This window comes from Micromonospora sp. NPDC049049 (genome assembly GCF_040649115.1).
Lineage (GTDB): Bacteria > Actinomycetota > Actinomycetes > Mycobacteriales > Micromonosporaceae > Micromonospora.
On sequence record NZ_JBEZEX010000008.1, the window covers coordinates 1 to 211,481 of the forward strand.

The 211,481-nt window shown below is 70.6% G+C and carries 165 protein-coding genes and 1 pseudogene; 102 read left to right on the forward strand and 64 right to left on the reverse strand.

Features of this window, described 5'->3' with window-relative positions:
- Window positions 1-105: 105 nt before the first annotated feature.
- A complete protein-coding gene (locus tag AB0B68_RS10845; RefSeq protein WP_357259314.1) occupies window positions 106-2,841 on the reverse strand; it encodes an immunoglobulin-like domain-containing protein in 2,736 nt (911 codons plus the stop codon).
- A gap of 553 nt (window positions 2,842-3,394) precedes the next feature.
- Here AB0B68_RS10845 and AB0B68_RS10850 point away from each other — a divergent pair.
- Window positions 3,395-3,574: a GNAT family N-acetyltransferase gene (locus AB0B68_RS10850; RefSeq protein WP_357259317.1), complete on the forward strand. Its 180-nt coding sequence runs from the start codon at window positions 3,395-3,397 to the stop codon at window positions 3,572-3,574.
- A gap of 67 nt (window positions 3,575-3,641) precedes the next feature.
- Here AB0B68_RS10850 and AB0B68_RS10855 read toward each other — a convergent pair whose 3' ends face one another.
- Window positions 3,642-4,040 carry a cupin domain-containing protein gene (locus AB0B68_RS10855; protein WP_357194159.1) on the reverse strand — a complete coding sequence of 133 codons (399 nt, stop codon included), beginning with the start codon at window positions 4,038-4,040 and terminating at the stop codon, window positions 3,642-3,644.
- Between the two features lie 304 nt (window positions 4,041-4,344).
- On the opposite strand from AB0B68_RS10855, the gene AB0B68_RS10860 reads away from it, so the two are divergent.
- The 4 genes from AB0B68_RS10860 to AB0B68_RS10875 are packed head-to-tail and all read left to right on the forward strand — an operon-like array spanning window position 4,345 to window position 8,634.
- Window positions 4,345-5,580, forward strand: coding sequence for a cytochrome P450 (locus tag AB0B68_RS10860; protein WP_357194157.1), 1,236 nt, complete (start codon window positions 4,345-4,347; stop codon window positions 5,578-5,580).
- 31 nt (window positions 5,581-5,611) lie between these two features.
- Window positions 5,612-6,793, forward strand: a complete 1,182-nt coding sequence (locus AB0B68_RS10865) for an acyl-CoA dehydrogenase family protein (protein ID WP_357194311.1) — start codon at window positions 5,612-5,614, stop codon at window positions 6,791-6,793.
- A gap of 22 nt (window positions 6,794-6,815) precedes the next feature.
- On the forward strand, window positions 6,816-7,226 hold the full coding sequence (locus AB0B68_RS10870; protein ID WP_355008671.1) for an SgcJ/EcaC family oxidoreductase: 411 nt from the start codon (window positions 6,816-6,818) through the stop codon (window positions 7,224-7,226).
- Window positions 7,227-7,251: 25 nt separating this feature from the next.
- Window positions 7,252-8,634 carry an FAD-dependent monooxygenase gene (locus tag AB0B68_RS10875; protein WP_357259321.1) on the forward strand — a complete coding sequence of 461 codons (1,383 nt, stop codon included), beginning with the start codon at window positions 7,252-7,254 and terminating at the stop codon, window positions 8,632-8,634.
- Between the two features lie 61 nt (window positions 8,635-8,695).
- Here AB0B68_RS10875 and AB0B68_RS10880 read toward each other — a convergent pair whose 3' ends face one another.
- From AB0B68_RS10880 to AB0B68_RS10890, 3 genes are read right to left on the reverse strand one after another with little or no spacing between them, the layout of a single operon-like run.
- Complete coding sequence (locus AB0B68_RS10880; protein WP_355008673.1) at window positions 8,696-9,784, reverse strand: LLM class flavin-dependent oxidoreductase; 1,089 nt, start codon at window positions 9,782-9,784, stop codon at window positions 8,696-8,698.
- A 36-nt stretch (window positions 9,785-9,820) separates the two neighbouring features.
- Complete coding sequence (locus AB0B68_RS10885; protein ID WP_357259324.1) at window positions 9,821-10,825, reverse strand: acyl-CoA dehydrogenase family protein; 1,005 nt, start codon at window positions 10,823-10,825, stop codon at window positions 9,821-9,823.
- Window positions 10,826-10,836: 11 nt separating this feature from the next.
- Entirely contained in the window at window positions 10,837-11,988 is a 1,152-nt protein-coding gene (locus AB0B68_RS10890) for an acyl-CoA dehydrogenase family protein (protein ID WP_357259327.1), read from the reverse strand.
- Window positions 11,989-12,152: 164 nt separating this feature from the next.
- Between AB0B68_RS10890 and AB0B68_RS10895 the strand changes: the two genes are divergently transcribed.
- The 18 genes from AB0B68_RS10895 (at window position 12,153) to AB0B68_RS10980 (ending at window position 28,109) form a co-directional block, all read left to right on the forward strand.
- Entirely contained in the window at window positions 12,153-12,350 is a 198-nt protein-coding gene (locus tag AB0B68_RS10895) for a ferredoxin (RefSeq protein ID WP_355008676.1), read from the forward strand.
- Window positions 12,351-12,376: 26 nt separating this feature from the next.
- Window positions 12,377-13,531 (forward strand): steroid 3-ketoacyl-CoA thiolase, encoded by a 1,155-nt coding sequence (locus AB0B68_RS10900; protein WP_357259589.1) that lies wholly within the window; start codon window positions 12,377-12,379, stop codon window positions 13,529-13,531.
- A gap of 1 nt (window position 13,532) precedes the next feature.
- The gene (locus tag AB0B68_RS10905; protein ID WP_357259330.1) at window positions 13,533-14,723 is read left to right on the forward strand and encodes a CoA transferase; all 1,191 of its coding nucleotides are present in this window, start codon (window positions 13,533-13,535) and stop codon (window positions 14,721-14,723) included.
- Window positions 14,724-14,840: 117 nt separating this feature from the next.
- Window positions 14,841-15,581, forward strand: coding sequence for a 3-oxoacyl-[acyl-carrier-protein] reductase (gene fabG / locus AB0B68_RS10910; RefSeq protein WP_357259333.1), 741 nt, complete (start codon window positions 14,841-14,843; stop codon window positions 15,579-15,581).
- Window positions 15,578-15,973: a hypothetical protein gene (locus AB0B68_RS10915; RefSeq protein WP_357194137.1), complete on the forward strand. Its 396-nt coding sequence runs from the start codon at window positions 15,578-15,580 to the stop codon at window positions 15,971-15,973. The genes fabG and AB0B68_RS10915 overlap by 4 nt, the downstream gene beginning before the upstream one ends.
- Window positions 15,966-16,490: a beta-hydroxyacyl-ACP dehydratase gene (locus AB0B68_RS10920; protein WP_357194134.1), complete on the forward strand. Its 525-nt coding sequence runs from the start codon at window positions 15,966-15,968 to the stop codon at window positions 16,488-16,490. The genes AB0B68_RS10915 and AB0B68_RS10920 overlap by 8 nt, the downstream gene beginning before the upstream one ends.
- On the forward strand, window positions 16,487-16,741 hold the full coding sequence (locus tag AB0B68_RS10925; RefSeq protein WP_355008681.1) for an acyl carrier protein: 255 nt from the start codon (window positions 16,487-16,489) through the stop codon (window positions 16,739-16,741). The genes AB0B68_RS10920 and AB0B68_RS10925 overlap by 4 nt, the downstream gene beginning before the upstream one ends.
- A gap of 3 nt (window positions 16,742-16,744) precedes the next feature.
- Window positions 16,745-17,950, forward strand: a complete 1,206-nt coding sequence (locus AB0B68_RS10930; protein ID WP_357259336.1) for a beta-ketoacyl-[acyl-carrier-protein] synthase family protein — start codon at window positions 16,745-16,747, stop codon at window positions 17,948-17,950.
- The gene (locus tag AB0B68_RS10935) at window positions 17,947-19,029 is read left to right on the forward strand and encodes a beta-ketoacyl synthase N-terminal-like domain-containing protein (protein WP_357259339.1); all 1,083 of its coding nucleotides are present in this window, start codon (window positions 17,947-17,949) and stop codon (window positions 19,027-19,029) included. Before AB0B68_RS10930 ends, AB0B68_RS10935 begins: the two co-directional genes overlap by 4 nt.
- Complete coding sequence (locus AB0B68_RS10940) at window positions 19,007-20,119, forward strand: beta-ketoacyl synthase N-terminal-like domain-containing protein (protein ID WP_355008684.1); 1,113 nt, start codon at window positions 19,007-19,009, stop codon at window positions 20,117-20,119. Before AB0B68_RS10935 ends, AB0B68_RS10940 begins: the two co-directional genes overlap by 23 nt.
- A complete protein-coding gene (locus AB0B68_RS10945; protein WP_357194124.1) occupies window positions 20,116-20,928 on the forward strand; it encodes a beta-ketoacyl synthase N-terminal-like domain-containing protein in 813 nt (270 codons plus the stop codon). The genes AB0B68_RS10940 and AB0B68_RS10945 overlap by 4 nt, the downstream gene beginning before the upstream one ends.
- Complete coding sequence (locus tag AB0B68_RS10950; RefSeq protein ID WP_357194121.1) at window positions 20,925-21,707, forward strand: alpha/beta fold hydrolase; 783 nt, start codon at window positions 20,925-20,927, stop codon at window positions 21,705-21,707. The genes AB0B68_RS10945 and AB0B68_RS10950 overlap by 4 nt, the downstream gene beginning before the upstream one ends.
- Before the next feature lie 3 nt (window positions 21,708-21,710).
- The gene (locus AB0B68_RS10955) at window positions 21,711-22,646 is read left to right on the forward strand and encodes a thioesterase (protein WP_357259343.1); all 936 of its coding nucleotides are present in this window, start codon (window positions 21,711-21,713) and stop codon (window positions 22,644-22,646) included.
- Entirely contained in the window at window positions 22,643-23,329 is a 687-nt protein-coding gene (locus tag AB0B68_RS10960) for a DsbA family protein (protein WP_357194115.1), read from the forward strand. The genes AB0B68_RS10955 and AB0B68_RS10960 overlap by 4 nt, the downstream gene beginning before the upstream one ends.
- Window positions 23,326-24,066: a class II aldolase/adducin family protein gene (locus AB0B68_RS10965; RefSeq protein ID WP_357259346.1), complete on the forward strand. Its 741-nt coding sequence runs from the start codon at window positions 23,326-23,328 to the stop codon at window positions 24,064-24,066. Before AB0B68_RS10960 ends, AB0B68_RS10965 begins: the two co-directional genes overlap by 4 nt.
- An 8-nt stretch (window positions 24,067-24,074) precedes the next feature.
- The gene (locus AB0B68_RS10970) at window positions 24,075-25,670 is read left to right on the forward strand and encodes an AMP-binding protein (protein ID WP_357259349.1); all 1,596 of its coding nucleotides are present in this window, start codon (window positions 24,075-24,077) and stop codon (window positions 25,668-25,670) included.
- A complete protein-coding gene (locus AB0B68_RS10975) occupies window positions 25,667-26,923 on the forward strand; it encodes a cytochrome P450 (RefSeq protein ID WP_357194106.1) in 1,257 nt (418 codons plus the stop codon). The genes AB0B68_RS10970 and AB0B68_RS10975 overlap by 4 nt, the downstream gene beginning before the upstream one ends.
- A gap of 34 nt (window positions 26,924-26,957) precedes the next feature.
- Window positions 26,958-28,109, forward strand: a complete 1,152-nt coding sequence (locus AB0B68_RS10980; RefSeq protein ID WP_357194103.1) for an epoxide hydrolase family protein — start codon at window positions 26,958-26,960, stop codon at window positions 28,107-28,109.
- A 50-nt stretch (window positions 28,110-28,159) separates the two neighbouring features.
- Here the strand turns inward: AB0B68_RS10980 and AB0B68_RS10985 are convergent, their stop codons facing one another.
- From AB0B68_RS10985 to AB0B68_RS11005, 5 genes are read right to left on the reverse strand one after another with little or no spacing between them, the layout of a single operon-like run.
- Window positions 28,160-29,539, reverse strand: coding sequence for an NDP-hexose 2,3-dehydratase family protein (locus AB0B68_RS10985; protein WP_357194100.1), 1,380 nt, complete (start codon window positions 29,537-29,539; stop codon window positions 28,160-28,162).
- Window positions 29,536-30,597, reverse strand: coding sequence for a glucose-1-phosphate thymidylyltransferase (locus tag AB0B68_RS10990; protein WP_357194097.1), 1,062 nt, complete (start codon window positions 30,595-30,597; stop codon window positions 29,536-29,538). Before AB0B68_RS10990 ends, AB0B68_RS10985 begins: the two co-directional genes overlap by 4 nt.
- 40 nt (window positions 30,598-30,637) lie before the next feature.
- Window positions 30,638-31,948, reverse strand: a complete 1,311-nt coding sequence (gene rfbH, locus AB0B68_RS10995; protein ID WP_357259352.1) for a lipopolysaccharide biosynthesis protein RfbH — start codon at window positions 31,946-31,948, stop codon at window positions 30,638-30,640.
- Window positions 31,945-32,874, reverse strand: coding sequence for an NAD(P)-dependent oxidoreductase (locus AB0B68_RS11000; RefSeq protein ID WP_357194090.1), 930 nt, complete (start codon window positions 32,872-32,874; stop codon window positions 31,945-31,947). The genes rfbH and AB0B68_RS11000 overlap by 4 nt, the downstream gene beginning before the upstream one ends.
- Window positions 32,871-33,857 carry a Gfo/Idh/MocA family oxidoreductase gene (locus tag AB0B68_RS11005; protein WP_357194087.1) on the reverse strand — a complete coding sequence of 329 codons (987 nt, stop codon included), beginning with the start codon at window positions 33,855-33,857 and terminating at the stop codon, window positions 32,871-32,873. The genes AB0B68_RS11000 and AB0B68_RS11005 overlap by 4 nt, the downstream gene beginning before the upstream one ends.
- A gap of 312 nt (window positions 33,858-34,169) precedes the next feature.
- Here AB0B68_RS11005 and AB0B68_RS11010 point away from each other — a divergent pair, with 312 nt between their 5' ends.
- Both AB0B68_RS11010 and AB0B68_RS11015 read left to right on the forward strand, forming a co-directional pair.
- Entirely contained in the window at window positions 34,170-35,771 is a 1,602-nt protein-coding gene (locus tag AB0B68_RS11010) for an FAD-binding oxidoreductase (protein WP_357194084.1), read from the forward strand.
- Window positions 35,772-35,975: 204 nt separating this feature from the next.
- Window positions 35,976-37,877, forward strand: a pseudogene (locus AB0B68_RS11015) (KedN5 family methylcobalamin-dependent radical SAM C-methyltransferase); the annotation flags it as partial.
- Window positions 37,878-38,247: 370 nt separating this feature from the next.
- Here the strand turns inward: AB0B68_RS11015 and AB0B68_RS11020 are convergent.
- Window positions 38,248-39,789, reverse strand: a complete 1,542-nt coding sequence (locus AB0B68_RS11020; protein ID WP_357259355.1) for a 4-hydroxyphenylacetate 3-hydroxylase N-terminal domain-containing protein — start codon at window positions 39,787-39,789, stop codon at window positions 38,248-38,250.
- A gap of 174 nt (window positions 39,790-39,963) precedes the next feature.
- Here AB0B68_RS11020 and AB0B68_RS11025 point away from each other — a divergent pair, with 174 nt between their 5' ends.
- The 11 genes from AB0B68_RS11025 to AB0B68_RS11075 all read left to right on the forward strand — a co-directional run bounded on the left by AB0B68_RS11025 (window position 39,964) and on the right by AB0B68_RS11075 (window position 52,547).
- Window positions 39,964-40,965: a methyltransferase gene (locus AB0B68_RS11025; RefSeq protein ID WP_357222132.1), complete on the forward strand. Its 1,002-nt coding sequence runs from the start codon at window positions 39,964-39,966 to the stop codon at window positions 40,963-40,965.
- Window positions 40,966-41,017: 52 nt separating this feature from the next.
- Window positions 41,018-44,266 (forward strand): BTAD domain-containing putative transcriptional regulator, encoded by a 3,249-nt coding sequence (locus tag AB0B68_RS11030; RefSeq protein WP_357259358.1) that lies wholly within the window; start codon window positions 41,018-41,020, stop codon window positions 44,264-44,266.
- Between the two features lie 92 nt (window positions 44,267-44,358).
- Window positions 44,359-44,607, forward strand: a complete 249-nt coding sequence (locus tag AB0B68_RS11035) for a phosphopantetheine-binding protein (RefSeq protein WP_357206428.1) — start codon at window positions 44,359-44,361, stop codon at window positions 44,605-44,607.
- Between the two features lie 37 nt (window positions 44,608-44,644).
- Window positions 44,645-46,027: a condensation domain-containing protein gene (locus AB0B68_RS11040; protein WP_357259361.1), complete on the forward strand. Its 1,383-nt coding sequence runs from the start codon at window positions 44,645-44,647 to the stop codon at window positions 46,025-46,027.
- On the forward strand, window positions 46,024-47,289 hold the full coding sequence (locus AB0B68_RS11045; RefSeq protein ID WP_357206424.1) for a GNAT family N-acetyltransferase: 1,266 nt from the start codon (window positions 46,024-46,026) through the stop codon (window positions 47,287-47,289). The genes AB0B68_RS11040 and AB0B68_RS11045 overlap by 4 nt, the downstream gene beginning before the upstream one ends.
- Window positions 47,290-47,299: 10 nt before the next feature.
- The gene (locus AB0B68_RS11050; RefSeq protein ID WP_357206422.1) at window positions 47,300-47,932 is read left to right on the forward strand and encodes a dTDP-4-dehydrorhamnose 3,5-epimerase family protein; all 633 of its coding nucleotides are present in this window, start codon (window positions 47,300-47,302) and stop codon (window positions 47,930-47,932) included.
- A 34-nt stretch (window positions 47,933-47,966) separates the two neighbouring features.
- On the forward strand, window positions 47,967-49,214 hold the full coding sequence (locus tag AB0B68_RS11055) for an activator-dependent family glycosyltransferase (protein ID WP_357206420.1): 1,248 nt from the start codon (window positions 47,967-47,969) through the stop codon (window positions 49,212-49,214).
- A 110-nt stretch (window positions 49,215-49,324) separates the two neighbouring features.
- Window positions 49,325-49,921, forward strand: coding sequence for an NAD(P)H-dependent oxidoreductase (locus AB0B68_RS11060; RefSeq protein ID WP_357206418.1), 597 nt, complete (start codon window positions 49,325-49,327; stop codon window positions 49,919-49,921).
- Window positions 49,918-51,549 carry an MFS transporter gene (locus AB0B68_RS11065; protein WP_355008707.1) on the forward strand — a complete coding sequence of 544 codons (1,632 nt, stop codon included), beginning with the start codon at window positions 49,918-49,920 and terminating at the stop codon, window positions 51,547-51,549. Before AB0B68_RS11060 ends, AB0B68_RS11065 begins: the two co-directional genes overlap by 4 nt.
- A 50-nt stretch (window positions 51,550-51,599) precedes the next feature.
- Window positions 51,600-52,106 carry an SRPBCC domain-containing protein gene (locus tag AB0B68_RS11070; RefSeq protein ID WP_357259366.1) on the forward strand — a complete coding sequence of 169 codons (507 nt, stop codon included), beginning with the start codon at window positions 51,600-51,602 and terminating at the stop codon, window positions 52,104-52,106.
- A 3-nt stretch (window positions 52,107-52,109) separates the two neighbouring features.
- On the forward strand, window positions 52,110-52,547 hold the full coding sequence (locus AB0B68_RS11075) for a nitroreductase family deazaflavin-dependent oxidoreductase (RefSeq protein ID WP_357204150.1): 438 nt from the start codon (window positions 52,110-52,112) through the stop codon (window positions 52,545-52,547).
- Between the two features lie 65 nt (window positions 52,548-52,612).
- Here AB0B68_RS11075 and AB0B68_RS11080 read toward each other — a convergent pair whose 3' ends face one another.
- The 10 genes from AB0B68_RS11080 to AB0B68_RS11125 all read right to left on the reverse strand — a co-directional run bounded on the left by AB0B68_RS11080 (window position 52,613) and on the right by AB0B68_RS11125 (window position 63,510).
- Window positions 52,613-53,887, reverse strand: a complete 1,275-nt coding sequence (locus tag AB0B68_RS11080; protein WP_357259369.1) for an activator-dependent family glycosyltransferase — start codon at window positions 53,885-53,887, stop codon at window positions 52,613-52,615.
- Between the two features lie 30 nt (window positions 53,888-53,917).
- Entirely contained in the window at window positions 53,918-54,895 is a 978-nt protein-coding gene (locus AB0B68_RS11085) for an aldo/keto reductase (RefSeq protein ID WP_357259372.1), read from the reverse strand.
- 17 nt (window positions 54,896-54,912) lie between these two features.
- Window positions 54,913-55,626, reverse strand: coding sequence for a class I SAM-dependent methyltransferase (locus AB0B68_RS11090; protein WP_357204144.1), 714 nt, complete (start codon window positions 55,624-55,626; stop codon window positions 54,913-54,915).
- Window positions 55,623-56,372: a class I SAM-dependent methyltransferase gene (locus tag AB0B68_RS11095; RefSeq protein WP_357259375.1), complete on the reverse strand. Its 750-nt coding sequence runs from the start codon at window positions 56,370-56,372 to the stop codon at window positions 55,623-55,625. Before AB0B68_RS11095 ends, AB0B68_RS11090 begins: the two co-directional genes overlap by 4 nt.
- Complete coding sequence (locus AB0B68_RS11100) at window positions 56,369-57,538, reverse strand: DegT/DnrJ/EryC1/StrS family aminotransferase (RefSeq protein ID WP_357204140.1); 1,170 nt, start codon at window positions 57,536-57,538, stop codon at window positions 56,369-56,371. Before AB0B68_RS11100 ends, AB0B68_RS11095 begins: the two co-directional genes overlap by 4 nt.
- A gap of 7 nt (window positions 57,539-57,545) precedes the next feature.
- Window positions 57,546-58,250 (reverse strand): DUF899 domain-containing protein, encoded by a 705-nt coding sequence (locus AB0B68_RS11105; RefSeq protein ID WP_357204138.1) that lies wholly within the window; start codon window positions 58,248-58,250, stop codon window positions 57,546-57,548.
- Window positions 58,234-59,841: a tyrosine 2,3-aminomutase gene (cmdF, locus tag AB0B68_RS11110; protein WP_357259379.1), complete on the reverse strand. Its 1,608-nt coding sequence runs from the start codon at window positions 59,839-59,841 to the stop codon at window positions 58,234-58,236. Before cmdF ends, AB0B68_RS11105 begins: the two co-directional genes overlap by 17 nt.
- Window positions 59,838-61,409, reverse strand: a complete 1,572-nt coding sequence (locus AB0B68_RS11115) for an amino acid adenylation domain-containing protein (protein ID WP_357259382.1) — start codon at window positions 61,407-61,409, stop codon at window positions 59,838-59,840. Before AB0B68_RS11115 ends, cmdF begins: the two co-directional genes overlap by 4 nt.
- Before the next feature lie 38 nt (window positions 61,410-61,447).
- Complete coding sequence (locus AB0B68_RS11120) at window positions 61,448-62,638, reverse strand: cytochrome P450 (RefSeq protein WP_357204132.1); 1,191 nt, start codon at window positions 62,636-62,638, stop codon at window positions 61,448-61,450.
- Window positions 62,639-62,715: 77 nt separating this feature from the next.
- Window positions 62,716-63,510, reverse strand: a complete 795-nt coding sequence (locus AB0B68_RS11125) for a TIGR03084 family metal-binding protein (RefSeq protein WP_357204130.1) — start codon at window positions 63,508-63,510, stop codon at window positions 62,716-62,718.
- A gap of 349 nt (window positions 63,511-63,859) precedes the next feature.
- Between AB0B68_RS11125 and AB0B68_RS11130 the strand changes: the two genes are divergently transcribed.
- On the forward strand, window positions 63,860-64,054 hold the full coding sequence (locus tag AB0B68_RS11130) for a DNA-binding protein (protein WP_355008720.1): 195 nt from the start codon (window positions 63,860-63,862) through the stop codon (window positions 64,052-64,054).
- A gap of 164 nt (window positions 64,055-64,218) precedes the next feature.
- Complete coding sequence (locus AB0B68_RS11135) at window positions 64,219-65,418, forward strand: FAD-dependent monooxygenase (protein ID WP_357204128.1); 1,200 nt, start codon at window positions 64,219-64,221, stop codon at window positions 65,416-65,418.
- Here AB0B68_RS11135 and AB0B68_RS11140 read toward each other — a convergent pair.
- Window positions 65,405-66,457 carry an LLM class F420-dependent oxidoreductase gene (locus tag AB0B68_RS11140; protein ID WP_357204126.1) on the reverse strand — a complete coding sequence of 351 codons (1,053 nt, stop codon included), beginning with the start codon at window positions 66,455-66,457 and terminating at the stop codon, window positions 65,405-65,407. The two genes, AB0B68_RS11135 and AB0B68_RS11140, sit on opposite strands and share 14 nt — an antisense overlap.
- A 224-nt stretch (window positions 66,458-66,681) precedes the next feature.
- Here AB0B68_RS11140 and AB0B68_RS11145 point away from each other — a divergent pair, with 224 nt between their 5' ends.
- Complete coding sequence (locus AB0B68_RS11145; protein WP_357204124.1) at window positions 66,682-67,131, forward strand: SCP2 sterol-binding domain-containing protein; 450 nt, start codon at window positions 66,682-66,684, stop codon at window positions 67,129-67,131.
- Between the two features lie 68 nt (window positions 67,132-67,199).
- A complete protein-coding gene (locus tag AB0B68_RS11150) occupies window positions 67,200-67,481 on the forward strand; it encodes a hypothetical protein (protein ID WP_357259386.1) in 282 nt (93 codons plus the stop codon).
- Window positions 67,482-67,643: 162 nt separating this feature from the next.
- On the opposite strand, the gene AB0B68_RS11155 is transcribed toward AB0B68_RS11150, so the two are convergent.
- The 5 genes from AB0B68_RS11155 to AB0B68_RS11175 form a co-directional block, all read right to left on the reverse strand.
- Window positions 67,644-68,414: a MerR family transcriptional regulator gene (locus AB0B68_RS11155; protein WP_357204120.1), complete on the reverse strand. Its 771-nt coding sequence runs from the start codon at window positions 68,412-68,414 to the stop codon at window positions 67,644-67,646.
- 156 nt (window positions 68,415-68,570) lie between these two features.
- Window positions 68,571-69,407, reverse strand: coding sequence for an AraC family transcriptional regulator (locus AB0B68_RS11160; protein WP_355008726.1), 837 nt, complete (start codon window positions 69,405-69,407; stop codon window positions 68,571-68,573).
- Window positions 69,408-70,415: 1,008 nt separating this feature from the next.
- Window positions 70,416-71,516, reverse strand: coding sequence for a carboxymuconolactone decarboxylase family protein (locus AB0B68_RS11165; RefSeq protein WP_357259389.1), 1,101 nt, complete (start codon window positions 71,514-71,516; stop codon window positions 70,416-70,418).
- 59 nt (window positions 71,517-71,575) lie between these two features.
- On the reverse strand, window positions 71,576-73,210 hold the full coding sequence (locus tag AB0B68_RS11170) for a GMC family oxidoreductase (RefSeq protein ID WP_357259392.1): 1,635 nt from the start codon (window positions 73,208-73,210) through the stop codon (window positions 71,576-71,578).
- Window positions 73,207-73,776: a DUF5987 family protein gene (locus AB0B68_RS11175; RefSeq protein ID WP_357196735.1), complete on the reverse strand. Its 570-nt coding sequence runs from the start codon at window positions 73,774-73,776 to the stop codon at window positions 73,207-73,209. The genes AB0B68_RS11170 and AB0B68_RS11175 overlap by 4 nt, the downstream gene beginning before the upstream one ends.
- 374 nt (window positions 73,777-74,150) lie before the next feature.
- Here AB0B68_RS11175 and AB0B68_RS11180 point away from each other — a divergent pair, with 374 nt between their 5' ends.
- The 12 genes from AB0B68_RS11180 to AB0B68_RS11235 all read left to right on the forward strand — a co-directional run bounded on the left by AB0B68_RS11180 (window position 74,151) and on the right by AB0B68_RS11235 (window position 91,720).
- Entirely contained in the window at window positions 74,151-75,215 is a 1,065-nt protein-coding gene (locus tag AB0B68_RS11180; protein WP_357259395.1) for a carboxymuconolactone decarboxylase family protein, read from the forward strand.
- 216 nt (window positions 75,216-75,431) lie between these two features.
- Window positions 75,432-76,010: a hypothetical protein gene (locus AB0B68_RS11185; RefSeq protein WP_357259398.1), complete on the forward strand. Its 579-nt coding sequence runs from the start codon at window positions 75,432-75,434 to the stop codon at window positions 76,008-76,010.
- A complete protein-coding gene (locus tag AB0B68_RS11190) occupies window positions 76,007-76,579 on the forward strand; it encodes a copper resistance CopC family protein (protein WP_357259402.1) in 573 nt (190 codons plus the stop codon). Before AB0B68_RS11185 ends, AB0B68_RS11190 begins: the two co-directional genes overlap by 4 nt.
- 102 nt (window positions 76,580-76,681) lie before the next feature.
- On the forward strand, window positions 76,682-77,674 hold the full coding sequence (locus AB0B68_RS11195; RefSeq protein WP_357259405.1) for a DUF1702 family protein: 993 nt from the start codon (window positions 76,682-76,684) through the stop codon (window positions 77,672-77,674).
- 146 nt (window positions 77,675-77,820) lie between these two features.
- Window positions 77,821-78,789, forward strand: coding sequence for a DUF1702 family protein (locus tag AB0B68_RS11200; protein WP_357259408.1), 969 nt, complete (start codon window positions 77,821-77,823; stop codon window positions 78,787-78,789).
- A gap of 75 nt (window positions 78,790-78,864) precedes the next feature.
- On the forward strand, window positions 78,865-84,663 hold the full coding sequence (locus AB0B68_RS11205; RefSeq protein ID WP_357259412.1) for a type I polyketide synthase: 5,799 nt from the start codon (window positions 78,865-78,867) through the stop codon (window positions 84,661-84,663).
- Window positions 84,664-84,668: 5 nt separating this feature from the next.
- Window positions 84,669-85,109: an acyl-CoA thioesterase gene (locus AB0B68_RS11210; RefSeq protein WP_357196712.1), complete on the forward strand. Its 441-nt coding sequence runs from the start codon at window positions 84,669-84,671 to the stop codon at window positions 85,107-85,109.
- A gap of 48 nt (window positions 85,110-85,157) precedes the next feature.
- Complete coding sequence (locus AB0B68_RS11215) at window positions 85,158-85,664, forward strand: flavin reductase family protein (protein WP_357231940.1); 507 nt, start codon at window positions 85,158-85,160, stop codon at window positions 85,662-85,664.
- Window positions 85,661-87,016 (forward strand): cytochrome P450, encoded by a 1,356-nt coding sequence (locus AB0B68_RS11220; RefSeq protein WP_357259415.1) that lies wholly within the window; start codon window positions 85,661-85,663, stop codon window positions 87,014-87,016. The genes AB0B68_RS11215 and AB0B68_RS11220 overlap by 4 nt, the downstream gene beginning before the upstream one ends.
- A 327-nt stretch (window positions 87,017-87,343) precedes the next feature.
- Window positions 87,344-89,278 carry a CRTAC1 family protein gene (locus AB0B68_RS11225; RefSeq protein ID WP_357259593.1) on the forward strand — a complete coding sequence of 645 codons (1,935 nt, stop codon included), beginning with the start codon at window positions 87,344-87,346 and terminating at the stop codon, window positions 89,276-89,278.
- Window positions 89,275-90,321 (forward strand): enediyne biosynthesis protein, encoded by a 1,047-nt coding sequence (locus AB0B68_RS11230; protein WP_357259419.1) that lies wholly within the window; start codon window positions 89,275-89,277, stop codon window positions 90,319-90,321. The genes AB0B68_RS11225 and AB0B68_RS11230 overlap by 4 nt, the downstream gene beginning before the upstream one ends.
- An 85-nt stretch (window positions 90,322-90,406) precedes the next feature.
- Window positions 90,407-91,720 carry a glutamyl-tRNA reductase gene (locus AB0B68_RS11235; RefSeq protein ID WP_357259423.1) on the forward strand — a complete coding sequence of 438 codons (1,314 nt, stop codon included), beginning with the start codon at window positions 90,407-90,409 and terminating at the stop codon, window positions 91,718-91,720.
- Between the two features lie 6 nt (window positions 91,721-91,726).
- Here the strand turns inward: AB0B68_RS11235 and AB0B68_RS11240 are convergent, their stop codons facing one another.
- Complete coding sequence (locus AB0B68_RS11240) at window positions 91,727-92,269, reverse strand: SRPBCC family protein (RefSeq protein WP_357259426.1); 543 nt, start codon at window positions 92,267-92,269, stop codon at window positions 91,727-91,729.
- Between the two features lie 251 nt (window positions 92,270-92,520).
- Between AB0B68_RS11240 and AB0B68_RS11245 the strand changes: the two genes are divergently transcribed.
- A complete protein-coding gene (locus AB0B68_RS11245; RefSeq protein WP_357196693.1) occupies window positions 92,521-94,065 on the forward strand; it encodes an NAD(P)-binding domain-containing protein in 1,545 nt (514 codons plus the stop codon).
- Here the strand turns inward: AB0B68_RS11245 and AB0B68_RS11250 are convergent.
- The 8 genes from AB0B68_RS11250 to AB0B68_RS11285 all read right to left on the reverse strand — a co-directional run bounded on the left by AB0B68_RS11250 (window position 94,049) and on the right by AB0B68_RS11285 (window position 101,709).
- Window positions 94,049-94,648, reverse strand: coding sequence for a nitroreductase family protein (locus AB0B68_RS11250; RefSeq protein WP_357196741.1), 600 nt, complete (start codon window positions 94,646-94,648; stop codon window positions 94,049-94,051). The two genes, AB0B68_RS11245 and AB0B68_RS11250, sit on opposite strands and share 17 nt — an antisense overlap.
- Before the next feature lie 162 nt (window positions 94,649-94,810).
- Window positions 94,811-95,962: a glutamate--cysteine ligase gene (locus AB0B68_RS11255; RefSeq protein ID WP_357196690.1), complete on the reverse strand. Its 1,152-nt coding sequence runs from the start codon at window positions 95,960-95,962 to the stop codon at window positions 94,811-94,813.
- Window positions 95,963-96,035: 73 nt separating this feature from the next.
- Complete coding sequence (locus AB0B68_RS11260; RefSeq protein ID WP_357259430.1) at window positions 96,036-97,178, reverse strand: M20/M25/M40 family metallo-hydrolase; 1,143 nt, start codon at window positions 97,176-97,178, stop codon at window positions 96,036-96,038.
- 91 nt (window positions 97,179-97,269) lie between these two features.
- The gene (locus AB0B68_RS11265) at window positions 97,270-97,836 is read right to left on the reverse strand and encodes a carboxymuconolactone decarboxylase family protein (protein WP_357259434.1); all 567 of its coding nucleotides are present in this window, start codon (window positions 97,834-97,836) and stop codon (window positions 97,270-97,272) included.
- Between the two features lie 237 nt (window positions 97,837-98,073).
- Window positions 98,074-99,138 carry a PHB depolymerase family esterase gene (locus tag AB0B68_RS11270; RefSeq protein WP_357196683.1) on the reverse strand — a complete coding sequence of 355 codons (1,065 nt, stop codon included), beginning with the start codon at window positions 99,136-99,138 and terminating at the stop codon, window positions 98,074-98,076.
- A gap of 240 nt (window positions 99,139-99,378) precedes the next feature.
- The gene (locus tag AB0B68_RS11275) at window positions 99,379-100,302 is read right to left on the reverse strand and encodes an AEC family transporter (protein ID WP_357259438.1); all 924 of its coding nucleotides are present in this window, start codon (window positions 100,300-100,302) and stop codon (window positions 99,379-99,381) included.
- 97 nt (window positions 100,303-100,399) lie between these two features.
- Window positions 100,400-101,356, reverse strand: a complete 957-nt coding sequence (locus tag AB0B68_RS11280; protein ID WP_357259441.1) for a hypothetical protein — start codon at window positions 101,354-101,356, stop codon at window positions 100,400-100,402.
- Entirely contained in the window at window positions 101,353-101,709 is a 357-nt protein-coding gene (locus AB0B68_RS11285; protein WP_357196674.1) for a PadR family transcriptional regulator, read from the reverse strand. The genes AB0B68_RS11280 and AB0B68_RS11285 overlap by 4 nt, the downstream gene beginning before the upstream one ends.
- Before the next feature lie 261 nt (window positions 101,710-101,970).
- On the opposite strand from AB0B68_RS11285, the gene AB0B68_RS11290 reads away from it, so the two are divergent.
- From AB0B68_RS11290 to AB0B68_RS11305, 4 genes are all read left to right on the forward strand, one after another.
- On the forward strand, window positions 101,971-102,762 hold the full coding sequence (locus tag AB0B68_RS11290; RefSeq protein WP_357259444.1) for an SCO2525 family SAM-dependent methyltransferase: 792 nt from the start codon (window positions 101,971-101,973) through the stop codon (window positions 102,760-102,762).
- A 218-nt stretch (window positions 102,763-102,980) separates the two neighbouring features.
- The gene (locus tag AB0B68_RS11295; RefSeq protein WP_357259447.1) at window positions 102,981-104,822 is read left to right on the forward strand and encodes an SCO2524 family protein; all 1,842 of its coding nucleotides are present in this window, start codon (window positions 102,981-102,983) and stop codon (window positions 104,820-104,822) included.
- Window positions 104,823-105,752, forward strand: coding sequence for an SCO2523 family variant P-loop protein (locus tag AB0B68_RS11300; protein ID WP_357196665.1), 930 nt, complete (start codon window positions 104,823-104,825; stop codon window positions 105,750-105,752).
- A 5-nt stretch (window positions 105,753-105,757) separates the two neighbouring features.
- Window positions 105,758-106,714 (forward strand): SCO2522 family protein, encoded by a 957-nt coding sequence (locus AB0B68_RS11305; protein ID WP_357259596.1) that lies wholly within the window; start codon window positions 105,758-105,760, stop codon window positions 106,712-106,714.
- 6 nt (window positions 106,715-106,720) lie between these two features.
- Here AB0B68_RS11305 and AB0B68_RS11310 read toward each other — a convergent pair whose 3' ends face one another.
- Window positions 106,721-107,677: an SCO2521 family protein gene (locus tag AB0B68_RS11310; RefSeq protein ID WP_357196660.1), complete on the reverse strand. Its 957-nt coding sequence runs from the start codon at window positions 107,675-107,677 to the stop codon at window positions 106,721-106,723.
- Between the two features lie 297 nt (window positions 107,678-107,974).
- Between AB0B68_RS11310 and AB0B68_RS11315 the strand changes: the two genes are divergently transcribed.
- From AB0B68_RS11315 to AB0B68_RS11330, 4 genes are all read left to right on the forward strand, one after another.
- A complete protein-coding gene (locus tag AB0B68_RS11315) occupies window positions 107,975-112,189 on the forward strand; it encodes a HEAT repeat domain-containing protein (protein ID WP_357196657.1) in 4,215 nt (1,404 codons plus the stop codon).
- 76 nt (window positions 112,190-112,265) lie between these two features.
- Window positions 112,266-114,065, forward strand: coding sequence for a RyR domain-containing protein (locus AB0B68_RS11320; protein ID WP_357259451.1), 1,800 nt, complete (start codon window positions 112,266-112,268; stop codon window positions 114,063-114,065).
- A complete protein-coding gene (locus AB0B68_RS11325) occupies window positions 114,055-114,567 on the forward strand; it encodes a hypothetical protein (RefSeq protein ID WP_357259454.1) in 513 nt (170 codons plus the stop codon). The genes AB0B68_RS11320 and AB0B68_RS11325 overlap by 11 nt, the downstream gene beginning before the upstream one ends.
- A 61-nt stretch (window positions 114,568-114,628) precedes the next feature.
- Window positions 114,629-114,802: a hypothetical protein gene (locus AB0B68_RS11330; protein WP_357259457.1), complete on the forward strand. Its 174-nt coding sequence runs from the start codon at window positions 114,629-114,631 to the stop codon at window positions 114,800-114,802.
- A 53-nt stretch (window positions 114,803-114,855) separates the two neighbouring features.
- Here AB0B68_RS11330 and AB0B68_RS11335 read toward each other — a convergent pair whose 3' ends face one another.
- On the reverse strand, window positions 114,856-117,942 hold the full coding sequence (locus AB0B68_RS11335) for a hypothetical protein (RefSeq protein ID WP_357259460.1): 3,087 nt from the start codon (window positions 117,940-117,942) through the stop codon (window positions 114,856-114,858).
- Window positions 117,943-118,092: 150 nt separating this feature from the next.
- Between AB0B68_RS11335 and AB0B68_RS11340 the strand changes: the two genes are divergently transcribed.
- The gene (locus tag AB0B68_RS11340) at window positions 118,093-119,322 is read left to right on the forward strand and encodes a serine protease (RefSeq protein WP_357259463.1); all 1,230 of its coding nucleotides are present in this window, start codon (window positions 118,093-118,095) and stop codon (window positions 119,320-119,322) included.
- A 128-nt stretch (window positions 119,323-119,450) separates the two neighbouring features.
- On the opposite strand, the gene AB0B68_RS11345 is transcribed toward AB0B68_RS11340, so the two are convergent.
- Window positions 119,451-120,494, reverse strand: coding sequence for an NAD(P)-dependent alcohol dehydrogenase (locus AB0B68_RS11345; RefSeq protein ID WP_357259599.1), 1,044 nt, complete (start codon window positions 120,492-120,494; stop codon window positions 119,451-119,453).
- Between the two features lie 151 nt (window positions 120,495-120,645).
- Window positions 120,646-120,849 carry a cold-shock protein gene (locus AB0B68_RS11350; protein ID WP_013283833.1) on the reverse strand — a complete coding sequence of 68 codons (204 nt, stop codon included), beginning with the start codon at window positions 120,847-120,849 and terminating at the stop codon, window positions 120,646-120,648.
- A 112-nt stretch (window positions 120,850-120,961) separates the two neighbouring features.
- On the opposite strand from AB0B68_RS11350, the gene AB0B68_RS11355 reads away from it, so the two are divergent.
- From AB0B68_RS11355 to AB0B68_RS11375, 5 genes are all read left to right on the forward strand, one after another.
- Entirely contained in the window at window positions 120,962-121,114 is a 153-nt protein-coding gene (locus AB0B68_RS11355) for a hypothetical protein (protein WP_357203381.1), read from the forward strand.
- A 268-nt stretch (window positions 121,115-121,382) separates the two neighbouring features.
- Window positions 121,383-121,928 (forward strand): hypothetical protein, encoded by a 546-nt coding sequence (locus AB0B68_RS11360; protein ID WP_357203384.1) that lies wholly within the window; start codon window positions 121,383-121,385, stop codon window positions 121,926-121,928.
- Window positions 121,929-122,049: 121 nt separating this feature from the next.
- Window positions 122,050-122,568 (forward strand): SigE family RNA polymerase sigma factor, encoded by a 519-nt coding sequence (locus tag AB0B68_RS11365; protein ID WP_357203387.1) that lies wholly within the window; start codon window positions 122,050-122,052, stop codon window positions 122,566-122,568.
- Entirely contained in the window at window positions 122,568-123,065 is a 498-nt protein-coding gene (locus AB0B68_RS11370) for a hypothetical protein (protein WP_357203390.1), read from the forward strand. The genes AB0B68_RS11365 and AB0B68_RS11370 overlap by 1 nt, the downstream gene beginning before the upstream one ends.
- A gap of 127 nt (window positions 123,066-123,192) precedes the next feature.
- Window positions 123,193-124,428, forward strand: a complete 1,236-nt coding sequence (locus AB0B68_RS11375; protein ID WP_357203393.1) for a PP2C family protein-serine/threonine phosphatase — start codon at window positions 123,193-123,195, stop codon at window positions 124,426-124,428.
- 1 nt (window position 124,429) lies between these two features.
- Here the strand turns inward: AB0B68_RS11375 and AB0B68_RS11380 are convergent, their stop codons facing one another.
- Window positions 124,430-124,753, reverse strand: coding sequence for an STAS domain-containing protein (locus AB0B68_RS11380; protein ID WP_357203396.1), 324 nt, complete (start codon window positions 124,751-124,753; stop codon window positions 124,430-124,432).
- Window positions 124,754-124,983: 230 nt separating this feature from the next.
- On the opposite strand from AB0B68_RS11380, the gene AB0B68_RS11385 reads away from it, so the two are divergent.
- Window positions 124,984-125,406 (forward strand): ATP-binding protein, encoded by a 423-nt coding sequence (locus AB0B68_RS11385; RefSeq protein ID WP_357203399.1) that lies wholly within the window; start codon window positions 124,984-124,986, stop codon window positions 125,404-125,406.
- Window positions 125,407-125,487: 81 nt separating this feature from the next.
- Here the strand turns inward: AB0B68_RS11385 and AB0B68_RS11390 are convergent, their stop codons facing one another.
- Entirely contained in the window at window positions 125,488-126,987 is a 1,500-nt protein-coding gene (locus AB0B68_RS11390; protein ID WP_357203423.1) for a protein kinase, read from the reverse strand.
- 202 nt (window positions 126,988-127,189) lie between these two features.
- On the opposite strand from AB0B68_RS11390, the gene AB0B68_RS11395 reads away from it, so the two are divergent.
- Window positions 127,190-127,708: an LURP-one-related family protein gene (locus AB0B68_RS11395; RefSeq protein ID WP_357203402.1), complete on the forward strand. Its 519-nt coding sequence runs from the start codon at window positions 127,190-127,192 to the stop codon at window positions 127,706-127,708.
- A 138-nt stretch (window positions 127,709-127,846) separates the two neighbouring features.
- Here AB0B68_RS11395 and AB0B68_RS11400 read toward each other — a convergent pair whose 3' ends face one another.
- Window positions 127,847-130,117, reverse strand: coding sequence for a glycoside hydrolase family 44 protein (locus tag AB0B68_RS11400; protein ID WP_357259468.1), 2,271 nt, complete (start codon window positions 130,115-130,117; stop codon window positions 127,847-127,849).
- Window positions 130,118-130,418: 301 nt separating this feature from the next.
- Between AB0B68_RS11400 and AB0B68_RS11405 the strand changes: the two genes are divergently transcribed.
- The 7 genes from AB0B68_RS11405 to AB0B68_RS11435 all read left to right on the forward strand — a co-directional run bounded on the left by AB0B68_RS11405 (window position 130,419) and on the right by AB0B68_RS11435 (window position 151,707).
- Window positions 130,419-131,192: a hypothetical protein gene (locus AB0B68_RS11405; protein WP_357259471.1), complete on the forward strand. Its 774-nt coding sequence runs from the start codon at window positions 130,419-130,421 to the stop codon at window positions 131,190-131,192.
- Window positions 131,193-131,427: 235 nt separating this feature from the next.
- Window positions 131,428-132,657 (forward strand): cytochrome P450, encoded by a 1,230-nt coding sequence (locus AB0B68_RS11410; RefSeq protein WP_357259474.1) that lies wholly within the window; start codon window positions 131,428-131,430, stop codon window positions 132,655-132,657.
- Window positions 132,654-132,881 (forward strand): ferredoxin, encoded by a 228-nt coding sequence (locus AB0B68_RS11415; protein WP_357203414.1) that lies wholly within the window; start codon window positions 132,654-132,656, stop codon window positions 132,879-132,881. Before AB0B68_RS11410 ends, AB0B68_RS11415 begins: the two co-directional genes overlap by 4 nt.
- Before the next feature lie 177 nt (window positions 132,882-133,058).
- Window positions 133,059-142,451 carry a neuraminidase-like domain-containing protein gene (locus AB0B68_RS11420; protein ID WP_357259479.1) on the forward strand — a complete coding sequence of 3,131 codons (9,393 nt, stop codon included), beginning with the start codon at window positions 133,059-133,061 and terminating at the stop codon, window positions 142,449-142,451.
- Window positions 142,452-142,460: 9 nt separating this feature from the next.
- Complete coding sequence (locus AB0B68_RS11425) at window positions 142,461-150,122, forward strand: SpvB/TcaC N-terminal domain-containing protein (protein WP_357259481.1); 7,662 nt, start codon at window positions 142,461-142,463, stop codon at window positions 150,120-150,122.
- A gap of 96 nt (window positions 150,123-150,218) precedes the next feature.
- Window positions 150,219-151,058, forward strand: a complete 840-nt coding sequence (locus tag AB0B68_RS11430; RefSeq protein WP_357203029.1) for a helix-turn-helix domain-containing protein — start codon at window positions 150,219-150,221, stop codon at window positions 151,056-151,058.
- A gap of 67 nt (window positions 151,059-151,125) precedes the next feature.
- Window positions 151,126-151,707, forward strand: a complete 582-nt coding sequence (locus AB0B68_RS11435) for a dihydrofolate reductase family protein (protein WP_357203032.1) — start codon at window positions 151,126-151,128, stop codon at window positions 151,705-151,707.
- Window positions 151,708-152,108: 401 nt separating this feature from the next.
- Here the strand turns inward: AB0B68_RS11435 and AB0B68_RS11440 are convergent, their stop codons facing one another.
- A complete protein-coding gene (locus AB0B68_RS11440) occupies window positions 152,109-154,214 on the reverse strand; it encodes a tetratricopeptide repeat protein (protein WP_357259485.1) in 2,106 nt (701 codons plus the stop codon).
- 110 nt (window positions 154,215-154,324) lie between these two features.
- Between AB0B68_RS11440 and AB0B68_RS11445 the strand changes: the two genes are divergently transcribed.
- Together AB0B68_RS11445 and AB0B68_RS11450 are read left to right on the forward strand one after the other, a co-directional pair.
- On the forward strand, window positions 154,325-157,822 hold the full coding sequence (locus AB0B68_RS11445; protein WP_357259488.1) for a hypothetical protein: 3,498 nt from the start codon (window positions 154,325-154,327) through the stop codon (window positions 157,820-157,822).
- A complete protein-coding gene (locus AB0B68_RS11450; protein WP_357259603.1) occupies window positions 157,819-158,778 on the forward strand; it encodes an SEFIR domain-containing protein in 960 nt (319 codons plus the stop codon). Before AB0B68_RS11445 ends, AB0B68_RS11450 begins: the two co-directional genes overlap by 4 nt.
- Window positions 158,779-158,991: 213 nt before the next feature.
- On the opposite strand, the gene AB0B68_RS11455 is transcribed toward AB0B68_RS11450, so the two are convergent.
- On the reverse strand, window positions 158,992-160,284 hold the full coding sequence (locus AB0B68_RS11455; RefSeq protein ID WP_357259491.1) for a serpin family protein: 1,293 nt from the start codon (window positions 160,282-160,284) through the stop codon (window positions 158,992-158,994).
- Window positions 160,285-160,441: 157 nt separating this feature from the next.
- On the opposite strand from AB0B68_RS11455, the gene AB0B68_RS11460 reads away from it, so the two are divergent.
- Complete coding sequence (locus AB0B68_RS11460) at window positions 160,442-161,689, forward strand: FAD-dependent monooxygenase (RefSeq protein ID WP_357259494.1); 1,248 nt, start codon at window positions 160,442-160,444, stop codon at window positions 161,687-161,689.
- Window positions 161,690-161,697: 8 nt separating this feature from the next.
- On the forward strand, window positions 161,698-162,186 hold the full coding sequence (locus tag AB0B68_RS11465; protein ID WP_357259498.1) for a MarR family transcriptional regulator: 489 nt from the start codon (window positions 161,698-161,700) through the stop codon (window positions 162,184-162,186).
- 25 nt (window positions 162,187-162,211) lie between these two features.
- Here AB0B68_RS11465 and AB0B68_RS11470 read toward each other — a convergent pair whose 3' ends face one another.
- Window positions 162,212-165,067 carry a BTAD domain-containing putative transcriptional regulator gene (locus AB0B68_RS11470; protein ID WP_357259501.1) on the reverse strand — a complete coding sequence of 952 codons (2,856 nt, stop codon included), beginning with the start codon at window positions 165,065-165,067 and terminating at the stop codon, window positions 162,212-162,214.
- A 189-nt stretch (window positions 165,068-165,256) separates the two neighbouring features.
- Between AB0B68_RS11470 and AB0B68_RS11475 the strand changes: the two genes are divergently transcribed.
- The gene (locus AB0B68_RS11475; RefSeq protein WP_357259504.1) at window positions 165,257-166,111 is read left to right on the forward strand and encodes a hypothetical protein; all 855 of its coding nucleotides are present in this window, start codon (window positions 165,257-165,259) and stop codon (window positions 166,109-166,111) included.
- 199 nt (window positions 166,112-166,310) lie between these two features.
- On the opposite strand, the gene AB0B68_RS11480 is transcribed toward AB0B68_RS11475, so the two are convergent.
- Window positions 166,311-167,150 (reverse strand): NAD(P)H-binding protein, encoded by an 840-nt coding sequence (locus tag AB0B68_RS11480; RefSeq protein ID WP_357259507.1) that lies wholly within the window; start codon window positions 167,148-167,150, stop codon window positions 166,311-166,313.
- A 108-nt stretch (window positions 167,151-167,258) separates the two neighbouring features.
- On the opposite strand from AB0B68_RS11480, the gene AB0B68_RS11485 reads away from it, so the two are divergent.
- Both AB0B68_RS11485 and AB0B68_RS11490 read left to right on the forward strand, forming a co-directional pair.
- Complete coding sequence (locus AB0B68_RS11485; RefSeq protein WP_355577881.1) at window positions 167,259-167,621, forward strand: helix-turn-helix domain-containing protein; 363 nt, start codon at window positions 167,259-167,261, stop codon at window positions 167,619-167,621.
- A gap of 897 nt (window positions 167,622-168,518) precedes the next feature.
- Complete coding sequence (locus AB0B68_RS11490) at window positions 168,519-171,704, forward strand: penicillin acylase family protein (RefSeq protein ID WP_357259511.1); 3,186 nt, start codon at window positions 168,519-168,521, stop codon at window positions 171,702-171,704.
- 93 nt (window positions 171,705-171,797) lie between these two features.
- Here AB0B68_RS11490 and AB0B68_RS11495 read toward each other — a convergent pair whose 3' ends face one another.
- On the reverse strand, window positions 171,798-172,445 hold the full coding sequence (locus AB0B68_RS11495; protein WP_357207830.1) for a TetR/AcrR family transcriptional regulator: 648 nt from the start codon (window positions 172,443-172,445) through the stop codon (window positions 171,798-171,800).
- A 177-nt stretch (window positions 172,446-172,622) separates the two neighbouring features.
- Window positions 172,623-173,129 carry a peptide-methionine (S)-S-oxide reductase MsrA gene (gene msrA, locus AB0B68_RS11500; protein WP_357207500.1) on the reverse strand — a complete coding sequence of 169 codons (507 nt, stop codon included), beginning with the start codon at window positions 173,127-173,129 and terminating at the stop codon, window positions 172,623-172,625.
- Window positions 173,130-173,574: 445 nt separating this feature from the next.
- Here msrA and AB0B68_RS11505 point away from each other — a divergent pair, with 445 nt between their 5' ends.
- A complete protein-coding gene (locus AB0B68_RS11505) occupies window positions 173,575-174,585 on the forward strand; it encodes a mechanosensitive ion channel domain-containing protein (RefSeq protein WP_357259514.1) in 1,011 nt (336 codons plus the stop codon).
- Between the two features lie 4 nt (window positions 174,586-174,589).
- Here the strand turns inward: AB0B68_RS11505 and AB0B68_RS11510 are convergent, their stop codons facing one another.
- Both AB0B68_RS11510 and AB0B68_RS11515 read right to left on the reverse strand, forming a co-directional pair.
- Window positions 174,590-175,705 carry a hypothetical protein gene (locus AB0B68_RS11510; RefSeq protein WP_357259518.1) on the reverse strand — a complete coding sequence of 372 codons (1,116 nt, stop codon included), beginning with the start codon at window positions 175,703-175,705 and terminating at the stop codon, window positions 174,590-174,592.
- Between the two features lie 218 nt (window positions 175,706-175,923).
- Window positions 175,924-176,886 carry a zinc-dependent alcohol dehydrogenase family protein gene (locus tag AB0B68_RS11515; protein ID WP_357259522.1) on the reverse strand — a complete coding sequence of 321 codons (963 nt, stop codon included), beginning with the start codon at window positions 176,884-176,886 and terminating at the stop codon, window positions 175,924-175,926.
- 93 nt (window positions 176,887-176,979) lie between these two features.
- Here AB0B68_RS11515 and AB0B68_RS11520 point away from each other — a divergent pair, with 93 nt between their 5' ends.
- Together AB0B68_RS11520 and AB0B68_RS11525 are read left to right on the forward strand one after the other, a co-directional pair.
- Entirely contained in the window at window positions 176,980-177,549 is a 570-nt protein-coding gene (locus AB0B68_RS11520) for a helix-turn-helix domain-containing protein (protein ID WP_357207509.1), read from the forward strand.
- 36 nt (window positions 177,550-177,585) lie between these two features.
- Window positions 177,586-177,855, forward strand: coding sequence for a hypothetical protein (locus AB0B68_RS11525; protein ID WP_357207513.1), 270 nt, complete (start codon window positions 177,586-177,588; stop codon window positions 177,853-177,855).
- 85 nt (window positions 177,856-177,940) lie between these two features.
- Here AB0B68_RS11525 and AB0B68_RS11530 read toward each other — a convergent pair whose 3' ends face one another.
- Window positions 177,941-179,155, reverse strand: coding sequence for an esterase-like activity of phytase family protein (locus AB0B68_RS11530; RefSeq protein WP_357259525.1), 1,215 nt, complete (start codon window positions 179,153-179,155; stop codon window positions 177,941-177,943).
- 453 nt (window positions 179,156-179,608) lie between these two features.
- Here AB0B68_RS11530 and AB0B68_RS11535 point away from each other — a divergent pair, with 453 nt between their 5' ends.
- The gene (locus AB0B68_RS11535) at window positions 179,609-180,712 is read left to right on the forward strand and encodes an NADAR family protein (RefSeq protein WP_357207519.1); all 1,104 of its coding nucleotides are present in this window, start codon (window positions 179,609-179,611) and stop codon (window positions 180,710-180,712) included.
- A gap of 109 nt (window positions 180,713-180,821) precedes the next feature.
- On the opposite strand, the gene AB0B68_RS11540 is transcribed toward AB0B68_RS11535, so the two are convergent.
- A complete protein-coding gene (locus AB0B68_RS11540; protein ID WP_357259527.1) occupies window positions 180,822-182,177 on the reverse strand; it encodes a glycosyl hydrolase family 18 protein in 1,356 nt (451 codons plus the stop codon).
- 302 nt (window positions 182,178-182,479) lie between these two features.
- Between AB0B68_RS11540 and AB0B68_RS11545 the strand changes: the two genes are divergently transcribed.
- Entirely contained in the window at window positions 182,480-183,346 is an 867-nt protein-coding gene (locus AB0B68_RS11545) for an alpha/beta hydrolase (RefSeq protein ID WP_357259530.1), read from the forward strand.
- Between the two features lie 107 nt (window positions 183,347-183,453).
- Here AB0B68_RS11545 and AB0B68_RS11550 read toward each other — a convergent pair whose 3' ends face one another.
- Window positions 183,454-184,305 carry an alpha/beta hydrolase gene (locus tag AB0B68_RS11550; protein ID WP_357259534.1) on the reverse strand — a complete coding sequence of 284 codons (852 nt, stop codon included), beginning with the start codon at window positions 184,303-184,305 and terminating at the stop codon, window positions 183,454-183,456.
- Window positions 184,306-184,329: 24 nt separating this feature from the next.
- Entirely contained in the window at window positions 184,330-185,163 is an 834-nt protein-coding gene (locus AB0B68_RS11555; RefSeq protein WP_357259538.1) for an alpha/beta hydrolase, read from the reverse strand.
- Between AB0B68_RS11555 and AB0B68_RS11560 the strand changes: the two genes are divergently transcribed.
- From AB0B68_RS11560 to AB0B68_RS11570, 3 genes are all read left to right on the forward strand, one after another.
- Complete coding sequence (locus AB0B68_RS11560) at window positions 185,150-188,245, forward strand: BTAD domain-containing putative transcriptional regulator (RefSeq protein WP_357259541.1); 3,096 nt, start codon at window positions 185,150-185,152, stop codon at window positions 188,243-188,245. The two genes, AB0B68_RS11555 and AB0B68_RS11560, sit on opposite strands and share 14 nt — an antisense overlap.
- 92 nt (window positions 188,246-188,337) lie before the next feature.
- Window positions 188,338-188,853: a helix-turn-helix transcriptional regulator gene (locus tag AB0B68_RS11565; protein ID WP_357259544.1), complete on the forward strand. Its 516-nt coding sequence runs from the start codon at window positions 188,338-188,340 to the stop codon at window positions 188,851-188,853.
- Window positions 188,854-188,888: 35 nt separating this feature from the next.
- Window positions 188,889-189,974 carry a branched-chain amino acid aminotransferase gene (locus AB0B68_RS11570; protein ID WP_357259547.1) on the forward strand — a complete coding sequence of 362 codons (1,086 nt, stop codon included), beginning with the start codon at window positions 188,889-188,891 and terminating at the stop codon, window positions 189,972-189,974.
- A 33-nt stretch (window positions 189,975-190,007) separates the two neighbouring features.
- On the opposite strand, the gene AB0B68_RS11575 is transcribed toward AB0B68_RS11570, so the two are convergent.
- Entirely contained in the window at window positions 190,008-191,237 is a 1,230-nt protein-coding gene (locus tag AB0B68_RS11575) for a helix-turn-helix domain-containing protein (protein WP_357207027.1), read from the reverse strand.
- A gap of 237 nt (window positions 191,238-191,474) precedes the next feature.
- Between AB0B68_RS11575 and AB0B68_RS11580 the strand changes: the two genes are divergently transcribed.
- From AB0B68_RS11580 to AB0B68_RS11605, 6 genes are all read left to right on the forward strand, one after another.
- Window positions 191,475-192,392 (forward strand): dihydrodipicolinate synthase family protein, encoded by a 918-nt coding sequence (locus tag AB0B68_RS11580; protein ID WP_357207026.1) that lies wholly within the window; start codon window positions 191,475-191,477, stop codon window positions 192,390-192,392.
- 178 nt (window positions 192,393-192,570) lie between these two features.
- The gene (locus AB0B68_RS11585; RefSeq protein ID WP_357207024.1) at window positions 192,571-194,613 is read left to right on the forward strand and encodes a M6 family metalloprotease domain-containing protein; all 2,043 of its coding nucleotides are present in this window, start codon (window positions 192,571-192,573) and stop codon (window positions 194,611-194,613) included.
- Window positions 194,614-194,698: 85 nt separating this feature from the next.
- Window positions 194,699-195,145, forward strand: a complete 447-nt coding sequence (locus AB0B68_RS11590) for a hypothetical protein (RefSeq protein WP_357259550.1) — start codon at window positions 194,699-194,701, stop codon at window positions 195,143-195,145.
- Entirely contained in the window at window positions 195,142-195,720 is a 579-nt protein-coding gene (locus AB0B68_RS11595) for a TlpA disulfide reductase family protein (protein ID WP_357259553.1), read from the forward strand. Before AB0B68_RS11590 ends, AB0B68_RS11595 begins: the two co-directional genes overlap by 4 nt.
- A 204-nt stretch (window positions 195,721-195,924) precedes the next feature.
- Window positions 195,925-197,820 (forward strand): CocE/NonD family hydrolase, encoded by a 1,896-nt coding sequence (locus AB0B68_RS11600; RefSeq protein WP_357259557.1) that lies wholly within the window; start codon window positions 195,925-195,927, stop codon window positions 197,818-197,820.
- Between the two features lie 177 nt (window positions 197,821-197,997).
- A complete protein-coding gene (locus tag AB0B68_RS11605; RefSeq protein ID WP_357207062.1) occupies window positions 197,998-198,390 on the forward strand; it encodes a nuclear transport factor 2 family protein in 393 nt (130 codons plus the stop codon).
- A 133-nt stretch (window positions 198,391-198,523) separates the two neighbouring features.
- Here the strand turns inward: AB0B68_RS11605 and AB0B68_RS11610 are convergent, their stop codons facing one another.
- Together AB0B68_RS11610 and AB0B68_RS11615 are read right to left on the reverse strand one after the other, a co-directional pair.
- Window positions 198,524-199,609 (reverse strand): hypothetical protein, encoded by a 1,086-nt coding sequence (locus AB0B68_RS11610; RefSeq protein ID WP_357259560.1) that lies wholly within the window; start codon window positions 199,607-199,609, stop codon window positions 198,524-198,526.
- A gap of 113 nt (window positions 199,610-199,722) precedes the next feature.
- Entirely contained in the window at window positions 199,723-201,888 is a 2,166-nt protein-coding gene (locus AB0B68_RS11615; protein WP_357259564.1) for a hypothetical protein, read from the reverse strand.
- Between the two features lie 282 nt (window positions 201,889-202,170).
- Between AB0B68_RS11615 and AB0B68_RS11620 the strand changes: the two genes are divergently transcribed.
- Window positions 202,171-203,373, forward strand: coding sequence for a low temperature requirement protein A (locus AB0B68_RS11620; RefSeq protein WP_357207057.1), 1,203 nt, complete (start codon window positions 202,171-202,173; stop codon window positions 203,371-203,373).
- Window positions 203,374-203,696: 323 nt separating this feature from the next.
- Here the strand turns inward: AB0B68_RS11620 and AB0B68_RS11625 are convergent, their stop codons facing one another.
- The 3 genes from AB0B68_RS11625 to AB0B68_RS11635 are packed head-to-tail and all read right to left on the reverse strand — an operon-like array spanning window position 203,697 to window position 206,001.
- Complete coding sequence (locus AB0B68_RS11625) at window positions 203,697-204,377, reverse strand: GPP34 family phosphoprotein (RefSeq protein ID WP_357207055.1); 681 nt, start codon at window positions 204,375-204,377, stop codon at window positions 203,697-203,699.
- Window positions 204,374-205,093: an ABC transporter permease gene (locus AB0B68_RS11630; RefSeq protein ID WP_357207053.1), complete on the reverse strand. Its 720-nt coding sequence runs from the start codon at window positions 205,091-205,093 to the stop codon at window positions 204,374-204,376. The genes AB0B68_RS11625 and AB0B68_RS11630 overlap by 4 nt, the downstream gene beginning before the upstream one ends.
- A 26-nt stretch (window positions 205,094-205,119) precedes the next feature.
- A complete protein-coding gene (locus AB0B68_RS11635; RefSeq protein ID WP_357259568.1) occupies window positions 205,120-206,001 on the reverse strand; it encodes an ABC transporter ATP-binding protein in 882 nt (293 codons plus the stop codon).
- Between the two features lie 107 nt (window positions 206,002-206,108).
- On the opposite strand from AB0B68_RS11635, the gene AB0B68_RS11640 reads away from it, so the two are divergent.
- From AB0B68_RS11640 to AB0B68_RS11655, 4 genes are all read left to right on the forward strand, one after another.
- A complete protein-coding gene (locus AB0B68_RS11640) occupies window positions 206,109-207,263 on the forward strand; it encodes a histidine kinase (protein ID WP_357259573.1) in 1,155 nt (384 codons plus the stop codon).
- Window positions 207,260-207,862: a response regulator transcription factor gene (locus AB0B68_RS11645; RefSeq protein WP_357207047.1), complete on the forward strand. Its 603-nt coding sequence runs from the start codon at window positions 207,260-207,262 to the stop codon at window positions 207,860-207,862. Before AB0B68_RS11640 ends, AB0B68_RS11645 begins: the two co-directional genes overlap by 4 nt.
- A gap of 275 nt (window positions 207,863-208,137) precedes the next feature.
- The gene (locus tag AB0B68_RS11650; protein WP_357259576.1) at window positions 208,138-208,974 is read left to right on the forward strand and encodes a CPBP family intramembrane glutamic endopeptidase; all 837 of its coding nucleotides are present in this window, start codon (window positions 208,138-208,140) and stop codon (window positions 208,972-208,974) included.
- Between the two features lie 149 nt (window positions 208,975-209,123).
- Window positions 209,124-209,600 (forward strand): hypothetical protein, encoded by a 477-nt coding sequence (locus AB0B68_RS11655; RefSeq protein WP_357259579.1) that lies wholly within the window; start codon window positions 209,124-209,126, stop codon window positions 209,598-209,600.
- Here AB0B68_RS11655 and AB0B68_RS11660 read toward each other — a convergent pair.
- The 3 genes from AB0B68_RS11660 to AB0B68_RS11670 form a co-directional block, all read right to left on the reverse strand.
- On the reverse strand, window positions 209,567-210,058 hold the full coding sequence (locus tag AB0B68_RS11660; protein ID WP_357208323.1) for a barstar family protein: 492 nt from the start codon (window positions 210,056-210,058) through the stop codon (window positions 209,567-209,569). The genes AB0B68_RS11655 and AB0B68_RS11660 overlap by 34 nt on opposite strands.
- Window positions 210,058-210,966: a GNAT family N-acetyltransferase gene (locus AB0B68_RS11665; protein ID WP_357259583.1), complete on the reverse strand. Its 909-nt coding sequence runs from the start codon at window positions 210,964-210,966 to the stop codon at window positions 210,058-210,060. The genes AB0B68_RS11660 and AB0B68_RS11665 overlap by 1 nt, the downstream gene beginning before the upstream one ends.
- Window positions 210,967-211,253: 287 nt before the next feature.
- Window positions 211,254-211,481: RICIN domain-containing protein (locus tag AB0B68_RS11670; protein WP_357259586.1), on the reverse strand; the 228-nt coding region annotated here is incomplete at its 5' end.

A 211,481-nucleotide genomic window follows, 5' to 3' on the forward strand; every position in this document is an offset into this window, starting at 1 on the left:
CCCATGTCGATGATGAGCGCCGCCGCCCAGAGCAGGATCTGTGCGGTGCCACCGAACACCGCGCCGAGGACGAGCGGGATCCAGGACATCTCGTCGGGGTGCCTACTACTTCCGTACCGTCAACTTCTGGTAGTCGGCGGCGTAGGGCTGATAGGTCGGGTTGCCCGAGTAGGCGACGTGGACCTGGTAGGCCCCTGGCCGCAGGTCGGCGGTCTGCAGTTCGACGACGGCCTTGCCGTGCGCCAGCGGCACGACGTGCACGGCGCCGCCGAAGGTGACGGTGACCTCGCCGGTCGGGGTCGGAGCGTGCTGCTTCGGTCCGCCGGCCGGCCCGACAGTCACGTTCAGTCTGAACGTGTCCCCGCGGACAACCGACGCCGGCGTGGCCTTCGCCTTGACCTTGACGGCGGCCGGGCCGGAGGGCACCTCGAACGACGCCGTACCTTCCGACGCCTTCAGATAGTCGAAGCCGAGGTACTCGGCCTTGACCGTCCGGGCACCCGCGGGCAGACCCGTCGGCAGCGTGACGGTCGCCGCACCGTCGCTCAGGTGGGCGAGCTTCGACCACGAGCCGATGCTGATCCGTACCTGACCGCCGGTCTCGAACCCGTCAGCTGCCGTTACCGTCACGGTGGCAGTGGTCGTCTGGGCTCCGCTCGCGTACGGCTCGACAGCCACCTCGGTGGTGGTGGTGACGTCGCTGTTCGGGATTCCGCGGATGTCGTTCCACTCGCGGACGGTCAGCGGGATCACGGTGCCGTGCCGGGGACGGACGACACCTGCGTTGGCCATCGTGATCGCCTTGGCGTTCCACGTCGGAGCCTCGATGTTCTCGTGACACGCGGCCTGGTACCCACCACCGTTCGTGTACCGGTCACCCCAGAGGTAGAACTGGCCGGGGCAGGCGGTGTCGCCGGGGTTGGCCTTGAAAATGACCGGTCCCTCGTACCCCTGGTTGGCGACCCACGTCGTGCGCCCCAGAGCTGGCGCGACCAACGTCCAGTTGGCGATGTTGCTGTCCAGGAAGTCGGTGTGCTTCTCCGAGAAGATGTCCGAGCCCTGGTTGCCGGCCTCGTTCTTGGTCACCCGGTAGTACTGGTCACCGACGCGGATCGCGGTCGTGTCGATCCGCGACAGCGGGGCCGGATCTTGCCAGACCTGGGGAGAGGAGAACGTCTTGAAGTCCCGCGTCGTGGCGTACCACATCTGCGCGTTCCCCTGACCGGTGCGGTTCACGGGGTCGTTCCACAGCGACTGGGCCCAGAAAACGACGTAGGCGCCGAGCTCTTCGACCCACAGCGATTCTGGTGCGAAGGCGTTGCCCGCGTTGTCGGGCGCCACCTTCACGTGTCGCTGAGGGGTCCAGTTCACCAGATCGTGCGACTCGAACACCTCGATGTACTGAGTGTCGTTGATGGCGTACCCGCCCTGGTCGTACCAGTTCAGGTCGGTGGCGATCATGTAGAACGTGTCGCCGTCGGGGGAGCGGACGATGTGCGGATCACGAAGCCCCTGGTCGCCCAGCTGGGAGATGAGTGACGGCCGCCCTCCGGTCAGACCGGTCCAGTCCAGAGCGGTGTTTCCGTTGGAAGTGGCGAACATGATCTGCTCGCCGTCGGCGATCCCCTCTCCCTTGAAGTACCCCATGAAGTACCGCTCGTACTCCTCCGAACGCGGCATGGCGGTGATGGTCACCGGGAACGACTTCTTCTGCGAGGCCTTACCCTTGGTGATCGTCGCCGTCAGGGTGGCGGCAACGTCCGCACGGCCGAAGGCCGGGCGGCTGACCACGCCCGTCGGGGTGACGAGACCGGTGGTCGACCTCCAGGTGATAGTGGATCCGAACTCGCCCTCGGCGGCGAGGTCGAGGTTTCCGCGTACGCCGTCGGCGCCGTCAACTGTCAGATCGAAGGCGTCACGGTCGACAGCCTGCGCATCGTCGAACTCGGCCTTCACCACCACGGGGATCTCCCGCGTGGTGACCTCCTGTGCGCCCTTGCGGACAGTCGCCGTGAGCGTGGCTGTTGCGTCGGCCTGTCCCTGTGCGGGCCGGGTGATCCTGCCCGTCACCGCGACCTTGCGTGCGCTGGCGACGGCCGGCGGGGTGTTGACCTCGACGACGGACGGGTCCGAACTCGTCCAGGTGATGGCCGAGCCCGCCACGGAGCCGACCTTGGGCAGAACGAGGTCGCGTACGACCGCGCTGGTGCGGCCGAGGTCGATGGCCGCGGCGTCGGCGCGAACGCCGTCGGAGACCGTCTTCTCTGCCAGGAGGAGTGTCTCGTCGAGGCTCACGGCCCGGTCGTACACGCGGAAGTCCCGGATCGTTCCGCGGAACGAGTAGTGGCCCGATGTCTGCGAGCGACCGAGGAAGTTGCAGTTGGTCCCCGCCGCGTTCACCGACGGCGCCGTCGTCAGATTCGTCGACGTCGCGTGCAGCACACCGTCGAGGTAGACCCTGCCGGTCCAGCTCGTCCCGTCCGAGTTCAGTGACTGGGTGTAGGTGACGTGGGTCCACGCTTTTTCGAGCATGCGGACCCGGTTCTGTTGGAGGTTCGTCGGACCCACCGCGACGCGGAACCGCTGGGTGTTCGACGCGAAGATGGAGCCCTCGGCGCCGGTGTCGGCGTCACACGAGCCGGACTTACGGCCGAAACCCCACATCTGGTGTTCGCCGACGTTCGCCGGGTCGACCCACACGTCGTAGTCCACGGTGAGGTTGGACATGCCGGCGGTGATGTCGTTCGGCAGCGCCACGTATGCGCCGTCGAGGGCGCTTTCGTAGGAGTCGGGGTTGAACCTGACTCCTACGCCGGTCAGGGTCGCCTTCTCGGGATTCACGAGCGTGGCGTTCGCTGCCGCACCCGCGCTACCCGAGTTGACCAAGGTCGTCCCACTGGTCTCATCGAGGGCGAAGTGGTGCACCAGGCCTTGGGTGAGCTGCTCCTCGGCAGCGTACGAGGGCGTTGCCGCGATCGAGACCGAAAGAAGCGCACCCAGTGCCAGGACCGCGACACCTCTGCCCTTCCGACTCCGCCCGAGACGTGGTCTTGGCTGTCGCAGTCTCAATTGATCCTCCTGGGCCGGTTACGTTTGTCTCCAAACTGGACGGGCTTGTTAACGCTAACTACGGGGTGCTGCCGGGTCAACGCGATGCGTTGCGGCCCGAGCCCACGCAGGTCCGCGTCTGATGGGCCCCCGACCGCTCGGCCGGGGCCGAGTTCCTCCGCACCACCTACGAGGCCGCTGCCGACCTCGGGCACTGGGACCGCTCCGTGCTGGAGGACGACCCCCTGCGGTGGCACCGTGGCCCTGTTAGGTGAGGACCGACAACTGTGACGTTCACGAGTACGCGGACAAGGTCGATTCCGGCGTGCCGTATGGAGGACACGAGATGGTGGAAGTGACGGACGCTCCCGAGGTCGGGTCGGCACTGGCCCGCACGGCCCTGGACGAAGCCCGTGCCGCGCATCTGCTCGTCCTGGCCACCTGCCCGTTCATCGCGGGATGGATCGACCGGCATCCCGAGTACCAGGATCTGGTCTACCAGTCCCGCAGCAGGGTCAGCGACTGAACGGAGGGGCGTGGCGGTGCCCCCGCGCTGCCCTCCCGGCCCGCTGAGCGGAGGCCCGGGGGCGTGCTCACGGCATGGTGAAGTCGGCGAAATCGAAGCCCGGACTCACCACACAACTGACGAGGACGTGCTCGTCGCCCTCCGGTTTCGCGGACTGCCACTCGCCCGCCGGAACCAGGATCTGCGGGCACTCGGCACTCAGGATCGTCGGCCGACTGTCCCTACCGACTGTCAGCGCCAACGGCCCGCCCGAGTGCCAGAACCAGATCTCGTCCGACCGCACGGTGTGCCAGGCCGACGAGTCACCCGGCTCGAGCAGAAAGAGGATCGCCGTCGCGGCGGCACGGCTGCCCGGGTAGCCATCGGGCTCGAACGTGACAGCGGACCGATACGTTTCCCTGAACCAGCCGCCTTCGGGGTGCGGGCGCAGATCGAACTGTTCGGCAAGAGGCGGACGTACGGACATGATGGCCACTGTAGTGGCCCGCATTGACCTCCCACCTCTGCGCCGACCCCGGCTGAGCGGACCGACGTCACGATCGTCCTTCAGCCCGGCGCGGGTGATCTGCCTGGCCTCGCCGAACCTGACATGGGCGTTCTCGCAGGCCGCCGCCGAGTGCGCACACCGAGAGATGCACCGCCGGATCGGCTGATGACACGCTCGTGCCACGCCACCGGTCGATCCGCTGCGCCCCACGGAACGGGCACATCGGCTTCGCCGGGCGGACCGGCGCGTGGCCGAAACACTCCGCCGAAACTGGGAGTCATCCATGGACAGTTGCCCGTTTTCTCTGGACACCACCGGAAAAGATATCCACGGTGAGGCCGCGAAGCTGCGTTCGCAGGGCGCCGCTACTCAGGTGGTTCTGCCCGGCGGCGTGGTGGCGTGGTCGATCAACAGCTATGCGGTGATCAAGCAACTGCTCACCGATCCGCGGGTGACGAAGAGCGCCCGCAACCACTGGCCGGCGTTCATCAACGGCGAGATCCCGCCGGACTGGGAAATGATCAGCTGGATCGCGATGGACAACATGGTCACCGCGTACGGCAAGGACCATGTGCGGCTGCGCAAGCTGGTCGGCAAGGCGTTCACCCCACGGCGTACGGAGGCCATCCGGCCGTGGATTGCCAAGATCACTGAGGAGCTTCTCGACGGTCTGGCCGCCGCCGCCCCCGGTGAGGTGGTGGACCTGCGTGAGCGGTTCGCGTACCCGTTGCCGGCCCGCCTGGTCGCCGACCTCATCGGCATGTCCGAGGAGGCTCGCGCCAAGACGGCGAAGGTGATCGACATGATGGTCGACACCACCGTCACCCCGGAGCAGGCGCAGGCCGTGCTGGCCGGGTGGCGCGGCGCGATGGCCGATCTCATCGCCACCAAGCGGGAGAACCCGGGTGAGGACATCACCAGCGACCTCATCGCCGCGCGTGACGAGGACGGTTCCCGGCTCAGCGAGGAGGAGTTGACGGACACCATCTTCGCCATCCTCGGCGCCGGCTCCGAGACCACCATCAACTTCTTCGACAACGCCATCACGGCCCTGCTCAGCAACCCGGAGCAGCGGGATCTCGTGCTGTCCGGCGAGGCCACCTGGAACGACGTCATCGACGAGACGCTGCGGGTCGAGTCCCCGCTGGCGCACCTGCCGCTGCGGTACGCCGTCGAGGACATCGAGCTGGACGGCGTGACGATCCCGCAGGGCGATCCCATCCTGATCAACTACAGCGCCGTGGGTCGCGACCCCGCCCTGCACGGCGACGACTCCGACCGCTTCGACCTGAAGCGCGCCGACAAGGAACACCTCTCCTTCGGCCACGGACCGCACTACTGCCTCGGCGCCGGGGTGGCCCGGGCGGTCGCGACCACCGGCCTCTCTTCGCTGTTCGAGCGCTTTCCCGACATCGCGCTGGCGGTGCCGGTCGCCGACCTGCAGCCGTTGCCCACCTTCATCATGAACGGCCACCGGACGCTGCCGGTCCGGCTGACCGCCCCCGTGCCCGCCGCCTGACATCCACCGACGACCTCAGGGAGCCGCCGTGCTGACCACCACCGACACACCCAGGCGCGAGGAGATCGTCGCGCGCGTCACGGACCTCGCCCCGCTGCTGCGCAAGAACGGCGTACAGGCCGAGCGGGACCGCCGACTGCCCGACGAAACGATCGAGGCCCTGGCCGACGCCGGGGTCTTCAAGCTGCGGGTGCCAAAGCGGTTCGGCGGCTACGAGGCCGACACCCGCACGCTCGCCGACGTCGCGACCGCGCTCGGCCGGGCCGACGGTGCCACCGCGTGGACCGCCTCGGTCTACTGGATTCCGACGTGGATGGCCGGCCTGTTCCCCGAGGCGGTGCAGGAGGAGGTCTTCTCCACGCCGAACGTGCGGATCTGCGGCACCCTGAGCCCGTCCGCCATGGCGGTCCCGGCCGATGGCGGCATCGTCGTCAACGGCAAGTGGGGCTTCATCAGCGGCGCTTTGCACAGCCACTGGCAGGAGATCATCGCGGTGCTGGTCGGCGGCGAGGGTCCGCCGATGCCGGTGATGGCGCTGGTGCCGACGTCCGAGTTGCAGATCGTCGACGACTGGCACACGTCCGGCCTGCGCGGCACGGGCAGCGTCAGCACTGTCGCCCAGGACCTGTTCGTGCCGGCGGAGCGGTTCCTGCCGCTGCCGGTGGCGCTCCAGGGCCGGACCGGACCGGACGCGGCCGGCGCGCCCGCCATGTACCGGGCGCCGCTGCTGCCGGTCGCCTCCGCGTCGTCGGTGGGCACCGTGCTGGGCCTGGCCCGCGCGGCCGGTGAGACGTTCCTCGAGCGGCTGCCCGAGCGCAAGATCACCTACACGGGGTACGAGAAGCAGGCCGAGGCGCCGCTGACCCATCGCCAGGTGGCCGAGGCGGAGCTGAAGACCGACGAGGCCGAGTTCCACGTACACCGCCTCACCGCGCAGGTCGACGACAAGTCGGCCGGCGGCCAGCCGTGGAGCCTGGCGGAGCGCGCCCGTGCCCGGGCCGACCTGGGAGCCGCGTGCCGCCTGGCGAGGGAGGCGGTCGGCATTCTCGCCGGCGCCAGCGGCGGCTCCTCGCTCTACGACGACGTGCCCATGCAGCGCATCGCCCGCGATGTGCAGGCGGTCAACCTGCACGCGCTGATGAACCCGGACACCAACACCGAGCTGTACGGCCGGATCCTGTGCGGCCTCGAACCCGACACCCTCTATCTCTGAGCCGCCGAGAAAGGACACCAGAATGACCACGAGCACCTTCAACGCCGAGGCTCAGGCCGCCGTGGCCGCGGTACCGCGGCACATCGTCACCGCGTGGGCGGAGCACGACGCCGACGCGTTCGCCCGCACGTTCACCGAGGACGCGACCATGATCCTGCCCGGGGTCTTCTGCCGTGGCCGGGACAAGATTCGCGGATACATGGAGCAGGCGTTCCAGGGCCAGCTCAAGGGCACCCGGGTCACCGGCACGCCGGTCGACGCCCGCCTCATCGCGCCCGGCGTCGCGGTGCTGACGACCGAGGGCGGTGTCCTGGAGCCCGGCGCCGAGGACGTGTCGCCGGCCCGGGCCATCCGGGCGTCCTGGATCCTCGTCGAGCGCGACGGTGAGTGGTTGCTGGCGGCTTACCAGAACAGCCCGCGCGGCGAGTCGTGAGCAACCAGGCCAGGAAGGGGCAGCCGTGAGCGCACAGGTGGGAGAGCGTGCCGTCGTTCTCGGCGGCAGCATGGCGGGCCTGCTCGCGGCGCGGGTGCTGGCCGACGCGTACGCCGAGGTGGTCATCGTCGACCGCGACCGGCTCACCGGCGTCTCCACGGCCCGACGTGGCGTGTCACAGGGCCGGCACGTGCACGGTCTGCTCGCCCGGGGCCAGCAGATCCTCGACGAGCTGTTTCCCGGTTTCACAGCGGAAGCGGTGGCCGCCGGGGTGCCGACCGGCGACCTGGGCGAGCTGCGGTGGTTCTTCAACGGACGCCCGCTGGCGCCGGCCAGTACCGGGCTGACCTGCGTGTCGGCCGCCCGTCCCGTGCTGGAGCAGCTGGTGCGCCAACGGGTGGCCGAGCTTCCGGCCGTACGCTTCGCCGAAGAGCGCGACATCGTCGGGCTGACCACCACCCCGGACCGTCGGCGGGTCACCGGGGCGCGGGTGCAGGGGCGCGACGGCGCGGCCGAGGAGACGATCACCGCGGACCTGGTGGTCGACGCCACCGGTCGCGGGTCGCGCACCCCGGTCTGGCTGGAGGAACTGGGGTACAGCCGGCCGGACGAGGACCGGATCCGGATCGACCTGACCTATACGACGCGCCTCTATCGGCTGGCCTCGGACGACGTTCTGAAGGGCGACCTGTCGATCAACCCGGTGTCGACGCCGTCGCACCCCCGTGGCGCCTTCCTGTCCCGTATCGACGGCGGCCGGTGCATCGTCTCTCTGACCGGGGTGCTCGGCGACAGCGCGCCGGCCGACCCGGCCGGATTCCTGGAGTTCGTCAAGTCGCTGCCGGTTCCGGACATCTACCAGGCCATCCAGGACGCCGAGCCGCTGGACGAGCCCGTGTCCCTGCGGTACCCGGCCAGCGTCCGTCGCCACTACGAGCGGTTGTCCCGGCTGCCGGACGGCTTCCTGGTCCTCGGCGACGCGGCGTGCAGCTTCAACCCGGTCTACGGCCAGGGCATGACAGTGGCGGCGTTGGAGGCGCTGACCCTGCGCGACCACCTGGCCGGCGGCACGGCACCCCGGCCGACCGACTTCCAACAGGCCGTGTCCGCGGTCACCGACGTGCCCTGGGAGATCTCGGCGGGTGGTGACCTGAGCTTCCCGCAGGTGCGGGGCCCCCGACCGTTCAAGGTGCGGATGGCGAACGCGTACATGGCCAAGATGCAGGCGGCCGCGACCCGCGACCCGCAGGTGACGCGGACCTTCATGCGGGTGGCGGGGCTCGTCGAGCCGCCACAGGCCCTGATGCGACCCGCGATGATGTTCCGGGTGCTGACCCGCAGCCGCCGTCCGGCACCGGAGGTGCCGGCGTGGCAGCCCGACGCCGTCGGCACCGCCTCGGAGGTGTGATCCAAGAAATTCGGTGCCCCGGCCCTTTCGGGCCGGGGCACCGACGGGTCCGGGCCCGGCGTCAGCCGGCGAGCACGCCGCGCTTGCGCAGCAGCGGGAGCACGCCCTCCCCGACGACGTAGGCCTCTTCGAGGTGCGGCTGCGCCGACAGGATCAGGTGGTCCAGGCCGAGCCGGTGGTATTCCTCGATCCGGTCCGCCACGTCCTCGTGGCTGCCCACCAGCGCGGTGCCCACGCCGGGACGGACCAGGCCGTACCCGGCCCAGACGTTCGGGTAGACCTCCAGGTCGTCGGTACGCCCACCGTGCAGCGCCGCCATTCGCTGCTGCCCCTGCGACTCGGTGGATCGGAAGCGCTGCTGCGCCTGCCGGATCCGCGCCGGGTCCATGCCGTCGACCAGTTGCCGCGCCACCTGCCAGGCCTGCGCGGAGGTGTCCCGGGCGATGACGTGGAAGCGGGTGCCGAAGCTCAGCGTGCGTCCGTGCGCGTCGGCGAGTTCGCGGGCCCGGCCCATCGCCTCCGCCATGGCCGCCGGTGGCTCGCCCCAGGCCAGCAGCACGTCGGCGTGCGCGGCGGCCACCTCCCGGGCCGCGTCGGAGGAGCCGCCGACGAAGATCTCCGGAGCGACCGGGTACGGCCTGGTGAGCAGGCCCGCGCGGATGCGGTAGTGCGTGCCGGTGTGGTCGAAACGCTCACCGGTCCAGGCTCGGCGGAACACGTCGAGGAACTCGCCGGTGCGGGCGTACCGTTCGTCGTGCGACAACCAGTCGCCGTAGCGCCGCTGCTCGTCGGCGTCGCCGCCGGTGACCACGTTGAGCTGGAGGCGGCCGCCGGAGAGACGTTGAAGGGTCGCCGCCGACTGCGCGGCCAGCACCGGCGAGATGAGCCCGGGGCGCATCGCCACCATGAAGCGGATCCGCCGGGTGTCCGCGGCGAGCGCGGCCGACACCAGCCACGGGTCCTCGCAGAACATGCCGAACGGCACGAGCATTCCGGTGAACCCGAATCGGTCCGCCGCGAGGGCGACCTGACGCAGGTAGTCCGGGTCGACGTCGCGGCGCGCGCCGGGCGGTGGCGGGCCGGAGGAGGGCTGGGCCACCTCGCGTCCGTCCCCGTGCGTGGGCAGGAACCAGTGCAGCTGCAACGACATGTGTCGTCCTCTCGATTCGGCGGTGAGCGCCGGCGGTCAGCTCAGCAGCAGGGCCGCGAGCACGTCGTGCGGTGGCACGGAGGTGACCCGGTGGGCGTCCAGCCACAGCGCCCGCCGGTAGCGCAAGTGCAGGCCGAACTCCCAGGTCATGGCGATGCCACCGCAGACCTGCAGGGCCACCTCGCAGGCCAGCACGGCCGCGCGCGGACCAGCCACGGCGGCACAGGCCACCGCCTCGGCGGCGCCGTCGCCGTTCAGCGTCACCGCCGCCCGGTAGGCCAGCGACCGTGCGGTCTCGATCTCCGCGTACGCCTCGGCCAGCTGGTGTGCCACCGCCTGGAACGACCCGATCGGCTGGCCGAACTGAGTCCGGGTTCCGGCGTACCGCACGGCTTCGGCCAGTGCGCCGTCCGCGACACCCACCGCCTCGCAGGCCAGCAGCATGGCGCTTCGTAACCGCAGCGCGGGCAGCAGCTCGGCGGTGCGGCTGGGGTCGGCGAGCAGTCGGGCGGGCGCGTGCAGCAACCGGACGGTGGCGTACCGGCGCAGTGGATCGATGTCGTCCCGCTCGGCGATGGAGACCTCCGAGGGCGCGACGCCGAACAGCGCCACCCCCTGGCGGGTAGTGGCGGCCACCACCAGTTCCGTGGCCAGGTGCGCGTCGACCACGCCGGGTGCGCTTCCGCTGATCCGCCAGTCCGGCGTATCGTGCGCGGCGCATGTGTCCGAGGAATCGACCAGCGCGGCCGGTCCGGGTAGCGGCAGCCCCGCCGACTGGTACACCGGCAGAGCCGTTCCGGCCGTGCCGACCCAGGGTTGGGGGAGCAGCGCCCGCCCGCTCTCCTCGGCGAGCAGGGCGAGATCCACCGGTCCGAGGTCCGCGTCCAGCCAGCCCTGTCGGTCCAGCGCGGCCCAGTCCTCCGGATCGAGGAGGCCGTGATCCGCTGTCGCGGCGAGCCGGGACGGTGGGAAACGCTCGCTCAGGTGGCGTCGGGCCGCGTCGGCCAGGTCCCGCTGTTCGGTGGTGGTGGCGAAGTCCATGATGCGCTCTCCTAACGGTGCCGAGGCAGGCCGAGAACACGTTCGGCGACGATCCCGCGCAGGATCTCGGAGGTGCCGCCCTCGACGGTGTTCGCGCGGCTGCGCAGCTGCGCCCGCCGCCAGTACGCCGCCCACTGCCCGGCGTGTCCGACGGTGTCGCCCTGCACCAACCGCAGTCCCAGCCGGCACATCTGCTGGTGGGTCTGCGACCAGCGCAGCTTGAGCACCGAGCTCTCCGGGCCGGGCTCCCCGCCCCGTTCGAGCTGCGCGAGCGCGCGGTAACCGGTGAAGCGCAACCCCTGAAGCCGCACGTGCAGATCGGCGATCTCCCGGCGCACGGCCTGGTCGGCGGTGGCACCGACGGCGTGCGCGGTACGGGTCAGCCGGTCCAGTTGCACCGCCAGGCGAGCGGTGAGCGTGATGCCGAAGGTGCCGCGTTCGTGCGAGAGCGTCGTGAGCGCGACCTTCCAGCCTTCGCCGCGCGCACCCACCACGCTGTCCTCGGGCAGTTCCACGCCGGTCAGCACGATCTCGCTGAAGTCGGTGTCACCGGAGATCTGGCGCAGCGGGCGCACCTCGACGCCGGGGGCGCGCATGTCGAGCAGGAAACAGGTCAGGCCGCGATGCTTGGGGGCGTCGGGTTCGGTGCGGGCCAGCAGGAGACAGCGGTCGGCGAGATGGGCGTACGACGACCACACCTTCTCGCCGGTGACCGTCCACCCGTGCGCGGTCCGCTCCGCCCGGGTGCGCACCGAGGCCAGGTCCGAGCCAGCCTCCGGTTCCGAGAAACCCTGGCAGAAGATGATGTCGCCGGACAGGATCCCCGGGAGGTTGACGGCCTTCTGGGCCGCGGTGCCGTACCGGATCAGCGTGGGACCGACCATGTGCAGGCCGATGACGTTGAGGTGGTCCGGGGCGCCGGCCAGCGTGCTCTCCTCGGCGTGGATCGCCTGGTACAGCGGTGGCAGGCCCCGCCCGCCGTGCTCCCGCGGCCACGTCAGACCGGCGTACCCGGCCTTGCCGAGGGTGGCGCTCCACTGCCGCATCTCCGGCTCCGGCCACGGCTGTGGCGGACCCGCGGAGGGGGCCGGCACATGCGCACGCAACCAGGCGCGCAGCTCGGCCCGGAATTCGCCTTCTTCGTCGCTGTCGTCCAGCCGCATAGAGGCACGCTAATGCCCACGATGGTTGGCGTCGCTATTTGTCGGCGCATTCCGCAACGTGCGAGAAGAACGGGCTCCGGAAATTCGAAGCGGCAATTTTGAAGATGCGCCAGTACGGGCCGGGCAGCGACGATGGCGTCGGATACGGACCCGGGGAGGCACTCGTGCACGTCATCGTCGATTTCGACCAGTGTGACGGCAACGGCCTGTGCGCCGACGCCGCCCCGGAGGTGTTCGAGTTGGGCGAGGACGACGTGCTCCGGGTCCGCGCGGAGCACCCGGCGCCCGCTCTGTGGCCGGCGACGGAGATCGCGGCCCGGGGCTGCCCCAAGCTCGCCATCACGCTGCGGACCGACGCGTGATCGCGTCCGGTGAGCGGCTGCCGGTCATGGTCGCGGCCACCCGTACGCCGATCGGGCGGCGGGGTGGCGCGCTGGCCGGTCTCAAGGCGGTGGAACTGCTGCGGCACGTGCTGCTGGCGGTGTTGGACGAGACCGGCACCGACCCGTCCGACGTGGAACAGATCATCGGCGGGTGCGTCACGCAGTCCGGCGAGCAGAGCCTCAACGTCACCCGCAACGCCTGGCTCAGCACCGGGCACGACCCGGCTGTCGGCTGCACCACTGTGGACGTTTCCTGCGGGTCGGCCCACCAGGCCAATCACCTGGTGGCCGCGCTGATCGCGGCCGGGGAGATCGACGTCGGCATCGCCTGCGGCGTCGAGTCGATGAGCCGGGTGCCGGTCGGCACAAACCTCTACCAGGGCCCCGGGCACTACAAGACAGCCGACTATCCGTGGGACGACCCGCCCCAGGCGCAGTTCGGTGGCGCGGAGCGGATCGCCCGGCGCGAGGGCATCACCCGCGCCGACGCCGACGCGTACGGGTTGGCGTCCCAGCGGCGGGCCGCCGCGGCCTGGGCCGATGGCCGGTTCACCGCGGAGGTGACGCCGGTGCGCGCGCCCGTGCTCAACGGCGACGGCAGCCCCACCGGTGCGTTCCGTCTGGTCGAGCGCGACGAAGGGCTGCGCCCGACGACCGCCGCAGGGCTGGCCGCGCTGGCGCCGACCATCGAGGGAGGGGTGCACACCGCCGGGACCACGTCGCAGATCTCCGACGGCGCCTCGGCGGTGTTGTGGATGTCCCAGGGGCGGGCCCGCGCCGCCGGCCTGCGCCCGCGGGCGCGGATCAGCCACCAGGTGGTCACCGGCGCTGACCCGTACTACCTGCTGGATGGTCCGGTCGCCGCCACCGGTCGGCTGCTCGCCCGGGCCGGGCGCAAGATCAACGACATCGACCTGTACGAGGTCAACGAGGCGTTCGCCGGCGTCGTGCTCACCTGGCAGGCGGCGTACGGTGCGGACCCGGAACGCGTCAACCCGAACGGCGGCGCGATAGCCCTCGGCCACCCGCTCGGTTCCACTGGCACCCGGCTGCTGGTGACCGCACTGCACGAACTGGAGCGCTCCGGCCGGGAATCGGCGCTGATCACCATGTGCTGCGGGGGCTCCCTCGGCACCGCCTCACTGCTGCAGCGGCTCTGACATGCGGGCCGAGGACTTCTACGCCGAAGCGCGGACCGACCTGTCCGGGCCGCTGCACGGCGTCCGCGTGCTCGACGTGACGAAGGTGTGGTCCGGGCCGCTGGCCACCTGCGTCCTGGCCGACCTCGGCGCGGACGTGATCCGGGTGGAACTGGCACACGGCCGCGACGGCGAGGTGCCCCCGGTGATCCCGGGCACCTCGCTGTCCTGGTTCCGCCAGACGGTGCACCGCAACAAGCGCAGCCTCGGCCTCGACCTGCGTACGCCCGAGGGTCGCGCCGAGTTCCTGCGGCTGGTCGAGGTGGCCGACGTGGTGGTCGAGAACTACCGACCGGGCACGCTCGCCAGGTGGGGCGCCGGATACGCCGACTGCCGTGCCGTCCGCCCGGACGTGGTGTTCGTGTCCGTCTCCGGGTGGGGCCAGTACGGTCCCGGCCGGGACCGACCCGCGTACGACCCGGTGGTGCAGGCGGCCGGCGGCTGGATGGCGCTCAACGGGCCGGTCGACGGCGATCCGGTGCGCGCGCCCACCTTCATCGCCGACGAGCTGGCCGGGCTGCACGCCGCGATCGGGGCTCTTGCCGCGCTCGCCCATCGGGACCGGTTCGGCGAGGGTCAGCACGTCGACGTGTCCATGCTGGACGCTCTGCTGTTCGGTAGCAGCGGCCTGCCGACCCTCGCCGCCGCCGGGGCCCCACCCGGCAGGCACGGCAACGAGACCCCGTTCGCGGTGCCGTCGAACGTCTACGCGTGCGCCGACGGGCATCTCTACCTCGTCGTCGCGCTGAACAAGCACTGGCGGGTACTGGCCCGCACGATCGGCCGCCCCGAACTGGCTGACGCCGACGGGTTCCGGGCCGGCGACCAGCGGATCGCCAACCGCGACGCGGTCAACCTCGTCGTGGCCGGCTGGTGCGCGGGACGCCCGGTCACCGAGGCGGTCGACGTGCTGACCGGCGCCGGGCTGGTGGCCGCTCCGGTCCGGACGCTGAGCGAGTCGGTCGCCGACCCGCACGTACGGGCCCGCGGGATGCTCCAGGACACCGTGCTGAGCGACGGAACCACAGCGCCGCTCGTCGGCCCGGCGGTGAAATTCTCGCGTACCCCGACCCGGATCCGCCGGTCCGCACCGGCGCCCGGCGCCGACTCGGCGGAGATCCGCAACGAGCTGAAAAGCGATGTCGCAACGTGAGAGAAGGGACCCCGGCCGGTCGGCCGATAAAGTAGGCGAGTAGCGATCTCCACCATTTAAGGCCAATTCATCAATGCGGCTGTTAATGGTTCGCGCGCAAATGACGACGGAGGCGAAATGGCCGAACAGCACCGGGCTCTGATCACCGGGGCGTCGCGCGGCATCGGCCGGGCGGTGGCCTTGCGACTGGCCCGCGAGGGGTACGCCGTCGCCGGCTGTCACCACACCGGCGACGACGCCGCCCGGCGTACCGAGGAGGACGTCCGGGTGCTCGGCGTGCCGTGCTACTTCGCGCGCTGCGACGTGGCGGACCCCGCCGCCGTCGAGGACTTCGTGCGCGCCGCCGAAGACCATCTCGGCACGTTCGACCTCGTCGTCAACAACGCCGGCATCACCCGCGACGCGCCCCTGGTGCTGGCCCCCGCTGACGACTGGGACGCCGTGCTGGCCACCAACCTCACCGGAACCCGCAACGTCTGCCGGGCCATGGCGTTCCGCTTCATGAAGCAGCGCAGCGGTGCCATCGTCAACATGTCGTCAGTGGCCGGGGTCTACGGCAACGTCGGCCAGACGGCCTACGCCGCGAGCAAGGCCGGCATCATCGGGTTCAGCAAGTCGCTGGCCAAGGAGGTGGCCCGGCACGGCGTACGGGTCAACGTGGTGGCGCCCGGCTTCATCGAGACCGAAATGACCGACGCGCTCCCGGACCGGCTCCGCGAGCAGGCGCTGGGCCAGATTCCCGTACGCCGGTTCGGCCGGGCCGACGAGGTCGCCGAAATGGTCGCCTTCCTGCTCAGCGAGCGCGCCTCCTACGTCACCGGCCAGGTGTTCCAGGTGGACGGGGGGATCACGCTGTGACCCGGGCGGTGGCATCCCCGTTGTGTGACGCCGACCTGGTGCGCCTGGACTCCTCCGGGGCGGCCTTCGCCGTGCGTGTTCCCGTGCGCGGCGACGATCCGTACCTGCGGGGCCACTTTCCCGACCTGGCGGTGTTTCCCGGGGTCTTCGTCGTGGAGGCGCTGTGCCGGGCGATGGCCGGAGCCGCCGGGGACCGCCCGCCCGAGCTGGTCGAGCTGCGCTCGGTGCGGTTTCTCGCGCCGCTGCTCGACGGTGACACGCTCACGCTCACGGTGCGGGCCGAGGAGTCGCCCGGTGGTTGGGACGTGCGCGCGGTGGCGTACCGCGCCGACGGCACCACCACGGCCAAGCTGCGCGCCCTCTTCGCCGCCGCCGGAGTCGGCGATGGGTGAGCACAACGAGATCCGGGCGGTGCTCCCGCAACGTCATCCGATGCTCCTGGTGGACCGGGTGCTCGCGCTGGAGCCGGGACGCTTCATCCGGACGGTCAAGCTGGTCAGCGCGACCGAGCCCTGCTACGCCGACCTGCCGGAGAGCGCCGAGCCGTGGCGGTTCGCGTACCCGCGGTCGCTGTTGATCGAGTCGTTCGGCCAGAGCGCCGCCCTGCTCTGGCTGGGGGGCAGCCGACCGCCGGACGACGACGGCGTGCTGATGTTCGCCGGCGCCCGGGACTGGCACTTCGCCGGCTCGGCATACCCCGGTGACGTCCTCCGGCACGAGGTCCACCTCGACTCCGTGGTCGCCGACACCGCGTTCGCCCACGGCGAGACCTGGATCGGCGATCGCCGGGTGGCCACCGTGGGCACCCTCATCGCCACCCGCCGCCCCGTCGCCCGGCCGGCGGTCCCGCCGTCCGGCGTTGCCCACCCTCATCCAATGGTTTCGGTCAGCACGGAAGGACAGCGATGACGATCAAGGAACAGCAGCTGGAGGAGCTTCGCGAGATCGTCGCGGAGGTGCTGGAGGTCGAGCCGGAGGAGCTCACCGACACCGGCGACTTCATGGACGAGTACGAGGCGGACTCGCTGCGTGCCATCGAGATCCTGGCCCGTATCGACAAGCAGTTCAAGGTGGAGATTCCGCAGGCGGAGCTTCCCGAACTGCGCAACCTGAAGGCCGTGCACGCCGCCCTGACCCGGCACGCCACCGGCCGGGACTGAGCCGTGGTCCGCGTCGCGGTGACCGGGCTCGGTCCGGTATCGAGCATCGGGGTCGGCGTGTCGGCGTTCGCCGACTCGCTGCGCTCCGGGCGATCCGGCATATCCCGGATCACCAGCTTCGACACCTCCGGGTTTCCGTTCGTGAAGGCAGGTGAGGTGCACGGGTTCCGGCCCGGTGAGCACCTGTCCAGGCTGGACCCGTCCCGGTGGGGCCGGTCCAGCCTGTTCGCGGCCACCGCGGCGCGGCTCGCGGCCGCCGACGGCGGTCTCGACCCGGACCGGATCGACGCCGGACGCGCGCACGCGGTGATCGGCACCACCAGCGGCGAGTCGCAGGTGCTGGAGGCGCTGACCGCCCAGATCCTCGCCGACGGGTTCGCCGGCCAGGACCCGACCCTGCTGGCGCAGCTACCGGCGAACCGGCTCGCGCACGCGGTGAGCGAGGAACTCGGCCTCGCCGGTGAGTCGCTCACCCTGGCCACGGCCTGCTCCGCCAGCAACTACGCGATCGGGTACGGCTACGACCTGCTCGTCGCCGGTGAGGCCGACGTGGTGTTCGCCGGCGGTGCCGACGCGGTGTGCCGGTGGGCGCACGCCGGCTTCTTCAGGCTGGGCGCGCTCACCGAGCACGCGTGCGCGCCGTTCGACCGGGACCGCTCCGGCATCCTCACCGGCGAGGGCGGGGCCGTGCTGATGCTGGAGACGTTCGAGCACGCCCGCGCCCGCGGCGCGCGGATCTATGCCGAGCTGCTGGGGTACGGGCGCAACTGCGACGCGCACCATCCGGTGGCACCGCACACACCCAGCATCGCGGACTGCATCCGGCTGGCGCACCGCAACGCCGGGGTGAAACCCGAGGACGTCGACTACATCTGCGCGCACGGCACCGGCACACCCGCCAACGACCTGGTGGAGGGCGCGGCGATCCTGGAGGTCTTCGGGCCCGAGCCGCCGCCGGTGAGCTCGATCAAGTCGATGATCGGACACACGATGGGCGCGGCGAGCGGGTTCGGCGCCATCGCCGGGGTGCTGGCGATCGACAGGGGTTTCCTGCCGCCCACAGTGAACTGGGAGCACCCCGACGAGGGGCTGCCGGGTCTCGACCCCGTGCCGAACGTGGCCCGCGACGCCACAGTTCGCGTGGTGCAGAACGACGGGTTCGCCTTCGGCGGCAACAACGCCATCGTGATGCTGGGAGCGGTGGCATGACCGGCGTGAGCGTGTTCGGCTGGTCCGCGCTCACCTCGGCCGGCACGGCCACGTCCGCGGCCACCGCGTCGCTGCCGCGCCCCGACGCCCCGGTCGCCCCCGGCACCGGTGGCCTGTTCACCGAGTCGCTTCCGTCGCCGCGCGGACACGTCGTGCCGGGCTTCGACATCCGGGCCCGGCTCGGCCGCAAGGGGACCAGCACGTACGACCGGGCCACCGGGCTGGCGGTGGTCTGTTGCGAGGACGCTCTCGGCGCGGCCGAACTGTCCGCCGACGCCGACCGCGGTCGCGTCGGTGTGGTGCTCGGCACGACGATCGGCAGTTTCCGGTCCACCAGCGACTTCAGTCGCGAGACGCTGGTGCAGGAGAAGCCGTACCTGGTGAACCCGATGCTGTTCCCGAACACCGTGATGAACGGCGCGGCCGGCCAGGTCGCCATCCGGCACGGCCTGCGCGGTGTCAACGCCACCGTCGCGGGTGGCGCGCTCGGATTCCTCAACGCCGTCCGGTACGCCGAGATGGTGCTCGCCGGCGGATACGCCGACGTGATGCTCGCCGGTGCCGTCGAGGAGTTCTCCGCACACCGGGCGTGGGCCGCCCACCTCACCGGTACGACGGCCGAGGTGCCGCTCGGCGAGGCGGCCGCCGTGTTCGTCCTGTCCGCGCCCCAGCCACCGGCCTGGGTCGGCGCCGCGCCGGTCGCCGACCTCGTCACCGCCACCGGGTTCGGTCCGGGCGGCACCGGGGCGCGCGCACTCCTGGCCTGCGCCCGGCGCGCCCTGGACCGGGCCGGCGTCGCACCCTCCGACGTCACCGCGGTCCTCACCGGCGAGGCGGACGAGGCGGGTCAGGACGAGTACCTCGCGGTCGCCGGGCTGCTCCGCCACCGACCTCGCCGGGTAGCGGCGAAGAGGCTGCTGGGGGAGTGCGACGCGGCCTCGTCCGCCGCCGCGCTCGCGGTCTGGCTGGCCGACCCGGAGCCGGCCGGTCCGGCCCTGCTGACCGCCCGCAACGCCGACGGCGCGGTGGCCGTAGCTGTCGTGAGGAGGTGCGCCGATGCCGGCACTGGTGACCGGTAGCGCCGTCCGTACCTGCCTGGGCGACGGCCAGCGGACGTTCGCGGCGCTGCTCAGCGGCGCCTGCGGCGCGGCACCGTTGCGGCACCCCGGCCGGGCGCTTCTGAACGTCTCGCACGGCTACCACGCCGCCGGCGCGGCACCGTTCGGCGCCGCCCGGATGTTGTCGGCGTGCGTGGCCGAGGCGGTGGCCGCGTCCGGGCTGGACGCCGGCCGTCGCCGGGTCACCGCCCTGGTGGGTACCGGGCTGCGGGAACTCGGCGCGGTCGAGGAGTTCGCCCTCAGCGGGGTCCGTCCGCCGCGCTCGAAGCTGCACTTCGCCGAGGCGGTGCGCCGCGTGCTGCCGGGCGTCACCGACGTCATCACGGTGTCCAACGCGTGCAGCGCGGGTGGGCACGTCCTCGCACTGGCCGAGGACATGCTGGCCCTGGGCGACGCCGACGCCGTCGTGGTCGCCGCCGCCGACACCATGACACGCTCCATGCTGGCGATGATTGGGCGGGTGAGCGATCCGCCCACCACGCGGGTCCGCCCGTTCGACCGGGACCGCACCGGTGTGCTGCTCGGCGACGGTGCGGCGGCGCTGGTCGTGGAACCGGCGGACGTCTCCCGACCGGCGCTCGCGCGGGTCGCCGGCACCGGCCTGTCCTGCGATGCCCGGCACGAGACCGCGCCCGACGTGGACGGCATCTGCCGCGCCATGCGCGACGCGTACGCCCGGGCGGGGCGGGAGCCGTCGGAGACCGATCTGGTGATCGCGCACGGCACCGGCACCGCGCTCAACGATCCGGCCGAGTGCCGGGCACTGCGGGCCGTGGTCGACGCCGCGGGCGGCTCGCCGTTGATCACCGCGGTCAAGGGCGCGGTGGGGCACACCTCCGGTGCCGCGGCGCTCGTCAACGTCGACGTGGCGATCCGCTGCCTGGAGACCGGGCTGGTGCCGCCGGTGGCCGGCCTGCGTACGGTCCTGGACGAGGGTGCCGGACTGCGGTTCGTCGTGGGCGACTTCGTCGGGTCGCGGCCCCGGCTGGTGCAGGTGAACGCCTTCGGGTTCGGCGGCGTCAACGCGGTCTCCCTGCTGGAGGCGTCGTGACCACCGCCATCTACGCGACCGGTTGGAGCCTCCACCTGCCCGGTGCCGACCTGAGCGCCGCAGGAGTGGGGGAGTGGGCGCGCGCGGAGGCCGCCACCGCCGACCGGGCGGCCACGCTGCTGGGTCGCAAGGGCCTGCTCTCCAAGGACCCCGCGACGCGGCTCGCGCTCTGCGCCGTGCACCGGGCGCTGGGGTTGACCCCGGGCCGTCACCCGCTGCCGACGCCGCTGCCCGCAACCGCGGTGGTGGCGTGCAGCAATCTGGGCAACGTCGAGACCGTGGCCCGGGTGGCCCGGACGGTCACCGAGGAGGGCGGGCGCGCGGTCAGTGTGCTCGACGCGCCGGGCGTGTCCAGCAACGTGGTGTCCAGCGCGGTGGCGCTGTGGTTCGGCTTCGGCGGCCCGAATCTGATGATCTGCTCCGGCGCCCGGTCCGGGCGGGCCGGCCTGCGCACCGCCGCGCTGCTGCTGGCGGCGGGCCGTGCCGACCGGGTGGTCCTGGTCGGCGTGGAGCCGGCCGACGAGATCGCGTCGGCGCTGCACGCCGGTGCCCCGCCGTTGCGCGCGGGTGCCGCCTGCGTCGTGCTCACCGCGCGCCCGGGTCCCCTCGCCGTCCACTCGCGACAGCCCCTGCCCGCGGCCGAGCCGTTGCCGTCGGGCCCGGTTGACGACTGGGGTGACTCCTACGGCGCACGCGACATCGTCGCCCTCGCCCTGGCCGCGCACCTGGTGGCCGACGAGGGACACGGCGCACTGGCCGTGGGCGATCCCGGCGACACACCGTTCGCCGTTCTCGGCGGTGCGTCGTGACCGTCCCCGTGCACGTGCTCAACGAGGGTGATCCGGGCGCCCCGCTCGTGGCGTTCGCGCACGGGCTGGAGGACACCTGGCAGAGCTGGCGACCTCTCGCCGAGTGGCTCGGCCCGCGCCGGCGCCTGGTCGCCCTGGACCTCCCGTGGCGAGCCGGCAACGACTACCGGTGGCGGCACCGGTCGCCCGCTGACTGGCTGCGCTCGGGCCTGGCCGCGTTGCCCCGGACCCCGGACGTGCTGGTGGCGCACTCGTTCGGCGGTAACGCGGCACTCCAGCTGCTCTGCGCCGACGAACCCCTCGCCGGGCGGACCGTCGCGCTGATCTGCCCCCTGTACCGACCTCCCGGAGGGCCGGTCACCTGGGCACTGTTCGACCGTTCCCGGGAGACGTTCGTGCAGCACATCCACGACGGCCTGCGCGCCCGGATGGGCAGCCGGGCGGCCCGCATCGACGCCGGGCTGTTGGCGGCGATGACGGACCTGGCGATCGAGCGGGTGGGCCCGGCCGGGTTCCTCACCGTTTTCGAGCAGTACCTGGCGACCGCCGATCTGTCACTCGAGGCGGTGGGCAGGCCGGTCGCGGTGCTCGCCGGCGGCGCGGATCCCACGCTGACCCCGAAGGCGGCGGAGGTGCTCGCCGCCGGCATGCCGGGCGGCCTCCTGCACCTGCGCGACGACTACGACCACTTCTGCCATGTACGGCACGCCCAAGGGATCGCCGACCGGGTCGCCGACCTGGCCCGGCTGGCCCGGGCGACGATGGGAACGGCGGGATGAGCAATGACCGTGACGATCACACCAAGACCCACAGTGGTGCACACCGAACCGGGGTACGAGGGCGCCAACATCCGTACCTGGATCGGTTTCAAGCACTTCCTCTACCTGGTTGAGCAGGGCGTGCTGCGCTGGCTGCGCGACCAGGGCGCTGGCGCCGGTGAGCTGTACCTGCGGCACGGTCTCGGCCTGGAGATCGTGGAGAGCTCCGTGCAACTGCCCGCCGTGCTGGAACTGGACGACGAGGTGCGGGCCGAGGTCACCGCGGCCACTGACAACCTGCTGAGCGTCCGGCTCGTGTCGACCCGGGACGGACAGGAGGTGACCGCGCTGCGGGGCCGGGTGCGGGTCGCGCTCGTGCGCGAGCGCACCGCCGAGACCTACCGTCGCGCGCCCGGCGGGCTCGACGCTCTGGAGGTCCCCGAGCTGGCCGCGGCGACAACGGTGCGACACCCGGACCACCGGTCGCTGGCACCCGGTGAGACAGCCGAGGACGTGCTGGGCGCGGAGCCGGGCGCACACCTGTGGTCCTGGCGGGCGCCGTACTTCTACTGCCACTACTCCGACCGGGTCCAGCACTCCGGGTTCGTGCGCGCTCTGGAGGAGGTGGTGGACCGCTTCCTCGCCGACCGCGGCATCTCCGTCGGCCGCCTGCTGACCGAGCGGTCCTGGATCCCGGTGGTGTCGCGCAGCCACCTCCAGCTCGTCGAGGCCGCGCGGATGGAGGAGACCGTGCACACCGTCTTCACCGTCACCGACATCCTGCGCGGCGTGCTCTTCGACGGACGGATGCGGTGCCACGTCCAACGCGGCGACCGCCTGGTGCAGGTCGCGCAGGCGCGGATCCTGCACGGCTACGCCATCGCCGCCGGACCCGGCGCGGGCGGCATGGCCGAGCTCGACGACGAGGTGGTCGCGGCGCTGCGGGGAGACCGACGGTGAGCGCCCGGCCGCGGCTGTACTTCTCGTTCCGCAGCCCGTACAGCTGGCTCGCGGTGCGGCGGTTGCGCGAGGCCGTACCGGATCTGTTCACCAGGATGGACCTGCAGCCGTACTGGGACCCGGACGAGCGGTCGACGGCGGCACTGGCGGCGCGCGGCGGCGAGTTCCACTACGTGCAGATGAGCCGGGCCAAGCACCTGTACATGCTGCTCGACACCAAACGCCTGGCCCAGCGCCAGAACCTGACCATGGCCTGGCCGATCGACCGGGACCCGTGGTGGGAACTGCCGCATCTGGCCTGGCTGGCCGCGCGACGCGAGGGCCTGGCCGAGGCGTTCTACGACGCGCTGGCGCAGGCCCGCTGGGGACGGGGTGAGGACATCTGCCAGCCCGACACGGTGCGCCGTGCGGCGAAGGAGGCCGGGTTCGCTCCGGAGACGGCGGTCCTGGCCGCCGAGTCGGCGAGCATCCGGGAGGAGGGCGTGGACTGCCTGTACCGCGCGTACCTCGACGACATCTTCGGCATCCCCTACCTGAAGCTGGGGCGCCACCGGTTCTGGGGACTGGAACGGGTCGACGCCTTCCTGGAGATGTGGCAGGCGGGTGACGACCGGCCGGTGGTCACCGAGTCGGCCCGGCTGACCCCGCCGTACGACCTCGACACCCCGGGCGGATGCGGATGACCACGCGCCGCGAACCGCTCGCCGAACGGCGCTACCGCAAGCAGCGGCTCGCCGCGACACTGCGGCTGTTCGCCCGCTTCGGCTTCGACCACGGCGCCGGCGGACACGTCACCGCCCGTGACCCGATCGAGCCGGACCACTTCTGGATCAACCCGTTCGGCATGCACTTCGGACACGTGCGGGTCGCCGACCTTCTGCTGGTCGACGAGTCCGGCACTGTGGTCGCGGGCAAGGGCAGCGTGAACCCGGCCGGGTACGCGATCCACTCGCACGTGCACGCCGCCCGGCCGGACGTGGTGGCGGCCGCGCACACGCACTCGACGTACGGGCGGGCCTGGTCCACCCTCGGTCGACCGCTCGACCCGCTCACCCAGGACGCCTGCGCCTTCTACGAGGACCACTCGGTCTATGACGGCTTCGAGGGCGTGGTCCTGGAGTCGCAGGAGGCGAAGCACATCGCCGACCGGCTCGGCGACGCCAAGGCGGTGATCCTGCGCAATCACGGCCTGCTCACCGTCGGCGGGAGCGTGCAGGAGGCGGCGTGGTGGTTCATCACCATGGATCGCAGCTGCCAGGTGCAACTGCTCGCCGAGGCGGCCGGCCGGCCGGTACCGATCCGCCCGGACGCCGCGCGGGCCACGGCGGCCCTGATGGGCGCGCCGGGCATGGGCCGGCTCAACTTCTCCCCGCTGTACGACGACATCCTCCGCGCCCAACCCGACCTGATCGAGGAGTAGACGCGCCCATGCCGACGTTGATCAACGACCTCATCGCCGCGAACGGACACCGCACGGCCCTGGTCGACAAGCGCGGCCGTTCCAGCTGGCCGGAGCTCGGTTCGCGGGTGCATCGCTGGATGGGCGTCCTGGCCGCCGAAGGGCTGGGTCGCGGCGACCAGGTGGCCTGCGTGCTCGGCAATCGCCGGGAGACGTTCGAGATCCTGCTCGCCTGCCTGCACCGGGGGATCACCGTGGTGCCGGTGAACTGGCATCTGACCGAGCCGGAGATCGCCTACCTGATCACCGACTCGGAGTGTCGGGGGCTGATCGTCGAGGAGCCCTACGCGCAGGTGAGTGGCCGGGCCGCCGCCCGCGCGCCGGGGGAGGTGCCGACGCGACTGGTGCTCGGCGACCGTGACGTGCCCGGCTTCCGGGCGGTGGAGCCTCTGCTCGCCGCCGCGGATCCGGCCGAACCGGCCGAGCAGTCCTGCGGCTCCACCATGCTCTACACGTCCGGGACCACCGGTGCACCCAAGGGCGTGCTCAACGGCATGTTCGTGGTCGGAGCGCCGTTCACCCGGGTGGCCAAACTGCTGGAGTACGCCCGCGTGGTCCTCGACGTCCCGGCGAACGAGCGGTTCCTGCTCGACGGGCCCTGGTACCACTCGTCGCAGCTGTTCCTCGCGCTGCTCGCCCTGCTGCGCGGCTGCACGCTGCACATCCAGGAGCGGTTCGACCCGGAGGCCACGCTCGCGGTCATCGACGCGGAGCAGATTTCCGCGGCGCATCTGGTGCCGACCCAGCTGGTGCGGTTGCTCCGGCTGCCGGAGCACGTCCGCCGCGGCTTCTCCGGCGCATCGCTACGGCGGGTCTGGCACGGCGGCGGGCCGTGCCCGCCGGACGTCAAACGGGCCATGATCGAGTGGTGGGGGCCGGTGTTCCTGGAGTACTACGGCGCCACCGAGGGCGGCGTCGTAAGCCTGATCAATTCGCACGACTGGCTGCGCCGGCCGGGCAGCGTGGGCCGCGCCGTGCCGCCGTACGAACTCGTGGTGGTCGACGAGGAGGGTGCCCCGGTGCCCGCCGGTGTGTCCGGGCGGGTGTTCGTCCGGCGCCTCACCGGGCGCACGTTCCAGTACCACAAGGCGCCCGAGAAGACCCGGGCCGTGCACCTGGCCCCGGACAAGTTCACCTACGGCGAACTGGGACACCTGGACGAGGCCGGCTTCCTGTACCTCGACGGCCGTGCCCAGGACCTGATCGTCACCGGGGGCGTGAACGTCTATCCCACGGAGGTCGAGGCGGTGCTGCTGGCCCATCCGGCGGTACGGGACGCGGCCGTCATCGGCGTGCCCGACCACGAGTTCGGGGAGCACGTGGTCGCGGTGATCGAGCTTGCTCTGCCCGAGCCGGCCGACCTGTTCGCGCTACTCGATCCGCACTGCCGCCGCTCGCTCGCGGGTTTCAAGACGCCTCGGGCGTACCACGTGGTGGCCTCCCTGCCCCGGGACACCTCGGGCAAGTTGCGGAAGGACGCGCTGCGCCGCGCCATCGCGCCGCCCGCGCCGGACGACCCGGATGCGGTGCTGGAGCGGACGTCGTCGGCGGAGCCGGTGCCGTGACCGCCGTGTCGGGCGTCACCCGGCCGGACATCGCCCATCCGGCCACCTACGCGCACGGGGTGCCGCACGCCGAGTTCGCCCGTCGGCGGCGCGACGAACCGGTGGCCTGGGTCGACGAGCCGCTCCTGACCCGGCACAGCGCGAGCGGCCGGATCACCGAGCGGGGCCGTGGGTACTGGGCGGTCACCACGCACGCGGCGGTGCAGGAGGCGTCGCGGCGCACCGGCGACTTCTCGTCCGGGCGGGCCGGCGCCTTCCTCGTCGACCCGCGGACACCGGCGGACCTGCGGCAGACCAGGCAACTGCTGATCAGCATGGACGCACCGCAGCACGTCCAGATCCGCCGCCTGGTGACGTCGGTCTTCACGCCCCGGGCGGTCGGCGGTCTCGCCGACGGGGTCGCGACACACGCCACCGAGCTTGTCCGGCGCGTCGTGCGCGCCGGCGAGCTGGACGTGGTCACCGACCTGGCGGCCGAGTTGCCGTTGCTGGTGCTCTGCGACCTGCTCGGTGTCCCGCGCGCCGATCGCCACCTGCTGTACGGGTGGAGCAACCATCTCGTCGGCTTCGACGATCCCGAGTTCGGCGGCGGGGACGTGGACGCCTACCGGCGGACGTTCGCCGAGGCGTTCACCTACGCGCTGGAACTGGCGGCCGAGCGCCGCGCGCGCCCGCAGCCCGACCTGATCAGCCGGCTCGCCGTCGCCGAGGTGGACGGCCGGCGGCTGTCCGACCGCGAATTCTGCATGTTCTGGCTGCTGCTGGTGGTGGCCGGTAACGAGACCACCCGACACCTCATCGCTGGCTCGCTGTCGGCCCTGGTCGACGACCACGAGCAGCGCGACCGACTGGTGGCTGGCACGGTGCCCATCGCCGCGGCGGTCGACGAGCTGATCCGCCATGTCACACCGATCATGCAGTTCCGACGTACCGCCACCCGCGACACCGAGCTGGCCGGGCAGGCCATCGCGGCCGACGACAAGGTGGTCCTCTACTACACCTCGGCGAACCGCGACCCTGCCGTCTTCACCGAGCCGGACCGGCTCGACCTCGGCCGCAGTCCCAATCCGCACCTGGCGTTCGGCATCGGGCCCCACTTCTGCCTGGGCGCCCACCTGGCCCGGCACGAGTTGACCGCCCTGCTCCGGGCGTTCCTCCCGCACCTGCCGTCGCTGGTGCGTACCGGACCGGAGATCCGGTTGGAGTCGAACTTCGTGAACGGTTTGAAGTCTTTTCCCGCACAGATCCGATAAGCGCGTGCTTCAGCCAATGGAAGGGAATTGCGCGATGGAAGAGTTCCGGATCGACATCCCACAATCCGACGTCGACGACCTGCGTCGACGACTGGCGGCCACCCGCTGGCCCGGCGAGCTCGCCAGCGTCGGCTGGGAACGCGGCGTGCCGCTGACCTACCTGCAGGAGCTCACCGACTACTGGGCCACCACCTTCGACTGGCGGGCCGCGGAGGCTCGGCTCAACCAGTTGCCCCAGTTCCGGACCGAGATCGACGGCGCGAGCATCCACTTCGTGCACGTGCGCAGCCCGGAACCGGACGCGGTGCCGCTGATCCTCACCCACGGCTGGCCCGGCTCGTTCGCGGAGTTCACCGAGATCGTCGGCCCGCTCACCGACCCGCGCGCCCACGGTGGCGACCCGGCCGACGCGTGCCACGTGGTGATCCCGTCGCTGCCCGGGTACGGCTTCTCCACCCTGCCGGACACCGGTTGGGACGTGGTGCGGATCGCCTCCGCGTGGTCGGAGCTGATGCGCCGGCTCGGCTACGACAGGTACGTGGCGCAGGGCGGTGACGCCGGATCGGTGATCTCCCAGGCGCTCGGCGTCATCGACCCGACGCACTGCGCGGGGGTGCACGTGAACATGCTGATGACCTTCCCGTCCGGCGACCCGGCCGACCTGGACGGCCTGAGCGAGCGGGACATGGCGCGGCTGGGCCGGCTGCGCGAGTTCGACGAGCACCTGTCCGGTTACATGAAGATCCAGCAGACCCGTCCCCAGACGCTGGCGTACGCGCTCACCGACTCACCGGTCGGGCAGCTCGCCTGGATCGTGGAGAAGTTCCGGGAGTGGACCGACAGCGAGAAGGTGCCCGAGGACGCGGTGTCGCGCGACCACATCCTGACGCTGGTGTCGCTGTACTGGTTCACCGCCACCGCCGGGCCCTCGGCGCAGTTCTACTACGAGGGCGCGGCCGCGGTGAAGGCGGCGGCCGCCGGGGCGGCGCCTCCTCCGATCACCGTGCCGGTCGGTGTGGCCGTGTTCCCGAAGGACATCTTCCTGCCGGTACGCCGATTCGCCGAGGCGCACATCCCCACCATCGCCCGGTGGACCGAGTTTGACCGGGGCGGTCACTTCGCCGCCCTGGAGCAGCCCGGCCCCCTGGTCGACGACGTCCGGGAGTTCGTGCGTCTGGTGCGCTGATCGACAACCGCCGCGGCCGGCCGGGTGATCCCGGCCGGCCGTGGTGTGCGTCAGAGAACGACCGCGCCGGTGGTGATGGCGGACAGCAACGTCCTGGCCTGGACGTTGACATAGTGCCCGTGCCGGAGCAGCGCGGTCAGCTGGCCCGGTGTCAGCCAGCGGTATCCCGGCGGCGGATCGGCGGGCGCCGCGTCGGACTCCAGGACGACGCAGCGGTTCTCCGCGTGGTAGAACCGCCCGCCCTCCTCGGCGTGCACCACGTCGTACCGGATCTGGCCGGGCGTCGCCGACCTGATCAGGTCCAGGAATGCCGGCCCGGTGCCCGAGCCGTGGTGCCCGGGCGTGCACTGTACGGTCGGCCCGAGCTCCACCGTGTTGTGGAAGCCGGCCTCCACCCGGGCGTGCGTGAGCAGATGCGGCACGCCGCCGAACCGGCGGGTCAGGAACGCGATCAACCCTCGTTCCAGCGGTTCGAAGAGTGGCTGGGTCCAGCCGCGCACCTCGCGGTTGTCGGCTTCGACCGAGACCGCCATCACCCGGAAGTAGCGGGGCGGGACGTGTTCGATGGTCCGTTCGCCGATGGTCCAGCCGGGCAGCCCGCGCAGCGGCACCAGCCGGCCGTGGAGGTCGTGGCGTGTGCGTTCCGCGGTGAACCAGGATCGCACCTCGGTATCGTCGTGCCGGGCCACCGCATCGCCGAAGGTCACCGGCGCGCAGGCCAGAACCGTACGGGTGTCCATGTTGATCAGGTTGTCGACCTGCATCAGACGGCCGATCTGGCCGAGGGTGAGCCAGCAGAAGTCCGCGCCGGCGTCGACCGGGGCGCCAGTCTCGACGATCATGTTCCGGTTCGTCTTGTGGTGGAACCAGGAACCGTGCTCAGACTGCAGCACGTCGGTGAGCGGACGGCCGCGATGCGGATCGGTGAAGAGCTCCAGGTGGCGCACCGGCGCCCCGCGGTGGGCCCCGGTGTAGTTGCTGCGGGTGGCCTGAACCGTCGGCGAGAGCTGCACCGGTGTCGGGTTGCCGGGCTCGGCCTTGGCCTGCAGCAGGAAGTGCAGAACGCCGTCGAACTCGGTGGCGACGATGCCCAGGATGCCCACCTCGGGCTGGTTGATGATCGGTTGCCACCACTCCAGGTGCGGCGACCCGCCGGTGCGTACGTGCAGGCCCTCCACAGTGAAGAAACGGCCGCTGTGGTGCACCAGGTTGCCGGTGCCCGGAGCGAACCCCCAACCGTCCAACTCCTGGAACGGGATCGGCGTCACCCGGAACCGCTGGGCGCGCGCCCGCTCCGCCAGCCAGCCCGGCACGTCCGTCGTACGGATGGCCGCGCCGGCCTCGGTCTCGGCCGCCGAGCGAGCCAGGCGTTGCGCCAGCCCGTCGTCCTCACGCGGGCGCAGCCGGAGCGCCGCCCCCGGCGCGCTCATGCGGCCAGCTCGATCCGGGTGTCGTCACCGATCACCAGCCGGTGCGCGAGGCCGTCGCCCGCGCTGACCGTCGCGGCGCGCCCGATCAGCGACCGGGCCAGTGGCGGCACCGCCGAGATGGTGGCACCAGCGAGCACCACCGAGTCGGCCACTGTGCACCGACGCAGGACGCAGTCCGGGCCGACGGCGGTGAACGGCCCCACCGTGCTGTCCTCGACGAGGGTTCCCGCCCCGATGACGGCCGGGCCGTCGATGCGGGAGCGCACCACCCGGGCGCCGGGCTCGACGACGACCTGCCCGGTCAGGATGCTGGCCGGGTCGACGTCGCCGGACATGCCGGGCGTCAGGTCGGCCAGCATCCGGCGATTGCAGTCGAGCAGGTCGTCGACCTGCCCGGTGTCCTTCCAGTAGCCGTCGTAGACGCTGGCACGGACGTCCGCGCCGGACGCGAGGAGCCACTGGACCGCGTCGGTGATCTCCAGCTCCCCGCGGGTGCTCGCGTCGATCGCGGCCACCGCCTCGTGCACCGCCGCCGTGAAGAAGTAGACGCCGATCATCGCCAGATCGCTGCGCGGCCGGGCCGGCTTCTCCACCACCCGCAGCACGGTGCCGTGCGGGTCGAGCTCGGCGACGCCGAACTCCTGCGGGTCGCTGACCTTGTGCACCACGATCTGGGCGGCCGGGCGGTGCGCGCGGAAGTCGGCGGCGATGTCGGCGACACCGTCGGGCAGCACGTTGTCGCCCAGGTACATGACGAAGTCGTCGTCGCCGAGGAAGGAACGTGCCAGCCGGACGCAGTCCGCGAGCCCGCGCGGCTGGTCCTGGTGCAGGTAGGTGATCGGTACGCCGAAACGCCGGCCGTCGCCCAGCGCCGCCCTGATGTCGGGCCCCCACCGACCGACCACCACCCCGATCTCGGTGACGCCGAGGCCGCTGACGGTTTCCAGCACCAGTTCCAGTACCGGTCGATTGGCCACGGGGAGCAGTTGTTTCGGCATGGAATGACTGAGCGGGCGGAATCGCGTGCCGGAACCGCCCGACAGGACCAGAGCCTTCACCGTGGAAATTCCTTTCCTTGCAGGAAGTGTGGACGCTCGTTCAGTGGCGTCCGGCGACGAATTCCCGGATGGTCCGCCCGACGTGGAGGATCATGTCGTCGGTGATGCCGGGATAGACGCCGATCCAGAAGGTGCCGTGCACCACCGCGTCGCTGTTGGACAGGTCACCGGCGACCCGGAACTCGACATCCCGGTAGGCCGGGTGCCGGGTCAGGTTGCCGCTGAACAGCAGCCGGGTACGGATCTGCCGCTCCTCCAGGTGCTGCTGTAGCTCACCGCGGCCAAACGGTGCGTCGGGCGTGACGGTGAGCGCGAACCCGAACCAGCTCGGGTCCGAGCCCGGTGTGGGACGCGGCAGCAGCAGTCCCGGCACTCCGTCGAGTTCCTCGCGCAGCCGCTGCCAGTTCTTGCGCCGGGCCTCGCCGAACGCCTGGATCCGCTCCAGCTGGCTCAGTCCGAGCGCCGCCTGCAGGTCGGTCGCCTTCAGGTTGTAGCCGACCTGCGAGAACGTGTACTTGTGGTCGTAACCGGCCGGGAGTGTGCCGAGCTGCCAGTCGAACCGCTTCTTGCAGCGGTTGTCCTCCCCGGGCTCGCACCAGCAGTCGCGCCCCCAGTCCCGGAAGGACTCCACGAGGTGGGCCAGTTCCACGCTGTCGGTGAGCACGCAGCCACCCTCGCCCGTGGTGATGTGGTGGGCCGGATAGAAACTGACAGTGCTGAGGTGGCCGAACGTGCCGGTGAGCCGCCCGCCGTACAGCGAGCCGACCGCGTCGCAGTTGTCCTCGATGAACCACAGGCCGTGCCGCTCCGCCAGTTCGGCGATCTCGGCGGCCTCGAACGGGTTGCCGAGCGCGTGGGCGATCATGATGGCGCGGGTGCGTGGCCCGATCGCTGCGGCCACCCGTTCCGCTGTGGTGTTGTACGTGCCGAGTTCCACGTCGACGAACACCGGTATCAGGCCGTTCTGCACGATCGGGTTCACGGTGGTGGGAAAGCCCGCCGCCACCGTGATGACCTCGTCGCCGGGCCGCAGACGCCGGTCTCCCAGCTCGGACGCGCGTAGCGCGGACAGGGCGAGCAGGTTCGCCGACGATCCCGAGTTGACCAGGTGGGCCTTGCGGAGGCCGAAGTACCGCGCGAAGGAGCGCTCGAAGCGCAGCGCGTGGAACCCCGCGGCGATCCGCATGTCCAGCGCCGCCTCGACCAGCGCCAGCCGGTCTTCGGCTTCGAGTACCGCGCCGGACGACAGCACCGGCGTGACGCCCGGAACGAACTCCTGGTCGTCCGGTGTGCGTTCGGTGTGATAGGCCCGGACCAGGTCCAGGATCATTGCCTTGAGGTCCGGGGTCATGGTGTGCTCGCCTCCTGCGCGGGGTGGCCGGGGAACGGGTGGGACCGGGCGGCCTGCCAGATCCCGAGCAGCGTCTCGGGCAGCTCCCGGCGCGTCGACCAGCCGAGCACCGTGTACGCCCGGCGGGTGTCGGCCCGCTGCCAGTCGCCGTCGGCGGAGCGCGCGCCGGTCGTCGGCGCCGGCCGCAGCTCCAGTCGGTAGGGGACACCGCTGACCTCGGCGAGCGCCCGGACCAGTTCCTCTGCGGTCCGGGTGACACCCGACCCGATGTTGAACAGCCCGGGAGCGATCTGCCGTGCCGTGCCGGCGGCCAGGACGGCGTCGGCGGCGTCGCGTGCGTCCACGTAGTCGCGGTACTGCGCCAGGTCCGTCAGCTCCAGGTGTGCTGTCGTACCGGTCCGGTGTGCCGCCACCAGGCGGTTCACCGTCCGGCCCAGCACGCTGACCGGTGACATGCCGGCGCCGATGACGTTGAACAGCCGCAGCACCACCGCCTCGACGCCGTGCCGGGCAGCGAGGCGGCGTACCAGCTCGGTGCCGGCCAGCTTCGACCGTCCGTACGCGCTGCGCGGTGCGGCCGGGGAGTCCTCGGTCAGGGCTGTCGGCGGTGGCTGCGGCGCGTACTCCAGCGATGAGCCGAGATGCACCAGCCGGGCGTCGGCACCGGCCTCGGCCACGGCCCGCACCACGAGTCCGGCGAGTTCGACGTTGGCGGCGGTGAGCCGGTCGGGCTCCGGCCGCCAGATCTCACCGGCGGCGTTGACCACCACGCCGGGCCGCGCCGCGCGGATCGCCTCGGTCAGCGACCGGGTCGCGACCTCGGACCGGCGCCCGGCCACGACCACGTCCCAGCCCGCCGAGGTCAGCCGGTCACGGACGTGCCGGCCCAGCAGACCCGTGCCGACCACCAGGGCGCGCCCGGTCACGGCTCGCCCAGGCCGGCCGCCCGGCGGATGGTGTCGACCAGCCGCGCGTGCCCCAGCATCTCGGCGTGGTGCCCGGACAGGTCATGCTCGCCGCGCACCGCCGCCACGAAGGTGCGGACCAGCGCGGCGAACTGGTCCTCGGCGGCCAGCGTCCGCGACTCGCGGCGGTCCTGCTGCCGCAACCCGAGCACCGGGCGGTGTTCCGGAGGCGGCGTGAACGCGCGCTCCAGGCGCAGCTCACCGGTGCTGCCCCACAGCTCGTACCCGCTGCGGTAGAAGTGCTCGAAGCCGAACCCGACCTGCACCGCGACCTGGTTCGGCCCGCTCAGCAGCACGGTGCCCGCCACGTCCACGCCGGACGGTCCGGTGCGCAGGTCCGCGCCCACCACCCGCAGGTTCGGGCCGACGAAGTGACGTGCCGCGCGCAAAGGGTAGAAGCCGACGTCGAGCAGCGCCCCGCCGCCCAGGTCCGGGCGGTACCGGATGTCCCCGTTGTGCAGCGGCGGAATCCCGAACACGCTGCTGAAGGCGCGTAGCTCCCCGATCTCGCCGGCCTCGTACGCGCGGCGCACCGCGGCGTGCTGGCCGTGCAGGAGGAACGCGGAGTTCTCCATCAGGGTGAGGCCGCGCTCGGCCGCCTGGGCAACCAGGTCCGCTGTCTGCTTCTCGGTGCCCACCATCGGCTTCTCGGCCAGCACATGCTTGCCGGCGGCCAACGCGGCGCCCGCCCACCGGTGCCTCAAGCCGATCGGCAGCGGCAGGTAGACCGCTTCCACGTCGGAACGCTCGAGTAGCTCCTCGTACCGGTTCACCGCGGCGCAGCCGAACCGGGCCGCGAAACGGTCGGTGCGTGCCGGGTCACGTCCGGCGATCGCGACGGTACGCAGGCCCGGTTCCGCCGCAGCCGCAGGCAGCAGCTTGCGCCACGCGATGTCCGCGCAGCCGAGCACGCCCAGGCGAACGGGGACCGGCACGTGGTTCATCGGCGTCGCCCCAGAACGAGAGCGACCCGCAACCGCACGTACAGCATGGGAATCACCTGATCACCATCGCGGAGCACCGCCCGGGACGGCATCTCACACGTTGCGCAGCCGGGTCGTCCGTCCGCTGAGCGCAACTTGCGAGATGCCCGGGATGTCGCCGCTGCGGCACAGTGGTGCCATCGCAGGCAGCGTCGCCTGTCGATGTTCGGTCCGGGCGCCGGGCGGCACCGCAATCTGGAAGAAGATCGCGCGTGGCCAGAGCAAGCAGACTGAGCCGGATCAGTCGACTTATACCGATGGGTAGGTGCTCACATGGTTGCATCGCGCCGGCAGTTCCTCGGCTCGGCCGCTGCTGTCTCCGGCGCTGCTGTCACCGGCTTGGTCCTGCAGCCCGGCGCTGCGCAGGCCGTCGGTCACAGCGGTGGGGCGGCCTTGCCGAATGTGGTGGTGCGTCCGGACGACCCGCGTTACCCCGAACTGCTGACGCGCGGGTTCAACGCGCGTTTCGTCTTCTCCCCGGATTCGATCGTGCTGGCCTACTCGGCCGGCCAGGTCCAGGAGGCGGTGCAGCGGGCGGTCAAGGAGGGCCGCAAGTTCACCGTCCGCAGCGGCGGGCACTGCCTCGAGGCGTTGGTCGCCGACCCGCGCTTCGACATGCTCATCGACGTGTCCCCGATGCACCAGGTTTCCTGGGACGCCAAGATGAACGCCTTCTCGGTCGGCGCGGGCAGCACGCTCGCGCAGGCGTACAAAGCGCTCTACCTGGGTTGGGGCGTGACCATCCCCGGTGGGGTGTGCCCACCGGTGGGCATCGGCGGACACACCGCCGGCGGGGGATACGGGCCGCTGTCCCGGCGGTACGGTCTCATCTCCGACCACCTGTACGCGGTTGAGGTGGTGACCGTCGACGCCAAGGGCAAGGCCCGCATCGTCGTCGCCACGCGCCGCCCCGACGACCCGAACCGCGACCTGTGGTGGGCGCACACCGGTGGTGGCGGCGGCAACTTCGGCGTCGTCACCCGGTACTGGTTCCGCGACCCGCGGGCCACCGGAAACAACCCGACCAAGGCTCTGCCGCGGCCGCCGGCCCGGCTCCTGATGACCTGGGTGACCTGGCCATGGGAGTCGCTGAGCCAGGCGGACTTCAAGCGGCTGGTGCAGAACCACGGTGCCTGGCACGCGGCCAACAGCGGGCCAGACTCGCCGTACGTCGTCATGCACAGCGCCCTGCATCTCAACATGAAGAGGGACTACGCGCTCTACCTCGAGTGCCGGATGGACGCCACGGCGCCCAATGCCCGCCGGATGGTTGAGGACTACATCGCCGCTGTCTCCGAGGGCGTGTCAGTGCAGGGCTACGTCGAGATGAACGAGGAGCTCTGGCTCGCCAACGCGTTGTTCGAGTACCCCCGTTCGCTCGGCGCCCGGACGAAGTCGGCGGGCAGCAACCTGCGCAAGCCGCTCACCGACGACCAGATCGACATCGTCTACGGGGCACTGACGGACCCCGACGCCAAGAACTCCTGCCTGGTCTATCTCGGTGCCTACGGCGGGCAGGTCAACGCGGTTGCGTCGGACGCCACCGCGGTGCCCCAGCGTGACTCCATTCTGCGCTTTTGGATCGACTCCACCTGGGCCGATCCGAACGCCGACGCGGAGGCCGTGGAGTGGACCCGCCGGCTCTACCGGGACGTGCACGCCGCCACCGGCGGGGTGCCGGTCCCGAACGACCAGTACGACGGCTGCTACATCAACTACCCCAGCAAGGACACCAAGGACCCGGCGTGGAACACGTCCGGGGTGCCCTGGCACGACCTCTACTACAAGGGCAGCTACCCGAAACTTCAGCGGATCAAGAAGAAGTACGACCCGCTGAACACCTTCCAACACGCGATGTCCATCGAGCCCGCCTGACCGGGCGGTTCGTCCAGGTCTTGCCCGCAGACCGCTGACACAGCCGGTCGCGAAGCGGCCCCACGCCCATCGACATGACGGGTGTGGGGCCGGTTGCGTACTGCCCTGACGACGGTGTGACGGAAGAGGTGGCGGTCCTTGCCGGACAGCCGGGACGACCTGAGTCCCGGCCGACCCGATCCGATCAGCAAACGGAGGACCGACATGACGAGCCCGGACGGCAATGCGAACGCCACGACCAAGGTGTTCCTGGTGCAACAGGGTGTCTGGGAGATGCCGCTGGAGTCGATGCCGCTGGCGTCGGGCTACCTGAAGTCGACGGCCCTGGCCGACGACCGGATCCGCGACGCCTGCGACATCAGCATCCACAACTTCCGCGGCGGCACCACCAACGCCACCATGGCCAACGCCCTGTTCAGCGACGAGCCGCCGGACGTTCTCGCGTTCAGCGTGCTGGGCTGGAACTACCGGTCCTTCGGATCACTGGCCGCGACGTTCAAACAGCTCAACCCGGACGGCTGGGTCGTCTTCGGTGGCACCCACGTGGCCGAGCAGGCCGACCGGGTGTTCCGGATGTTCCCCGAGGTCGACGTCGTGGTCAACGGGGAGGGCGAGCTGACGTTCCGCGATCTGCTCAACTGCTACCTCGACGGGGTGGACAAGCACGCGCTGCACGCGGTGGCGGGTGTGTCGTTCCGCGAATCCGACGGCGCCACCTGCCACAACGTCGCCCGGGACCGGATCGAGGACCTCGAGATCATACCGTCGCCCTTCCTGACCGGGGCGCTGGAGATGACCGACGCCGACGGCAACTTCCGGTACGACGTGGCGCTGATGGAGACCAACCGGGGCTGCCCGTACAAGTGCGCGTTCTGCTACTGGGGCGGCGCCGTCGGGCAGAAGGTCCGGGCGTTCTCGCCGGAGCGGATGCGCGCCGAGCTGGAGATGTTCGGCCGGCTCAAGGTGCACACCGTGGTCGCCTGCGACGCCAACTTCGGGCTCCTGCCCGGTGACGTGGAGTTCGTCGAGACGCTCATCGAGACCCGGGACCGGCTCGGCTTCCCGCGCGCGCTGGAGACGTCCTGGGCGAAGAACAAGTCGAAGACGTTCTTCCGCATCGTCAAGATGATGAAGGAGGCCGGCATGCGCAGCTCCTTCACGCTCGCGCTCCAGACGCTCAGCGACACGGCACTGGACACGATGAACCGGCGCAACATGAAGGTCAACGAATGGGAGGACCTCGCCGCCTGGCTGGACGAGGAGGGGCTCGACTGTTACGCCGAGCTGATCTGGGGCGCGCCGGGCGAGACGGTGCAGTCCTTCATGGAAGGCTACGACCGGCTGTCCCGGCGGGTGTCGCGGATCGCGGTCTACCCGATCCTCCTGCTGCCCAACACCGACTACATGGAGAAGAAGGAGCAGTACGGCATCAAGGCCGTCCGCGGTGACAACGACGACTTCGAGTACGTGCTCGCGCACAACACCATGACCTTCGCCGAGAACCAACAGATGCAGCGGTTCCTCTTCATGGCGCGGGTCGTGGCCGAGAACGCGGTCCTGCGCTGGATCTGGCCGGCGCTGCGGCACCTCGCCGGCATCACCCAGTCCCAGGTGCTGCGCCACCTGGACACCTGGATCAGCACCACTGACGACCCGGCGGCCGCGCCACTGCGAGGGTACGCCGCGACCGCTGTCGGCGGAACCGGCGCATTCGGGGCGGCGATCACCTACCTCTACACCGATCCGGACGCGGAGCGGATGCTGCACCGCTGGTGGGACGAGGCGATCCGGCCGCTGGTGCCCGCCGAGGCGGCGCCGGTGCTGGACGAGGTGTTCCGCTACGACCTGCTCACCCAGCCGGTCTACCGCCCCGCCGACCATCCGGTCGGTGAGGACCTGCCGGTGGTGCTGGTCCGCGATGAGGAGTACTACCTACGCAGCGGGGTGCGGCTCCGCTACAACGTGCCGGCCATCGTCGCGGCCATCCGGCGCGGCGAGGAGCCGGACCTGTCGCCGGTGGACTTCACCGTCGACCTGTACTACCGCACCGGCTCGGAGTCGGCGGTGACGTCGACCAACCACGAGATCGTCGTGCACTTCATGGGGATGACCGCCGAGGAGGTCCACGACAACGCGCGGGGGAGTGCCGAGGGCCTGAGCGAGGCGGAGTTCGAGGCCTCCTCGGCGTCGCGGTCCGCGGAGGCCGGCTCGCCGGCTCCGGACGGACGGACCACGCTGGGAATGCTCAAGGCGGACAAGGGCGGCTGTTCCTGAGACATGCCGCGGGCCCGGTGCCTCAACAGGAGGCGCCGGGCCCTGGCGTGCGCGCCGGTGTGCCGGGCACGAACAGACTGACGCGTGCACGCCGGTCACGGGCAGACTGACGCGTGCACGCCGGTCACTGGCAGACTGAGGCGTGGACGCTCGACGAGCGCCCACGCCAGCTCAGGGGTCCGCGGCGAATCGCCGCCGGCGACTACGTCGCCAGGTGCGGTGCCGTCCAGCCGTTCAGGTCGTACTCGGACAGGCACTGCTCGACCAGGGCGATCATGTCGTCGGTGACGCCGGCCTGGCTGCCGCGGCGCAGCACCTGGGCCCGGTTGTCGTCCGGGTTGCCGGCGTGGTTGCGCTCGTACAGCTCCTGACGCCCGCCGAACTCCGTGCCCACCGCGTCCCAGAGCAGCTTCATCACCTTCACCCGCTGCTCAGCGTCGGTGCCGTGCGAGCCGCGCAGGTACCGGTCCAGGTACGGGCGGATCTCCGGGTTGTGGAAGTCGGCGACACCCGAGTTCAGGTAGATCAGCCCACTGCCCGCAGTGTGCTGGACGATCTCGCGCATCTTGCCGTACGCCATCGGGGCGAGGGTCCGGTACGTCAGCGCGTACTCCTCGTTGGGCTGCACGTAGCCGTCGGCCCACGGCCGGCACCGCTCGATCATGGCGTCGGACAGCGCCCACATCAGATGCCGCCAGACCATCAGCTCGCCGATGTTGCCCTGCACCTGCCGGAACTCGTCAGTGCCGTTGATCTCCACGGCCTTCATCAGCAGGCCGCAGATGAAGTCGAACTTGACCGCCAGCCGGGTGGCGCCGTGCAGGGAGAACCGCGGCATGAAGCCGGAGTCGTGGAAGAACGTGTTCGCCTTCTCCAGGTCGCCGTAGACGAAGACGTTCTCCCACGGGATCAGGGCCTGGTCGAACACGATGACCGCGTCGTTCTCGTCCATCCGGCTCGACAGGGGATAGTCGAACGGGCTGGCGGTGCGGGCCGCGGTCATCTCGTACGAGGTGCGGCAGAGCAGCTTCACCCCGGGGACGTTCATCGGCGCCATGAACACGACACCGAACTGCTTCTCCTTGATCCGGAGCCCGTGGTGGGCGATGAAGTTGTAGTTGGTCAGCGCGGACCCGGTCGCCACCACCTTCGCCCCGCTCACCACGAGGCCCGCGTCGGTCTCCCGGTCCACGTGCACGTACACGTCGGCGACCTGCTCGGGGCGCAGGTGGCGGTCCACCGGCGGGTGCACGAGCGCGTGGTTGACGTGCAGCACGCGCTCCTGGCACTCCTTGTACCAGCGCCGGGCGTTGTCACCGAACGGGGCGTAGAAGTCGGCCTTGGCCCCCAGGGTGGCGAGGAACGACGCCTTGTAGTCGGGCGAGCGGCCGAGCCAGCCGTAGCACCGTCGCTGCCACGCCGCGATGGCGTCGCGCGAGCGGCGCAGGTCGGCCGCGTCGACCGGGGCGCGGAAGAACGGGTGGGTGAAGCCACCGTTGCCGGTGTCGGTCGGGACGGTCAGCACGTCGCGATCCGGCGACTCCCAGAGCGCGTCGTACATGTTCGCGATGGTCCGGGCATTGTTGCGAAAGGCCGGATGCTCGGTGACGTCCTTGATGCGCTCGCCGTACAGCCAGATCTCCCGACCGTCGCGCAGGCTTTCCAGATATTCGGCACCGGTAAATGGCCGTAGTCCGGACGGTTGCGCCTCCGGCGTCTCCGTCGTGGATTCTGCGCTCGGCATCGGCAATCAGCTCCTCGGCGTGGCGGTGCGGATATTCATGGAGCGTGCCAGCCGGCTCGGTGGCACGACAAGGCAATGGAAGCGGAACGGCAATTCAGGAGATGCCGCTGCTACGCAAGGAATGCGAGCGTGAGCGGGCGACGATCAGATTCTCACGACCCACGAGGGGGCACGGTGGCACGCGACGAGATGAGCGCCAGGATCTGGTCCATGGCGGGGCTCGGTACGCCGATGGCGATCCGGACGGCGGCGACGCTGCGCCTGGCCGACCACATCGACGCCGGGGCCGACACCGCCGAGGCGATCGCGGGCGCCGAGGGGGTGAATGCCGACGCGCTGGAGCGGGTCATGCGGTACCTGGCCGTCCGGGGCCTGCTGACCCGGGAGAGCGGCGGGCGATACTCACTGACCCCGCTCGGCGCGGTGCTGCGGGAGGACCACCCGTCGAAGGCCCGCGCCCGGCTGGACATCGAGGGTTCCGTCGGCCGGGCCGAACTGTCGTTCGTGCAGCTGCTGCACAGCGTACGGACGGGAGAGGCCGGTTTTCCGGTGCAGTTCGGCCGTTCCTTCTGGGAGGACTGGGCCGCCGACCCGGAGCGGGCCGCGAACTTCAACCGGCTCACCAGCGACCTGGAGTCACGGTCGCCGGAGATCGTCGAAGGCATGGACTGGGGTCCGCTGGGCTGGGTCGTCGACGTCGGCGGCGGCAACGGCGCGCTGCTGATCGGGCTGCTCAACGCCTACCCGACGCTGCGTGGCACGGTGCTCGAGATGCCGGACAACTGCGAGGCCGCCCGCAAGTCGGTCGCGGAGTCGGACCTGGGGGAGCGCCTGGACGTGGTGGCCGGCAGCTTCTTCGACCCGCTGCCGGCCGGCGCCGGCGGGTACGTGCTGTCGTTCGTGCTGCACAACTGGGCCGACGACCCTGCGCGGGAGATCCTGCGCCGGTGCGCGGAGGCCGCCGGGCAGACCGGCGCGGTGCTGGTGGTCGAGCAGACCGGGCCCGGTGGGGAGGCCACCCACACGGGAATGGACCTGCGCATGCTGACGGCCTGCGGTGGTCGGGAGCGGACCGCCGCCGATCTGACCGCCCTCGCGGCATCCGTCGGGCTGCACGCTGTGGCCGTCCATCCGGCCGGCTCGTTCTCCATCGTGGAGCTGCGCGCGGCAGGCTGACCTGCCATTCCGTTGCCGCCGTCGCGCCACCGGGTGGGTTACCCTGTGCCGCATGCGCTTCGGGATGCTCGGTCCGCTCGAGGTCTGGACCGCTGACGGCAAGCCGGTGCGCATCCCGGAGCTCAAGGTTCGCGCGCTGCTGGCCGATCTGTTGGTCCACGACGGTCGGCCGGTGGCGGCGCACCGGCTCATCGACGACCTCTGGGGCGACCGACTGCCCGCCAACCCGGCCAGCGTGCTCCGCAGCAAGATGTCGCAGCTCAGGCGCGCGCTGGACGATGCCGAGCCGGGTGCGCGCGATCTGGTCACGCATTCCCCGGCCGGGTATGCCCTTACCGCCGGCGACGACGCGGTGGACGTCGGTCTGTTCACCGAGATGGTGGGCCGAGCCCGCCGCGCCGTCCACCCCCGGGACAGGATGGCGCTGCTGACCGACGCCCTGGCGCTGTGGCGCGGCCCCGCGCTCGCCGATTTTCCGGACGAGGCGTTCGTCCGCCCGGCTGTCACGCGCTGGTCGGAGGCCCGGCTGATCGCTCAGGAGGAGTGGGCCGAGACAGCGCTCGATCTGGGTCGACACGCCGACGTGCTGGCCGATCTCGGCGACCTGGTGGAACGCCATCCGTTGCGCGAGCGTTTCCGCGCGGCGCGGATGCGGGCGCTGTACCAGTGCGGCCGGCAGGCCGAGGCGCTCGACGAGTTCCGGGTCTTCGGCGAACGCATGCGCGACGAGCTGGGGCTCGACCCGGGGCCCGAACTGGTCGCCCTGCACCGCGCCCTGCTCCGCCAGGACCCGACGCTCACCGGCCCGGCCACGACGCCGGTGCCGATTGAACCCGAACGCGGGAACCTGCCGGCCCCGCTCACCGGGCTGATCGGCCGGGACGCCGCGGTCGCCGACGCGGCTCGGCTCCTGGACGCCGGCCGCCTGGTCACCCTGACTGGTCCGGGCGGCGTCGGCAAGACCCGGCTCGCGGTGGCCGTCGCCGCGCGGGTCGCACCCGGTGTGCCGGCTGGCGCGTGGATGGTCGAGTTCAGCACCGTGCCGCGCCCGGCCGGCGGCGGACGGGCGGCGTCCGCCGTGATCGACGCTGTGGCCGGCACGCTCGGGCTCCGGGACGACGGCCGGTCGGGCAGCGGCGGCGGTGTCGACCGACTGGTGGCGGCGCTGCGGGGTCGGCGTCTGCTGCTCTTGCTCGACAATTGCGAGCACGTCGTCGAAGATGTCGCCGAGCTCGGCCGCGAACTGCTGGACGCCTGCCCCGACCTGCGCATTCTTGCCACCAGCCGGGAGTCGCTCGGTGTGCCCGGCGAGGTTCTGGTGCCGGTGCCGCCCCTGGCGCCGCCGGAGGCGGGTACGACGACGGTCGCGCAACTGCGCCGGTCCAGCGCCGGGGAGCTCTTCCTGGCGCGGGCGGCCGCCTCCGAGCCCGGCTTCGCCCCGGACGACGAGAACGCGGCAGCGGTGGCCACCGTCTGCCGGCGGCTCGACGGCATACCGCTGGCCCTGGAACTGGCCGCCACCCGGGTGCGCACGATGGGGATCACCGAACTGGCCGCCCGCCTCGACGACCGGTTCCGACTGCTGGCTGCCCATCGGCGCGGCGGCCCGGCCCACCACGCCACCCTGCGCACGATGATCGACTGGAGCTGGGACCTGATCGGCGCGGACGAGCGGGCCGTGCTGCGACGGCTGTCGGTGTTCACCGACGGCTGCGCGCTGTCATCAGCCGAGGAGGTGTGCGCCGATCCGCCCGCCGTTGGGGGAGTGTCCCGTGCCGACGTGGCGTACCTGCTCGGGCGACTGGTGGACTGCTCGCTGGTCACGCTCGTGGAGAACGCCGACGGGGTGCGGTACAGGATGCTGGAGTCGGTGGGGGCGTACTGCGCCGAGCGGCTGCGGGAGTCCGGCGAGGACGAGGCGGTGCGGCTGCGGCACGGCACCTGCCAGGCCGCCCTCGCCGAGGAGGCGGACCAGAATCTGCGCGGTCCCGTCCAGCGCCGGTGGCTGCGCCGGTTGGACGCCGAACAGGCCAACCTGCGGGCGGCCCTGGCCGCGGCGATCGAGCGTGGCGACGCGGTGCTCGCCCTCCGGCTGGCCTGCGCCTGTGCCTGGTACTGGGTACTGCGCGGCCACTTGGGCGAGGGCCGCCGTGCGCTGGCGGCGGCGGCCGCGGTCCCGGGCGAGGCGCCGGCCGGTCGGCGTGCCCTGGCGCTGCTCTGGGAGGCGGGCATGGCAGCGCTCGGCGGCGATGACCCACACGACCTGCTGTGCCGAGCGGAGGCCGAGGGTGAGGCCGGTGCCGACCCGCACGCCGTGGCGCGGGCCCGCTGGTTGCTCGCCTCGGCACTGCCCGAGGATGTCACCGCCCGGCCCGGCGACGGCCGGTTGGACGGAGTGCTGTCGGACTTCCGTAGCCTCGGCGACCGCTGGGGGGCGGCGGCCGCGCTGAGTAGCCTGGCCTGGACGGCGCTGCTGCGCGGAGACGTCGCCGCGCTGCGCCGCGACGCGGAGCGGAGTCTGGAGGAGTTCCGCGATCTCGGCGACCACTGGGGAGTGTTGCAGGCCACCAACCCCTTGGCCGCGCTGGCCCGGATGACCGGGGACAGCAGCCGCGCCGCGCGGCTGCACCGCGATGCCCTCCGCATCGCCCGCGAGCTGGGCCTGTGGCCGGAGGTGTCGTACCAGCTGAACGAACTGGGACGGATCGCGCTGGACGCCGGCGACCACGCCGCCGCCGGCGACCTGCACGCCCAGGCCCGGCACATGGCCAAGGAACAGTCCAATCTGGCCCTGGAGCAGTTCGCCGACCTGGGGTTGGCGATCACGGCACGCCGGCAGGGCAGATGGGACGCCGCCGAGCGACTGCTGCACCCGTGGCTGGAGTGGAACAGGCAGGCCGGCTGGCATGCCGGCGTGGCAGCAGTCGGCGCGGAGCTCGGCTTCGTCGCCGAGCAGCGCGGTGCGGCCGACGACGCGCTGCACCGGCACCGGGAGGGCTTCGCCGCGGCTCAAAGCAGCGGTGACCCGCGAGCGGTGGCGCTCGCCCTGGAGGGGCTCGCCGGGGCGTACCGGCTGGCCGGTGACCCGGTGCGGGCGGCCCGACTGCTGGGCGCGGCGGACGCCGCCCGCGACGCGGCGGGACTGCCGTCGCCGGACGCGGACCGGCACGACTCGCGACGCGTCGCCGGGCTCCTGGCCGCCGACCTGGGACCGGCCCAACTGGTCGCGGAGCGCGCCGCAGGGGCCGGCGCGCCGCTCGACGACCTGCTGCGCGACGACCGGTCGATGGCCCGGCGCTGACGAGCCTGCGCAACGCAGGAGATGAACATCGGGTCGAACACGTGTGATGCTTCAGCTCGCGAGACAGTGAATTCCCGGCCGAGGGGATCCGGATGTCAGAACAATCGCGCGCCGATCTCGAGAAGCACGTCACAGCGATCTGGGAGGACGTTCTCGACACCGCGGCCGGTCCGCCCGACGCGACATTCTTCGAATTGAACGGGCAATCGATAGCGGCTTTTCGCATCGTCGCGAGGATAAGTGACCGGACCGGCATCGACGTGCCCGTCGAGGAATTGTTCAAGGACCCGACACGCGCCGCCCTCGCCCGGGCGGTTATCGCGCGTGCGGAACGGCGCTGACCCGAGCGGGCTCGACCACGTGGAAAGGCACGGTGGAATGGTGTACGCAGAGAACCGCTTCCCGTTCTCCATCGAGCAGGAGTTCCTGCGCGGGCAGCATCAGGAGGACGGCTCCACGGCCGGGTTCGGCCCGCGCCCCATCTCCAGCGGTGGCTGGCGGCTCACCGGGCCGGTCGACGCCGACCTGCTGCGCGGGGCTCTGGACGACGTCATCGCCCGGCACGAACCACTGCGGACAATGGTGATCAGGGGTGCCGACGGCTGGGAACAGGAGGTGCGGGACCCGTGCCCGGCCCGGCTCCAGGTGCATGACCTGGGCGACGACCCGGACGGCCGAGGCGTACGGGCCGAGCGGTTCCTCGACGAGGCCGAGTCCGGTCACTTCGACGCTGACGAGCTCCCCCTGCTCTGGGCGTACCTGGGCCGTTTCGACGACCGGGACGCGGTGCTGGTGCTGGTCGCGTACCTCCCGCTGATCGATGTGTGGTCACTGGGCATCGTCATGGACGACCTGGCCGCGTGTTACGCCGCCCGCCTGGCCGGCGGCAAACCCGACCTGCCGGACCCGCCGCGGTATCGCGACTACGTGCGACGCACCGAGGGAGATGCCGCTGCCGGCGGGTCCGACCCGTCCTTCGAGTACTGGCGTGAGCGGCTGGCCGGAGCGCGCCCCGTCGTCATCGCCGCGGACCGGCCGGCGAACCCCGACCATCCGGGCGTCACCCGCGTCGACCGTTTCCAGATCGACGCCCGGGTCGGCTCGGCCGCCCTGCGCCTGGGCCGTGCGACGGGAAGCTCACCGTTCATGGTGATCTTCGCGGCGCAGCTCATCCATCTCCAGCGGATGACCGGTGTCTCGGACGGGGTGGTGTGGACGCTCACCCCCGGACCTGGCCGCCGGCACGAGTGGGCCGAGGCCACGGTCGGCTACTTCGTCAACATGTCACCGCTGCGAACCGACATCTCGGGCTGTGTCACCTACCGCGACGTCCTCGCCCGGGTGCGCGCCACCTGCCTGGAGGCGTTCCCGCACGAGGTGCCGTTCGTCGGACTGGCGCAGCGGGCCCCGGACGTCATCGCGGGGCTGGAACAGGGCGGCATGGTCGTGCCGGGCTTCGCGGTGTTCCAGAACCCCGCGGCGTCGAAGAACCGGTCCGCCGGTGCGGTCGAGTACGCGCCGGTGCGCCGACGGTTGTCCCAGGCGCAGGGCCCGGGCATCCCCGACGACGCGATCCTGTGGACCATCGACATCGACCCGGACGGTGAGATCTTCTGCGCTGTCAGCTCGAGCACGGACCGGTTCGAGCAGACCACAGTGGACCGCATGCTGGCCGAGTTCCGCGACCTGTTCGGCAGGGTCCTGGCCGACCCGGACGCGCCGCTGGCCGGCGCCCGTACCCACGAAGGGGCGCACTCGTGAGCACGCTGCCTCCCGGCTACCAGCTGGTCACCGACCTCCCGGACGACCGGTACGGGGAATGGTTGGACTGCTGGCTCGGTGCCTTCGGCAACCCGGTCAGCGCCGATCCCGAGATCCTCGACTTCTACCGGCGTACGCACCCGGCGGATCGGGCCGTGGCGGTCGCCGACGACGAACGGTACGTCGCCACCAACACCGCGCTCGACCGTGACCTTGTGCTCCCCGGCGGAAACACGGTGCCGGCCGCCGCGTGCACCGGTGGTTCCGCGCACCCGGTGGTGGCCCGGCGCGGGTTGCTGCGCGCCACAGTCGCGCACCTGAACCGACGGGCCGTCGACGAGGGCAAGGCGATCGTCGTCGGGGGCGCGTCCGAGTGGCCGATCTACGGCCGGTTCGGTTCCGGCCCGGCGACCTGGTCCGACGCGGTCGAGTTCGATGTCCGGGCGGTCGGCCTGCGCGACGACGTGCCGGGCCGCGACCTGCGTCCGCGTCGGATCGACGGTACGCAGGCCCGGGACCTCGGGTACAAGCTGTACTCCCAGCAGGCGGCGCAGACGCCCGGGGAGGTGCTCACCCCCTCGTGCTACTGGGACCGGCTTGCCGGCGACCCCGCGTCCGGAGCGCTGGAGGAGGCTCTCGCCCTGGGCGCCCCGGGGTACGGGCCCCGGCACTGCGCCGCGATCGACGACCGTGGGCTGGTGACATACCGGATCATGCCGGACTGGACGGCGGAGTCCGCGCCGCAGAGCAAGCTGCACGTCATCGACTTCCTCGCGGCCGACCAGGAGGCGGAGGGCGCGCTCTGGCGGCACCTGTTCTCCGTCGACCTGGTCCGCGAGATCGACGTGTGGCGGATGCCGGTGGACAGCCCGCTGCGCTGGTGGGTCGACGACGCGCGACGGATGCGTGTCCGCCGTCAGGACGCCCTCTGGATCCGCCCGCTGGATGTGCCACGGCTCCTGCGCACCCGCGGCTGGGCCTGCGACGGCGTCCTCACGCTCACCGTGCACGACCCGGAGGGCCTGGCGGCCGGCACGTTCCGGCTGGAGGTGACCGACGGGCACGCCACGTGCGAGCCGGTCACCGGCGCGGCCGACCTGGAGATGGGCGTCGGCGCGCTGGCCGTCATCCTGCTCGGTGGCACCCCGGCGGCCGCGCTCACCAGGGCCGGCCGGATCAGCGCCCCGGACGCGCGCAAGGTGCGACTGTGGGACGCCATGGCGGTGCCGGAGCGCAGCCCGTACATCAGCTACTGGTTCTGACGGGGTCACCGTGACAGTGAGCCCGCTCGCCGTGACCGGGGCCCTGCACTTCACCGCGCCGGTGTTCCCCGACGACCGGGGCTTCTTCGGCACCCCGTTGCAGGCTGGCCTGTTCGCCGAGACCACCGGCCGTCCGCTGTTCCCACTCGCGCAGGCCAGCTACAGCCGATCCCGGCGGGGAGTGGTTCGGGGGGTGCACTACACAGCCGCACCCCCCGGCGCCGAGAAGTACGTCTACTGCGCGCACGGCGCCCTGCTCGACATCGTGGTGGACATCCGGGTGGGGTCGCCCACGTACGGCCAGTGGGACGCGGTGCGGCTCACCGGCGACCGGATGGACGCGCTGTACCTGCCGGTCGGTGTCGGCCACGCCTTCGTCGCGCTGACCGACGACGCCGTCATGCAGTACCTGCTCTCGCGGGAGTACGAGCCCGCTGACGAGCGCGCCGTCTCCGTCCTCGATCCACGGCTGGGTCTGCCGGTGGGAAACCCCGCCGGGCACGATCTGTCCGAGCGCGACCGCGCCGCGCCGACCCTGGAGCAGGCAAGGGAGGCGGGGTTGCTGCCGGACTACGCCCGCTGCCGGGCGATCGAGGTGCGCAATCTGCGAGATGCCCCGGCCAGGGCGGCTGGTGGACGGTAGGCGGGCACATGACGACCCGACCGAAAGGGCACCGATGCGCGTTCTGTTCGCCACCTATGCGGAAACCACCCATTACTACAACATGGTCCCGCTGGCCTGGGCCCTGCGCACCGCCGGCCACGAGGTCCGGGTCGCCACCCAACCGGCCCTCATGGACGCGGTCGTGCAGTCCGGCCTGACCGCCGTGCAGGTCGGGGAGGACCACGACTTCATGTCGGTCATCGCGGCCAAGGCCGACGACCCGACCTGGGGCGAGCGGATCACCACGGCGCTGCGGACCGGCGGCGCCGACATGGACTATCCGGCCCTGCTGGCGTTCTTCGACGAGGCCGTGGAGACCTCGGCCAAGGTGTTCAACGACCCGATGGTCGACGCCCTCGTGGCGTACGCGCGGGAGTGGCAGCCGGATCTGATCATCTGGGAGAACTTCACCCTTGCCGGCGCCATCGCGGCCCGGGTCACCGGCGCCGCGCACGCCCGCCTGCTCTGGGGGGCCGACGCGCAGACCCGCATCTACAACCGGTTCCAGGCGTTGCTCGCCGAGCAGCCCGAGGATCAGCGGCGCGACCCGATGCAGGACTGGGCCGCCGCGCACCTGGAGCGGTTCGGCGTCACCTACGACGCCGACGTGCTGACCGGGCAGTACACCCTGGACCAGGCGCCGGAGAGCATGCGGCTGGACGTCGGGCTGCGAGTCGTGCCGTTCCGGTATGTGCCGTACAACGGTCCGGCCCGGGTCCCCGGCTGGCTGCGCGAGCGCCCGGAGCGCCCGAGGGTCTGCGTGACCGCCGGCATCTCGATGCGTTACATGCTGGGCTACGACCCGATCCCGGTCTCGACGCTCAAGCTCTTCGCCGACGCCGACGTCGAGGTGGTCGCGACGCTGGCCGTCGACGAGAGCGAACTGGCCGACGTGCCGCCCAACGTCCGGGTGGTGAACTTCGTGCCGATGCACGCGCTGCTGCCCAGCTGCGCGGCCGTCGTGCACATCGGCAGCGCCGGCGTGGTGTCGACGGCGATGGCGTACGGCGTGCCGCAGTTGACTCTCGTCCCCGACCTGTGGGACGCCGTCGTGCGCGCCGACATGTTGCGCGAGCAGGGCGCCGGCCTGGATCTGACGCTCGACCGGGCGACGCCCGAGGCGATCCGCGACAACGTCCTGCGGCTGGTGCACGAGCCGGAGTTCCGGGCGGCCGCGGACCGGATCCGGGGCGAGATGCTCGCCGAGCCGGCACCGAGCGAGATCGTGCCGGTTCTCGAGAAGATCGCCGCCCAGCGGTGACCCGGGGGTTCCGGCCGGCGCACGTCCGGCCGGAACCGAACCGGAACCCCGGCACGGAAGGCTGACCACTGCTGCGGGAAGCCGGCGAGCCGGGGAGAGGTGACGCCAGGATGAGCGAGAACCATCTGCGGTTGGTGATCGTCATTGCCAGCATCCGCCGAGGCCGGTTCGGTCCGGTCCCGGCGCGCTGGCTGTGCGACGAGACCAACCGTGGTGGGCGCATCGAGGCGGACGTGATCGACCTCGCCGAGGCCCGCCTGCCCGAGGTCGCCGGCGACCCGGCTCCGCCCGCCGTTCGTGACCTCGCACCATGGCTGGCCGCCGCGGACGCGTTCGTCGTCGTCACGCCGGAGTACAACGGCAGCTTCCCCGGGTCGTTGAAGACGGCCATCGACTGGTTCCGCGACGAATGGCGGCGCAAGCCCGTTGGCTTTGTCTGCTACGGCGGTCCGGCTGCGGGGCTGCGGGCGGTGGACCATCTGCGCCAGGTGTTCACCGACCTGGACGCGATGACGGTGCGCGACCCGGTGACCATCCCTCACCACCGGTCCGCCTTCGATCTCGCCGGCCGGCCGGTCGATCCCGGTCTGACGGTCGCGGCTGGTCGCATGCTCGAACAGCTCATCTGGTGGGCCGACACGTTGCGGCGCGGACGCGTGGCGCCGACCGACACCCGACTCGGGAAACTTCAGGAAGGAATTCGATGACAACCGAAGGCACCACTGCGGCCGTGCCGCGGGCGGGCCGCCGGGAATGGATCGGGTTGGCTGTGCTCTGCCTGCCCACCCTGCTGGCCTCGGTGGACCTCACGGTCCTGTATCTCGCACTACCGCATCTCAGCGCCGACCTCGGCGCCACCACGACCCAGCAGTTGTGGATCGTGGACATCTTCGGGTTCCTCACCTCCGGCCTGCTGGTCACCATGGGCACGCTCGGTGACCGTTTCGGCAACCGCAGGATGCTGTTGATCAGCTCCGCCGCGTTCGCCGCGGCGTCGCTGCTGGCGGCGTACGCCACGACGCCGGAGATGCTCATCGGCGCCCGCGCCCTGCTCGGCGTGGCCGGCGCGGCAGGAATGCCCGCCGCCCTGGCCCTGATCACACACATGTTCCGGGACCCGGCGCAGCGCGGCATGGCGATCGCGTCGTGGATGAGCTGCTTCATGGGCGGTCTGATGCTCGGGCCCCTGGTCGGCGGCATCATGCTCGAGTACTTCTGGTGGGGCTCGGCGTTCCTGCTCGCGGTCCCGATCATGGTCCTCGTCCTGGTGGTGGCGCCGGTGCTGTTGCCGGAGCGCCGCAACCCGGGCGCGGGCAAGCTCGACCTGCTCAGTGTCGCCATGTCCCTGGTCGCGATGATCTCGCTGGTGTACGGGCTGAAGAAGCTCGCCCAGGACGGCTTCACGGCACCGGCGCTGCTCGCCATGGTGTTCGGCGTTCTGGTCGGCGTGCTCTTCGTGCGGCGGCAGCGGAGCCTCACCGACCCGCTGCTCGACCTGCGCCTGTTCGGCATAGCGACGCTGCGCGCCGCGCTCATCCTCGGCCTGCTGGTCAGCGCGCTCAACGGCGGCGCGTCTCTGCTGGTGACCCAGTTCCTCCAGGTGATCGAGGGGCTGTCACCGCTGCGGGCGGGCCTGTGGCTGCTGCCGCCGTCCCTGGCAATGATCATCGCGTTGTTCCTGGCGCCGGGCCTCACCGCCAAGCTGAAGGCGGGCCGGGTGATCGCGCTCGGGCTCGGCATCGGGGTGGTGGGCTATCTGATCCTGGCCCAGGTGGAGAGCGTGGACGGTCTCGGGCTGCTCGTCGCGGGCTTCGCGGTGCTGCTGTTCGGTATGGGCCTGCCCTCGTCGCTGGGCACCATGCTGGTGATGGGCGCCGCGCCGCCGGACAGGATCGGCTCCGCGTCGTCGTTGCAGCAGACCAGCAACGAGTTCGGCATCTCGATCGGCATCGCCACGCTCGGCAGCATCGGCATGGCGACCTACCGCAGCGAGTTGGCGGACACGGTGCCCGACACGGTGCCGCCGGACGTGGTGGAGGCCGCCCGCGAGGGCATCGCCCCCGCCAGTGTGCTGTCCGCGCAGTTCCCCGACCTGCTGGCGCCGGCGCGGGCCGCGTTCACCGTCGGTCTGAACAACGTCGCCTGGGTCAGCGCGGCGCTGATGATCGGCCTGGCCATCTTCGCGTACTTCGCACTGCGGCACACCGAGCTGAGCGAGATGACGCCGCCGACCGACATACCGCCGCTTGCCGAGCAGGCTACGGCCGCGGACGCCGCCGGCGTCGAGGCCGGCCGCACCGACGACGCCCCGCAGACCGTTCCGCCTCAACGCTGACGCCGATGCCCGGCGGGCCTGGCCCGCCGGGCATCGCGGAAGGAGTAACCATGTCACTCGACGTGGATGGCACCCAGGTGACGCTGTGCCGGGACAGCGCGCGGCCCAGCGTGCGGCTGCGGCGCCGCTATCCGGCACCGGTCGCCGCGGTGTGGCGGTGCCTCGTCGAACCGGATCAGGTCAACGCCTGGTGGACACCGATGACCGTCGAGCTGGTGCCGGAGGCTGGCGCCGCGATGACGTTCACCTGGCCCGGTGGCGACACGGATCCGGGCCAGGTCCTCGCCGTCGACCCACCCCACCTCTTCGCGTACACCTGGGGTCCGGACACCCTGCGCTGGGACCTGTCCGCCGCGGGGGACGGGACCGACCTCACGTTGCTGACCACGGTGGCCGACCCGGGCCACATCGCCTACAGCGCGGCTGGCTGGCACGCCGGCCTCGACCTGCTCGGAGATCACCTGGCCGGCCGCGAGGTCGTGCCACCCGGCCCCGATCCGGCACCTCCGGCGCTGGTCGAACGCTATCGTCGACTGCTCGACGGAGAACAGGGATGACACATGGCTGACGAAGAGATCCACGACAGTCCCACCAAGTGGGTGGCCGACCACGTGCGCTCCTATGTGGAGAGCGATGGTGCCAAGGGACACGACTTCCAGGGCAAGCTGCCCACCCTGCTCCTGACGACGCGGGGCCGCCGGACGGGCAAGCTGCGCCGCACCGCACTGATCTACGGGCGGGACGGCGACCGGTACGTGGTGGTGGCCTCGGCGGGCGGGCAGGAGGCGAATCCCGCCTGGTACCTGAACCTCTGTGCCGAACCGGAGGTGTCCGTGCAGGTGTACGGCGAGACCTTCCAGGCCAAGGCGTCGGTCGCCGCTGAGGCCGAGCGGCCCGCGCTGTGGGAGAAGATGGCGGGGATCTTCTCCACCTACCGCCGCTACCAGAAGAAGGCATCCCGGGAGATCCCGGTGGTGCTGCTGGAACCGCTGCGTTAACCCCCGAACAGGCTGTGCGCCTCCGCCGGCCCGCCCCCGTCCGCGCGGAGGCGCACAGCCCTGCCTCAGCCCGCCCGCCGGTAGGCCGCCGTCAACTTCTCCACGGCGGGCACCACCTCGTTGGGCGTGGGCAGACCCATCATCTCGGTACGCAGGCGGACCGCGTTCTCCTTGAACGACGGGTCCTTGAGCACCCGCATCAGGTCCTCGCGGAGCCCCGCGGGAGTGAGATAGTCGGAGTCGTAGGCCAGCCACACCCCGGCGCCACGCTCCTGCAGCCCGTTCGCCTGCGCCACCGGGCCGAACCACTTCTCGCTCCAGTACGCGCTCGGCACGATGAGCTGCGGTACGGCGTGCTCGAAGGCTGAGGCCATCGTCGAGGATCCGCCGTGGTGCACGATGGCGCTGCACGTCGGCAGCAGGACGTTCATCGGCACGAAGTCGACCACCCGCACGTTGTCCGGTATCCGCGGCACCGAGGCGAGCTGCTCCGCGCTCATCGTGGCGACCACCTCGATGTCGAGGTCGCCCACCGCCTCGAGCAGGTCCACGGCGGAGGCCTCGGCGACGTCCGCCTCGCGGTGGGTCATGCCCAGCGTGACGCAGACCCGCGGCCGGGCCGGCTGCTCGTAGAGCCACCGTGGCACCACCGAGGGGCCGTTGAAGGCGAGGTGACGCATCCGGACGTAGTGCGGTGAGCTGGGGCGCCAGGTCCACGGCGGCATGGTGTCGATCGTCCACTGGCCGTGCACGACGTCGTCGGCGAACGCGCCGCCGCCGTGCGTGCGCAGCAGCGGCTCCAGCCAGGCGCGCATCGGGTCCGGCCGGGACCCGCCGGCCGCCCGGACGGCCTCCCAGAGCTGCACGAAGGCGTCCGTGCCGAACAGGATGCGCGCGTGCGCCGCGCCGCAGGCCCGGGCCACCACCGGTCCGGCGTAGGTCATCGCGTCCCAGAGCACCAGGTCCGGCCGCCAGGCGCGGGCGAAACCGATCAGGTCGGTGAGCATCTCGTCGGTGTGCAGGAACGGGAGGAGGTTCGTGGTGAGGTACTCAAGCTCGGCGTACGGATCGTCCCGGGCATAGTCGGTCTGCACCGGCAGCGTGGCCGGCGCGGCCTGGCGCTTCGGCGGCTCGGACATCTCGTCGACCTCGGCCAGCGTCTCGGCCATGGGCTCACCGGCCAGGACGGCGGTGAGCCCCGCCTGCGCCAGCGCCTCGGTCGAGCCCGGCTGGCAGGCGACGCGCACGTCATGACCGGCGGTGCGCAGCGCCCAGGCCAGCGGCGTCATGATGTAGAGGTGTGACTTCAGGTCCGGGGGAGCGACGAACAGGACACGCATGGCGGGTCTCTCCTTCGGGTTCGAGGTGATTCACCAGCCCGCCGGCGGGCTGGCGCCGGCGACCGGAGGGAACAGCTCGTCCAGGCGCCGGATCACCGCGGGGTCGAGCGGGCTGTCGAGGGCGGCGAGGGCACCGTGCAGGTGCGCCAGGGTGCGTGGACCGATCACCGCGCCGGTCAGTCCGGGACGGCCCAGCACCCAGGCGAGCGCCACCTCGGCCGGGTCCAGCCCGAGACCGGCACAGTACTTCTCGTAGTCGGCGACGGCCTCGTACCGGTCCTCCAGGGCCCGCATCGCGCGCCCCTGCGCCGTCTTCACCGCGGTGCCGTCGGCCAGCTTCCGGAGCGCGCCGCCGAGCAGCCCGCCGTGCAGCGGGGACCAGGCGAACACCCCGACGCCGTACGCCTGGGCCGCCGGGATCACCTCCGCCTCGGCCTGCCGGGCCACCAGGTTGTAGGCACACTGCTCGACGACGAGCCCGAGGTGACCCCGGCGGGTCGCCGTTTCCCGCGCCGCGGCGATGTGCCACCCGGCGAAGTTCGAGGAGCCGACGTACCGGATCTTGCCCTGGCCGGTCAGCATCTCCATCGCCTGCCAGATCTCGTCCCAGCCGGCGTGTGGATCGAAGTGGTGCATGTGGTACAGGTCGATCCAGTCGGTGCGCAGCCGCCGCAGGGAGTCCTCGCAGGAGGCGACGATGTGCCGGGCGGACAACCCGCGATCGTTGGGCCAGTCACTCATCGGGTTGAACACCTTGGTCCCCAGCACCACCTTCTCCCGCCGGCGGTCGCCCTGGTCGAACCATGCGCCGATGAGTTCCTCGGTCAGCCCCCGATGCACCTGCCAGCCGTAGTGGTTAGCTGTGTCGAAGAAGTTGATGCCGTGGTCCAGCGCCTCGTCCATGAGGCGGAACGCCTCTTCGCGCGTGGTGCGCACACCGAGATTGAGCGTGCCCAGGCACAGCGGGCTGACCTCCAGGGCGGTACGGCCGAGTCGGGTGTAGCGCATCGTCGCTCTCCTTCGTCTCAGCCGCGCTGCCCGACGAACAGGCCGCGCCCGGTAAGCCCGTCATCCAGGAACTCGGCCGGGCAGCCGGCGTCCGCGAACGCACCCAGGTACTCGTCGCGGCTGAACAGCATGAGGTGCGACGTCTGGGTGAACTCCCGGATACCGCCCGCGTCCCCCACCAGGAAGCGCACCTCCAGGTGCGACATCCGCCCGGTGCGGGTGGTGTGTGACATCCGGGCCACCGCCCGCGTCCCGTCGGTGTCGGAGTCGACGGCCAGATGACCGTCGAGGAACCGCTCGGGAAACCACCACGGTTCCACCACCAGCACGCCGCCCGGCTCCAGGTGCTGCGCCATGGACCCCACGGCCTGACGCAACTCGGCCACCGAGCCCAGGTAGCCGATGGCGTTGAACATGCAGGTGACCGCGTCGAAGCGGCGGTCCAGGCGAAAGTCGCGCATGTCGCCGTCGTGCACGGGCACCCCGGGTAGGCGCGTCCGGGCCGTCGCACGCATCGGCTCGGACAGCTCCACGCCGGCCACCTCGTCGAAGGTGCCGGCGAAGGTGGCCAGGTGTGCGCCCGTCCCGCAGGCCACGTCGAGCAGGCTGGCGGCCTCCGGACGCCGGTCGCGGATCAACCGGGTCAGGGTCTCCGCCTCGGCGGCCCAGTCCTTGCCCCGGCTGCGGTAGATGAACTCGTAGATCTCGGCGAACTCGGCGGTGTAGGTCATCGGCGGACCCCGGCGAACAGGCCGCGGCCGGGCAGGCCGCCGGCATCGGTGAGATGCTCGGCGGTACAGCCCGCCGACTGCAGGGCCTCGAGATAGTCCTCCCGGGTGAACAGGGTCAGCATCTGCACGTGGGAGAAGTGCCGGATACCGCCGCCGCCGTCGGCGACGACGTAGTGCGCCTCGTGCCGGGCCGCCTGCCCCTGCCGCGCCGAGTGCGAGACCCGCACGACGGTACGGGTGTCGTCGTGGACCACGTCGTGGGCGACGTGCCCGTCGAGGAAGGTGTCCGGGGACCACCAGGGGTCGATCACCAGTACGCCACCGGGAACGAGGTGCGCGGCCATCGTCCGGACCGTCGCACAGAGCTCGTCGACGTCGTGGGCGTAGCCGATGGTGCCGGTCAGGATGCACACGGCATCGAATTCACGGCCCAGCGCGAACGACCGCATGTCGCCGACGTGGACGGCGCCGGACGGCAGCTTGGCCTGCGCCACAGTGCACATCGCTGGGGACAGTTCGAGTCCGGCCACCTCCAGGAAGGTGGTCGCCAGCCGCCGCAGGTGCTCGCCGGTCCCGCAGGCCACGTCCAGCACGGACCGGGCCTGCGGCCGGCGCTCGCGGACCACGCGCGCCACGGCGTCCGCCTCGGCGGCGAAGTCCTTGCCCCGTCCCGCGTACAGCAGGTCGTAGATCTCGGCCACGTCGGCGTCGTAGGCGGCCGAGGTCACCGTGTGTTGGCCGGTCACCGGGTGTCTCCCGCCGCGACGGTGTGCCGGCCGAGCCGACGGGCGAGGGATGCGCGCAGCGCCGCGACGACCGCGTCCACGTCGTCGTCGCTGAGCGCCTGGTGCATCGGCAGGCACAGGGTGCGTTCGGCGGCCCGCTCGGCCCGGGGCAGCCGCGCTGTCGACCCGTACGCGGCCACCCGGTGCAGGATGGGGTAGCGGAACGTCGTGTAGATGCCCTGGGCGTACAGATCGCTGGCTACGTCGTCGCGGATTCCCTCGTCCATCTGCACCCAGTACAGGTAGTACGAGCTGCGCTGGCCGGGAGGCAGCGGCGGGGGCAGGGTCAGACCGGGCACGTCGGCGAGGCCGCTGTCGTAGCGAGCCTCGACAGTTCGCCGCCGGTCGGCGAAGTCCGGCAGTCGGCCCAGTTGCACCAGGCCGACGGCGGCCTGCATGTCGTTCATGATCGAACGCCTGGAGAACGACGAGATGTCGAAGTCCCACCATCGGTGCGCCGAGCGCCGGGCCTGGGAGAAGCCGCTGAACTGCTCCAGACCGAAGTACGCGAGCTTGGCGGCCCGCGCCACCAGGTCGGGATCGCGGGCGGTGAGCATGCCGCCGTCCCCGGCCACGACGATCTTCTGTGCGTCGAAGCTCCACACGCCGATGTCGCCGAGCGTGCCGCAGGGCACCCCGTCCACGCTGGAGTCCACCGCGCAGGCGGCGTCCTCGATGAGGAGGATCCCGCGTTCCCGGCACAGCTCGGCGATGCCCGCGATGTCACCGGGCCGGCCACCGTAGTGCAGCGCCAGCACTGCGCGGGTGCGTGGAGTGATTGCCGCCGCCACGTCGTCGACGGTGGGGTTGAGGGTGTGCGGATCCACGTCGCAGAAGACCGGACGGCCGCCGTGCGCCGCAATGGCGTTGCCCGCACCGACGAAGCTCACTGTCGGCAGCACCACCTCGGTGCCGGGCCCCACACCGGCTAGCTGCATCGCGATGAACGTCGCCTCGGTGCACGAGTTCACCGCCGTGACCCTGCCGGTGTCCACACCGAGGTGGCCGGCGAAGGCCGCCTCGAACGCCGCGGTGCGCGGTCCCTTGCCGACCCAGTTGCTGCCGAACACCTCTGCGATGGCGTTCAGCTCCGCCTCGCCGAGGGACGGCTGAAACACGTTGATCATGACCCGCTCACCACCTCTCGTAGTCGTCGTGGTGGCGGACCCAGTCCATCTTGTCCTCCAGGTGATCTTCCTGGCGACCCAGCGGGGTGAGGTCGAGGTAGTTGTAGGTGTTGTTGAGCAGGTCGCTACCGCGCCGGTAGGTGGAGTAGGCGTAGCGCACCACGTCGCCCTCGCGCAGGAACGTGCTGACGCCGGGCATCTCCGGCTCCGGGTCGTCGTCGTCGAGGCGCACGTGGAAGTCCTCGTAGAACGTGGTGCCGTGGCAGGAGACGAACGGCACGGTCCAGCCCATCCGCTTGACGAACTGCTCCGTCTCCGCCGGCGGCTCCGGCGACACCACCACCAGCGTGGTGTCCCGTGCGTGCAGGTGTGCCAGATGACCGATGTTGTCCACCCAGAACGAGCAGATCGGACACCAGCCGTACCCTTCCAACGAACCCATGAAGTGGTACGTGATGAGCTGCCGCCGGCCCTCGAACAGGTCGAGCAGACTCAGCCGGCGCCCGCCCGGGGCGATGAAGGTGTAGTCCGTGTCGACGGTCAGCAGGGGCAGCGCCTGCCGCTCCCGGGTCACCGCGTCGCGGGCCCGGGTCAGTTCCTTCTCCCGCTCCAGCAGCGCCTTGCGGGCGGCCAGCCACTGCGCCCGGTCGGCCGGGGCCGGCGTGGTGGTGGTGGGGGCGCTGCCCGTAGCCCCGTCAGCGCAGCACGACATCGGCGCGCTCCAGCTCCGTCAGGAACACCCCGCGCGACAGCGCCTCGGCGGTCCGCTCGATGTCGTCGGACATGTACCGGTCCTCGTTCAGCGTGGACACGAGGCCGCGGACGGTGTCATAGGTGGCCCGGGCGGCCGGGCTCAGCCCGTCGGGCCCACCCCGCAGGTCCACCGCCTGCGCCGCGGCCAGGAACTCCACGGCGAGGATGCGGTCGTTGTTCTCCAGCACCCGCCGGGCGTTGCGGGCGGCGATCAGGCCCATGCTGACCACGTCCTGGTTGTCGCCGTTGGACGGCACGCTCTGGGTGCTGGCCGGCCCGATGGTGCGGTTCTCCGCGACCAGCGCGGTGGCCGGGTACTGCGCGCCGGCGAACCCGCTGTTCAGGCCGGGGTCGCCGGCCACGAGGAACTCCGGCAGCCCGTCGCTGAGATGCCGGTTCAGCAGTCGGTTGGTGCGCCGCTCGGAGAACACCCCGAGCTGGGTGAGCGCGATGGTCAGGAAGTCCATCACGAAGGCGATCGGCTGGCCGTGGAAGTTGGCGCCGTGGAAGACCTCCTTGCCAACGAAGAACAGGGGGTTGTCGTTGGCCGAGTTGACCTCGGTCTCCAGCTTCTCCATGGCGTGGTACACGGTGTCCCGGACAGCGCCCACCACCTGCGGGATGGCCCGCAGCGTGTACGCCTTCTGCATGTAGATCTCCGTACGGGAGACGCCGTTCGCGGTCCGCTCGGTCGCCTGCAGCTGCCGGCGCAGGTCCTCGTGCTCCAGCGCCAACCCGCTGCCCCGCATCAGGGCCCGCATGTTCGCCGCGGTGTCGATCTGGCCGCGGTGCGGACGCGCGATGTCGTGGCCCTCGGCGAGGAACGGACTGGTCGACGCACGCATCGTCTCCAACACCAGCGCGGTGACGACCTCCGCCTGGCGAACCTGGTCGAGCGCGCGCTTGGCCACCAGGCAGCCCAGGCCGGTCATGCCCGAGGTGCCGTTGATCAGTGAGAGGCCCTCCTTGAAGCGGAGCTCCAGCGGCTCGATGCCGAGCTTGCGCAACACCGGGCCGGTCGGCACGCGGCTACCACCACGCAGCAGATAACCCTCGCCGATGAGGGTGGAGGCGATGTGTGCCAGCGGAGCCAGGTCACCGCTCGCTCCCAGCGAGCCGATCTGCGGGATGGCCGGCGTCAGGCCCTCGTTCAGATACAGCGCCAGCCGCTCCAGCACCTCGGGGCGGACCGCGGAATATCCCTTGGCGAGGGCGTTGAGCCGGGCCGCCACGATCGCCCGGGCCTCGTCCTCGGCGAAGTCCGGCCCCACGCCGGCGCTGTGACTGCGCACGAGGTTGGTCTGGAGCTCTACCTCCTTCGAGGTGTCGACGAGCATGTAGACCATCTCGCCGTAACCGGTGGTGACGCCGTACACCGGCTCACCGCGTCGTACGGTGTCCTCGAACATGGCCCGGCTGCTGGCCGCACGGCCCAGCGCGTCCCGGTTCACGCCGCAGCGGACGCGGTCCACCGCGACCTTCCACACATCGGGCACGCCGACGGTCTCGCCGTCGAAGTCGACGGTCGTCTGGGTCTCGACAAGGGTCACAGTGCACACTCCATCGGATCGCGGTGTTTCGTTCTTCCGGTACGGAGGCCGGCCAGGGCGCGCCGGTCGACCTTGCCGCCGGTGTTGCGCGGCAGGGAATCCACGGTGGTGAAGGTGACCGGCAGGACGGGATCGCCGAACCGGCGGCGCAGTGCCGAGCGCCAGTGGTCCGGGGTCCCGCCTGGGCCGGGTACGACGTAGGCGTCGAGGCGGACGACCAGGCCGTCGTTGCCGGTCACGGGCACCACGGCGCAGGCGGCCACGCCTTCGTCCGCGGACAGGGCGGCCTCGACGTCGGCGAGCTCGATGCGGACGCCGTACATCTTGATCTGCAAATCCCGGCGGCCGTGAAACTCCAGCACACCGTCCGGGCGCCACCGGCCGAGGTCACCGGTCCGGTAGTGCGGGGTGACGCCGTCGCCACCGGCCGGCGGGTGGAACACCCCGTTGTCCGCGGCCGCCGCCCCCACGTACCCGGTGGTGACGTACCGGCTGCGGATCACCAGGTGACCGATCTCGCCCGGCGGGCACGGGCGGTCGCGGTCGTCCAGGACGAGCAGGTCGCGTCCGGGGATGGGCCGGCCGATCGCGACGGTGCCGGTCCCGGTGTCCGCGACGGACACCTCGTGCCAGGTGGCGAGGATGGTCTCGGTCGGTCCGTACAGGTTGACCAGCCTGGTCTGCGGCAGCCGCGCCCGGAGCTGGCGGGCGAGCGGGCCAGGCAGCGCCTCGCCGGCGAGCAGCAGGGCGGCCAGCCGGGTCGACGCCGGATCGCCGGCGAGCAGCGGCTCCAGCTCACGGGCGAAGCTCGGCACGGTCTGGAGCACCGTCACGCGCTCGCGTGACAGCCACGGCACCAGGCGATCCGGGTCCGCGCGTATTCGCCACGGCACCGGGCACAGCGTGGCGCCCCCGCGCAGGGCCGCGAACACCTCGACGAGGCAGGCGTCGTAGCCGGGTGCCGCCCACTGCGCCAGCCGGGTGCCGGCACCGATGCCGAACTCGGCGGCGAACCACCCGGTGAACTGGGCCAGCGCGGCATGGGTCTGCCGGATGCCCTTGGGTCGACCGGTGGTGCCGGACGTGTACGCCACGTAGGCGGTCGAGTCCGGAGCGACGGCGGACACCGTGGTGTCGGTGGCGCCGGGGATGCCCGCGAGGTCCAGCACGGGCACGCCGGTCGCGTCGACCGCCCGGCGTACCGGATCGTCCGGGTCCGAGTCGGTGAGTACGCACGCCGGCCCCAGATCGGCGAGCGCGGCGTGCGCGGTCCCGGTGCCGGCGAGACACACCATCGGCGCCCCCGAACCGAGCGCGCCGACGAGCGCGACGACCAAATCCGCGCCGGGGGACGCGAGCACTGCCACCGGTCGTCCAGGCCCGGCACCGTACGCCCGCACCGCCGCCCGCACACCGGCCGCGCGGCGTGCCAGCTCGCCGTAGGTGAGCTCGACGTCGCCGTCCGACACGGCGATCGCTTCGGGATGCCGCCGGGCCTGCGCCCGGATCAGGTCGGCCACGGTCGGGCCGGCCTCGGCCGGCTCCAGACCCTGGGTGTTCGCGGTCACGCCTCCTCCTTTCCAGATCGGTTGGGGCGACGGGGAGATCAGCGCAGCCGCACGGGCAGCGCGTTCAGGCCGTGCATGACGACGCTCGCCCGCCAGGCCAGCGATTCGGCCGGGTTGGCCAGCCGCAGGTGCGGATAGCGGCGCACCAGCGCGCGGATGGCGATCGTCGCGTCCAGTCGGGCCAGCGGCGCGCCGATGCAGTGGTGCAGTCCGTGCCCGAACGCCACGTGCGCGTTCTGCGGCCGGTCGACGCGCAGCGTGGCCGGCTCGGCGAACCGCTCCGGATCGCGATTGGCCGCCAGCAGCGAGACCAGCACCACCGCGCCGGTCGGAATGGTGGCCCCGCCGACGGCCACCGGCTGCCGCGCCCGCCGGGCGGCAACCTGCACGGGACTCTCGTACCGGAGAACCTCCTCCACGGCGTCCGGCACCAGGCCCGGATCGGCGCGCAGCCGCTCGAGCTGCGGGCGGTCGGTCAGCAACGCCAGCATCGCGTTGCCGATCAGGTTGACGGTGGTTTCGTGTCCGGCGATCAGCAGAAGGAACACCATGGAGGTGAGCTCGTCCTCGGTGAGCCGGTCACCGCCGTCCCGCACCGATGCCAGGGCGGAGAGGAGGTCGTCACCCGGCGCGCGGCGTTTGTCGCGCAGCAGGCCCTGGGCGTAGTCCAGCATCTCCCCGGCGGCCGCCTCCAGTTCGGCGAGGCTCAGCGCGCTCGCCGTCAGTGTGGTCGTCCAGCGGTGGAAGGCGGCGTCGTCCGACTCGGGGATGCCGAGCAGCCCGCCGAGCACCCGGATGGGCAGCGGCAACGCGTACGCCGCGACGAGGTCGACCTCGTCCGCGCCGGCCATCGCGTCCAGCAGATCCTCGGCGATCCGCTCGATGCGTGGCCGCATGTCCTCCATCCGTCGCCGGGTGAACGCTGCGGAGATCAGCCTGCGCAGGCGGGTGTGGTCCGGCGGTTCCCGGTTCAGCATGTGATTGTTCATGCCGAGGCGGAGCCGCTCGGAAAGACCGCGCCGGTCGGCTACCGCGCCGGTGCGGCCCTCCAAGCGGGTGTCGGCCAGGCACCGGCGCACCTCGTCGTACCCGACCACCAGCCACGCCGGACCGCCGGACGGCAGCGTCACCCGGTGCACCGGTCCCAGCGCCGCCAGGCGTGCGGATCCGGCGTGCCGCTGTGCCGCGTCGCCCAGCAGGAAGTCCGCGGCGTGCGGCGCGACGGTCATGCCGTCATCCTGGCAACAGCGGGTGTCGCGCAGCGCCTTCGTGGTTGCGCTGCTGGAACGAGGTGCATCCGGCATGATCAGGACCGGCCGAACTGTCCCGGCGTGCGACCCGCACCGGCCGGCCCGCGGTACGCCTGGGCGATGTCCAGCCAGTGCTCGGCGTCGGCCCCCGTCGCGGTCAGGGACAGGTCGTCGCGGTGCCGGCGACGCGTGACGAGCAGGCAGAAGTCCTCGGCCGGTCCGGAGATCCGCTGCTCGGCGTCCTCCGGGCCGAACTGCCAGACGGCGCCGGACGGAGCGGTGAGCGTGTAGCCGAACTCGACGTCGGGGGTCGACTCGCCGCGAGCCTGATAGCCGAAGTCCCAGGTGCGCACCGCGAAGCCGCACAGGAACCGGATCCGGTCCGTCCGCACCTGACGCACGCCGAGCGTGTCGGCGATGTCCTGGCCGTGGCCGAACAGCTCCATCATTCCAGCGCAGGCGAGCACCGGCGCGGGTAGTGGCCGCACCAGCCAGGGCACCACCTGACCGTCCGGCACGGCGGCGAGAGCCTTCTCGGCGTTGGCGCGTTCCTCCCGCCACCGGTTCAGCAGGACGTGCGGCGGGTCGGAGAGATAGGCCGACAGCGCCACGTCGACGTTGCGGTCGAAGTCACCGCTCATCGTCGCGACGCGGGCGCGGAAGCCGTCCGGGTCCGCGGCGGCGAAACCGGCCAGCCGGAATGTCGCGGCCAGGTGGGCCACCTGATGGGCGATGGTCCAACCGGGAGCCGGCGTGTCCAGCTTCCACTGTGTGTCGTCCAGGCCGGCGAGCAGCCGGTCCAGCTCGGCACCGTCAGCGGTCAGGGCGGGGATCGGGTCGGGTCCGGTCACCGTGAGGTCCTCTCGATCGGGCGTGCGGGTGGCGTCGGGTCGGTGCGAGCCGGGCGGCGGTGTGGACTGGATCGGCGTCGGTTCTCTGCAGGCGGGGCCCGTGCGCCAATCCCCGGAAAACGTCTCCATGGTCGACCTCGCACGGAGGGTGATGCACCTTCGTCAGTGCGCTGCGGGGCAGTGTGGTTCTTCGCCGACGGGGTGTTCAGGGCGACTGCGCACGAACGCGTACGCGTGGCACGGGTGGCGACTCACCGGGACCGGAACGTTTCCGGACCGTCTTCGCACCGCCGCTGGGGCACCATGAACGCCGGACGGGCGCGTCCAAAGAACCGAAGGGAGTCACACGATGGCGCAAGGCACCGATCTGCCGAGCTCACTGGGCAAGCCCGCGCTGCGGGCACTCGAGGGTGCCGGCTACACCAAGCTGGAGCAGTTCACCAAGATCAGCGAGTCCGAGGTCAAGGAGCTGCACGGGATGGGCCCCAAAGCCCTGAGCACGCTCAAGTCGTCGATGAAGGCGAAGGGCCTCTCCTTCAAATGAACCGTGACGACCGGGTGGGTGGCTGTTCGCCACCCACCCGGCCTCGTCGTGACGGGCACCCGCCACAGCACTTTGGAAGAAGGCATCTGATGGGAAACGGGTACGAAGGCCACACATCAGCTCCATCGCGAGGCAGTGTGGGGCGTCGACCCGGAGGAAGCGGCATGACACAGGCCAGAACAGCCATGATCATCGGTAGCGGCATCGCCGGCAGTGTGGCGGCGCTCGCGTTGCGCCGTGCAGGCATCGAGCCGACCGTGTTCGAGGCGTACGACCGACCGTCCGACGATGTCGGCGGCGAGTTGATGCTGGCGCCCAACGGCATCGACGCGCTCGGCATCGTCGGGGTCGAGGACGACGTGCACCGCCTTGGCAGCCCCATCCGCCGTACCGTCATGACGGACGGCCGAGGCCGCCCGTTCGGCGATTTCGAGCACCTGCCCGATCTGCCGCCGAGCCGCGCGGTCAAGCGCGCGGACCTGCAACGACTGCTGCGCGAGCGGACCGAGGCGGCGGGTGTCCGCATCGTCTACGGCCGGCGTCTGGTCGGCGCCACGGACTCGCCGGACAGCATCACCGCCAGCTTCGCCGACGGCAGCAGCGCGACCGCCGACGTCCTGATCGGCGCGGACGGCATCCGATCGGCCGTCCGGCGCCTCATCGACCCGGGCGCACCCACGGCGCAGTACACCGGGATGCTCGGCCTGGGCGGCGCCGTGGAGGTGCCGTCGGTCGGTGAGCCGGGCGTCATGCATCTGGCGAACGGGCACGACGCCTTCTTCGGCCACTGGATCGGATCCGACGGACGCGTCAACTGGTTCAGCAACATCACCAGCGACGAGCCGATGGCGATGTCCGAGGCGCGCCGGGTGCCAGCGGACCGATGGCTGAACCGGTTGCGCCGGGTGCACGCCGAGGACGTACCGGCGCGCGACGTGCTCGACCGGGCCGGGCCGCAGGACGTGTTCCCGTTCGGCGCCATCGAGATCCTGCCCCCGCTGCGGACGTGGTACCGCGGGCGGATGGTGCTGGTCGGGGATGCCGCGCACGCGCCCTCCCCGGTGTCCGGTCAGGGCGCCTCGTTGGCCTCGGAGAGCGCCGTGCAGCTCGCCCGCTGCCTGCGTGATGTGCCGGGGGTGCAGGCGGCGTTCGCCACCTACGAGATGATGCGCCGGCCCCGGGTGGAGAAGATCGCTGCCGATGCCGCGCGCGCCAATCAGGCCAAGGCACCCGGCCCGGTCGCGTACGCGCTCATGCGGCTGCTGGCCCCCGTCGCGCGGCACACCGTGCTGAAGCCCGAGCGGATGTTCGGCCCGGTGCACCGGCACCGGATCGACTGGAACCGGACGGTCACCCCCGCCTGAGCGGCGTCGACCGGTCCGCGGTGTACGCCTCGTGAACCTCCCGCAGGGCACCGATGCCGCCGCCGAAGACGGTGACCGCCAGCTCGGTGACGCCGGCCTCGGCGAACTCGCGAAGCCGCCCGGCGATCCGGTCCACCGGCCCGAGCAGCGACGTACGGTCGACGAAGTCCGCCGGTACGGCGGCGGCCGCCTCGGCGTACCGCTTCGCCAGATACAGCTCCTGGACGTCACGGGCCGCGTCCGCGTATCCCATGCGTGCGGCGAGGAGGTTGTAGAAGTTGCGGTCTCGGCTGCCCATGCCGCCGAGATAGAGGGCGACGTGCGCGCGGACCCGGTCGACGCACCGCCCGACGTCGTCGCCGACGGCGAGCGGCACTGACGCGATCACCTCGAACCCGTCCATGGGCCGGCCGGCTCGCTCCCGGCCGGCCCGGACGTGCCGCAACTGCTCGGCCGCGAACTCCGGGCTGAGGAATGCGGCGAGCCAGCCGTCGCCGATCTCCCCGGCCAGTTCCAGGTTGCGCGGGCCGACCGCGGCCAGATAGATCGGCAGGTCCGGGCGGGGCGGATGGACGGTCAGCCGCAGGGCTCTGCCGGCGCCGCCGGCCAGCGGCAGCGGGTAGTGCCGGCCCGGGTGGGCGAGCGGGCGCCGGGACAGGGCGAGGCGGAGCACGTCGACGTACTCACGGGTCCGCCCGAGCGGGTCGGCGAAGGGCACGCCGTGCCATCCCTCGGACACCTGTGGTCCGGAGACGCCGAGGCCCAGCCGGAACCGACCGCCGGACAGGCGATCGAGGGTCGCGGCGGTCATCGCGGTGAGTGCGGGGCTGCGTCCCGGCATCTGCATGACGGCGGAGCCGATGTTGACGGACCGGGTGTGCGCGGCGATCCAGGTCAGCATCGTCACCACGTCCGAGCCGTACACCTCCGCCGCCCACACGGTGTGGAAGCCGAGCCGCTCGGCCTCGACGGCCAACCGCACCCGGCCGGCGGCATCGCCGGCGCCCACCAGATGTCCCAGATTCAGCGACAGTCGCATCCGACCATCGTGGCGTCGGGTCGCATCGGCGGGCATCTCGCGCCGTGCCGTTCCCGCAGCGCAGGGCACCGGCGACGCCCGATCAGACGGGCCCTGGCACCTGCGCAGCCTGGGAGGTGCTCCCGGTCGAACTCGGGGCCAGGATGTGTGACGAGAGCAGGGGGTGGCGATGACCGGAGGGCACGGAAGTCGCACCGCTGCTGTGGTGAGCATGGAGGAGTTTGATGTCCATCCACGATTCACGTGTCGAAGCTATGGATCCGGTCGAGTTCGCCCGTCTGGTCAAGCACACTCCGGACGACGAGCTGCGCGAGGTCATGCGCGGTGAGCGGCGTGCCGAAATCCTCGATCACCTGATCGGCGGGATGCAGTCCGCGTTTCGGCCCGAGGTCGCCGGCCGGACCCGGGCGGTGGTGCACTGGCGCATCGGCGATCGACCGGACGGCGGCGTCGACACCTACCAGATGGTCATCGCCGACGGCGTCTGCACTCTGTCGTCCCGCGCCGACGGGCAGCCACAGCTGACCTTGAACCTGGCCGCGGCTGATTTCGTCCACCTGGTCACGGGCAACGCGCACGCGGTGATGCTGGTGATGAAGGGCCGGTTGAAGACCCGAGGTGACCTCGGTCTGACCGCCCGGTTCCCCACCTTCTTCGCCGCCCCCCGGCCCTGAGCGGCGCGGCCCGGACCGGGCGGAGGCGTCGTGTCCATCTGGCGATTCGGCAGGTGAGGAGCGAGAACATGACCGACACCGGTGCGCACGGTGAGGATGGGCGCGATGCCGAGGATTCGGCCGCAGACCCTCGCCACGGGGACCTCGAAGACCCGTGGCGCGGTATCCCGGCCACGCTCCTCGACGGTCCCGGCTACCACATCGGCGGGCCGGCCGGAGACGGGCGAGGTGCGCCGCAGACGCTCGGAAACTCTCGCGCCGGGAACGTCGAAGACCGCTGGCGCGGCATTCCGGCCACGCTTCTCGACGGCCCCTTCTACAACGCCGACCCAGCGGGTGACTCCCGATGAGCGGCTGGCTCGCGGCGCCCACCGTCAGGCGGTACGACCTCGCCAGGATCCGCGGGCGCCACCGGGTCGCGTACGCCGACTGAGGCGCGCGCACCGCGGCCGGTGCGGGTGTCGCCGCTCTCCCGCCGGGCAACGTGCCTGTGCCCGTCTCCCACGTGCCTCTCAGCTGGCACGGTCGGCCCGGCGGGGAAGCTGTTGGGGCACCCCGGTCGCCGGGTCGCCGGCGTGCCGCGTGCCGTTCGCCGGCGGCGCGTCGGTGGTGGGGGAGCGGCCGTGCGTCGACGGGGCCGCGCCGGACGTATCGGCCGGTCTGCCGAAACGCTGGGTGACCAGGTGCTCCTGGGCCATCCCGCGCAGCGCGGCGAGCGCCGCGTCGAGCAGCACCGCGCGGGCCACCGCGGCGGCCCGCTCCACTTCCATGTCGTCGCGCGGAAGCAGACTGAGCTCGCGGTCCGCGGACTGTTCCGCGAGTTGTGCGTACGGATGGAAGAACTCGGTGCCGTGGCTACAGCCGAGCTCGCGCAGAGCTGCGAGGACATGGGCCAGCCGGTTCCGACCCGGGACGTCGTCGCCCACCTGCCAGCCCAGCTCGTTGATGAGGCGGTCGACCTCGGTGCGCTCGGCCGTCACGTCGTTGACGGCCTTGGACTTGTCGAGGTCCGGGTACACCACCCGGTTGGCGGTCCGGTACAGCCCGGGAAGTGGGAGGTCGTCGTCCTCGATGGCCGTCAGCAGTTCCATCACTGTGGACAGTTCAAGCTGGCCGATGCCGGTCATCGCTCGGATGAAGAGCAGGCGCCGTCGGTGCGCCTCGCCGTACTGCGCCTGGTTGCGGCCAGTCAGTCGGCCCGGTGGGACGAGACCCTCACGAAGATAGAACTTGATTGTTGCGACGGGCACGCCGGTGTAGCGGCTCAGGTCAGAGATGCGCATCGAGTTCCCCCAGCTGGTCAACACAGCCCCGCGGTGCGATTCTCCCACGTAGAAAGGGTGGAGATTGATGGCGATCCCATGGCACGCTCGTGGCGGAAGCGTTCGGGCCGTCACCGCGTCGCGGCTGTGGCCCGGGTGGGACCGGCAGTCGAGCAGTCAGGCAGCGGTACGGTCGGACTCGCGGAGCTTCGTAATCATTACGGGCGCGGCGCTCAGGGGCGTCTCGGCGGCCTGCTGTTCCGCCGCGACCCGGGCCAACGCGAGCTTTCGGCTGTCCATCAGGGCCAGTAGCACGGGCGGGTCGATGCTCTGGATCGGCTGTAGGTCGAGGTCCACCCGGATGTCGGAGTTCCATGAGACCGTCAGCGGCCCCTCCGAGGCCACCGCGATCGGTCGGTTCGCCTCGTCGGGACGCCCGCCCGCGTTGGTGTCGACGGCTTGAGCGAGCAGGTACCAGGTGCCCGGCGGCACCGTGTCGAAGTGGAAGTAGCCGCCGTCGGGTAGCACCGCGCAACGCACCGGACGGCCCTCGGGGATGCGGTCCGTGAAGAGGCCGACGAAGACCGGCCCGTTCGGCCGGCCCGGCTGCGAGGGGATGCGGCCGTGCACCCGAGCCTCGGAGAGCGGGGCCGGTTCCGGGTCGGTCGCGATCTGCGGGGCGTAGCCGGCGCGGCGTCGGTAGGTGGTTGGCGACATGCCGACGCTGCGGGTGAACCGCGAGCTGAAGGTGCCGACGCTGTTGTAGCCCACGCGGAGGCTGATGTCGGCGACGTTGAGTGTGGTGGAGATCAGCAGCTGTTTGGCGCGTTGCAGACGCAGCGCGGACAGGAAACGGCCCGGGGAGACCCCGGTGGTCCGCTGGAAGATCCTGGTGAAGTGGAACTTGCTGAACATGGCAGCCCTGGCCATGTCGTCGACGGTGAGTTGCTCGCCGAGGTTCTCTCGCATGGTGCTGATCGCACGATTCACGGCCTGCTTGGTCGATTCCTCCATGATGCCTCCCCCTGACCTGTCCGGCGATTTTTCGTACTAGGTGGTAATAATTGTCGTGTAAAGCATCGCGGTTTTGGTCCCATCGAGCGCTGTAGTGATGCATATGATTGCGCTGGTATGCCCTGCTGCCTCACTCCCGCCGCCCCGAAGGGCTCCGCTTCCGGTCGAGGCTAGCCCAGCCCAGAGCGATTGACAATACTGCTGATCATCGAGGGCAATAGACCGCAATCGTGAAGAGAGGAACGCCTTGAGCAGTGCCTTCGACACTCATATGAAGCTGACGGTCATCCATGCGGATAGCGGTGCGACCCACTTTCCACGGGGGGTGCCGAAAGCGGTCAATTTGGAAACTGGTCACAGATACGGTGCCCCTGGGCTGCGGTTTGACGCGAAACGTCGGTAATTGTCGATCATGTACCCGGCGGTTTGGCTACCTTCAGTGAATCTGGCGCTTTGCCGACTGAAAAAGATTATTGACCGGAGCGATGAGCGGAAGGTAAGATTGTTTGCTCACGCTGTTGACCGGATTTAATGCAATGCATAGTCAGAGCTTCCCGGATTGCCAATAGCCGTTTTGCTCTTAAAGAAAATTACTATCTGAATTGCTCGTTCCGGGATCGCGTGGCCAATATTCGTCAATTCTCAATCGGGTGCCGAGGAAATGGCTCAGCCGCTCGTCGCGCTGGTTTCGATCGGGCCCGGATGGTCAGTCCGGACGGATTCCAAAGATCGCCGTCCGGCCAGGTGAACAATAGGGTAAATGACAGTGGAATCCCGTCGGCCGCACCGCCTCGTGCCACCCGGCACGGTCCCTACCAGGGATGGGGGCGAGGGTTGTCTGACCGACCCCTTTCGAGTATCCCGTCGGCGGGACACCCGTGGGGAGACACACCCGAGGGGCGCGTCCTACTGCTCAGGAAGGCGTACCAGACGGGCCGGCGTCGTTGCACCTGAAGGCGCGGCCGGCGACATCCAGGAGGCGTCGGGCGGGCCGTACGCCCTCCAGGATCAGCCGATGGTGCGCCGGCTCCAGCCCGCCGTCGGGGCCGGCGCCACGCGAAGGGCGCGCGCGCCCAGGTGACGGGCGGCGGTGAGGCTCGACCAGGCGGCCAGTTCGACGAGGCCGCGGTCGTCGTACCCCTGGGCGCGTACCCGGTCGACATCGGCGGCGGTGACCCGGTAGGAGGTGAACGCCACCAGCAACGTCAGACGCCCCGCCGGGCGGTCCGACTCCGGCAGGCCCGCGACGCACTCGTCGAGCCAACCAAGTCGCAGGGCGGCCGGGCGCGCGTCCAGGCCGGACGGGGGCGCGCCAAGGCGAGGGAGCTGCGCCGTCAACAGCCGGCGTACCGGTGCCGGGACGGTGCGTTCGCCTGCCGCGTCGACCACCGCCGCGGACCGGGCGAACGCCGCCACCAGGTGCGGCCGGTCGCCGGTCCAGGACAGGTCCGGCGGCACCGTCGCCGGAGGCAGCAGGCCCGGGGACTCGCCCGGGACCACGGCCCTGCCGGCCAGCCCGGCCAGGATCCGGGCCGCGCCCCGGCGCAGCACCGCAGCGACCGGGCGGGGCACCGGTGGCAGGGGCGAGTCCGGCAGGAAGACGTTGACCATCCGGTTCAGGTAGTGGAACACCACAGCGACGCCGACGAGTTCGGGACCGTGCTCGGGCGCGAACGGCGGCGGCCCGCCGTTGGCGGCCCAGCGGGCCAGCTCACGCAGCCGCGGGTCCCGCAGGTCGGCCAACTGCCCGGTCAGCATGGCGGCGGCGTCCGGGCCGCTCAGCAGGCCGGCGAGGGTGCCACCGTGCACGTCCACGCAGTACGGGCAACGGTTGGCCTGGGACACCCCGGCTGCCACCACCTCCCGGGCCTCCCGGCCCGTCTGCCCGGACGCCAGCAGCGCCTCGCGCAGCATGGTCCAGGCCGCGGCGAGCACGACCGGAGAGGCCGCGTGCAGCGCCACCGGCGGTGCGAGCATCCCGAAGTCCCGTTCGATCTGCTGGTACACGGCCGCCACCGGGCCGTCGGCCCGGCTCGGCGCGACTGGCGCGACGTGCCGGAGTTGCAACGCCGTGGCGGGTCGAGCGACCCTCGCGATGAGCTTTCGCACCGATTCTCCCTCGGAAGAACAGGCGCCGGCCGGCGCCCGGCCGGCCGACGCCCGACGGTTCAGCGGGCGAACACCGCCCGGCGGCCGGCGGTCTCGCCGTCCGGCGATGGCGCCCCGTAGGTGACGGAGACCCCACGCTCCTGCGCGGCCCGAATGATGCCCGGCATGGCGCGTTCGGCGAGGGCGGCGATCGTGAACGCCGGGTTCACCGTGAGCGCACCGGGGACCGCCGATCCGTCGGTGACGAAGATTCCGGGGTGTCCGCGCAGCTCGTGCCGGTCGTCCAGCGCCGAGGTGGCCGGGTCGTCGCCGATCCGGCAGGACGCCAACGGGTGCACCGTGTACGCGCCGACCAGGTCGTTCGTCCACGGCTCGACCCGGGCCAGCCCGTCGCGTTCCAGGATGTCCTTGATGTCGGCGTCGGCCAGTGACCAGCCCCGCCGGGTGTTCGCGGTGGGCTTGTAGCTCAGCGGACCGTGCCCCAGCATCTGCTGGGAGAAGCGGTGCGCGTTGCCGGTCTCCGGCGGTGGTCCGAAGACGCCCTCGTTGTCGTCCTCGGACATGATGAAGATCGTCAGCCAGGACTGCCAGCGGCGCAGCATCTCCTTCTTGTCCACCCCGAACCAGGTCGGGCCGCTGGCGTCGGGTGCCTGCGCCAGGATGGTGCCCAACCCCGGCGGGAAGTAGAGCTGCTCCAGTGAGTAGCGCTCGAACTCGGGCAGGTTGCCGTCGAGCCGGTCCCAACTGGCCACCGTCGGGCCGCGCCCGATCTGGTACGCCTCGTAGGCCCGCCCGTCCGGTCGGGACAGCCCGAGCACGTCTCGGATCCGGTCCTCGTCGAAGACGGCGGTGTTCAGTCGCTCCCCGTTGCCGGAGAAGTAGCGCCCCACCGCGTGCGGCATGGTGCCCAGCCCGGGCTCCGACCGTTGCAGGATCACCGGTGTGGCACCGGCACCCGCCGCGACGATGACGAGCTTCGCGTCGATCGCACCTTCGTCGTGCAGGATCCGGTAGTCCTCGCCGTCCACGATCCGGTAGTGCACCCGGTAGCCGCCGTCGTCGTTACGGGAAATCTGCTGCACCTCGTGCAGCGGCCGGATCTCCGCGCCGTGGGCGAGCGCCGCCGGCAGGTAGTTCAGCAGCAGCGATCGCTTGGCGTCGAACCGGCAGCCGGACATCATCCAGTTGCAGTTGGTGCACATGTCCACGTCGACGGCGGACGGCGCCGGGTTGGCGGTGCGCCCGGCGTGCCGACAGGCCGCGCCGAACAGACCACCGGCGTACGGGATCTTGTCCCAGGTCTGCCGGGTGATCGGCAGCGCCTCGGCGACCCGGTCGTACCAGGGTTCGAGGGCGTCCCGGCTGATCGAGCTGGGCCACATCCGGCGGCCGATGCTGCCGCGTCGCTCGAAGACGAAGCGCGGCGCGCGCGGCATGGTGGCGAAGTAGACAACGCTTCCGCCGCCGACACAGTTGCCGCCGAGCACGCTCATGCCGTCGCCGACCACGAAGTCGAAGACCCGGGTGTACGACGAGCCGAGCAGGAAGTCGTGGTCGAACTCCTCGCCGCGCAGCCACGGGCCGCGCTCCAGGACGGTCACGCGGGCACCGCCCGCAGCGAGGTGGTACGCGGGGATGGCCCCGCCGAAGCCGCTGCCGATGATGAGAACGTCGGTCGATTCGATGCTGGTCATGCGGGGCTGCCCGTCGCCGTCGTGTCGGGGTGGAGGTCGGCCAGTTGCCGGCCGTAGGAGAAGGACTCGAACCGCCAGATGCCGTCGGCCTGCGGCTGTTCGTAGCCGATGGTGAGCAGACCCGGGTGGCCGGCGGCCAGCGCGGCGGGTGTGCTGAGGTGCGCGGCGCTGTCGAAGGCCATGTTGCTGAACAGGGCCAGGCCCACCCACATCTGCTTTTCCGGGTGATCCGGTTGGGTGAGGTCCGCGACCAGGGCGGTGCGGTGGTCGAACGGCAGTGCCACGAACGGCGGCACCGTCGGGTCCAGCGTCAGGTCGCGGCCGGCCGCGTACTCCCGTGCGTGGTCGTTGAGGGAGAACACCAGGGAGTCCAGTCCTTCGGCCAGACCGCCGGCCGGGTTCTCGAGAAGCTCGACCGCACCGGCCGCCACCGCACCACCGCCGGCTGACACCCCGGCCACGCTGCGGTCCCCGGGAAACCGTTTCTCGCCGGGAATGATGGTGTCCGCGAACGCCTCTAGCACGAGGGTCCGATCCGGATTGCGCTCGGATTCGTCGGGCTGCACCGCATCGCCTCCTGTCCGTGGTCGGCGCGCCGGTACGGGTCGTCCGACTGGCGGACGCGCGACCGGAGGAGGTGCCCGCCGGGCCGGTCAGTGCCGTGGCCGTCGTGCCGGACCCGCGGCGGTGACCCACCGGACACCGCTCACGGATCGCTTTCCCACATCGTGACGGCAGCACGACGGGGACCGCATCTTCGTCGTTGCGCTCGCACGGAACCCCCGAATCTGGAGGAAAACCCCAGGTTCTGTGCGGGGCTTCTCCGGTCGTGCGCTGGACCGGTCGGCCCCACTCCAAGCGACCGCCGCCCGCTGATACTGACCGGGAACACGACGACGGATGGAGGACGGAGATGGTCGCCGGGCGAGTAGCGTCCTCAATGGTGCGTCGGCAGGTCAGGTACGTGTCCCCGGTTTCGCCCGGGTCGGCCGACGGGCTGGTCGCCGAGGTGTACGCGCAGGTGGCCGATGAGATGCGACTCGTGGTGCCGCCCGCGTTGATGCACTCTCCGGCACCGGACGTGCTGGCCGCGTACTGGGCGCTGACACGTGAACCCCTGGTCACGGTGGGGCCGGTGGACCGGGCCACCAAGGAGGCCGTCGCCGCGGCGGTGTCGGTGGCGAACACCTGCCCGTACTGCGCCGACATGCACACCGTCGGCATGTACGACCTGTCCGGCGAGCACGCCGCCGAGGCGGTCGCCGGCGACCGGATGCAGGACATCACCGAGCCGGAGCTGCGCGTCGCGGCGGAGTGGGCGCGTACCGCACACCAGTCCGACGACGCCGCGCCGCCGCCCGCCGGGCTGTCCCCGGCAGACCGCGCGGAACTGATCGGGGTGGTCGTCGCCTTTCATTACCTGACCCGCATGGTGAACGTTTTCCTGGCGAACTTCCTGCTGCCGCCGGGCCTTGCTCCGTGGTCCCGTCGCCGACTCAAGCAGGGGATCAGCCGGGTCCTGCGTCCCACCCTGCGGGAGCCGCGCGAGCCGGGCCGGGCCTCGGGCCTGCTGCCCGCCGCGCCGCTGCGCGCGGCCACCGCCTGGGCGGCGCCCCGGCCGGCGGTGGCCGCCGCGGTGGGCCGGGCCGACCAGGTCTTCCGCGCCGCCGGTGACCGCGCGCTCTCCCCGGAGGTACGCGACCTGCTCACCGCGCATCTCTCGGGGTGGCGGGGGAGGGACACCGGAATCAGCACCGACTGGTGCGAGCGCCTGATCGCCGACCTGGCACCGGCGGATCGAGCCGCAGCGCGGTTGGCGCTGCTCACCGCGGTCGCCTCGTACCAGGTCGACGCGGAGGTGGTCCAGGAGTTCCGCCGCCACCACCCAGAGGACGCTTCGCTGGTCGACGCCGCGGCCTGGGCTGCCTGGTCGGCGGCTTCCCTGGTCGGCGCCCGGCAGGTGGCCGACCCGGTGACCGGGCCGCCGCCCCAGCGCCACGGCTGACCACCGCCCCGCATCCGGACGTGCCGCCCGGCCGCCGGGTGGCGCATCCGCGGGTGCAGAGCAAAGGCTGCGGACATGGAAGCGGCGGCGGACGAGGCGGGTCCGGCGCCAACTGAGCATTGTGGAAGTAAGACGATGCGCCGCGACCCGGAAGGGTGGGAGGGGATGCCGTCCGCAGGGCTCGGGCGGCGACCGCTACGGCGACTGGAGGCCAGGATGAGTGTTGATGCGGCGCGAACCGGGAGGGTCGGCCCGACCAACTGGTGGAACGGTGCCCACCACCGTACCGCGCTGAACCTGTTCATGGTCGTGGTGCTGGCGCACTGGGCCGAGCACCTCACGCAGGCGTTCCAGATCTGGGCGCTGGGCTGGCCCGTGCCGCAGGCGCGCGGAGTGCTCGGTCTGTACTTCCCCTGGCTGGTCACCTCCGAATGGCTGCACTACGCGTACGCGCTGGTGATGCTGGTCGGCCTGTGGCTGCTGCGCGGCGGTTTCGTGGGCCGGTCACGCACCTGGTGGATGGTCGCCTTCGGGATCCAGTTCTGGCACCACATCGAGCACCTGATGCTCTTCGTGCAGGCTCAGACCGGCACGTTCTTCTTCGGCCGTTCCGTTCCCACCAGCATGTTGCAGCTGGTCCTGCCCCGGGTCGAGCTCCACCTGTTCTACAACACCGTGGTGTTCCTGCCGATGGTGATCGCGATCATCCTGCACCTACGGCCCAACCGGGCCGAGTCCGAGCTGATGACCTGCCGCTGCGCCCCACGGTTTACCGTGGCGCCCAGCACGCCGTGACGGCGCCGGAAGCAGCGCGATCGGGGCCAGGGTCCCGCTGGTTCGGGTACCTCCTCGCCGTTGTGGTCTGCGCGGTGGTGGCGCTGGCCGCACTCACCGACAAGCCGAGCGCCCGGGTCGCCGCGGTGACGCCGGCGGACGGCGCGACAGTCGCGGGTCCGCCGGCCGAGGTGGTGGTCACCTTCGAGGGCACGGTGCGAGCGAGGGAGTTCCATCTGGCCGTCGCGCCGGCCGGTCAGAGCCGTTCGATAGCGGCCGGCCCGGCGAAGCTGGAGGAGCAGCGGTTGGTGCTGCCCGTCAGTGTTCAGACCGCCGGGGCGTACCTGGCCGCGTACCACGTTCTCCTGACCGACGGACGGCAACTGAGCGGCACGACCCGGTTCACAGTGGCCGCTGGCGGGCCGCCCGTGTCGGTGGCCGCCGACGCCCCCTCGGTCGGGCCCGGTGGGCACCAACACGGTGCCGACGACCCCCTCAGCGTGGGCCTCCTCGTGCTGGACCTGCTGCTGGTCGTGGTCGTGGCCGTCGTGCTGCTGCGCCGGCCCCGGATCCGGGCGGGGCGACGCTGACGGTGACCGGGAGCGCATGAACGAAGGCGCGCGAGACGCGGCCGGCGTACGACGATGGGTACGCCGGCCGCGGCACGTCGCCGGGCCGTGAGGAGGACGACGATGCCGACGACAGTGGGTTCGATACGGCGGCTGGTCCTGACGCCGTCACTGGCGGAGACGACCTTCGCCCGCCGCGGCTTCCCCGTGACGCCCGGCCCGGTGACCCGCCGGCTCGAGGCGATTCCGCAGGCGGTGATCTGCGGGTTCGAGTGGGGCATCGACATGCGCGACCAGTGGGAGCTGGAACGTCGTCTGGAACTGGTCGAACCGGAGATGCGCGGCTTCGCGTACGAGGGCGCCGCGATGGCGCTCACCGTCATCGACGCGATGCCGGGACCACGCCGTCACCGAGCCCGGGAGCTGCTCGCCGGTCCGGGCCGGCCGCACACCTTCCTGACCTACATCGGCATCGGGTTCGCCATGGCCCGCCTGCCACGCCCACTGTGGAAGGGTGTGCTGCCGGATCTGGCCGGCACCCCCTACTACCCGACGATGAGCTGGCTGGCCGTCGACGGCTACGGCTTCGACCGGGCGTACTTCGAGACCGAGCGGTGGGTGACCCGGCAGGAGTTGCTGCCCGCGTACCCCTGGCAGGGGCGGGCGGACTACTTCCCGCGCGCCGTCGACCAGGGCATCGGCCGGGCGCTCTGGTTCATCCACGGGGCCGGCGCGGCGGACGTCGCCGCGGCGGTGCGGCGATTCGCGCCGGCCCGGCAGGCGGACCTGTGGAGCGGTGTCGGCCTGGCGGCCACGTTCGCCGGCGGCGCCGACCTCGGCAGCCTGCGCTCGCTGGCGGACGCCGCCGGAGAGGACCACGCGCACCTGGCGCAGGGCGCGGTCTTCGCGGCGAAGGCCCGGCACTTCTCCGGGTTCCAGCCGGCGCACACCGAGGTCGCGCTGACGGCACTGGCCGGCATGTCGGTCGAGGCCGCCGCCGCCCTGGCCGACGACGTCGCGGTCGACAGCTTCGCCGACGACGCCGAACCGGACTACGAAGTGTGGCGCCGCCGCATCCGCGCTCATTTCCCGGTGCCCACCACGCGCGTGTCGTAGCGATTCCCGCTACCCGTTATTACGCCCATTTTCCGGGCGCGGCCCCTGCCTGCCCGAGGTCGGTGAAAAGCGCCGCAACAAAGAAGAAGAATGTCCTCGCCCGGGCTGCGAATATTGGCGACATATCTATTGCCCTGGGGGTGCTGATGAGAGCTTGGCGAAGGCTGCGACGGCGTGTCCTTACCCCGGACATCTCCCAGACGAGGTGTGACGTCCGGGGCTTCCACGTCAAGGACGAGGCGACGCGTGAGCGCTTGGAGACCGTCGGCGGGTCCTTCCTCGCCGGCTTCGGCGAGGCCGCGGAGGCCCGCGTCGTGGCCGACGTCGTGGCGCCGCTGGAGCGGTTGGCGCCCACCTGGCGCGGCTTCGCCTACGAAGGCGCGGCCATGGGCCTGAGCATCCGCGACGCGCTGCCCGGGCGGGGCGGGCGGGTGGCCGAGTTCCTCGCCGGCCCCGGTGACCCGCACGTCTACATGGCGTACGTCGGTGTGGGATGGGCGATGGCCCGCCTGCCCCGGTTCCTCTGGTCCCGGCTGTACGCGCCGGACCCGCTGCTGCGCTGGCTGGTGCTGGACGGCTACGGCTTCCACCAGGCGTACTTCCGCACCGGACGCTACATCGAGCAGCGCTACCGCGAGGAAACCTTCTCCTGGCCCGGCGACGACCCGGGCAGGTACGCGGTGCGTGCGATCGACCAGGGCGTCGGCCGAGCCTCCTGGTTCGTGGTCGGGGCCGATCCGGACCGGCTGGCCCGCCTGTTCGCCGGGTTCCCGGAGCGGCGTCGAGCGGATCTGTGGGCCGGTGCCGGGCTGGCCGCCACCTATGCCGGCGGCGCTGACGAGGCGGGGCTGGAGCGGCTGCGCGAGCTGTCCGGGTCGTACCGGGGCGACCTGGCCCAGGGGTCGGCCTTCGCGGCCGGGGCCCGGGTACGCGCCGGCCTGACGGTGCCGCACAACGAGGTGGCCACCCGGGTGCTGTGCGGGTTGTCCACGCGGGACGCTTCGGCGGTCACCGACGACACCCGGATCGGGGTGGCCCCGGCGAACGGCTTCCCCGCGTACGAAGTGTGGCGGCAACGGATCAGGAACGCGCTCGTGCCGATTCGGAATAGTTGATTTGCTTCATTCACCGAAGACCGTGCGCGAATTGTTCCGTGCTGCGCCGGGCGTTTGAGGAAGGGCGTAGTCAGTATGACAAGAATCGCTGTGGTGGGCATGGCGTGCCGATATCCCGACGCCACGTCTCCGCGGGAGTTGTGGGAGAACGCACTGGCTGGCCGGCGGGCCTTCCGGCGGCTGCCCGACGTGCGGTTGAAGCTGGACGACTACTGGGACGCCGATCCGAAGACCCCGGACCGGTTCTACTCGCGCAACGCGGCGGTCATCGAAGGGTACGAGTTCGACCGGGTGGCCTACAAGATCGCCGGCAGCACCTTCCGCTCCACCGACCTCACCCACTGGCTGGCGCTGGACGTCGCCGCCGCCGCGCTGGCCGACGCCGGCTTCCCGATGGCCGAAGGGCTGCCCCGGGAGCGGACCGGCGTGGTCATCGGCAACAGCCTCACCGGTGAGTTCTCCCGCGCGAATCAGCTCCGCCTCCGCTGGCCGTACGTGCGGCGGATGGTCGGCGCGGCGCTCAAGGAGCAGGACTGGGACGACGACCAGCTCGCCACCTTCCTGGACGGCTTCGAGGCCACCTTCAAGAGTCCGTTCCCGGAGATCGACGAGGACACCCTGGCCGGCGCCCTGTCGAACACCATCGCCGGGCGGATCTGCAACCACTTCGACTTCAACGGTGGCGGATACACAGTCGACGGTGCCTGCTCCTCGTCGCTGCTGTCGGTGGCCACCGCCTGCAAGACGCTGATCGACGGCGACGTGGACGTCGCGGTCGCCGGCGGCGTCGACCTTTCCATCGACCCGTTCGAGATCATCGGCTTCGCCAAGACCGGTGCGCTGGCCACCGGCGAGATGCGGGTCTACGACCGCTCCTCAAACGGCTTCTGGCCGGGCGAGGGCTGCGGCATGGTGGTGCTGATGCGGGAGGACGAGGCCCGCGCCGGAGGGCACCGCATCTACGCCTCGATCGCAGGCTGGGGCATCTCCTCCGACGGCAAGGGCGGCATCACCCGGCCCGAGATCAACGGCTACCAGCTGGCGCTGCGCCGCGCGTACGAGCGCACGGGCTTCGGCATCGAGACCGTCGGGCTGTTCGAGGGCCACGGCACCGGCACCAAGGTCGGCGACGCGACCGAGTTGGAGGCGCTGTCGCTCGCCCGCGCCGAGGCGGACCCGACGGCGCCGCCAGCCGCGATCGGCTCGGTGAAGGGAATGATCGGTCATACCAAGGCAGCCGCCGGAGTGGCCGGCCTGATCAAGGCCGCGATGGCGGTGCACCAGGAGGTGCTGCCGCCCGCCATCGGCTGCGTCGACCCGCACGCGCTGATCAGCGAGGGCACCCCCGCGCTGCGGGCACTGCGCCGGGCGGAGGCCTGGCCCGCTGACACACCGGTTCGCGCGGGGATCACCGCGATGGGGTTCGGCGGCATCAACACCCACATCGTCCTGGACAACTCCCGTTCACGCCGCCGGTCGACACTGGACACCCGTACGCGCGCCCTGGCCACCGGCCTCCAGGACGCCGAACTGCTGGTGGTCGACGCGCCGACTCCGAATGATCTGGTGCAGCGGCTGGACCAGCTGATCGAGTTCGTGCCGTCCCTGGCGTACGCCCAGCTCGCCGACCTGGCCGCGACCCTGCACGGTGAGCTGCGCGAGCAGCCCTTCCGGGCGGCCGTGGTCGTCTCCTCGCCCGAGGACGCCGAGCGGCGGCTGCGCAAGGTACGCGACTCGGTGGAGGCCGGGGAGACCCGGATGTTCTCCGCCGACGGCCGCTGCCTGGTCGGCCACGTCAGCGGGCCGGGACGGATCGGCTTCCTCTTTCCCGGGCAGGGCTCCGGACGGGGCGTCAGCGGCGGCGCGCTGCGTCGCCGGTTCGCCGAGGCGGAGGAGGTGTACCAGCGGGCGAACCTGCCCACCGGCGGCGACGTGGTGGCCACCGAGGTGGCCCAGCCGCGCATCGTCACCGGCTCCGCCGCGGGCCTGCGGGCGTTGACCACGCTCGGCATCGAGGCCGCCGTGGCGGTCGGTCACAGCCTGGGCGAGATCTCCGCGCTGCACTGGGCCGGCGCGATCGACGAGGCGGGCCTGCTGCGTATCGCCGCCGTGCGGGGCCAGACCATGGCCCGGCACAGCGCCTCCGGCACGATGGCCAGCCTCGGTGCCGCGCCGGAGGCCGTCGACCCGCTGATCGCCGACCTGCCGGTGGTGATCGCCGGCTACAACAGCCCCGACCACACCGTGATCGCCGGTGCGGAGGACGCGGTCAAGGCTGCGTGCCGGAGGGCGTCGGACGCGGGGCTGAACGCCTCCGTCCTGTCCGTCTCGCACGCGTTCCACTCGCCGCTGGTGGCCCCGGCGGCCTCGGCGTTCGGTGCGGCGCTGGCCGACGAGCCGTTCCGGCCGCTGGACCGGCGGCTGGTCTCCACTGTCACCGGCGACGTGCTGCCGGCCGACACCGACGTGCCCGCCCTGCTGAGCCGCCAGATCACCGACCCGGTGCTGTTCACCCTGGCTGTCACCCTCGCCGCGAAGGACGTCGACCTGTTCGTCGAGGTCGGGCCGGGCCGGGTACTGACCGGGCTGGCGTCCCGGACCACCGACGTACCAGCGGTCGCCCTGGACACCGACGAGGAGTCGATCGCCAGTCTGCTCAAGGTGGTCGGCGCGGCGTACGTGGTCGGTGCGGCACCGGTGGACAGCGGGCTGTTCCACGGCCGGCTGATCCGGCCGCTCCAGATCGGCCAGCGGTTCTCCTTCCTGGCCAGCCCGTGTGAGGAGGCGCCGCCGCTGCTGCTGCCGGAGGCCACCGCCGCGGCGGCGCTCACGCCGGCCGCCCGGCCCGCCGAGCCGACTGTCGCGGACCTCCTCGGCGAGTCTGCCGAGGAACAGCTGCGCCAGTTGGCCGCTGAGCGGGCGGAACTCCCGCTGGAGACGGTGCAGCCGGACAGCCACCTCCTGGACGACCTGCACCTCAGCTCGATCACCGTCGGCCAGGTGGTCAACGACCTCGCCCAGCGGATGGGGGTGCCGACCGCGGCGCTGCCCACCAACTTCGCCACTGCCACCGTTCGGGAGCTGGCCGAGGCGTTGGACGAGTTGGCCGGTACGGCTGGGCAGGCCGGGTCGGTGACCGAGCCGTCGGTGGCCGGAGCCGCCGCCTGGGCCCGGCCCTGGCGGCTGGACCTGGACGAGCTGCCCGCGCCCGCGCGGGTGGCTCCCGAGGAGACCGGCCGGTGGCGGGTGCACGCCGCACCCGGACACCCCTGGGCCGACCGGTTGGCCACCGCCCTGCAGCGGGCGAACCTCGGCGACGGGGTGCTGGTCTGCCTGCCCGACCCCTGCCCGGAGGAGGCGCTCGACCTGGCGCTGACCGGGGCCCGGGAGGTCCTTGGCGGTGCCCCTGGCACCAGGTACGTGCTGGTCCAGCACGGTCGCGGCGCGGCCGGCCTGGCCAAGACCCTCCGCCTGGAGGCGCCCCACGCCCGGGTCACCATCGTTCACCTTTCCGACGACGCGGCAGTGGTGGACCGGGTGGTGACCGAGGTGGCGGGCACCGCCGACTACCGCGAGGTGCACTACGACACCTCCGGCGTACGCCGGGTGCCGACGCTGCGCGCCATGCCGGTGCGTGCCGCCCGGCCCCGTCCCGCGCTCGGCGCGGACGACGTGCTGCTGGTCACCGGCGGCGGCAAGGGCATCACCGCCGAGTGCGCGCTCGCCATGGCCACCGACAGCGGGGCGAGCCTGGCCCTGCTCGGCCGTTCCGACCCGGCGTCCGACACCGAGCTGGCGGCCAACCTGGCCCGGATCGCCGAGGCCGGGGTGACGGTCCGCTACGCCCGCGCCGACATCACCGACGCCGACCAGGTACGTCGTGCCGTCGCCGAACTCACCGCGCAGCTCGGTCCGGTCACCGCGGTCCTGCACGGTGCCGGCCGTAACGAGCCCGCCTCGCTGGCCAGGCTGGACCTGGCGGACTTCCGGGCCACGCTCGCGCCGAAGATCGACGGCCTGCGGGCCACCCTGGAAGCGGTCGACCCGGACCGGCTCAAGCTGCTGGTGACCCTGGGCAGCATCATCGGCCGCGCCGGGCTGCGCGGCGAGGCGCACTACGCCACCGCCAACGACTGGCTGGCCGAGACCACCGAGGAGTTCGGCCGACGGCACCCGGGATGCCGGGCTGTCTGCCTCGAGTGGTCGGTCTGGTCGGGTGTCGGCATGGGCGAACGGCTCTCCGTGATCGAGTCCCTCACCCGCGACGGGGTCACCCCGGTCACGCCGGACCAGGGCATCGCGATCCTGCGCCGGCTGCTGGCCGACCCGGACGCGCCCGGCACTGTGGTGATCAGCGGCCGCACCGAGGGCATCGACACGGTCCGCTACGACCTGCCGGAGCTGCCGCTGCTGCGGTTCGTGGAACGGCCGTTGATCCGGTACCACGGCGTGGAGCTGATCACCGAGGTCGACCTCAACGTCGGTACCGACCTCTACCTGGCCGACCACCTCCTCGACGGCAACCTGCTCTTCCCGGCGGTGTTCGGCATGGAGGCGATGGCCCAGGTGGCCGGTGCGGTCACCGGCGACGGACGGGTGCCGGTCATCGAGCGGGCAGAGTTCCTCCGGCCGATCATCGTCCCGCCGTACGGCCGCAGCCGGATCCGGGTGGCCGCGACGGTGACCGACGACGACACCGTCCAGGTCGCCATCCGCAGCGAGGAGACGGGCTTCGCCGCCGATCACTTCACCGCGACGATGCGCTTCACCGACTTGGTGGCCCCCGACGGCCCGCCCGACCAGGTCTGCGACGAGATCGCCCCGCTGTCGATGTCACCGGCCGACGATCTGTACGGCGACGTGCTGTTCCAGGGTGACCGGTTCCAGCGGCTGCGCCGCTACCGGCGGGCCGCCGCCCGCCACGTCGACGTCGAGGTGGAGGCACTCGACGACGTCGACTGGTTCGCCCGGTTCGTGCCAGACCGCCTGCTGCTCGGTGACCCCGGTGTGCGGGACGCGCTGATGCACGGCAACCAGGTCTGCGTACCGGACGCCACGCTGCTGCCGACCGGAGTGGAGCGGATCCACCCGGCGGGGGAGAAGCTGACCGGCCGGGGTGAGCTGCGCTACTGCGCCACCGAGCGTAGCCGCGACGGCGACACCTACGTCTACGACGTCGTCCTGCGGACCACCGCCGGCGAGGTCGTGGAGCGCTGGGAGGGACTGCGACTGCGTGCCGTGCGCAAGCAGGACGGTCGCGGCCCCTGGGTGGCGCCGCTACTCGGGCCGTACCTGGAGCGGGCGCTGGGCGACGTCCTCGGCGCGCAGGTGGCCGTGGCGGTCGAGCCGGACGGCCCGACCGAGGCGACCGACCAGCCGGGCGGGCACCTGGCCGTGCGGCGGGCCCGGTCGCGGATCGCGGCGCGGCGTTCGACCGGCGAGCCGGTCGAGGTGACCTACCGCCCCGACGGCCGCCCGGAGATCGCGGGCGGGCGGACGCTGTCCGTGGCGCACGGCGCGCGGCTGACGCTGGCGGTGACCGCGACCGGCGCCCTCGGCTGCGACGTCGAAACGGTGCTCCACCGCGACGACGCGGTGTGGGACGGCCTGCTCGGCGAGCACGCCGGCCTGGCCCGGCTCGTTGCCGCGGACACCGGTGAGGACGCCGACACGGCCGCGACGCGGGTCTGGACGGCGCTGGAGTGTGTGCAGAAGTCCGGCGGCCAGCCCGGCGGACCGCTGACCCTGCTGCCCTCGCCGCGTCCCGGCTGGACGGTGTTCGGGGCCGGCGAGCTGCGGGTGGCGGCCTTCGTCACCGCGGTACGCGGCGTCGACGAGCCGGTGGTGTTCGCGATCCTCACCGAGGGGAGGTGACGACGGTGGAGCGCTGGTTCGAGTACCGGCACACTGTCGGGTTCGAAGAGACCAACCTCGTCGGCAACGTCTACTACGTCAACTACCTGCGGTGGCAGGGGCGGTGCCGGGAGATGTTCCTCAAGGAGAAGGCGCCGGCGGTCCTGGCCGACCTCCGGGCGGATCTCAAGCTGTTCACACTGCGGGTCGATTGCGAGTTCTTCGCCGAGATCACCGCCTTCGACGAGCTGGCCGTCCGGATGCATCTGCGTGAGCTGGCGCAGACGCAGGTCGAGTTCGGCTTCGACTACGTCCGGCTGGACGCCGGCGGCGGCGAACTCCTCGTCGCCCGCGGCTCGCAGCGCGTGGCGTGCATGCGCGGCCCCAACACCCGCACCGTCCCCACCCGGGTGCCCGAGGCGTTGGAGGCCGCGCTCAAGCCGTACGCCGTGGGCGTACGGGCCTGACCGGCGACCCCAGGAGTCACTGTGACTGCTCATCCCCAACCCACCGGCCTGGTGACCGACCCGAAGACACTCCGCTGGGCACTCGCCGCCTTCGCCACCGGCGTCACGGTGGTCACCGTAGGCGGCCCGACCCCGCACGGCATGACGGCCAACTCATTCACCGCGGTCTCCCTGGATCCGCCGCTGGCCCTGGTCTGTGTCGGCCGGGACGCGATGATGCACGGCGCACTGACCGAAGCCGGGCAATTCGGGGTCTCGGTGCTCGGCGCGGCGCAGGAGCCGGTGGCCCGCTACTTCGCCGACCGTCGCCGGCCGCTGGGCCGGGAGCAGTTCGAGTTCGCCGAGTGGCAGCCCGGCAGCCGGACCGGCTCGCCGCTGCTGGTCGGCGCGATCGCGCACTTCGAGTGCGAGTTGTGGCAGGCGTACGACGGCGGGGACCACAGCATCTTCATCGGTCGGCTGGTGGCGCTGGACCGCAACGCCGACGATGCGCTGGTCTTCGTCGACGGTCAGTTCCGCCAGTTGGAGCGTGCGCGTAGCGGAGCCACGACGTGAGCGTCGGGACGCGGGCCCGCCGGACGCCGCCCGGCCCGCCGCGCCTCGCGGCGCTCCGCATGCTGATGGTGATGAATCGCGACCGGCTGGGAATGATGACCTCGGCCGCGCAACGGTACGGCGACGCGGCGCGCCTGCCCGTCGGCCCGAAGAGCCTGTACTTCTTCAACCACCCGGACCACGCCAAGCATGTGCTGGCCGACAACGCCGCCAACTACCACAAGGGCATCGGGTTGGTGCACGCCCGGCGGGCGCTCGGCGACGGGTTGCTCACCAGCGAGGGTGAGCTGTGGCGCAAACAGCGCAAGGTGATTCAGCCGGCGTTCCAGAGCCGGCGGATCGCCGCCCAGGCCGGTCAGGTGGCGGAGGAGGCCGCGGCCCTGGTCGAGCGGCTCCGCCGCCGAGCCGGCGACGTCGTCGACATGTCGGACGAGATGACCTCGCTGACGCTGGGGGTGCTGGGCCGTACTCTGCTCGACACCGACCTGGGCCGGTTCCCGACCATCGGCGGTGACTTCGCCGCCGTGCAGGACCAGGCGATGTTCGAACTGGCGACGTTGAGCGCGGTGCCGCCGGTGCTCCCGCTGCCCCGGCAGCTGCGGTTCCGGCAGTCCCGGCGGCGGCTGGAGGGGATCGTCGACCAGTTGGTGACTGAGCGCGGCAGTGCCGACGACGACCGGGCGGATGTGCTGTCCCGGCTGATCGCCTCCGCCGGCCGGGAGCGGGATCCGCGCATCGGACGCGCCCGACTCCGCGACGAGCTGGTCACCCTGCTGCTCGCCGGCCACGAGACGACCGCCAGCACACTGAGCTGGACCCTGTACCTGCTCGACCGGCACCCCGAGGTACGCGAACGGCTGCGCGAAGAAGTGGTCTCGGTGCTCGGTGACCGGCTGCCCACAATGGACGACCTGGGCCGGCTGCGCTACACCTCGATGGTGCTGGAGGAGGTGATGCGCCTCTACCCGCCGGTGTGGCTGCTGCCGCGCAAGGCCCTGTCCGAGGACGAGGTGGGCGGCTACCACGTCCCCGCCGGCGCGGACGTGCTCATCTGCACGTACACCCTGCACCGGAACCCGCGGTTCTGGGACGACCCGGAGCGATTCGACCCGGAGCGGTTCGACCCGGCCCGTTCCGTCGACCGACCCCGGTACGCGTACATCCCGTTCGGCGCGGGGCCCCGGTTCTGCGTGGGCAATCACCTGGGTCTGATGGAGGCCACCTTCGCCACCGCGTTGCTGGTGCGGGATCTGCGCCTGACCCGTCCGGCGGGTCGTCCGGTGGTGCCTGAGCCGATGCTGTCACTGCGGGTGCGCGGCGGCCTGCACATGCGCGTCGGCCTGCCCGACTGACAGTGGTCCGCCGCCGTCCCCGCCCGGTCCGCCGGGTGGGGACGGCGCCGTTCACGACTGTTTTTCCCGAGCACTTTTCTCCCGAGTCGCAACCGTCGTGAGCAGTGGCACTCGCCGCTTTCGAAAAACATTTCTTCATCCGTGCGCGCTTCGCCGTAAACAGCTTCGAGAGCAATTCCTGAGAAGACACCGCGCCGCACCGGACGAAAGCATGGCGATGGTTCGTACCGAGACGCCGCGTCCGACCGCACCGCCCGCTGCCGGCCGACCCCGTATGTCCCGGCGCCGTCTACCCGAGGGGGACACTTGCCACCGCAATCCGTAGGCATCCTGCGCCGACTCATCCCACCCGTGTTCGTCCTGGTGCTGGTCGCCGGCCTGTTCTCGGTGGCCCGGCTGCCCTCGGCCTCTGCCGAGGAGCGAAGCGCGCTGGCCTCCCGATACGCGTTCACCGAACGACCGATCGCGCTGCCGCCCGGCCTGCCGGAGCGCACCGGGCGTCAGGTGAACCCCCGGTACGAGCACATCCGGTCCTGGATCTCGTCCGTCGGCGCCGCAGTGGCGCTCAACGACCTGGACGGCCAGGGTGGCGCGAACGACCTGTGCCTTGTCGACACCCGCAGCGACGCGGCGATTGTCACCCCGGCCCCGGACAGCGGTGCCACCTACGCGCCGTTCGTGCTGGATCCGACCCCGCTGCCGATGGGTCCGGCGATCGCCCCGATGGGCTGCACCCCCGGCGACTTCAACCTCGACGGCCGGATGGACCTGCTCGTCTACTACTGGGGCCGTACGCCGGTGTTGTTCCTGCAGCGCCCCGGGGTGACCTCGCTGAGCCTCGCGGCGTACCACCCGATCGAGCTGATCCCACAGCAGACCACCGGCTCCCTCTACCGCGGTCCGTTGTGGAACACCAACGCCGTCGCGGTGGCCGACTTCGACGGTGACGGCCGCCCGGACATCGGGATCTTCAACTACTTCCCGGACAGCCAGGTCCTCGACCCGCAGGGCCTGCCGCACGTGCAGATGAACCACTCGATGTCGCACGCGCACAACGCCGGTGGCGCGTACCTCCTGCGGTGGACCGGCGCTACCACCGGTGACTCACCCTCGGTGAGCTACGAGAGGCAGGTGGGCGGCGATCCGGAATTCTTCACCGGCTGGACCCTCGGCGCCAGCTCCGCTGACCTGGACGGCGATCTGCTTCCGGAGCTGTACCTGGCCAACGACTTCGGACAGGACCGGCTCTTCCACAACCGGTCCAGGCCCGGCCAGATCCGATTCGACCTGGTGGAGGGAGAGCGCACCCCGATCACCCCGAAGTCACTCGTGCTCGGACACGACTCGTTCAAGGGCATGTCCATCGACTTCGCCGACCTGGAGGGGCGCGGACGGTTCGACGCGTTCGTCAGCAACATCACCGAGTCCTGGGGTCTGGAGGAGAGCAACTTCCTCTGGCAGAACACGGCCTCGACGCCGGAGCAGGCCCGGAAGATGCTGAGCAGGGGCGAGGCGCCGTTCCGCAACCAGGCCGCCGCCAAGAACATGGCCTGGGTCGGTTGGGGCTGGGATGCCAAGATGGCCGACTTCGACAACAGCGGACGGTTGGCGGTCGTCCAGGCCACCGGCTTCGTGAAGGGCACCATCAACCGGTTCAACTGGTTGCAGGAGTTGGCGATCAGCAACGACCTGCTGCTCTCCGACCCGGACATGTGGCCCAAGGCCGAACCCGGTGACGACCTCGCCGGGGACAACGAGCTCGCGTTCTGGGTACGCGAGGACAACGGCCGGTACGCCAACATCAGCAAGGAACTCGGTCTGGCCCTGCCCGTTCCCACCCGGGGTGTGGCGGTGGCCGACACCAATGGCGACGGCGGCCAGGACTTCGCCGTGGCCCGCCAGTGGGGTCCGCCGGCGTACTACCGCAACGAGAAGCCCGGGAACGGCAACTTCCTGGGGCTGCGGCTGACCCGGCCGACGCTGTCCGGCGACGGTGCCTCACCGGCGTACGGCGCGCAGGTGCGGCTCACCACCGCCGACGGCCGCACCCAGCTCGCCCAGCTCGACGGGGGCGGGGGTCACTCCGGCAAGCGCAGCTTCGACGTGTTCTTCGGCCTCGGCGCCGCCGGGGACCGGCCGGTCAAGGCCGAGCTGTGCTGGCGCGACCTCACCGGTGCCACTCACCGACAGACGCTCGACCTGACCGCCGGGTGGCACGACTTCATGCTGACCAGTCGAGCCGAGGAGTTGACCAAGCGATGACGGACGTCAAGCAACCCGAGGCGACCAGGGAGCTGTCCCTCGCCACCCCGGTCACGCCGTCCGCGACGGCAGCGCAGCCGACGCCCACCACGGACCGGCCCGCCGTACCGCGGGTCGACAGCAAGGACCCGCGCTACATGGCGCTGCGCAACTTCGCCATGTCGATGACGGTCTTCAACATCCTGGGTTACACCGTGCTCGGTTTCGAGCAGCCCTGGCTGTGGCCGATCCTGGCCCTGGCGGTCGGATACGGCACCGAGATCATGGTTGAGATGGTCTCGGCGCGGGCGCTGAAACGGCCGCCGGCCTTCAGCGGCAACGGTGCGTGGGGGGTCTACACCTTCCTGCTGCCGGCGCACATCACCGCGCTGGCCGCGAACATGTTGCTGTACGCCAACGACAACTTCTGGCCCATCGCGTTCGCGGTGGTCGTGGCGGTCGGTCAGAAGGCGGTGCTCCAAGCGCCGATCAAGGGTCGAATGCGGCACTTCATGAACCCGTCCAACTTCGGCATCACCATCACGCTGCTGGTGTTCTCCTGGGTCAACATCGCCCCGCCGTACCACTTCACGGAGAACGTGCCCGGGGTGATCAGCATCCTGATCCCGGTGATCATCGTGACGGCGGGAACGGTGATCAACGCCATGCTGACCAAGAAGGTGCCGCTGATCGTCGGCTGGCTGGGCGCGTTCGTGATCCAGGCGGTGCTCCGGCACTTCATCTGGGACGTGTCGCTGGTCGCCGCGCTCGTCCCGATGACCGGGGTGGCCTTCGTCCTGTTCACCAACTACATGATCACCGACCCGGGCACGACCCCGGCGGCACCCCGGATGCAGTTCATGTTCGGTTCCAGCGTCGGCATGGTCTACGGCCTGCTGATGGTGTTCAACGTGGTCTACACGCTGTTCTTCGCCGTGACACTGGTCTGCCTCGCCCGTGGGTTGTTCTGGTGGGGCCGGTGGCTGGTGCAGCGCAACCGGCCCGAGGAGAACCTGACACCCGCACCGCCACCCGCGGCGGTGGCGCTACCGGTCGCCCGCTGACCGTCCGCCGGTCCCGGTCACCGGTCGGCCCGCTCGTCGTGGGTCCGCCGGTGGCCGGGACCGGCCGCTTTCGTGGAGGTGCACCATGAACCTGCTCGTCGTCGGCGCCTCGTACCGGACCACTCCGGTCGACGTACTGGAACGGCTCGCGGTCGGATCCGCCGAGCTGCCAGGGCTGCTGCGCACGCTGCTCGACCGGCCGGCGGTCGAGGAGGCGGTGGTGCTGTCCACCTGCAACCGGGTGGAGGTGTGGGCGGCGGTCAGCGGCTTCCACGCCGGGCTGCGCGAGATAGGCGCGACGCTCGCCACGCACGCCGACGCGTCGACCGACGTGCTGGCCCGGCACCTGTACGCGCATTACGACGACGCCGCAGTGGCGCACACCTTCACCGTCACCGCCGGCCTGGACTCGATGGTGGTCGGCGAGGCGCAGATCCTCGGGCAGGTGCGGGCCGCGTACCGGGCCGCGGTCTCGTACGGGAGCGCCGGCCGGCTGATCCACGAGCTGGTGCAGCACGCGCTGCGGGTCGGCCGACGGGTCCGGGCCGAGACCGACATCGGGCGCTGCGGCGCCAGCACGGTGACCGCCGCCCTCGACGTGCCGGCGGGACACCTGCCCGGTGGCCTCGCCGGCCGCCCCGCCCTGGTGGTCGGTGCCGGGGCGATGGGCGGGATCGCCGTCGCCGCGCTGAGCCGCGCAGGCGCCGGACCGATCGCGGTCGCCGGGCGCGGCGCCGAGGGCATCCGCCGGCTCGTCGCGGCGTACGGCGTGCGGCCCGTGCCCGCGGCGGACCTGGTGCCGGCTCTCGCCGCCGCCGATGTCGTGGTGACCGCGACGACCGCACCGGACCCGGTGCTCACCGCCGAGCTGGTCGCGCCGGCGCTACGTCGCCGGCTGACCCGCGGCCCGGACCTGCCGCTGTTCGTGCTGGACCTGGCGATGCCCCGGGACGTGGACCCGGCGGTCGCCCGCCTCGACGGCGTGGTGGTCGTCGACATCGGCGGACTCGGCGCGGTGGCGCGCCACGGCGTCGAGCGCCGGGGCCAGGATGCGGCCGCGCGGATCGTGGCCGCCGAGCGCGACGCGCTGGCCGGCCGGCTCCGCGGGGCCGACGCCGGGCTGACCGTGGCCGCGCTGCGCCGCCGGGCCGACCGGACGGTCAGCGCGGAGCTGCGCCGGCTGGCCCAGCGCCGACCTGACCTCAGCGAGGCGCAGCGGGCCGAGGTGGCCCGCACTGTCAACCGGGTGGTCCAACAACTGCTGCACCCCCCGTCGGTACGTGTCCGTCAGCTCGCCGGTGAGCCGGACGGCGAGCGTTACACAGCGGCGCTGCGTCAGCTGTTCGACCTGGAGGTGCCGCACAGCACCCCGGTCGCCGACGTGCCCCGGGTGGCCTGACCGTCGTCAGCGACCGTCGTCGGCGGGCGTCTCGGCGAGGGCCTTGATGCCCTCCAGGGTGGTGAACATGGCCTCCCGTAGGGCGGCCGTGCGGCGTTCGATGATGACCTCCTCCTGCTCCGGTGCGCGGTCGATGATGAGGCTCAGACCGGTGCGGCCCGGCCCGATGCGGACCGAGTGGGTCAGTCGACATCCACCCGCCTCCTCGACGAGCCGGAACTGCCAGGTCGAACCCGGACGCTCCGGGTCGGCCGGGCCGCCGCCGAACCGGCCGGTTTCGTCGACCACCACCCAAGCGAACACACGTGGCGCGTCGAGGCGCACCACGTGCGAGACGGTTTGCCACTCGCCCAGCAGGGGGTGGTGGTTCTCCCCTTCGAACCGGGCGCCCAGCGTCGGCCTGTCGCAGTCGTCCAACCACCGCACGCGCCGTAACTCCTGGCTGAACCGCGCGGGCAGTTCGATGTCCGTCACCAGGTCCCACACCCGGGCGGGGTCGGCCGCCACATGCAGGTCACACTCGATTGTCGGGCCGTCGGCGTACCGCACGTCACCGCTCCTCTGTTCGTTTCGGACTCGTGCCGGTCCACTACAGCGCATGACATGATCGGAATTCAAGTGCGCGAATTCGTGGTGGCGTCGAGCGGGTGGGTGGCGTCGTCGCTATTGCGTAGACAGGCAATGCGCGGGTTGCGGTGTTATGGGTTGTTGGCCCGCCGGCCTGGAGGCGGCGGCATTGACACACGCCGACATTCATTCCAAGGTCGATGGATTCGTCTCTCCGTCGAAGGGGCCGCAGGATGGTCAGCAACGAGCACAGGTACGTCATCGTCGGGGCGGGTCCCGCCGGCGTTCAACTGAGCTACTACCTACAGCAGCACGGTGCCGACTACCTGACGCTCGAAAGCGGTGACGCGCCGGGCGGGTTCTTCCGGCGGTTTCCACGCCATCGCAGGCTCATCTCGCTGAACAAGGTGCACACCGACAGCACCGATCCGGAGATTCGCCTGCGCTGGGACTGGAATTCGCTGCTCAACGACGACCCGGACCTGCTGTTTCCGAAATTCAGCGAGGAATACCTGCCGGCGGCCGATGACCTGGTGCGCTACCTCGCCGAGTTCCAACGTGTGCACACGCTCAACATCCGATACGGCACGACGGTCGAGCAGATCACGCGTACGGGCGACGGCTTCACAGTGCGCACCGACCAGGGTGAGGTGCGCGCGCGCTGCCTGGTCGTCGCGACCGGCTGGGGCCAGCCGTTCGTTCCGGCCATCACGGGCATCGAGCACGCCATCGGGTACGAGGACATGGTCATCGACCCCTCGGCGTACGACGATCAGCGGGTCCTGATCATCGGCAAGGGCAACTCCGCGTTCGAGACCGCGTCGGCCATCCTCGGCCACGCGTCGATGGTGCACCTCGCCAGCCGGCAGCCCCTGCGACTGGCGTGGAACACCAAACACCCCGGGGACGTCCGTGGTCAGTACGGCGCGATCCTCGACAGCTACCAGTTCAAGACGCTGCACTCGGTGCTCGACTGCACGATCGACGAGATCCGGCCGGTCGACGGGCGTTTCCAGGTGTCGATCACGTACACCCACGCTCAGGGGGAGACCGCCGTCCTCGACTACCACACGGTGCTGAGGTGCACCGGCTTCCGGATGAACACCGCGATGTTCGACGAAACGGCCCGTCCCGACATGGTGCGGGACGGGCGTATGCCCGGGCTGCGCCCCGACTGGCAGTCGAGCAACGTCGACGATCTGTACTTCGCCGGCACCATCGCCCAGGCCCGGGACGTCAAGCACGCGTCGTCACCCTTCATCGACGGCTTCCGGTACAACCTCCGTACGTTCACCCGGATCCTGCGTGAGCGCTACGACGACGTCCCGTTGTCGTACGCGACGACGCCGGCCGACGCCGCGTCGCTGACCAAGCTGATGCTCGACCGCGTCAACTGGTCCTCGGCGCTGTGGACCCAGTTCGAATACCTCTGTGACGTCTTCGTCCGCGACGACGCCACCGGCGACTTCCACCACTATGAGGACCTACCGGAGGACTATGCCGTGGAGCGCTTCGGGGCTGCCACGCAGTGGTACACGCTCGCGCTCCGGTGGGGCCGCGACGACTACGGCGACGTCTTCGCCATCGAGCGGCATCCGATCCCCGACCGGGCCAGGGAGAGCGCCTTCATCCACCCGGTGATCCGGCGGTACCGCGGTGCCGAACTGGTCGCCGAGCAGCACCTGCTGGAGGACCTGCTGGCCGAGTGGCGGCGAACGGACCGGCACGTCGAGCCCCTGGTCGACTTCCTGACCAGGGACCTCACCAGCGGATCATGACCTCGTCGAGGGGTTTGCGGGTCAGGTCGGGGACGTGGGCGTCCGGCGTGGGATACCCGACGGGCATCACCACGTACGGGCGCTCCTCGGGCGGACGCTCACACACCTCGTTGAGAAATCGCATCGGGCTGGGCGTGTGGGTCAGTGTGACCAGGCCGGCATGGTGCAGCGCGGTGATCAGCAGGCCGACCGCCATGCCGACGGACTCCTTGACGTAGTACGGCTTCGGGGTGTTCGGCCCCTGGTGCACCTCGAACACGACGATGACGGCCGGTGCGGTCTCCAGGAACGGTTTCCGCCAGTCGGTGCCGAGTCCGGCGATCGCACCGAGCCACTCCTGCGAGGCGCGGCGGTCGTAGAACGCGCGTTCCTCGGCCTCGGCCGCGTCGCGTAGCCGGCGTTTGCGGACCGGGTCGGTCAGCACGACGAACCGCCACGGCTGCACGTTGGCCCCACTGGGTGCGGTCGACGCGGCCCGGATCGCCGCCTCGACCACCCCGTCGGGTACGGGGTCGCTGGCGAAGTCGCGCACGGAACGGCGCCGCGCCATGCGGTCGGCGAACGCCTCCGCCTCCCGCACCATGTCCGCGGGGGATCGACGCTCGAACTGGATGGGGACCTTGGAAAGCAGGTCTGTGTCGTGCACCTGGAACCTCCCCTGATCCGGCGTGCCGGTTTCTGCGGGAGGGTCACCTGCCGCCGGCATCCGGTTCGTTCAGCATTTCGGAGGCCTGACGGCATGTCGTTACGCAGGTGTGCTGTCTTCGCGGGTCGGCACGTCAGGCGCGGTCCGGGTGGCGATGTCGTCGACCACGTCGGTCAGGCGTCCACGGAGCGCCGCGGCGGCCCGCTGGCGGGTCGCCCCGTCGCCGTCCACGGCGAGCGACCTCAGCCATGTCTCCACCCGCTGGCGGTCACCCGCCTCGTTCAGCGCTGGTCCGGCGAGCGCTACCAGCCGTTCGGCGAGGGCCGTGGCGGGCAGCAGCCGGCCCGTGGCGGCGTCGACGCCGTGGCCGCCCATCCCGTCGCGGGCGGCTCGCCAGTACGCCAGTCGCATCAGCTCCGGGACCAGTTCCGGCCCCTGGTCGCCCCGGTCGACGGCATCCCCGGAGACGACCACCAGAGCCCGCACCAGGGCCGCGAGCGCCGCGGATTCGGCGGCGCTGACGGGTACGTCGGCCACCCGTACCTCAAGGGTGGGGTGGTTGGTGGACAGCCGGAGATCCCAGAAGATGGTGCCGTGATCGACCAGCGCGCCCGCCTCGAGCAGCATGTCCACGTGGTCGTCGTACTGCCGCGCCGAGGTCAGGAACGGCGGCGGGCCGGCCACCGGCCAGCGCCCCCACGTGACGCTGCGCCAACTGGCGTACCCGGTGTCGCGTTCGGGCCAGTACGGCGAGTTGGCCGTGAGGGCGAGCAGCACCGGGAGGTGCTGGCGCAGATGGTTGCCGATCAGCACGGCACGGTCCCGGTCGGGCTGCTCCACGTGGACGTGCACGGCGCAGATCGCGAGCTCGTCGTGCAGCCCACGGTAGGTCGCGGTGCCCCGGTCCTGGCGAGGCCCTTCGGTGAGGGGTGGCGGCACGGCACGGCCCAGCACCGGCGAGCCGCTGGCGATCACCCGCAGACCCGCCGACAGGGCTGCGGCCTGGACGGCGGCGCGGCCCTCAGCGAGCTGCGCGCCGATATCCTCGACGCTTCGGCACGGGTCGGTCCGCGTCTCCACCTGAAACTTGGTGATCTCACCACCCACCCGGGTGCCGAGGGCCGGGCGCGCGCGGTCGACGACGATGGCCGCCTCCGGCACGAGCTCGCCCCGGTCGGCGTCGACGACGAGGAACTCTTCCTCGACGCCGAGCAGGGGAATGGATGATCCCGCACGCTGTCCCGTAGTCATCCCGACGCCGACCTCTCGCTGCCGGTCGTGTGCCGGCGGTGAGCACGTTACGTTACGGGATCACGTCGGTGGGTCAAGATCCGGGACGCTCCGATGTGGACAGAGCCTCGACGAGCCCGGCCAGGAGCGCCGTCCGTTCGGGCATCCGGTCGAGGCAGACATACTCGTCGGCGGCATGCGCTCCGCCGCCCACCGCGCCCAGGCCATCCAGGGTCGGTACGCCCAACGCGGCGGTGAAGTTGCCGTCGGACGCGCCGGCCGCGTACGCGCCGACGAGGCCCGGGATGCCGAGCTGACGGGCGACCGACTGGGCCAACTTCAGCAGCGGTCGCGCGAGCTCCTCGGACATCGGGTAACGGTTGATCCCTCCCTGCACGGCCAGCGTCGCCTCAGGCAGGAACGGCACCAGAGCGCGGATGGCGTGATCGACCCGTTCCAGCTCGTCCCTGGTCCAGGCCCGCACGTCAACGGCCAGGCTGGCGCGCTCCGGCACCGTGTTCGTCGTGGTGCCAGCGGACAGCAGGGTCGGTGTGACGGAGGTGCCGCCGCTGTCCATCGCGCCGAGCGCACCCAAGGTGAGAACCTGGTGGGCCACCTCGACCGTGGCGTTCACTCCGCGCTGCGGTTCGACGCCCGCGTGGGCGGCGCGACCCTCGACGATGACGCGGTAGACCGAACCGCCCTTCCTGGCCACCTTCACCTGCCCGTCCGGGGTGGCCGCCTCGCAGACGAGAACGGCACCGGAACGCCGTGCCTCGCGTTCGATCAGCGGCCGTGACGTGACGGACCCGGTCTCCTCGTCGCAGGTGAGCAGCACGCCGACGGACGAGGTGTCCTCGATCAGTCGCAGTGCCGTGAACATCTGCACGATCCCGGCCTTCATGTCGCAGACGCCAGGTCCCGTCGCCACGTCCCTGCGTACGGTGAAGGGCCTGGATCGGATCGTGCCGACCGGGAAGACCGTGTCGAAGTGGCCCAGGAGCAGCACGCGCTGATCGGCGGCCGGCCACAGCAGGTGCGGCAGACCGTCGATCACGACCCGACAGGCGGACCGGCCGAGCGCCTCCTCGCCCCAGCGGGCGAGCAGGTCGGCACAGGACTCAAGATGGGGCAGCGAGCCCGGTGCCGACTCGAGCGCGACGAGCGCGCCCAGCCGGTCAACCATGTCTGCTCGGAGCTGCTTCGTCGCGGGGAGCAGCCGGCGTGCGAGGTTCATCGATCCCTCCAGCGTCACAGGTGCCGGGCAGGGCCGGGCCTGTCCGTCGACCATCGCAGAGGGATCAGGGTGGGGTCACCCGTGTCTGTGCTCAGGCGGCTGGCGGCCCGCTGACCGCAGCCCCGTAACCAACCTCGACGATCCGACGTGCGGTCTCGGCGTAGGCGTCCCGGCCCTCGGGCGCGAAGGTGCCGAGCCCGTCGACGTAGCGGTTGAACATGCAGAACGCGGCGGCGATCAGGACGGTGTCGTGGATCTCCAGGTCGGTGGCGCCCTCGGCGCGGGCGTCGTCGATGAGTTCGGTCGTGACCTCGCGACCACTGATCTGTACCGCACCGGCGATGCGCAGCAGTGCCCGCAGTTTGGCGGAGATCGGGGCGGTGTCCAGGTCCGCGCGTACCTGGTCGACGAGGGAGTAACCCTCGTCGAGTTGCGCCGCGGCGAACGCGGAGTGCGACGCGCAGCAGAAGTTGCAGTCGTTACGCCCGGACACGTACGCGGCGATCAGTTCGCGCTCACCGGCGGGAAGCGAGTGAGGGGCACGCAGCAGCACCTCGGCCAGTTCGTTGAGTGGCTTCGCCGTTTCCGGCCGGTACCGCATCGGTCCGGAGATGCCGGGAAACTGCTTCTCGTCCAACCCGAGATCGATGTGCGCCATGGTCGTCAAACCCTTCGCTTGTGGGTCACGGCCCCGCCGACATCAACGTCCACAGCGGACAGGAGCGCGCGCGGCCGTGCGGCTGGTGCCGCGCAGCCACGATCCCACTCGGTCCACCGCTCGGATCTCTTCATTTGTGCTCTCTTCCCGTCGAGGTGGCGTCGGGCGCACCGCGAAAACATCAGGTGCCCCGGTCGACCTGTCCACGGAACGACCGATTTCCGGCCGACGCGGTCCTCACGACATCGGGTTGCGCTCGGCGAACTCCCACATGATCGCGCTGGCGTCCGGGCCCGCGTGATCGGTGTACCTGCCGTCGCCGTCGGGGCCGGGCCAGGCGTGCCCCATGTCCTGGACGCGGTACGCCTCGACGATCGACGAGCCGTCCGGCGCGGTGATCGTCGTCCGCGTGTACGCGTGCCGGTCGGCGGCGCCCGGCACGGACGCGGTCTTCGTGGTCGGGTCGAGGCTGTCGTTGGGCAGCCCGTCGTCGACGAGGTCATTCACCGCGGTCCAGTGGGCGACGAGTCGGGTGCCGACCAGGGGCGGCACGACCTCGTCCTGCTCGCCCTGGATGACCAGCAGCGGCACCCGTCGGGCCCGGTCACCCATCTGTGCCCAGCCCTGACGTGCCGTGTCCAACGGCGGCGTGGCGTCCGGTTTGTCCGGGTCGACCCGGTTGAGCCCGTACTCGCCGCCGGCGACCGAGGTCACCGTGGCGAAGACGTCGGGGTAGGTCACGCCGAGGATGACAGCGGTCCCCGCGCCCGACGAGGCACCAGCTACGTGCACGCGCGCCGGATCCGCGTCGTACTTCTGGACCACCTCGCGGGCGACACCGGCCAACAGCGCGGGTTCGCCGGTGTGCCGTTGCTGATGCCGTGGGTCGGCGGAGTTCCAGCAGGCGATGACGTTACGGGAGATCAGTTGCGTGGGGTAGACGACGATGAAGCCCTCCCGGTCGGCCAGGCTGTTGAACTGCGTCGTGGACTTCATGGAGTTCCACCCGTAGCCGGTCATCGCGCAACCGTGGATGGCCATGACGACCGGAAGCCGGGCCGTCCCGTCGTGCTGGGGTGGAAGGTGAACCTGGTAGCGCTGCGAACCGGCAGCGCCTTCGTAGACGTGGTTTCGGTCGTTCTCGCCCATCTGCCAGGGCAGGCCGAGCTGGAGTGCGGCGACGCCGAGGCTGACGGCGGCCACGACGATGGCGAGAGTGCCGGAGACGATCCAGAGCCACCGCCGTCGCGAAGGACGGGTGGGTTCCATGTCGGCATCCACCGGGGAGGGCGGGACGGTCATGGGTGTCTCCTTTCTACCTCGAAGGAAAGGTCCCCCACAGTGCGAAGCCGCCGTACGTGAGGTTCAGTCCACCAACGTCGAGGACGGGTGTCGGGGACATGCACCCATGACAGCAGCGTTCGCGGCCACCCGTCAGTGCAACCACGTCACGGATACCGGTGACGCTGTGTCACTGGTCGTGGCCGGGTTGCCAACGCACGCATGCCAGTCATGCGCTTCGGAACGAGTCAGCTGACCGGCCTACCCGAGCAACGTTGCCGCCGCGGTCAGTGTTGCCAGCGACAGCGTTGTGGTCACCACCACCGCCCGGTTGGCCACCGCCTCGCCGACGCCGTACTCCTGACCGTAGATGAACGTGTTCTGCGCCGTCGGCAGGCCGGCGCACACCACCACGGCGAGCAACTGCGGCGGGGACAGGTGCAGGGCCAGCCCGGCCGCGTACGCGATGACCGGCTGTGCGACGAGCTTCAGCGCGGTGATCACGGCCAGTCCGCCCGGCTCGGCTGGCTCGGCCTGCGACAGCGCCCTGCGGTGCAGCGACGCGCCGAGCGCGACCAGGGCGGCCGGAACCGCGGCGCCCGACAGCAGGGCGAGCGACGCGCCGGCCGCCGACGGCAGATGCAGGCCGGTAGCCGAGAACGCGACACCGAGCAGCGACGCCAGGATCACCGGGTTGCGTACCGGCAGGGAGGCGATACGGGCGACCCGTACCCGCCCGGCCGGGTCGCTGTGCCGGTCCAGGGCGACCAGGATCACGGGTGTCACCACCAGCACCTGCAGCAGCACCACCTCCGCCAGGAACGACACGTTGCCGAGAACCTGCGTGGCGATCGGGATGCCGAGGTTCGCCGAGTTCACGTACCCGGCGGCCATGCCCCAGATCGGCCGTTCGCCGGACGTGCGACCGAACAGCCAGCTCGCGCCGACCCACCCGAGCCCGATGACCGTGGCGGTGCTTATCCCGAAGGCGAGCAGCGGGCGGCCGGCCAACCCGGAGAGCGGCATTCGGGACAGGGCGAGGAACAGGGCGGACGGCATCGCAAGGTGGAACACGAATCGGCCGAGCACCGACGCCGCCGCATCGCCCAGCAGACCCCAACGACAGGCCGCGTAGCCGACCGCGGTGAGGATCCAGATCGGTACGAACGCCGCTACCAGGCTCATACGGACATGTGCGTCGATCGGGAAGTCACGCGTTCAGACTCGCACCCAGCCCGGACCGGGCGAATGTCCCGCACCTCAGCAACGTCGCGGAGCACTGTCATAGGGTGACTTGCCGGCGGGCGGCGATTCTGCTGACCGTGACGTTGATGGCGAAAATCCCGACCACGACTTCGAGGAGCACGTTTCGCGGGTTCCAGTCCCAACCGTAGAGCGTCCAACTGGTCGGCTGATAGGCCAGCATGGGCAGCATCAGCGCCAGAAGGACCGCGCTGGCCGCGATCGACACCCGCACATCAAGTGCCGCGCCCACGAGGGCCGCCACCAGCCCGGCGGCCATGATGACCGGAAGGGTCAATCCGTCTGCCCAGCCATTGAGCGGGTTGGGCGTTATGACCGCCATGGTTGTCGTGGCGCCGAGAAGCCAGGTCCATTGTCGCGTGGCCCGTGGTTGGCGCGCTCGAAGGAGCGGCACCATTGTCAACACGGCCAACAGGCATACCCACGTGGAAATCTGCATGATCAGGTAGAGGCCGGTCCGGAGCCCCAGAGCAGAGTCGTACCTTGCCCATGGTTCTACGGCGTACCTCAGGTCATTCGCTATGGAGTGCCAGATCTCCCAGCCGAAGGCGCCAATGGTCAGGGGAAGGGCGAAGCGGTAGCGAGCCCACACTGCGGCGGCCAGCGCGAGAAGCAGCAATGCGGGCGTGACCGAGCTTCGCTCGTACAGAAAGCTGGCCGAATTACCCGGCAACAGCAGCCACAGGCGCCACGTGAGGGGCAGGGCCGTAAGGGCAACGCCGCACACGAGCAGGGACAGCACGGTCGATCGCAGCGCGGAGTGTCGCAAGGTGTCCCGGGAGCGGAGCTGGTCCACACCGGAGCGGACCCGCAGACCTCCCACCACGAGTGCGAGGGACTCCCGAAGCCTCGGGTGCCTCCGGTCCGTCTCGCCCGCGACCAGCAGCGTTTCCAGCATCTCGTCGGCGCGGTACTGCCGGTAGGCCTGAGGGTACGCGCGCAGCAGCCACCGGTAGCGGCGCTCCAGGCCGGTCATGCCGGCGCCGTCCGAGCCGTCGCGGCCGTCGACCGTACGGAACGGTCTCGAACGACCCGGGCCGCAGCGGCCATCCGGGCCGCCTCCTCGCGCAGTGCGGACAGCCCGCGCTCGGTCAGCTCATACGTGCGACGGGCCCGACCGTTGACCACCGCCTCTTCGGCCACCCGCACCATCTCCTCGCCGGTGAGCCGGTCCAGCGCGGCGTACAGCGTGCCGGTCGTCAGCCGCACTCGCCCGTCGGACAGCTCCTGCGCACGCTTGACGATGGCGTAGCCGTGCAGCGGTTCGTCCTGCAACGCAGCGAGGATGAAGTACGTGGGTTCCCGCATCGCCGCGGGGGGCTTAGTCATGTCATCAACATAAGCAGATGATCGACGTATACGTCAAGCTCCATCCTCACCCGGGGGCTGCGCCGACCGCAGGCTGGGCCGGTCACCAGGAGGCGATCTGGTCGGGTTGGCGGCATCCGGCCACTGTCCTGTCGTCGTCAATCTCGGCGGACGACGAAGTTCCTGCACTTGTGGGCCAACACCACCTTCGATAGATAATGGACAGCACCGAGCGCCGCTTCAGCGACCAATGTGATCCGCCGAACCGATGGAGGCCCGTCCATGGCGTTGACCCCGGCGACTGGGGGCGGTTGCGGCGAGTCGACGCCACGCTCGCCGATCCAGTCACCGAGGCCGGTCAATTCCGACGTGGAGTGGGACAGCTTCGACCCGCAGGCATATGTCCGGCACAACTACGCGGATCTGCGGTCCGACGATCGGGAAATACTCTGCCGCATCCGAGACTTCTTCGCCGAGGCGAAGCTCTCCGACGCGCGGTGCGTCGACGTGGGATCGGGAGCGAATCTGTACCCGGCCCTGTCGCTTCTGCCGTTCGCGAAGGCCGTCGACCTGTGTGAATGGTCGACGGCGAACGTGAACTGGCTGCGCACACAGGTCGACAGCTACGACCAGCTCTGGGACCCGTACTGGCAGGTGTGCGCGGAGCACCCGGCGTACGCGGCACTGGCGGACCCGCGTCGGCGTCTGGCGCAGGTGGGCAGGGTGGTACGGGCCAGCGTTTTCACCCTGCCGAGGCATGCGTGGAGCGCCGGCACCATGTTCTTCGTGGCCTGCTCCATCTCGGCCGACCGGGCCGAGGCCGAGCACGCGATCGGTCGGTTCCTGGACGCGCTGCGGCCCGGGTCGCCCTTCGCCGTGACGGTGATGCTCGGGTCCCTCGGCTACAGCGTCGGTCGACAGATGTTCCCGGCGGTGGCACTCCAGCGCGCCGACGTGGTGGCCAGCATCGCGGCGGGCGCGTACGACCTGGACGTCCACGAGGTGCGGCCCAGGCCGCCGCTGCGGGACGGATATTTGAGCATGCTGCTGGCCACCGGCCGTACTCGCGGATAGCGCCGATGCGTTCCTGTGCGATGCGCCGATGCCGTGCTGTCGGCGCAGCGTGGCGGCGCGGCAATCCGTCGCGCCCGACCGGCCGGAGCGTCAACACGCGGCCGTCGAAGCCTTTCAAGTGGCACTCGACTGGCCCGCTACCATGATGCTGTACGTCATCGTGGGCACGGCAATACCAGAGATTTCGAGTCGACGACTACAACAGACGGCGGTGGATCATGCGGATGCAGCCGCGCCAGGAGATCCTCGACATCTGGCGGGCTACGGTTCGCAGTTGCTGGGCGAACGGTGAATGGCACTGGGGTGGCCGAAGTGGTAGCAACTCGATCAGCGACGCGGAGCAACTGCTGACCCTGTTGCTCCCTGCGGCCAAGGTCCCCGTGTTGTCACTGGACGACCCGGACCGCGCCGACGAAGAGGTGATCGAGGCGCTCAGCCCTATCGGCGGCGCGATCGAGATTCCCCGCCGGCTGGTCAGCGTGATGATCGACTATTTCCGGCGGTACACCGACGACGCCGGCACTCCGATCTTCAGCGGAGGCAGTTACCTCACCACTGTGGAGGGCGGCCCGGAGCTCACCGACGAGCAGCGTTCCCTGGACATCGGCGACTCGTTCGCGGTCTCGGTCACACTCACGTTGGCGACTATCGGTTTCGTCAAGGTCTACCGGGGCTCCACCCAGCGGCGCGACCTGTTGGCGCAACTGGACGAACTGGACGCGATGGCGAGCGTGCGCCTCACGGCGGCGATGGTCGGCCTGCTCCGCAGCTTCAGCACCTTCGTCTTCACCTCCACGGACGAGTACGGCATTCGTCTGTGCGACATGGTCAACCAGGACGAGCTGCCGCGCCGTGAGCTGGTGGCGGCGCTGCGCGAGCAGTTGCGGGACACGATGGCGAGCCTGCGCAGCGTGATCATCGGTTCGGGTCGGGTGACCGAGGACCTGGACAACAGCGAGATGCTGTTCGAGTGCGGCTGGTCGTGGGGGATCATCTCCGGGGCTGAGGAGGTTCCGACCACTGAGCCGATCGGCTTGCAGCGTGAGGGCTCCGCGGAGAACGCCCCGTACCTCTACTTCACTGTGATCGCGATGGACGCGATCGAGGATCTGAACTCCGAACGCACCCGGTTGCTCGGGTTGCTCAACGAGGAGCAGCAGCGGCTGTCCCGGGCGCTGCAACTGCGTTGGGAGCTCACCCGCACGTACTGGGCGACGGTGGCAACCTTCGGCAACCGGCGGCGGTGGCCCATCGAGGACATCCCCTGGCGGACGACCGACGGTGACCGGACCGACTACTACACCCTCCAGGCCACGTCGCTGGCGGTGAAGGGCCTGATCGCCGTCGGGCGCGGCGGTGACGAGGAGCTCGGGCGGATCGCCTCGGTGCTGGTGGAGCTGGCACAGCGGGCGCGGATCACCCGGCGGGCGTCGCCCGGCGAGCCGGCGCTGTTCGTGCACGCGCCAGGCAAGCGGGTGACCCTGAACGACGACACGTCAAAGCCGATCATGACGTGGAACGTGAACGAGTTCTCCACTGTGCTGCTACAGCGGGCGGCCACCGTCGCCGGTCTGTTGAGCAACGCCCGACGGCGCAGCGAACTGCTCGAGCTGGCCGACGAGGTGTGGGACCACCTGCTGCTGCGGCGCATCCCGGATGGCCGGCACCAGGGGCTGTGGGACCACGCCGGTGGTGCTTTCCCCGGCCTGGCGCCGAAGCCGGACGCACCCTCCTGGTATCTGACCGAGCGGGTGGTGCAGGCTCTGGTCACCTCCGGTCAGCTGCTGTGGGAGCGGCCGTTCCCACGAGCCGGCCGGCTGGCCGACTACGCGCAGGACCTCATTGACGAGGCCGAATACCTGTTCGACCGGGAGTTGATGCGCGGCACCTTCGACGGTGAGGCGATGCAGCGCAGCATGCGCAGCATCCGAGCCAGCCTGGGCCGCGCGCAGCTGCTGGTCGACGAGCGTCCCGGCACGGCGGCCGCACTGGTGAACACTCTTCTGTTGCTGCTCAACGACATCGCCACCGGGCAGCAGAAGGCCAGCGAGGGGATCTGAATGCTGGTCTTCGTCACGTCGCACAAGGGCGGCACCGGGCGGTCGGTGACCGCGGCGAACATCGCCTACCGCAGCGCGTTGTCCGGTCGCCCCACCTGCTACCTGGATTACGACTTCGGCTCGCCGACCGCCGGCATCACCTTCCAGATCCCGCAGGCCGTCAACGGTGTGGAGGGCGCCGGGCCCAACGGTGGCGGCCTGCACCGGTACTTGCGCGGGGAGATTCCGTCTCCGGAGCAGTTGGACGTGTGGGCCACCTCCGAACGTGCCAGTCTGCGTCAGAGGCCCATCGGGTCCGGCCCGTTGGTGCTCCTGCCGGGACAACGCAACGGTAGCGAGTTCGGTTTCACCAACGACATCGCCAAACGCTGCGCCGAGCTCTTCCTCCGCCTGGAGGAGGAGTTCGACCTGACCCTGGTGGACCTCAGCGCCGGCCGGTCGTACGCCAGCCAGATCGCGCTGGCCGCCACCGCGACCTCGACCCTGCGCAAGGTCGCCGTGCGCTGGTTGGTCTTCCACCGGTGGACTCCCCAGCACGTCACCGCAGCGGCGGACCTGGCGTTCGAGGCGGGTGGGATCGTGGCCATGGGCAAGGAGTACGGCCACGAGCCGGACAGGCTACGGGAGTCGCTGCGCTTCATCCGTACGGCGGTGATCGACTCACGTGGCCCGGAGGTCGGCCACCTCGGCCTCGCCCAGCAGGCATTCCTGCGTAAGTGCGACGCGGAGCTGTCGGAGCTGGCCCGACGCCGAGGTGTCGGGCGTACGACGCTGCTCGGCGCGGTGCCGCTTGATCCACTGCTGCAGTGGCGGGAGCAGCTCATCTCCGATCACGACGTGCAATCCAAAATTGCCAACGTCAAGACGGTGGACGCCTTCGTTGACCTGACTGAGAAGCTTTTCGACGAGACGGCATGGGACACCGCGTGATCGGCATGGATGTCAGGTTCCAGGAGGCAGCTGCGGTGCGTCGGACAGAGAGCGTGGCGTACTCGCATCTGTCCGTTGAGCTGGGGCACTTCTACGCGGAGGACTTCGGCGACGGGTGTGACGAGCTGAAACGCAAGTTCGAGCGGATCGCGGACTGGTCGGCCGCGATCCCGGCTCTGGCCCGACGAGGGCTGCCCGCGCACCGGGAGCCGCGGATCAGCACCTGCTTCATGATGGACGACTACTTCCACCGCTTCGGTACCCCCCGCGAGGTGATACCGCAGGTGCAGAGCGCCGCCGCGGAGCACGGGCTGATCCTGGACTACGTGGCCCGGGAGTCCAGCTTCGCCCGGCACGACGGCGCCGAGCTGGCCCGGTTGGTGGTCGACACACTGGTGGTCGAACCACCTCGGCACACCACCGGGAGTCGTCCACCGCTGAGCGAGTCGGGCTGGCTGTCCAACGGTAAACGGTCCCCCGGGCACGTCGACGCGCCGGCGATGACCCTGCCACGCCCGTGGACTCCGCCGTTGCAGTCCGGTGATCCCCGGCACTCCATCTTCGTCGACATCGAGCTCTGGTCCGACGAGCCGGACGCCCGGGTGTGGGCCTGCGCCCTGCTCGCCTCGGTCTGGCAGATGACCCGACTCGGCGTACTACGGCATCGGGGCGAGACGATGACGCAGCCGTGCCGGCTCGCCGGCGAGCTGCCGACGGACTGGGACGAAATGCCGGCGATCGTCCAGCTGAACCCGGCGGCCGCGCCGTTCTGCGCGTATCGCACGCTGACCCTGATGGGCACCCAGTACCTGCCGGTGGAGCTGGCCGTACGGACCATCCTCGGTCAGGTGGCGGTGCCGCCGACGGTCGCGCAGCAGGTCGCCAAACGGGCCGGCGGTGAGGGTCTGCTCCTGCCCAGCGAGTTGGTCGACCGGCTGAGCTACGTGTTCATCAGCGACTGAACGTGCTCAGCTCCCGCACGGCTCGTCGACGGCCACCCGGCCGGCCAGGTCGCGCAGCAGAGCCATGTTGCTCACGCTGATCTGATCCCGGATCCAGTTGACCGACGAGTTCCACTGACGGCTGAACCCGGGTACCTGCTCCAACTGCTCCCAGATCGGCCGCAGCCGCGGGTGCACCCGCGCGCCGGGCAGCCACAGGTGCAGCAGGTGCTCCAGCACCGGCCGCAGCCGCTCGACGTGCTCCTGCCCGGAGGCTGATCGGGTGACCGCGGACTCCACCAGCGAGGACAGCATGGTCAGCAGCCAGTCGTGCAACGCGAGATCCTCGCAGAGCCCGGCAACGGCGGCCGGCACGTCCTGCGGGTCGAGCACGAGTTCGACCGTACGCAGGGTGGGCGAGTCCACGGTCACCACCGCCGAGACGTCCCGGTCCGGACGCGCGTCGGCCTGCGCGGTCCAGCGCAGCCGTGTGCGGGCGGTGCGCAGTGGCGGGCGCCGGTCCAGCAGGTCAGACATCTGCACACCGTCGAGAACCCTGCCGGTGATCGCCTCCAGGTTCAGCACGTCGGCGTTGTTGCCGTGCAGGAAGCCCGCGCTCAGGTCGGCGACGTCCAGCTTGCCGACCGTCTCCAGGACGCCGGGGTTGGCCAGATAGTGCGACCACGGCTGGCGGCGCTTGCCGGCGACGACGTGGATGACCGAGGAGGCCTGCACCATCCGGCCGCCGGTGACGATGGCCCGGGTGACCACCGCTCCCACCCCACGTAACTGGCGTCCTCTGGCGCTCGGGAGCCAGCAGTCGACACCGGTGCGGACATCGGGTGACACCGCGTACAGCGATGGACGCCGGGAGGTCAGCACGGCCTCGCCTTCGATCAGGCTGAGCATTTCGGCGCTCTGCTCCTGGGCCAACGCCGTGCTGTGTTGCAGAAGGCTGGTGTGCACCTCACCGACAGTGAGCATGGCTTCCTCCGCAACGCTGCCACCGACTCGCGCTCATCGCGCGGTATGCGGCTCATGCTGATTGACGTACACCCCTCGCGACCGGCACCGACACGGATCCGCGTCGGACAACCGAGACTCCACGGGTGCGAGTTTCGACCGCCCGAATCCGTATCTGTTGACGGTCATCATAGGCCCGGGGTGAGCGGGAATCCCATGTACGTCGGGCATTCGGAGTGTTCGCGGGTCGGCCGGACGTGACAACTGCTGATATTTTCAATGGTGCGGTCGCCAGCCACTCCCTGGAGTTTGCCGTTCATGAAGGTCTACATTTCGGCCACACAAAAGGACCTGCTGGAATACCGCGCTGCCGTGCACGCCGTGGCTCGCCGTCTGGAGATCGACGACGTGGCCATGGAGGCGTACGGCGCCGACATCCGTCCGCCGCTGGACCGCTGCCTCGCCGACGTGCGCCGATGCGACCTCTACGTGGGCCTGTTCGCCTGGCGGTACGGGTTCCGGCCGCCCGGCCAGGAGTCCTCGATCACCGAGTTGGAATACCGGGAGGCGCTCGCGGCGGGAAAGCCATGCCTGGTCTTCCTGCTCGCGGAGGACACGCCCTGGCCGGTCGACATGATCGACCGGGACGCCGACTGGCAGCAGATCGTCGCCTTGCGCCGTGAGCTCAAGGAGCGTCACCTCTGCGCCTTCTTCTCCGGCGTGGACGACCTCACCGCCAAGGTGACCGCCGCACTGGCCGACGTACGCAGTGGCAGGTCCCCGGCGCGCGAGCCCGCCGACCCGGACACCCACCTGCCGACGGCCGTCCGCAACCAGTACTACAAGCAGTTGTCGCTGAGATACCACACCGTCTCGGTGGACGCGGTCTCACCGCGTCCCACCATCGGCTACCTCACCGTCGGGCTGCCCAAGGTGTTCGTGGAACCCCGCGTCCACGAGGACGCGCGACCGGAGATGCCCCTGGCGTGGTGGCGTTGGGCCGGGTCCACGCCGGGCGACGACGTCGGCGGGCTGCCCGGGGTGGTCAACCCGGAGGAGGTGGAGCGGCTCTGGGAGGAGTACGCGGCCAAGGACGAGCTGTCGTTGTTCGATGTGGTGTCCGACCCGGGTCGGCGCACGATCGTGCTGCTCGGCGACCCCGGCTCCGGCAAGTCCGCGGCCGCGCGGTACCTGGCGCTGACGCTGGCCGAGGTCTGCGTCGAGCCTCGACTGAGTGCGCTGGACCGGTACCTACCCGTCCTGATCGAGCTGCGCTCGTACGCCACCCATCACGGGGACGGCCGGTGCGACGGCTTGCTCGACTACGTCGGCCACCGCCACCAGCAGGGGCTGGCCGGCATCGACCAGGACGTGTTGGAGGCGTACCTGCGCCAGGGCGGTCAGGCACTGTTCCTGTTCGACGGCCTGGACGAGGTGTTCGACCCGGCGCAGCGGGAAGAGGTGGCCGCGCAGATCGCCACTTTCGCCAACGAGTACCCGGGAGTGCTGACAGTGGTCACCTCGCGGGCGGCCGGCTACCAGCGGCACACCTTTGCCAACGCAGGCTTCGACCACTTCACCCTGGAGGATCTCGACGACGAGCAGATCGCGAGGTTCCTCGGCAACTGGTACCGCTACGTGATGCCCACGCCGGCCGCGGAGGCAGAGCGGCAGCGGCGGCAGATCCTCGACGTGGTGGGCAGTTCTCGAGCGATGCGCGAGATCGCCGGCAACCCCCTGTTGCTGATGCTCATGGCGATCGTCGGCCGGGGTCACCCGCTGCCCCGCAACCGACGCCGGCTCTACGCGCACGTCACCGACGTTCTGATCTCCGAGTGGGATGTGACAAAGCAACTGCGCGAGAGCCACGGCGAGGTGCCGTCGCTGGACCTGCAGGCGAAGCGTCGGCTGCTGCGTCACCTGGCGTATTGGATGCAGTTCCGCGAGTCCGGCCCCGCCGGAAACTACATTGAGTCCGACGAACTGGCGCGCATCTTCCGGGACCACCTCGTCGCTTTCTACGGCTTCGAGAATGAGCGGGCGCTCGCCATGGCCTACTCGATGATCGACAAATTGCGGCAGCGAAGCTTCATCCTGGAACGTTACGGGCTACGACTGTTCGGGTTCGTGCACCGAGCGTTCCTGGAGTTTTTCTGTGCAGAGGAGATCGTGGACAGATGCGAGCATGATCCAACCAACTGGGGCCTCGATCGTCTGCGTTCACTGTTTCGCGAGCACTGGGCCGATCCGTCGTGGCGGGAGGTGCTTCGACTGGTCGCCAGCGCCCTCCCCGCCCAGACCGCCAACGAGCTGGTCACCCTGCTCGCCACCGAGGCCACCCAACCGTGGCCGCCGCTGAACCTGACCGGGCCGCCGTGGAACCTGGTGCTGGCGGCGCAGTGCGTGGCCGAGGCGCCGCAGCCCGCCGAACTGGCCGACGCGGGCGACGCCGTGCTGCGGCAGGTCGTGCGTCTCATCGAGCATGGCATCTCCGCGGACGACCCGAACCTGGTGGATCTCACCGAGCAGGAGCTGCTGTCCTCGATCCGGGCGCTCGGCCCGAGTTGGCCCGGCCGGGAGATTTTCCTGCACTGGTACCGCCGCCGTGGTGTCCGGACCAGTTGGCGATCTGGCTCTCCCTTCGCCACCCGGATCGCGGCGGTGCTGTCCACCGCCGAGGAGCAAATGGAAGACCTGCTCGTCCGGGAGCTGGGGCAGGGTCGCGAGCGTCAGGCCCACCTCACCCTGGTCGCCGGGCTGGCCGAGGCCGCCGGCCGCCTCGAGGCCACCGGCGGCAGCAGTCGCCGATGCCGGGACATCCTGGTCGCCCAGGCGCAGGCCGAGGTCTCCACCGCGGTACGGCAGGCCGCCGTACGCGCAGTGGTCGCCCACTTCGGCGCCGACCCCGACCTCGTGGACGTGCTGCGCGGTTTCGCCAGTTCCCCCGACCTCGCGGTGCGGGCGCTGGCCGTGCAGTCCCTCGGCACCCGGTCCGAACTCTCCGACGACGTCCGTCAGGTGTTGGCCAGAGCCACCGGGGACACCGCCGTCGCGGTGCGGCGGGCCGCCGCCGGAGTGCTCACCGCACGGTGCGCCGACCTGCCGGACGCACCCGAGACGATGCAGCGACTGCTGGCCACCGACGCCGACCCCGGCGTGGTGCAGTGCGCGCTGAAGGGTCTGCTGGTTCTGCCGGAGTACGCCGACACCGCACGAGCCACGGCGTTGCAGCGGGTCACCGGCGATTCCCCGGACGAGGTCCGACGCTGCATTCTCACCGAGCTGCTGCCCGAGCGACCCGACCCGGAGAGCACCGAGCTGCTGCTGAAGCTCGCCTGCTCGGACACGTCAGCGCGGGTCCGCGCGGTCGCCGTGCAGCGGTTGGCGCTCGTACCCGACCCCGAGGGGCGCTGCCGGGCCCGGCTGATCGATCAGATCGAGCAGGACGAGGAGTCCTCCGTGCGGGCCGCCGCGGTCACCGCTCTGATCGACCGGGACCGCGCCGACGACACGGGGTGGACCGTGGTGGCTCACTCGGCTCGCGTCGACGAGGACGCGACGGTACGCCTCGCCGCGGTGCGCGCGCTGGCCGAGGCCTACCCCGACCACCGCACCGGGGAACTACTGCTGGAGAGCGCTCGACGCGATCCGACCGCGAGCGTCCGGCTCGCCGCGGTCGACCTGCTCACCGGGCGACCGTTGTTCGGTCACGCGACCCGAGATCTGCTCATCAGCCGCGCCTCCCAGGAGCGGGACCCGATCGTCCGGCTGCGGGTCACCCGTAGCCTGGCCCGTCTCGCCGACCCACCGGACCTTGAGGTGCGGGAGTGCCTTGCCGAGCAGGTCAGTCGGGACCCCGACCCGAACGTGTTGTGCGCGGCCGCACAGGCGCTCGCCCGCCACGGCGAAGCCCCGGGCCTGATGGAGACACTGTGCCGGCGGGCACGCCGGGACAGCTACGTCGGCATCCGGTTGGCCGCCGTGCAGACCCTCTGCGCGTACGGGAGCCCGGAACTGGTGACCGACGTGCTGCTGGAATGCGTCGAGGCCGACACCGACCCGACAGTGTTCGACGCCGCCGTGCGCTGTCTGACCGAGCAGGGGTCGGCGTCCATGGCGGTGACGCTGCGACTCATGCGCCGCCTGTCGGACCAGAACCCGGCGATCCGCGCCCGCATCGCCGCCGCGCTCGGCGAGCACTTCGGCGCCGACCCGGAGGTTCAGGTGCTGCTGGTCGGGCTGGTCCGCGACGATCCGGCCCTGGAGGTTCGCCGCCGGGCCGTCGAGCAGCTGGGCGCCAGCCTGGCTGGCCGCACGGGGGTACGGGACCTGCTGCTGCGGCTGGCTGACGACGATGACTGGGAGATCCGCCGGACCGCACTGCTCGCGTTGACCCGGCATTACGACAGGGACACCCGGACCCGGGAGATGCTCGTGCGGCTCGCGTATCAGGAGGATGACGGCGCGGTTCGGCGGCTGGCCGGGCAACTGCTGGCCACGCTGGCCGACACCCGGCCCGACGACTTTCCGTGATCGATCCGGAGCCGTAGGTGTTCGTGGGTGCGCGTCGAGCGACAATCCGATCGACCTCGTCAAATACCATGAGCTCATGACGGATCCGGTCGCCGGCTCGTCCCGCCAGACCGGCTGGAGTCTGCGAGTCCTCTTCGGAGTGATCGGGCTGGCTGCTCTCGTCCTCGGCTATGTCGGCTTCGAGCGCCTGCTCCAGGCCCGACCGGACGTCGCCCACGATCCGTACGACGTGCTCTACTACGACCTGCAACTCTTCGTCTTCGGCGCCGAACCATTTCAGGACGCCGGCCCCTACCCGTGGCAGTTGCAGGTCGCCCGGTTCGCCGCACCGCTGTTCACGCTCCTCGCCGTCGCAGAGGCCAGCCGGCTGCTGCTGGCCGCCGAGAGTCGTCGCCTGCGCGCCCGGCGGGCACGTGGTCACGTCCTGGTCTGCGGGGACTCCCAGTTCGCCCGCATGCTCGCCGACCGACTCTTCGCCGATGGTGAACGTGTGGTGGTGGTGCGCTCCGAACCGTTCGGGCCGCTGGAGTACCGGCGGCGCCGGTACCTCGGCGTGGTCGGCGACCCGACCAGCCCCGAGGTGTTGCGCGGCGCCGGCCTGCCCCGAGCCCACACCATCTACGCCTGTAGCGAGGACGACGACCGCAACCACGCCATCGCCAACACCGCCAACCGGCTCATCCAGGACCGACGGCAACCACCGCGGGTCTACATCCTGGTGCACGACTCGGAGATGTGTCTGTCCCTGCAGGCCCGACGACTCGGTGCCGCCGGGTCCAGCCGGCTGCGGCTGGACTACTTCCACGTCGACGACGTCGCCGCGCGCGCGCTGAACCGGCACCACCCGCTGCCCAGCGGGGGAGACCGACCGACCAGGATCCTCATCGCGGGCACCGGCGCCTTCCGCCGGGCTCTCCTGGTGGAGACCGTCCGGCACTGGCGCGCATCCCGAGCCGACACCCCCCGGGGCCAGGCCGCGCCACCCCTGCGGGTGGACGTCGTGGCACCGGATGCCGGGACCGAGATCGCTCTTGCGTCGTCGCGGTACCCGTTCCTGGCCACCGTGTGCCAGTTGACCGCGTACGACCTGGATCTCGACGGTGTCGTCGGTCTCGGCCGCGACCGCTACGACCGCATCTACGTCTGCGCACCGGACGAGATCAATGGCCTGCGGTTCGTGCTGGACACGCCCGCCCTGTGGCAGGGCGCCGAGAGTGCCGTGTTCGTGCCGGTCTACCGGCAGGCGGCGCTCGCCGCGGCCTTCCACGGCGACTCCCGACACGACCTGCTCGACGAGGTGCACGGCAAGCTCCGCCTCTACCCGGTGCTCACCCACGCCTGCGATGCCCGGCTGATCGCCGAGGACCTCACCGAGCGGCTGGCCCGGCTGATCCACGAGCGCTACGTCCAGGCCCAGCAACGCGCCGGGGTACGACTCGGCGCTGCCCCGGCGATGGTGAACTGGTCACGACTACCCGAGTCGTTGCGGCGGGCCAACCGGGCCCATGTGCAGGACATCGCCGCCAAACTGTTGGACCTCGGTTGCGTCGTGGCCCCCCGCCACGGTGGCACCGGTGACGCCTCGGCCGCCGGGCAGGCCATCGACGACAGGATCGAGGAACTCGCCCGCCTGGAGCACGACCGGTGGTGCCGGGAACGGCGCGGGGACGGCTGGACGTACGGTGATCCGCGCGATGACGTTCAGCGGCGGCATCCCGCCCTGCGGCCGTGGGAGGAGCTGCCGTCCGACGTGCAGGAGCAGAATCGTGAGGGGATCCGGGCACTGCCCGATGTGCTGTCCGACAACGGGTTCGAGCTGATCCGGCTGGCACCTCCGGTGCCCGCGCAGCGCAGAGGCCCGAGGGATGCCGCCTGACCTCGGCCCGGTCCGCGTCGGCGTGACCGGGCACATCAACCTGACCCGCGACACCGAACTGCTCGTCGCCGACGCGCTCCGCGTCGAGTTGGGCCGGATCAGCGACCGGCCCGTGCACGGCGTGACCTGCCTGGCGGCCGGTGCGGACCAGGTCTTCGCGCGTGTGATCCTCGATCTGGGCGGCACCTACGAGGTGATCCTGCCGGCCCGCGACTACCGGGTCGCGGTGATCAGGCCGGAAAATCGGCTGGCCTTCGACGATCTGCTCGACCGGGCGGCGGCGGTCGTCCACACCGGTCACGACCGCTCGGACACCGCCGCCTACGTGGTTGCCAACCGTGAGCTGGTCCGACGGGTGCAACGACTCGTGGCGGTGTGGGACGGCAAACCTGGCCGCCACCCGGCGTCGACGGATCGGACCATCGACTGGGCGCGGCACCACGGCGTCCCGACCACGATCCTCTGGCCCGTCGGTGCCCGCCGAACGCCCATCGACGACTGACGGCCGGTCCTGCCGCCGGGCCCGACGAGCGGCAGCGCGGAAAACGACGGATACTCGCGTGATGACTGGACCCGATCTCGACCCGGAACAGTATCCGCCCATCGATCCGCGCGAACCGGTGCCCGACGACCCGGGGGTCCTTCTGCCCGGCGCGCCTGACGAATTGCCAGAAGCCCCGGCCGAACCGATGCCGGACGACGGTGGAAACGCCGGTGGTGTGCGCGAGCCGGCATAGACCGGTCCGTCGTGTCCGATCCCGCGCGGATCCGGTTCATCGGGGGTTAGGGGTCAGGCGGACTGCCGGTGGCGGCCGAGTGACAGCAGCAGGCCGGCGGCGGCCAGCGCGATTCCGGCGGCGGTGGTGTATGCGGGGAGTTGAGCGGGGATCCCGAGGTGGACGGTGATGCCGAGGATGCGGGACAGGCCCCAGGGCAGCAGCGTGAGCTGGTCGTTCCACACCGTCAGCGCGCGTTCCAGGCCCACTACCGAGACCAGGGCGGACAGCACGCCGAGGGGCACACCCGCAGCGGTGAGGGTCAGCCCGACGGCGCTTCGGCGACGCAGGTCGTACCGGTCGCGCAGGACCACGGCGACGGCTACGAGCAGCCAGCAGAACGCCGCGAACGCGACGGTGACGTACGCCGCGCGCAGACCCGGCATGGTCCAGAACGCGAACCAGTAACCGCCCGGTCCGCGTCCGGCGAGCGCCGCCAGCAGGAGCACGCTGCGCAGCAGCGCGACGCCGCCGACCACGGCCCACAGGTGGAACGGATCCCGCCGGCCGACGACGAGGCGCACGACGAGGGCGAACAGCGCCCACCCGCCGAGGGTGACCAGCAGGTGCGCCGGCGCGGCGAACCAGGTCAACACGAGCCGGCTCGCCACCAGCACCAGGGCCGGGACCAGCCACACCAACACCCGGTCCGCCCGCGTCATGGGCGTCGGCAGCGCGGCGACCCGCCACGGCCGGAGCGCGCCGAGCAGCAACCCGCGCGCGGCGGCCCCGCCGAACCCGCGCGCGTACAGGCCGAGTAGCACCAACAGCAGGATCGATCCGAGCATCGCTCGGGCCGCCCAGGCCATCGCCGGGTCTCGGTCGGCGCGTCGCGCCCCGAGGTCGGCGGCGGTGAAGTTGTACGCGGGCAGGTCCAGGTCGGCGGCGTAGCGCTGCCGGTGCGTGTCGCGCGCGTCGTGGTACGCCGCTGCGGCCAGCCGCCAGTCGTGGCGGGCGGCCGGGGCACCCGTGTCCAGCCACTGCGCGTGCCGCAGCACCATGGTCCGGTATGCGCTCAGCGTCTCGAACAGGTTGACCTGGTAGTCGAGAGTCGCGGTGAAGCGGCCGCGCAGTTCGGCATCCCGCCAGGTCGCCGGTTCGGTAGCGGCGACCAGGTCGCGCATGCGCCGGGCCAGCGCGACGGCCTGCGTGCCCTCCTCGATCGCCTCGTCGACGCGGCCGCCGGTCACCGCGTAGATGCTGTCCAGCGCGGCGGAGTCGCCGGTCGGGATGTCCCACTCGAAAATCCACATCATGGGCGGCGGTTCCAGCCCGAGCGCCCGCACCGACCGGTCGGCGTACGGGCCGATGTAGAGGCCCTTGGTGACCGCCTGCCGGGACAGAGCCATGGCCTGCCCGATCGCGGCGACGGTTTCCGGGTCGCCGGAGAACGTGCGGTACGCCCAGTCGGCAGTGACCTGCGCCGGGTCGGCGTACGGATCCCAGGCGAGTCGGCCGACGGCGTACGTGTTGAGGTCGTAGAGCTGCCAGAACCCCGCGCGCAGGTACAGCGACATGGGTCCGGCGCGCAACGGCCCGCCGTCCTGGGTCCAGTTCCAGACACCCTCGACGTTCGGGTTGGCCGCAAGGAATGCACGCAGCGCCTGGCTGTGCAGCGGGCCAAGGTCGTTGGGCAGCGACCCGAACGCCTCGAACTCGCGCCGGGCCTGGAACTCCACGATGCGGCGGTGCCCGCCGCCCAGCAGCGTGGTGTTCAGGGGTAGGTGGCTGTAGAAGTCGCCCAGGGTGTACTTGGTGGACACGACGAGATGCGGATCGTCGAGCCCGCCGAGCACCTTCGCGTACGACGCCGGGTTGGTGTGCAGGTCGCCGACGGCGCCGACGCCCACCGTCCAGGTGCGGAAGATGATCTCCTTGCCGGCCGGGCCCGCGGTGTCCAGCAGCGCCCGCAGCATCGCGCGTACGGACGTTTCCGTGGTGACCGCGAGCCGTGACGAATAGTCCCAGCCGGTCCCGGCGTACACCTCGCCGCCCTCGCCGACGCGGACCATCAGGCCGTCGACGAACGGCATGCTCTCGAACAGCTCGGCCAGGCCGGCCTGGTAGACCGACCACAGCCGAGGGTCGGCCACGTCGAGGCCGCCGGCCGTGCGCGTCAGGTATGCCTCCAGCGGTGGCGACACCGCGAGCATGTCGGTCAGCAGAAAGACCCGCATTCCCATGTCCTCGGCGTACCGGAAGACGGGGCCGAAGGCCGCGACCATCGCCCGCGCGCGGTCGACGTGTGGGTCGCCGGTCGGATAGACGGCGCGCCCGTCGCCGACCTTCGCGAACGTGACGTACTCCAGGAAGCCGGGTACGACGATGCCGTTGAACCCCTGCGCCACCGAGTGATCGACGAACTGCCGGAACTGCGTGTCGATGCGGGCCACGGCGCCGGCGTCCACCCACGGCGCGCCAGGCAGCACCGCCGACCCGACCACGTCGGTGTTCAGGCCGTAGTCGTCGCCGGCGGCGAAGTCGGTCGGGTCGGGCTCGCGTCCGACTGAACCCGCGTCGGTCAGCCGAAGGCCGAGCCGGGGGATGACCACCCGACCCGCGTCCGACGCGGGGAGCGCTTCGGCACCGGAGCGGATCCGGTCGGCCAGCCGGTACAACCCGGCTGCCACGCCCGCGACGTCGCCGCCCTGGACGGCCAGTTCGGCGCCGTGCACGTCGAGCCGGTACGACTCGGGCGTTCCGGCGAGGGTGGCCAGCACGCCCGCCCGCAGCGTCCTCACCGCCGACAGGTCCAGCGCCGTGCCGGTGCCCGGCGCGGCCGTTGCTGACCTGGCCGGGCTCGACGTGGCCGACACGAGCACGGGTCGGGGCAGGCCGCGGAGAACGACCGCGTCGGCGACGGCGGTTGCGGCCTTCTGGACGCGCGGCTCGTCGGGCACGACGAGGGACGCCAACGGCGGGATCGGTGCGGGCGTCCGCGCCGGCGCGGCGACAGCGTCCTCACGGGGCACGGAGGCGGGGGAGTGGCTCAGCCCCAGCGTGTCGCCGACTCCCCACGCCGTGGCCGCGCCGAGCGCCAACAGGACCGCCGCGGCGACGAGCAGCGGGTACGGCCTGCGGACCTGGGCAACGTGAGCCACGCTCGCATGGTAGTGGTCGCACCGGCCTCCGTCCGCCCTCGGCCAGCGCGGATGGCAGTTATGACATAGATGGGATTACATGTCTTGGGTGAACTCAGGTATGAAGGCCGAAGGCACGCCTCGGTGCTGATTCCTGAGAAGGAGCGACGGATGAAACTTGCCCTGCGCCGCCTGCGAACGGGGGCGGTAGTGCTCGCTGCCTGCACACTTGGGCTGAGCCTCCTGTCGGTACCCGCCGCCGAGGCGTACTCGGTTGCCCCTCTCGCGCCAGGATCCGAGCGGGCACCGGAATCGCACCAGTTCTCGGCAGAGGGCGTGACGACGATCGGTGAACTCCGCACCGTGAACAGCTCACTGTCCTACGCCCCCAGCGGCGGGACACAGATCATCCAGCACCCCGGTGCCACCTACGTCAAGGTGCACTTCAGCTCTCTGCGACTGGCCGACGGCGACTACGTCACCGTGTCGAGCCGCGACGGCAAGGAGAGCTACCGGTACGACCGCCACCTGAACCGGGCGACCGGTTCGGACTACACCACCGACGGACAGCCGGGTTTCTGGGCGATGTCGGTGGAGGGTGACACCGCCGTCGTGACACTGCACAGCAGCCGCACCGCACGTGGCAGCGCCGCAACCATCGACCGGTTCTGGCGCGGGTACGACCGCACGGAAATCACCGCGCACAACTTCACCACCCAGTCCGTGTGCAGCACCGACGCCCGCCGCGACGTGGTCTGCTACCAGAACAGCCACCCCACCGAGTACGCCCGCGGCGGCGCGGTGGCACGGCTGCTGATCAGCGGCGGTGGCCTGTGCACCACCTGGCGGATCGGCAGCACCAACCGGATGCTGACGAACAAGCACTGCTTCTCGACGCAGGCGGCCGTGAGCGGCAGCGAGATGCAGTTCAACTACCAGTGCGCCACCTGCGGCGGCGCGAACCCCGGCGCCGGCACCAAGGTCAGCGGTGCCACCCTGTACCAGGTGAGCAGCGGTGGGTCCAGCCAACTGGACTACGCCCTGTTCTCGGTCAACAATTTCACCGCCATCCAGGGGTTCGGCACGCTGTACCTGGCGACGACCGCCACCAGCAACGGCACCCGGATCTACATCCCCGGGCACGGCGACGGCACCGCGAAGCGGCTGTCGATCTACGAGGACACCCAGAACGGCACGACCTGCGCCGTCCGGAACGCGAACTACAACACCTGGAACATCAGCTACAGCTGTGACACCTCCGGCGGCAACTCGGGTTCACCAGTGCTGAACGCCAGCCACCGCGTGATCGCCCTGCACCACCTCGGCGGTTGCCCGTCGAACCAGGGTGCCAAGGCGCATCTGATCTACAACGAGATCGCCAGCCTGATCGCCAACGGCTGAGACGGTGGGCCGCCGACGCGCGCCCTGCGCCTCGGCGGCCCAACGGCTCACCGCCGGCCACCGCGCGCCCCGGCCCGGCCGCGCGCCAGAGCCCGCCGTACGGCGGACCCTGGCGATCGCGGAGAAGCTCAGCGCAGGGTGTCGATGTCGATGACGAACCGGTACCGCACGTCCGAGGCGAGCACCCGCTCGTACGCGTCGTTGACCGCCTCGGCGCCGATGACCTCGACCTCGGGAGCGATGCCGCGCTCGGCGCAGAAGTCCAGCATCTCCTGCGTCTCGGCGATGCTGCCGATGCTGGAGCCGGCGAACGACCGTCGATTGCCGAACAACGCGAAGACGGGCACCGGAAGCGGCTCCGGCGGGGCACCCACGCTGACAAGCGTGCCGTCCAGACGCAGCAGACCGAGGTAGCTGGCCATGTCGATCGGTGCGCTGACCGTGTTGATGATCAGGTCGAAGCTGTTCTTGAGCACCTCGAACGTCGCCGGATCCTTGGTGGCGTAGTAGTGCTCGGCTCCGAAGCGCAGGCCGTCGTCCTTCTTGTCCAGCGTCTGGGACAGCACTGTCACCTCGGCGCCCATCGCTGCGGCGATCTTGACAGCCATGTGGCCCAGACCGCCCAGGCCCACCACGGCGACCTTCCTGCCGGGACCGGCATTCCAGTGCGCCAGCGGAGAGTACGTGGTGATGCCCGCGCACAGCATCGGCGCGGCCGCCTCGTACGGGATGCTCTCCGGCACCCGTAGTACGAAGTCCTCGTTCACGACCACATGGGTCGAGTAACCGCCCTGGGTGACGGTGCCGTCCCGGTCGACGCTCGCGTACGTCTGGGTGTTGCCCTTGAGGCAGTACTGCTCGTTTCCGGTGCGGCAGTTCTCGCACTCGCGACACGAGTTGACCATGCAGCCGACACCGGCGCGGTCGCCGACCGCGTGGCGGGTGACGTCGGCGCCGACCTCGGTGATTCGGCCGACGATCTCGTGGCCGACGGTGAGCGGGTAGGGCACGCTGCCCCAGTCGCCGCGCACGGTGTGGATGTCAGAGTGGCAGATGCCGGCGTAGCGGATGTCGATGAGAACATCGTGTGTGCCCAGGTCCCGCCGTTCGATCGTGGTGCGCACGAGCGGTTCGGTGGCGGACGGCGCGGCGATGGCGTTGACGGTGAAGATGATGTCCTCCGGTGACGTGATGCTGACTCCTGGCGGATCGCGCAGACGTACCTTGCCGTCCCTCGGGGCATGGTGAGACGCCGTGGTGGACGCATGAAACGCCGAACGGCGGCCCGCTGAATCAGTCGGGCCGCCGTTCGCAGAGCGTGGATCAGAGCGGGCGGATGTTCTCCGCCTGCGGGCCCTTCTGGCCCTGGGTGATGTCGAACTCCACCTTCTGGTTCTCGTCGAGGCTGCGGAAGCCGCTCGCCGAGATCGCGGAGAAGTGGGCGAAGACGTCCGCGCCACCGTCGTCCGGGCTGATGAAGCCGAAACCCTTGTCGGCGTTGAACCACTTCACGGTACCTGTAGTCATGTCTGCTCCTCGCAGGCTGTCAGAGACCGCACTGTGCGGACCCTTACGCCGCCGCGTTGATCACCCGCGTCGAAACGACACGAAAAACGAAAAAGCGCCTGGGTGGGTTCAGATGACCCATCAGGCGCTGAAAAACGTCTACGGAAATCAAAACTGCAACTCGGTTACCGTAGCAGATGGCGACCATGACGGCACCCCCGAGGATGTCAGCTGGTTCCCGCACTCATCACCGAGCACTGACGACGAGCAGGCCGGGTGGCGTTGAGCGCGGGGTCGCCCAGAGATTCCGAGAATCTTCTTGGTTGACGGCAACCTGTGGGCAGTGGATCGCATGTACCCGGATGTAAGCGACGATCGCCACGATCCATAGGGGCCCTGAAATGTCTGCACGTCCTCTCCTGCTGCTGCCCGTTGCCGCTGTCCTACTTGCACAGACGGCCTGTGGCTCCACGCCGGCATCTGGTCCTGGCCCAACCGCATCTGCGCCGACGTCGGCTGCTGTCGCCACTGGCACCCCCAGTGCATCGCCCGCCGTGGCTACCGCAGCCGCCGACTGTCCCTCGGCTGCGACCCTCCAGACCCTGGTCGAGCTGCCGAAGGGCTCGTCTTTCACGACGGTGACGTGCGTCAAGGACTGGGCGGCGGCCGATCCGCAGGGTCCGACCGCCGGTGACGGCGTCTATCTGTTCCGCTACGCGGCCGGCACGGGCTGGAAGTACTACGACCAGGGCAGCGGATATGACTGCAAGGATCTCGGCCTCAGCGAGCCGGCGCCGTTCTGCATCTCGGAGCCGGTGACGACGACGACGAAGCCGGCGAACAGCACGGCCACGAATGCCACCTGCCCTTCGGCGAAGACCCTGGAGGCCCTTGTCGAGCTTCCGAAGGGCTGGACGTTCGCCGGTGTCGAATGCGTCAAGGACTGGGCGGGAGCTGATCCGCAGGGCCCGAAGGCCGGCGACGGCGTCTACCTGTTCCACTTCGTGACCGGCACGGGCTGGAAGTACTACGGCGAGGGCAGCGGATATGACTGCAAGGATCTCGGCCTCACCGAGCCGGCGCCGTTCTGCATCTCCTGACGGGTTGACCGCTTTCGTTTGCGGTGGCGCACACCAGCTAAGGTGTGCGCCACAGTCAATCGGCCGCATCGACGCCGCCGCTGCCTGAAGGACGTCGGGTACGTGGGGGGACGAGCGCGGCATGGCGCACTCCGTGGACGATCTTTTCTGTGAGTTCGTGCGGACCCGCTCGCCGGCGTTGCTGCGGACGGCGTTCCTCCTGACCGGCGACCGGCACCTCGCCGAGGACCTGGTGCAGGATGCGCTGGCCCGCACGCACAGGGGCCGGCGCCGGCTCAATGATCCCGGGCACTTCGAGGCGTACACCCGCACAGCCATGTACCACCAGCATGTGAGCTGGTGGCGGCGCCGCAAGGTGGCCGAGTCCCTGCCCGGCGAACTGGCCGACGTGGTTCAGCCCGGCAGCGACCATGCTCGCCGTACCGATCTCAAGCTTGCCCTGCACCAGGCTCTCGCCCAACTCACCCAGCGGCAACGCGCCGTGCTGGTGGCGCGGTTCTTCGAGGACCGCAGCGAGGCCGAGACCGCGGATCTGCTGCAATGCTCAGTCGGCACGATCAAGAGTCAGACCAGCAAGGCCCTGGCCCGCATGCGGGAGATAGCGCCCGAGCTGCTGTCGGCCGTGATGGAGGAGGCCTGATGACCGACGACCTCGGGCCCCTGCGTCAGGCCATGTCCGATCTGAGCGAGCACGGCGGCACCGCCGACATGTACGAGCGCACCCTGCGCAGGTCGCGGCAGTCACAACGACGGACAGCGCTCACCACCGGCGCAGCGGCGGCGACACTGGTGTTCGCCATCGGCGGCACTGTCGCCTTCGCCACCCGCCACAGGCCCGACCCTCCGACGCCACCCGGATCCACCAGCACCAGTGACGGACCCCAGAATCCCACCTGTCCGACGACGCAGACCCTCGGGACCCTGGTCGAGCTGCCGGCGGGCTGGACTTTCGCTTCCCGGGCAGTGGACTGCGTCGCGACGTGGGCGGCGGCCGACGTGCAGCGTCCGGACGCCGGCGGCGTCATCTACCTGTTCCATTACACGACCGGCACGGGCTGGCGATTCCACGACCAGGGCACCGGATGGGACTGCAAGGACCTCGACCTGACCGAGCCGGCGTCGTTCTGCACTTCCTGACCGCCGCCGGGAAGCCCCCCGGCTGAGGATGCGCGGCCCCGGCAGCGCGGCGGTGACGGTCCTTGTGCTCGGCGATGGCCGGCGGGTCTCGTAGGCTCTGTCAGTGCAGACCAGTCGAGGACGGATCATGACGCAGATGTTGGACGCGGCGGAGAACGCCTCGCCGGTCGAGGCGGTCGAGGCGGTCACCCGGGAACTCGGTGCGGCGCTGGGTGCGCGCAGCGTGTCATTCCTGATCGCGGACCTCAGCGGTCGGGCGCTGGTCCGGTTGGCCCATGTGCCGCTCGGCGGTGCCGGTGACGGCCGCCGGGACGGTGACGAGGTTGCCACTGTGATGCCGTTCGACAACGGCCCCGCCGAGCAGGCGCTACGCAGCCAGACGGTGGGGGTTATCGCGCAGCCGGACGGATGGATGGTGTTGGCGCCGGTGACCGACCGTGGTGAGGCGATCGGTCTGCTGGAGATGGTCCTGCCTGACGAGCCCGCCCCGGCGACGCTGCAGGAGATCGCCCGCACGGCGCACGTGTTGGCGTTCGTGGTGATCGCCAACCGGCGGTACACCGACCTGTTCGAGTGGGGGCAACGCACGACCCCGTTCACCCTGTCCGGCGAGATCCAGCGCCGCCTGCTGCCCGCCTCGTTCACCTGTGAGAGTAGTGCGTTCACCCTGTCCGGCTGGCTGGAGCCCGCCGCCAGCGTCGGCGGGGACACCTTCGATTACAGCCTTGCCCGCGACGTGCTGCACTTCAGCGTCACCGACGCGATGGGCCACGGGGTGGCCAGCGCGCTGACCGCCACCCTGGGCGTGGGCAGCCTGCGCAACAGCCGCCGCCGCGGCGCGGTTGGTCTGGTGGGACAGGCTGATGCCGCGGATGCCGAGGTGGCCGAACACGCCGCCGTGCCAGGCAGTTACATCACCGCGATCCTCGGCCGTCTCGACCTGCGTACCGGGGTGTGCGCGCTGCTCAACGCCGGGCATGTGCCGCCGCTGCTGGTGCGCGACGGGGACGTCCGGACGCTGCCGCTACCGGCCAATTTCCCCCTGGGTATGTTCGCCGGGGCCGGTTACCGCGATGGCGAGATCACGCTGCGACCCGGCGACCGCCTGGTGGTGATGACCGATGGCATGCGGGAGCGTAACGCCGCCAAACTGGATCTACCGAACATGCTGCGGTCGATTGCTGATCTGCACCCTCGTGAGGCTGCCCGGGCCCTGGCCGACGCCGCGCTCGAGGTCAGCGGACCGACCCTGGCCGACGATGCCACGCTGTTCATCCTGGACTGGCACGGCGGGCACAGCGAGGAGCGGCGCAGCAGCGCCGGTGCCGACCAGGCGCGCGCCAGCGCCGCGCTGCCTGACTGATCTACCGGCCGGTCGCGTCATCCGCGGACGGCACACTCGCTTCAGCGGCCTGCACGCTGTCATACACGTCGATGACCCGATCCACCGATGTGACCGTCAGCACGTTACGCACGGCGGGCTGCGCCGCTGCGACGCACAACCGTCCGTCGGCGACACGCATCGCCTTGAACATCACCACCAGCGCACCCAGTGCGCTGGAATCCATGAAACCCACCCCGGCCAGATCCACCACCACCTGCGGTTCACCAGCGTCAACCAACCGTTGCAGACCCTCGCGCAACTGCGGAGACGTCGCCATGTCCAGCTCGCCGCGCACCTCAAGCACGGTGCAACCCCGGCCCGGTCGGGCCGACAACAGCAAGTCCACGACACACTCCCCACGCCGATGATCCCCGCATACTCTATTCTGCCGGCGGGCGAAGCGCCGCCGGCAGGCGTACGTCGAGCGGACATCTTGACCGTTTCAGCTCAGCAACCCCGGGTAAGGCTGACAACAACCGGTGCGTCCCGCTTCAGCCCGGCGCGGTTGCGTACGGGCCGAGGAGGAACTTCGCGATGCGCGTGACCATGACGCTGTCGCTGCCGCGGCAGCCGACCTCGGTGACCCGAGCCCGCCACACACTCGTCACCCTGCTGAGCCTCACCGAGGCCACCGAGGAGTCTCGTGGCCACCTCGCCGTGCTGATCACCGAGGCATGCGCCAACGCGGTGATGCACGCCAATCTCGACAGCACCGTCGACATCACGATCGATATCGATGATCAACTGTGCCTGCTCGAGGTCGGCAACCGCGGCAGTAGTCCCAACGGCGCTGGGCGGCTCGACGTCGACCTGCCCGACCCGCTCACCGTCGGCGGCCGTGGGCTGCCCTTGATCGCCGCACTTGCCGACGCGGCGGCATTCGTCGCCGGGCCACCGGATCAGGTGCTGCTCCGCATCACCAAATACCTCGCCGACCCGCCGCCTCAGTCGACCTGATGACCGGAAATGCCCGCCCGGCTCCGGCGTGCGTCACCAGTCGGTCGGTGCGATATCACCACTACGGAGCGTGTCGTCAGCTCACTGGCGGCTCTCCCTTACCTTCGGCACCAGCTTGCCGTGGTCACACCGCGCCTTGATCTCGCTCTTGTTGCCCGCGGACAGGAGCACCACCTGGATCTCCTTGGCCGGCCCGGGGTGGTAATCCTTGAGGCGGTAGCCGGGGGCAGGAGCGACGTCCACAACGCGAGCCTGTTCGCCGGTGCAGAGCGCGGTCACCACACCACCGAGTGCCCGCAGGGCTGTACCTGGCTTCGGGGAGGTCGGCGCCGGCGCGGCACTGGACGGGGCCGGCGACTGGTCGGCACTGGGTGACGTCGTAGGGCCAGGGCCGGCCGATGAACCGGCTCCGGCGCTCGCTTCAACAGGCCCAGCCGGAGCGGCCACCGAGCGGCTTGGTCGAGAGACTGGTGTGGGCTCCGCGGATGTCTGCCGGGCAGCAGGTGTCTCGGTGGCAGACACATCGAGGGCAGCGTCGGGCGGGGCGGCACCCTCACGTGTGGCGATGCCGTCCGATCTGCCATCGACAGGCATGAACTGAGGGAGCAGGAGCGAGACGGTCGCTGCCGTCGCCATGAGAACGGGGATCAACACGGCATTTGGGATGCGGCGACGCCGATCGGGAGAGGGGTCCGCGGTAGGCGGGGCCGACACTTGCGAGACGGATGCCGACTGCGCCGCCTGTTTCATCCGGCGCTCGGCGTCATCGGCGAAACCGTGCAGGGCCGCGGCAACCTCCGCGGCGTCCGGTCGATCCGCCGGCTCCCTGGCGAGGCAACGGTCGAGGAGGCGGTGAACCTCCGGTGACACTCCCTCGACGTCCGGCAGCGGCGCCGGATCGACGTACACGTGAGCCGTCAACATCTGCGTGGGGGTCTCCGCCGACCAGGGCAGCTCATTGGTCAGCGTTCGGTACAGCAACAGCCCGAGCGCGTAGACATCGGAAGCGGGCAGGACAGTGCCACCGGCGAGCCGTTCCGGCGCGAGGTAGGCCGCGGTGCCCAACAGTTGTCCGTCCGCCTCCAGCTCCGGCCGACCCACTGTGGTGGCGATACCGAAATCGACCACCTTCACGCCGGCCGGTGTCAGCATCACGTTGGACGGTTTGATGTCCCGGTGCACCAACTGACGTTCGTGCGCGGCGGCGAGCGCCTCGGCGACCTGCGCGCACGTCCGCATCGCGACGGCCGGCGGCAGCGGACCGGCGGCAAGGCGCTCGGACAGGGTCTCGCCGGGCAGCAGTTCCATCACCACGTACGAGACCTGGCGGCCGGCGGCATCGGTGTGCTCGCCGTAGTCGTACACACTGGTCACGTGCGGGTGCCAGAGCCCCGCTGCGGCCCTCGCCTCTGCCTGGACGCGTCGCCGCGCGCCTTGGGCGGCGGCCTGCGCGCCGGCCAGGACCTTGACTGCCACCCCACGTTCGAGGACACGGTCCCACGCCCGCCAGACGACCGACATGCCGCCAGCGCCGAGACGGCTCTCGACCTGATACCTGCCGTCCAACAGATCACCGACCATCACTGGGACAGCTTGCCAGAGTGGACCCCTGGTGGCATGGCAACCTGTTCCGACGCTGGTCAGAGGCCGTCATGGGCGCACGCTTCCATCTCATGTGGCCGCACGGGCTACCCGAGCAACCGGGCGCGCTCCGGTGGCCAAGAGGGCTGACCCGGCACCTCGGCGGTGCCTACAGTGGGCTCGGCCGGCACGTCGGTGTGCGGTGGGGGAGAATCGACTCATGTTTGTCATCAAGGAGCGGTTCTTCTCGATCGGCGACGACTTCGACGTGCTCGACGAGCACGGCACCAAGGTCTTCCACGTCGACGGCAAGGTGCTCAGCGTCCGCGACAAGGTCGTCATCGAGGACGCCTCCGGCCGTGAGGTCGCCACGCTGCACCGGCACCTGGTGGCGCTGCGTCCCACGTACGAGATCCGCATCGGCGGCGAGAAGGCCGCAGAGGTCCGCAAGAAGCTGCTCACGCCGTTCCGCGACAAGTTCACCATCGATGTGCCGGGGCCAGATGACCTGGAGATGAAGGGTGACCTGCTCGACCACGAGTACGTGATCGAACGCGACGGCACCGAGGTGGCCTCGGTCTCCAAGCGGTGGCTGACGATCCGGGACACCTACGCCGTGCAGGTCACCGCCGGCGTGGACCCGCTGCTCATCATCGGTAGCGTCCTCGCGCTCGACCTGGCCATGAACCGTGACAAGAAGAAGAAGGCCGACGAGGACTGACCTTCAGGGCGGCAACGGCGGGTGCGCGGGGTCCGACTCGTGGCCGGGACGGCCGCTCGAGAGCGGAGGGGCCGGGGTGCTGCTGCACCCCGACCCCTCCGGCCTGCTCCGTCGGCGCGGGGATTGGGATCTCTCAGCTCACCCGCAGCGTTGACCGTTGAGGTTGAAGGCGGTCGGCGCCGGATTGGTGCCGCTCCAGGTGCCGTTGAAGCCGATGCTGGTGGACGCGCCGGGGGCGAGTCTGCCGTTCCAACTCATGCTGTCCGCGGTGACGTTCGTTCCGCTCTGTCTCCAGGTGGCCGACCAGCCCTGGCTGACCTTCTGGCCGGTAGTGGGGAAGTCGAAGGCGAGTTTCCAGCCGTCGACAGCGGTGGTGCCGGTGTTCTTGATCGTCAGTGTCGCGGTGAAGCCGCCCGGCCAACTGTTCGCCGTCCAGGCGACCGTGCAGCCGCCGGTCGGGGTGGTGGGCGCGGTCCGCACGGTCAGGCCGGGCGAGGCCGCCGAGACGTTGCCCGCCGCGTCGCGGGCGGTCACCACGAAGGTGTACGGGGTGTCCGGCGTCAACCCGGTCACGGTGTACGCGGTGCCGGTGGCGCTGCCCACCTTCACGGTGCCGGCGGTGTCGACCCGGTGCACGTCGTAGCCGGTGACGGCGGTGTTGTCGGTGGACGGCGTCCAGGTCAGCGCGACGCTGTCGCCGGTGATCGTGCCGGCGGTCGGCTTGCCCGGGACGGTCGGGGCCTGGGTGTCGCCGGGCGTGGTGCCGGGCGGCAGCACCAGGTGGGTGATGGAGTTGGCCGGGAAGGTGGTTGTGAGGCCGCCGGCGGTCACCGGAAGGTCGGCCTCCCGGACGACGCCGGTGAGATCCGCCCCGCTGTAGCGGTAGACCTGAGCGGTGCTGGCGGAGGCCCCGGTGAGGGTGACCGGGCTGGTCAGGTCGTCGCCGGTCTTGTTGACGACGACCACCGTGAGGGCCTTGTCGGCGCTGCGCTCGGCGGCGTACACCGCCAACTTGCCCTGGTCGGCGCTGGTCGCCTGGACGGAGGTCTCGCCGAACGCGCCGCCCTTGCCGTCGTAGTTGCGGTAGACGCGGAACGCGTTGGCCACCGGTTGGTCGGTCGTGGGCGCGGTCCAGAGGGTGGCCAGGTCGAGCCCTTCGCGGCCGAAGATGCCGAGGACGTCAGCCTGGGCGAGGGCGCCGTTGAGCGAGCCGAAGCCACCCCAGTTGTACTCGGTCATCGCGACCTTCGTGCCCGGGTAGTGCTGGTCGACCAACTCGCGCAGGCGCGGGATGAACCGGACCGGACTGTTGATCCAGCTTTCGTCCACGTAGGTCGGGTCCCAGAGTTGGCGGGTCGAGCGCAGCCGCAGCGCCTGGGTGGTGGCGTCGCCGGCCGCGTCGCCGAGCACGCCGGACTGCTGCGGGTAGAGGTGGACGTCGAAGTAGTCGAGGATGCGGGTGCCGTGCTGCTGCTCGTACTCGCGCATCCGGTCCAGGTACCACGGGCCGAGGTCCTGGCCGCCGTGCGCGGCCTTGTCCGGTGGGTTCGACCAGCAGCCGGTACGCGAGCAGGTGTCCTGGTCGAGGCCCGAGAAGATGATCGAGTTCAGGCCCCAGCCGACAGGACCGAGCGTCTTCGCGCCGGGGTCGGCGGCCTTGATCGCGGCGGCGTACTCGTAGGTGCGGTCGCGTAGCTCGTCGTATCCCATGCCGGTCGGGCGGACGTCGCGGTGGGTGGATTGCCACAGGTCCGGCTCGTTGTCCAGGTTGTAGAACTGGACCCCGCCGTTGGTGGCGGCGCCGAACTGCCCCTTGAGGTGGTTGACGAAGTCGGTGACGTACTCCGGACCGACGGCGACGCTGGTGTCCGTCGGATCGTTGCCGGTGACCAGCGTCCCGTCCGGCTTCTTGCCGTTGCCGCAGTCCGGTGCCCAGGTGTCGGTGGACTCCTGCGGGCCGTACTTGGCGACGCTGAAGCCACACGCCCGCGACCGGTCCTTGGCGATCCAGCCGAGCATCGGCACCGTCATGACAGTGGCGGCGCCGGTGGCCTTGTTCTGCTGCACGAACCGATCGCTCTCCGAGCCCTTCGGGAGGTCGCCGGGACTCGGGTTGTCGTTGGGGATGTTCTCGAAGTACCAGTCCGACGCGCGGTTGGTGGTGTCGGCACGGAAGTTGTAGCGGGTGGTGGCGTTGCCACCGTAGCGGTGCACCGGCAATCGCAGGTCGCTGGCGAGGGTCTGGTCGGCGAAGTTCATGCCGTAGATGTACGGGCTGATCTGGTGCCGGGCGGCAGTGGTGTCAACGGCCAGCGCCGGGCCGGCCGCGGCCAGGGCGGGCTCCGGCAGGGCCAGACCGCCGAGGGCCGTGGCGAGCACGACCGGAAGTAGAGCTGTGGTGGGACGCACGAGCATTCCTTTCGCATAGGAGCCCGCCGATGGGAGCGCTTCCACAGCGTTCCGTCTTCCTGGCTTCGAGTCAACGCCCAACTCGGGGGCAGTTGGCGAGCGGCAGGTTGGCTCGACTTATAATGACGCCCATCAATGCGATAAGCGCTGATGCGGTCGTGCCGGAATGGCTCGGATCGCCGCAGTGCGGAGGCAACCGCGCCGCAGTGGTGCGAGCGGATGCACCTCAGCGTCGCATGACCGGAACGTTCCTGCTGGCCCGGCCCCTGCGGTGGGAGACCAGCCGTCCTGGAGGATGACAATGCGCAGATTTCTCGCTGTGTTCAGCGCCGCCCTGATCCTCGGCGCCGCAGTCGGCAGCGTCCCGGCCGGGGCATCGGGGCCCTCCCGGCCCTCGTGCCCCCGTGGCCTGCTCTTCTGTGAGGACTTCGAGCGACTGCCTCCCGGAGGTCCCAGCACGTTGAACTGGGGCGTCGACACCCGCCACGGCACGCTGACCGTCGAACGTGCCCGCCGTGGCAACCAGGCGCTGCACATCCACACCGTTGACAACGGACGTGCGTTCCTGCGCGTCGACGACTTCGCCGCGCCCGGCAACCGCTTCTACGGCCGGATGCGTCTGCGCGTCGACGCCTTCCCCACGGCCCCGGACTGGGCGCACTTCACGCTGGTGGAAGCGACCGGCACCGGCAGCGCGGAGGTCGTCCGCCCGATCGGTGGGCAGTACGCGCCCACGGTCCCCGGAACCTTCTGGGGGGTCGGCGCCGACGGCGGTCCGACCGGCGACTGGACCAACTGGAGGGAGTCCGCCCCGGTCGCTGAGGACACCTGGCAGTGCTTCGAGTGGAAGATCGACTCGGCGGACAACCGCGTCGAGGTGTGGATCGATGGCGTGGCGAACCCGGAGTTGACAGCCTCCACGACCGACCACGGTGGCAACGACGTTCCCTTTGTCCTGCCGACGGTCGACACGGTGAAGATCGGCTGGCAGCTCTACCAGGGCGGCACGACGCCGGGCGAGTTTGACCTCTGGATCGATGACATCGCCCTTTCGAGCAAGCGGCTCGGCTGCTGATCCGAGGCTCGGGTGGTTCAGGGGCTCTCTGCCGGGGTGCGGCCTTGCTGCCGCACCCCGGCGGCGTGGGCCGGCCTCCATGGCGATCATCGACGTCTCCCGCTACGATCCGACATCGATGGATTACTGAGCGTTGATGTGTTCTGTCCGCAAGCCCTGGACGCTGGCAATCCGGCGCCGCTGCGACCGTGGTGCCGACCTGAGGATCCACGCCGTCTCGACGAAGGGAATCCGGATGACGGAGAGCGCGCAGACCACCGAGAGCCGAAGCCTCCCGCCCGCGCGGCCGTACCCGTTCAGTGTGCCCGACCGCCTGGTCGTCGACCCGACCTACGGCGAGCTGCGCGAGAACGAACCGATGACCCGGGTGAAGCTTCCCTACGGCGAGGAGGCGTGGCTCGCCACCCGGTACGAGGACGTCCGTACGGTCCTCGGGGACGTGCGGTTCGGCCGCGCCCCGGCCGTCCAGCGCGACGAGCCCCGGCTCACCCCGCGCCAGCAGTACAGCGGCATGCTGACAATGGACCCGCCCGATCACACCCGGCTGCGCCGGCTGGTGGCGAAGGCGTTCACGGCACGTCGGGTGGAGGCGCTGCGACCCCGCACCCAGGAGATCGCCGACGGGTTGGTCGACACCATGGTCCAGCTCGGTCCTCCGGCCGACCTGGTGGAGCACGTCGCCACGCCGCTGCCGATCCAGGTGATCTGCGAGCTGCTCGGGGTCCCGTACGCCGACCGCGACCGCTTCCACATCTGGTCCGAGGCGATCGTCTCGACCACCTCCCTTCCCGAGGAGACGGTCCAGGAGTACCTGAACAACCTCTGGGGCTACATCGGTGGTCTGGTCGCCGAGCGCCGCCGCGAGCCCGGGATCGACGACCTGCTCGGCGCGTTGGTGCGGGCCCGCGACGAGAATCAGGATCGGCTCAGCGAGACCGAGCTGGTGGAGCTGGCCGCAGGGCTGCTCGCGGCCGGCCACGAGACCACAGTCACCCAGATCCCCAACTTCGTATACGTCCTGCTGCACAACCCGGACCAGCTCGCTCGGCTGCGGGCCGACCCGTCGCTGGTGCCGGCCGCGGTCGAGGAACTGCTGCGGTACGTGCCGCTCGGCGTCGGCTCCTCATTCGCCCGGTACGCAAAGGAGGACGTCGAGGTCGGCGGGGTGCTGGTTCGGGCAGGTGAGCCGGTTCTCGGCTCACTGTCGTCGGCGAATCGCGACGGTACCGTCTTCGCCGACCCGGACCGGCTGGATCTCGCGCGCGAGCAGAACCCGCACATGGGCTTTGGTCACGGCGTACACCACTGCGTCGGCGCGCAGCTGGCCCGCATGGAGTTGCAGGTCGCCGTCGCCACCCTCGTGACTCGCCTGCCCGGGTTGCGGCTCGCCGTACCGGAAACTGATCTGCGGTGGAAGCGGGGCATGTTGGTGCGGGGCCTGCTCGGCATGCCGGTGGCCTGGTGAGCACCGCCTGGCGAATCGGGGTGGACTCGGGCCGCTGCATCGGCACGAGCATCTGCGCCGGCACCGCGCCCGAGCACTTCCGCCTGGTCGACGGCCGGTCCACGCCGCTGACCGACGTCGTCGCCCCGGACGACGTCATCGTCGACGCCGCCGACTCGTGCCCCGTGGAGGCGATCACGGTCCACGACGTCACCGACGACCGGCTGATCGCGCCGCAGGAGTGACCTGACATCGAGCCCGGCCGTACCGGCAGCGCCGCTGCCGTTCAGCCAGAAGGGAAGGCGGATCTCGGACAGTGCGATGCTGGCGGGCTCCTCTGATCCGCAGGATGCCAGGTAGCCCCCGGCCGCACCGGCGTCAGACAGCCGCCGTCGCCGGCTGCCGGACGATCGGAGATGCTCATGACCACCCCGATGGGCTCGCGCCGGCACCGCCCCAGCGACGACGTCCGGCGGCTGCACACCGCGCTGCTGCGGATGCCCGTCGACATCGCCACCGACGAACTGGTTGACGCCCGGTACGGGCCGACCACCCGTCGTGGGGTGGCTGAGTTCCAACGGGCGCACAAGCTCCCGGTGACCGGCACGGTGGACGGGGCGACCCGGGACGCGGTCCAGATGGTGCTGGCCGAGCCGCCGTCCCGGTTCGTTGTGGTGGGCCAGGTTCGCTGGGTCGACGGGCAGCCGGCGAACGCTCTGACGGTCGTCGCTTTCGACCGGGACCTGCGCGACGCCGAGCAGCTCGGCGAGGCGATCACCGGGGACGACGGGCTGTATCGCGTCGACTATTCACGCGATCAGTTCACCCGCTCGGAGAAGCAGTCCGCTGACCTGTTCGTCCGGGTGTCCGCTGGTGATCGGCTCCTGTCCGACCCGCCGCTGAGCGCGGTGCTGTTCAACGCTCCCGAGCTGGCCGCGCTCACTGTGGATCTGTCCGGTGGCGGGGACCGGGAACGCAGTGAGTACGAGCGGATCCTCGCCACGATTGTCCCGCTGCTCGGCCAGGTCCCGCTGTACGAGCTGAGGCAGGACGACGAGGTCGAGGACGTGACGTTCCTGGCCGCCGAGACCGGACTGCCCGCGACGGCGTTGGCGCACTTCGGTGTGGCGCAGAAACTGGCCGCGTCCTACAAGCTGCCGGCGGTGTTCGGTTACGCGCTGTTCGCCGAGCGGACGCTGTTGACCACGAGCCGCACCGGCGCCGCGCTCGCCCGGTTCGACGTCGATCTGAACACCGAGCTGCGGCCGCTGTACTACGACATCGCCCTGCTCGACGAGCACACCGTCCGGAACGCCGTCGCCGACGCCGTGCGCCATCGGTACGTTCCCGAGGATCTGCTCGGCGAGCTGGACCGGATCCTCGACATGCTGGCCCGGGTACGGCCGGAGGCCAAGGAGTACGTTGAGCAGGAACGGCCGAAGGTGTTGTACGGGCGGGTGGAACGGTTCCTCGCCGACGGCGCGCACGAGCGGGTCCAGAGTCTCCTCGCCGCCGACGCCGCCGGTGACCTGCCCGGCCTGATCGCCCGGCTGGCCGACGCGGCGGCGTTTCCCGACCGGTCGGCCGCCGAGGCGGCCGGCGCGGCGAGCGTGCTGGCCGACGTGCTGGGCTACGACGAGACGATCGTCGACCGGGTCCGCGACCGCGAGGGGATCGAGGGGGCGGCCGACGTACGCCGGCTGGCCCGGCTGGCCCCGGCGGACTGGCGGCGGGTGTTGCGGGACAGCACCACTGATGTCCGGGTCGCCGGTCAGCCCGTCCGGCCGGAGCTGATCGACCTGCACGCCGGCGCGCTGGCCCGCAAGCTGGAGAGGCGCTATCCCACCACGGCCTTCACCGCGCAGCTCGAGCGCGACGCGGGCGCCGGGGCCGACACCACAGCCAACGCCGCATCCGGCACCGAAGGCGAACGCCCCGACGGCAGTCCAGATCGGCCCGGCCCCGGTCAACGGGCCGACCCCGACGAGCAGCCCGGCAACGAGGAGCGGGCCAGCACCGCCGAGCGCGCCTTCGGTGGGCACCGGGACGCGGTGCTCGAACTGCTCACCGCGAATCCGGACTTCGACCTCGCGACCGGCAACGTGGAGCGGCTGCTGCGGGACCACCCCGAGCGGCTGCGGACCGGGCGGCCGGCGCTCAAGGCCGCGCAGCGGATCTTCAAGCTGGCGCCGACCTATCGGCAGACGACGGCGTTGCTGGCGGCCGAAGTGCCGTCGGCGGCTCGGATCCACGCCCTCGGCGAGACGCGGTTCGTGGCCACCGCCGTGGACACCGGCCGGTTCACCGACGAGCAGGCCCGGTCGGTGTATCGCCGGGCCGTGGACGTGCACGTGGCGAGCGGGTTGCTGGCCGGTGAGCTTCAAAGCGCGGCGCGGGCGCTGCCGGTCCGGGCACTGGGCGGCTCGGCGGCCCCGGACCTCACCCCTGTCAGCGCAGACTTTCCCAACCTGAGCAGCCTGTTCCAGCTCGCCGACTCCAGCTACTGCGAGCCGTGCCGCAGCGTGCACAGTGCGGCCGCGTACCTGGTGGACGTCCTTCAGTTCCTCGGCAACCGGCTGGTCACCGACGCCGACACGCCCGGTCCGGCCACCAAGGTCGCCCGGGATGTCCTGTACGGTCGCCGGCCGGACCTGGGTGACCTGGATCTGAGCTGCGAGAACACCGACCTTCCGCTGCCCTACCTGGATCTGGTGTGCGAGCTGCTGGAGGAGGCGGTGGCGCCGGACGCGGGCCTGGCGTTCGGGGGCCCGCTGAGCGGCGGCGTCGATCCGGTGGAGGCGCCGTCGGCCGGGCTGCTGAGCCTGTTGCAGGGCCAGGGATGGCCGTTCACCGACCGTTCCCTCGTTTACGAGCCGGACCTGGCTGGGGCTCGAGTGGTACGCGACATCGGCGTGGTGGCCAAGGCGACGCCGGACGGGGCCGGCGGGTGGGTCGTACGCCGATTGCGCCAGACCACTGGCACCGCGCTGGAGTTGGCGGCCGCGCCGCAGTACGTGAATGCCGCCGCCTACACCCTGCTGGCGGGCAGCCGGTACGCGTTCGCCCTACCGTTCGACCTGGCTCACGAGGAGACCCGCAGCTACTTCGCCCAGTTCGACATGGCTCGGGCCGACCTGATGCGGGCGCTGCGCCGGTCGGCGGGCCCGAGCGACGAGGCCATCGCGGCCGAGGAACTGGGAATCAGCGACGCGCAGCGGCAGTTGGTGGTCACCGCCGACCCGGCCGCTCAGGACGACATCTGGAACACCGCGCCGCTTGGCGCTCTGGGCGGTATCGCCCGGGTGGACAACTTCCTCGCTCGGGCGCGCCTGGACTATCGGGAGCTGACCGAGCTGCTGGCGTTGGCCTGGGTCAATCCCAGTAACGCCATGTTCGTCAAGCACCTGGACACCGGGTCCGACCTCAGCGCAAAGCGGATCCAGCAGCTCACCGACGCGCGCCTGGACCGGATCCACCGGTTCCTGCGCCTGCTGCGCGCGCCGGCCTGCACCGGTTGGACGCCGCCGTTGCTGGACCGGGCGATCCGGGCCGACGCGCTGGGCGGCGGCGCCCTGGACGACGGTCTCCTGGCCGCGGTGGCGGCGCTGCACCGGCTCACGGCGCGGCTCGGGCTGCCGTTGCCCGAGGTCGTCGACCTGTTCGCGCCGCTGGACGAGTCGCGGTACGCCGAGGTGTTCCGCAACACGGCGAACGGCCCGGTCCTCGAGGCGTTCGAGCCGGCCAACGTCCTCGCCAACGAGCAGGCGGAGCTGACCACACCCGGCTCGGGTGCTCCGCTGTCGACGCACGAGGCGTACCTGGCGACCTGCCTGGGGGCCACCACGGCGGACACCGCCCTGCTGGTGGCCGACCTTCCGGCCCCGGCGATCGTCAGCAACGTCGGCCTGCACGCGGTATACGCCGGGACGCTGCTGGCCCGGGCGCTCGGCCTCACCGCCACCGAGTACCTGATCATGAAGGATCTGATCGGGTCGGATCCGCTCACCGCGCCGGCCACCGCGCTGGCCTTCGTCGAGCGGTTCGACGCCGCCCGGGCCGGCACCGGCATCCGCCCGGCTGACCTGCGCTACCTGCTCCGACACGAAGCCGACGATCTGGCCGCGCGGGACCTGCCGGACGAGACGCTGACCGCGGTGCTCACCGGGTTGCAGACCGGCTACCAGAGCGGGTACGCGGCGACCCGACCCGCTGTCGACCCGACGGCGCCCCCCGAGGAGAACCTGCCGGGCATGCGTGCCCTGCTGGCCACCGTTCCCGGGATGACCGAGGCGGACCTGGCCGGCTTCGCCTCGATCGTGGACGGTGGTTGGACCGATGCGGTGACCACCCCGGCGCAGTTCGTCGACGCGAAGCTCGCCGCCCTGGTGGACACCACACCGATCACAGCAGCGATCGTGGCCAGCCCCACCGAGGCCCAGCAGACCACGCTGCTGTTGGCCATCACCACGGCCCTGTCCAGCTACGCGTACATCCGTACCAAGCAGGAGCTGGCGGTGGCGGCGGTGGCCGACACCTTCGGGTTCTCGGCGGACGCCGCCGCGACCGTGCTGGCCGGCGCGGAGCTGACCCGGCCGCTGCTCGCAGTGCTCACCGACGACGTGCTGGTGGACCTGGTGAACGAGGCGGCGGCGCCGCCGACGGTCACCCCGGCCGGGTTCGACGAGCAGTACCGGGCACTGCGCCTGCTGCACGTCCTGAGCCGACTCGTCGACCACCTGACGGTGCCCGACGCGGATCTCGGCTGGCTGCTGACGAACGCCGGGTCACTCGGCTGGCTGGCCCTGGACCGGGCGCCCTACCAGACCGGCCGGCCGCCGGCCCCGTTGGCCGAGTGGATCCGGTTGGCCGCCGGGGTCGAGCTGGCCCGCACCTACCCACCGGTGGCGAACCCGCTGGACGCGGCGACGCCGTGGACGGTGTACGGGTTGTTCGACCTGGTCCTGGCGGCCGGCACCACCTCCACGCAGGTCCACATCCAGCTGGCGCAGCTCGGTGGCTGGGACGCCACAGTGCTGGCCGACCTGGACACCCACCTCGAACTGTCGGCGATGGACCTCACCGCGTACCGGTCGCCGGCGACGATCCAGCGACTGGCCCGGGCGCTCACCCTGCTGCGCCGGCTGGGCCTACCGGTGGCGGCGGCGGTGCCGCTGGTCCAGCCGGTCACCACGGCGGCCGGGGCGGCCACCATGCGGCAGGCACTGAAGGCGCGCTACGCCGAGACCGAGTGGTTCGGGGTGCTCCAAGGGGTGCAGGACCGGCTGCGGGTGGCCAAACGGGACGCGCTGGTCGCGTACCTGTTGGCCGAGAACCCGGGGCTGCGCGACACCAATGACCTGTACGACCACTTCCTCATCGATGTCGAGATGGGCGCCTGCATGGCGACGTCGCGCATCGTGCAGGCGCACGCCACAGTTCAGTTGTTCGTGCAGCGCTGCCTGCTGGGCCTGGAGCCGGACAGCGTCGCGGCGGTCACCGAGGATCCGGGTTGGGACCAGTGGAACTGGATGGCCAACTACCGGGTGTGGGAGGCCAACCGGAAGATCTTCCTGTATCCGGAGAACTGGATCCTGCCGGAGTTGCGCGACGACAAGTCGGAGCTGTTCACCGAGCTGGACGACCAGTTGCAGCAGGACGAGCTGACCGACCTGGCGGTGGAGAACGCCACCATCGCGTACCTGGAGAAGCTGGATGACCTGGCGCACCTGGACGTGATGGCCTGCTACTACCAGCACGACAGGCATCTCATGCACGTGTTCGCCCGCACCCGGGGCGGCGACCCGACGGTGTACTACCACCGGCAGTTCGAGCGGGAGCGGTACTGGACGCCGTGGCGGCGGGTGCCGCTGGACATCGCGGGCGACCACCTGCTCGCCTTCGACCGCAACAGCCGGCTCACAGTGGCCTGGCCGGTCTTCACGCAGGAGACGGACACGTCGCAGACCTCCCAGATTCCGGACCCGGACGGCATCCCGCCGGGCGGCACGGAGACGGAGCGGCCGCGCCGGCGGTGGCGAATCCAGCTGGCCATCGGCGAGCGGACGCAGGACCGCTGGCAGCCGAAGAAGATCTCCAAGGACGCGCTGTACTACCCGGCCAGCGGCTACCGGGAGGACCTCCCCGAGGCGGACGAGTTCACCTGCTTCGCGTACGCGGCCGGAGCGGCCGGCCAGGCGATCAGCGTGCTCACCGGCACCGAGTTCGTCGGCTCGTTCGCGTTGACCGGCTGCCGAGGCTATCCGGAGCCGGTGCCGGGCGGCGGTTCCGGCAACCTGCTGCTGTCGCCGGTGTTCAAGGACACCGAGCTGCTGGCCGAACGGTTCACCGAACTGGTCTTTCGGGAGCAGAACGACCTGGCGATCAGCACTCCGCTGATGGGCGCGTTTCAGACGCTGGTGGCGCAGACGCCCGGCCGGTTCCGGGTGACGTACCCCATGCAGATGTCGTTGCTCGACTGGATCATCATGCTGCTGGGGCTGGCGCAGAGCGTCCGAGGCGTTCACGACCGCCGACCGGTGCTGCCACTGGGCACCCTGATGCCGTACTTCTACGGCGACTACGACCGTGGTTACGTGATCATCCCGGGCTTCTACGACCGGCGTGCCGAGGACCCGGCGGACCGGATCGAGAAGACGTACAGCGACGTGGACGAGTTCGCCCGCGACGTGTTGGCGCTGCTCACCGAGTACCTGCGCCGATACGCCGAGGACCCGGCGCACGACCTGGCGGCCGCCGTGCAGGCAATGACCGAGGACGCGGAGTACCACCGGCTGGTCGCCGAGTTCGAGGTCTACGGCACCCTGTCGTACGGGGTGCGGTTCGCGAACTTCTACCACCCGCTGCTGTGTGTCCTGCGGGCCATCGTCTACCGGTCGGGCGTGCCGGCGTTGCTGAGTCGGACCACCCAGCTCACCAACACGGGGTTCGACTTCGCCGCCACCTACCAGCCGGCGCCGGTGGTCGTGTCGCCGTACCCGGTGGAGGACCTGGACTTCGCCCTGGACGGCGCGTACGCGGGCTACAACTGGGAGCTGTTCTACCACCTTCCGTTCGACATCGCGCTGCGGCTCAACCGGGACCAGCGGTTCGCCGAGGCGCGCGACTGGTTCCACCACATCTTCAACCCGGTCGGCACCGCCGACGGCGCCGCCGCCCCGCAGAAGTACTGGGTCACGAAGCCGTTCTTCCAGACCGGAGTGCCCGAGCTGCTCAACCAGCGCATCGGCGACATTCTCACGGCGATCGCGGCCGACCCGTCGGGGGCCAGCATCACCGACCTGAAGTTCGCTGTGGAGCAGTGGCGGGCGAAGCCGTTCAACCCGCACGTGGTGGCCCGCAGCCGGCCGGTCGCCTACCAGCTCGCCGTGGTGGTCAGCTACATCAAGAACCTGGTCGACTGGGGTGACCAGTTGTTCCGGCAGTTCACCCGGGAATCCGTCACCCAGGCCACCCAGCTCTACATCCTGGCCGACAAACTGCTCGGGCCGAAGCCGAGCGTGGTGCCGCCGCTGGTCAGCCCGGCGCCGGCCACCGTCAACCAGCTCCAGGCCACTGTGGACCTGTTCGGCAACGCGCTGCTGGACCTGGAGAACCTGATCCCCGACCTGGACCTGCTGCCGCACGGCGGGGCGGAACTGCCCAGCCCGCTGAGCTACTCGGCGCTGTACTTCTGCGTCCCGCCCAACGAGGAGATGCTGCGGCTGTGGGACCTGATCGCCGATCGACTTTTCAAGATCCGCAACTGCCAGAACATCGACGGGGTGGAGAGCATGCTCGCCCTGTTCTCACCGCCGATCGACCCGGGGGCACTGGTCCGGGCCGCCGCCGCCGGCGTGTCCGTCTCGTCGTTCCTGGCCGGGCTCGGCGCACCACTGCCGAACTACCGGTTCCGGGTGCTGGCCCAGAAGGCCACCGAACTCGTCGGGTACGTCGGTGAGCTGGGCGGCGGGCTGCTCGCGGCCATGGAGAAGCGGGACGCCGAGCAACTCGCCCGGCTGCGCGCCGGCCAGGAGATCGCCCTGCTCGACGCGGTACGGGCGGTCAAGCTCGCCACCATCGCGGAGGCCGAGGGCAACGTCGCGGCGCTGGAACTGAGTCGCAAGGTGGTGGAGGAGCGGCAACGCTACTACGCCGGCCGGCCGTACATGAACGCCTGGGAGATCACCGCCACCACGTTGTCCGGGGCGTCGCTGCTCGGCGAGACCGCGATCATGGTGGGCTACATCCTGTCCGGCGGGCTGAAGCTGATTCCCAACTTCACCGCCGGCGGCGCCGGCTTCGGTGGCTCACCCACTGTGACCCTCACCCTCGGCGGGGACAAGGCCGGTGCCGCCGCCGACTCGGCGGTGATGACCCTGGAGGCGATCGCCCGGGCCCTGGACAAGGCCGCCGGGATGGCCGCCAACCAGGGCGGCTACCGCCGCCGGATGGACGACTGGGAACACCAGGCGGCGCTGGCCGGTCTCGAACTGACCCAGCTCGACCAGCAGCTCCTCACCGGGCGTCTGCACGTGGCCATGCTCACCGACGAGCTGGCGGCGCACGACCGGGAAGCCGACAACGCCCGGGCCACCGAGGAGTACCTGCGCGGCAAGTACACAAACACCGAGCTGTACCAGTGGATGGTGAGCCGGGCCAGCTCGGTCTACTTCGGGGCGTACCAGCTCGCCTTCGACGTGGCGAAGAAGGCCGAGCGGTGCTTCGCCCACGAGTTGGGCAGCGAGGCCACGTTCCTCCAACCCGGCTACTGGGACAGCCTGCGCAAGGGGCTGACCGTGGCGGACGCGCTGCGCCACGACCTGAAGCGGATGGAGGTGGCCTACCTCGACCGGCACAGCCGCGAGCGCGAGCTGACCCGGCACGTCTCGCTGGCACAGCTCGACCCGGCGGCGTTGATCGAGCTGCGGGCCACCGGCAGTTGCGTGGTCAACGTGCCGGAGGCGCTGTTCGACCTGGACCACCCCGGGCACTACTTCCGCCGGCTCCGCACTGTCAGTCTGTCCATCCCGTGCGTGGCCGGCCCGTACACCCCGGTCACCGCGAAGCTCTCCCTGATCGGCAACCGGTACCGGACCGCCACCGCGGCCCGGCAGGCCGCCACCAGCGCCAAGGACAAGTACACCGAGGTTCCCGGCGACGAGCGGTTCGCGTACAACGTGGGCGGGATCGAGTCGATCGCGACCAGCAGCGGCCTCAGCGACAGCGGCATGTTCGAGCTGAACTTCGCCGACGACCGCTACCTGCCGTTCGAGGGCAAGGGCGCGATCGGCACCTGGCGGCTGGAACTGCCGACGGCAGTCCGCCAGTTCGACTACGACAGCATCAGCGACATCATCCTGCACCTGCGGTACACGGCCCGTGACGGCGGCTTGACGCTGCGCGGCCTGGTCGAGGACTCCCTGCGGGAGGTGCTCAACGAGATGCTTGTCGACGCCGGACGGACGGGGCTGTACCAGGCATACAGCCTGCGCCATCACTTCCCGGACGAGTGGTGGCAGCTCACCCAGCAGCAGAGCACCGAGCTGACCATCGGGCCGGAGCACCTGCCGTACCTCGCCCGAGACCACCAGCCGGTGGTGGACCAGGTGACCTGGTACGCCCGGGTGGACGGTGACCCCGGGACGTACGACCTCACGGTGGCCGGTGACCCGGTGACGTTGAACCGGGACGCCGACCTGCACCAGTGCGTGGGTCAGTCCGATCCGCTGGTTCTCGGCACCCCGGTCACGCTGGCGGCCGACCCGGACGGCCTGACCGACCTGGTCGTCCTGCTGCACTACCGGCTCGACGGCTGAGGGGGAGCGGTGACGACCAGCTACCCGGTCGGCGGCGGATCGTGGGGGCCGGGGCCCGGCTCCCGGTGGCGCGGTTCCGCCGACCCGACCGGCGCCGGCGCTCCCGGCGGACCGGGTGGGGCATTCGGACCGGGCGGGCCGCCGACCGACGCGACCGGCGCCGGGTCGCCGCCGGCCGGTCGGGGCGCGACCGGGCCGGGACGCGGCGGACCGGCGATCAGCCTGCCCACCGGCGGCGGCGCGATCCGGGCCATCGGCGAGACGTTCGCCGCCCACCCGGTCACCGGGACCGGCGGCATGTCCGTTCCCATCCCGGTCAGCGGCGGCCGGTCCGGGTTCCAACCCGACCTGACCCTCAGCTACGACTCGGGCACCGGGAACGGCCCGTTCGGCATCGGCTGGCAGGTGCCCGTGCCGGCCATCACCCGGCGCACCGACCGCGGCCTGCCCCGCTACGACGACACCGACACCTTCCTGCTGTCCGGGGAGGACGACCTGGTCCCGGTGCCCGGCGGCACACCGGTCGCCGGGCACACGGTGCAGCGGTTCCGGCCACGGACCGAGGGGGCGTTCGCCCGCATCGAGCGGTGGACCCGGGACTCCGACGGCGACGTGCACTGGCGCACCCTGTCCGGGTCGAACCTGCTGGCCGTGTACGGCCGCGACGGCGGCTCCCGCGTCGGGCTGGGCGGGCGGGTGCACACCTGGCTGCTCTGCGAGACCCGCGACGATCGGGGCAACGCGGTCACCTACACCTACAAGGCCGAGGACACCGCCGGCCTTGACCTGGACCGGCCGCACGAACGGCACCGCACCGACCGGAACGTCAACCGCTACCTCAAGTCGGTGCGGTACGGCAACACGGTGCCGCTGCTCGACTCCGACGGCCGGCGCCCGGTGGACCTGACGCCGACCCAGATCGCCGACGCCGGCTGGCTGTTCGAGGTCGTGCTCGACTACGGCGAGCACCACCCGGACACCCCGCTACCTGCTGACACCGGGGACTGGACCTGCCGGCCGGACCCGTTCTCCACCTACCGCGCGGGGTTCGAGGTCCGCACCTACCGGCTGTGCCGCCGGATCCTGATGTTCCACCACTTCCCCGACGAGCCAGAGGTGGGCGCGGACTGCCTGGTCCGCGCGGTGGAGCTGGAGTACGCCACCGGGCCGGTGCTGTCCACCCTGGTCGAGGTGACCCAGCGCGGCTACGCCCCGGCCGCCGGCGGCGGGCGCACCAGCGCCGCACTGCCCCCGGTGACCTTCGAATACACACCGGCCACCATCGCAACGACCACCCGGGAACTGGAGCGCGGCAGCCTGGAGAACCTGCCGGCCGGCGTGGACGGACGGACCGAGCTGTGGGTGGACCTGGACGGGGACGGACTCGCCGGGGTGCTGACCGGGCACGACGGTGCCCTCTACTACCGGCCGAACCTCGGCGCCGGCCGGATCGGCCCGGTCGCCGCGCTGCCCACCGTGCCGTCGCTGACCAACCTGGCCGGCGGACGCCAGCAACTGGTCGACGTGAACGGTGACGGACGGATCGAGCTGGTCCAGCTCGGCACCGTACCGGCGGGTTTCGTCCGCCGTAGCGACGACGCCGGCTGGTCCGGCTTCCAGCCGTTCCGCGAGCTGCCCGCCGTCGACTGGGCCAGCCCCGACCTGCTGCTGCTGGACCTCACCGGGGACGGCCGTGCCGACCTGCTGATCGCCGGTGACACAGTGCTGGCCTGGCACGAGTCGCTGGCCGAGGCGGGATACGGCCCGGCGCGACCCGCGATCTGGCCCGCCGACGAGGACCGTGGGCCGCGGCTGCTGCGCTCCGATGATCGGCAGAGCATCTTCCTCGCCGACATGTCCGGCGACGGGCTCACCGACCTGGTCCGGGTCCGCGACGGTTCCGTCTGCTACTGGCCCAACGTCGGCTACGGACGATTCGGCGCCGCTGTCGAGATGGACGACGCGCCGTGGTTCACCGGGCTGGACGAGTTCGATCCGGCCCGGGTGCTCCTCACCGACGTGGACGGCACCGGCGTGATGGACCTGTGCTACCTGGGCCGGCGCGAGATCCGGCTCTGGTACAACCAGTCCGGCAACGGCTGGTCGGCCCCCGTCGAGCTGCCCGACCTGCCGCATGTCACGCCCGATTCGACGGTGACAGTGACCGACCTGCTGGGCACGGGCACCGGCTGCCTGGTGTGGTCGTCGCCGCTGCCCGGCGACGCCGCCGGCCCGGTGCGCTACCTGAATCTGGCCGCCGACGGCAAGCCGCACCTGCTCACCCGGGTGGTGAACAACCTGGGCGGCGAGACCACCATCCGGTACGCCACTTCCACCGCCTTCCAGCTGGCCGACCGGCGAGCCGGCCAGCCGTGGGTGACCGTGCTGCCGTTCCCGGTGCAGGTCGTCGAGCGGGTCGAACAGGTGGACCGGATCACCGGGACCCGGCTGGTCACCGGCTACCGCTACCACCACGGGCACTACGACGGCGTCGAGCGGGAGTTCGCCGGCTTCGGCATGGTCGAGCAGATCGACGGCGAGTCGTTCGTGGACCACGTGTTGGGCGTCGAGGCGGTCGACGGGAACCAGGACACCTCGCCCGAGCTGTACCAGCCACCGGTCACCACGAAGACCTGGTACCACACCGGCGCCCCGGTCGACCTGTCCGCCGAGTGGTACGCCGGCCGGCACCTGCCCAGCGAGGAGTTGCCGGCCGGAGTCTCCGCCGCGGAGCTGCGGGAGAGCCGGCGGGCGTTGCGCGGCCTGCCGCTTCGGCAGGAGGTGTACTCGTACGACGGCAGTGCCGCGCAGGAGCACCCGTACGGGGTGGTCGAGCAGACGTACCAGGTGCAGCGGCTGGACGCGCGGGTGTTCGTCGCCGTCGAGCGGGAGGCGGTCAGCCTCTCCTATGACCGGCAGCCGGACGAGCCCCGGATCAGCCACCGGCTCAACCTGGTCCTCGGCCCGTACGGCACCGTCGTCCAGGCTGCGGCGGTGGTCTACGGCCGCACCACGCCCGACCCGGAGCTGCCCGCCGAGGTGACCGCCGAACAGCGACGCCGTCACGTCACGTACGGCGAGCAGTGGTACACCCCGGACATCGACGAGACGCTGCCGGTGCCGGCGTACCGGATCCGCGCCGCGTACGAGGCGGTCGGGCACGAACTGACCGGGTTGGCCCCGGCCGGTCCGCTGTTCACCCGCGCCGAACTGCTCGTCGGGTTCGCCGCGGCCACCCCGATCGGGTACGAGGTGGTGGCCGACGAGGTCGGCGCGCAGCGGCGGTTGCTGTCCCGGTCACAGGTGCGGTTCCGGGACAACGCGCTGACGCCGCTGCCGGCCGGTCAGTGGGACAGCCTGGGGCTGGGGCACCAGACGTACCAACTTGCCTTCACCCCGGCCGCGCTGGCCGCCGGCTACGGCACGGCGGTGACCGACGCGGACCTGGCCGCCGCCGGCTACGTGCACCTCGACGGCGGCCCGGACTGGTGGATCCCGTCCGGCGAGCTGCGCTATCCAGACGATCCGGCCGCGCACTTCTACCTGTCCAACGGGGCCCGGGACGCGCTGGGCATGGCGACGGCGGTCACCTTCGACGGCTACCACCTGCTCACCGAGCGGGTGACCATCGACCAGGCGGCCTGGTCGGTCACCACAGCTGTCAACGACTACCGGGTGCTCGGTCCGAGCCTCGTCACCGACCCGAACGGGCAGCGGCGCGCGGTGCGCTACGACGAGTTGGGCCGGGTGGTGGCCTCGGCGCTGCTCGGCCGGCCCGGCGCCGGGGACGGCGACACGCTCGACGATCCCACGTTGACGTTCACGTACGACCCGTTCAACTGGATGGTCAACGGCCAGCCCGCGTACAGCCGGGGCCGGCACCGGGAACGGCACGGCCCGACCAACCCGCGCTGGTTGGAGAGCTACGAGTACAGCACCGGCACCGGTGGTGTGGCGATCACCAAGTCGCGGGTGCATCCGGGCAGGGCCCTGGAGGTGGGTGAGGACGGGGTGGCCGTCGAGGTGGACGCCGACCCGCGCTGGGTCGGCACCGGCCGCACTGTGGTCAACAACAAGGGCAACCCGGTGAAGCGGTACCAGCCCTACTTCAGCACCACCCACGAGTACGAGGACGCGGCGGCGCTGCGCGAGATCGGCGCCACAGCGATTCGCTACTACGACCCGCTGGGCCGGGCAGTGCTGACCCGGTATCCGGACGGCACCCTCAGCCGGGTCGAGTCCACGGCCTGGTCGCACCGGTTGTTCGACGCCAACGACACGGTGCTCGACAGCCAGTGGTACGCCGAGCGGGGCAGCCCCGCCGTGTCCGATCCGGAACCGGCCGACCCGGCCACCCGCGCCGCGTGGCTCGCCGCCAAGCACGCCGACACGCCCTCCGTGATCCACTTCGACAGCCTCGGTCGGGCCGTCTACACGGTGGCCGACCGGGGCGCCGGCCAGCGGTTCGGCGTACGCACCAGGGGAGACCTCACCGGCCGGTCCTCGGACGGGTACGACGCGCTGGGCCGGCACATCGCCAACGCGGCCACCGCCATGCACGGCGCGGGAGTGCGGTCGTGGAGCGCGGAGAAGGGCGAGCGGTGGGTGTTCCAGGATGTGCTCGGCGGGGTGCGCCGGATCTGGGACGAACACGGCCGGACCTTCCGCACGACGTACGACGCCCTGCACCGGCCCGTCGGCGTGTACGTCCGCGAGTCCGCCGGCGCGGAGCGCTGTGTGCAGTACGTGGTCTTCGGCGACCGGCATCCGGACGCGGCGACGCTGGGCCTGCACGGCGTGCCGTACCTGGTGTTCGACCCGGCGGGCCAGGTGCGGGTGCCCGAGGTGGACTTCAAGGGCAACCCGCGCCGCGCCGAACGGAGACTCGCCACCGATCACGTCGACGGCCCGGACTGGTCGCCGGTGGCAGCCGCGCCCGACCACGCAGCGCTGCTGGCCGCCGCGGCGCCACTGCTGGAGAGCGAAGTCTTCGGCACCTCCGCCGAGTACGACGCGGTGAACCGCCCGACAGTGGTCACCCTGCCCGACGCCACCGAGCTGCGACCGACCTACCTCGAGGGCGGCATGCTGGGCCGGCTCACCGCGCGACTGCGCGGCCAGGGCGCGGAGGTGGAGTTCCTGTCCGAGCAGGACTACGACGCGCTGGGTCGGCGGCGGTTCGCCCGGCACGGCAACGGGCTGGTCACCGAGTACTTCTACGACCCGATGACGTTCCGGTTGGAACGTCTGCTCACCGCCGGGGTGCGCGACCTGCACTACACGTACGACCCGGTGGGCAACCTGACCCGGGTGGCCGAGCCGGGCGCGCCCACCTTCTTCGGCAATGCGGCGGTGCCGGCCGCCAGCGACTACGCGTACGACCCGCTCTACCAGCTGGTCCGTGCGAGCGGGCGGGAGTTCGCCGGGGCGCCCAACGACGCGATCCGCGACCACACCGATGTGCCACCGGCCGGAAGCCTCACCGATCCCGGCGCGGTACGTGCCTACACCGAGGAGTACGAGTACGACCCGCTGGGCAACCTCACAGTGCTCCGGCACCGGTTCCGGACGCAGGCCGGTGTAGGTGCCGGCTGGACCCGGCATCACCGGTACGCGTACCAGGACGACCCGGCCGACGCCACGAACCGGCTGGCCTCCACGAGCCTCCCCGGCGACGCCGACGGTGGCCCCTACTCGGCCCTGTACGCGCACGACGCCGTCGGCAACCTGACCGTCATGCCGCACCTGCCGGCCCTGGAGTGGAACGTCCACGACCAGCTCCGCCGGGTCGAGCTTGGCGGCGGTGGCGAGGCCCGGTTCGTCTACGCCGCGAGCGGGCAGCGGCTGCGCAAGGTCGTGGACCGGCCGGGCAGCGTCCAACTCGAATGGATCTTCCTGGGTGCGGTCACCGTGTTCCGCCGACGCAACCGGGTCACCGGCACCCTCCAGCACGAACGGTGGACCACCACGATCGCCGACGACGCCGGCCCGGTCGCCCAGGTGGAGGTCAAGACGGTCGACGTCGGCGGCTTCGACCCGGCCAACCCGCTCGGCGTTCCGCTGATCCGTTACCAGCTCACCAACCACCTCGGCTCGGCCGTGCTGGAGACCGACGCGGCCGGAGTGCTCATCTCCTACGAGGAGTACCACCCGTACGGCACTACCGCCTACCGGTACGGCCGGCCGGGCGCCGACCTCAGCCTGAAGCGGTACCGCTTCGGCGGGCACGAGGTGGACGACGAAACCGGCTTCTGCTACGCCGGGGCCCGGTACTACGTGCCGTGGCTGGGACGGTGGGCGAGCAGCGACCCGGGCGGCTTCGCCGACGGGGGCAACCTGTTCCGGTACTGCCGCAACAACCCGGTGGGAATGGTCGACCCGGCCGGGTTCAATCCCACCACGGTCAAGGGGCCGGAAACCCACGACATCTCCATAACGGAGTCCCACTTCACCGGGTCCGAGAACCCCACAGTGGAGGACTTCCGCCGCTACCTCACCAGCCACGGCGCGACCCTCGACCCACGGATCAACAACAAGAACTCGGTCATCTACTACCAGGCCAACGTCACCCTCAACCTGGAGGGGGGCAACTGGTCCGAGCACCCGGGCGGCACCTGGGTGCTGCACGCCGTACTGCCGCCCCCGGCACCACCGAAGCCGAAGCCGGCGCCGCCTCCGCCACCACCGGAGCCGCCACCGGCCGAGCCGCCGCCACCCACGCCGGCCCCGCCACCCGAACCGCCGCCGGCCGCGCCGCCGGCCGACTCCGGCGGCGGCAAGGCTCCGGCCGCACCCGGCGCCGTCGGCGGGGCCGCCGCGCACACCGCGCCCGCCGCCGAGAAGTTCATCTGGAACTTCAAGTTCAAGGGCGGCCGGGGGACGTTCCGCGGCAACATCCTCGAATGGCTGTACGGCATGCCGTGGCGCGACAACACGGCGGACTTCGACCTGGAGACCAGCACCACGGTCAAGCAGATCAAGTCGACCGACCGGTACCGCAAGGCCGGTGACATCGCCCGGGAGGCGACCCGGGACGCGGATGCCGCGATCCAGGCCAACCCGAGCGGCACCATGGCCGGCAAGCGATCTCAGGCCGTCATCATCACCGAGACCGACGCGCCGGCCAGCGCCGGAAACGCGATCCGCACTGCCACCAACCCGGGACGCGGTCGGGATATCCCGGCCAGTGCCACGGCGCCCGAGCACGTGCGCGGGCTGCCGGGCCGGACCGGCATGCTCGGCAAGGGGCTCAGTGTCCTCGGCTTCGGCCTGTCGGCGTTCGCCCTGTGGGGCGACTACCAGCACGGCGACTGGGAGATGGGCGTCGGTGACGCGCTCGGCGCGGTCGGCGGTGGCCTGGAGCTGTACGCCATCGCCGTGCCCGGTGCCACTGTCGCCACCGTCAGCGCGATGACCGCCGGACTGGTGATCGGTGGCATCGGTCTGGCAGCCGTCTCGTACGTCAGCATGAACCGGGCCGCCGAGGCCGGCGACACGTCGGGGGTGGTGGCCGGTGGCGTCGGCATCGGGGCGGGTCTGGCCATCGCCGCGGGTGCCATCGGCATCGCGGCCGGCAGCGTGGTGATCGCTCCGGTCGTGCTCGTCGTCGGCATCGTCGCCGCCATCGGCGTGGGAATCTTCCACGCGGGCCGTTACTTCGACTGGTGGTGACCTCAGCGTCGACAGTAGGTTTGCCACACCCTTCGGCCCGGCTGACCGTCCGCGCCGTTGCCGTCCTGCCGCGGCCACGTCGGCGATACTGTGGGCGTGGAGTACGTGTCCAGAGTGCCGCGACCGCCGCTGGACGGGCTGATCGACGACCTCTACTACCTGGAGGGTGCGCCGCCGTACGCCCGGCTGACGCTGCCGGCAAGTCCGGCGGCTTTCCTCGTCGTCAACCTCGGGGCACCGTTCCGCATCCGCGCCGGCGCCGACGTCCAGACGGCCGAGTACGCCGACGGCTGCGTGGTCACCACGCCCACCCGTGCGTTCGAGTTCGGCTACCCACTCCGGACCCGGTCCGTCGGCGTGCACTTCAAGCCGTGGGGGCTGGCACCGTTCCTGCCGATGCCCGCGGTGGAGCTGTGTGACCGGCCGGCGACGGTGGAGCAGGTGTGGGGCCGGCCCGCCATCGCCGAGCTGCGAGACCGGCTGGCCTCGGCCGAGGGACCCCACCAGATGCTGACGCTGCTTGAGGACGAGCTGATGCGACGGCTGGGCGACGCGGCCGGCCTGGGGCTGGTCCGCCATACGAGCCGCATCATCGCCGCGACCAGTGGGGCGGTGGCGATCGACGACCTGAGGGTTTCCGCCGGTGTCAGCAGCACTCACCTCGCACAGCGGTTCAAGGAGTTCGTCGGCGTCACACCGAAACGGTTTGCCCGCACCTACCGCTTCGCCGCCACCGTGCTCTCGATCAACCCCGCCGAACCGATCGACTGGGCCGACCTCGCCGGTGGCGCCGGCTACTTCGACCAGGCCCACTTCGGCCACGAGTTCAGGGCCTTCACCGGGCTCACGCCCACCCGGTACGTCGAGGTCCGGCGGCGGTTCCTGCGCGAACATCCTGGTCACGTGCTGGACGGCTGGCCGCTGCCGAGCGATTGATTCCTTACAAGAGCGGCAGTCCACGGGGCTCTAACCTGAGGCCATCCCCAAGCAGAGGAGCGCGCCGATGGGCGACGTGGTCATGTACAGCTCGGTGTCGGTGGACGGCTTCATCGCGGACGAGAACGACCAGCCCGGACCGCTGTTCGACTGGTTGACCAGCGGTGACGTCCCGTTGGACGAGAGCGGCGCCTTGAAGGTGTCACAGATGTCCTACGACTATGTCCGGCCGTACTGGGACCGTATCGGGGTGACGATCGCGGGCCGCCACGTCTTCGACATGACCGACGGCTGGGACGGGAAGCCGCCGAGCGGAATCGACCATGTGGTCGTCGTGACGCACCGGCCGAAGCCCGAGGGCTGGGATCCCCAAGCGCCGTTCCACTTCGTCGACGGCGTAACGGCAGCTGTGGCCAAGGCGCAGGAGCTCGCGGGTGACCGCGTCGTCGAGGTCGCCGCTGGCGACGTCGGCGGCCAGGTGCTTGCCGCGGGCCTGGTCGACGAGGTGCGCATGGACGTCGTACCCGTGGTGTTCGGGTCCGGAAAGCGCTACTTCGGGTCGGTCCACGCGCAGCACCTGTTGGGGGATCCTGACGTGGTGATTCAGGGCAACCGGGTGCTTCACCTGCGCTATCGGGTGCGCCGTTGACCGATCTGGGCGGGCTGGCAGGTTGCGCGCTGGAGGAAGAGTCGAGGTCGCGCTCCGCCTGCGCCCCTGCGGGATCACCGTGGCCCCCGTTGGATACTGATGGGTCAGCTCTCGGCGACCAGTTCGAGGTAGGTATCAACAACGGTGTTGCGGGCCACCCAAGATCGGCTGCTAGCGCACGGGACGACGGCAGCGCGGGCACCGACGTCCGGTCCGGATGGCCTTTCCGGCGGGCGTCCGTGAGCCCGGCGCGCAGGCCGGGGCCGGCCAGGTCAGGTCCGGGCATCCAGCCGATCTCAGGGCTGGACTTGGCTCAGTAGTTGAGGTTGACGCCGGGTTCGTGGTGGGCATGGTGGTCGACCACTGGCTACGACGGCCAGATCGTCGAAGGGTGGGCGGCTCTACGGGCCGCCCAGGCTCAGGATTCGGTCGGAGACGCGACGGGCCTCCGCGGTGCGGAGCTGCGACTCGTAGAGCGTCAGCGCACGCTGCCACGCGAAGCCCGCACGCTGGTCGTCGCCCGCAGCGGCGTGGGCGTCACCGAGATGCTCGACCACGGCGGCTTCGAGGTACGGGTTGGCCGTGCCGTCCGCGAGCGCGCGTGAGTAGTGCTCGATTGCCTCGTCCGGCTGCCCCAGCAGGCGAGCGATGTGGCCCAGGTTGTCGAGGGTGACCGCGGAACCGGCCGGGTCTCCGTTCCGCTCGTGCAGGGCGAGAGCCTGCTGGGCGGCCGTTCGAGCCGCCTGATGATCGCCCAGATCGGCGAGCTGGCGGGCCACCCGGTTCAGCGCATGAGCCTCGCCGACTGGGTCGCCGCAGTCGCGGTACAGGCGCAACGCCTCGCGGGCGTGGCGCAGGCCGGCACCGTGCTCGCAGACAATTGACGACAGGCGCGCCAGGTCGTGCCGGGTGTGCGCCATGGCGAGCGTGTCGTCGTAATCGTCGGCGGCCTGCAGGGCCAGGTTAAGGTGACGGCGCGCGTCGTCGTAACGCTGTGCGTGGGTAAGCGCCCGGCCGAGCTGCCGCTCCGCCAAGGAGATCGCATACGGTTCGGCGAGGGCGTGGGCGGCGGCGGCGCCCCGGCGCGAGGTGTCCACATTGTCGACTAGCAGGGCCCAGCGGTGCTGGTAGGTGTCTAGCAGGCGGGCCAGCAGCCAGACGTGGCGCCACCAGCCGAGCTGTTCAGCCTGCCGGAGAACAACGAGCAGCTGGCCATACTCGGTGTTGAACCAGGCCAGGGCTGCGGACTCGTCGGTGAGCAACGCCGTGCTGACCCCGGGTGCCAAGTGTTCCAGCGTGACCGGTGTGCGGAAGGGAAACAGCAGCCGATCCGCCCGGTAGGCGGTGCCCAGGTAAAAGTCGGTCAGCCGTCGCACGGCGGCAATGCGGTCCGCCGTCGGTTCGTTTTCCTCGGCGAGTGCTCCCGCGTGCCGTCGCAGCAGGGCGTGCATCAGATAGCGGCGCGGGGTGGGCTCTTCCACCAAGTTCGCTCTCTCCAGTTCGTCCAGCAGCGCCGTGGCCCGCCGCGGCGCAAGACCTAGCAGACTCGCGGCGGCGTGCTGCCCGAGCAGGGCGACCGGCGCTGTGCCGACGAGCCGGAATGCCCGGGCCTGCGGCGGAGTGAGGCGGGAGGTCGACCAGGAGAAGACGGACTGTAGGCGCATGGATTCCGTGCCCGCGTCGAAGCCGCTGAGGTGCGCCTCCGCCGCACCGAGTTCGTCGATAACTTTGGACAGAGGGTGCCCGGGATGCCGGGACGCCCTGGCTGCGACGATCGACAGGGCCAACGGCAGCCCGCCGCAGTGCTCTATCAGGGCGTCGAGGGCGGCTGGTTCAACGCCAGCCGCCGACTCAGCGAGGTTCTCGGTGAGCAGCGCGGCCGATCCCACCCGGTCCAGGAGACCGAGCCGGATCCGGCGGACCCTGCCGGTGCCCAGGCCAGCCAGATGGTGGCGGCTGGTAACGACGACCGCGGTGGGCGCTGCCGCAGGCAGCAACGGAACGACCTGTGCCGCGGTGGCGGCGTTGTCGAGGACGATGAGGATACGTTTGTCGGCGAGCCGGCTGCGGAACAGCGCTGATGCCGCACCGGTGTCGGTCGGGACCGCGCTGGCCGGAACGCCGAGGGCGGCCAGGAAGCCGCGAAGCACCGTGAGCGGCGGCGGGCCTTGCTCGCCCGTGCCGAACCCACCGAGGTCGGCGAAGAGTTGCCCGTCCGGGAAGCGGTCCAGGCGCCGATATGCCCATTCCAGCACGAGGGTGGTCTTCCCGATGCCCCCGGGACCGTCGATCGCCGCCACGAAGAGATCACCCGTGCGGAGGGCATCGTCCAGTGCGTCGGCCTCGTCGTCCCGGCCGACCAGCAGCCACGGCCGGGCCGGCAGCTGACGAGGGAGCGGCAGCGTCTGCTCAGGGGACGCCTTGAGGTGGACTCCGCCGCGTACGCTACCTGCCTGAACGACGATGTGGGCGGTGCCGTCCAAGAAGTTGTCGGTGGACCCTGTCATCGGCAGCCCCCGATACGGTGGGATGTCGATACAGTCTCCTCCGGCAAGCCCCGTGGTGGAACCGGCCATCGCGGTGTGTGGCCATGTTCTGCGCGTGCAAAGGGGCCGACGTGGATGTGGAGAACGCGGGCAAGCTGATTCGAGTGGCGGTCGCTGGAGTGACGGCCGGTGTACCGGTGCTGGGCATGGCCGCCCCGCCCGCGCTAGTCCGGATCGAGCCGTGCGACGCGGATGTACAGGTGCGGATCGACGCGACGGCGGGCGGCGGGCGGCTGCTGGCCCGCTGCCTTCGCGACGGGGTCGCGGCAGAGATCGCCGCGCTGCTCGATCCCGGAGGGCCCGAGGACTGCACGGTGCTCGTGCTCCCTCGGGACTCGTCCGCCGGGCAGCAGGAGTTGCTCGCTGCTATCAGGGCGTTGGCCCGCAGGGCGGCGGTCGCTCTCGACAGTGACCGGTTCGCTGCCGAGGTGATCCGCGGCGATCGGCACACCTATGCCCGCACGGTGCTCGCCGCGATGCACGGTGCCGGCGCGACGGCGGAACGCCGGCGGCATGTGCACGCTCGCCTGCGCCGGTTGCGGGTGCCGCGGCCTGCCGACGTGGCCGGCCTGTTGACGGTCCGCATCGCGGACCCCGCCGTTCTGGCGTCCGCCGTGCAGCGCTCCGACCGGGTGCTGGCGAGCTGGCCCCGGACGGTGGACCTCGCCCGGCAGGCACCGGCTGCGACGCCAGCGGCGCGGGGCAGGGTCGTCGCAGTCCCTGGGCGCGGTAACCCCGCCGAGGACCGCACCCGCCACGACGTGGTCGAACGGCTCGCGCAGCTGCTCGCCGACCGGACCGCAGCAATCCGGGTCGCGCTGGTCGCTGGCTCCGGGATGGGCAAGAGTTCCCTGGCGGTACGGATGTGTCGCAACCTGGCGGACGATTACACGGTGGTCGGCTGGCTATCCGCGACAAACTCCACCACTTGGCGCTCGTCGGTCGCCCTGCTCACTGAACGCCTAGGGATCGACGGCGCCAATCCGGACGACCTCTGGGAGGCACTCGGCGAACGACGGCCGGCCCTGATAGTGGTGGACGACGCCCCGGAACCGACGGCGTTCGCGGCCGCGCTGCCCTCGATACCGGGGGTGCACGTGCTCGTTACCTCGCCCTCGGTCCGCTGGCGCGCCGAAGCCGCCACGGTCGAACTCGAGCCGCTGTCCGAGGCGGACGGTATCGAGTTCCTGCTGGCCCGCACCGGTGCCGAAGACGAGCGGCTCGCCACTGAGGTTACCCGCCGGCTTGGTGGCTTTCCGCTCGCGCTCGAGCAGGCGGCGGCCGCCGCCGTCGACGGGCTATCGTTGCGCGGCTGGCTGGATCGTTACGTCGACGCGCCCGTCGCCGGGGCGGCCGCTCTCGAACGGGCTTGGCGGATCCGCCTGGCGGCTCTGCGCGTCAGTCATCCGGATGCGCTGGCACTGCTGCACATTCTGTCCTGCGCCCAGCCCGCCCCGGTCTCCGGCGAGCTGCTGTCGGGACTGGGCCGCGACTACGGCGACAACCCCGCCGTCGGCGTGTGCGCCGAAACCGAACGCCGTGACGCCGCCGTCACCGAACTGCGGGCCCAGTCATTGATCCGGACCGGCGCCGACGAGGAGACGTTTCTGGTCCATCCACTGCTGGCCGGTGCGGTCCGGGACGAGGCCGGCCGGGATACTGCCGGGGTCGCGCTGATGGTTGCCGCCGTTGCTGGTCGGCTGCTGGACGACGAGGACGTCGACGACGCCGATCTCTGGTCGCGCACCATGGCGTTGTCCGCCGTCGCCGTGGCGGCCTGTCACCTGGTCCTGGACGGATCCCGGCAACGCCCAGGCAGCGTCGCCCCCGACCGGTTGCGTGGTCTGGCCAATCACGCGCTCTGGCTGCCCCGGGCCTACCTGCACGAGCGTGGCGCGGCCCGCGGCGCGTACCGGGTCGCCCTACTGGCGCTGGCGATGCACGGCGACGATTTCGCTGCGGCGGCTGTGCCCGGGGTGTCCGCCGAGGTGGTCGACGCGTTCGACGATCTCGACCCGGCCATGGTGGTGCCCGCAGACCGGCTTGCCCATGTCGCGGGCGCCGACGCGCGGACATCGGCCGCGCGCTGGCTCAACGAGACCGACTCGCTGCTCATGGACATGGATCTGGCCGAGGCCGAGGCGTACGCTCGGCGGGCTTTGACGATCCTTCCCCGCCGGACCCGCGGGACCGTCGACGCGGACACCGTCCCCTGGTCGACGATGATCCGGTTGGAGATCGGGGACAACCTCGGCTTCATCCTTCAACTGCGGGAAAGGTTCCCGGAGTCCGCGAAGGTGTACGACGCGGCGATCCGTCACCTGCTGTCCTTCCCCGGGGGCGGCGCCGAGAGCAAGTACGCCGAACTGCTCAACGACCGTGCGCTGCTGCTGCTCGACACTGGCCGATACGAACAGGGTGTGGCGGAGTTCAGCGCCGCCGCCAACCTGGCACGGACGAAGTCGCAGGGTGCCGGGGTACTCCACAACATCAACAACAACTTGGCACGCACCGAGCATCTGACGTGGCGGCTGCGGTCGGCGCGCGACCGGCTGAACAGCGGGCTGCACTGGCTGCTGGACCGCTCTGCGGCACAGAGCACGGACGTTGCGATCGCCCAGTGCAACCTTGGGCTGGTGACCTACGACCTCGGTGAGACCGACGAGGGGTTCGCCCTGGTCCATGGTTCGTGGCAGACCCTGCGGGACCGGCTCGGACACGAGGACCGGGAGACTCTGATCCGGCGGCTGGCTTTGGCCGAGTTGCAACTGGCCCGGGGTGACCGCCGGGCCGCCCATCAAGCGGTCCTTCTCGATCTGGCAGCTTGCGTGGCAGAGAACGGGTCTGACTCCGTCTGGGCCATCGTCCACCGGCTGCGGGCGGCGTGGCTCACCGGCCTCGCGGCGCAGCCGCCGGGGACGATCCAAGAGTTGGCCGCGGCGGTGGAACGGCGCTTCGGCGCGAGCACCGCCTATGCCGCGATGGCCCGGGACGCTCTCGCCGCCTGGCGCCTGGCCGACCCGGACACGGTCGAGCCGGACGACATCGCATCCGCAGGGAAGGCCGTCCGTTACTCCGCCCGGTCTCTCGGCTCGGGTCACCCACTGACGTTATTGTCCAGCGCCCGCCTCGCATTGCTGCGCCGGGACGCCGCCCTCCGCCCACGTCCGCTGCGGACGTCGGCGGGGCGTGTCCTGCTGACCATGCTGGACTCGCTGCACCAGCCGGGAGATGGTGGGTTTGCCGAGGATCTCCGGCAGCACGGTCAGCCACCGGTGGACATGGCCCGGCCGGGGTGGGAGGCGGACCGCCTGCGCCACTTGCTCGCGGACGACGTCGTCGAACCCTCCGCCGGCGAGGAGATCTGCTGGCGTACAAACATCGGCCGGCTCGCGGCCTTGGCCGGGGCCGTCGACGCTGGTGTCCTGCTTCGAGAGGCGGCGGACCGCAGCGCGGCGCTTTATGGACCAGACCACCCCTGGACGCTGTCGCGGGCCGCAGCGGCCGCTGTCGCCGACGACGACCCGGAGACCCTGCGCGCTGTCGTGACCACACCTATTTGGCGATGAGCGCGATGACACACCGGGTCTTCATCGTATGGGCGCACCGCGACCAGCGCTGGAGCGCTCAGCAGCAGGCCCGCTACCAGGCTGCAGTGCTCGCCTTCGCTCGTACGCTCGATCGAGTCGAAGGTATCGAGGTGGAGTTCGATCTCTTCCACAGCGAGGACCGGACGGTCGACTTCACCCGTTGGGGACCAGACCAAATATCCTGGGCGGACACCGTCCTCATGATCAGCAGCGCACCCCTCTGGGACCGCTGGTCAGGCCGCAATCCGGCGAACGAGGGCGCGGGGGCGGTTCGCGAGTGCGACGCGTTGCATGGCCTGTTCGACACCGACCAGGACGCCTTCCAGCGCAAGGTCCTCATCGTGGTACTGCCCGGCGGCATGGACGCGCCGGTCCCGGCTGATCTGTCCCGCATCCAACGCCGCATCGTGGACGATCCCCAGGCGACGCTCGTGCTGCGTTGGCTGCTGAACAAACCCCGGTACCCCCGCGGGACCGTGAAGACGCGGGTGGACCTTCCCCCGTTCCCCGAGGCGTCGTTCCCCGGCATGCCGTCCCGCCGAGCGGATCATCTCGCCGCCGAGCGCGCCCGCCGCAAGCAGCCATCACCCGTCCCTGACTGTCAGTGGTCTCCGTCGGGATCAGCGAAGTCAGCGGAGGTTCCGATAAGACCGATCACGGCCGGCATGCTCGCGGCCACTGTGGTTCCGTTGGCGAGCGGCGCTGCGGACGAAGCCGGCAAACAGGCTTGGGCGTCCCTGTCCGCCTTCGTGCGAGATCGCTTCGGTCGCGAATCGGAGCTGGGCGCCGCCGTCCAGGCCCTCGCCGACCAGCCGCATAGTCCGACCGTCGGCGAGGTGCTCGGTCGGATCCTTGAGGACGCCGCCGCCTCCGACGACCACACAGCGGCCTGGTTGCGCAGCTGGCTTGAACAAGCCGGCCCGCTGGCCGGGTAGCTGGCCGAGACCGCTCATCCGGCGGGGCTCCGTGTGCTGAGTCGCCTGGAAATTGGCTTCGGCTCGTGACCGTTCGGCTTGGGTCTGGTTAACCCAGCCGGTGACCAGTACGGGATCTGCGCTCGTGTCGAGGACGGCCAGGCGCCGGTTGATAGGCACGACCCTTCCGGCTCGGGGTACGAAACGACCGACGAAGTCGCCTGTCCCGTCCGGTCAGGCTGGGCCCTCGGCCAGCGGGTCGTGGACCCGGCCGAGGAACAGCGGTACGCCGGTGAGCCGGTCGTGAATGACGTACAGGAATGGCCGATTGACGAAGAACTGCGGCCCTTGCGGGATCGACGGCGGCCGGACGATGACGGCCGACGCGGCTGCGGCCTCGGTACCCTTCTCGTCCACCGCGATGAACGTCTCGTGCACCACGTCGTCGATGGACAGGGCCGGTTGGGTGCTCATGCCGGTGAAGTCGGCCTGTGACGTGAACGCGGTGGGCATGCCGAGGCTGCTGAGCGCGGCACGCAGCTCGGCCGGCAGGCGGAACGTCCACCGGGGCAGGCGCAGTTCGACGTCGGTGATCTGGAACCCGGTCAGCAACGCGCCCAGCCAGGTCGCATCGAGGCTCGCCTCGACCGCGGCGAGATCGTCCCGGGTGGGCATGACGATGGCCATGGCAAGCCCGTCGCCCGCGTACGGCACGTCGACTGCGCGCCAGCCGTCTCCCTCGAGGTAGCCCATCCGGTCGAACGGGCCGCGCATGGTCGGGACGTCGACGACGGTCCCGTCATCTCTCGTGAACGGTCCCGTCGCAGTGGCCGCAGCAGTGAACGGGTACTTCCAGGCCGCCTTCAGATAGAGCGTGTTTGTCAGGATCAGGCTGGTGTCGGGGCTCACGGCGTCGGACTGCAACAGCTCTGGGATCTTCGCGTTGGTCCGATCGGACACCCAGGTGTTGATCTCCTGTCGGGCCACTTCCGGCGCGCCGCGGAAGTCGACAAGTCGTGGCGTGGCACCGTAATAGCCGGCCAGGGTGTCCCGGAACCTGGGTCGCAGGACCAGATCGAGCCGCGTCCACAGCGCGTTGGCAGTGGTCAGCCGAGGCTGCTTGACTCCGTCACCGTCCTGGTAACGGCCGGCGAGCGCCTGCTCGACGGTGTTGAGTCCGCGGTCGAGCGCGCAGGGGCGCGGACGCGGCGCGTGAAGCACGGTGTCCATCTCGTCCGCCGTGGTCGAGCGGGCGCCCGCCCTGGTCATCGCGAGCGCGAGCCCGACCGAGTACGGCGCGCACACCACATTGCCGCCTGCCCGGGTCGCCGCCACTGTGCGGTAGAGGTCGGCTGTGAAGCCGCGAACGGCGGTGGCGGTGGCCTGCATCGTGGCCGGGTCGGGTGGGACGCGGTCCGTATCCGCCGAGGTGGACGGCGGGCCGGGCCAACGGAGATCACCCGGGGCGGCGGTGAGGGCAGCTGCCGCGAGCGGGACCGCCCGCAGAACGGATCGACGCGAGACCATATATCGAGGTTAGGGCAGTCCCACGGAAACCCGCCAGGCGCGAGCCGAAATTCATCGAAACTCAGCGATGTCTTTCACTCGTACCGGCACTTCAGCGAGTCTGCCTCGGCTCGGCCGGCGGCCTTGCCCAAATCATCTTAGTCATTAAGATAACTCCGTGACCATATCGACGGACTTCTCGGTGGCGATCGCCGGCGCCGGCCTCTCCGGCCTCTGTCTCGCCCAGTACCTGATGCGCGCCGGCATCGACGTGCATGTCTACGAACGGGACCCGGGCCCCTTCGTCCGGCGGCAGGGCTATCGGATCATCCTCGACCGGTACGGCCTGGAAGCGCTGCGCGCGAGCCTGCCGCGCTCGCTGTACAACCTGGCGCTGACCACCGGCGACGAGCCCGGCGGGCATCTACGCTTCACCGACAGTCGGCTGCGGGACGCGTTCACCATCACCTTCAAGGACGAGCCGCACGCGACCCGCCAGGTCGACCGGCTGACCCTGCGGTCGATCCTGCAGTCCGGGCTGAACGGGCGCATCCACTACGGCAAGGACGCCATCGCGGTGGACAGCGGCGACCCGGCACGGCCGCGGCTGCTGTTCTCCGACGGCGGCGCCGCGGCGGCAAGCGTCGTCGTGGGTGCGGACGGTGTCGGCTCGGCGCTGCGCGCGCAGATCATGCCGGACGCCAACCCGGCGAACAGCCCGATGGCGGGCATCTACGGCCGGTCGCCCCTGTGGCGCAACGGTGAGAGCATCATCCCGGCAGCGCTGCACAGCAGCGGGGTCCTGGCCATCGCCGACCGGCCGGGCCGCGCCTTCTTCTTCACCTCCATGCGGTTCGGCGAGAGCCCGTCGGAGGCGTTCGCGCGCCTGGCCCCGGGCAGCTATGCGCCCACCGGCGGCGACTACGTCATGTGGGGACTGTTGCTCCGGCAGGAGGAGGTGCCCATGGGCATCCGGGGCGACCTGCTGACGCTGTGGAGACTGGCCTCCGGGATGAGCATGGACTTCCACCCGGTCATCCGGCGGCTGGTCGGTACGGCCGAGCTGGACGCCACGGTGCTCAACCTCTTCGCCGCCGGCCAGCGCCCGCGTCGGTGGGCGGTGCCCCGGGCAACGATGATGGGCGACGCCGTGCACGTCATGCCGCCGTTCGGCGCGCACGGCGGCAACACAGCGCTGCGTGACGCCGCCCTGCTCGGCCACAAGCTGGTCGAGGCGCGGGCCGCCGGCGCGTCGGTGGAGGAGGCGATCGCCAGCTACCAGGACGAGATGGTGCGGTACGCCTTCCGGGCCGTCGACACCGCGACCAGGCTGATGCGCCGCCTCACCGGGGGAGCGGCGGCACCCCACTGGGTGCTGACCCGCGTGCTACCTCGGCTGCACCGGGTCACCGTACCGGAGGGATGATTGCCGGCATGTCCCACGAGCCGGCCCGTGCGTCCGCGATCACCGACCTGATGCGCGCCGGGCGGGAGATGTCGCGGCTGTCCATGGTGTTCCGATACGCCGTCGCGGAGCGGCTGGGCCTCACCGTGAGCGACCTGGAGTGCCTGGACTACCTGGCGGACGTCGGATCCGCCACCGCGGGGCAGGTCGCCGAGCGGACCAACCTCACCACCGGGGCGGTGACCAGCATGCTCCGCCGGCTTCAGCAGGCGGGCTACGTGACCGCCGAGCGCGATCCGGCGGACCGGCGGCGGTTGATCGTCACCCTGCGGCCGGAGCGGGCCGCCGAGTTGGAGCGGCCGTACGAGCGGTTCGCCGAGCGGGCGGAGCGACTCGTCGAGGGCTACAGCGTCGAGGAGGTCGCGCTGCTGGTCCGGCACTACGACCGCATGCAGGCGATGTACCTCGCCGAGTTGGACCGTCTCCGCGACGGCGACACCGCGCAGCGGTCAGCCTGAGACGGCGTGGCGCGTACCACGTCACCTACGGTTCCCCGCCGCCCGCTGACGCCGCAGGGACGGCCGGGGCGGCCAGCTTGACCCTGGGGCGGTCGGCGTCCGGATGGCGCAGCTCGTCGAAGATCGTCAGCGCCTCCCGCCACGCCCGACGCGCGGCGTCGAGGTCACCCGCCGCCTGCAGGCTGTCGCCCAGGTTGTCCAACACCTCCGCCTCGTCGTAGCGGTCGCCGAGCTCCCGGTGCAACTCCAGCGCCCGCCGGTAGCAGTCCGCAGCCCGGTCGTGGTCGCCGAGGCCGTGGTGGACGAAGCCGAGGCTGTCCCAGGTCAGCGCCGCGCCGTGCCGGTCGCCGGTCTCCTCGTGCAGCCGCAGGGCCGCCTGGCAGCAGCGCAGCGCCGGCCCTGGCTCGCCGAGCCGGGCGTGCATCCAGCCCAGATTGTTGAGCGCCTTGGCCTGCCCGACCCGGTAGTCGGCGGCCCGGTACAGGTCGAGGGCCAGCCGGGTCTCGTCGAGAGCCGCCCGCAGCCGGCCCTGCCGTGCGAGCACCCAGCTCACCCCGAGGTGCGTGTGCGCCCGTCCGGTGTCGTCGCCCAACTCGCGGTACAGCTCCAGGTCGCGCCGGTAGTGCCGGTGCGCCGCCTCGTGATCGCCGGACCAGGTGCAGGCGATGGCGAGACCCCGGTGCGCCAGGGCCTGACCGGCCAGGTCACCCCGGCGCAGCGCCGCCGCCAGGGCGGTCCGTTGCGCGGTGGCCAGCTCGGGCCAGTGCCCGCTGCGATCGAGGTACGTGGTGAGGGCCGCCGCCAGCGTCCAGACGTGCCGGTCCAGGCCGGCGCCCGCTGCCTGCTCCACACACGCCAGCAGGACGTGGTGCTCGGCGGCGAACCACGCGGTCGCCCACGCGTGCTCCGGGCGGTCGCCCACCGTCACACCCGGCTCGGGTGGAGGCAGCACCGCCGGCCGCGCCAACCGGTACGGGTCGAGCAGGTGGTCCGCCGCGCGCGAGGCGTGCAGGTAGTGGTCGAACAGGCGGCGTCGGGCGGCATTCCGCTCGGCCTCGGGGTCGGTGCCGTGACAGAGTTCGGAGGCGTACGCGCGAAGCAGGTCGTGCATCGCGTACCGGCCGGGGGTGCGCTCGGTGAGCAGGTTCGCCCTGGTGAGGTCGGCCAGCAGCGGTTCGACCCGAGCCGGCGGCAGGCCAGCGAGGCTGGCCACCGCCGCCCGTCCGGCGTCGGGGCCGGGATGCAGCCCGAGCAGCCGGAACAACCGGGCCGGGTCAGCGTCCAACGCCCGGTACGACCAGGAGAACACCGCCCGTACGTCGGTCGTGGGGTCGCCGGTGGCCAGTGCGGTGAGGCGAACCGGGTCGGTGTCCCGCAGTTCGGTGGCGAACGCCCCCAGCGGTACGTCGGGCTGCCCGACGGCGCGGGCCGCGACGACGGCCAGGGCCAACGGCAGGCCGGCGCAGCGGCGCACGATCTCGTCCAGCGCCGCCGCCTCGCGCCCGACACGCCCGCGGCCGAGCCGACCGGCCAGCAGCTCCCGGGCCTCGGCCGGCCGAAGCACGTCCAGCGTCACCGGGTGGGCCCCGGCGTTCACCACCAGGCCGGTGAGCCGATTGCGGCTGGTCACCACGACCAGGCTTCCCGGGGATCCTGGCAGCAGGGGCCGCACCTGCTCTTCGTCGCGAGCGTTGTCGAGCAGCACCAGAATCCGGCGGTCGGCGAGCAGGGTCCGGAACAGGGCGGCCTGCCGGGGCAGGTTGGTGGGCATCCGCTGTGGCGGCACGTGCAGGGCCTCCAGGAAGCCGCGCAGCGCCTCGCCCGGCGACACGGCCCGGCCGTCGAGGTCGAACCCGCGCAGGTTGACGTAGAGCTGCCCATCCGGGTACCGGTGCGCGACCCGGTAGGCCCAGTGCACCGCGAGGGTGGTCTTGCCGACCCCGGCGGTGCCGGCGATGGCGGAGATGACCACCGCCCGGCCCGGATCGCCGTCGCCGCCGTTCCGGGCGGCTCCCGCCAGTTCGGCGGGCAGCAGCGCGTCCAGTTGCCGCAGCGCCGTCGCACGGCCGGTGAACCAGGCGGGGGCGCCGGGAAGCTGCGCCGGAGACGGTCCGTGGGGCTCCGCAGGTGTGGGCTCGGCCGGCGGCGGCCCCCGCAGCACCCGCAGGTGGGCCTCGCTCAACTCGGGGCCGGGCTCCACGCCCAACTCGTCGACGAGGTGGCGGCGGGTCTCGGTGTAGAGCCGCAGCGCGGCGGCCCGCTGGCCGCAGCCGGCCAGGGCGAGCAGATACCCAGCCACCAGCGACTCCCGCAGCGGATGCTCGGCGACCAGGGGGCGTAGGGCACGCGCGGTCGCGGCGAACCGGCCGAGGCCGAGTTCCACGGCGGCGAGCCGCTCGTATGCGAGCAGGCGTTGCTCGTCGAGGCCGGTGGCGGCAGCGTCGACGAAGGCTCCGGTCGCTCCGGCCAGCGCCGGCCCTCGCCACAACGCCAGGCCGTCGCGCAGCAGTCGCGCCGCCTCTGCCCGCCGGCCGGCTGTCTCCTCGGCGCGGGCCCGCTCGACCGCCAGGGTGAACTCGGCGAGGTCCAGCTCGGCCATGGGTACGGTGAGCCGGTAGCCGCTGCCCTGGGTCGTCAGCAGGTCGGCCGCTCCTACCTCACGCAGGGCCGACCGGATTCGGGAGACGCAGACCTGAACCTGGGTCCGGGCGCTGGCGGGTGGTTCTTCGGCCCAGAGCGCCGACACGATCTGCCCGAGGGGCACCAGCCGGTCGGCGTTGAGGAGCAGCAGCGCGAGCACCGCGCGTTGCTGAGGGCGGTCGATGGGAAGGACCCGCCCTCCGGCGGTCACCTGGACGGGGCCGAGGAGGGACCACCGCATGGCTTTCCTGTTCAGTCGTGTTCGGGCGTCCACAGTCTATGGACGACACGACCCTGCACGGCCGGCGCCAAGCGGTCGGATAGCGGACGACAAGCGGCCCCGCCCAGGCTCTCCTCAGTCGCCGGATCTGTTGGTCCGGGCGGGAGGCGGGCCGGCGTGATGTCGGCCGAGGCGGACAGGGAGAGCGACATGCGAGTAACCAAGGGGCGGGGCGTGCTGACGGCCGTCATGTCGACGGCGGCCGTGGTGGCCGGCATGGGTTGGGCGGCACCGGCCTCGGCGGAACCGGCAGGGTTGGAGACGGTCACCCAGTCGGCTGCGGAGAGCAGCCTGGACAAGTCGGCGTTCGCGTCCTGCCCGACCGGCAAGGTGGTCACCGGGGGCGGCGGCTTCCTCCTCGCCGGTTCGTCGGCCGCCGGACGGGTCGGGCTGGACCGGTTGGAGCCGCTGGCGAACGGCACCGGCTTCTTCGTGACGATGCGGGAGGTGGGCCCGGTCAACTTCACCGGCGACTGGGGATTGCAGGCCCTCGCTCAGTGCGCCACCACGCCGGCCGGGTACCAGGTGGTGGCCACGACCGGGGCGATCGGAACGGAGTTCGTCACGGCGAGCTGCGGGACGAAGAAGGTCATCGGCATGGGTGGGCGGATCAACAGCGGCCTGGGCGACGTCGTGCTCGACCAGGTGGTGCCGTCGTTCGACCTGACGTCGGTGACCGTCCGGGCGGTCCCGGTGCAGGGCACCTCGCCGTCCGGCTGGAGCGCCACCTCGATCGCGGTCTGCGCCGCCGCGCCCGCCGGGTTGGAGCGGATCTCGTCGACGGGGACGAGCGCGAGCGACCCGTCCTCCAACCGCGTCAAGGCGTGTCCGGCCGGCAAGGGCCTCTACAGCGCGGGCGCGGATATCAACGCCGGCAATGGTCAGGTGCTGCTGACAGCGGTCAACATCACCGGGGGTAACACCGTGCGGTTGCGAGCGGACGAGGACGCCGACGGCTTCGCCGGCTCGTGGAGCCTCAACGCATACGGCATCTGCGGGAGCTGATCCTGGGGCCGGGGCCGCCGCTGGCGGCCCCGGCCGACTCCGCCCCATCAGATCGTTGGCCACACCGGATTCGGGCAGGAACTCCTTCTCGACCAGGGTTGGGCAGCTGCACGAGTAGCCGGCGCCGTCCGTCGACGGCGAACGCCTCATTGTCGCTCACGCGTTGGTGCTGCCGCACTCCATCGGCTCCGCGCGACCGTCAACGGAAGGCGTCGATGTTGCGCGTGGCCCAGGCGGCGAAGGGGCGTGGTGATCGGCCCAGGACCTCGGAAACGTCCGGGCTGATCCGTTGTTCGGCTTCGGTCGGCGCACCGAGGATCGCCAGCGTCCCCTCGACCACCGGCGGCGGCATGAACCGCAGCAACTGCTCGCGGGCTTCGTCGGGCGTCTGGTCCACGAAGTCGATCGGCTCGCCGAGCGCGGCGGCGAGGTCGGCGACCCGTTCGCGTGGCGTGCGCAGGGCCGGGCCGGTCAGTTCGTAGGTACGGCCATCGTGCGAGCGGTGGAGGAGCACGGCGGCCGCCACTTCGGCGATGTCGGTCGGGTCGACCACGGGCAGACCGACGTCGCCGAACGGTGCGGCCACGGTCCGCTTGCCCCGGACCGATTCGGTCCAGGCAAGGGAGTTGGAGGCGAAGCCGCCGGGGCGAAGGATCGTCCAGCCGAATTCGGATCGACGCACGAGATCCTCGATGGCGCGCAGCGGCGCGTGTGACGGCGAGTCCGGTCGGGTGGCGACCGCCTGCGAGGACTGGAGCACAACGCGCTTCACGCCGCCGGCTGCGGCGACCCGCAGAATTTCGCGCATGTTGAGGTGGGCTCCGGCGCCCTCCACGAGCAGGTACAGCGCCTCGGCGTCGGCGAGTACCGGGCGCAGGCTCTCCGGGTGCTCAAGGTCCGCGCGATGGTGGCGGATGCCCTCTGGTGCGGCGCCCGGCCCTCGCCCCCGGGACACCGCCGTCACCGCGGCACCCGAGGTCGCGAGGGTTGACGCGAGCGTACGGCCGACGTTTCCGGTTGCTCCTACCACGACAAACATGTCTGGGTCTCCAGTCCGACCGTGTCGTTCGCACGGCCGAAGAAGACGCTAGTAGCGTCGATATAGTAGGTACCTAGAGGATAGTAATGGGTTTGTGACGGGGGGCACATGAAGCAGTCGACAGATCCCGAGTTGGCCTGCCCGGTCGCGCCGGTCGTCGACATCGTGTTCAGCCGGTGGACCACACCCATCCTGTGGGCACTCAACGAGTACGGTCGGCAGCGCTTTGTCGAGTTGGAACGCCGACTGACGAGCATCACGCCGAAAGTGCTCACGCAGCGGCTTCGCCAACTGGAACGTGACGGGCTCGTGTCACGCACCTACCACGCCGAGGTGCCTCCCAGAGTCGAGTACGAGATCACCGAGTTGGGCGCCAGCCTGGGTCCGCTCTTCGCGCACCTGGCGACCTGGGCCGACGCCAGCCTCGGAAAGGTGGAACGAGCACGGCGCGCCTACGACGCCCAGCGATGAGCCCGCGCGGACGTGATCGGGACCTCAGGCGGCACCATCACGGTGGCGGTCGCTCCGAGCGCGGGCCGAGGGTGCGCACCCGTGTGGTCACCTCCTCCGTCGGTATCGGGCCGGTCCTGACGTTCGTTCGCGCGTCAGGAACGACCGCGCGCGGACCGCGGCTTGTTGCAGCCACGGGCGGGGCCAGCGATGCTCTCGCCCCAGCGGCGGCCGACGACCCGAGGACCCGCCGGAGTGGCCCGTCACCAGGATCGGGTGCGCATGCTGGCCAGGGAAGCTGGCGCCGTAGGCGACCAGGGGTTTGTTGTGGACGTGTTCGCCGTCGGCCGTGATGCGGAACGACCGGTCGCCGATGTCGGAATCACAGTGGACGCAGCCGAGTGCGAGCAGGGGAAGCCCGGTGCGCCCGGCGGGCCAGGGCAGCGCGGCATGAGGACGCGTAGACATGATCTCTCCAAAGACCTGACGGAAGGCATGGGAACGAACCGACGGTGACGTCGGCAACCCAGGCGCGGGGAACGTGTCAGGTCGGGAGAGCAGGCGGTGTCACGCGGGTTGAGGTCCTCTCGTGAATGCGTCGGAGATGGATACCTCGTTGCACGGTAGGTCGGAACGGGTCGGCGAGGCCATTCATTTCAGTGCGGTGGCGGGGCAGTCGCCGGCCACCACCAAAGCCGTGATCCGGGAAGCCGGTGAGGGGAAATCGGCGAAACGTCGGCATTGGCGCGTGGTGAACGACGGGTATCCCGGACGGCGGTTCTGCGCCGATCATTGCTCGGAGATCGACACGAATGATTCTCACCTCCGGGTGGAACGCCCGGGCGCGGAGGGCGAGACGTCGGCACCGGTAGCCGGGCGAGACCGTACGGCCCGACTCCGCGTCCCCGGAGGATCGCCATGCCCCGTCCCGCTCTCCGTAACCGGCTCGCGGCGTTCACCGCCGCCGTCCTGACCGCGAGCGTCCTGACGGTGACCCCGCCGTCACCGGCGCTGGCCGCCACGACGTTCGCCGCCAACGACTACTGCCTCGGCCAGTGCGCCGACATCCTGCCTCCCGGGCAGAACGGCAACGCCACGCTGGTCGCCATCCTGGCCCACCAGGCGCTCGGCACCCGCCCGGCGCACTCCAGCGACCAGCTCGACGAGTACGCGAACCTGGTCTACAACTACGCCGGGCTGACCGACGAGCAGATCGCCCACTTCTACAACGACGCCTCGTTCGGTGTTCCGGCCGCACAGGTCGAGAGCACCGTCTCGCCGCGATCGGACGTCACCATCGTGCGGGACAAGGCCACCGGCGTCCCGCACGTCACCGGCACCACCCGCGCCGGCACCATGTTCGGCGCCGGCTACGCCGGCGCTCAGGACCGGCTCTGGGTGATGGATCTGCTGCGGCACGTGGGCCGTGGAAACGTCACCTCGTTCGCCGGCGGCGCGCCGGGCAACCGGGAGCTGGAGCAGAGCGTCTGGGCCAACTCGCCCTACACCGAGGCGGACCTCCAGGTCCAGGTGGACGCGCTGCGCACCAAGGGCGTCCGGGGTCAGCAGCTCTACACGGACGTGGTCGACTACATCGCCGGCATCAACGCCTACATCGACAAGTCGATCGCCGACGACAACTACCCGGGCGAGTACGTGCTCGCGGGCGCGGGCAAGCCGAAGCACTTCACGATGACCGACCTGATCGCCACGGCCGGTGTCATCGGCGGGCTCTTCGGCGGGGGCGGGGGCAGCGAGATCCAGTCCGCGCTGGTCCGGGTGGCCGCCCGCGCGAAGTACGGCGCCACCGAGGGCGACCGGGTGTGGGCGGCGTTCCGCTCGCAGAACGACCCGGAGACCGTGCTCACCCTGCACGACGGACAGAGCTTCCCGTACGGGGCGACGCCGCCGGGCGCGACGAGCGCGGTGCTCCCCGACGCCGGCTCGGTGGTCGCCGAACCCCTCGCGTACGACGCCACCGGCGGGGCCGCCGCCCGCACCGGTGCCAGCACCGCCACGAAGGAGCTGCTCGGCGGCCTGTCCAATCTGCGCGCGCACGGCATGTCCAACGCGGTGGTGGTCTCCGGACGGCACACCACCACTGGCAATCCGGTTGCCGTGTTCGGGCCGCAGACCGGCTACTTCGCCCCGCAACTGCTCATGCTCCAGGAGTTGCAGGGTCCGGGCATCAGCGCGCGTGGCGCGGCGTTTGCCGGGCTGAACCTCTACGTGCTGCTCGGCCGGGGCCAGGACTACGCGTGGAGCGCCACCTCCGCGTCCCAGGACCTCACCGACACGTACGCGGTGCCGCTGTGCACCACCGACGGCAGTGCCCCGACGCTGCGCACCAACCGCTACCTCTACCACGGGCAGTGCCTCGCCATGGAGGCGCTGGAGCAGCGCAACTCCTGGACCCCGACGCTGGCCGACTCCACCCCGGCCGGCTCGTACACACTGCGCGCGTTGCGCACCAAGTACGGGCTGGTCTCCTATCGGGGCCTGGTGAACGGGCAGCCGACGGCGTTCACGAAACTGCGCTCGACCTACCGGCACGAGGCCGACTCGGCGATCGGCTTCCAGGCCTTCAACGACCCGTCGGCGATGGGCAGCGCGGCGGCCTTCCAGACGTCCGCAGCCGACGTGGGGTACGCGTTCAACTGGTTCTACGTCAACTCGACCGAGGCGGCGTACCTCAACTCCGGCGCGAACCCGGTCCGTCCGGCCACCGCCGACCCGAACCTGCCCACGAAGGCCGAGCCGGCGTACGAGTGGGCCGGCTGGAACCCGGACACCAACGACGCCACCTACATCCCGGCGTCGGCGCATCCGCAGTCGGTCAACCAGGACTACTACGTCAGCTGGAACAACAAGCAGGCGCGGGACTTCGGGGCGGCGGACGGCAACTTCAGCTTCGGCTCCGTACACCGGGCTCAGCTGCTCGACGGCCCGGTGCGCGCGGCGATCGCGCAGCGCAAGCTCGGTCGCGCCGACGTCGTGAAGATCATGGCGGATGCGGCGGTGACCGACCTGCGCGGCCAACAGGTCCTCGGTGATCTGCTGCGGGTTCTGGACAGCACGCCGGTCACCGATCCGGCGCTGGCCGACGCGGTGGGCAAGCTGCGCGCCTGGCAGCAGGCCGGGGTCCGCCGGGTGGAGACGTCCCCCGGCTCCAAGGTCTACCAGCACGCCGACGCCATCCGGATCTTCGACGCCTGGTGGCCGCTACTGGCCTCGGCGCAGTTCCGCCCCGGCCTCGGGCCGGACCTCTACGCCTCGCTGGTCGACGCCATCGAGGTGAACGAGGCGCCGTCGGGCGGCCAGAACGGCGGGCGCGACGGCGCCGCGAACTGGGCGTTGCAGGGCCAGGCGCACAAGGGCTCGTCATTCCAGTACGGCTGGTGGGGCTACGTCGACAAGGACCTGCGTACCGTGCTCGGCGACCCGGTGGCCGGTGGGCTGGGCCGCGCGTACTGCGGCAACGGCAACCTCGGCGCATGCCGGCAGGCCCTGCTCGACGCGCTCGGTCAGGCCGCCGCGGTGCCGGCCACCACCGTCTACCCGGGTGACAAGTCCTGCGGGGCCGGCGACCAGTGGTGTGCCGACGCGATCGCCCACTCCGGGCTCGGGGGCATCACCCACCCGGTGATCGCCTGGCAGAACCGCCCCACCTACCAGCAGGTCGTCTCGTTCCCGGCGCGCCGGGGCGACGACGTCACCAACCTGGCGCAGGGCCGTCCGGCCACCGCGTCGAGCACCCAGTTCCTGACCGGCAACACGCCGGACAAGGCGGTCGACGGCAGCCTCGGCAGCCGGTGGGCGAGCAGCTACAACGACAACCAGTGGCTCCGGGTCGACCTCGGCGCGGCCCGCACCGTCAGCCGGGCCGTACTGCGGTGGGAGGCCGCGTACGGCACCGCGTACCGGATCGAGGTCTCCGCCGACGGCAGCTCCTGGTCGCCGGTGTTCGCCACGACCACCGGCAACGGCGGCGTCGACAACGCCACCTTCGCCCCGGTCACCGCCCGCTACGTGCGGGTGTACGGGGTCAAGCGCGCCACCTCGTACGGGTTCTCGCTCTACGAGTTCGAGCTGTACGGGAAGTGAGCCTGCCCGGAGGGGGCGGCGGAATCACTCACCGCCTTATCCGGTGCGTGGCATCACGGCCGACCGGCGTGCCGTCGGGTCAACAGAACGCGCTCACTCCCGGGACGGCTGCACGAGGAACGATCTGATGTGTTCCAGCGCCATGTCCACTGCGACTTCCATGGGTGCGACGTCGTGCGCGGCGTTCGCCAACAGGTAGCCGCCCTGTAGAGCGGCCATCAAACCCGTGGCCAACTTTTCCGGGTCGGCATCCTGGCGCAGTAGGCCGCTGTCGCGCATCCGGTGCAGACCATCACTGATCAGCTTTTCCCATGCCGCGAATGTCTCCGACACTGACGATCGAGCCTGCTCATCCTGATCAGACAGTTCGAGAGCCATTGACCCGAGGCCGCACCCGTATCTGCCGTTGTTCAGCGAGTTGGCCTGGACCAGCGCGTTACGCCACCGGATCAGCCCTGAGAACGATCTCAGTCGTTGCAGCCCGGCGCTTTCCCGCTGAAGCACAAGCGCGCCCCGGTAGGTGACCAGGGCGCGCACCAGTTCCTGCTTGTCGGCGAAGTGGTGGTAGAGCTGGGACTTGCTCGTCTGGCTTGCCTCGCGGATGTCGTCGAGGGTCGTCGCGTTCACTCCGCGCACGAGCGTCAGCCGGTTCGCTGCATCGAGGATCCGCTCTCGCGTCGCGATGCCCCGCTGACTGATCCGCCGCCTGTTCGTCGGCGCAGTCACCTGCTCGTCGCTCATCTGTCAAGTGTATCCAGCGCTGATCTAGGTCGAGTTGGACTTCGGAGTCCAGCACGTGGACGTGTTCTGTTCGCTAGGCGAGCGGTGCGACCATCACCAAAATCATCGTTGGTGCGAGGTTGCCGGGACCATCCGGTCCCATACGGCGCGCGGACCCGGGGTCCGCGCGCCGAGGTGTCAGGCCGACGCCCGCTTCGGAAGCTTCCACCCGGGACGGGGGAAGTGGCAGGTGTACCCGTTCGGGTAGGTCTGCAGGTAGTTCTGGTGCTCAGGCTCGGCCTCCCAGAAGTCGCCTGCCGCGGTGACCTCGGTGACGACCTTGCCGGGCCACAGGCCCGAGGCGTCGACGTCGGCGATCGTGTCCTCGGCGACACGCTTCTGCCCGTCGCTGGTGTAGAAGATCGCCGAGCGGTAGCTGACGCCGATGTCGTTACCCTGGCGGTTCTTCGTCGACGGATCGTGGATCTGGAAGAAGAACTCGAGCAGCGCGCGGAAGTCGGTCTTGTCGGTGTCGTAGACGACCTCGATGGACTCCGCGTGGGTGCCGTGGTTGCGGTAGGTGGCGTTCGGGACGTCGCCGCCGCTGTAGCCGACGCGCGTGGACACGACGCCGGGCTGGCGGCGGAACAACTCCTCCATGCCCCAGAAGCAGCCTCCGGCGAGGATTGCCTTTTCGGTGTTCACGTCGTCTCCTTGCCTGTCGTCGTGCCAGCCCACCTGGACACGCAGGTACAGACGCTCTCCGGGTCGGTGGTATTCCCGCAGTCTCCACCACTTCTGGACTCCAGGGTCCATGAGGCGCGTGTCACGCCGACGTCGGGCCGCTGCGTCGTCGATAGTGCTGAACTGGCGCTTCTCGCCCAACCACAGCGGTTACCAGGTGGAACAGAAGTGGACTTTACAGACCAGTTTTACCGTGGCTGGGTTCGGGATCTCAACCCGACCGAGCGGATCACCGGAAAGACGATCATCCGCGCTCGCTCCTTAGGGTTCAGGGGCAGCCCTCGTCGCGGAGCGGGTTGTTCGCCGATGTTGGCAGCCTGGCATCGGACGGGGTGGCACCCTGAGCACGTGGACTGGGCAGTGAGCCGAGGGAAGCTGGCATCGGGATTACCGTGAACGGCCTCTGATGCGTACCGCGTTGATCGTCGTGGCCGCGCTGACGACCGCGGTGGTCGTCGACCTGATCTCTGGCCTGGTCATCCGCCGGGTAGCCGGTGGCCGTTACCAGTGGTTGTTGGAGCCGCTGCGGCATGCCTGCCGCCGCCCGGCCGCGGCGCTGCTGCTGGTGGGGGCGCTGTACTACGCGCTGCCGTTGGGTCCGGCCGGGTGGCAGCGTCATCTGCGGCACGCCGTCCTGGTGGCTCTGGTGCTGTCCGGGGCATGGTTGGTGATCAAGGCGTTGCACGTCGCCGAGGCGGTCGCATTCAGTCGACTGCCGGGTGACACGGTCGCCAGCCGACGGGTCCGGCGGGCCCGGACGCAGATTCGCCCCGTGCGGCGGCTCACCGTCGCCGTGGTCACCATCGTCGCGATCGGCCTGATCCTGATCACCTTCCGGCCGGTACGCCTCTTCGGCGTCTCCGTGTTGACGTCGGCCGGGGTGGTCGGGGCGTTGATCGGTCTGTCGGCCCGTACCGCGCTGGGCAACGCGTTCGCCGGTGTCCAGGTCGCTTTCGCCGACGGATTGCATGTCGGCGACGTGCTGGTGGTGGACGGCGAATGGGGCCGAGTTGAGGAGGTGAAACTGACCAACGTGGTGATCCGGCTCTGGGACGAGCGAATGCTCATCCTGCCGACGACCTACTTCACCGAGCGACCATTCCAGAACTGGACCCGGAATGAGTCCAGAGTGATCGGCAAGATCCAGATTCATGTCGACCACACCGCCGACCTGGACGACCTGCGCCGGGAAGCACGCCGGCTGGTCGAGTCCTCAGCGCTGTGGGATCGCGACCAGTGGGTGCTCCAGATGGTCGACTCCACCCCGCAGACGGTGGTCATCCAGGTGCAGGCTTCGGCCGCCGACGGCGCCAGCGCCTGGGACCTGCGCTGCGACCTGCGCGAGGGAATGCTTCGCTACCTTCGCGACCGCCATCCCCAGTGGCTGCCCCGTACCCGCAGTCAGTACCAGCCATGAACGATCAGACCCGCCCGCTCTTCTCATCCCGCCAGCCATCGGGCTGAGGGTGATAGCCGTATGCGGCGGCTCGAACCGTCTCCTCGTTCTCCAGCCCAGAGCCAATCGCACCGCCGACGGTGGCCAGCGAGCTGGTGATCCAGGCGAGCGTCAGATAATCGGTGAAGTGGACTGGCCGCTGCAAGGTCTGTTCCAACACGGTTGTGTCGACCAGCAGCGCCCCGACGAGCACCGTTCCCACGAACAACACCACGTAGGACAGCACCGTTGCCAGAGTGAGGGTGAGGGTCGTACCCAGGTTGAACAGCCGTGCCAGCTCACTCGGCGTCTCGCGGCTTGGCTTCTCCCACAGGTCGTGCGCGACGATCAGCCAGGCCACCAACGCTGTCAGCCCGAGCAGCATGATCACGGCAAGCCGGAGTCCGCCGAGCGCGTCGCCCATCTGCCAGATGGTGTCCGTGGTGAGCGCGAACGCGGCCGTGCCGAACGCGCCGACCAGCAGCTTCGACAGGCCCAGCAGGGCGCGCCCCGGACGGTTGGCGCGAACCATGCCGATCAGCAGCCGTAGTCCGCCGATGAACCGCGAGGCGACGTAGCGCCGCTCACCGCTGTCGGTCTCGCCGACCATCCGGTGGATGGCGGGAACCCGGCTTGCCATCTTGGCCGGTGCCCAGCCGGTCGGCGGCACCCGCTGGTCGGAGGCGTCGGTCAGCAGCCGGCTCACCAGATCCGGAACGGCTGCGCGGGCCGCTCGCAGCTGGTGCAGTCCCAGGGCGGGCAGGGACACCACAGCGACTCGACGCCGAGCGGAGGTCTGCACGACCAGCGGCACCCGCTCGGCATGCAGCGGCAGGTCGGTCAGGCAGATTGCGACGTCCCACTGGTCGTCGGCGCGCCGCTGGGCAAGATCATCGAGTAGTGCCTCAACGCCGCCGTCGCGGCGCGGCGCTACCGCTCCCCAGCCTTCCCGGACGGTCCACCGCACGTCCGCGTTGACCCGCTCGGCGAGCCCGCTGGTCAGTTCGGTGGTGAGCCGCGCGGCCACCCGGGCCGGATGATCCGGCGGGGTTGCCACGAGCCCGACGACGATCTCCGGGCGGTCCTGTGCACTCTGCGTCATCGGTGCTCCTCACCGGTAGCCGGGCTCGGCCGCTGGCCGCGAACGACACCGGGGGACCTAGGCGCCGTCGCGGCAGGTTCCCGTGCCGGCTGAGGTAGCGGAAGCAGGCCACCGAGAGGAGCACCCGACCAGCCCGTACAGCGCCACCGCGACGCACTCGTCGAACCGGGCGCCCCGCCCACGCAGCCTAAGAGACCACCCCGGTTGGTGCAGCGGATTCAGTGGAAGGGGCTCACGGTCAGGACGATTCGTCCGAAGACCTCGCCACCGTCCATCTTCTGGTGCGCCACCACCGCCCGCTTCAGCGGCAGAACCTCGTGCACCACGGTCTGGAGTTCCCCGCGAGCGGCGGCGGCGAACTGCTCCGTGCGTACGGCCTGTCGATCGGCAGCCGTCACCGTCGCCGCGCTGAAGGTGGCGAACGACATCGACTTCTGGAACGCGGCCATCAACCTCGTCCCGAAGTCCGCTGGCGGTTGGCCGCCGACCGCCCCGACGGCCACGAGCCGGCCGTTGGGGTTGAGTCGGTCGAAGAACGCGGGCATGTCCGGGCCCGCGACGACGTCGATGATGACGTCGTAGCCGGTGGGAACGTCCGAACCCCCAGCCCCGGAGCGGTCCAGCACGTGGGTGGCACCGAGGCTGCGAAGCCGACGGCCGCGCTCAGGCGACGAGGTCGTGACAGCGACGGCGCTGGCACCACCGCTGACGGCGAGCTGCACCGCCATGATCCCGATACTGCCGGCCGCGCCACGGACCAGGACCGTCTCGCCGGGCGAGAAGTGCGCGTGGGCGAGGCCGAAGTGAGCCACGACCCCGGAGCTGCCGAGCGTCACGGCGTCGACTGCGGAGAGGCCCGCCGGCAGGGACAGGACCTCAGCGATCGGGGCGATTGCCTGCTCGGCGTAGCCGCCGCCCGTACCGGTGAAGGCCCAGACGCGTTGCCCGATCCACGCGGGGTCGACGCCATCGCCCACGGCCGTGATCGTGCCGGCAACCTCGCCGCCCGGAATGTGACCCTCGCGGAAGCCGTACGCGGCCAGAGCGCCGCTTCGGATCAGGACGTCGGCGCCAGCCACACCGGCCGCCTCAGTGGTGATCAACGCCTGCCCCGGAGCGGGCACCGGGACAGGAAGGTCGACGACCTCCAGCCCACGGGGGTCGCCGAACTTTCTGATCATTACTGCCTTCACTGTTCGTCACCCTTCCCACGTCAGTCCTGCGGACGCCCGAACGGTAGTGGACGCATGCGTCCGTTTAGCTAGAGTGAGAGAGTGGGTGGCCATTTGACTCAGAACCTGCGGTCGGACGCGCTGGACAACCGTGAGCGCATCCTCGACACCGCCCGGGCGGTTTTCGCCGCCGAAGGCATGGACGTGCCGATGCGTGAGATAGCCCGACGCGCCGGAGTCGGCCCCGCCACCCTCTACCGCCGATTCCCCACCAAGCAGGCGTTGGCCACGGAGGCGTTCGCGGATCAGATGAACGCGTGCGTCGCCGTCGTCGACGAAGGGCTCACCGACCCTGACCCCTGGCGCGGCCTGTGTCTCGTGATCGAACAACTGTGTGAGCTGCAAGCCCGAAGCCGAGGCTTCACCGCGGCGTTCACCTCGGCATTTCCCCACGCCGTGGACCTCGCCGCGAAGCGCGAAGCCGCCCTCGCCTCGCTGGCCGAACTGATGCGCCGGGCCAAGGGCACCGGCCACCTGCGGCCTGACGTGGGCCTGGACGATCTGGTTCTCATGCTGATGGCCAACGGTGGCCTGTACGCCACCTCGACGAACGCGCGGGCTGCCGCCTCTCGGCGCTTCGCCGCGCTCACGATCGAGGCGTTTCGCACCTGATCGGCACCCGGCTGGCGGCACGCGGACAATGGGGCGATGAAGCGAGAAGTGAACCTGATGCGGTTGACCGGAACGCGTGCCGACGGCGCGGTGGCGACGGGCGCGGCGGCTACCGGCGCGCGGGCTGCGGGCGCGGCGTCGGTCGGTGCCCTCGCCGTGGGGGCGCTGGCCGTCGGGGCCGTGGCCGTTGGGGCGCTGGTCATCGGGCGGCTGGTGATCCGCCGAGCGGTCGTGCGGGAGTTGCGCGTCGGCCGGTTGGAGATCGACGAGTTGGTGGTGCACAGCCGACCCACTGCTGAGGCATGACCCACGCGACACCGTTCGGTGCGCGCTCGGGCCGCCCGGGACGGGGTGGACAGCCTGCCGGTCTGCCCACCCCGCTGAAAGCGGCTCAGTAGCGACGCAGAATGCGCTTGTCCGCGTCCAGGTGGCGGTCGAGTTTGATCACGATGAACTCGTTGTTGTCCGCCTGGCCGGCCGTCCGGCCTGCCGACGACGGGAAGTTGTTGTCATTCAGGAGGGCGAGCGTGCGGTCGTCGAGGATCACCACGTCCTCGATCGTCTGGAACGGGAACGTGAACGGGTCACCGAACCCACCGACGTGGCGAGGGTTGGCGATTGCCATCAGGTCGGCGACCAGCGTCTTGTCGAGCAGTCCGTCGTGGTTCCGGTCGCGCTTGTCGGCCAGATAGATCTTCTTGACCTGTGCCGTCTCGCCCTGGCCGTTGTCACGCTCGATGATCAGGAAGCGGTCGCGATCGACCATGATGGCGTCACCGATCGCGTGAGCGGGAGAGTCGAGCGCGTAGGCCCAGCGTCGGCCGGTGTAGGCGTTGGTCCGGGTGTCGAACTCGTTGAGCCGGAGGGTGCCGGCCGGATCACCAGTGGTCGTGCCCTCAAGCAGCGGATAGAGCGTGCGACCGTCTGGCGACTGGGCCATGCCCTCGAAGCCCTTGCTGCTGGCGAGGTTGGCCGGGGTCGTGCCGCGGCCCGGGTTCTCGGGGGCGAAAACCCCGGGCAGCGGCACCGGCGCCTGTAGCAAGCGGCCCGCCCGGTCGAAATGCAGCAGGTACGGACCGAATTCGTCACCGACCCAGTACGTGCCATCCGCCGTCCGGGTGATCGACTCGACGTCGAAGTCGGCTCCGGTGAGCACGCGGTCGGCACGCGTGAGCGGGAATGGCACCTTGCCGTACGGGTCGGTCAGGTTGATGCCACCGAGCACGTCCACGGCGCCGCTGCCAAAGTCGGGCGCTACCCGCTGAACACGCAGCACGAAGTCGGCACTGTTGGCCTTGTTGCCGAAGCCGTTGTCGGACAGAACGTCGAAGGTGCCGTCGGTGTTGCGCAGGACGCCGCTGAACCCCTGGATCGGTTGGTCGGCGAACGGCGGGGTGATCCCGTTGATGGGGGCACTGCCGAGCGACGAGCCGGACGGTTCGCTGCCGGGAACGAAGGTTGCCGCTGGCAGCGCGGCGAACGTCAACAACTCGGCCTGGTCCCACGTGTTCCGCTCAGCCGCCGCCGCGGTCGCGGCGCCCGGCAGCGTCAGGGTCAGCGCGACCGCCGCAGCAGTCAGGCCCACCACCCGCTTGCTTACTGCCATCAATCCTCATCTCTCCAGGTACGAGCAGGGCGTTCTCGGTCCGCTGGCACCGTAGAGCGATGCGGTGAACTCAAACTGGCCACAGGGGAATGTCCGCTCAAACCGCCGGCGGATGCCGTACGGCTGTCAGCCGCGCCGGGGGTACCGGCGGACGGTGAGCACCCGGCGGTGCCAGGAGGCCGGCGTCGTCCTGGGCGGTCATGCCTACCTATCGCAGCGGGACCGGGATCTGGTTCGCGATGCCGGCGCGGCTTCGTCAGAGGGTGGTGACGGTGATCACCTGTAGCACTTGACGCGGTGCCGCACATGTCTGTCCGGGATGCGGTCGTGTATCCGGGACAGGAGCAGTGGTCATCGGTGAAAATCTCGGCGAGTACGCGTACGTGAACGCGGTGTCGCCGGCTGGAAGCCAGACGTGCTTTCGCGATCGTCCAAGATCTTTAGACTTGCTGCATGTCGGACACCACTGCGACCTGGCGCGCCGTCGAAAGTGATGTCGTACGGGGACGGCAACGCCTGATCTTCGAGCGTGAACGAGACCACTACGTCCTGACCACACTCAGTGTCTACGCGGACGGCGTCGTTGTCTGGCGGTGGAACTCGACCGACTTCGACGGCCTTCGTACCGCATTCGCGGACGGCACCCTGACCTTGGCGCCGCCGGAGGACGCAAAGATCATCGTCACCGGCGCTGCCGCCGGTCCGGCACGGCTGGAGTCCTGGCTGACGCCGGAACTGGTGATCGGTGACCTCATCGACGAGGTGGATCGGCTCAATGACCGGCCGGACTCCTCCAGACGCTGTTGGGACGCTCTGATCGCGTACGCTGCCGAGCCAAGCCCTGGCAACCTGGAGATCGTCCGTGACCGATACCAGGCGGTGCCCGAACACCGGCGGATCTACATGCTCGGTGACATGGACCAGAACGACGTGCCGGTGCGGATCCTGATCGCGGAGCCGGGCGAGACGATCCCGGCCCGGGATGCGAACCATTCGCTCACTGTGACTCCTGAGATGCGGGAGCAGGCGCTGGAATATTTCCGCCGAAGCGAGCGTGCCGACGCCGAGTGGCAGGAGCGGAACACGGCGGACGGGCCTGAGACCGCCACCGCAATCCCGCTGCGGCCGGGCGGCCACGTCTATCCGAACGGCTGGCCAGAGACACCGGGTCTTGAGGTCCTGCAGATCGACTATCCGGCGCTGGTCGTGCAGTACGGCCAGGAATATCCGTCCGTCATGCACGCCTACTGGGCACTCTCGACTGACGACGCCGCCTGGCACGACCGTATCGCCTCCGTGGAGCGCGGCATCGATGCCCGAACCCTGGCCGCCGACGCACCCCGGCGGAACGACTGGCCCACGATCCGGCTCGGTGTGATGGCCGCGCTGCTTCGGGACAAGTTCGGCCGGCATCCGGCGATGGCGCGACAACTGGAGAAGACCGGCGATGCTCGGCTGCTCTACAACGATTGGGGATCGCGGTACTGGCACTCGGGCGGTGCCAACTGGTTGGGGCGGCTGCTGGAACTGGTGCGATCGGAGCTGGCGGGTCGATAAGCCGATTACCGCCGGAACAGGTTCGGGGCCTGCGAAGGTCCCGGGGCCGGGCGATGAACAAAATCGTCGGCCCGGAATGGTCCGGGCCGACGATTCGGAGCGGGGTCGGTCAGCGGCCCTGGCGGGCCTTCACGTTGTCGCCGAAGGTCCAGCCGCGGGAGCCGTCCCAGTTGATCGACCAGGTCATCAGGCCCTTGATGTTCGGGACGCTGTTGTAGGCCTGGGTGACCAGCGATGGGGTCATGTAGCCCCCGCCCGCGCCCGGCTGGGCGGGTAGGCCGGGGACCTGCTTGTCGTACGGCACCCGGATGGTGGTGCCCTGGATGGTGAGCCCGTTGTTCAGGCACTGGGTCTGCACCGTGAAGCCTTGCACGGTGCCCGCCGGGTACGAGTCGCCGGCGCAGCCGTACATGCTGCCGTTGTAGTACTGCATGTTCAACCACCAGAGCCGGCCGTTGTCCACGTACTTCTTGATGATCGGCAGGTACGAGCCCCAGATCGAGCCGTAGACCACGCTGCCGCCGGTGACGTAGGCCGTCTCCGGAGCCATGGTCAGGCCGAAGTTCGACGGCATCCGGGCCAGCACGCCGTCGATGATCCGGATCAGATTGGCCTGCGACGTGGACAGGGTGTTGATGTTGCCGCTGCCGGTCAGGCCGGTCTCGATGTCGATGTCGATGCCGTCGAAGTGGTAGGCCGTCAGGATCGGCACGATCGTCGCGATGAACCGGTCGGCGACCGCGCTGGAGCTGAGGTCGATGCCCGCTGCGGCCCCGCCGATCGACATCAGGATGGTGGCGCCGGCGGCTTTGGCCTGGCACATCTCGGCCGGGGTGGCAACCTTCACGCCGGCGTCCATGCCGTTCTCCCAGAGGACCGTGCCGTCCGAGCGGATCACCGGGAACGCCGCGTTGATCACGTTGTAGCCGTGCTGGTTGAGACGGCTGTCGGTGATCGGGATCCAGCCGAGGCCGGGGTGCACGCCGTTGGAGGCCCCGTCCCAGTTCTCCCAGTAGCCCTGCAGCACCTTGCCGGTGGGCCGCGACTTCACCGCGCAGGTCCCACCGGTGGGTGGTGGCGTGGTGGGGGGAGGTGTGGTCGGCGGTGGCGTGGTGGGCGGTGGCGTGGTGGGCGGCGGCGTCGTCGGCGGTGGCGTGGTGGGCGGCGGGGTGGTCCCCGAGCACGCGCCGAGGTCACGCCAGAGCGAGGGGGTCGAGGCGGGGTTCCAGCCGGCGCCGGGGTGCGCGGTGTGGGTGACCAGCGCCTGGTAGAGCCGGCCGCCGTAGGTGACCTGGGCGCCCGCCTGGTAGGTGGGTCCTTCGGCCCAGGTGGGGGCGGTGCAGGCGACCATCGGAACGGCGCTGGCCGAGGGTGCGGCCGCCATGCTGCTGGGGACGAAGGCGACGGCGGCCGTGACGGTCATCGCCGCCCCGGCCACCGCTGCGAAAATCCGACGTCTTCTCATTGCTCACTCCCCAGGCTTCGACGACCCGCGACCTCCACATATTGACGTTCGTGACGCTTAATATCAAGGGTTGTTTACAGATAACGGGAAGTCGGGGGAGTGGTCGGCAGGAGGGGAGGTCATGAGCCCGTTTGGTGGCGTGTCCTCACGCAAGGTGAAAGTTGAGTTATTTTCCTCTTCTGTCCGAGATTCGCGGTTGGCGTGAATACGGTGAGGTCGGGCGATCAGGCACGTCATCGCGCCCAGCGGCTGTGCACATCTGCCCGCGTTCGGAAACCACAGACCAACGAGGGAGAAGAGACATGCTCGGTATCTCGCTACGTCGGCCGAAGACCATCGCCGCAACGCTCGCCGCCGCGACGCTGGTGACGGTGCTCGGCTCAGCCGCCCCAGGCGTGTCCGCGGACGGTGGTGCGCGACCAACCCCGGACGAGGGGCATCGCACCAGACCAACCATCGTCCTGGTGCATGGCGCCTGGGCGGACGGTTCGAGCTGGAGTGGGGAGGTCAAGAGACTCCAGGCACGTGGTTTCGATGTCCAGGTCGCGCCGCAACCCAACCGGGGGCCGTCGATCGACAGCGGCTACCTGAAGGACTTCCTGTCCACCATCGAAGGTCCCATCGTGATCGCCGCCCACTCCTATGGCGGTTTCGTGACGAGCGACGCCGCGACCGGCAACAAGAACGTCAAGGCAATCGTGTTCGTCGACGCCTTCGCCCCGGACAAGGGGGAGACCGTGGAAGACCTCACCGCGGGTTCCGGCTCGATTCTCGAACCAGCCCTGACCGACCCCACGAGCGTCTTCAAGCTCGTACCGTTCCCCGGCGCCCCGGAGGGCGCGGCCGACGCGTACGTCCTGCCGAAGGTGTTCATCCCCGGCTTCGCCAACGGTCTGCCCCGGCGGCAGGCGGAGGTGCTCGCCGTGACCCAGACCGCTCTGGCCACGAACGCGCTGGGGGAGCCGGCGACCGAGCCGGCGTGGAAGACGATCCCGGTATGGGCGGTCATCGGCACCGAGGACCGGGTCATCCCGCCGGCCAGCCAGGAAGAGATGATGAAGCGGGCGGGCGCCGACATCACCCGGATCGACGCCGGCCACCTGGGCCTGATCTCGCATCCCGGCGAGGTCACCGAGGTCATCCTGGAAGCGGCCCGGACGACCGCCTGACGGTCTCCTGACCTCGGCAGCACCGTGAGCCGGATGGCGGAAAGGCCGGCCGTGGCATCGCGCTGAGCGATGCCACGGCCGGCCGTCGTGTCAGTCGGGCCGTCGTGTCAGTCGGTCGCCTTGGCGGCGGCTTCGATCTGGTTGGTGACCGCGCCCGCGTCGGTGACCATGGACAGGTGGGGCGCGTTGATCTCGGTCGTGTGCGCCTTGGCCCTTCTGGACATGGCGATCTGCTGAGCGGCGGGGATGACGGCGTCCTGCTTGCCGACCACAGACCACGAGGGGATGGTGAGCCAGGCCGGCTCCTTGGACTCCTCGACCAGCGCGTTGAAGGCCAGCGGACGCTGCCGGGAGGCCAGCACCGCCACGTCCTTGGCGGAAATGCTCTTGTCGGCGAACGCCTTGCCGAAGATCGACGGCTTCACGTAGAGGTTGACATTGTGCGGGTCGTCACCGGGGATGGCGACCTGGTCGAAGACGGTGGACACGTCGGCGGCGAAGATCGAGCCCGGCACGGCCGAGGTCAGCGACAGCACTGTGTCGTGCTGGTCCGGGATGTACGCGTCGACGTAGACCAGGGCCTTGACCTGCTCGTCGCCCCGGGCGGCGTTCGTGATGACCATGCCGCCGTACGAGTGCCCGACGAGGACGATCGGTCCGGTGATGGTGTCCAGGTACGCGCGCAGGTTGGCGGCGTCGTTCTCCACGCCGGACAGCAGATTCGGCGGCGTGACCACCCGGTAGCCGTCGTGCTGGAGCTTGGCTGCCACCTTGTCCCAGCTCGACCCGTCCGCCCACGCCCCGTGCACGAGCACGACTGTCGGCTTGGCCGTTGCGGGCCGTGAATGCAGGGTGTGACTCGTCGAGGCCTGGGCGGTGCCGATACCGGCACCACCCAGTGTGAGCGCACCGATGACCACGCCCACGGAGATGAGACGCCGCCGGAAGAACAATTTCACGGTGTTTCCCTTCACTTACTTACTTCACTTCGCGCAGAAGTCGAGCAGGGCGGCGTTGACCTGATCGCTGTGGGTCCAGGCAATGGCGTGCGGCCCGCCCTCGATGACGAGCAGACGCGAATCCGCGATGAAGGCGGACAGCCGCTGGCCGGTGACCCCGATGGGCAGGACCCGGTCCTGGTCGCCCTGAATCACGAGTACCGGCACGTCAATCTTGGGCAGGTCGGTGCGGAAGTCGGTGAGCCACGTCGGGATGCAGGCCACCGCGGCGACGGGAGATCCGGCCACTGCCACATTCAGACTCGCCTGGAACGCCTCGTCACTGACCAGCGAACCGCCGTAGACGTCGACGTTGTAGAAGTTTTCCAGGAACTGCTTGAGCCACCCGTTCCGGTCCGTCTGCGCGGCGTGGATGAACCCGTCGAACAACGACTGCGGTGCGCCTTCGGGGTTGTCGTCCGTCCGCAGCAGAAACGGCGGGATGGGCGACATCAGCACTACCTTCGCGACCCGCTCGGTGCCGTGACGACCCAGGTACCGGGCAACGTCGCCGGTTCCCATCGAGTGACCCACGAGGATCGCGTCGCGTACGTCCAGTTTCGTGAGCAGCGCGTTCACGTCGTCGGCGAACGTGTCGACGTCGTACCCACCGTCGGGCTGGCTGGAATTGCCCCAACCCCGCCGGTCATACGTGATGACCCGGTAACCGGCCGCGAGCAGTGCCGAGACCTGCTTTTCCCAGGCCTGCCCACTCAGCGGATAGCCGTGGCTGAGTACCACCGGCCTACCGGCACCGTGATCCTCGTAATAGATCTCGATCGGATCGGCTCCGTCTGAGCCAACTGTGACATGGGGCATGCGCACTCCTTGGGCTTGCGTTCCGCGTTGGAACCATGCCGAAGGTACGGAGATGGCACCGTTTCGCGAATCACCCGAACCACGTAGTCCCGTTATCGGCGAACGACTCGACGGACAACGAGAAGTGGGCGATGCGCGGGAGCCGGGGCAAACCGCAGGCTGGGCCGAAAAGCGAAGCCGCTGCCCTTCCATCCCTAGGATGTCAATCGTGACGACGCCCGACCGCAGGCCACCGGACGCGCCGCGGTCCCACTGCGAGTTCAAGGTCTTCGGCGGTCTCGGCTGCCGGCGGGACGGCTCGGACGTCGATCTTGGCCCGGTGCGCCAGCGGATCATCCTGGCCAAGCTCCTTGCCGCCGGCGGTGACGCGGTCAGCCTCGACGCCATCATCGACGGCGTATGGGACGACCAACCGCCGCCCAGTGCCGCCAACCAGGTCCACCGGCACGTCGGGCACATCCGGCGGATCTTCGAACCGGACCTGGACGTCCGCGAAACCGGTCGCTACCTCCTGCCGGCCGGTACGGGCTACCGGCTGGTCCTCGCGACCGAGGACTCCGATCTGGCCATGTATCGCGAGTTGGTTCGGCGGGCCCGCGAGGCACTCGCCGGCGGCGACGTCATGGCCGGCGTCCGGGCGTACCTGACCGCTCTGGAGCTTGGCCGCAGCCCTGCGTTCACCGACCTTCCGGCCAGTGCCTCGAGTTCGCCGGAGTTCGTCGCCATCGAACGGGAGCGCGTCGCGGTGGCGCTCGCCGCCGGCGAGGCGGCGATCGCCAACGGCATGGCAGACACCGTGTTGACCCCACTGTTGAGCGTGGCCGCCGCGGTGCCGCTGGACGAGGCGCTACAGGCGTGCCTGATGCGCGCGTACCTGGCCACCGGTCACCGTGCGGAAGGGGTGCGTGTCTTCGAGCGGACCCGTCAACATCTCGCCGAGGAGTTGGGGGTCGACCCGGGGCCGGAGCTGCGCGAGGCGTACCGGGAACTGCTCGCCAGCGGCTGGACCCTCCAGGAGGAACTACGCCCGCCCGAGGCTCTCCGGCCCGCGCAGTTGCCGCCGCAGGTCGCGGGCTTCGTCCGCCGAAACGACGTGGCCGCCGTGCTCGACGACCAACTGTCCGACGCGTTCAGCGATGCGGCCATCGTGATCACCGTGCTCGGCGGCATGGGCGGCATCGGCAAGACCGCGCTGGCAGTGCACTGGGCCCACCAGATCGCCAGCGAGTTCCCCGACGGCCAGTTGTTCCTGAACCTGAGGGGTCTCGATCCGGACGGCCGCGTCATGTCACCGGAGGAGGCACTCGCCACATTGCTCGCGTCCCTGGGCGAGCCGGCGGTCTCGTCACCGCAGGAGACCGTCGACGCGCAGACAGCCCGCTATCGCAGCCGCCTCTTCGGTCGTCGACTCCTGATCCTCCTGGACAACGCGCGCGACTCCGCTCAGGTCCGCCCGCTGCTGCCGGCCACCCGGGGTTGTCTGGTCATCGTGACGAGCCGCAACCGGATGACCAGCCTGGTAACCCGGGAGGGCGCGCGTTACCTGCACGTTGATCGGCTGACCGGGGCCGAGTCCCGCCAGCTCCTGATCAACCGCCTCGGGGCCCGTCGCGCCACAGCGAACCCGGAGGCCCTGGACAGAGTCATCGCGCTCTGCGCCGGGCTGCCGCTCGCACTGGCGATCGTCGCGGCCCGCGTGGCCCTCAATCCGGCCCTGCCATTGAGCGCGGCCGTCAGCGACGTCTCCGCGCCGTCCGCCAGGCTCGACGCACTGTCCAGTGTGGACTCCTCCGACGATGTCCGATCGGTGTTCTCGTGGTCGTATCAGGCCCTCGATTCCGCGACGGCGCAGGCGTTCCGTGCCCTCGCCGTCCACCCGGGGCCAGGGATCCCGCTGGAGGCGGCGGCCAGTGTCGCCGGAGTCGGTCGCGGACAGGCGCGCGCACTGCTCATGGAACTGGTGACCGCGAATCTGCTCGACGAGTCGCAGGCCGGGCGCTATGTGCTGCACGACCTGTTGCGGGCCTACGCGGGTGAACTCCTCGACGAGGATCAGGAACGACCCGAGTACGAGCGGTGCCTCATCACGCATTACCTGCACTCGGCCCGCGCCGCGTACGCGACACACCACCGGCAGCCGGTCGGCGACGTCAGCGAACCGCCGTCAGGGGTGACGCCTGAGTCGTTCGACAGCGTGCCACAGGCTGCCGCCTGGTACGCGCGGGAACGCGCCGCGCTGTGGGCGACCATCGATCTGGCCCTCGCGCATGGCCTGGGGCGTGACGCGGCGGCCATGGTCCTCGCCTCCTCAGCGCCGGGCAGCAACTCCATACCCCCGGGCCGGACACAGACCGTACTGGCGATCCTCGATCTGGTCAGCGTGCTCGATGAGCCGCTGGTGGAGGCCGAACTTCTTCGTACCGTCGGTGAGGTCGTCGCCCCGCTGCCGCAGGCCGACGAACACCTGCGTCGAGCCCTGTCCATCTTCGAAGGCGCCGGAGAGCTGGCCGGACAGGCCGACGTCCTGCGAAACCTCGCCGTGCTGTCGTTGTCGCGTGGCGACCACGACGCCGCGAACGCGTACGGCGAACGCTCGGTGGGTCTTGCCCGGCAGACGGGGCACCAGGAACTGCTCGCCGTCTCGCTGTTGACACTCACGAGAGCGCTCCTGGGGTCCGACCGGTTCGAGGCCGGCACACGGCTCGCTGACGAAGGGCTGGCCATTGCCGTCGCACAGCACCTCGATCACCTGAAGATCTACTACGCGCAGCTCATCGCCGAGTCCTCCTGGAAACTCGGCCGCCTCGAACAAGCGGTGAAGGTGTCGGAGTGGGGATTGGCGGAAGGCGTCTGTGAGTCCGACGGACCCCGGTGTGCCGTCGCGGCGATCCTCGCGCGGGCCGCATTCGATCTGGGCGACCTGGTGCGCGCGGAACGGGGGTGCCAGCAGTTCGAGAACCTGATCGCCGACAACGGCTTCCGGGAACTCATCGAGGTCGCTGGCATGGAGCAGGCCGAGACATATCGGACAATGGTCGCGTATGTCCGGGCCCGCTTGAGCTTGATGAGGGGCGCGTCCTGAGCGCATAGGGCGAGCACTCAGTCTGCACTCGTCGTGCACCGCGGTGCGATCGGATGGTCGTCGAGACCCCGAACCCTCGCCCGAGGAGCACCATGCACCGCGTCGTAGCCGAGCCTGCCCGAGTCCTTCCCGACGCGGTACTGACCCCGCGGCAGGAACAGATCGCCCTACTGGTGGCGGCCGGCTCCACAAATTCCGAGGTCGCGACGAACCTGGTCATCAGCACCCACACTGTCAAACATCACCTACGCGGAGTGTTCCACCGGCTCGGCGTCGCATCCCGCCGCGAACTGCGCAGCAGGCTGGCCGGCCACGACACGACCAACCACTTCACCCAGAGCCGCTGCCTGACCAGCCAGGAGCGGAACATCGCGCGGCGGGTCTCGGACGGTGCCTCCAACCGGGAGGTGGCGGCACAGATGTTCATCAGCCCGAGCACCGTGGACTATCACCTACGCAAAATCTTCCGCAAGCTCGGCATCGCCTCGCGCCGCGAGCTGGCGAGACGACGGGACGCACGTGCCGCGCCCCGAGCGGATGGCGCACCGTCGGTATTCTGCACCCGTCATCCGACAACCTCCCCTGCGTGTTCGTGCTCGGTGACCTGAGCGCCCAGGGATGCGGCCCCTGAGAGGACCCGGCGATGAGCCTGTCGTTCCCGTTGCACCAGAATCCGAGCCCGGCGAGCGCGCAGCGGCGAGCCGAGATCATGGCCAATCCGGGGTTCGGCACGTACTTCACCGACCACATGGCACGGGCGGTGTGGAGGCACGACGGCGGCTGGCAGGACTCCGAGATCATCCCCTTCGGTCCGATCCTCATGCACCCCGCGGCGGCCGTCCTGCACTACGCCCAGGAGATCTTCGAGGGCATGAAGGCGTACCGGCACCGAGACGGCTCGATCTGGTCGTTCCGGCCGCACGCCAACGGCGAGCGCTTCGCCCGGTCCGCCCGGCGGCTGGCACTGCCCGAGCTGCCGGTGCCTGACTTCATGGCCTCGGTCGAGGGACTGGTCCGTGCGGATCAGGTGTGGGTGCCGGACGAAGACGAATACAGCGTCTACCTGCGGCCGTTCATGTTCGGCTCCGAGCCGTTCCTGGGGGTTCGCCCGGCGAAGGAGATCACCTACATGGTGATCGCCTGCCCCGTCGGCGCGTACTTCTCCGGTGGCGTCAAGCCGGTCTCCATCTGGCTCTCCACCGAGTACACCCGGGCGGCGCGGGGCGGCACGGGCGAGGCGAAGTGCGGCGGCAACTACGCCTCCAGCCTGGCGCCGATGGTCGAGGCCGCCGAGCACGGCTGTGAGCAGGTCTGTTTCCTGGACGCCGCCGAGGGCCGCTACGTGGAGGAGCTCGGCGGCATGAACCTCTACTTCATCACTGCCGACGGACGGATAGTCACCCCGGCACTCGGCACGATCCTCGAGGGCGTCACCCGGGCGTCGATCCTCATCCTCGCCAAGGATCTGGGCCTGGAGGTCGAGGAGCGCCCGGTGGAGATCAGGGAATGGCAGGAGGGTGTGGCCTCCGGTGCGATCACCGAGGTCTTCGCGTGTGGCACCGGCGCCGTGGTCACGCCGGTCGGGCGCCTGGTCTGGGAGGGTGGCGAGGTGACGGCCCCGAAGGCTGGCGCCGAGGACTCGGTGACCATGCGGCTGCGCCGCCACCTGCTCGACATCCAGTACGGTCGGGCCGCCGACCCGTACGGGTGGATGACCCGCCTCGTCTGACGAGGAACGCCGGAGACTGTCCGGGCGGCGGCGTCACGGCGTGCGGTAGTGGCCGGTGAGCCGACCGAGCTTCATGGCCAGGTGCAGGCACAGCCGTTCGTTGCCGTCCTTGAGGTCGGTCCCGGCGAGCTGTTCCACCCGTTGCAGCCGGTAGTAGAGGGTCGTCCGGTGCAAGCGGAGCTTCTCGGCGGTGGCGTGCGCGTTGCCCGCCAGGTCCAGGTAGGCCTCCAGGGTCTCCAGCAGCACCTGGTGGGCATCGTCGCGCAGCAACCGCTCCAGCCCGGGATGGACGCCCGCGACGGCGAGGTGCTGAGTGTCCAGTTGTGACAGCACCCGGTAGATGCCGAGCCCGGCCCAGGAGACCACCCCGCCCAGCGCGGGCAGTTGGGTGCCGACCCGGGCGGCCTGCGCGGCCTCCTGGTAGGACTCCACAGCGTCGGACAGCCCGGCACGAGGCTGGCCGATCCCGGTCACCGTCCGGTCCACCGAGGCCAGGCCCCGGGTCGCGGTGCCCAGCGCGTCGTTGAGGTGCCCGGCGGAGGCTTCCGGCGAGGGTCGGCCGGCGACCCGGTCGCCGCAGACCAGCAGCACCCCGTGGTCGTGCCAGACCAGGTGCAGCGTCTCCCGCACGCCGATCCAGCGGCGGGTGTTGACCAGAGCCTGTTCCAGGGCGATCCGGGCCACCTCGTCGGGCTGCCGCCCGGCGGCCGGCACGAGCTGGGCGACGAGCGCGACAGTCGACCCGTCGGCGACGACCACGCCCTCCTCCAGCAGCGCCCGCGCCGCGTGCTCGCGCGCCTGCCGGCTCTCCACCAGCAGGGTGCGGGTGGCCTCGGTCTCCCGCTGTGAGGCGAGCTCACCGAGCAGGTTCTCCCGGTACAGGGCCAGCGACAGGTCGGCGAAGGGGCCGGTCGCGGTGGCGATGTCGGCATCGGTCATCGAACCGTCCGCGTCGATGAACCAGACGAACCCGAGCAGCAGGTCGTCGTGCCGGATCGGCACGCACACCCTTGCCAGCAGGTCCAGTTCGGCGCACGCGGGGGTGCGGATCGGCACGTGAGCCGTGAGCACGCCCATGTCCCGGAACCAGGCGATCACCTCCGGCGTCGTCTGCCGGCGCAGGATCGACGTCCGCCGGACATCGTCCATGGGACCGTCGTGCTCGCTGTAGGCGACCACCCGCTGTCGGCGATCCTCGATGAGGGCGGGTCGCCCCACCCGGGCGGCGACGGCGTCGACGATTCGCTGGAGCTCACCGTGCATATAACTCCCCTGGTTGCGCTGCGTGACAGGGATCGCGCGACCGCCAGTCCTTACCCTCCGGTGCCGATGGGTCATCGCGCAAGGTCCACTGTCGAAGTCACGACAAAAAGACGGGCGGTGACGCGGCTGTTCCGGCATCTGTCCGAAGACCGCGGCGGCGGGACGTTCCTAGGGTTCCGGTACGGATCGCCTCGGCGCCGCCACACCTGGCGGTACCGGCGGAGAGGGGGCTTGCGAGTGGGAACTGGTAGGCCCTGGCGGGGCGTGTTGGTCTCCATCACCACGCCGTTCCGCGCCGACCTGTCGGTCGACGTCGACAAGCTCCAGGAACACGTCCGCTGGCTCGCTGCCGAGGGGTGCCACGGGGTCGCGCCGTGCGCGTCGGTGGGGGAGTACCGGGCTCTCACCGACGACGAGCGGGCCGCCGTGGTTCAGGCGACGGTGCAGGCCGCGCCGCCCGGCTGCGCGGTGGTGCCCGGCGTCGGTGGCTACGGCAGCAGACAGGCGCGCCGCTGGACGGAGCAGGCCGCCGAGGCCGGTGCCCACGGCGTGCTGGCGCGGCCACCTGAAGGGCCCGCTGCCCGCCCCGCCGACGTGGTCGCCCACTATCGGGAGGTGGCGGCGGTCGGCCTGCCGGTGGTCGCGCACAACGAGCCGTCCGACACCCGGTTGGACCTCACACCGGACCTGCTGGCGACCGTAGCCGAGATCGACGGGATCGTCGCGGTCAAGGAGGTCACCGGCGACGTACGCAGATTGCATCGCCTGCGGGACCTCTGCCCCCACGTCGACGTGCTGGTCGGCGCCGACGACGTGGTGCTCGAGTTGGTGCTGTGCGGCGCCACCGGCTGGGTCGCCACCCTGCCGAACGCGCTGCCCCGCCAGGCCGTGCGCCTGTACGAGCTGTGCGTCGCCCGCGACCTGGGCCGGGCGCTGCCGCTCTACGCCGAACTGCACCCGATCCTCGGTTGGTCCTCCCGGCCCGAGTCGGTGCAGGCCGTCAAGCTTGCCATGGAGTGCGCCGGACGGTTCGGTGGGCGGTGCCGCCCGCCGCGCGGACCCCTGTCCGAGGTCGCCGCCGACCGGGTACGCCGGGACGTACGGCGGGCCCTGGCGGCGACCACCGAACCGGCCTCCGGAGCCTCCCCTGGCTGAGCCGTCGGGGGCGTCGGTCCTTCAGGTGTCGGAAGCGGCCGGCTCACCTGCCGACATCTGCACGGTGACCGGCACCGACCCGCACTCCTAGATTCGCTGCGCGGCTTGCTGACAGGCGCTTCGCGAAAGCCCCCACCGGGGCGCCGGCACCGCGTTTCCTCCGACGAGAGGTGGTTTCGTGCACCGTACCCCCAACCGAGCCCGGCTGAGGCGGGCCGTGCTGGCCGCCGCCGTGGTGACCACGCTCGTGGCTACCGGGGCGGCGCAGGCCGCCGCGGCCCCGGCCAACCCGGTCGGCGGCACCGCGCCGTTCCAGGTCCTCGATCCGCAGGCCTGGCAGAACCCGGACACGATGACCTGGAACGACTACAAGGCCGTGCCCGGCAAGAACTGGGCCGACCCGAGCGTGTCCGGCTCGGTCCGCAACTTCAAGATCGCCCTGGTGGCGCTCGACTATCCGGACGAGACGTTCGCGGTCTCCCAGCGGGCCCGATCGACGGTCTTCGGCAACCCCCAGTCCGTCGCGACAAACATCCCCCGGGCGGACGTGCCGAAGTTCTACCAGGACTTCCTGAACACCCCGAACACCCTCAACAAGGGCCACACCCTGCACGAGTACTGGATGCAGGACTCCAACGGCCGCTACGGCGTCGACCTCACCGGGTTCGGGCCGTACCAGATGCCGTCCAAGTCCTACCAGTACGGGCTGGACAACGGGTTCAACCCGGGCGCCTGCCCGAGCGGGGACGTGTGCGGCAAGAACATCCGCACCGACGGCCTGGGCGCCTGGCGGGCAGCCGTCGGCGAGGAGGTCGCCAACCAGTACGAGTTGGTGTTCATCCTCAGCGCCGGCCAGGACGAGTCGTCGACCTGGCAGGAGTTCGGGCAGATGATCTTCCAGAACAAGGAGGACGTGCCGGACGCCTGGGGCCCGCCGGACCCCAACCTGCCGAACTGGGCGAAGACCCGCTACGTGGACTGGACCTCGTGGAAGGCGGCGGCGACACTGTGGCCGAACGCCGGCGGCGGTTCCTCGACGCAGGGGGAGAGTTCCGGCATGGGCGTCTACGCCCACGAGCTGTCCCATCTGCTGGGTATCGGCGACAACTACAACAACCCGTACGGCGAGCCGCTGCGCAGGGCGTACACCGGGATCTGGAGCATGATGTCGCGCGGGTCGTTCAATGGCCCGGGCGGTCCGCACACCCGCTGGCAGATCCCACCGACCAACGGCGGCTCGATGGGTTCGCTGCACACCCTGCGGGACAAGATCAAGATCGGCCTGGTCGGTGAGGAGCACGTGCTGCGACTGTCGCGGGAGTCGCTGGCCTCCTCGGGTCTGGTGGTCGCACAGGTCACGGCCCGGGCGGTCGACGCCGGCCCGAAGGGCCTGAGCGGCGTCAACATCGCGTTGAACAAGGACCTGTCGCCGACGTGTGGTGTCAGCACCGACCCGTTGTGCGACGGTGGCAACTTCAACAACTACACGGTCGAGGTTGTCGACCGGATGGGCGCGGACTCCTTCACCCCGGACAGCGGCGTGCTGGTCAGCAAGACGAAGAACGCCGACAGCGCGCCGTTCCAGTGGGTGGTGGACGCCAACCCGCAGGACATCGACATGATCGACTTCTACCGCCCCGACGGCACCCCGCAGAAGATCACCATGGGTGACTACCGGCAGCTTTCCGACGCGCTGTTCCACGCCGGCGCGGACACCGGCAGCCAGTACGAGTACGTCGACGAGGCGAACCGACTGCACTTCTACATCATCGACCTCAAGCGGGACTCGGCCGGCTCGCTCTCCTACACCGTGGCGGTGCGTTCGCTCGACGGCACCGGCGGGCCGAGCAGTCACGGCGTGACGCTGGGCAAGGGCGAGGTGACCGGCGGCGGCAAGCCGACCAACCGCGGGGTGACCTGCTCGTTCGAGCTGACCAACACCGGCTCGTACTCGGCCGGCGGCCAGCAGCACCCGGAGAACGTCAGCGCGTACCTGAAGTCGGACGTCTACCGCCTGTCGGCGGAGGTCGCCGGCAAGGGCTGGCGGACCTGGCTGCCCAACGAGCTCGCCACCGCGCAGTTCGGTAAGGCCACCACTGTCAAGGTGTCGGTGGGTGCCACCGCCGCCGCCGCGACCACCGGATTCGTGAAGCTCACCGCGACCTCGGAGAGCGACCCGACGAAGACGGAGACCAAGCAGTGCCGGGTCGAGAAGTCCTGATCGACGCCCAAGGTTGACCCCGTTTCTGCCGGGTCCGCGGCGGCCTGCCGCCGCGGACCCGGCAGGCGGACGGAAGGAGGATGACGTGCGGCGAAGCACCATGGCTCTGCTGCCCCTGCTGCTGCCCCTGCTGCTGGCCGGCGCGACCGGCTGCGGTGCCGTCGGCGCTGCCGAGGAGGCGGTCTCCCCGACGACCGTCCGGGTCCTTGTTCGCGACATCAACATCCGGGCCGCGGGCGTGGACTGCGCCGGGACCGGTCCCTACCAGCACTTCCACAACCGGGCATCGTTCCGCGTGCTCGACCCCCACGGAACGGCGCTGGCCAGCGGGCGGCTGCCGGCGGGGACCGCCGTGGCGGCCTTCGCCGAGGACCTGGGGGTCGAGCGCCTGCCCACCTACTGCGAGTTCGCCGTCGGTGTGCGCGTGCCGCAGCGGGACTCCTACCGGCTGGAGGTGGACGGCCAGCCGGCGCTCGACCTGACGCCGGACACCAGCGAGGGCCCGGCGCTGGTGGCGGTGGTCCCCTCATGAGGCGGGCACTCCTGCCGCTGTTGCTCGCGGCGGCGCTGCTGGGCGGATGCAGCACGCCCGATCCCGAGCCCGCGCCGACGCCCGCCGGCGGCGCGACGGCGCTGCCCGGGCCGGTCCCCGCCGACCTGGCGCTGCGGCCGGTGCCCGGCACCGCCCCGGCCGCCCCGGCATTCACCGGCGCGCTGACCGACGGCACACCGTTCGCCGCCGCCGAGCTGTGGGCGCAGCGTCCCGTCGTGCTCACCTTCTTCAGCTCCTGGTGCACCACCTGCGCCAGCAACCAGGCCGCCCTCAGTGACCTCGCCCGCAGCTACCGGGACCGGGTGGTCTTCGTCGGCGTGGCCGGCGCGGACCAGGCCGACGAGGTCCAGGACTACCTCCGCACTCACCGGGTGGAGTACCCGATCGTCGTGGACGACCAGCAGACGATCTGGCGTTCGTACGCGGTGCGGGAGCCCCCGGCCGTCGTGCTGGTGGCCAAGGGCGGCGCCCTGCTCCGCGGCTGGCCGGGCGGCCTGGACGCCCCCACACTCGACCGGCGGCTGCGGGAGCTGGTGCTGGCCGACCAGCCGTAGTCCCGTTCCCCAGCACCTCGGTGCGGCGCCGACCCGGCACCGGTCGGCGCCGCACCGAGGCACTTCCGTACCCCGAGCACGCTGCCCGCGGACGAGGGCCGCGCCCCGTCGAACCACACCCGGTGAAGTTCCTACACGTGCAGGTGGTGGCACAAGGCCGTCGGCTCGTAGCGTACGCAGCCTCGGACACATCAAGGAGATTGCATGCCTACAGTGGGAACGCGCTGGCGCACAGGCGTGGCCGTACTGTCCGCGACTGTGCTCGCCGCCCTCGGCGCGGCGCCGCAGGCGCAGGCGGCGGACGGCCCGCCGTCGATCGTCGTCCAGGACGGCGTCACCCAGCCGGTGTTCGGCTACGCCGACGCCATTCGGGAACGCCTGTTCATCGACTCCACCTTCGACAGCGACAACGACGGTCTGCGCGACATCATCGCGTTCGACCTGATGCGGCCGGCGGCCACCGCGCAGGGGCTCAAGGCCCCCGTCGTGATGGACGCCAGCCCCTACTACTCGACGGTCTGCCGAGGCAACGAGTCCGAGTGCAAGGCGGACCTCGACGGCGACGGGCTGCTCGACAAGTGGCCGCTGTTCTACGACAACTACTTCGTGCCGCGCGGCTACGCGGTCATCCTGCTGGACATGGTCGGCACCAACAACTCCACCGGCTGCCCGACCACCAACGCCAACCAGGACAACCTCAGCGCCAAGCAGGCCATCAACTGGCTCAACGGCCGGGCCACCGCCCGTAACGCCGCCGGTGAGGTCGTCAAGGCCGACTGGCACAACGGCAGGACGGGGATGATCGGCAAGTCGTACGACGGCTCGCTGGCCATGGCCACGGCGGTGACCGGCGTGAAGGGCCTGACCACTGTCGTGCCCATCAGCGGACCGACCGAGTACTACGACTACGTGCGCAGCAACGGCGTGGTCACCCGTGGCAACAGCTACGTGTCGTCGCTGGCCAACACGGTCACCAACCCCGAGCGACGGGAGTACTGCAAGCCGGTGCGCGACGCGATTGGCGCCGCCGACGGCGACGAGCACGGCGACTACACGGCCTTCTGGAACGAGCGCAGCTACGTCAAGAAGGTCCCCAACGTCACCGCCAGCGTGCTGCTCTACCACGGCCTCAACGACGACAACGTCCGGCCGGACCACTTCAGCAAGTTCTGGTACGCCCTGGCGGAGAACAACGTGCCGCGCAAGCTGTGGCTGTCGCAGGAGGGCCACGTCGACCCGTTCGACTCGCGCCGCGCGGTGTGGGTGTCGACGCTGCACCGGTGGTTCGACTTCTGGCTGCAGAACGTCGCCAACGGCATCATGGACGAGCCGCGGGTGGACCTGGAGCGCTCCGCCGACGTGTGGGAGACCCACGCCGACTGGCCGATTCCCGGCAAGGCGGACACGGAGGTGTTCCTCCAGCCCGCCACCACCGGCGCGGGCGGTCTCGGGCTGGTGCCGACCTCGAAGCCGGCGACCGGGGCGTTCCAGGACAGCCGCACGCAGAGCCAGAACACCATGATCCTCAACCCGGACGTGGTGCAGCCCAACCGGCTGGCCTTCCTCTCCGCGCCACTGACCGCGCCGCTGCACATCTCCGGCACACCCACAGTGCAACTGCGGGCCTCCGCCGACCAGACCGACACCAACCTCGGGGCGATCCTGGTCGACTACGGCACCGACGAGCGGGTCGCGCACCGGGCCTCCGGCGAGGGGATCATCACCCTGGACACCTCGGACTGCTGGGGCGAGAGCAGCCCGACCGACGACGGCTGCTACAAGCAGACGGCGAAGCGGGTGGCCACCGCCGACTACGAGCTGGTCACCAAGGGCATCATGGACGCCCAGAACCGGCAGTCGATCCGTGTGGCCGTGCCGCTGGTGCAGGGGGAGTCGTACAACTTCAGCTTCCCGCTGCTGCCCGAGGACTATGTCTTCAAGCCCGGCCACCGGATCGGCGTGATCATCGTGGCCAGCTACCCGCAGTACTCCAGCCAGGCGGACACCACCGCCGCGAACCTGCAGGTCGCTCTGAAGAGCAGCAACATCGTCCTGCCTGTGGTCGGCGGTACCGCCGCCGCGCACGCCGCCGGCCTCTGACCGGCTGATCGACGGGCCGCCCGGGGCGGCTCGTCACCGGGGCGGCCCGGCGATCAACCCTCTGCGGAGGGCCGACGATCGCCGGGCCGTCCCGCTTGCCACACCAGGCTCCTGCGCGGTGCAGGATCGACGAGTACTGGGCACGCGGCTGCCGGAAAGACCCCGTACGCTGGCGTGGTGATCGACTTCCGCGCGGCAGTTGAAGCACGCGATCCCGATGCCATCACGGCGGCCCTTGCCGACGACGTGGTCTTCCGCAGCCCGGTGGCGTTCAACCCCTACCCGGGAAAGGCCATCACCGCGGCGATCCTGCGCGGCGTGCTGCGGGTCTTCGAGGACTTCCGGTACACCCGTGAGCTGAGCGGTGACGGCGGTCGCGATCACGCGCTGGTGTTCGAGGCGAGGATTGGCGACGTCGCCGTCGAAGGTTGCGACTTCCTGCACCTGGACGAGACCGGTCTGATCGACGAGTTCACTGTCATGGTTCGCCCACTGTCCGCCGCGCAGACTCTGGCCGCCGCGATGGCCGCCCAGTTCGAGCAGATCCAGCGGGAGGCGAGCGCCGGCTAGCTCGGCCGCAGGCGGTCGCTCGTCGGACGCTTCCGTCTGGTCCACACATCCCAGGTCGATGACTCCACCACGAGCGGCAGGCCACGACCGCGCCGGCAGCAACGCAAGCGCTACCGCCGGCGCGGCCCCGGCGTCAGAGCCGGGAGGTGAAGGTGGCCAGGAACCTGTGCGGGGTGACCGCGCCGGTGTTGTCGAAGCAGATGACGTCGACGTCGGCGTTGGTGGTGTACGGCCAGGGTTGGGTGAGGTGGCAGTAGTTGCTGCCGGCGCCCTGCGCCACCACCTGGGCGTGCGTCTCCTTGATGCCGATCTGCGGGAAGGTGGCCAGGTAGCGGCCGGAGGGCGCCAGCGGCGCCACGGTGTTCGCGCCGACGCCGAGCACCGAGTTGTCGTTTGTCGGCCCGCCGACGGCGGTACCCAGGTAGCCGAAGTACGAGGGTGGGCCGAGGGAGCCGATCACCGGCCGCCGACGGTGGTACGAGAGGGCGAAGTCGGTGTTGATGAACGCGCCCGCCTGGTCGTAGCAGAAGACGTACACCTGCACGCCGGTGCCGACCGCGCTCCAGGAGTAGACCTTGCAGCGGCGGGGACCGGCGTTCGGCTGCACGGCGGTGACCTGCACGTTGCCGGCGAGCAGATCGGCCAATCCCACCCCGGGCAGCCGCACCAGGTACTGCCCGACGCCCAGCGGCCCGACCGTGTTCACGCCACCGGTGGAGTTGTACGACTGCGCCACCAGCCCGCTGCTCCACTGCACGTACGCGTGGGAGGTGCCGGCCGGCAGCACGCCTGAGCTGGTCGTCCAGAGCACTGTGAACGGAGTGTCATCGCGCGTGCCGCCCGGCTTGTGGCACTGCACGTCGACGATTTCGTCGGTGCCGGACTGGAACCAGCGGACCACCTCGCAGTAGTGACCGGTCCGGTTCACCGGGGTCACGTGCGGCACACCGCGTGAGCTGGCACCGATCTGCGGAAAACGGACCTGGAACCGGCCGGGCGCGAGCTTGATGCCGTCGGCCCAGGCAGCGGGGAAGGCGGTCTTCCAGCTGCCCCACTGCCGGCTGGTGTCCAGCACGGTCCAGACCGGGACTGTGGGGTCCTTGACGTACGCGAAGCCCCAGCGGTCGGCGGTGGCCGCCGCGGCCGGTGTGGGCGGCGCGAGTGCGCCGGCGGCCAGGACGGCGGCCAGTGCAGTGGTGACGAACGATCGGAGACGCATCTGTTCCTCCAGTCGACGGGAACATGTCGGAGAGGAGTGTGCGCGTGGTGATCTGATGGTCACAGTCGGCTACATTGTGCTCCGGTGTCGGCTGTCCGCTACTCGTGGCCCGCTCAGCGGAGTTGGTCGGCCAGGTGGCGCACCGCGTCGGTGAACGCCTTCTCCGATTCGCAGGGCCGGTGTCCCTTGATCGGTGGCGGGAAGATGTCGCCGGACGGAGGTGTGACGGCGTACGGGTCGCGAAGCCGTCGGTCCACCGTCGCCTCCCGGTCGCACGCCGCGGGTGCCTTGTCGGGGCCCTGCGGCGGAAAGACGCGACCCCCGATGGGGTCGGTGTCCCGCCACAGATTCACCCACCGCCAGTTCACCCGGTCGGCGATCTCGTGAATCACCTCGTCGCTGACGTACGCGGGAAAGAGGCGCGCGTACAACCGTCGGAGGGGCGAGCCGTGGGTCAGCAGCCCGACCCGGTCGGTGACCCGCGGCGGCAGTTGGAGCACTGTCGCGGCGAGCAGGACGGAGCCGTGGCTGTGCCCGGTGAGCACCACCGCGTTACCGGAGTCGACGAGGTGGGTGATCCGGCAGGTCAGTTCGGGAACGGCACGTTCGGCGTAGCACGGTGGCGCGAACGGGTGCGCGGATCTGGGCCAGAACGTGCCCAGGTCCCACAGCACGCCGACGTACCGGCGGAACCACGGGGTGCGATGGGCGAAGATTCCACCGAGGACCAGGCCGACGATGAGAGCGGCGATCAGATAGCTGCCGACACCGATGAGGAAGTCGACGAAGCCGACCGGCAACCCGACGTAGCGCTGGACCATTTCGCCGGGAGGCGTCGGCAGCAGGCCGAGCGCGACCGCTGCTATACCGATCCCGGCGAGGCAGGCGTAGAGCACCGCGAGCGGCAACAGCCGCTCGGTGAACCGGGCACGGGCCAAGGTCTTGCGCACCTGCCGCAGTCGCGGTGTGGCATCGGGCGGCGCGTCCGGGAAGTCACGAGCAACGATTGCCGACGCGGCCCGGATCCGTCCCGGTCGTGACGCCACCGACACCACGGCGGCGACGGCCAGCGTCACCAGCACCGCCAGCGAGAAGCCGAGAATCGCCCAGATGCAGGCACGTGGCGGGCTGGTTATCAACGCCTCGGCGGTGGGCGCACCCCTGTTCAGAACGTCGGACACCCGATAGACCAGCTCAGCGGAGAACGTGATCGCCAGACTGATCGCGGCTACGGAGGTCGCCAGGGCACCGAGCCCGAGGGCGGGCGCGACATTCGGATCTCGAGCCCGATGCCAGAACAGCACCACCCCCAGGGCAGCAAGCAGCACCGCCTGACCGATGAACAGCCCGACGACGGTCAGGTTGTAGCCGGGCAGCCCGTTCCGCTCCGGCCAGGATGCCGAGCTGGTCACAACGAGGATCCAGACCAGCACAGTCAGACCGAGGGCGATCGTGCGTAGCGCGCTGACCAACCGGTCGAGCCGCAGCTCCGTGGGCGTGGCCAGGGGTGGGGTGCAGAGCAGAACCGCGCATGTGATCAACAGAAGTCCGGCAGCTGCCGTCAGCGCGATGGTGCCGATCGACAGTCCCTGCGCGGACCGGGCTGCGAGCAGGCTGAGGTCCAGCGTGGCAAACGCCGCCGCCACGTGAATCGAGCGCAGTCGTGCCACCAGTGGCTCATTGTCCCACCGGCCGACGGCGGTGAGCCGGTCCGCCGCACGAGGGTGGTCGGCCGCGCGGAAGACGTCAGCGGGAAGTGCCGGGCGCGCGCTGAGCCCCCACACCAGGCTGATGGCCGCAGCCGGTGCCAGTGCGAGCACCGCCAGGCGCAGTCCGGCGGGACGCCCCCCGAGCCAGGAGAGCCAGCTACGTCCGGTTAGGCACTCCGGTGAGGACATGCACTTCCACGCGATCACATCCAGGGCGACCCCCACGATGCTCAGCACGTACATCGAGGTCATGGTGAGCGCCAACAACCGGCACAGGGCCTTGATCACCGGGTCGCCGCCGGCTCCGGCCGGACGCATCCAGATGGCGAGGTTGATCAGCATGAAGGGCAGCAGGATCACCATCGACAACGTTCGCACCGCGTTGCCAGCGGGCAGGTTGTTCCAGCGGTAGGCCTCGAGCGTCACCGCGCCCGCCTCGCTGTCCTCGCGGTCTACCGCTCGCGGGCGGTAGAAGCCGCCCCGGTGGTCACCCGCCACCTGCTGCACGTGCGGTCGATCCAGCAGGTCATCCGGGCCGGTGGCGGACACCCCGTGCACCCGCAGTTCCACCAAACCGTCAGCCCCAGCGCGCCCGCCCCCGTCTCGCTGATCCATCCGGTACCGGCCCCCCGGCGTGTACGAGGCTCACACAGACCCGCTCGGGTGATCCGAGGGCGCCCGTCTGGCGCAACGGGCGTACCCCGCGAAGGAAGATGCAATCCCGTGCTCGTAGCGCGAGGTCGACATCCGGGCGGGCATGTTCGCCGGGCATTCTTCGGGTATCGACTCGACGACTGGCTTGGCGTGGTACCAATTACCCGGGAAGGCGAAGCCGGCAGGAATGGGCGGCCCATGTCGACAAGGGCAGCAGCGCTGCTTCGGAAACCCGGGCAACCGCAGCGACCAAGCCTTCTGGAACTCTTCTTCGACCTGGTCTTCATCTTTGCCCTCAATCGGGTCTCGCAGCGGCTGGTTGAGGAACTCACCGAGCAGCGAGTCGTCCTCATCGAGGCTGGCGAGACCCTGCTGTTGCTGCTGGCCTTCATGGTGCTGTGGTTCGTCACGGCGTGGGTCACCGACCTCTACGATCCGAAGCGGCCCCAGCTTCAGGTGCTGGTCTACACGGCCATGCTCGGCGCGCTGGTGATGGCAGTCGCCGTGCCGCACGCGTTCGGTGACAGAAGTCTGGCCTTCGCCGGTGCGTACGTCGCGGTTCACATCATCCGTGGCCTGGTCATCGTGCCGATACTGCGCGGCCACGAAGCTCAGCGCCGAGCAGCTGGAGTGTTCTTCTGGTTCACGTTGTCGGCCGTGCCGTGGATCGCCGGCGCGATCGTGACGGATCTGACCCGCAGCCTGTTGTGGACGCTCGCGATCGCCATCGACGGCACGGCACTTCTGATGTTCTATCCCGCGCCGTGGTCCCGCCCCACCCAACGGCAATGGCCCGTCCTGGCCGAATACCTTTCTGAGCGTTACCAACAATTCTTCATCATCGCCCTCGGTGAACTTATTCTGACGACCGGGTCGGCCTACAGCGACACCTCGTTCCGGCGGGGAGGAGCCGCGGCAGCCTTTGCGGTCTCATTCATCACGACCGTGCTCCTGTTTCGCGTCTACAGTTTCAGGGCGGGCCAACTGCTACCCGAAGCCATCAGAGCCGCCGCTCAGCCCGCGCATCTCATCCGAGAGGCTTTCCTCGCGCACGTACTCATGGTGGCCGGGATCGTCGCTGTCGCCGTCGGGTACGAAATCGTGATCGAACATCCGTTCGGGCACACCAACGCGGCGTGGATCCTCGTTGTCCTGGGCGGACCGATGCTCTTCCTGATCGGACGAGCCCTGGTGGAACATGCCGTGTTCGCCCGGGTGTCCCACTCCCGGATCGTCGGCGCTCTGGCGCTTGCCGGCGCCTCGCCGTTCATGATCCTTTTGCCGCCGCTGGCCGTGGCCGCCACCGCCGTCGTCGTCCTCGCCGGCATCGCGGCTTCCGACGCCGTCCACGCCAGGGGGAAACCGCCCGAAGGGCCGCACCCGCCCCATCCCAGAGAGTGAGCCGAACCGGACATCGTCCGGCTGTCTGCTCATGACCCCGTGGCGTCCGCTCGCTGTCCACCCCCGGGGCACTCCTCGGGCGGGGCGTAGGCACGGATGGTGCCGTTGTGCCGAGCAACCCTGCCGTCAGCGGTGAGGGGTACGAGGCGTTTACAGACGGGACACCGTCCCCGTTGGTGCTGCGAGCGCTGAGTCACGGTGCCTCCCCGGTAGGTCGTGCGCATCCGCCGAGCCATGCCGCCCATCGTTGCCGATCGAGGCTCGGAAGCGCGCTGATCACGGGGGCGACAACCACCCTCGGGCGGCCTGGTGCGCAGGCACCGCTAACCTCGCGGCAGCACGGTGATGGCGGCGACGGCGCTGTTGATGACGGTGGCCGTCACGGTGCGGGTCACGGCCGCCGCCGCGGCGTCGGCGCCCCAGTCGCCACGCTCGAGTTCCTTGGCCCGCGTGATGACCGGTGACGTCCACGGGATCTCGCGGTGGAACTGCGGGAGCGTTCCGCTCGCCGAGAGCAGCGCCGCGAGCGCCGCGACACGGGCCTGCGGCTGCGCACCGTCCACGAGGACCCGCCGGACGTCGGCGAGCAGGCCGGCCCGTCGTTCCGTTCTGCCCTCCCGTAGGGCTGTCGTCCGGAACAGGCCGAGCACCTTACGGGGCTCCTGGTCGATGTCGCCCCGCGCGATGAGCCGCTCCAACACCGGCTTGCGCAGGACGGGGCCGACCGCGGCCAGGGCCGTCTGCACCCCTCGCGGTTTCTCGGCGAGGTAGTCCCACGCCGGGCGCAGGAGGTCATCCGACGGTGGATGACCCGCCACGCCGCTGACCCGTCCCCGGGCCTCGGTGGTCAGGTGATCGCCGAGGGCGAGGTCCGCGAGGACGGCTCCGCCGAGGACGTAGAAAAGGGTGTTCTCTCCCGCGATGGTTCCAGAGTTGGGTTGGAACAGGAGCAGCAGAAGGTCTTCCGCCACTGTCGGCGTCCCCGGCCGGGTTTCGGTGGTCATCGGCGGGGCTCCCAGCGGAAGAGTCGGGTGGCGAGGGCGACGGCGACGGCGACCCAGCCGAGCGTGGGCGCGAGCAAGAGCAGGGAGTCGGTCACGGCGACGCCGCCGTTCCAGGCGTTCATGGTGAGTTCGGTGGCCGCGCCGCCGGGCAGCAGCCGCTTGAGCCCGGCGAGGTTCTCGGTGCCGGTGATGCCGACCCAGCTGGCCACGGCGATCACGCCGAGGGTGACGGGGAGGGTGGTGACCTGGGCGTGTTCGGGTGAGTTGGTCAGCCCGGCGGTGGCCAGCGCCAGGGCGACCATCATGGCCAGGGTGGCGATGGTCGCGACCACGAGCAGGGCGATGTTCGCCGGTGCGCCGGCGACCACGGCGAGGGCGGTCAGGATCGCGGTGACCTGGATCAGGGCGAGGACGACGACGGGCAGCAGGAGGCCGGCGAGGATGGTGGTGTCGGTTGCGGCGGTGGAGCGTAGGCGTTTGAGGAAGAGGTTCTGGCGTCGGGAGGCCAGGGTGGTGACGGCGGTGGTGTAGAGGCCGAAGGCGGTGATGGTGAACAGGATGATCGCGGCGATGTAGCCGAGGCTGCCGAGGTCGGCGAAGGTGTCGTGTTGGCGGACGAAGTAGGCGCTGACGACGACGGGGATGATGAGGCTGGTGATCAGGACCAGTCGGTTGCGGAAGATCTGGATCAGTTCGCTGGAGGCGATGGGAAACACGGTGGCGCTCCTGTCGAAATGGCGGGTCAGTTGTTGATGGCGCGGAAGACGTCGTCGAGGCGGGTCGGCCCGGCCTCCAAGCCCTGCAGCTCCACGGCGTGATCCTGCGCCCACCGGAGCAGGATGTGCAGGTCGTTCTGCAGTGCGAAGGTCTCGACCACGACCTTCCCGTCCACGTCGACGGCGGCCGGCAGCGGCAGCGCCGGTGCCGGTGCGGGAAGGGTGAAGCGGATGACGGCGGGCAGGGTGCGGGTCAGTTCGGCGACGGTGCCTTCGCGGTGCAGGGTGCCGTGGTGCATCAGTCCGATGCGGTCGGCGCGTTGTTGTGCTTCTTCCAAATAGTGGGTGGTGAGCACGATGGTGGCGCCGTTTTCGCGGAGTCGGTCGACGGTTGCCCAGACGGCGTCGCGGGATTGGATGTCCAGGCCGGTGGTGGGTTCGTCGAGGACGATCAGTTCCGGGGTGCCGTAGACGGCGGTGGCGAAGTCGAGGCGCCGTTTTTCACCGCCGGAGAGCTGGGATACTTTGCGGCGGGCTCGGCTGGTGAGGTCGACGAGGTCGAGTACCCGGTCGACGTCGTCGGTGCGCGCGGTGAGTCGACCGATCAGGCCGACGGACTCCCGGACGGTGAGGTCGGGGGAGAAACCGCTCTCCTGGAGCATGACACCCATTCGGGGACGTACCGTCTGGCGGTCGTCGGGGCGGTGCCCGAAGACACGTACGGTGCCGGAGGTTGACCTGCGGTGTCCCTCGATGACCTCCAGTGTCGAGGTCTTCCCGGCTCCGTTGGTGCCCAGCAGCGCGTAGAGCTCTCCAGGTCGTACCTCGAAGGAAAGGTCCCTGACGGCGTGGAAATCACCGTAGGTGAGGTTCAGCCGGTCAACTTCGATGACAGGTGTGGTGGACATGCACCTATGACAGCGCGGGCGCAGCCGATCCGTCAGTGGCGCCATGTCATCACCGCAAGTGACGTGGTGTCACTGGTCCCGGCCGCTGGCTGCCGGATACTGACCTGGTGACCGCGAGCCCGCCGCGCTTCACCCAGTCGACGCAGGGAAGGCTGCGCCGGCTCAACCTCGCGACCTCACTGCCGCCGGTGGTGTTCGCCGCGGTCATCCTGCTCTACACCGACGCGCGCGCCTGGTGGCACGTCGTCGTCCTGGCACCCGGTGCCGTGGCGGCCGTGGTGGCCTTCGAACGGTGGACGGCAAACGACCTCGCCCGGGTCGCGCTGCCCTGCCTGGTCGTGGCCGGGGTGGTGTGGCCACTGGGAGTTCTGGTGAGCGGCAGCCCCAACGCCTACTGGGGGTTCTGCGCGGTGGGCTCCCTCGCGATGCGCGAGGTGCGACGGCGCCGGAAGCTGGTGATGGCCGGGCTGTTCACCTACGTCGCCGCCGTCGGCGCGGCGCGGTTGCTGGTGCAGCGCGACGACATCGGTCACGTCCTGGTCACCTATGTCCTCATCCCGACCGCCCTCACCGTCATCGTGACGGTCTTCACGGTGGTGGGCGAGCGGTTCTACGACCTCATTCGGGAGCTTGAACAGACTCGGGAACGCGAGGCGGAGCTGGCGGTGGTCCGGGAGCGGGTGCGGTTCGCCAGCGACCTGCACGACATCCAGGGCCACACCCTGCACGTGGTCAAGCTGAAGATCGCCCTGGCCCAGCGGCTGCTGCTGCGCGACACCGCTCGGGCGGAGAAGGAGCTGCGGGAGACGTACACGCTGGTCAGCGACACCATCGCGCAGACCAAGGAACTCGCCTACGCGCAGCGGCGGCTCAACCTCACCGCGGAGATCGAGAACGCGAAGAACCTGTTCGAGGCCGCCGGCATCCGGGTCCGAGTGACCCGGGAGGCCGAGGTCGACGCCCGCGCCAGCGAACTGCTCGGGCAGGTGCTGCGGGAGACGACCACGAACATCCTGCGGCACGCGCAGGCCACCCAGGTGCAGATCACGCTCGCCGCGTCGGGCATCACCATCGTCAACGACGGTGCGACCGCCACCTCGCCCCCGCAGCTCAGGGGCCTGGCGGCGCTGAGGCAACGGGTGGCGGACGACGGAGGTGAGCTGTCCGTGGAACAGAAGGACGGGCGGTTCCTGACCGCAGCGACCTTCCCACCCGCTCAGGCCGACGCGGCCCCGACGGTTACCGGGAAGGACGACCGATGACCACCATCGTGCTCGCCGACGACGAGGCGTTGCTGCGCACGGCCCTGGCCGCGCTGCTGCCGATGGAGGGTGACATCACCGTTCTCGCCGAGGCGCAGGACGGCCGTACGGCGATCGACGCCACCCTGCGGCACCGGCCCGACGTGCTGGTCATCGACCTGGAGATGCCGGGAGTGGACGGCCTGGGCGCGGTCGCCGAGATCCGCCGCGAGCGACCGGAGCAGGTGATCCTCATGCTGACCCGGCATGCCCGGCCCGGCGTGCTGCGCAAGGCGCTGAAGCTCGGCGTCCAAGGCTTCGTCAGCAAATCCGCCGAGCCGGCCCACATCACCTCGGTCATCGCCACCCTGCACGCGGGGAAACGCTGGATAGACCCGGACGTGTCCGTGCTCGCCGTCACCGAGGACTCCCCCCTCACCGAGCGTGAAGCCGACGTCCTGCGGGTCACCGGCGAGGGCTACTCGGTCGCCGACATCGCCGCTCGGCTCCACCTGGCTCCGGGCACCGTCCGCAACTACCTGTCCAACGCGATGCGCAAGACCCAGACCCGGACCCGCCACGAAGCGGCCCGCTATGCCCGCGAACACGACTGGCTGTAGGCGCATCCGCCGTCGCCGACCGTGACCGTGAGTTGCGACTGTCCGAGGAAATGTCACTGTGACGTGGTGACGTGGTGGCACTGACGGCGAGGCGCCATGAGCGCTGCAATGGGATCTCCACACCGACGAGAGGGAGCTCCCCGATGAACGCCCCCAGAGCCGCAGAACCCTGGACAGGGACGAGCCCTTCTGGTGCGGGAGGCTCGCGCCTCCAGACGCCGGAGCATTCCCGGCTGGCCGTCGACAGCTCCCGGCCCTTCGGTGCCCACCTTCGGATGAGCTGGTGGAAGCCGCTGGTGGTCATCGGCGTGCCGCCGCTGGCGATGGTGGTGCTACAGGTTCTGCTCTACCAGCTCGTGGGCGTCATCGAGGGCAGCGACGACCCGATGTCAGCCACCCTCACGCCGTTGAAGTTCCTGGCCGTCAACGTCAGCATCGGCACGGCGGGCGCCCTGGCGATCCTGCTCCTGGTCTGGATCGCCAGGGTGCCGTGGCGCAGCCTGATCAGTGCGCCCCGAGCCTTCGACGCTCGCCGCCTGACGTACTACCTGGTCGCGGCGGCGCTGCTGGTGGGTGCCGGGATCGGTGTCGTGGCGCTGGTCGCGCCCGACGCCCCGGGCTGGACCGCCTTCGGTGTCACCGGCACGACGATCGGCATGCTGGCGATCATCGCGCTGAGCACCCCGGTGCAGGCCGTCGGCGAGGAGCTGATGTTCCGAAGTGCGGTGCTGCCCGCCGCCGCGTCCTGGGTGCGTGCGGTTCGCCCCGCCCTGGTCGTCGGGCTCGTCGTGTCCGGCCTGGGCTTCGCCGTGGTCCACGGGTCGGCTGACCCCTGGTTGTTCGGCTACTACACAGTGATCGGGGTCAGCACTGGCCTGATGGCCATCATCAGCCGTGGCATCGAGGCACCGGTTGCCTTCCACGTCGCCAACAACGTCCTGTTCACGACCGTCAACACGGTGATGGCAGACGGCGAGGCCTTCGCGATCGACAGGTCCACCGACTCCGGTGACGCGTCCCTGCTGATCCTCGGCGCCGTCAACGTCGCCATGGTGGTGCTGGTCTGGCTGCGCGAGCGGCGAGCCCGGCCCCGGGCCGTCAGTAGTCGGTAGGACCGCAGGCCGTCGTGACCAGCGAGCGATTGGACACGTCCTCGTCTGGTCGGGTGTGCGTCGGTGCTCCCCGCACCTCCCTCTCCTGGGGGAGTGGAACCGACCCGGGGAGGGAGGCGTCACGCTGTCGGCTTGGCGAGGGTGCTGGTATGCCCGTTTTCAGTAGTCGTCGCTGGGCGTACGGCGCCTTGGCTTGGTTGATCGTCTTTGTGGTGTCCCACGTGATCCTGGTGTTCTTCCCTGGGCGCGATCCAACCGGCGACGGACCGTGGGGCATGAGGGCCTACGTGATCTTCAACGTGGTGCTCATCTCGATATCGGCGCTCGGAGCAGCCGTCGTTCTGGCCACCGTCCGCCCGCCGGCGCGACAACTTCCCCGGTGGCTACTTCTGACCCCACTGGTGTTTGGCAGCGTGCTGCTCGTCATCCGCGGTGTGCCAGGAATGGCCGAGAACTTTGTGATGGTCAGCGGCGTCCGTCGCGGTGGTTTCATGGGGGTGGCGGACGTCTCCACTGGCGAGATCTGGGCCGGCATCGCAATCAACACCTACTTCTTCGCCGGGGCGGCGTTGCTGGTCGGGACAACCGTTTCCTACGGCCGGCGATCAGCGATGCCGTCTCGCTGAGGCGTACCGGCGTCCGCACGGGCGATCTCCTGCCGCAACAGCGCCGCCTCGTCGTCGCGGTCGCAGAGCAGCAGCACCTTGAACGCTGGTTGGCCGAACGGCCTGGCCCAGTGGTGTACGGCCTGCGACAGGATGCACAACAGCGTGTGCCGATCCTCGGCGCTGCTGGACAACACTCGAGGCGCGTTCTCGACGACGATGAGGTACCCGTCCGCGGGCATCCAGTTCAGGTCGCGGAGGCAGTCGGACAGCGCGGCCCAGTTCCACCCGAAGTAGCCGGGAAAGATCAGCGCGTCGGAGAACTCGTAGAAGGTGTGGTCAGCATCCGTCATCCTCGCACCGTCGAGCCGGGCGACGACGAATCTGCCGGCTGCCGGTAGCACCGCCGCCAGCTCGACCAGGGCACTGCGTGAGCAGACCTCGACCTGATCGGTGGGGCCGCTCCACCAGCTGCTCATCAGACGATGACCAGGTTGGCCATGTCGACGACCGGCCGGTAGCCGAGGGTGGCGTAGATCTTGTTCGACGTCGGGTTGGCCTGGTCGGTGAACAGGCAGACCTGCGTACCCTGGGCCTGGATTCGGCGGGAGACCTCGGCGACCGCGTTGCTGGCCCAACCGCGCCCCCGATGGGCCGGCGGTGTGTACACCGGGCCAAGGCGGGCCACCCCGAACGACGGTGGGTTGGCACCCGTGAGGTGCACCGGCTCCCCGGTCTCGTCGAGCCATAACCACAGCCGTCCGGCGTGGATCCGATGCAGCACCTCCGCATGGTCGGGCGCTTCGTGCGTGCTGGCACCACGGGGGCGGCCCGCCTGTTCGTCGGCGTCGCCCACGAACGCGGCGAGCCACTCGGTGACCAGTCCCGCGTCGTCCACGGTCGCGGGCACCAAGCTGCCGGGCACCGGTGGTGGCGGTGTCAGTTCACCGAGCTGGTGCAGCCGTGTGTGCTGGTTGACCCGGACTTCACCCCCGCCGAGCTGGGCCAGCGCTGCGGCGCACAGGTCGACCGCGGGCAGGGCGCCGTTGACCGCGAGGACCTCCTCCCCGCGCTCGTGCAACGCGTGGGCGAGCGCAACGGCCGCCTCGTCGGGCATGGGCAGCAGGAACGGCGGATAGGGGGCATACGGCGCCGAGCGCATCCCGGCACCAACCACCGCGCCGGAGTCGTCGCTGACCACGAGCCACCAGTTGCGGTCGGGCTGAGGGATACCCTCTGCCCGTTGCGACAACAGCCGGTGCGCGATGGTGGTCACGACCGTGCTGACGACCGGATCGGCGCCCAGGTAGTCACCGGCAACGGTCAGGAACTCGCCCGGGTCGCTGAGGAATCGCAGCCGCAGTCCGGTCCTCGGGACAATGCTCATCCGCGTACGCTAGCCACCGCCCACCGGATCGACACCGGAATTTTGTGCGTCCCGAGGACCTGCAGGCGCTGCACCAACCCGTGCGGCGGGCCCACGGAGGGGCCGAGGTCGGGTGCATCAGCGTGGCCAAGCAGGCCCGGGACGCAGGGCGTCGCCGCCCTCCGGGCATGTGATGCGGGCGGACCCGGCGCGACGCCGGGTCCGCCCGTTTCAAGTGTGCTGGATCTCGCCCTGCCGCTGGTCGACCTGCACACCCTCGAACAGGTGATGCGCGGAGTCGGCCGTGATCAACGAGCGAGGGCGGCGAGCCGGAACTGCTGGTTGGTTTGTCCGTGGCAGTCGTAGAGCTGGATCTGGGCGCCGTTGGCGGTGCTCCAGGCGTCCAGGCATCGTCCGGACTGGACGTTGCTGATGGTGCCGTTGGAGTTGACGTTCCACTGCTGGTTGGTCTGGCTGTGGCAGCTGTAGATCTGCACTGCCGCGCCGTTGCCGGTTCCGGCCGCGTCGAGGCACAT

Excerpts from the sequence above, each read along its gene's own strand:
- AB0B68_RS11485 (WP_355577881.1), top strand. The coding sequence starts at position 167,259 with ATGAAGCAGTCGACAGATCCCGAGTTGGCCTGCCCGGTCGCGCCGGTC.
- AB0B68_RS11305 (WP_357259596.1), top strand. The coding sequence starts at position 105,758 with ATGGATGTCAGGTTCCAGGAGGCAGCTGCGGTGCGTCGGACAGAGAGC.
- AB0B68_RS11535 (WP_357207519.1), top strand. The coding sequence starts at position 179,609 with ATGTCGGACACCACTGCGACCTGGCGCGCCGTCGAAAGTGATGTCGTA.
- AB0B68_RS11435 (WP_357203032.1), top strand. The coding sequence starts at position 151,126 with ATGGGCGACGTGGTCATGTACAGCTCGGTGTCGGTGGACGGCTTCATC.
- AB0B68_RS10965 (WP_357259346.1), top strand. The coding sequence starts at position 23,326 with ATGACCACGCGCCGCGAACCGCTCGCCGAACGGCGCTACCGCAAGCAG.
- AB0B68_RS11080 (WP_357259369.1), bottom strand. The coding sequence starts at position 53,887 with ATGCGTGTCCTGTTCGTCGCTCCCCCGGACCTGAAGTCACACCTCTAC.
- AB0B68_RS11665 (WP_357259583.1), bottom strand. The coding sequence starts at position 210,966 with ATGAGCATTGTCCCGAGGACCGGACTGCGGCTGCGATTCCTCAGCGAC.
- AB0B68_RS10920 (WP_357194134.1), top strand. The coding sequence starts at position 15,966 with ATGGGTGAGCACAACGAGATCCGGGCGGTGCTCCCGCAACGTCATCCG.
- AB0B68_RS11575 (WP_357207027.1), bottom strand. The coding sequence starts at position 191,237 with ATGCACGGTGAGCTCCAGCGAATCGTCGACGCCGTCGCCGCCCGGGTG.
- AB0B68_RS11540 (WP_357259527.1), bottom strand. The coding sequence starts at position 182,177 with ATGAGAAGACGTCGGATTTTCGCAGCGGTGGCCGGGGCGGCGATGACC.
- AB0B68_RS10890 (WP_357259327.1), bottom strand. The coding sequence starts at position 11,988 with ATGCGGCTGGACGACAGCGACGAAGAAGGCGAATTCCGGGCCGAGCTG.
- AB0B68_RS11645 (WP_357207047.1), top strand. The coding sequence starts at position 207,260 with ATGACCACCATCGTGCTCGCCGACGACGAGGCGTTGCTGCGCACGGCC.
- AB0B68_RS11660 (WP_357208323.1), bottom strand. The coding sequence starts at position 210,058 with ATGAGCAGCTGGTGGAGCGGCCCCACCGATCAGGTCGAGGTCTGCTCA.
- AB0B68_RS11265 (WP_357259434.1), bottom strand. The coding sequence starts at position 97,836 with ATGGCGCACATCGATCTCGGGTTGGACGAGAAGCAGTTTCCCGGCATC.
- AB0B68_RS11505 (WP_357259514.1), top strand. The coding sequence starts at position 173,575 with ATGCGTACCGCGTTGATCGTCGTGGCCGCGCTGACGACCGCGGTGGTC.
- AB0B68_RS10850 (WP_357259317.1), top strand. The coding sequence starts at position 3,395 with ATGGTGGAAGTGACGGACGCTCCCGAGGTCGGGTCGGCACTGGCCCGC.
- AB0B68_RS11635 (WP_357259568.1), bottom strand. The coding sequence starts at position 206,001 with ATGTCCACCACACCTGTCATCGAAGTTGACCGGCTGAACCTCACCTAC.
- AB0B68_RS11145 (WP_357204124.1), top strand. The coding sequence starts at position 66,682 with ATGTCCATCCACGATTCACGTGTCGAAGCTATGGATCCGGTCGAGTTC.
- AB0B68_RS11655 (WP_357259579.1), top strand. The coding sequence starts at position 209,124 with ATGCCCGTTTTCAGTAGTCGTCGCTGGGCGTACGGCGCCTTGGCTTGG.
- AB0B68_RS10925 (WP_355008681.1), top strand. The coding sequence starts at position 16,487 with ATGACGATCAAGGAACAGCAGCTGGAGGAGCTTCGCGAGATCGTCGCG.
- AB0B68_RS11260 (WP_357259430.1), bottom strand. The coding sequence starts at position 97,178 with ATGAACCTCGCACGCCGGCTGCTCCCCGCGACGAAGCAGCTCCGAGCA.
- AB0B68_RS11205 (WP_357259412.1), top strand. The coding sequence starts at position 78,865 with ATGACAAGAATCGCTGTGGTGGGCATGGCGTGCCGATATCCCGACGCC.
- AB0B68_RS11600 (WP_357259557.1), top strand. The coding sequence starts at position 195,925 with ATGCCTACAGTGGGAACGCGCTGGCGCACAGGCGTGGCCGTACTGTCC.
- AB0B68_RS11090 (WP_357204144.1), bottom strand. The coding sequence starts at position 55,626 with ATGACCTACACCGCCGAGTTCGCCGAGATCTACGAGTTCATCTACCGC.
- AB0B68_RS11245 (WP_357196693.1), top strand. The coding sequence starts at position 92,521 with ATGGTCAGCAACGAGCACAGGTACGTCATCGTCGGGGCGGGTCCCGCC.
- AB0B68_RS11495 (WP_357207830.1), bottom strand. The coding sequence starts at position 172,445 with ATGAGCGACGAGCAGGTGACTGCGCCGACGAACAGGCGGCGGATCAGT.
- AB0B68_RS11320 (WP_357259451.1), top strand. The coding sequence starts at position 112,266 with ATGACGGATCCGGTCGCCGGCTCGTCCCGCCAGACCGGCTGGAGTCTG.
- AB0B68_RS11295 (WP_357259447.1), top strand. The coding sequence starts at position 102,981 with ATGCGGATGCAGCCGCGCCAGGAGATCCTCGACATCTGGCGGGCTACG.
- AB0B68_RS11285 (WP_357196674.1), bottom strand. The coding sequence starts at position 101,709 with ATGACTAAGCCCCCCGCGGCGATGCGGGAACCCACGTACTTCATCCTC.
- AB0B68_RS11070 (WP_357259366.1), top strand. The coding sequence starts at position 51,600 with ATGTCACTCGACGTGGATGGCACCCAGGTGACGCTGTGCCGGGACAGC.
- AB0B68_RS11085 (WP_357259372.1), bottom strand. The coding sequence starts at position 54,895 with ATGCGCTACACCCGACTCGGCCGTACCGCCCTGGAGGTCAGCCCGCTG.
- AB0B68_RS11510 (WP_357259518.1), bottom strand. The coding sequence starts at position 175,705 with ATGACGCAGAGTGCACAGGACCGCCCGGAGATCGTCGTCGGGCTCGTG.
- AB0B68_RS10885 (WP_357259324.1), bottom strand. The coding sequence starts at position 10,825 with ATGGACTTCGCCACCACCACCGAACAGCGGGACCTGGCCGACGCGGCC.
- AB0B68_RS11185 (WP_357259398.1), top strand. The coding sequence starts at position 75,432 with ATGAGTGTTGATGCGGCGCGAACCGGGAGGGTCGGCCCGACCAACTGG.
- AB0B68_RS11610 (WP_357259560.1), bottom strand. The coding sequence starts at position 199,609 with ATGCGTCTCCGATCGTTCGTCACCACTGCACTGGCCGCCGTCCTGGCC.
- AB0B68_RS11355 (WP_357203381.1), top strand. The coding sequence starts at position 120,962 with ATGACCCATCAGGCGCTGAAAAACGTCTACGGAAATCAAAACTGCAAC.
- AB0B68_RS10940 (WP_355008684.1), top strand. The coding sequence starts at position 19,007 with ATGCCGGCACTGGTGACCGGTAGCGCCGTCCGTACCTGCCTGGGCGAC.
- AB0B68_RS11410 (WP_357259474.1), top strand. The coding sequence starts at position 131,428 with ATGACGGAGAGCGCGCAGACCACCGAGAGCCGAAGCCTCCCGCCCGCG.
- AB0B68_RS11565 (WP_357259544.1), top strand. The coding sequence starts at position 188,338 with ATGCACCGCGTCGTAGCCGAGCCTGCCCGAGTCCTTCCCGACGCGGTA.
- AB0B68_RS11195 (WP_357259405.1), top strand. The coding sequence starts at position 76,682 with ATGCCGACGACAGTGGGTTCGATACGGCGGCTGGTCCTGACGCCGTCA.
- AB0B68_RS11365 (WP_357203387.1), top strand. The coding sequence starts at position 122,050 with ATGGCGCACTCCGTGGACGATCTTTTCTGTGAGTTCGTGCGGACCCGC.
- AB0B68_RS11130 (WP_355008720.1), top strand. The coding sequence starts at position 63,860 with ATGGCGCAAGGCACCGATCTGCCGAGCTCACTGGGCAAGCCCGCGCTG.
- AB0B68_RS11490 (WP_357259511.1), top strand. The coding sequence starts at position 168,519 with ATGCCCCGTCCCGCTCTCCGTAACCGGCTCGCGGCGTTCACCGCCGCC.
- AB0B68_RS11030 (WP_357259358.1), top strand. The coding sequence starts at position 41,018 with ATGCGCTTCGGGATGCTCGGTCCGCTCGAGGTCTGGACCGCTGACGGC.
- AB0B68_RS11375 (WP_357203393.1), top strand. The coding sequence starts at position 123,193 with ATGACGCAGATGTTGGACGCGGCGGAGAACGCCTCGCCGGTCGAGGCG.
- AB0B68_RS11420 (WP_357259479.1), top strand. The coding sequence starts at position 133,059 with ATGACCACCCCGATGGGCTCGCGCCGGCACCGCCCCAGCGACGACGTC.
- AB0B68_RS11370 (WP_357203390.1), top strand. The coding sequence starts at position 122,568 with ATGACCGACGACCTCGGGCCCCTGCGTCAGGCCATGTCCGATCTGAGC.
- AB0B68_RS11120 (WP_357204132.1), bottom strand. The coding sequence starts at position 62,638 with ATGACCGTCGCGCCGCACGCCGCGGACTTCCTGCTGGGCGACGCGGCA.
- AB0B68_RS11570 (WP_357259547.1), top strand. The coding sequence starts at position 188,889 with ATGAGCCTGTCGTTCCCGTTGCACCAGAATCCGAGCCCGGCGAGCGCG.
- AB0B68_RS11055 (WP_357206420.1), top strand. The coding sequence starts at position 47,967 with ATGCGCGTTCTGTTCGCCACCTATGCGGAAACCACCCATTACTACAAC.
- AB0B68_RS11060 (WP_357206418.1), top strand. The coding sequence starts at position 49,325 with ATGAGCGAGAACCATCTGCGGTTGGTGATCGTCATTGCCAGCATCCGC.
- AB0B68_RS11150 (WP_357259386.1), top strand. The coding sequence starts at position 67,200 with ATGACCGACACCGGTGCGCACGGTGAGGATGGGCGCGATGCCGAGGAT.
- AB0B68_RS11455 (WP_357259491.1), bottom strand. The coding sequence starts at position 160,284 with ATGGTCTCGCGTCGATCCGTTCTGCGGGCGGTCCCGCTCGCGGCAGCT.
- AB0B68_RS11385 (WP_357203399.1), top strand. The coding sequence starts at position 124,984 with ATGCGCGTGACCATGACGCTGTCGCTGCCGCGGCAGCCGACCTCGGTG.
- AB0B68_RS11140 (WP_357204126.1), bottom strand. The coding sequence starts at position 66,457 with ATGCGACTGTCGCTGAATCTGGGACATCTGGTGGGCGCCGGCGATGCC.
- AB0B68_RS11470 (WP_357259501.1), bottom strand. The coding sequence starts at position 165,067 with ATGCGGTGGTCCCTCCTCGGCCCCGTCCAGGTGACCGCCGGAGGGCGG.
- AB0B68_RS11065 (WP_355008707.1), top strand. The coding sequence starts at position 49,918 with ATGACAACCGAAGGCACCACTGCGGCCGTGCCGCGGGCGGGCCGCCGG.
- AB0B68_RS11530 (WP_357259525.1), bottom strand. The coding sequence starts at position 179,155 with ATGGCAGTAAGCAAGCGGGTGGTGGGCCTGACTGCTGCGGCGGTCGCG.
- AB0B68_RS11290 (WP_357259444.1), top strand. The coding sequence starts at position 101,971 with ATGGCGTTGACCCCGGCGACTGGGGGCGGTTGCGGCGAGTCGACGCCA.
- AB0B68_RS11515 (WP_357259522.1), bottom strand. The coding sequence starts at position 176,886 with ATGATCAGAAAGTTCGGCGACCCCCGTGGGCTGGAGGTCGTCGACCTT.
- AB0B68_RS11230 (WP_357259419.1), top strand. The coding sequence starts at position 89,275 with ATGACGGACGTCAAGCAACCCGAGGCGACCAGGGAGCTGTCCCTCGCC.
- AB0B68_RS11075 (WP_357204150.1), top strand. The coding sequence starts at position 52,110 with ATGGCTGACGAAGAGATCCACGACAGTCCCACCAAGTGGGTGGCCGAC.
- rfbH (WP_357259352.1), bottom strand. The coding sequence starts at position 31,948 with ATGACCCCGGACCTCAAGGCAATGATCCTGGACCTGGTCCGGGCCTAT.
- AB0B68_RS11545 (WP_357259530.1), top strand. The coding sequence starts at position 182,480 with ATGCTCGGTATCTCGCTACGTCGGCCGAAGACCATCGCCGCAACGCTC.
- AB0B68_RS10860 (WP_357194157.1), top strand. The coding sequence starts at position 4,345 with ATGGACAGTTGCCCGTTTTCTCTGGACACCACCGGAAAAGATATCCAC.
- AB0B68_RS11160 (WP_355008726.1), bottom strand. The coding sequence starts at position 69,407 with ATGGAGGAATCGACCAAGCAGGCCGTGAATCGTGCGATCAGCACCATG.
- AB0B68_RS11475 (WP_357259504.1), top strand. The coding sequence starts at position 165,257 with ATGCGAGTAACCAAGGGGCGGGGCGTGCTGACGGCCGTCATGTCGACG.
- AB0B68_RS11280 (WP_357259441.1), bottom strand. The coding sequence starts at position 101,356 with ATGACCGGCCTGGAGCGCCGCTACCGGTGGCTGCTGCGCGCGTACCCT.
- AB0B68_RS11275 (WP_357259438.1), bottom strand. The coding sequence starts at position 100,302 with ATGAGCCTGGTAGCGGCGTTCGTACCGATCTGGATCCTCACCGCGGTC.
- AB0B68_RS11310 (WP_357196660.1), bottom strand. The coding sequence starts at position 107,677 with ATGCTCACTGTCGGTGAGGTGCACACCAGCCTTCTGCAACACAGCACG.
- AB0B68_RS11200 (WP_357259408.1), top strand. The coding sequence starts at position 77,821 with ATGAGAGCTTGGCGAAGGCTGCGACGGCGTGTCCTTACCCCGGACATC.
- AB0B68_RS11440 (WP_357259485.1), bottom strand. The coding sequence starts at position 154,214 with ATGACAGGGTCCACCGACAACTTCTTGGACGGCACCGCCCACATCGTC.
- AB0B68_RS11020 (WP_357259355.1), bottom strand. The coding sequence starts at position 39,789 with ATGCCGAGCGCAGAATCCACGACGGAGACGCCGGAGGCGCAACCGTCC.
- AB0B68_RS11180 (WP_357259395.1), top strand. The coding sequence starts at position 74,151 with ATGGTGCGTCGGCAGGTCAGGTACGTGTCCCCGGTTTCGCCCGGGTCG.
- AB0B68_RS10905 (WP_357259330.1), top strand. The coding sequence starts at position 13,533 with ATGCGGGCCGAGGACTTCTACGCCGAAGCGCGGACCGACCTGTCCGGG.
- AB0B68_RS10855 (WP_357194159.1), bottom strand. The coding sequence starts at position 4,040 with ATGTCCGTACGTCCGCCTCTTGCCGAACAGTTCGATCTGCGCCCGCAC.
- AB0B68_RS10900 (WP_357259589.1), top strand. The coding sequence starts at position 12,377 with ATGGTCGCGGCCACCCGTACGCCGATCGGGCGGCGGGGTGGCGCGCTG.
- AB0B68_RS11235 (WP_357259423.1), top strand. The coding sequence starts at position 90,407 with ATGAACCTGCTCGTCGTCGGCGCCTCGTACCGGACCACTCCGGTCGAC.
- AB0B68_RS11170 (WP_357259392.1), bottom strand. The coding sequence starts at position 73,210 with ATGACCAGCATCGAATCGACCGACGTTCTCATCATCGGCAGCGGCTTC.
- AB0B68_RS11155 (WP_357204120.1), bottom strand. The coding sequence starts at position 68,414 with ATGCGCATCTCTGACCTGAGCCGCTACACCGGCGTGCCCGTCGCAACA.
- AB0B68_RS11315 (WP_357196657.1), top strand. The coding sequence starts at position 107,975 with ATGAAGGTCTACATTTCGGCCACACAAAAGGACCTGCTGGAATACCGC.
- AB0B68_RS10870 (WP_355008671.1), top strand. The coding sequence starts at position 6,816 with ATGACCACGAGCACCTTCAACGCCGAGGCTCAGGCCGCCGTGGCCGCG.
- AB0B68_RS11250 (WP_357196741.1), bottom strand. The coding sequence starts at position 94,648 with ATGGTGCGGGAGGCGGAGGCGTTCGCCGACCGCATGGCGCGGCGCCGT.
- AB0B68_RS11525 (WP_357207513.1), top strand. The coding sequence starts at position 177,586 with ATGAAGCGAGAAGTGAACCTGATGCGGTTGACCGGAACGCGTGCCGAC.
- AB0B68_RS10980 (WP_357194103.1), top strand. The coding sequence starts at position 26,958 with ATGGAAGAGTTCCGGATCGACATCCCACAATCCGACGTCGACGACCTG.
- AB0B68_RS11625 (WP_357207055.1), bottom strand. The coding sequence starts at position 204,377 with ATGACCACCGAAACCCGGCCGGGGACGCCGACAGTGGCGGAAGACCTT.
- AB0B68_RS10985 (WP_357194100.1), bottom strand. The coding sequence starts at position 29,539 with ATGAGCGCGCCGGGGGCGGCGCTCCGGCTGCGCCCGCGTGAGGACGAC.
- AB0B68_RS11010 (WP_357194084.1), top strand. The coding sequence starts at position 34,170 with ATGGTTGCATCGCGCCGGCAGTTCCTCGGCTCGGCCGCTGCTGTCTCC.
- AB0B68_RS11480 (WP_357259507.1), bottom strand. The coding sequence starts at position 167,150 with ATGTTTGTCGTGGTAGGAGCAACCGGAAACGTCGGCCGTACGCTCGCG.
- AB0B68_RS11405 (WP_357259471.1), top strand. The coding sequence starts at position 130,419 with ATGCGCAGATTTCTCGCTGTGTTCAGCGCCGCCCTGATCCTCGGCGCC.
- AB0B68_RS11040 (WP_357259361.1), top strand. The coding sequence starts at position 44,645 with ATGGTGTACGCAGAGAACCGCTTCCCGTTCTCCATCGAGCAGGAGTTC.
- AB0B68_RS11105 (WP_357204138.1), bottom strand. The coding sequence starts at position 58,250 with ATGTCGTGCTGCGCTGACGGGGCTACGGGCAGCGCCCCCACCACCACC.
- AB0B68_RS11135 (WP_357204128.1), top strand. The coding sequence starts at position 64,219 with ATGACACAGGCCAGAACAGCCATGATCATCGGTAGCGGCATCGCCGGC.
- AB0B68_RS11465 (WP_357259498.1), top strand. The coding sequence starts at position 161,698 with ATGTCCCACGAGCCGGCCCGTGCGTCCGCGATCACCGACCTGATGCGC.
- AB0B68_RS11330 (WP_357259457.1), top strand. The coding sequence starts at position 114,629 with ATGACTGGACCCGATCTCGACCCGGAACAGTATCCGCCCATCGATCCG.
- AB0B68_RS10970 (WP_357259349.1), top strand. The coding sequence starts at position 24,075 with ATGCCGACGTTGATCAACGACCTCATCGCCGCGAACGGACACCGCACG.
- AB0B68_RS11270 (WP_357196683.1), bottom strand. The coding sequence starts at position 99,138 with ATGACCGTCCCGCCCTCCCCGGTGGATGCCGACATGGAACCCACCCGT.
- AB0B68_RS10935 (WP_357259339.1), top strand. The coding sequence starts at position 17,947 with ATGACCGGCGTGAGCGTGTTCGGCTGGTCCGCGCTCACCTCGGCCGGC.
- AB0B68_RS11340 (WP_357259463.1), top strand. The coding sequence starts at position 118,093 with ATGAAACTTGCCCTGCGCCGCCTGCGAACGGGGGCGGTAGTGCTCGCT.
- AB0B68_RS10955 (WP_357259343.1), top strand. The coding sequence starts at position 21,711 with ATGACCGTGACGATCACACCAAGACCCACAGTGGTGCACACCGAACCG.
- fabG (WP_357259333.1), top strand. The coding sequence starts at position 14,841 with ATGGCCGAACAGCACCGGGCTCTGATCACCGGGGCGTCGCGCGGCATC.
- AB0B68_RS11300 (WP_357196665.1), top strand. The coding sequence starts at position 104,823 with ATGCTGGTCTTCGTCACGTCGCACAAGGGCGGCACCGGGCGGTCGGTG.
- AB0B68_RS11255 (WP_357196690.1), bottom strand. The coding sequence starts at position 95,962 with ATGACTACGGGACAGCGTGCGGGATCATCCATTCCCCTGCTCGGCGTC.
- AB0B68_RS11595 (WP_357259553.1), top strand. The coding sequence starts at position 195,142 with ATGAGGCGGGCACTCCTGCCGCTGTTGCTCGCGGCGGCGCTGCTGGGC.
- AB0B68_RS11325 (WP_357259454.1), top strand. The coding sequence starts at position 114,055 with ATGCCGCCTGACCTCGGCCCGGTCCGCGTCGGCGTGACCGGGCACATC.
- AB0B68_RS11390 (WP_357203423.1), bottom strand. The coding sequence starts at position 126,987 with ATGGTCGGTGATCTGTTGGACGGCAGGTATCAGGTCGAGAGCCGTCTC.
- AB0B68_RS11035 (WP_357206428.1), top strand. The coding sequence starts at position 44,359 with ATGTCAGAACAATCGCGCGCCGATCTCGAGAAGCACGTCACAGCGATC.
- AB0B68_RS11350 (WP_013283833.1), bottom strand. The coding sequence starts at position 120,849 with ATGACTACAGGTACCGTGAAGTGGTTCAACGCCGACAAGGGTTTCGGC.
- AB0B68_RS11005 (WP_357194087.1), bottom strand. The coding sequence starts at position 33,857 with ATGAACCACGTGCCGGTCCCCGTTCGCCTGGGCGTGCTCGGCTGCGCG.
- AB0B68_RS11100 (WP_357204140.1), bottom strand. The coding sequence starts at position 57,538 with ATGATCAACGTGTTTCAGCCGTCCCTCGGCGAGGCGGAGCTGAACGCC.
- AB0B68_RS11650 (WP_357259576.1), top strand. The coding sequence starts at position 208,138 with ATGAGCTGGTGGAAGCCGCTGGTGGTCATCGGCGTGCCGCCGCTGGCG.
- AB0B68_RS11450 (WP_357259603.1), top strand. The coding sequence starts at position 157,819 with ATGAGCGCGATGACACACCGGGTCTTCATCGTATGGGCGCACCGCGAC.
- AB0B68_RS11555 (WP_357259538.1), bottom strand. The coding sequence starts at position 185,163 with ATGCCCCATGTCACAGTTGGCTCAGACGGAGCCGATCCGATCGAGATC.
- AB0B68_RS11620 (WP_357207057.1), top strand. The coding sequence starts at position 202,171 with ATGTCGACAAGGGCAGCAGCGCTGCTTCGGAAACCCGGGCAACCGCAG.
- AB0B68_RS10880 (WP_355008673.1), bottom strand. The coding sequence starts at position 9,784 with ATGTCGTTGCAGCTGCACTGGTTCCTGCCCACGCACGGGGACGGACGC.